This window comes from Rhizobium sp. TH135, from assembly GCF_002855515.1.
In the GTDB taxonomy this organism is placed as follows: domain Bacteria; phylum Pseudomonadota; class Alphaproteobacteria; order Rhizobiales; family Rhizobiaceae; genus Allorhizobium.
In genome coordinates this window covers 1-224,017 of record NZ_PKRP01000006.1, presented here as the reverse complement: position 1 = coordinate 224,017, position 224,017 = coordinate 1, and the positions used below count along the sequence as shown (strand labels likewise).

General features: G+C 61.5%; 216 protein-coding genes, 2 tRNA genes, 1 pseudogene and 1 riboswitch (1 of these 220 cut by a window edge). Of the genes and pseudogenes, 99 read left to right on the top strand and 120 right to left on the bottom strand.

Features of this window, described 5'->3' with window-relative positions; genetic code table 11:
- A protein-coding gene (locus C0V73_RS18570) for a glyoxalase superfamily protein (RefSeq protein ID WP_102021488.1) crosses the window boundary here: on the top strand, positions 1–7 show its final stretch. Its footprint begins 371 nt before the window's first position; 7 of the gene's 378 nt are visible here — the last part of the coding sequence; its start codon lies off the left edge, out of view; the stop codon is at positions 5–7.
- A 70-nt stretch (positions 8–77) separates the two neighbouring features.
- On the opposite strand, the gene C0V73_RS18565 is transcribed toward C0V73_RS18570, so the two are convergent.
- Positions 78–413: a DUF2147 domain-containing protein gene (locus C0V73_RS18565; RefSeq protein ID WP_102021487.1), complete on the bottom strand. Its 336-nt coding sequence runs from the start codon at positions 411–413 to the stop codon at positions 78–80.
- A 509-nt stretch (positions 414–922) separates the two neighbouring features.
- Here C0V73_RS18565 and C0V73_RS18560 point away from each other — a divergent pair.
- Entirely contained in the window at positions 923–1,189 is a 267-nt protein-coding gene (locus tag C0V73_RS18560; RefSeq protein WP_102021486.1) for a sel1 repeat family protein, read from the top strand.
- A gap of 151 nt (positions 1,190–1,340) precedes the next feature.
- On the opposite strand, the gene C0V73_RS18555 is transcribed toward C0V73_RS18560, so the two are convergent.
- The 3 genes from C0V73_RS18555 to C0V73_RS18545 form a co-directional block, all read right to left on the bottom strand.
- Complete coding sequence (locus C0V73_RS18555; protein WP_102021485.1) at positions 1,341–2,453, bottom strand: pyridoxal phosphate-dependent aminotransferase; 1,113 nt, start codon at positions 2,451–2,453, stop codon at positions 1,341–1,343.
- Positions 2,454–2,562: 109 nt separating this feature from the next.
- Positions 2,563–2,979, bottom strand: coding sequence for a PilZ domain-containing protein (locus tag C0V73_RS18550; protein WP_102021484.1), 417 nt, complete (start codon positions 2,977–2,979; stop codon positions 2,563–2,565).
- Between the two features lie 199 nt (positions 2,980–3,178).
- On the bottom strand, positions 3,179–3,532 hold the full coding sequence (locus C0V73_RS18545) for a hypothetical protein (protein WP_102021483.1): 354 nt from the start codon (positions 3,530–3,532) through the stop codon (positions 3,179–3,181).
- Between the two features lie 229 nt (positions 3,533–3,761).
- Between C0V73_RS18545 and C0V73_RS18540 the strand changes: the two genes are divergently transcribed.
- Together C0V73_RS18540 and C0V73_RS18535 are read left to right on the top strand one after the other, a co-directional pair.
- The gene (locus C0V73_RS18540) at positions 3,762–5,078 is read left to right on the top strand and encodes a phytase (protein ID WP_102021482.1); all 1,317 of its coding nucleotides are present in this window, start codon (positions 3,762–3,764) and stop codon (positions 5,076–5,078) included.
- Positions 5,079–5,213: 135 nt separating this feature from the next.
- On the top strand, positions 5,214–6,431 hold the full coding sequence (locus C0V73_RS18535; protein ID WP_102021718.1) for an FAD-dependent oxidoreductase: 1,218 nt from the start codon (positions 5,214–5,216) through the stop codon (positions 6,429–6,431).
- 154 nt (positions 6,432–6,585) lie between these two features.
- On the opposite strand, the gene C0V73_RS18530 is transcribed toward C0V73_RS18535, so the two are convergent.
- Together C0V73_RS18530 and C0V73_RS18525 are read right to left on the bottom strand one after the other, a co-directional pair.
- Positions 6,586–7,518, bottom strand: coding sequence for a site-specific integrase (locus tag C0V73_RS18530; RefSeq protein ID WP_102021481.1), 933 nt, complete (start codon positions 7,516–7,518; stop codon positions 6,586–6,588).
- A 300-nt stretch (positions 7,519–7,818) separates the two neighbouring features.
- Complete coding sequence (locus tag C0V73_RS18525) at positions 7,819–8,835, bottom strand: porin (protein WP_102021480.1); 1,017 nt, start codon at positions 8,833–8,835, stop codon at positions 7,819–7,821.
- Between the two features lie 594 nt (positions 8,836–9,429).
- On the opposite strand from C0V73_RS18525, the gene C0V73_RS18520 reads away from it, so the two are divergent.
- Both C0V73_RS18520 and C0V73_RS18515 read left to right on the top strand, forming a co-directional pair.
- Positions 9,430–9,520: transfer RNA gene (locus tag C0V73_RS18520), tRNA-Ser, on the top strand.
- Positions 9,521–9,758: 238 nt separating this feature from the next.
- Positions 9,759–10,787 (top strand): porin, encoded by a 1,029-nt coding sequence (locus C0V73_RS18515; RefSeq protein WP_102021479.1) that lies wholly within the window; start codon positions 9,759–9,761, stop codon positions 10,785–10,787.
- A gap of 120 nt (positions 10,788–10,907) precedes the next feature.
- On the opposite strand, the gene C0V73_RS18510 is transcribed toward C0V73_RS18515, so the two are convergent.
- Positions 10,908–11,768, bottom strand: coding sequence for an alpha/beta hydrolase (locus C0V73_RS18510; RefSeq protein ID WP_102021478.1), 861 nt, complete (start codon positions 11,766–11,768; stop codon positions 10,908–10,910).
- Positions 11,769–11,854: 86 nt separating this feature from the next.
- A complete protein-coding gene (locus C0V73_RS18505; protein ID WP_102021477.1) occupies positions 11,855–13,924 on the bottom strand; it encodes a lytic transglycosylase domain-containing protein in 2,070 nt (689 codons plus the stop codon).
- A 221-nt stretch (positions 13,925–14,145) separates the two neighbouring features.
- Between C0V73_RS18505 and dapA the strand changes: the two genes are divergently transcribed.
- Complete coding sequence (dapA, locus tag C0V73_RS18500) at positions 14,146–15,030, top strand: 4-hydroxy-tetrahydrodipicolinate synthase (RefSeq protein ID WP_102021476.1); 885 nt, start codon at positions 14,146–14,148, stop codon at positions 15,028–15,030.
- A gap of 273 nt (positions 15,031–15,303) precedes the next feature.
- Positions 15,304–15,999: a proteasome protein gene (locus C0V73_RS18495; RefSeq protein ID WP_102021475.1), complete on the top strand. Its 696-nt coding sequence runs from the start codon at positions 15,304–15,306 to the stop codon at positions 15,997–15,999.
- Positions 16,000–16,052: 53 nt separating this feature from the next.
- On the opposite strand, the gene C0V73_RS23205 is transcribed toward C0V73_RS18495, so the two are convergent.
- Both C0V73_RS23205 and C0V73_RS18485 read right to left on the bottom strand, forming a co-directional pair.
- Positions 16,053–18,158 (bottom strand): hypothetical protein, encoded by a 2,106-nt coding sequence (locus C0V73_RS23205; protein ID WP_210200171.1) that lies wholly within the window; start codon positions 18,156–18,158, stop codon positions 16,053–16,055.
- A 334-nt stretch (positions 18,159–18,492) separates the two neighbouring features.
- A complete protein-coding gene (locus tag C0V73_RS18485) occupies positions 18,493–18,837 on the bottom strand; it encodes a hypothetical protein (RefSeq protein ID WP_143708354.1) in 345 nt (114 codons plus the stop codon).
- 324 nt (positions 18,838–19,161) lie between these two features.
- Here C0V73_RS18485 and smpB point away from each other — a divergent pair, with 324 nt between their 5' ends.
- Positions 19,162–19,638 carry an SsrA-binding protein SmpB gene (gene smpB / locus C0V73_RS18475; protein ID WP_102021472.1) on the top strand — a complete coding sequence of 159 codons (477 nt, stop codon included), beginning with the start codon at positions 19,162–19,164 and terminating at the stop codon, positions 19,636–19,638.
- A 5-nt stretch (positions 19,639–19,643) separates the two neighbouring features.
- Complete coding sequence (locus C0V73_RS18470; RefSeq protein WP_210200170.1) at positions 19,644–20,063, top strand: DUF3830 family protein; 420 nt, start codon at positions 19,644–19,646, stop codon at positions 20,061–20,063.
- A 175-nt stretch (positions 20,064–20,238) separates the two neighbouring features.
- Here C0V73_RS18470 and C0V73_RS18465 read toward each other — a convergent pair whose 3' ends face one another.
- Positions 20,239–20,823, bottom strand: coding sequence for an NYN domain-containing protein (locus C0V73_RS18465; protein ID WP_102021471.1), 585 nt, complete (start codon positions 20,821–20,823; stop codon positions 20,239–20,241).
- 295 nt (positions 20,824–21,118) lie between these two features.
- Between C0V73_RS18465 and rpoZ the strand changes: the two genes are divergently transcribed.
- The 8 genes from rpoZ (at position 21,119) to era (ending at position 27,876) form a co-directional block, all read left to right on the top strand.
- On the top strand, positions 21,119–21,520 hold the full coding sequence (rpoZ, locus tag C0V73_RS18460) for a DNA-directed RNA polymerase subunit omega (RefSeq protein ID WP_102021470.1): 402 nt from the start codon (positions 21,119–21,121) through the stop codon (positions 21,518–21,520).
- A gap of 98 nt (positions 21,521–21,618) precedes the next feature.
- On the top strand, positions 21,619–23,847 hold the full coding sequence (locus tag C0V73_RS18455) for a bifunctional (p)ppGpp synthetase/guanosine-3',5'-bis(diphosphate) 3'-pyrophosphohydrolase (RefSeq protein ID WP_102021469.1): 2,229 nt from the start codon (positions 21,619–21,621) through the stop codon (positions 23,845–23,847).
- Positions 23,848–24,076: 229 nt separating this feature from the next.
- A complete protein-coding gene (locus C0V73_RS18450; RefSeq protein WP_069041758.1) occupies positions 24,077–24,226 on the top strand; it encodes a DUF3563 family protein in 150 nt (49 codons plus the stop codon).
- A 154-nt stretch (positions 24,227–24,380) separates the two neighbouring features.
- Positions 24,381–24,962, top strand: a complete 582-nt coding sequence (locus tag C0V73_RS18445) for a DUF2062 domain-containing protein (RefSeq protein ID WP_102021716.1) — start codon at positions 24,381–24,383, stop codon at positions 24,960–24,962.
- Position 24,963: 1 nt separating this feature from the next.
- Entirely contained in the window at positions 24,964–25,368 is a 405-nt protein-coding gene (acpS, locus tag C0V73_RS18440) for a holo-ACP synthase (protein ID WP_102021468.1), read from the top strand.
- A 97-nt stretch (positions 25,369–25,465) separates the two neighbouring features.
- Complete coding sequence (lepB, locus tag C0V73_RS18435) at positions 25,466–26,203, top strand: signal peptidase I (protein ID WP_172450224.1); 738 nt, start codon at positions 25,466–25,468, stop codon at positions 26,201–26,203.
- Positions 26,200–26,925: a ribonuclease III gene (rnc, locus tag C0V73_RS18430; RefSeq protein ID WP_102021466.1), complete on the top strand. Its 726-nt coding sequence runs from the start codon at positions 26,200–26,202 to the stop codon at positions 26,923–26,925. Before lepB ends, rnc begins: the two co-directional genes overlap by 4 nt.
- A gap of 9 nt (positions 26,926–26,934) precedes the next feature.
- Entirely contained in the window at positions 26,935–27,876 is a 942-nt protein-coding gene (era, locus tag C0V73_RS18425; protein ID WP_102021715.1) for a GTPase Era, read from the top strand.
- Between the two features lie 21 nt (positions 27,877–27,897).
- Here era and C0V73_RS18420 read toward each other — a convergent pair whose 3' ends face one another.
- Complete coding sequence (locus C0V73_RS18420) at positions 27,898–29,061, bottom strand: AbrB family transcriptional regulator (protein WP_245408024.1); 1,164 nt, start codon at positions 29,059–29,061, stop codon at positions 27,898–27,900.
- A 105-nt stretch (positions 29,062–29,166) separates the two neighbouring features.
- Here C0V73_RS18420 and C0V73_RS18415 point away from each other — a divergent pair, with 105 nt between their 5' ends.
- Positions 29,167–29,802 (top strand): TetR/AcrR family transcriptional regulator, encoded by a 636-nt coding sequence (locus C0V73_RS18415; protein WP_245408023.1) that lies wholly within the window; start codon positions 29,167–29,169, stop codon positions 29,800–29,802.
- Between the two features lie 53 nt (positions 29,803–29,855).
- Positions 29,856–30,629 (top strand): DNA repair protein RecO, encoded by a 774-nt coding sequence (gene recO / locus C0V73_RS18410; RefSeq protein WP_102021464.1) that lies wholly within the window; start codon positions 29,856–29,858, stop codon positions 30,627–30,629.
- 2 nt (positions 30,630–30,631) lie between these two features.
- Here recO and C0V73_RS18405 read toward each other — a convergent pair.
- The 6 genes and pseudogenes from C0V73_RS18405 to C0V73_RS18380 form a co-directional block, all read right to left on the bottom strand.
- Positions 30,632–30,811 (bottom strand): annotated as a pseudogene (locus tag C0V73_RS18405) (hypothetical protein); the annotation flags it as partial.
- 400 nt (positions 30,812–31,211) lie between these two features.
- On the bottom strand, positions 31,212–32,432 hold the full coding sequence (locus C0V73_RS18400; RefSeq protein ID WP_102021462.1) for an MFS transporter: 1,221 nt from the start codon (positions 32,430–32,432) through the stop codon (positions 31,212–31,214).
- Between the two features lie 229 nt (positions 32,433–32,661).
- A complete protein-coding gene (locus tag C0V73_RS18395; RefSeq protein WP_102021461.1) occupies positions 32,662–33,021 on the bottom strand; it encodes a GIY-YIG nuclease family protein in 360 nt (119 codons plus the stop codon).
- Between the two features lie 317 nt (positions 33,022–33,338).
- Positions 33,339–34,184, bottom strand: coding sequence for an MOSC domain-containing protein (locus C0V73_RS18390; protein ID WP_102021460.1), 846 nt, complete (start codon positions 34,182–34,184; stop codon positions 33,339–33,341).
- Positions 34,185–34,193: 9 nt separating this feature from the next.
- The gene (locus tag C0V73_RS18385; RefSeq protein WP_102021459.1) at positions 34,194–34,847 is read right to left on the bottom strand and encodes an HD domain-containing protein; all 654 of its coding nucleotides are present in this window, start codon (positions 34,845–34,847) and stop codon (positions 34,194–34,196) included.
- Between the two features lie 66 nt (positions 34,848–34,913).
- Entirely contained in the window at positions 34,914–37,700 is a 2,787-nt protein-coding gene (locus C0V73_RS18380) for a DUF2339 domain-containing protein (RefSeq protein ID WP_102021458.1), read from the bottom strand.
- Between the two features lie 251 nt (positions 37,701–37,951).
- Between C0V73_RS18380 and nadA the strand changes: the two genes are divergently transcribed.
- The 4 genes from nadA (at position 37,952) to C0V73_RS18360 (ending at position 42,052) form a co-directional block, all read left to right on the top strand.
- Positions 37,952–39,022 carry a quinolinate synthase NadA gene (gene nadA / locus C0V73_RS18375; protein WP_245408022.1) on the top strand — a complete coding sequence of 357 codons (1,071 nt, stop codon included), beginning with the start codon at positions 37,952–37,954 and terminating at the stop codon, positions 39,020–39,022.
- Positions 39,023–39,048: 26 nt separating this feature from the next.
- A complete protein-coding gene (locus tag C0V73_RS18370) occupies positions 39,049–40,641 on the top strand; it encodes an L-aspartate oxidase (protein WP_172450223.1) in 1,593 nt (530 codons plus the stop codon).
- A gap of 13 nt (positions 40,642–40,654) precedes the next feature.
- Entirely contained in the window at positions 40,655–41,560 is a 906-nt protein-coding gene (nadC, locus tag C0V73_RS18365; RefSeq protein WP_102021712.1) for a carboxylating nicotinate-nucleotide diphosphorylase, read from the top strand.
- A gap of 240 nt (positions 41,561–41,800) precedes the next feature.
- On the top strand, positions 41,801–42,052 hold the full coding sequence (locus C0V73_RS18360) for a hypothetical protein (protein ID WP_102021457.1): 252 nt from the start codon (positions 41,801–41,803) through the stop codon (positions 42,050–42,052).
- 58 nt (positions 42,053–42,110) lie between these two features.
- Here the strand turns inward: C0V73_RS18360 and C0V73_RS18355 are convergent, their stop codons facing one another.
- The 9 genes from C0V73_RS18355 to C0V73_RS18315 form a co-directional block, all read right to left on the bottom strand.
- Positions 42,111–43,001 (bottom strand): mechanosensitive ion channel domain-containing protein, encoded by an 891-nt coding sequence (locus tag C0V73_RS18355; protein WP_102021456.1) that lies wholly within the window; start codon positions 42,999–43,001, stop codon positions 42,111–42,113.
- 58 nt (positions 43,002–43,059) lie between these two features.
- A complete protein-coding gene (locus tag C0V73_RS18350) occupies positions 43,060–44,028 on the bottom strand; it encodes an NAD regulator (protein WP_102021455.1) in 969 nt (322 codons plus the stop codon).
- Positions 44,025–44,561 (bottom strand): tyrosine phosphatase family protein, encoded by a 537-nt coding sequence (locus C0V73_RS18345; RefSeq protein WP_102021454.1) that lies wholly within the window; start codon positions 44,559–44,561, stop codon positions 44,025–44,027. Before C0V73_RS18345 ends, C0V73_RS18350 begins: the two co-directional genes overlap by 4 nt.
- Positions 44,558–45,187, bottom strand: coding sequence for an HD family hydrolase (locus C0V73_RS18340; protein WP_102021453.1), 630 nt, complete (start codon positions 45,185–45,187; stop codon positions 44,558–44,560). The genes C0V73_RS18345 and C0V73_RS18340 overlap by 4 nt, the downstream gene beginning before the upstream one ends.
- 1 nt (position 45,188) lies before the next feature.
- Entirely contained in the window at positions 45,189–46,022 is an 834-nt protein-coding gene (locus tag C0V73_RS18335; protein WP_102021452.1) for a folate-binding protein YgfZ, read from the bottom strand.
- A gap of 95 nt (positions 46,023–46,117) precedes the next feature.
- On the bottom strand, positions 46,118–46,858 hold the full coding sequence (locus C0V73_RS18330; protein WP_102021451.1) for a hypothetical protein: 741 nt from the start codon (positions 46,856–46,858) through the stop codon (positions 46,118–46,120).
- A gap of 18 nt (positions 46,859–46,876) precedes the next feature.
- Complete coding sequence (locus C0V73_RS18325; RefSeq protein ID WP_102021450.1) at positions 46,877–47,134, bottom strand: hypothetical protein; 258 nt, start codon at positions 47,132–47,134, stop codon at positions 46,877–46,879.
- Positions 47,135–47,227: 93 nt separating this feature from the next.
- A complete protein-coding gene (locus C0V73_RS18320; protein WP_102021449.1) occupies positions 47,228–47,656 on the bottom strand; it encodes a TIGR02301 family protein in 429 nt (142 codons plus the stop codon).
- On the bottom strand, positions 47,653–48,078 hold the full coding sequence (locus C0V73_RS18315; RefSeq protein WP_102021710.1) for an NUDIX hydrolase: 426 nt from the start codon (positions 48,076–48,078) through the stop codon (positions 47,653–47,655). Before C0V73_RS18315 ends, C0V73_RS18320 begins: the two co-directional genes overlap by 4 nt.
- 132 nt (positions 48,079–48,210) lie before the next feature.
- On the opposite strand from C0V73_RS18315, the gene C0V73_RS18310 reads away from it, so the two are divergent.
- The gene (locus C0V73_RS18310) at positions 48,211–48,975 is read left to right on the top strand and encodes an SOS response-associated peptidase (RefSeq protein WP_102021448.1); all 765 of its coding nucleotides are present in this window, start codon (positions 48,211–48,213) and stop codon (positions 48,973–48,975) included.
- A gap of 13 nt (positions 48,976–48,988) precedes the next feature.
- Here the strand turns inward: C0V73_RS18310 and C0V73_RS23130 are convergent, their stop codons facing one another.
- The 3 genes from C0V73_RS23130 to C0V73_RS18300 form a co-directional block, all read right to left on the bottom strand.
- Positions 48,989–49,126, bottom strand: coding sequence for a hypothetical protein (locus tag C0V73_RS23130; protein WP_166601271.1), 138 nt, complete (start codon positions 49,124–49,126; stop codon positions 48,989–48,991).
- Positions 49,127–49,319: 193 nt separating this feature from the next.
- Positions 49,320–50,180 (bottom strand): phosphatidylcholine/phosphatidylserine synthase, encoded by an 861-nt coding sequence (locus C0V73_RS18305; protein WP_102021447.1) that lies wholly within the window; start codon positions 50,178–50,180, stop codon positions 49,320–49,322.
- Positions 50,181–50,191: 11 nt separating this feature from the next.
- Positions 50,192–50,890 carry a phosphatidylserine decarboxylase gene (locus C0V73_RS18300; protein ID WP_102021446.1) on the bottom strand — a complete coding sequence of 233 codons (699 nt, stop codon included), beginning with the start codon at positions 50,888–50,890 and terminating at the stop codon, positions 50,192–50,194.
- A gap of 247 nt (positions 50,891–51,137) precedes the next feature.
- Here C0V73_RS18300 and C0V73_RS18295 point away from each other — a divergent pair, with 247 nt between their 5' ends.
- Positions 51,138–52,424 carry a GGDEF domain-containing protein gene (locus tag C0V73_RS18295; protein ID WP_102021445.1) on the top strand — a complete coding sequence of 429 codons (1,287 nt, stop codon included), beginning with the start codon at positions 51,138–51,140 and terminating at the stop codon, positions 52,422–52,424.
- A 24-nt stretch (positions 52,425–52,448) separates the two neighbouring features.
- Here C0V73_RS18295 and C0V73_RS18290 read toward each other — a convergent pair whose 3' ends face one another.
- Together C0V73_RS18290 and C0V73_RS18285 are read right to left on the bottom strand one after the other, a co-directional pair.
- Positions 52,449–54,338 (bottom strand): ABC transporter ATP-binding protein/permease, encoded by a 1,890-nt coding sequence (locus C0V73_RS18290; protein WP_102021444.1) that lies wholly within the window; start codon positions 54,336–54,338, stop codon positions 52,449–52,451.
- Positions 54,339–54,453: 115 nt separating this feature from the next.
- Positions 54,454–56,514: a LysM peptidoglycan-binding domain-containing protein gene (locus tag C0V73_RS18285; RefSeq protein ID WP_102021443.1), complete on the bottom strand. Its 2,061-nt coding sequence runs from the start codon at positions 56,512–56,514 to the stop codon at positions 54,454–54,456.
- Positions 56,515–56,671: 157 nt separating this feature from the next.
- Between C0V73_RS18285 and C0V73_RS18280 the strand changes: the two genes are divergently transcribed.
- On the top strand, positions 56,672–57,292 hold the full coding sequence (locus C0V73_RS18280; protein WP_102021442.1) for a TIGR00730 family Rossman fold protein: 621 nt from the start codon (positions 56,672–56,674) through the stop codon (positions 57,290–57,292).
- 10 nt (positions 57,293–57,302) lie between these two features.
- Here C0V73_RS18280 and rarD read toward each other — a convergent pair whose 3' ends face one another.
- The 6 genes from rarD to cysS all read right to left on the bottom strand — a co-directional run bounded on the left by rarD (position 57,303) and on the right by cysS (position 63,505).
- Entirely contained in the window at positions 57,303–58,199 is an 897-nt protein-coding gene (gene rarD / locus C0V73_RS18275; RefSeq protein ID WP_102021441.1) for an EamA family transporter RarD, read from the bottom strand.
- A gap of 116 nt (positions 58,200–58,315) precedes the next feature.
- Complete coding sequence (gene cimA, locus C0V73_RS18270; protein WP_102021440.1) at positions 58,316–59,932, bottom strand: citramalate synthase; 1,617 nt, start codon at positions 59,930–59,932, stop codon at positions 58,316–58,318.
- An 82-nt stretch (positions 59,933–60,014) separates the two neighbouring features.
- A complete protein-coding gene (gene pip, locus C0V73_RS18265; RefSeq protein WP_102021439.1) occupies positions 60,015–60,974 on the bottom strand; it encodes a prolyl aminopeptidase in 960 nt (319 codons plus the stop codon).
- 1 nt (position 60,975) lies between these two features.
- Entirely contained in the window at positions 60,976–61,464 is a 489-nt protein-coding gene (locus C0V73_RS18260) for a GFA family protein (RefSeq protein WP_102021438.1), read from the bottom strand.
- Positions 61,461–61,928 (bottom strand): GFA family protein, encoded by a 468-nt coding sequence (locus C0V73_RS18255; RefSeq protein ID WP_102021437.1) that lies wholly within the window; start codon positions 61,926–61,928, stop codon positions 61,461–61,463. Before C0V73_RS18255 ends, C0V73_RS18260 begins: the two co-directional genes overlap by 4 nt.
- A 35-nt stretch (positions 61,929–61,963) precedes the next feature.
- On the bottom strand, positions 61,964–63,505 hold the full coding sequence (gene cysS / locus C0V73_RS18250; protein WP_102021436.1) for a cysteine--tRNA ligase: 1,542 nt from the start codon (positions 63,503–63,505) through the stop codon (positions 61,964–61,966).
- Positions 63,506–63,817: 312 nt separating this feature from the next.
- Here cysS and C0V73_RS18245 point away from each other — a divergent pair, with 312 nt between their 5' ends.
- A complete protein-coding gene (locus C0V73_RS18245) occupies positions 63,818–65,059 on the top strand; it encodes a GGDEF domain-containing protein (RefSeq protein ID WP_172450222.1) in 1,242 nt (413 codons plus the stop codon).
- On the opposite strand, the gene C0V73_RS18240 is transcribed toward C0V73_RS18245, so the two are convergent.
- The 8 genes from C0V73_RS18240 to alr all read right to left on the bottom strand — a co-directional run bounded on the left by C0V73_RS18240 (position 65,060) and on the right by alr (position 72,316).
- The gene (locus C0V73_RS18240; protein ID WP_102021434.1) at positions 65,060–65,938 is read right to left on the bottom strand and encodes a DMT family transporter; all 879 of its coding nucleotides are present in this window, start codon (positions 65,936–65,938) and stop codon (positions 65,060–65,062) included.
- A gap of 53 nt (positions 65,939–65,991) precedes the next feature.
- Entirely contained in the window at positions 65,992–66,732 is a 741-nt protein-coding gene (locus C0V73_RS18235) for an SDR family NAD(P)-dependent oxidoreductase (protein WP_102021433.1), read from the bottom strand.
- 35 nt (positions 66,733–66,767) lie between these two features.
- A complete protein-coding gene (gene purF / locus C0V73_RS18230) occupies positions 66,768–68,258 on the bottom strand; it encodes an amidophosphoribosyltransferase (RefSeq protein ID WP_102021432.1) in 1,491 nt (496 codons plus the stop codon).
- A 125-nt stretch (positions 68,259–68,383) separates the two neighbouring features.
- Entirely contained in the window at positions 68,384–68,995 is a 612-nt protein-coding gene (locus C0V73_RS18225; protein ID WP_102021431.1) for a CvpA family protein, read from the bottom strand.
- A gap of 89 nt (positions 68,996–69,084) precedes the next feature.
- Positions 69,085–70,488, bottom strand: a complete 1,404-nt coding sequence (gene radA, locus C0V73_RS18220; RefSeq protein WP_102021430.1) for a DNA repair protein RadA — start codon at positions 70,486–70,488, stop codon at positions 69,085–69,087.
- Positions 70,489–70,491: 3 nt separating this feature from the next.
- A complete protein-coding gene (locus C0V73_RS18215) occupies positions 70,492–70,812 on the bottom strand; it encodes a type II toxin-antitoxin system RelE/ParE family toxin (RefSeq protein ID WP_245408021.1) in 321 nt (106 codons plus the stop codon).
- Entirely contained in the window at positions 70,809–71,096 is a 288-nt protein-coding gene (locus C0V73_RS18210; RefSeq protein ID WP_102021429.1) for a type II toxin-antitoxin system ParD family antitoxin, read from the bottom strand. Before C0V73_RS18210 ends, C0V73_RS18215 begins: the two co-directional genes overlap by 4 nt.
- Positions 71,097–71,149: 53 nt before the next feature.
- Positions 71,150–72,316 (bottom strand): alanine racemase, encoded by a 1,167-nt coding sequence (gene alr, locus C0V73_RS18205; protein WP_102021428.1) that lies wholly within the window; start codon positions 72,314–72,316, stop codon positions 71,150–71,152.
- Positions 72,317–72,400: 84 nt separating this feature from the next.
- Here alr and C0V73_RS18200 point away from each other — a divergent pair, with 84 nt between their 5' ends.
- From C0V73_RS18200 to C0V73_RS18190, 3 genes are all read left to right on the top strand, one after another.
- Positions 72,401–73,264 carry an AraC family transcriptional regulator gene (locus C0V73_RS18200; protein WP_102021427.1) on the top strand — a complete coding sequence of 288 codons (864 nt, stop codon included), beginning with the start codon at positions 72,401–72,403 and terminating at the stop codon, positions 73,262–73,264.
- A gap of 69 nt (positions 73,265–73,333) precedes the next feature.
- A complete protein-coding gene (locus tag C0V73_RS18195) occupies positions 73,334–74,035 on the top strand; it encodes an AzlC family ABC transporter permease (protein WP_102021426.1) in 702 nt (233 codons plus the stop codon).
- Positions 74,032–74,334 (top strand): AzlD domain-containing protein, encoded by a 303-nt coding sequence (locus C0V73_RS18190; RefSeq protein ID WP_102021425.1) that lies wholly within the window; start codon positions 74,032–74,034, stop codon positions 74,332–74,334. Before C0V73_RS18195 ends, C0V73_RS18190 begins: the two co-directional genes overlap by 4 nt.
- A 42-nt stretch (positions 74,335–74,376) precedes the next feature.
- Here the strand turns inward: C0V73_RS18190 and C0V73_RS18185 are convergent, their stop codons facing one another.
- Positions 74,377–75,873 carry a replicative DNA helicase gene (locus tag C0V73_RS18185; protein WP_102021424.1) on the bottom strand — a complete coding sequence of 499 codons (1,497 nt, stop codon included), beginning with the start codon at positions 75,871–75,873 and terminating at the stop codon, positions 74,377–74,379.
- Positions 75,874–76,279: 406 nt separating this feature from the next.
- Between C0V73_RS18185 and C0V73_RS18180 the strand changes: the two genes are divergently transcribed.
- Genes C0V73_RS18180 through C0V73_RS18170 form a run of 3 tightly spaced genes read left to right on the top strand, consistent with a single transcriptional unit; the run spans position 76,280 to position 79,450 of the window.
- Positions 76,280–76,735: a MarR family transcriptional regulator gene (locus C0V73_RS18180; protein ID WP_102021423.1), complete on the top strand. Its 456-nt coding sequence runs from the start codon at positions 76,280–76,282 to the stop codon at positions 76,733–76,735.
- Positions 76,732–78,384, top strand: a complete 1,653-nt coding sequence (locus C0V73_RS18175; RefSeq protein WP_102021422.1) for an MFS transporter — start codon at positions 76,732–76,734, stop codon at positions 78,382–78,384. Before C0V73_RS18180 ends, C0V73_RS18175 begins: the two co-directional genes overlap by 4 nt.
- Positions 78,385–78,403: 19 nt before the next feature.
- A complete protein-coding gene (locus C0V73_RS18170; protein WP_102021421.1) occupies positions 78,404–79,450 on the top strand; it encodes an HlyD family secretion protein in 1,047 nt (348 codons plus the stop codon).
- 89 nt (positions 79,451–79,539) lie between these two features.
- Here C0V73_RS18170 and rplI read toward each other — a convergent pair whose 3' ends face one another.
- The 7 genes from rplI to C0V73_RS18130 form a co-directional block, all read right to left on the bottom strand.
- Positions 79,540–80,118 carry a 50S ribosomal protein L9 gene (rplI, locus tag C0V73_RS18165; RefSeq protein WP_102021420.1) on the bottom strand — a complete coding sequence of 193 codons (579 nt, stop codon included), beginning with the start codon at positions 80,116–80,118 and terminating at the stop codon, positions 79,540–79,542.
- 13 nt (positions 80,119–80,131) lie between these two features.
- Complete coding sequence (locus C0V73_RS18160) at positions 80,132–81,109, bottom strand: DUF2232 domain-containing protein (protein ID WP_102021419.1); 978 nt, start codon at positions 81,107–81,109, stop codon at positions 80,132–80,134.
- 181 nt (positions 81,110–81,290) lie between these two features.
- Positions 81,291–81,539 (bottom strand): 30S ribosomal protein S18, encoded by a 249-nt coding sequence (gene rpsR / locus C0V73_RS18155; RefSeq protein ID WP_003502063.1) that lies wholly within the window; start codon positions 81,537–81,539, stop codon positions 81,291–81,293.
- 23 nt (positions 81,540–81,562) lie between these two features.
- Positions 81,563–82,027, bottom strand: a complete 465-nt coding sequence (gene rpsF, locus C0V73_RS18150; protein ID WP_102021418.1) for a 30S ribosomal protein S6 — start codon at positions 82,025–82,027, stop codon at positions 81,563–81,565.
- Between the two features lie 312 nt (positions 82,028–82,339).
- On the bottom strand, positions 82,340–83,272 hold the full coding sequence (locus tag C0V73_RS18140; protein WP_102021417.1) for a calcium/sodium antiporter: 933 nt from the start codon (positions 83,270–83,272) through the stop codon (positions 82,340–82,342).
- 133 nt (positions 83,273–83,405) lie between these two features.
- The gene (locus tag C0V73_RS18135; protein WP_102021416.1) at positions 83,406–84,449 is read right to left on the bottom strand and encodes an aldo/keto reductase; all 1,044 of its coding nucleotides are present in this window, start codon (positions 84,447–84,449) and stop codon (positions 83,406–83,408) included.
- Positions 84,450–84,550: 101 nt separating this feature from the next.
- The gene (locus C0V73_RS18130) at positions 84,551–85,687 is read right to left on the bottom strand and encodes a hypothetical protein (protein ID WP_102021415.1); all 1,137 of its coding nucleotides are present in this window, start codon (positions 85,685–85,687) and stop codon (positions 84,551–84,553) included.
- Between the two features lie 209 nt (positions 85,688–85,896).
- On the opposite strand from C0V73_RS18130, the gene fabD reads away from it, so the two are divergent.
- The 7 genes from fabD to gmk all read left to right on the top strand — a co-directional run bounded on the left by fabD (position 85,897) and on the right by gmk (position 92,485).
- Positions 85,897–86,841, top strand: coding sequence for an ACP S-malonyltransferase (gene fabD, locus C0V73_RS18125; RefSeq protein WP_102021414.1), 945 nt, complete (start codon positions 85,897–85,899; stop codon positions 86,839–86,841).
- A gap of 30 nt (positions 86,842–86,871) precedes the next feature.
- Positions 86,872–87,609 carry a 3-oxoacyl-[acyl-carrier-protein] reductase gene (fabG, locus tag C0V73_RS18120; RefSeq protein WP_006727437.1) on the top strand — a complete coding sequence of 246 codons (738 nt, stop codon included), beginning with the start codon at positions 86,872–86,874 and terminating at the stop codon, positions 87,607–87,609.
- Between the two features lie 276 nt (positions 87,610–87,885).
- Positions 87,886–88,122 (top strand): acyl carrier protein, encoded by a 237-nt coding sequence (locus tag C0V73_RS18115; protein ID WP_006727438.1) that lies wholly within the window; start codon positions 87,886–87,888, stop codon positions 88,120–88,122.
- Between the two features lie 131 nt (positions 88,123–88,253).
- Positions 88,254–89,510 carry a beta-ketoacyl-ACP synthase II gene (gene fabF / locus C0V73_RS18110; protein WP_102021413.1) on the top strand — a complete coding sequence of 419 codons (1,257 nt, stop codon included), beginning with the start codon at positions 88,254–88,256 and terminating at the stop codon, positions 89,508–89,510.
- 169 nt (positions 89,511–89,679) lie between these two features.
- Positions 89,680–90,921, top strand: a complete 1,242-nt coding sequence (gene mltG, locus C0V73_RS18105; RefSeq protein WP_172450221.1) for an endolytic transglycosylase MltG — start codon at positions 89,680–89,682, stop codon at positions 90,919–90,921.
- 22 nt (positions 90,922–90,943) lie between these two features.
- Positions 90,944–91,834, top strand: coding sequence for a YicC/YloC family endoribonuclease (locus C0V73_RS18100; protein WP_102021412.1), 891 nt, complete (start codon positions 90,944–90,946; stop codon positions 91,832–91,834).
- A 3-nt stretch (positions 91,835–91,837) separates the two neighbouring features.
- On the top strand, positions 91,838–92,485 hold the full coding sequence (gene gmk, locus C0V73_RS18095; protein WP_102021411.1) for a guanylate kinase: 648 nt from the start codon (positions 91,838–91,840) through the stop codon (positions 92,483–92,485).
- Positions 92,486–92,544: 59 nt separating this feature from the next.
- Here the strand turns inward: gmk and betC are convergent, their stop codons facing one another.
- On the bottom strand, positions 92,545–94,062 hold the full coding sequence (betC, locus tag C0V73_RS18090; protein WP_102021410.1) for a choline-sulfatase: 1,518 nt from the start codon (positions 94,060–94,062) through the stop codon (positions 92,545–92,547).
- Positions 94,063–94,074: 12 nt separating this feature from the next.
- Positions 94,075–95,031, bottom strand: coding sequence for a choline ABC transporter substrate-binding protein (locus C0V73_RS18085; protein ID WP_102021409.1), 957 nt, complete (start codon positions 95,029–95,031; stop codon positions 94,075–94,077).
- A gap of 100 nt (positions 95,032–95,131) precedes the next feature.
- Between C0V73_RS18085 and C0V73_RS18080 the strand changes: the two genes are divergently transcribed.
- Together C0V73_RS18080 and C0V73_RS18075 are read left to right on the top strand one after the other, a co-directional pair.
- A complete protein-coding gene (locus tag C0V73_RS18080; protein WP_102021408.1) occupies positions 95,132–96,043 on the top strand; it encodes a LysR family transcriptional regulator in 912 nt (303 codons plus the stop codon).
- A gap of 138 nt (positions 96,044–96,181) precedes the next feature.
- Positions 96,182–98,371, top strand: coding sequence for a methyl-accepting chemotaxis protein (locus C0V73_RS18075; protein WP_172450220.1), 2,190 nt, complete (start codon positions 96,182–96,184; stop codon positions 98,369–98,371).
- Between the two features lie 19 nt (positions 98,372–98,390).
- On the opposite strand, the gene rsmA is transcribed toward C0V73_RS18075, so the two are convergent.
- From rsmA to C0V73_RS18045, 6 genes are all read right to left on the bottom strand, one after another.
- The gene (rsmA, locus tag C0V73_RS18070) at positions 98,391–99,218 is read right to left on the bottom strand and encodes a 16S rRNA (adenine(1518)-N(6)/adenine(1519)-N(6))-dimethyltransferase RsmA (protein ID WP_102021406.1); all 828 of its coding nucleotides are present in this window, start codon (positions 99,216–99,218) and stop codon (positions 98,391–98,393) included.
- Complete coding sequence (gene pdxA, locus C0V73_RS18065) at positions 99,218–100,240, bottom strand: 4-hydroxythreonine-4-phosphate dehydrogenase PdxA (RefSeq protein WP_102021405.1); 1,023 nt, start codon at positions 100,238–100,240, stop codon at positions 99,218–99,220. The genes rsmA and pdxA overlap by 1 nt, the downstream gene beginning before the upstream one ends.
- A gap of 18 nt (positions 100,241–100,258) precedes the next feature.
- Complete coding sequence (locus C0V73_RS18060; RefSeq protein ID WP_102021404.1) at positions 100,259–101,203, bottom strand: peptidylprolyl isomerase; 945 nt, start codon at positions 101,201–101,203, stop codon at positions 100,259–100,261.
- Between the two features lie 131 nt (positions 101,204–101,334).
- The gene (locus tag C0V73_RS18055; protein ID WP_102021403.1) at positions 101,335–103,668 is read right to left on the bottom strand and encodes an LPS-assembly protein LptD; all 2,334 of its coding nucleotides are present in this window, start codon (positions 103,666–103,668) and stop codon (positions 101,335–101,337) included.
- Entirely contained in the window at positions 103,668–104,750 is a 1,083-nt protein-coding gene (gene lptG / locus C0V73_RS18050) for an LPS export ABC transporter permease LptG (protein ID WP_102021402.1), read from the bottom strand. The genes C0V73_RS18055 and lptG overlap by 1 nt, the downstream gene beginning before the upstream one ends.
- Positions 104,747–105,913: an LptF/LptG family permease gene (locus tag C0V73_RS18045; RefSeq protein ID WP_102021401.1), complete on the bottom strand. Its 1,167-nt coding sequence runs from the start codon at positions 105,911–105,913 to the stop codon at positions 104,747–104,749. Before C0V73_RS18045 ends, lptG begins: the two co-directional genes overlap by 4 nt.
- Positions 105,914–106,180: 267 nt before the next feature.
- Between C0V73_RS18045 and C0V73_RS18040 the strand changes: the two genes are divergently transcribed.
- Both C0V73_RS18040 and C0V73_RS18035 read left to right on the top strand, forming a co-directional pair.
- Positions 106,181–107,677 (top strand): leucyl aminopeptidase, encoded by a 1,497-nt coding sequence (locus tag C0V73_RS18040; RefSeq protein WP_102021400.1) that lies wholly within the window; start codon positions 106,181–106,183, stop codon positions 107,675–107,677.
- 20 nt (positions 107,678–107,697) lie between these two features.
- The gene (locus tag C0V73_RS18035; protein WP_102021399.1) at positions 107,698–108,147 is read left to right on the top strand and encodes a DNA polymerase III subunit chi; all 450 of its coding nucleotides are present in this window, start codon (positions 107,698–107,700) and stop codon (positions 108,145–108,147) included.
- A gap of 35 nt (positions 108,148–108,182) precedes the next feature.
- Here C0V73_RS18035 and C0V73_RS18030 read toward each other — a convergent pair whose 3' ends face one another.
- From C0V73_RS18030 to C0V73_RS18010, 4 genes are all read right to left on the bottom strand, one after another.
- Positions 108,183–110,246: a prolyl oligopeptidase family serine peptidase gene (locus C0V73_RS18030; RefSeq protein WP_102021707.1), complete on the bottom strand. Its 2,064-nt coding sequence runs from the start codon at positions 110,244–110,246 to the stop codon at positions 108,183–108,185.
- Positions 110,247–110,659: 413 nt separating this feature from the next.
- Positions 110,660–112,612, bottom strand: a complete 1,953-nt coding sequence (locus C0V73_RS18020; protein WP_102021398.1) for a methyl-accepting chemotaxis protein — start codon at positions 112,610–112,612, stop codon at positions 110,660–110,662.
- A 441-nt stretch (positions 112,613–113,053) separates the two neighbouring features.
- A complete protein-coding gene (locus C0V73_RS18015) occupies positions 113,054–114,943 on the bottom strand; it encodes an ABC-F family ATP-binding cassette domain-containing protein (RefSeq protein ID WP_102021397.1) in 1,890 nt (629 codons plus the stop codon).
- A gap of 77 nt (positions 114,944–115,020) precedes the next feature.
- A complete protein-coding gene (locus C0V73_RS18010) occupies positions 115,021–116,043 on the bottom strand; it encodes a diguanylate cyclase (RefSeq protein ID WP_245408020.1) in 1,023 nt (340 codons plus the stop codon).
- Between the two features lie 290 nt (positions 116,044–116,333).
- Here C0V73_RS18010 and C0V73_RS18005 point away from each other — a divergent pair, with 290 nt between their 5' ends.
- Both C0V73_RS18005 and C0V73_RS18000 read left to right on the top strand, forming a co-directional pair.
- Positions 116,334–116,633: a hypothetical protein gene (locus C0V73_RS18005; RefSeq protein ID WP_102021395.1), complete on the top strand. Its 300-nt coding sequence runs from the start codon at positions 116,334–116,336 to the stop codon at positions 116,631–116,633.
- The gene (locus C0V73_RS18000) at positions 116,630–118,222 is read left to right on the top strand and encodes a HAMP domain-containing methyl-accepting chemotaxis protein (RefSeq protein ID WP_102021394.1); all 1,593 of its coding nucleotides are present in this window, start codon (positions 116,630–116,632) and stop codon (positions 118,220–118,222) included. Before C0V73_RS18005 ends, C0V73_RS18000 begins: the two co-directional genes overlap by 4 nt.
- Positions 118,223–118,326: 104 nt before the next feature.
- Here C0V73_RS18000 and C0V73_RS17995 read toward each other — a convergent pair whose 3' ends face one another.
- Positions 118,327–118,833 carry a DinB family protein gene (locus tag C0V73_RS17995; RefSeq protein WP_102021706.1) on the bottom strand — a complete coding sequence of 169 codons (507 nt, stop codon included), beginning with the start codon at positions 118,831–118,833 and terminating at the stop codon, positions 118,327–118,329.
- Between the two features lie 135 nt (positions 118,834–118,968).
- Between C0V73_RS17995 and C0V73_RS17990 the strand changes: the two genes are divergently transcribed.
- On the top strand, positions 118,969–119,652 hold the full coding sequence (locus C0V73_RS17990) for a glutathione S-transferase family protein (protein WP_102021393.1): 684 nt from the start codon (positions 118,969–118,971) through the stop codon (positions 119,650–119,652).
- Positions 119,653–119,769: 117 nt separating this feature from the next.
- Complete coding sequence (gene ndk / locus C0V73_RS17985) at positions 119,770–120,192, top strand: nucleoside-diphosphate kinase (protein ID WP_102021392.1); 423 nt, start codon at positions 119,770–119,772, stop codon at positions 120,190–120,192.
- A 104-nt stretch (positions 120,193–120,296) separates the two neighbouring features.
- Here ndk and C0V73_RS17980 read toward each other — a convergent pair whose 3' ends face one another.
- Positions 120,297–120,809, bottom strand: coding sequence for a hypothetical protein (locus C0V73_RS17980; RefSeq protein ID WP_102021391.1), 513 nt, complete (start codon positions 120,807–120,809; stop codon positions 120,297–120,299).
- A complete protein-coding gene (locus tag C0V73_RS17975) occupies positions 120,806–121,357 on the bottom strand; it encodes a CGNR zinc finger domain-containing protein (RefSeq protein WP_102021390.1) in 552 nt (183 codons plus the stop codon). The genes C0V73_RS17980 and C0V73_RS17975 overlap by 4 nt, the downstream gene beginning before the upstream one ends.
- A gap of 59 nt (positions 121,358–121,416) precedes the next feature.
- Between C0V73_RS17975 and C0V73_RS17970 the strand changes: the two genes are divergently transcribed.
- Complete coding sequence (locus C0V73_RS17970) at positions 121,417–122,313, top strand: branched-chain amino acid ABC transporter permease (protein WP_102021389.1); 897 nt, start codon at positions 121,417–121,419, stop codon at positions 122,311–122,313.
- On the opposite strand, the gene C0V73_RS17965 is transcribed toward C0V73_RS17970, so the two are convergent.
- From C0V73_RS17965 to C0V73_RS17945, 5 genes are all read right to left on the bottom strand, one after another.
- The gene (locus C0V73_RS17965; protein WP_102021388.1) at positions 122,303–122,776 is read right to left on the bottom strand and encodes a molybdenum cofactor biosynthesis protein MoaE; all 474 of its coding nucleotides are present in this window, start codon (positions 122,774–122,776) and stop codon (positions 122,303–122,305) included. The genes C0V73_RS17970 and C0V73_RS17965 overlap by 11 nt on opposite strands.
- Positions 122,777–122,801: 25 nt before the next feature.
- On the bottom strand, positions 122,802–123,056 hold the full coding sequence (gene moaD, locus C0V73_RS17960; RefSeq protein WP_102021387.1) for a molybdopterin converting factor subunit 1: 255 nt from the start codon (positions 123,054–123,056) through the stop codon (positions 122,802–122,804).
- Between the two features lies 1 nt (position 123,057).
- On the bottom strand, positions 123,058–123,639 hold the full coding sequence (gene pgsA / locus C0V73_RS17955; RefSeq protein ID WP_102021386.1) for a CDP-diacylglycerol--glycerol-3-phosphate 3-phosphatidyltransferase: 582 nt from the start codon (positions 123,637–123,639) through the stop codon (positions 123,058–123,060).
- A 118-nt stretch (positions 123,640–123,757) separates the two neighbouring features.
- Positions 123,758–125,785 (bottom strand): excinuclease ABC subunit UvrC, encoded by a 2,028-nt coding sequence (gene uvrC / locus C0V73_RS17950; RefSeq protein ID WP_102021385.1) that lies wholly within the window; start codon positions 125,783–125,785, stop codon positions 123,758–123,760.
- Positions 125,782–126,540, bottom strand: coding sequence for an SDR family oxidoreductase (locus C0V73_RS17945; protein ID WP_102021384.1), 759 nt, complete (start codon positions 126,538–126,540; stop codon positions 125,782–125,784). Before C0V73_RS17945 ends, uvrC begins: the two co-directional genes overlap by 4 nt.
- A gap of 366 nt (positions 126,541–126,906) precedes the next feature.
- On the opposite strand from C0V73_RS17945, the gene C0V73_RS17940 reads away from it, so the two are divergent.
- Complete coding sequence (locus C0V73_RS17940) at positions 126,907–127,551, top strand: outer membrane protein (RefSeq protein ID WP_102021383.1); 645 nt, start codon at positions 126,907–126,909, stop codon at positions 127,549–127,551.
- A gap of 80 nt (positions 127,552–127,631) precedes the next feature.
- Here C0V73_RS17940 and C0V73_RS17935 read toward each other — a convergent pair whose 3' ends face one another.
- Genes C0V73_RS17935 through C0V73_RS17925 form a run of 3 tightly spaced genes read right to left on the bottom strand, consistent with a single transcriptional unit; the run spans position 127,632 to position 129,894 of the window.
- Complete coding sequence (locus C0V73_RS17935) at positions 127,632–128,228, bottom strand: glutathione S-transferase (RefSeq protein WP_102021382.1); 597 nt, start codon at positions 128,226–128,228, stop codon at positions 127,632–127,634.
- A gap of 30 nt (positions 128,229–128,258) precedes the next feature.
- Positions 128,259–129,017, bottom strand: coding sequence for a ribonuclease T(2) (locus C0V73_RS17930; protein ID WP_102021381.1), 759 nt, complete (start codon positions 129,015–129,017; stop codon positions 128,259–128,261).
- A 13-nt stretch (positions 129,018–129,030) separates the two neighbouring features.
- Complete coding sequence (locus C0V73_RS17925; protein ID WP_102021380.1) at positions 129,031–129,894, bottom strand: 23S rRNA (adenine(2030)-N(6))-methyltransferase RlmJ; 864 nt, start codon at positions 129,892–129,894, stop codon at positions 129,031–129,033.
- A 75-nt stretch (positions 129,895–129,969) separates the two neighbouring features.
- Here C0V73_RS17925 and C0V73_RS17920 point away from each other — a divergent pair, with 75 nt between their 5' ends.
- Positions 129,970–132,084, top strand: a complete 2,115-nt coding sequence (locus C0V73_RS17920; RefSeq protein WP_245408019.1) for a molybdopterin oxidoreductase family protein — start codon at positions 129,970–129,972, stop codon at positions 132,082–132,084.
- 2 nt (positions 132,085–132,086) lie between these two features.
- Positions 132,087–132,686 carry an NUDIX domain-containing protein gene (locus C0V73_RS17915; RefSeq protein WP_102021378.1) on the top strand — a complete coding sequence of 200 codons (600 nt, stop codon included), beginning with the start codon at positions 132,087–132,089 and terminating at the stop codon, positions 132,684–132,686.
- Here the strand turns inward: C0V73_RS17915 and C0V73_RS17910 are convergent.
- The 3 genes from C0V73_RS17910 to purM form a co-directional block, all read right to left on the bottom strand.
- Positions 132,683–133,624, bottom strand: a complete 942-nt coding sequence (locus C0V73_RS17910; protein ID WP_102021377.1) for an omptin family outer membrane protease — start codon at positions 133,622–133,624, stop codon at positions 132,683–132,685. The two genes, C0V73_RS17915 and C0V73_RS17910, sit on opposite strands and share 4 nt — an antisense overlap.
- A 92-nt stretch (positions 133,625–133,716) precedes the next feature.
- Positions 133,717–134,373, bottom strand: coding sequence for a phosphoribosylglycinamide formyltransferase (gene purN, locus C0V73_RS17905; protein WP_102021376.1), 657 nt, complete (start codon positions 134,371–134,373; stop codon positions 133,717–133,719).
- A complete protein-coding gene (gene purM, locus C0V73_RS17900; RefSeq protein WP_102021375.1) occupies positions 134,370–135,443 on the bottom strand; it encodes a phosphoribosylformylglycinamidine cyclo-ligase in 1,074 nt (357 codons plus the stop codon). The genes purN and purM overlap by 4 nt, the downstream gene beginning before the upstream one ends.
- Positions 135,444–135,694: 251 nt before the next feature.
- Here purM and C0V73_RS17895 point away from each other — a divergent pair, with 251 nt between their 5' ends.
- The 5 genes from C0V73_RS17895 to C0V73_RS17875 all read left to right on the top strand — a co-directional run bounded on the left by C0V73_RS17895 (position 135,695) and on the right by C0V73_RS17875 (position 142,000).
- Positions 135,695–136,840, top strand: a complete 1,146-nt coding sequence (locus tag C0V73_RS17895) for an AI-2E family transporter (RefSeq protein WP_102021374.1) — start codon at positions 135,695–135,697, stop codon at positions 136,838–136,840.
- Positions 136,841–137,554 carry a DnaA regulatory inactivator HdaA gene (gene hdaA, locus C0V73_RS17890; protein ID WP_102021373.1) on the top strand — a complete coding sequence of 238 codons (714 nt, stop codon included), beginning with the start codon at positions 136,841–136,843 and terminating at the stop codon, positions 137,552–137,554.
- 61 nt (positions 137,555–137,615) lie between these two features.
- Positions 137,616–139,808 carry an RNA degradosome polyphosphate kinase gene (locus C0V73_RS17885; protein ID WP_102021372.1) on the top strand — a complete coding sequence of 731 codons (2,193 nt, stop codon included), beginning with the start codon at positions 137,616–137,618 and terminating at the stop codon, positions 139,806–139,808.
- Between the two features lie 12 nt (positions 139,809–139,820).
- Entirely contained in the window at positions 139,821–141,341 is a 1,521-nt protein-coding gene (gene ppx / locus C0V73_RS17880; RefSeq protein ID WP_102021371.1) for an exopolyphosphatase, read from the top strand.
- A gap of 53 nt (positions 141,342–141,394) precedes the next feature.
- Positions 141,395–142,000, top strand: a complete 606-nt coding sequence (locus C0V73_RS17875; protein WP_143708353.1) for a hypothetical protein — start codon at positions 141,395–141,397, stop codon at positions 141,998–142,000.
- Between the two features lie 117 nt (positions 142,001–142,117).
- On the opposite strand, the gene C0V73_RS17870 is transcribed toward C0V73_RS17875, so the two are convergent.
- From C0V73_RS17870 to C0V73_RS17820, 11 genes are all read right to left on the bottom strand, one after another.
- Positions 142,118–143,476 carry an esterase-like activity of phytase family protein gene (locus C0V73_RS17870; RefSeq protein ID WP_102021369.1) on the bottom strand — a complete coding sequence of 453 codons (1,359 nt, stop codon included), beginning with the start codon at positions 143,474–143,476 and terminating at the stop codon, positions 142,118–142,120.
- Between the two features lie 108 nt (positions 143,477–143,584).
- Positions 143,585–145,270 carry an aconitase family protein gene (locus C0V73_RS17865; RefSeq protein ID WP_102021368.1) on the bottom strand — a complete coding sequence of 562 codons (1,686 nt, stop codon included), beginning with the start codon at positions 145,268–145,270 and terminating at the stop codon, positions 143,585–143,587.
- Entirely contained in the window at positions 145,267–146,277 is a 1,011-nt protein-coding gene (locus tag C0V73_RS17860) for a DUF2891 domain-containing protein (RefSeq protein WP_102021367.1), read from the bottom strand. The genes C0V73_RS17865 and C0V73_RS17860 overlap by 4 nt, the downstream gene beginning before the upstream one ends.
- On the bottom strand, positions 146,274–147,251 hold the full coding sequence (locus C0V73_RS17855; RefSeq protein WP_102021366.1) for a small ribosomal subunit Rsm22 family protein: 978 nt from the start codon (positions 147,249–147,251) through the stop codon (positions 146,274–146,276). Before C0V73_RS17855 ends, C0V73_RS17860 begins: the two co-directional genes overlap by 4 nt.
- An 8-nt stretch (positions 147,252–147,259) precedes the next feature.
- Complete coding sequence (locus tag C0V73_RS17850) at positions 147,260–147,757, bottom strand: GNAT family protein (RefSeq protein WP_102021365.1); 498 nt, start codon at positions 147,755–147,757, stop codon at positions 147,260–147,262.
- Positions 147,758–147,760: 3 nt separating this feature from the next.
- On the bottom strand, positions 147,761–148,906 hold the full coding sequence (rnd, locus tag C0V73_RS17845; protein ID WP_102021364.1) for a ribonuclease D: 1,146 nt from the start codon (positions 148,904–148,906) through the stop codon (positions 147,761–147,763).
- Positions 148,907–149,021: 115 nt separating this feature from the next.
- A complete protein-coding gene (locus C0V73_RS17840) occupies positions 149,022–149,909 on the bottom strand; it encodes an MBL fold metallo-hydrolase (protein WP_102021363.1) in 888 nt (295 codons plus the stop codon).
- A gap of 1 nt (position 149,910) precedes the next feature.
- The gene (locus tag C0V73_RS17835; protein WP_102021362.1) at positions 149,911–151,320 is read right to left on the bottom strand and encodes a multicopper oxidase family protein; all 1,410 of its coding nucleotides are present in this window, start codon (positions 151,318–151,320) and stop codon (positions 149,911–149,913) included.
- A gap of 99 nt (positions 151,321–151,419) precedes the next feature.
- Positions 151,420–152,658: an MFS transporter gene (locus C0V73_RS17830; RefSeq protein WP_102021361.1), complete on the bottom strand. Its 1,239-nt coding sequence runs from the start codon at positions 152,656–152,658 to the stop codon at positions 151,420–151,422.
- A gap of 135 nt (positions 152,659–152,793) precedes the next feature.
- Positions 152,794–153,639, bottom strand: coding sequence for a hypothetical protein (locus C0V73_RS17825; protein WP_102021360.1), 846 nt, complete (start codon positions 153,637–153,639; stop codon positions 152,794–152,796).
- A 3-nt stretch (positions 153,640–153,642) separates the two neighbouring features.
- Positions 153,643–154,074: an ABA4-like family protein gene (locus C0V73_RS17820; protein WP_102021359.1), complete on the bottom strand. Its 432-nt coding sequence runs from the start codon at positions 154,072–154,074 to the stop codon at positions 153,643–153,645.
- Between the two features lie 99 nt (positions 154,075–154,173).
- Here C0V73_RS17820 and C0V73_RS17815 point away from each other — a divergent pair, with 99 nt between their 5' ends.
- Positions 154,174–154,782: a TetR/AcrR family transcriptional regulator gene (locus C0V73_RS17815; RefSeq protein WP_102021358.1), complete on the top strand. Its 609-nt coding sequence runs from the start codon at positions 154,174–154,176 to the stop codon at positions 154,780–154,782.
- Between the two features lie 139 nt (positions 154,783–154,921).
- Here the strand turns inward: C0V73_RS17815 and C0V73_RS17810 are convergent, their stop codons facing one another.
- Together C0V73_RS17810 and C0V73_RS17805 are read right to left on the bottom strand one after the other, a co-directional pair.
- On the bottom strand, positions 154,922–155,503 hold the full coding sequence (locus C0V73_RS17810; RefSeq protein ID WP_102021705.1) for a DUF1349 domain-containing protein: 582 nt from the start codon (positions 155,501–155,503) through the stop codon (positions 154,922–154,924).
- Positions 155,504–155,568: 65 nt separating this feature from the next.
- Positions 155,569–155,979: a BLUF domain-containing protein gene (locus C0V73_RS17805; RefSeq protein ID WP_102021357.1), complete on the bottom strand. Its 411-nt coding sequence runs from the start codon at positions 155,977–155,979 to the stop codon at positions 155,569–155,571.
- Between the two features lie 462 nt (positions 155,980–156,441).
- Here C0V73_RS17805 and aspS point away from each other — a divergent pair, with 462 nt between their 5' ends.
- Positions 156,442–158,232 (top strand): aspartate--tRNA ligase, encoded by a 1,791-nt coding sequence (gene aspS / locus C0V73_RS17800; protein ID WP_102021356.1) that lies wholly within the window; start codon positions 156,442–156,444, stop codon positions 158,230–158,232.
- A 124-nt stretch (positions 158,233–158,356) separates the two neighbouring features.
- Here the strand turns inward: aspS and C0V73_RS17795 are convergent, their stop codons facing one another.
- On the bottom strand, positions 158,357–159,553 hold the full coding sequence (locus C0V73_RS17795) for a hypothetical protein (protein WP_102021355.1): 1,197 nt from the start codon (positions 159,551–159,553) through the stop codon (positions 158,357–158,359).
- Positions 159,554–159,759: 206 nt separating this feature from the next.
- Between C0V73_RS17795 and parC the strand changes: the two genes are divergently transcribed.
- Entirely contained in the window at positions 159,760–162,036 is a 2,277-nt protein-coding gene (gene parC, locus C0V73_RS17790; protein WP_102021354.1) for a DNA topoisomerase IV subunit A, read from the top strand.
- 58 nt (positions 162,037–162,094) lie between these two features.
- Here the strand turns inward: parC and C0V73_RS17785 are convergent, their stop codons facing one another.
- Both C0V73_RS17785 and C0V73_RS17780 read right to left on the bottom strand, forming a co-directional pair.
- The gene (locus tag C0V73_RS17785; RefSeq protein ID WP_102021353.1) at positions 162,095–163,237 is read right to left on the bottom strand and encodes a cyclic nucleotide-binding domain-containing protein; all 1,143 of its coding nucleotides are present in this window, start codon (positions 163,235–163,237) and stop codon (positions 162,095–162,097) included.
- A 104-nt stretch (positions 163,238–163,341) separates the two neighbouring features.
- Complete coding sequence (locus C0V73_RS17780; protein WP_245408018.1) at positions 163,342–165,276, bottom strand: GGDEF domain-containing phosphodiesterase; 1,935 nt, start codon at positions 165,274–165,276, stop codon at positions 163,342–163,344.
- A gap of 293 nt (positions 165,277–165,569) precedes the next feature.
- Here C0V73_RS17780 and C0V73_RS17775 point away from each other — a divergent pair, with 293 nt between their 5' ends.
- The gene (locus tag C0V73_RS17775; RefSeq protein WP_102021351.1) at positions 165,570–166,613 is read left to right on the top strand and encodes a class I SAM-dependent methyltransferase; all 1,044 of its coding nucleotides are present in this window, start codon (positions 165,570–165,572) and stop codon (positions 166,611–166,613) included.
- Between the two features lie 64 nt (positions 166,614–166,677).
- Here C0V73_RS17775 and C0V73_RS17770 read toward each other — a convergent pair whose 3' ends face one another.
- The 3 genes from C0V73_RS17770 to hemB form a co-directional block, all read right to left on the bottom strand.
- A complete protein-coding gene (locus tag C0V73_RS17770; protein ID WP_102021350.1) occupies positions 166,678–167,439 on the bottom strand; it encodes an arginyltransferase in 762 nt (253 codons plus the stop codon).
- Positions 167,440–167,559: 120 nt separating this feature from the next.
- The gene (locus C0V73_RS17765; RefSeq protein WP_102021349.1) at positions 167,560–168,018 is read right to left on the bottom strand and encodes an RDD family protein; all 459 of its coding nucleotides are present in this window, start codon (positions 168,016–168,018) and stop codon (positions 167,560–167,562) included.
- Between the two features lie 69 nt (positions 168,019–168,087).
- Positions 168,088–169,104, bottom strand: a complete 1,017-nt coding sequence (gene hemB / locus C0V73_RS17760) for a porphobilinogen synthase (RefSeq protein ID WP_102021348.1) — start codon at positions 169,102–169,104, stop codon at positions 168,088–168,090.
- Between the two features lie 175 nt (positions 169,105–169,279).
- Here hemB and C0V73_RS17755 point away from each other — a divergent pair, with 175 nt between their 5' ends.
- The 6 genes from C0V73_RS17755 to ribD all read left to right on the top strand — a co-directional run bounded on the left by C0V73_RS17755 (position 169,280) and on the right by ribD (position 175,036).
- The gene (locus C0V73_RS17755; protein ID WP_102021347.1) at positions 169,280–169,717 is read left to right on the top strand and encodes a DUF6163 family protein; all 438 of its coding nucleotides are present in this window, start codon (positions 169,280–169,282) and stop codon (positions 169,715–169,717) included.
- A 131-nt stretch (positions 169,718–169,848) separates the two neighbouring features.
- On the top strand, positions 169,849–170,358 hold the full coding sequence (locus C0V73_RS17750; protein ID WP_102021346.1) for a MarR family winged helix-turn-helix transcriptional regulator: 510 nt from the start codon (positions 169,849–169,851) through the stop codon (positions 170,356–170,358).
- 299 nt (positions 170,359–170,657) lie between these two features.
- Positions 170,658–171,986 (top strand): L,D-transpeptidase family protein, encoded by a 1,329-nt coding sequence (locus C0V73_RS17745; protein ID WP_102021345.1) that lies wholly within the window; start codon positions 170,658–170,660, stop codon positions 171,984–171,986.
- Positions 171,987–172,165: 179 nt separating this feature from the next.
- Positions 172,166–173,455, top strand: coding sequence for a serine hydroxymethyltransferase (gene glyA, locus C0V73_RS17740; RefSeq protein WP_102021344.1), 1,290 nt, complete (start codon positions 172,166–172,168; stop codon positions 173,453–173,455).
- Positions 173,456–173,467: 12 nt separating this feature from the next.
- A complete protein-coding gene (nrdR, locus tag C0V73_RS17735; RefSeq protein ID WP_102021343.1) occupies positions 173,468–173,944 on the top strand; it encodes a transcriptional regulator NrdR in 477 nt (158 codons plus the stop codon).
- A gap of 3 nt (positions 173,945–173,947) precedes the next feature.
- Positions 173,948–175,036, top strand: a complete 1,089-nt coding sequence (gene ribD / locus C0V73_RS17730; protein WP_245408017.1) for a bifunctional diaminohydroxyphosphoribosylaminopyrimidine deaminase/5-amino-6-(5-phosphoribosylamino)uracil reductase RibD — start codon at positions 173,948–173,950, stop codon at positions 175,034–175,036.
- 226 nt (positions 175,037–175,262) lie between these two features.
- Here the strand turns inward: ribD and C0V73_RS17725 are convergent, their stop codons facing one another.
- Positions 175,263–175,625 carry a hypothetical protein gene (locus C0V73_RS17725; RefSeq protein WP_102021341.1) on the bottom strand — a complete coding sequence of 121 codons (363 nt, stop codon included), beginning with the start codon at positions 175,623–175,625 and terminating at the stop codon, positions 175,263–175,265.
- 329 nt (positions 175,626–175,954) lie between these two features.
- Here C0V73_RS17725 and ribH point away from each other — a divergent pair, with 329 nt between their 5' ends.
- The 4 genes from ribH (at position 175,955) to C0V73_RS17705 (ending at position 180,426) form a co-directional block, all read left to right on the top strand.
- Entirely contained in the window at positions 175,955–176,413 is a 459-nt protein-coding gene (ribH, locus tag C0V73_RS17720) for a 6,7-dimethyl-8-ribityllumazine synthase (RefSeq protein WP_102021340.1), read from the top strand.
- Positions 176,414–176,896, top strand: a complete 483-nt coding sequence (nusB, locus tag C0V73_RS17715) for a transcription antitermination factor NusB (protein ID WP_102021339.1) — start codon at positions 176,414–176,416, stop codon at positions 176,894–176,896. It abuts the gene before it with no gap.
- Between the two features lie 10 nt (positions 176,897–176,906).
- The gene (locus C0V73_RS17710; RefSeq protein WP_102021338.1) at positions 176,907–178,133 is read left to right on the top strand and encodes an MFS transporter; all 1,227 of its coding nucleotides are present in this window, start codon (positions 176,907–176,909) and stop codon (positions 178,131–178,133) included.
- Positions 178,134–178,287: 154 nt separating this feature from the next.
- On the top strand, positions 178,288–180,426 hold the full coding sequence (locus C0V73_RS17705) for a sodium-translocating pyrophosphatase (protein ID WP_102021337.1): 2,139 nt from the start codon (positions 178,288–178,290) through the stop codon (positions 180,424–180,426).
- Between the two features lie 96 nt (positions 180,427–180,522).
- Here the strand turns inward: C0V73_RS17705 and C0V73_RS17700 are convergent, their stop codons facing one another.
- Positions 180,523–181,026 carry an outer membrane protein assembly factor BamE gene (locus C0V73_RS17700; protein ID WP_102021704.1) on the bottom strand — a complete coding sequence of 168 codons (504 nt, stop codon included), beginning with the start codon at positions 181,024–181,026 and terminating at the stop codon, positions 180,523–180,525.
- Between the two features lie 240 nt (positions 181,027–181,266).
- Here C0V73_RS17700 and C0V73_RS17695 point away from each other — a divergent pair, with 240 nt between their 5' ends.
- The 9 genes from C0V73_RS17695 to C0V73_RS17655 all read left to right on the top strand — a co-directional run bounded on the left by C0V73_RS17695 (position 181,267) and on the right by C0V73_RS17655 (position 187,717).
- Complete coding sequence (locus C0V73_RS17695) at positions 181,267–181,806, top strand: ubiquinol-cytochrome C chaperone family protein (protein ID WP_102021336.1); 540 nt, start codon at positions 181,267–181,269, stop codon at positions 181,804–181,806.
- Between the two features lie 64 nt (positions 181,807–181,870).
- Entirely contained in the window at positions 181,871–182,431 is a 561-nt protein-coding gene (locus C0V73_RS17690) for a DUF177 domain-containing protein (RefSeq protein ID WP_102021335.1), read from the top strand.
- A 101-nt stretch (positions 182,432–182,532) separates the two neighbouring features.
- Positions 182,533–183,579: a phosphate acyltransferase PlsX gene (gene plsX, locus C0V73_RS17685; protein WP_102021334.1), complete on the top strand. Its 1,047-nt coding sequence runs from the start codon at positions 182,533–182,535 to the stop codon at positions 183,577–183,579.
- A gap of 16 nt (positions 183,580–183,595) precedes the next feature.
- Positions 183,596–184,567, top strand: coding sequence for a beta-ketoacyl-ACP synthase III (locus tag C0V73_RS17680; protein WP_102021333.1), 972 nt, complete (start codon positions 183,596–183,598; stop codon positions 184,565–184,567).
- A 108-nt stretch (positions 184,568–184,675) separates the two neighbouring features.
- Positions 184,676–185,014 (top strand): integration host factor subunit alpha, encoded by a 339-nt coding sequence (locus C0V73_RS17675; RefSeq protein ID WP_006727522.1) that lies wholly within the window; start codon positions 184,676–184,678, stop codon positions 185,012–185,014.
- A gap of 127 nt (positions 185,015–185,141) precedes the next feature.
- Positions 185,142–185,675, top strand: coding sequence for a MerR family transcriptional regulator (locus C0V73_RS17670; RefSeq protein ID WP_102021703.1), 534 nt, complete (start codon positions 185,142–185,144; stop codon positions 185,673–185,675).
- A gap of 93 nt (positions 185,676–185,768) precedes the next feature.
- On the top strand, positions 185,769–186,191 hold the full coding sequence (locus tag C0V73_RS17665; RefSeq protein WP_102021332.1) for a hypothetical protein: 423 nt from the start codon (positions 185,769–185,771) through the stop codon (positions 186,189–186,191).
- A 166-nt stretch (positions 186,192–186,357) separates the two neighbouring features.
- Positions 186,358–186,434, top strand: a tRNA-Pro gene (locus tag C0V73_RS17660).
- A gap of 203 nt (positions 186,435–186,637) precedes the next feature.
- Entirely contained in the window at positions 186,638–187,717 is a 1,080-nt protein-coding gene (locus C0V73_RS17655) for a PHB depolymerase family esterase (protein WP_102021331.1), read from the top strand.
- On the opposite strand, the gene C0V73_RS23125 is transcribed toward C0V73_RS17655, so the two are convergent.
- From C0V73_RS23125 to C0V73_RS17625, 6 genes are all read right to left on the bottom strand, one after another.
- Positions 187,677–187,826 carry a hypothetical protein gene (locus tag C0V73_RS23125; RefSeq protein WP_172450219.1) on the bottom strand — a complete coding sequence of 50 codons (150 nt, stop codon included), beginning with the start codon at positions 187,824–187,826 and terminating at the stop codon, positions 187,677–187,679. The two genes, C0V73_RS17655 and C0V73_RS23125, sit on opposite strands and share 41 nt — an antisense overlap.
- A 77-nt stretch (positions 187,827–187,903) precedes the next feature.
- Positions 187,904–188,197: a hypothetical protein gene (locus C0V73_RS17645; RefSeq protein ID WP_102021329.1), complete on the bottom strand. Its 294-nt coding sequence runs from the start codon at positions 188,195–188,197 to the stop codon at positions 187,904–187,906.
- A 55-nt stretch (positions 188,198–188,252) separates the two neighbouring features.
- Entirely contained in the window at positions 188,253–189,491 is a 1,239-nt protein-coding gene (locus C0V73_RS17640) for an O-antigen ligase family protein (protein ID WP_102021328.1), read from the bottom strand.
- Positions 189,488–191,041, bottom strand: a complete 1,554-nt coding sequence (locus C0V73_RS17635) for an undecaprenyl-phosphate glucose phosphotransferase (protein ID WP_102021327.1) — start codon at positions 191,039–191,041, stop codon at positions 189,488–189,490. Before C0V73_RS17635 ends, C0V73_RS17640 begins: the two co-directional genes overlap by 4 nt.
- Positions 191,042–191,150: 109 nt before the next feature.
- Positions 191,151–192,293, bottom strand: a complete 1,143-nt coding sequence (locus tag C0V73_RS17630) for a glycosyltransferase family 4 protein (RefSeq protein WP_102021326.1) — start codon at positions 192,291–192,293, stop codon at positions 191,151–191,153.
- Between the two features lie 3 nt (positions 192,294–192,296).
- The gene (locus tag C0V73_RS17625) at positions 192,297–192,872 is read right to left on the bottom strand and encodes a polysaccharide biosynthesis/export family protein (RefSeq protein WP_102021325.1); all 576 of its coding nucleotides are present in this window, start codon (positions 192,870–192,872) and stop codon (positions 192,297–192,299) included.
- A 186-nt stretch (positions 192,873–193,058) separates the two neighbouring features.
- Here C0V73_RS17625 and C0V73_RS17620 point away from each other — a divergent pair, with 186 nt between their 5' ends.
- The gene (locus tag C0V73_RS17620; protein ID WP_102021324.1) at positions 193,059–195,251 is read left to right on the top strand and encodes an exopolysaccharide transport family protein; all 2,193 of its coding nucleotides are present in this window, start codon (positions 193,059–193,061) and stop codon (positions 195,249–195,251) included.
- A 42-nt stretch (positions 195,252–195,293) separates the two neighbouring features.
- Here C0V73_RS17620 and C0V73_RS17615 read toward each other — a convergent pair whose 3' ends face one another.
- On the bottom strand, positions 195,294–196,556 hold the full coding sequence (locus tag C0V73_RS17615; RefSeq protein WP_102021323.1) for a GNAT family N-acetyltransferase: 1,263 nt from the start codon (positions 196,554–196,556) through the stop codon (positions 195,294–195,296).
- A 114-nt stretch (positions 196,557–196,670) separates the two neighbouring features.
- Positions 196,671–196,898, bottom strand: a complete 228-nt coding sequence (locus tag C0V73_RS17610; RefSeq protein WP_102021322.1) for a DUF2842 domain-containing protein — start codon at positions 196,896–196,898, stop codon at positions 196,671–196,673.
- A gap of 116 nt (positions 196,899–197,014) precedes the next feature.
- On the opposite strand from C0V73_RS17610, the gene C0V73_RS17605 reads away from it, so the two are divergent.
- A complete protein-coding gene (locus C0V73_RS17605; RefSeq protein WP_102021321.1) occupies positions 197,015–198,118 on the top strand; it encodes a COX15/CtaA family protein in 1,104 nt (367 codons plus the stop codon).
- 6 nt (positions 198,119–198,124) lie between these two features.
- Here the strand turns inward: C0V73_RS17605 and C0V73_RS17600 are convergent, their stop codons facing one another.
- The 5 genes from C0V73_RS17600 to rplM form a co-directional block, all read right to left on the bottom strand.
- Positions 198,125–198,949 (bottom strand): class III extradiol ring-cleavage dioxygenase, encoded by an 825-nt coding sequence (locus C0V73_RS17600; RefSeq protein WP_102021320.1) that lies wholly within the window; start codon positions 198,947–198,949, stop codon positions 198,125–198,127.
- A 151-nt stretch (positions 198,950–199,100) separates the two neighbouring features.
- Positions 199,101–200,033 (bottom strand): N-acetyl-gamma-glutamyl-phosphate reductase, encoded by a 933-nt coding sequence (gene argC / locus C0V73_RS17595; protein WP_102021319.1) that lies wholly within the window; start codon positions 200,031–200,033, stop codon positions 199,101–199,103.
- Between the two features lie 68 nt (positions 200,034–200,101).
- Positions 200,102–201,055, bottom strand: a complete 954-nt coding sequence (speB, locus tag C0V73_RS17590; protein ID WP_102021318.1) for an agmatinase — start codon at positions 201,053–201,055, stop codon at positions 200,102–200,104.
- 156 nt (positions 201,056–201,211) lie between these two features.
- A complete protein-coding gene (gene rpsI, locus C0V73_RS17585; RefSeq protein WP_102021317.1) occupies positions 201,212–201,676 on the bottom strand; it encodes a 30S ribosomal protein S9 in 465 nt (154 codons plus the stop codon).
- Between the two features lie 2 nt (positions 201,677–201,678).
- The gene (gene rplM, locus C0V73_RS17580; RefSeq protein WP_102021316.1) at positions 201,679–202,143 is read right to left on the bottom strand and encodes a 50S ribosomal protein L13; all 465 of its coding nucleotides are present in this window, start codon (positions 202,141–202,143) and stop codon (positions 201,679–201,681) included.
- A gap of 430 nt (positions 202,144–202,573) precedes the next feature.
- On the opposite strand from rplM, the gene C0V73_RS17575 reads away from it, so the two are divergent.
- Together C0V73_RS17575 and C0V73_RS17570 are read left to right on the top strand one after the other, a co-directional pair.
- Positions 202,574–203,005 carry a VOC family protein gene (locus C0V73_RS17575; RefSeq protein WP_102021315.1) on the top strand — a complete coding sequence of 144 codons (432 nt, stop codon included), beginning with the start codon at positions 202,574–202,576 and terminating at the stop codon, positions 203,003–203,005.
- 114 nt (positions 203,006–203,119) lie between these two features.
- Entirely contained in the window at positions 203,120–203,584 is a 465-nt protein-coding gene (locus C0V73_RS17570) for a CoA-binding protein (protein ID WP_102021314.1), read from the top strand.
- Between the two features lie 15 nt (positions 203,585–203,599).
- Here C0V73_RS17570 and C0V73_RS17565 read toward each other — a convergent pair whose 3' ends face one another.
- The gene (locus C0V73_RS17565; protein ID WP_102021313.1) at positions 203,600–203,938 is read right to left on the bottom strand and encodes a hypothetical protein; all 339 of its coding nucleotides are present in this window, start codon (positions 203,936–203,938) and stop codon (positions 203,600–203,602) included.
- Positions 203,939–204,053: 115 nt separating this feature from the next.
- Between C0V73_RS17565 and C0V73_RS17560 the strand changes: the two genes are divergently transcribed.
- Complete coding sequence (locus C0V73_RS17560) at positions 204,054–204,485, top strand: CoA-binding protein (RefSeq protein WP_102021312.1); 432 nt, start codon at positions 204,054–204,056, stop codon at positions 204,483–204,485.
- Positions 204,486–204,489: 4 nt separating this feature from the next.
- Here C0V73_RS17560 and C0V73_RS17555 read toward each other — a convergent pair whose 3' ends face one another.
- Positions 204,490–204,921, bottom strand: a complete 432-nt coding sequence (locus tag C0V73_RS17555) for a DUF6455 family protein (RefSeq protein WP_102021311.1) — start codon at positions 204,919–204,921, stop codon at positions 204,490–204,492.
- Positions 204,922–205,088: 167 nt separating this feature from the next.
- On the opposite strand from C0V73_RS17555, the gene C0V73_RS17550 reads away from it, so the two are divergent.
- The 3 genes from C0V73_RS17550 (at position 205,089) to C0V73_RS17540 (ending at position 207,113) form a co-directional block, all read left to right on the top strand.
- A complete protein-coding gene (locus tag C0V73_RS17550; protein ID WP_102021310.1) occupies positions 205,089–206,375 on the top strand; it encodes an O-acetylhomoserine aminocarboxypropyltransferase in 1,287 nt (428 codons plus the stop codon).
- Positions 206,376–206,429: 54 nt separating this feature from the next.
- Positions 206,430–206,774 (top strand): cupin domain-containing protein, encoded by a 345-nt coding sequence (locus C0V73_RS17545; RefSeq protein WP_102021309.1) that lies wholly within the window; start codon positions 206,430–206,432, stop codon positions 206,772–206,774.
- A 102-nt stretch (positions 206,775–206,876) separates the two neighbouring features.
- A complete protein-coding gene (locus tag C0V73_RS17540; RefSeq protein ID WP_348627194.1) occupies positions 206,877–207,113 on the top strand; it encodes a hypothetical protein in 237 nt (78 codons plus the stop codon).
- A gap of 26 nt (positions 207,114–207,139) precedes the next feature.
- Here C0V73_RS17540 and C0V73_RS17535 read toward each other — a convergent pair whose 3' ends face one another.
- The gene (locus C0V73_RS17535; protein ID WP_102021308.1) at positions 207,140–207,796 is read right to left on the bottom strand and encodes a glutathione S-transferase family protein; all 657 of its coding nucleotides are present in this window, start codon (positions 207,794–207,796) and stop codon (positions 207,140–207,142) included.
- 118 nt (positions 207,797–207,914) lie between these two features.
- On the opposite strand from C0V73_RS17535, the gene C0V73_RS17530 reads away from it, so the two are divergent.
- A complete protein-coding gene (locus tag C0V73_RS17530; protein WP_102021307.1) occupies positions 207,915–208,898 on the top strand; it encodes a YafY family protein in 984 nt (327 codons plus the stop codon).
- Here the strand turns inward: C0V73_RS17530 and C0V73_RS17525 are convergent.
- Together C0V73_RS17525 and C0V73_RS17520 are read right to left on the bottom strand one after the other, a co-directional pair.
- Positions 208,888–210,132 (bottom strand): cytochrome P450, encoded by a 1,245-nt coding sequence (locus C0V73_RS17525; protein ID WP_102021306.1) that lies wholly within the window; start codon positions 210,130–210,132, stop codon positions 208,888–208,890. The genes C0V73_RS17530 and C0V73_RS17525 overlap by 11 nt on opposite strands.
- A 51-nt stretch (positions 210,133–210,183) precedes the next feature.
- Complete coding sequence (locus tag C0V73_RS17520; protein WP_102021305.1) at positions 210,184–211,440, bottom strand: GGDEF domain-containing protein; 1,257 nt, start codon at positions 211,438–211,440, stop codon at positions 210,184–210,186.
- A gap of 358 nt (positions 211,441–211,798) precedes the next feature.
- Here C0V73_RS17520 and C0V73_RS17515 point away from each other — a divergent pair, with 358 nt between their 5' ends.
- The 6 genes from C0V73_RS17515 to C0V73_RS17490 all read left to right on the top strand — a co-directional run bounded on the left by C0V73_RS17515 (position 211,799) and on the right by C0V73_RS17490 (position 220,992).
- The gene (locus tag C0V73_RS17515) at positions 211,799–212,434 is read left to right on the top strand and encodes an ATP-dependent Clp protease proteolytic subunit (RefSeq protein WP_076395723.1); all 636 of its coding nucleotides are present in this window, start codon (positions 211,799–211,801) and stop codon (positions 212,432–212,434) included.
- A gap of 288 nt (positions 212,435–212,722) precedes the next feature.
- Positions 212,723–214,000, top strand: a complete 1,278-nt coding sequence (gene clpX, locus C0V73_RS17510; protein WP_102021304.1) for an ATP-dependent Clp protease ATP-binding subunit ClpX — start codon at positions 212,723–212,725, stop codon at positions 213,998–214,000.
- Positions 214,001–214,461: 461 nt separating this feature from the next.
- Positions 214,462–216,879 (top strand): endopeptidase La, encoded by a 2,418-nt coding sequence (gene lon / locus C0V73_RS17505; RefSeq protein WP_102021303.1) that lies wholly within the window; start codon positions 214,462–214,464, stop codon positions 216,877–216,879.
- A 206-nt stretch (positions 216,880–217,085) separates the two neighbouring features.
- The gene (gene hupB / locus C0V73_RS17500) at positions 217,086–217,361 is read left to right on the top strand and encodes a DNA-binding protein HupB (RefSeq protein WP_006727558.1); all 276 of its coding nucleotides are present in this window, start codon (positions 217,086–217,088) and stop codon (positions 217,359–217,361) included.
- A gap of 142 nt (positions 217,362–217,503) precedes the next feature.
- Positions 217,504–217,659: riboswitch (FMN riboswitch) on the top strand.
- A gap of 134 nt (positions 217,660–217,793) precedes the next feature.
- The gene (locus tag C0V73_RS17495) at positions 217,794–218,693 is read left to right on the top strand and encodes a DMT family transporter (RefSeq protein WP_102021302.1); all 900 of its coding nucleotides are present in this window, start codon (positions 217,794–217,796) and stop codon (positions 218,691–218,693) included.
- 100 nt (positions 218,694–218,793) lie between these two features.
- The gene (locus C0V73_RS17490; RefSeq protein WP_102021301.1) at positions 218,794–220,992 is read left to right on the top strand and encodes an esterase-like activity of phytase family protein; all 2,199 of its coding nucleotides are present in this window, start codon (positions 218,794–218,796) and stop codon (positions 220,990–220,992) included.
- 78 nt (positions 220,993–221,070) lie between these two features.
- Here the strand turns inward: C0V73_RS17490 and C0V73_RS17485 are convergent, their stop codons facing one another.
- Positions 221,071–222,057, bottom strand: a complete 987-nt coding sequence (locus C0V73_RS17485; protein WP_102021300.1) for an aldo/keto reductase — start codon at positions 222,055–222,057, stop codon at positions 221,071–221,073.
- Between the two features lie 137 nt (positions 222,058–222,194).
- Here C0V73_RS17485 and C0V73_RS17480 point away from each other — a divergent pair, with 137 nt between their 5' ends.
- From C0V73_RS17480 to C0V73_RS23405, 3 genes are all read left to right on the top strand, one after another.
- Positions 222,195–222,359: a DUF2256 domain-containing protein gene (locus C0V73_RS17480; RefSeq protein ID WP_102021299.1), complete on the top strand. Its 165-nt coding sequence runs from the start codon at positions 222,195–222,197 to the stop codon at positions 222,357–222,359.
- 32 nt (positions 222,360–222,391) lie between these two features.
- A complete protein-coding gene (locus tag C0V73_RS17475) occupies positions 222,392–223,717 on the top strand; it encodes an MFS transporter (protein ID WP_102021298.1) in 1,326 nt (441 codons plus the stop codon).
- 204 nt (positions 223,718–223,921) lie between these two features.
- The coding region (locus tag C0V73_RS23405; RefSeq protein ID WP_143708352.1) for an NAD-binding protein at positions 223,922–224,017 on the top strand (96 nt) is incomplete at its 3' end.

Here is a 224,017-nt window from a genome sequence, read left to right as displayed (position 1 = left end):
GATCTGATCCGCCCCTCAACGCAGTAGGGGCGCCAGTTGCAGCCGGCGCCCCTTTTGTATTTTGAATGCCGATGGCCTCAGAGGCGCGTCCAGGTCTGGCTCTTGCAGAGCACCGCCATGACGCAGCCCTTCATCTTCAGCGAGTTGCCGGAGACGGAGCCGGAGCCGGAATAGGTCTTGTCGGTTTCAGGGTCGGTGATCTCGCCCTTGTAGCTGTCGCCGCTGCCGGCCATCTTGCCGATCTGCTTGCCATTATGCTGGCCGCTCTTCAGCGTCACGCAGAAGGAACCGCCGCAAGGCGCGATCTGTGCCGTGGCACCCGACGCTGTCTTCCAGTTGCCTTCGATGGGTTCGGCGGCCTGTGCCGTGAAGGCCGAAAGCGCGAGTGCTGCCGCAATGATGATGGAACGCATGGTCTGATCTCTCCTCCCGAGATGATGATCCTCTCCCGCAGTCGTAAACGGTCCTCTCCGCATCCGGCCAACGGTTAAGAATTATCTTACGCACACGTAAAGGTAAAATGCAATCCGGCTCGAAAACGGAGCCGTGGAAAGTCGCCGGACACCGCAATTTCAGCACTTTCCCAAAATCGCTTCGGAAAACGTGGTGAAAATTCGGTTGATTTCACAGCGTGAAACTTTCGTAAATTTTGTCTCGAAATCCTTGGGTTGCAGGGGGAGTAATACTTAACGGAATCCGAAGTTTACGAAGCTTTTGTACTTTGTTTTCAGCAAATTAAGGATGCATTTTAAGCGAGTTTTGAAGACCGTTTGGCATAGTGAACCCATCAAACGAGCAGGGAAAAACCCCGCCAAACCCGACCGAAGCGAGAATGACCGGACAAAGATCCGGCGCCGTTCCGGAAGGGCCCGCAAGGGAAAACAGGGACGACTGAGAAACTAGGCAAACAGGGACAAAACCAATGGCACGCTTTGAAATGCACAATTCCGAAAATGCCACGATGGGTGGCGAAACCCGGGCCGACGTCTTCCGCGACATGGGCCTGATGTATGCGACCGGCCGCGGTTGCCCGATTGATCTCGTCTCGGCCCATAAGTGGCTGAACATCGCTGCGATCAAGGGCTGTGACCGCGCCGCCGAGCTGCGCGCCGATCTCGCCCAGACCATGAGCAAGGTCCAACTCGCCGAGGCGCTTCGTGCCGCCCGCGAATGGATGACCATGCACTGACCAATTCCGGCCGCGACCGCGGCAGGAGAATCCACAACAACAACCCAGTGGGGAACGTGGCGGGGACCTTTGGACGGGGCCAGGGCCAACACTTTTCAAGACCGCGACCGGCAGGAACAAGGCCGGCGCGGTCTTTTTCATTGCGGAATGCTCAGCGGAGCGAAGCCAGCACTTTCGGTAGCGCCTCTTCGAACAGGTCGAGATCGGCGGGCAGGCCGGTGGAGACGCGGATGCAACGATTGAGCGGCGCCACCCCCGGCATGCGGATGAAGACGCCGTGCTCCATCAACCCGTCGACGATGGCGCGGGCAAAGACGCCGTCGCGCCCCGCATCAATGGCGACGAAATTGGTGGCCGAAGGCAGGGGCGTCAGACCGTTTGTCTTGGCGATTGTCGAGATGCGGTCGCGTGCAGCTTTGATCCGTCCGACCACGTCGGTGAGATAGGCTTGATCGGCAAGGGCGGCGAGGGCGGCTTCCGTCGAGAGGCGCGGCATGCCGAAATGATTGCGGATCTTGTCGAAGGCCGAGACTGTGCCCGGCGTGCCGATGCCATAGCCGACGCGAGCGCCCGCCAGACCGTAAGCCTTTGAAAATGTGCGGGTGCGGATGACGTTCGGCAGATCGATCAGCGCATCTGCGGCCGGGATCGAACCTTCAGGTGCCGTTTCGCTATAGGCCTCGTCGAGGATGAGAAGAGTGGTCGGGGGCAGGGCGCGCGCGAAGGCGATGATGCTGCCCACATCCCACCAACTGCCCATCGGATTATCCGGATTGGCGAAGTAGACCAGCGGCGCATCCTCCTGACGCACCAGCGCCAGAAGCGCGTCGAGATCCTCGCGACCGTCGCGATAAGGCGCGGTCACAAGACGCCCGCCAAACCCGTTCACATGGAAGTTGAAGGTCGGGTAGGCACCGAGCGAGGTAACGACGGGCATGCCGGGCTCGATGACAAGCCGCACGATAAGACCGAGCAGGTCGTCGATGCCTTCGCCGATGACGAAGTTCTGGGGCGTGAGACCCAAATGGGCCGCAAGCGCGCCCTTCAAGGCATGGTTTTCCGGATCGTTGTATTTCCAGATCTCGCCCGACTTTTCGGCGATGGTCGAAAGAACCGAGGGCGCCGGGCCAAAACCACTTTCATTGGCGCCGATCCGGGCGCGCACCGCAAGGCCGCGTTGCCGCTCGATGGCTTCGGGGCCGACAAATGGCACGGTTGCGGGAAGGGAGGCGGCAAGCGGCGTGAAGCGGGAAAATGCGGTCATTGCGAAGCGGGTTCCGGGAGATCGATGTCGATCCGCTCACAATAAGAAGCACAGCTTCCGACGCAAGGCCGGATCCGCCGGGATTGGACCTCGATCGGCAGAGGTTTGCTCAGCGACCGAGGCGTGCGCCGTTGCCGTTCTGGAACGGCTTGAGCGGTGTATTGACGGCTTCGCCCAGCATGAAGTCGGCGCGAACGATCCGGTGCAGCATGTGTTCCGAGATCGGCGCGATGAACTTGACCCCGACGCGGTTGCCGTTTCGATAGGCCTCAGCACAGCCGATCCGATCGGCAAGGCCGACGATCTGCAGATAATAATGAGAGGAAAGACCGATCGCCGTCGTCAGCTCGATGGCCGCGCCACCTTGTGAGATGTCGACCACCTCACAACTGCGGATCGTGATGCCGGTGAGCCCTGGTCGGACCGACATGACCTTGGCAGGCCGGCGGACATAGAAGCGCTCCCACTTCCGCTCGTACATTTCCGAGCGAACCCCGGCCAGATGCGTCGCATTCTCCATCGCCATGTCCGGCTCTCCCAACTCGTCTGCCTTGCACCTTGGAGATGATTATTTGCATTAGCATCAACAAGTTCGATCAAGTTTTAAGTATGCCTGATATTCAGCTTTAAATGCGCGGACGACGTATTTGCGCGGGTTCTCGGCACGCTGCGCATGCGGCAAGCGTTTGCGCCACCGGGTCAAAGAGGTCGCATCGTGAGATGGTTTAGTGGCTGGTCTCGAACGAGAGCCGAACCACATGGTGGAGGAATTCCGGATCGATCAGCATGTTGAAGCCGACCGTCAGCTTCTCGGCTTCGCGACGGATCAGCGTGCAGCCGATGTCGTCGTGGATCCCCAGAATTTCGAGGAAGAAGTTGGCGGGAACGATCACATGCGGCGAGACGTCGAGTTCTGCACCATAAAGGGAAATGGTCCGGATGAGGCAGCGCTGTGTCTTCGCGACGCTCAGATGGTGGCCGACAAACACGATCTTGCCGGGGCGATCGATCTTGAATTTCTCGAAGATCTGATCCCGAGGGATGTCCGATTTTGCGTCCGGTATCCTCTGCAAGGGCATGCCACCCTCCTACCACTTCTATGTTCAACACCACGTTAGCTTATGGTCGTTACCGGATGGTGGAGAGACTGGTTCAAATCCGCATCACCACGCAATTTTCTCTGTTACGGCAGCGCCTTGCCTCTGTCGGGCCATTGTTCCATTTCCGTTGCGGCTGTCAAAAAAGTGTAGCGTAAAGGAGCTATGGCCCGGCACGGGATAATGTCGCCCGTGCCAGAAGCAAATTTTCATGAAGTCCCTTTTGATCGCTCTTCTTACCGCCAGCACCTGCCTTGCCGGCCCTGTTGCTGCCGAAGCCTACAAGGTCCACGACGTTCAGCCGACACTGCAGACACCGATCCTGACGGAGGCGGACATGGACGCCGATGCCGACGATCCGGCTATTTATGCCAACTCGACCGTTCCGGCACGCAGCCTTGTCATCACCGCCGTGAAGAACGGCGGCATGCGGGTTTACGCCCTGACCGGCGAACTGGTGCAGACACTCGGCCCCTCGCGTGAAGATGGCCGTATCAACAATGTCGACCTCGTCTACGGCTTCACGCTGGCAAACGGCGAGAAGGTGGATCTGGCCGTCGGCAGCGACCGCGGCCTCGACGTCATCCGTGTCTGGCGCATTGATGCGACCGCCGCCGAGCCGCTGGTCGAGGTGACCGACCCCGCCGAACCGCGCGCCTTCCCCAAGCGTCCGACAAAGGACCAGGCCGGCAGCGAGGACAATCCGCTTGATGACCAGGACACTATTTATGGTTTGGCCGCCTGGACCGATCGCGACAGCGGCCTGACCTGGGTCGCCGGTACACAGAGGCACCAGCCGCTGGTGGGGCTGTTTACGCTGCAGGCCCTGCCCGAGGGGAAGGTCGGTGCCAAATTTGAACGTTCGGTTCTCGTGCCGGGCACCCACAAGGGTCAGGACCTGTTCCAGGAAGCGGAAGATGAGCCGTTGAAGGACTGGAGCCCGCAGTTTGAAGGCAGCGTGGTCGACGCGACCACTGGCATTCTCTATGCCGGCCAGGAGGATGTCGGCATCTGGAAGATCGACATCCGCAATGCGCAGGCGGCACCGCAGCTGGTGTACGAGACGCGCGGCTCGACCGAAAGCAGCTTCAACGCTGGCGAAAGCGTCATTGCGCGCGATGTCGAGGGACTGACAATATACTATGGCGAAAATGGTGTCCGCTATCTGCTCGCCTCCAGCCAGGGCCAGGCTCATGGCGATGCCGTGGTCGCCGACGCGCCCTATGACGACAGCTTTGCGGTGTTCTCGATCGGCGACAGCCTGAAGCTGGAAGGCTCCTTCCGGATCGCAGCCCGAGACGGTGTCGACGCGGTGCAGGAAAGCGATGGAGCCGATGTGATCTCGACAGATCTGCCTGGTTTCGAGAACGGCCTCTTCGTCACCCAGGACGGCTATGCCGGCGACATCAACGGCCTAGACGGCCAGACCCCGCAGACGAACTTCAAGTTCGTTGACTGGAAAACGATCGCCGAAAGCTTCGACCCGCCGCTGGCAGTGACCTCGAACGCAGCTGATCCACGCCGTTAAGCTGGCGGGCGGGGGACCCTCTCGCCCAGAAACTTGACCGCAAATCGCCACAAAGCTAGGCCTTGTTTCCAGTGATCGCTGCCGGCTCCCCGGCAGCGATTCTCGTGTGAAGGATTGGTCTGGGAAATGGACAAGATGGCAGGACGGTTGGTCATTGTCGGGGCAGGGCAGGCGGCTTTCGCGCTGGCTGCAAAGCTGCGGATGCTGAAGGATTCACGCCCGATCACTGTGCTCGGAAGCGAGCCGGTTCTGCCCTACCAGCGCCCGCCACTGTCCAAGAAGTATCTGCTCGGCGAAATGAGCTTTGACCGGCTGCTGTTTCGGCCCGAAGCCTGGTATGCCGAAAACGATGTCGAGATCCGTCTGTCGACGCCGGTAGAGGCGATCGACCGAGAGAGCAGGAGCGTCAAGCTCTTCGACGGCAGCGAAATCGCTTATGAGACACTCGCCTTGGCAACCGGCGCTACCCCGCGTCGCTTGCCCTCCGCCATCGGTGGCGATCTTGCGGGCGTGTTCACGGTCCGCGACAAGGCTGACGCCGATCGCCTTGCGACCGAATTGAAACCAGGCCACCGTTTGCTGATCATTGGTGGCGGTTACATCGGGCTCGAAGCCGCCGCCGTGGCGCGCAAACTCGGTCTAGACGTGACGCTGATCGAAATGGCGGATCGTATCCTTGCACGCGTTGCCGCTCCTCAGACTGCGGACGCTATCCGCGCGATCCACGCGGCAGAAGGTGTCCAGATCTTCGAAAAGACGGGCCTCACACGACTGATTGGCGACGAGGGCAGGGTCAAGGCGGCCGAACTCTCCGATGGCCGGGTGATCGATGCAGATATGGTGATCGTCGGGATCGGCGTCACGCCGAATGACCGACTGGCAGGCGATGCCGGGCTCGAAGTGCAGAACGGCATCGTGGTCGATAGCTCTGGCCGGACAAGCGATCCGGCGATCTTTGCCATGGGCGACTGCGCCGTGCAGGACTGGAAGGGACAGCAGGTTCGGCTCGAATCCGTGCAGAACGCTGTTGACCAGGCGGAGGCGGTTGCCGCGGTTCTGGCCGGCGGCTCGGAGCCTTATCGCCCAAAACCGTGGTTCTGGTCGGATCAGTATGATGTGAAACTGCAGATCGCAGGTTTCAATCTCGGCTATGACGAGACAGTGGTCAGACCCGGCGCGCGGGAAGGCAGCCTGTCGATCTGGTATTTTCATGCCGGCGACTTCATTGCCGTCGACGCGATCAACGATGCGAAAGCCTATGTCACGGGCAAGAAGCTCCTGGACATGGGGCGGCCGGTCGATCGCGCAACGATTGCGGATCCTGCGCTAGATCTCAAAACCCTGATTGCCTGAGGCAAAAGCACCAAGTCGGCGATTGCGACACCGGGATCAAACGAAAGCGGCCGGCGTAAAGCCGGCCTTTTTCATCTTCAATCTGTTGCGGCACGGCGCGAACTGGTCAGTTATATCAAGCTCTTGGGCACACTTGTTCGCTATTCAAGGTCTTTCAGCCGTTGGCCGCGCGCTCCAGAATGGGAACGCACATGTCGAGGTCATGCGATGCCAGGTGGGCGTAGCGCATAGTCATGGTCAGTGTCTGGTGTCCGAGCCACATCTGGACACGGCGGATATCGATGCCGCCCTGGACGAGACGCGATGCACAAGTGTGGCGCAAAACGTGCGGCACCACATCCTTGTCATCGGCAAAGCCGACGGCATCCTTGGCATTGTGCCAGGCGACGCGGAAACGCTGCTGGTCGATCTCGGCAAACGGCCCCGAATGACGGCGGTCCGAGGCTTCGATCGCAGCCAAGGCACGATGGGTGAGGGGAACGGAACGCGAGCGGCCCGATTTCGTCACCCAGAAGGTCACCCGATCCTTGTGTATGTCGCCCCAACGCAGGTTGAGACCTTCGCTCAGGCGGGCTCCGGTATCGACCAGGAAGAGGCAGAACCGGTAGTAAAGTTCCGAATGCGCCCGGATTTCCGAAAACAGGAGGTTCTCTTCATCCTTGTCGAGGAAGCGAATACGGCCCGCTTTCTCTTTCTGACGCTTAAATTCCGGCAGACTGTGAACGTCTCCCATTTTGGACGCCTTTCGCAGCAGTTTGCTTAAGGCCGCCATCTTTCTGTTGATGGTGGCATTGCTGTTACCGCGTTTGCGCAATTTGCCGATCAATTGGTCGAGCATCTCCTGGGAAAAAGTCGAGAAGCTCGGAAAATCAAGGAGATCGTGAAGCTCTCCGATAAAATTGGTTACGTTATATTTGTGGCTGCCATTCATCCATAACAGGTCGCCATACTTGCCGAACAGTTCGCGCAAATTCGTCTCGCGCACCTCGTGCAGGATCGTACCCTGTCTGTATTGATAATGTACCGAATAATCGGGCACGCCTACAAAGACGTCAAAACCCTTCACGGCCGGCATTTCCACCTGCATGTATCCCCCAAATTTCCCTTTTGGCGAGCACGCGAACGAGCTCACCGCCCGTCCCCACGGGCGTACATATCGTTATATCTTATAAAAAGTATAGTGCAGAACGGCACAAACTTTCCGGAGCGGCTCGCCTCGAGCCCACGTCATGCTGTCGATGGAACATCCTTTCTTCTGGAAACTGCGTGCCCGCAGCAGGCCTAAATCATTGAATTCGCGTGAGAGACAAAGCATCTCCCAAATGGCCGAAAGGGGTCCGGCTCATGACAAGCCGGACCCCAAACTTTTTCGTTAATCCAGTGTGGATTAGAACGAACGGGTCAGGCGAACGAAGCCGTCCCAATTGCTGTCGCCACCATCCAGGTCGACGTAACGAACGTCGGCAGAAGCGGTCAGGCCAGCAGCCAGGGCGTATTCAACGTAGAGGTCAGCAGCCCATGCGTCGGTCGAGGTGAACACGCCGGCGTCTGCGTCAGCAATGTCGCCGTAGTACATGACCTGCGGGGTGATGGAGAGCTTCTCGGTTGCCTTGAAGGTGTAAGCGGCACCGATCGTCCACTCAGCTTCGAAGTCGTAGCCGGTCGAGTAGCCAGAAGCCCATGCACCAGCGATGCCGAGCGTGCCCGGGCCGAGGTCAGCCGACAGAACACCAGCAATTGCGCCTTCTTCGTCGCCGAAGTCGTAAACGCCATTCATGGTTGCCGTTGCGGCACCCAGCGAACCGGAGATTACTGCTTCCAGACCAACTTCGTTACCGTCGAGGTACTCATCCGACAGGTCATCTACGCCGAGGCCAGCCGTGAAGGCGTCCGAGGTGTAGGTGTAGGAGATGGTGTTGAAGCGGGCGTTGTTGAAGAACGCATCCGATTCACCAGCCAGACCCCAGTCGTCAGCCCAGGTCAGAGCGCGACCGACCTTGAAGCCACCAACAGTGATGTAAGCCTGATCGAGAGCGACGCCTTCGCGACCGAGGTCAGCGTCCTGCGTTGCCTGAATGCGGATGTAGGAACCGATCGTGCCGAGTTCGGAGTCGTTCTTGGCTTCGAAGGTGATGCGAGCGCGAACTTCCGAGTTGTAGTCTTCGTCCAGATCGGCGTCGTTGACGCCGCTTTCGTTTGCGTAAACCGTTGCACGGATTTCGCCACCGATCTTGAGGCAGGTTTCGGTGCCGGGGATGTAGAAGTAACCGGTGCCGAAGGCGTCGCAAACGCGAACGTATTCCATGGGCTCGGGCTCAGCGGCGACGATTGCGTCAGCGGCCTGAGCGCCGGAAACTACAGCGAGAGCTGCAGCGGAGCCGAGAAGAAGGCTCTTGATGTTCATTATTGACCTCCAGTCAAGTTTCGTATGGGTCTGGGTTATTTGGCTGAAGGACAGCATTCCCTGCCCCATCCCCGTCGGTTTCAGAAGACGGACGATCCACCGCCTCGCTTCCGAGGTTGAAAATACAAAACCCCGTCGGTCATGCAATCACCAAAGAGTGGAATGGTGGAAAAGGGGCCACCCTTCCGCCGGGCCTGTTGCTCAAACGCCACAAAGTCACCGGCCCACCCCCTTATTCATTTAGGTTTCATTAAGAAAAGCCAGACAAAACCGCCGCTTACTAGGGGATTCTGGCTTTGTCGCCACCCTGCGTTTTTGCCGCTCCCTTCCCATTTTGGCACAGGATTCCGCAAAAAGTTGCACTGGAAACCATCATCCGTCGCGCTTCGGTAGTATCGCGACATTCTGTGTTTCCCATCCTTAGCGGGTGAAATCGACCGTATGAGGTCCTCCAGGTGACAGAATCATGTCGTTGTCCGGCGCGATTCGCCCTCCTTAGAGATCAGGTGCTTGGCCAGGCGGCCTCAGCTAAAATGTTGAGAGCGGAGAAAAGGCCTTGCAATCACTGATTCAAGCAAATAATCAGGCGTCACCGGAGAGGTGGCCGAGTGGTCGAAGGCGCTCCCCTGCTAAGGGAGTATACGTCAAAAGCGTATCGAGGGTTCGAATCCCTTCCTCTCCGCCATTCCTGATTTCCCCTACATGATTGAATGAGCGCTCGGTAGCGGACTTTTGCGCTGCTTCGCGAGCTCGGATTCCGCCTGGAAACGAGCGGGATCAAGCTCGCAATTTGCGCTGATCAACGCCAGCTTGCCGAAGTTTTGGCCGAGCTCAAAATGGGAGACATGCCCTAAGGCTCTGTATTTAAACATTTAAAACGAAAAAGGCCTGAGCCGACCTCTATAATTGACTGGAGGTCAATAATGAACATCAAGAGCCTTCTTCTCGGCTCCGCTGCAGCTCTCGCTGTAGTTTCCGGCGCTCAGGCCGCTGACGCAATCGTCGCCGCTGAGCCCGAGCCCATGGAATACGTTCGCGTTTGCGACGCCTTCGGCACCGGTTACTTCTACATCCCCGGCACCGAAACCTGCCTCAAGATCGGTGGCGAAGTTCGTGCAACTGCAGCTTTCGGTAACGACGCTGCAATCGCCTACGGTGCACGTGACGAAAACTGGCAGACCGACGTTCGCGCTCGCGTCTCTTTCGACGCGAAGAACGATTCTGAGCTTGGCACCATCGGTTCCCGCATCCGCATTCAGGCGGAGCAGGGCTCTGCTTCCACGCGCGCTGGTGTTGTCCTCGACGAGGCATACATCACCGTTGGTGGTTTCAAGGTCGGTCGCGCTTACGCTTTCTGGGATGACGTCGGCATCGCTGGCGAAAACGACGCCTTTACCGGCAACGCTCGTTTCAACCTGATTAGCTACACCTACTCTTCGGATGCATTCACCGCCGGTCTCGGCGTGCACGATCTGACATCTAACTCTGGCGCAGGCGAAGAAGAGCTCGGTATCGAAGCAATGGCTTCTGCAAGCCTCGGCGTCGCTACTCTTTCCGTATATGGCGTCTACGACTTCGGTTTTGAAGAAGGCGCAATCTCCGGTAAGGTATCTGCCGAAGTTGGCCCAGGCACCTTCGAATTGTACGCAGCTTACTCGTCGGGCGCCAACACGTATGTGGGCGAAGTCGACTTCCCGGTTGCAGCTGTAACCGACTCGATCGAGTGGACAGTTGGTGGTGCATATGCATTCAAGGCAACGGAAAAGCTCACCATCACGCCTTCAGTTAACTACTGGGAGTTCCAGGGCGGCACCGACGCTTGGGGCGCTGGCCTTCTTGCTGAATACGCTCTGGCATCGGGCCTGACGGCAGCGGCTACCGTAGATTACTTCGACGCCGACGGCGAAGATGAAGCTTGGACCGGCTTCGTTCGCCTGACCCGTTCGTTCTAATTCGATCTCCAGATCGGATAAGGGGAGCCCGGCCTTGTGCCGGGCTTTTCTTTTGCCCCCATGTGTCAGTCATCGGCTGACTTAAACAGGGAAGGCGAAGTCTCGAAGACCTTTACCGGTTCAGCGCTCCAGAAACGCCCCGATCTCGGCCGCCAACTCACCCAGATGCAGCCATGGCGCGTGGCCCTGTCCCTTGGCCTCGATACCAACGCATTGCTCATGCCGCCGCACCATTTCGGCGACGGTGTCGCGCGACAAGAGCCGTGAAAACTCTCCCCGCACCACCATCATAGGCTTTTCCACCATGAGGCCGAACTGGGCCCAGAGATCGGGTAGTGGTTGGCTCAGATCCGCAGCGCGAAATTGCTCGGCAATCGCGGAATCGAAATCCGCCACCAGCCTGCCGTCCACGTCGCGATAAAGCGCCCGCGCCATGCCGGCCCAATCCTCGCCGCTAAGCGCAGGAAACTCAGCTCCATGCGTGGCCAGCTGGATTTCCGCCGCATCCGCTAAGCTCGCAGGCGCCCTCCGGCTGCCGAGATAACCCTGGATCTGTCTCAAGCCTTCAGACTCCAGAACCGGGCCGATGTCATTCAGGACCAGCCTTTCGATACGCTCCAGATGCGTCATTGCCAGCACATGCAGGATGAGCCCGCCGCGCGAGGTGCCGATGAAGGCGGAACTGTCGATCCCCAACTGGTCGAGAACGCTGATCACATCGCCGGCTTCGACCGGGATGGTGTAGCGCTCCGGCTGCGGGTCCCGATCGGAGAGCCCGCGGCCACGAGACGAGATGGCGACGACCCTGCGGTGATAAGGCGCTGCCGCCAGAATGCGGGCGAGATCCTCGAAGTCGAGCAGGTTGCGGGTCAGCCCCGGCAGGCAGACGACCGGGATCCCCGGATTGGCTTCACCGTAAATGCGCACATGCAGCGTCAAGCCATCCGGCACGGTGATGAAACGGTCGATGCTGTCGGCCATGCGGCACTCCCTCGCGTGGTAATGTCATGCGAGTCTAGCCGAGCGGAGACACCAGGTCATCCATCAATCAGGGGAGGGCGGGCGAACTACCGCCCGAAGCGCAGATCGTGCACGATATCGGTCTCCTGGCCAAGCCGGCTCTTGTAGACCTGATAATTCTCCATCACCCGCATCACGTAATTGCGGGTCTCGGGGAAGGGGATGCGCTCGATCCAGTCGACGACCTCATCGATCGACTTGCCGCGCGGGTCGCCGTAACGCTCGATCCACTCCGGCACTTTGCGCGGGCCGGCATTATAGGCGATGAAAGTCAGGATATAGGAGCCGCCGAAGGCGTCGATCTGCTCACCGAGATAATGGGCGCCGAGCGTGGCGTTGAAGCCGGCATCACGCGTCAGCTTCTCCGGCGCGTAGGCGATGCCGTGGCGCGCTGCAACACCCTTCGCGGTCGACGGCAGGAGTTGCAGCAGCCCGCGCGCATCGGCCGGCGAAACGGCGGCCGGGTTGAAGGCGCTTTCCTGCCGGGCGATGGCATAGGCGAGCGCCTTGCCGGAACCCGCAATATTGGCGGAAGACGGTATGACGCCGACGGGGAAGGCAAGTGCGGGCACATCGATCCCCCGCGAATAAGCCGTCTTGCCGATCTGCAGCGACAATTGATGCCCGCCTTCGGATTTTTCGGCCCGCGCGCTCAACAGGGCCAGTTCGCCGGGGCTGTCCAACTGGTCGGCCAGCGCCCGGTAAAGGCTCTGCGCCCGCCAGCCATGGCCGGCCGCTTCGTATCGCGCAATCGCCTGGATCGCCTCACGTCCTTCGAAGCGCGCGCGATCCGCGCTGCTCGGGCGCGGATAGGGGATCTCGATGCCCGGCTTGTCGATCCGGGCGGCGGCGAGCTGGCCATAGAAGGTGCTGGAATGTTGTGCTGCGCGGGCGAAATGCTGCCCGGCCTTGCCGTCCTTCGATGCCTCCGAGGCGCGGCCCAGCCAATACCAGGCACGGCTTGCCGAAAGCGGGCGATTCGAGACCTCGAGAATGCGGGCGAAATGCCGGCTCGCAGTGTCAGGATCGTTCAGCGCCCTCAGCGCATACCAGCCGGCATGGAATTCGGCGTCGGCAATATCGGTCGCCTCGGTCGCTGCATGGCGCGACACGATGCGATAGGCCTCGCGGAACTGCCCGAGATCGGCAAGCCCGCGGGCGATGATGCGCTGTTCGTCCCACCAGGCGCGGCCGTTGATCAGAGCCTTGCGGTCGCGCGGCATCTGCTCGAGAAGCTTCGCAGCGGCCTCGAAATCCTGTTTCCGCCGCAGGTTCTCGATGCGGATGAACAGCAAAGCCGGGTCCTTCGACCACGATTTGTCGACGGCGGCGATCAGCGCATCGACATTCTTGGCGCGCGAAATCACGCCGGCCCAAGCCTTGTAGAGCGATTGCGCCTCGCCGAGCGTCGAGAACCGCTTCGCTTGAGATGCCCGCTCGCGATACATCAGATAGTCCATGCGCGCGCGGTGGTCGGCGGTTGTCAGCAGGCCGGAAAACTCGGCCATGATCTTGTCTTCCGCTGCTTCGTCCAGCGCTTCCGTGCGCCAGAGTTTGCGGATCAGGCTCTGAGCCTTCGCCTTGTCACCCGAAGCCAGATGCGCGCGGGCGAGCAGCATCGTGCCTTCGGTGGTCTCGGGCGCGGTGTCGCCGAAGGCGGCCAGAACGGCTGAAGGCGCCGGGTTTTCGCGGAAGAGGGCTTTTTCTGAATTCGCCCGGAAGGCTTTGAGCCCCGGCCAGCCGTTCAGTTGCCGCTGGGCAGCGGCGATTTCGGTCGCCGGCACGTCGCGCAGGCCAGACATCGCAATAGACCAGGTCAGCATGTGCCGGTCGAGGCTGTCGGGCATACGGTTGCGAATGGAAATCGCCTCTGCGCCGTCGCGGTCGGACAGCGCGTCGAGGCCAGCCTTCAGCTGCGGATTGACGGCTGCCAGCCGTTCACCGCGCGGAATGGCGCCTGTTGTCTCGAAGGAAGGCGGTGTGGCCCTCGTCGGCGCAAAGCCGAGCGGCTTAACCGCCGGCACGGGAACGGAGGCCGGTTGCTGAGCATGCGTCGGAAGCGACAGCACGGCAAGACCGAGGCCGAAAACAGAGGCTTTGAGAAAGGTCGTCTTCATCCACACACCACAACCATAACACAACGCCCCGAGTAGGCCGAGAACGCGGTTAACAAAGCCTTGACGCGAGCGATCACATTCTCTCGAACGAAGCCTAGGAAAAGCGTCACAAATCTCCCTTGCATGCGCTTGTCGCACCCGAAGGTGCGCAGTAATGTGCCCTCGATTTAGGTTCAGAATGCGGCCGAAGCGTGGATCTCGGCCCCCGAGGAGTTCATTGCATGTATCAGGGATCCATTCCCGCACTCGTCACGCCGTTCACAGATCAGGGCGCCGTCGACGAGCAAGCCTTTGCCGCCCATGTGGAATGGCAGATTTCCGAAGGATCCTCCGGCCTCGTGCCCGTTGGCACCACGGGCGAATCGCCGACGCTGTCCCATGACGAACACAAGCGTGTGGTCGAACTCTGCGTCGAAGTGGCCGCCAAGCGCGTGCCCGTGATTGCGGGTGCCGGCTCCAACAACACACTGGAAGCGATCGAGCTTGCCCAGCATGCCGAAGCCGTCGGCGCCGATGCGCTGCTCGTCGTGACACCCTATTATAACAAGCCGACCCAGAAGGGCCTGATCGCCCATTACAAGGCGATCGCCGAGGCCGTCTCGCTGCCGATCATCATCTACAACATCCCCGGCCGCTCGGTCATCGACATGTCGCCGGAGACGATGGGGGCACTCGCGAAAGCCCACAAGAACATCGTCGGCGTCAAGGATGCGACCGGCAAGATCGAGCGCGTCTCCGAACAGCGCATCACCTGTGGCCCGGATTTCGTCCAGCTCTCGGGCGAAGATGCAACGGCGCTGGGCTTCAACGCCCATGGCGGCGTCGGCTGTATTTCGGTGACCGCCAATGTCGCCCCGCGCCTCTCCGCCGAATTCCAGGCAGCCACCCTGGCTGGCGATTACGCCAAGGCGCTCACCTACCAGGACCGCCTGATGCCGCTGCACAAGGCGATCTTCCTGGAGCCCGGCCTCTGCGGCGCGAAATATGCGCTGAACCGCACCCGCGGCATGAACCGCACCGTCCGCCTGCCGCTGATGGCAACGCTGGAGGCTTCGACGGAAGCCGCGATCGACGCGGCGCTGAAACATGCGGGCTTGCTGAACTGAGGGAATGACGGGAGGCCGGCGGAAACGCCGGCCTTTTTGTTTTGGGATCGGAGATCATCGCGTCCCCAAGCCGAAGCGCGCTCTCGATCCCACAGAAGCCGGCCGCCTCGCCGAGCTTCCGACCAGCTACGAACGGCAAATCCTCAAGAAAAGATGTTCCATGTTGGAACGTCACGGGCCCCGCAGGCGTATAGCCGGGCGGGCTTTGCGTCATGGCGACGTCTTCGTCGCTGTCGCACCGCCCACCGGACGCCAAACAAAGAGGAGTGCCAGATGACTGTCGTGCTTGCCACCGTGTGCAAAGATGGCGTGGTGCTGGGATCGGATTCCCAGATCACCGACAAGGGGCGGGGCATGACCTATCCGGCCGAAAAGCTGCATCCGCTCGGCAAGGATGCCGCCTGGGGTGGCAGCGGCGCGCGCTCCGTGCTGACGGATGTCGCCCGCTGCTTCACCGAAAACAGCGCCGCTATCTTGGAATCCCTCGATATCGGCCGCGCTCTGCAGGCCCAGGTCCTGCCGATTCTGCGTCACCACTACGAGACCTTCATCCCCGATGTGCCGGGCGAAGAGGGCGGCGGCACGCCTTCGGCCTATGTCATGGCCGCCGGCTGGCGGGATGGCGAGCCCTGGATCATCGAGATCACGCCGTCCGGCATGATCGGCCATTATGCCGACATCGGCTTCCACGCGATCGGCAGCGGCGCGCCCATGGCCCAGCAGGCGGGCGCGCTTCTCTCCCATTTTCACCTGACGGAGCGCTCCACCCGTTTCGGCTGCGCCGCCGTCCTGCGCGTGTTGCAGGCACTCGACCTCACCTCGGCCAGCGTCGGCAAGCCTTTCAGCCTCTGCCGCATCGACGCCGACGGCGCCCATCACCTGAGCGACAAGGAGATCGAGGAAGTCAACACCCTCGTGCGCAAATGGGAAAAAGCCGAGCAGAAGGTGATCGGGGATGTGTTTGATTGAGGGGGAGGGGACGGCGGGATGAATGTTGGATTGTGCCTCCGCCGCGGACTGGATTAGTCTCGACTATTTTTTCCTTCTTCGCGCCGGGCAGCCGCCGCGCCAACGATCACCGCCTCCTGTCTTGACTTGAACATCGAGGCGACCTTTTTCGATCGCGTCGCCTCATCCTCATCCTCTGCCCACTTCCAGATCAGGGGTAATAGTCCATCAACGGGCAAATCTGTCTCAATCGTGTCGATGATAACGTACCAGCGATCGCTCTTAGTCTCATACTTGTGCATCGCCCCCAGCAACTCCGCTGACCGCGCTGTGTCCGCGCCTCTTTTGTCAGCTACAACATAGGTTAGGCCGCCTGTTGATGTCTGAATTGAGAAGGCTTTCAGCGCCTTGCCCGTTTCGCGAACTTCCTCGCGCATGTCTTGTATGGTGGCAGACAAATCGGCCAGCGCAGCGCCGGAAAAGTCATATAAATCGATGACGACACCTGCAAGTTCGGGATCACTGTTCTTCAGAACCGCGAACAATTCTGAGATAACGGGAATATCTAATTGTTCTAGCACACCCAAGGGGCGCTGGGCCTTTATCTTAAGGTCTGCGGCTATCATGAAGTCATCGACGACGGTGGCGAAGTCCCGTTCAAGCATCATCCAGTCGACATTTTCGGGCAACGCCAGCTTCGAGCGAATGTGATAGCCGAGGAAGTTAAACTCGCTGTCTGATACCACTTTGTCAAAATGCTGCGAACGCGTCTGCAGATAGAAGGTCACTTCGATGGGTGATACAAGAATCCGAGTAATACAATCGAGGAAGCCAATATCCCAAATAACGGGCGGCATTTCATCGAAGCGTTTTAGTAGCATCCTCGAAAGCTGCACAGCGGCAGGGAAGTGATCGCTCAAGATGACCATGGGGAATAGCCGCGGCAGCGTTGGAAACTCGAGAGCGCGACCGTCGTCTGTCACACATCGAGCGCCCTGAGCAATCAGTTCAGCGCAACTCAATGCCTGCTCGTACGGATCCTGTAGCGCTCCTTTGAAATCGTTCTCAAGTGCCTCTTTGTCACCCGCACGCGCCTTTAGCGATACGCGTTTAGACTTGGCCTGGCCTACGATAAGGAATTCACCGTAAACTATGAGAGCATCAATTTCCCCAGCGATATTCTTGCCTTGGTACAGCGTGACATTCTGATGAACGTGTTTGGCCCCGAAAACACGCTTCAGGAGGTGTGTGGAGGTGGCTTCAAGAAAACGCCCCCGATGTGTTGACGCGGTCTGCCGGTAAGCCTTGTCGCCCATCATCCAGTAGAACGGGCTCTCGTAGATCGATTGGAACAACTTGTGCTGGCTCGGCACGAAGATGAATTCCCCGATGTCGATCAAGGGTGCTATGCCGACCAAATTCACTCTGAAGGGATCGATGAAATCGAGGTTAGCATTAACCGCTGAAGTCGAGAATTTTGCTAGGAAGGCATCGACTTTGTTCCCGAAGCGTTTTTGCAGGGATGCTTTGCTGATGAGGAGGCTGTTGAAAAGCTCACCTGTTTCCAGCAACCCGAGTGCTTTTCGCTGGCCGGCGTAGTCCATCTGCTGCGTGATCAGATCACAGATAAAGGTCGCAATATCCACGATTGGCCGAATAGAGATGCCAACATTCCGTAGCATCCACTCTTGATCGCTCCGATAACGACGCCGCGCCATCTCTCGAAACTGGTGCAGGTAAAATCCGTCGGCGCCATAATAGATCGCCTCTCGTGCAATGTTTCCTATCACTTCCGGTCGCTCTGAGAACGCTCCGGTTTCGGGGTCCATCCACGGCGCGTCCGCATTGATCCGGTCGTGCATTTCGCGCAACAGTTTATCAACTTTGCTCGCGAATTGATCGTCTGAGGGAAGGTTGCTCCAAACCCTTTCCGAACTCGATTGAACGGCAAGGCCTAGAAGAAGCATAAGCTCGTTGTTGTTGAGCTTTTCTGTTGACCATCGCTGGGCAGGGTCATTCGTAACCTTTGCCTCAGCTAGATCAATGTTCAGCACCCAATCGCGGTAGATGAGCGCGGCAATTGAATGCAACGATCCATCGTCCTGCGCTACCGCTCGCAGGTCGCTCACAATCTCGTCCATCGCACGAGGCGCAGATCTGTAGTCTGCAACTTCTGTCACCCCTTTATACTATCCCAGAATCGCCCAACCTAAAACCAGTGCTTTATTGTTATGTTGAAGCCAAAGCCGATGAGACCTCACCGGTAATCTTGGCCGCGTTCAGGGCGCTCCAAGCGACATCGTTCATCGCCGGTTCGAGCCCCCATCCTCCATTACATATCCATGACAACAGCCACGCCCCGCCCTGGCGCAGCGTCCCACGACAAAATCCCAGGCAACGCGGAAGAAAAGACCATGGCCCCCATGGTCTCCCAGCGCACCGTCCCCCGCAAAAGAAAACGGCAGGTCACCAAGGGTAACCTGCCGCGCTCACTCGCATAGACGAGAAACGGGATCAGAAGTCGAGTTCAAGTCCATCTTCGCAGAAATCGAACTTCGCAGGCTCCGACTCGCTGCCGTCGGCAAAAGCCGCCTTCACCCACTGCGCGCAGCTTGAACTATTTGTGCTCTGATCCCAGACGAGATTGACAGTCGCACCCGGCTGGATGCCGTTTCCGATGTTGAAGTAAGCCCAGTCACTCTTGTTTTCGGACACCAATATTTCGGTGATAGCTGTGTTGGTCGAGTTGGTCGCCGTAAACGAGAATTCGTCAGCGTGGGCAACGGTGGACATCATCCCGTTTCCGGCTACTCCGAGAGCAATTGCAAACAGGCCGAGACGAGCGCGATGGAGATTCATGGTCTGCCCTCAGATTAATGGGAGTTCGATGCCACCACATTTTGCACTGCCATTCCGGAAAGTCGACGTAAATGATTGCCGTCGTGACCTGTCCCAGAAGCGGCGCTGAGCCGTCTGACTATGCTGCGATGCCGGTCGAAGCCGGCGTGCAAAACAATCAGATGCCGGAGGTCGATCCCCACCTCATGCGCTGCCCTGCGCGCCAGATCCTCATCCACCTTTATTTCCACCCCATCCTCCATTACATATCCATGACAACAGCCACGCCCCGCCCGGGCGCAGGCGACACACGACAAAATCCCGGGCGAAACGGAAGATCAGACCATGGCCCCCAGAGGCTCGCAGCGCACCGTCAACAAGATCGTCGCGGAAAACCGCAAGGCGCGCTTCAATTATGAGATCGTCGACACCTACGAGGCCGGTCTGGTATTGACCGGCACGGAGGTCAAGTCTCTGCGCGAGGGCAAGGCCAATATCGCCGAATCCTATGCCTCGGATGAGGGCGAGGAGATCTGGCTGATCAATTCCCATCTGCCGGAATATCTGCAGGCGAACCGCTTCAATCACGAGCCGCGCCGCCGCCGCAAGCTTTTGCTCTCCAAGCGCGAGATCAACCGCCTGCGTGCCTCGATCAATCGCGAAGGCATGACGCTCGTGCCGCTCAAGATCTATTTCAACGAGAAGGGCAGGGCGAAGCTGGAGCTGGCGCTCGCCAAGGGCAAGAAGCTGCATGACAAGCGCGAGACCGAGAAGGAACGCGACTGGAACCGCCAGAAGCAGCGCATTCTGAAGACGGGTTGAGTGGCATGTCCCTGGACTTCCTGAAGGTCACCGTCGGCCCCTTCGTCTTCGAGGCCCGTTTTGAGCGCGAAAAGGCGCCCGAGACCTGCCGCATCTTCGAAAGCTTCCTGCCGTTCCGCAACCAGGCGATCCATTCGCGCTGGTCGGGCGAGGCAGTCTGGGTGCCCTTGGGCGATTTCCAGTTCGGGGCAGGCTTCGAGAACCACACCGCGCATCCCTCGCGCGGCGATATCCTGCTTTATCCCGGTGGTTTCAGTGAGACGGAACTGCTCTTCGCCTATGGCTCCTCGCAATTCGCGAGCAAGATGGGCGTGCTGGCCGGCAACCATTTCCTGACGGTGACGAAGGGGGCTGAGCAGCTGGAGGCCATGGGGAAAATGGTCCTGTGGCAGGGCGCGCAGGATATTGCCTTCGAGGCGATGTGAAGTAGAGAAGTCCCGTCGCGGACCCTCCCCACAAGGGGAGGGCTTGGGCCGTCACCCCACCCCGGAGCTTCGCCTCGACCTCCCCCTCAAGGGGAAGGTGTGGCCGCGTCTAGAGGGGGTGTTTTCGCAAATCCAGCGGCTTTAGAGCATAAGGGGCAGGGCTGCCCCGAAACCCTTAGTGTTCGTCTTCGCTGGCCGTCGCCGGCTCCGGTGCGCGCGGCATGCCGCGTTCTGATGGGTCGCGGCCGATTTCCGGCTTCAGCGTCATCAAGTCGATGAAATGGTCCGACTGGCGGCGCAGGTCGTCGGCGATCATCGGCGGTTGCGTCGCCATGGTCGAAACGACCGAGACCTTGCGGCCCTTGCGCTGCAGCGCTTCGACCAACGTGGTGAAATCGCCGTCGCCGGAGAAGAGCACGAGATGGTCGACCGTCTCGGACTGTTCCATCGCGTCGATCGCGAGCTCGATATCCATGTTGCCCTTGACCTTGCGGCGGCCCATGCTGTCGGTGAATTCCTTCGCCGGCTTGGTCACGACCTTGTAGCCGTTATAGTCCAGCCAGTCGATCAGCGGGCGGATCGAGGAATATTCCTGATCCTCGATGAGGGCGGTGTAGTAGTATGCGCGAAGCAGATAGCCGCGCTTCTGGAATGCCTTCAGGAGCTTGCGATAGTCGATGTCGAAGCCGAGGCTCTTGGACGCGGCGTAAAGATTGGCGCCGTCGATGAAGAGAGCAATTTTCTCGCGAGGATCGAACATTCGGATATCCTTAGGTCAAATATGAACAGTCTCGGCAAACGGCAATCAAAACAATACCTTGCCTCTCAAGATATGACCGTTCCATTAAATTATGAAATGATCATATAAGAATCTATCTAGGGCATCGCATTGTCCAATCCAAGCAGCTTGAGGTTGAAATGTGGTGTAAAAAGGGTGTTTTCCGGCCTTCATTTTTGGGCTTGGCGGGGCGTCGGCACGAAAAACTTGAATTTGCCCTCCATTGCCTGTATCGCAGCCGTCAATCCCTCGCATTCATGACCGCAAAGGACAGGCAATGGCCCGTGTCACCGTTGAAGATTGCATCGACAAAGTCGAGAACCGCTTCGAGCTCGTTCTGCTCGCAAGCCACCGCGCCCGCCAGATCTCGCAGGGCGCACCGATCACCATCGATCGCGACAAGGACAAGAACCCGGTCGTCGCTCTGCGCGAAATCGCCGACGAGACGCTCTCGCCCGACGACCTGAAGGAAGATCTGATCCATTCGCTGCAGAAGCACGTCGAAGTCGACGAGCCGGAGCAGGAGCCGAGCTCGATGCTCTCCAACACCGGCACCGCCGGCAAGGGCGACGAAGAGGACGAACTGCCGGAAACGCTCACCTTCGACCAAATGTCGGAAGAAGAGCTTCTGGCCGGTATCGAAGGCCTCGTGCCGCCGGAAAAGAGCGACGATTACTAATCGTCAACAGATCAGACTTAAGTCTTGATCTGACTGTAGGATGAGTGTGCGCCAGTCGTCTCGACTGGCGCGCTTTTTCGTTTGTGGAGACGAGTGGAATGATGCGGCAATACGAGCTCGTGGAGCGGGTGCAGAAATACAAGCCCGATGCCAACGAAGCTCTGCTGAACAAGGCCTATGTCTATGCCATGCAAAAGCACGGCAAGCAGACACGCGCCAGCGGGGACCCCTATATCTCCCACCCGCTCGAAGTTGCCGCCATCCTCACCGACATGCATCTCGACGAATCGACGATTGCGGTCGCCCTGCTGCACGACACGATCGAGGACACCTCGGCCACCCGCGCCGAGATCGACGAACTCTTCGGAGAGGATATCGGCCGCCTGGTCGAGGGCCTGACCAAGATCAAGAAGCTCGACCTCGTCACCAAGAAGGCCAAGCAGGCCGAAAACCTGCGCAAGCTGCTGCTCGCCATTTCCGACGACGTCCGCGTTCTCCTCGTCAAGCTCGCCGACCGCTTGCACAACATGCGCACGCTCGAGCATATGCGCGACGACAAGCGCGCCCGCATTTCCGAAGAGACGATGGAAATCTATGCGCCGCTCGCCGGCCGCATGGGTATGCAGGACATGCGCGACGAGCTGGAGGACCTGTCCTTCCGCTACATGAACCCGGAAGCCTATGAGACGGTGACCAACCGCCTCTCGGAGCTTTCGACCCGCAACGAAGGCCTGATCACCAAGATCGAGGACGAACTGCGCGATCTCCTTGTGGCGAACGGCCTGTTGACCCCCTCGGTCAAGGGCCGCCAGAAGAAGCCTTACTCCGTCTTCCGCAAGATGCAGTCGAAGTCACTCTCCTTCGAACAGCTCTCGGACGTCTATGGTTTCCGTATCCTGGTCGACGACATCCCCGGCTGCTACCGGGCGCTCGGCATTGTGCATACCCGCTGGCGCGTCGTGCCCGGTCGCTTCAAGGACTATATCTCGACGCCGAAGCAGAACGACTACCGCTCGATCCACACCACGATCGTCGGCCCGTCGCGCCAGCGTATCGAACTGCAGATCCGCACGCGCCGTATGCACGACATCGCCGAATACGGTATTGCCGCCCACAGCCTCTACAAGGATGGCGAAAACGGCGATCCCAACGAGCCGCTGAAGCGCGAGAGCAACGCCTATTCCTGGCTCCGCCACACGATCGAGGCGCTGGCCGAAGGCGACAATCCGGAAGAATTCCTCGAGCACACCAAGCTCGAACTCTTCCAGGACCAGGTCTTCTGCTTCACGCCCAAGGGCAAGCTGATCGCGCTTCCGCGTGGCGCGACCCCGATCGACTTCGCCTATGCCGTCCACACCAATGTCGGCGATACCTGTGTCGGCGCCAAGATCAACGGCTCGATCATGCCGCTGGTCACCCGCCTGTCGAATGGTGATGAAGTCGAGATCATCCGCTCTGGCGTGCAGGTGCCGCCTGCCGCCTGGGAAGAGATCGTCGTCACCGGCAAGGCGCGCGCCGCCATCCGCCGCGCCACCCGCATGGCGATCCGCAAGCAATATGCAGGCCTCGGCCAGCGCATCCTCGAGCGCACCTTCGAGCGCGCCGGCAAGATCTTCTCCAAGGATACGCTGCGTCCGGCGCTGCATCGCCTCGGCCAGCGCGATGTGGAAGACGCAATCGCCTCCGTCGGTCGTGGCGAGACCTCCTCGCTCGACGTCCTGCGCGCCGTCTTCCCCGACTACCAGGACGAGCGCGTCACGGTGAAGCCTTCCTCGGATGAGGGCTGGTTTGCGATGAACAGTGCCAATGGCATGGTCTTCAAGATCCCCGGTCCCGCCCATCCCAAGGGCGATGTGCCGACGGCAGGTGACGGCCCCGACCCGCTGCCGATCCGCGGTCTCTCCGGCAATGCCGAGGTGCATTTTGCGCCAGCCGGTGCTGTCCCCGGAGATCGAATCGTCGGCATCATGGAAGACGGCAAGGGCATCACCATCTACCCGATCCAGGCATCTGCCCTGCAGCGCTTCGAAAACGAGCCGGAGCGCTGGATCGATGTGCGCTGGGATCTCGATGAGGCGAACAAGTCGCGCTTCGTCGCCCGCATCCTGATCAACGCACTGAACGAGCCGGGCACGCTCGCAACCGTCGCGCAATGTGTCGCCCGCCTCGACATCAACATCCGCGTCCTCAACATGATCCGCATCGCCACCGACTTTACGGAGATGGGGATCGATCTCGAGGTCTGGGACCTGCGCCAGCTGAGCCAGTTGCTCGGCGAGCTCAAGGAACTCGACTGTATCTCGACGGTGAAGCGCGTTTACGACTGAGCCGATCCGCCGTCTCGAAGACATGACCGGTGCGGATGATATCCGCCCGGTCGCCTCGCAGCCGTCCTTCCTGCCTCACTTTTCATCACAATCCTGCCTAATTCGTAAACCTCGACCCTTCGCTATGCGCTTTGCGCATGGCTGACGTCAGTTCTTGTCTCTGGTTGATTGTGCGCCGCACCATTATATCTCGGTCAACAGATGAAGACAAAGAACCGAGGACAAAACGATGTTTACTCCGATCCGCAAATTCGCCCGCGCCCTTCGCGTTCCGACCGTTGCAGAACGTGAAATGAGCTACCTGAACGGCGCCCGCGATCTCGTCGACCTGGAATACCGGCAGCGCGAAATCGACCGTGGCATGTTCCGCCGCGGCTGATGCGCCGACCGACCAGATCGGGTCACCGGTCAAACAATCAGTGATCTCTGGTCTGAGATGCGACGCCGGTTCAATGCCGGCGTCTTTGCTTTTTGGCCACGCCGCGAGCCGCTTTTCCTTGCCGAAACCGCCTCGGATCAACTACATATCCCGCATGCTGTTTCGACGACGCCAACCGGTTTCCTCCCTGACGAAGTTGCGTGAGCTTCTCTGGCCGCGTCGTGGCTTCATCCGGTCGTTCCACTACCTGAGCAAGCGCATTCTGCGCCTGTCGGCAACGCCCCATGCGATCGCTGCCGGCGTCGTGGCCGGGATCGTCTCTTCCTGGACGCCGTTCATCGGCCTGCATTTCCTCCTGGCTTTCGCGATTGCCTACCTTGTTGCCGGTAATATGGTCGCTGCAGCGCTCGGTACGGCTTTCGGGAATCCGCTGACGTTTCCATTTATTTGGGCGGCGACCTGGGAGGTCGGGCATCGGCTCATCGGCAATGGGGCGCCGGCCGGGGACAGCGTCGATCTTGAACGCAAGTTTTCCCTCTACGCGATCGAGAGCATGTGGCAGCCCATCCTGAAGCCGATGTTGGTCGGTGCCGTCCCACTGGCCGTCGTCAGTGGTGCGATCAGCTATTGCGTGATCTATTTCACCGTGGCGAAGTTTCAGGCGCGCCGTCGCGAGCGCCTAGCCGCACGGGCCCGCGCCCGCCTCAACGAAGCTCTCCAGGGATCGAGCGTCTGACATGATTATCGGCATTGGAAGCGACCTCGTCGACATCAGAAGAATTGAGAAGTCGATCGACAGATTCGGCGAGAAGTTCACTGCCCGCTGCTTCACCGATGAAGAGCAGGCGCGCTCGAATGGCCGCAAGGACTGCGCCGCTTCCTATGCCAAGCGTTTTGCAGCCAAGGAAGCCATGGCCAAGGCACTCGGCACCGGCATCGCCGAGGGCGTCTTCTGGAAGGAGATGGGCGTCGTCAATCTGCCAAACGGCAAACCCGGCCTTGAACTGACCGGCGGCGCTGCGAAATGCCTCGAGCGACTTTTGCCGCCAGGGCATGTCGCCCAGATCCATCTGACCATCACCGACGAATTTCCCTATGCCCAGGCATTCGTCATCGTTGAAGCCCTGCCAGAAAGCCGCTGAGTTAACTGGTCGCGCTGGTCGGCGGGGCTACGCGGTTGCCGCGCTCGCCCGAACCGACTAGAGAGAGCAGGATTTTCGCAAGAAGGAACCGATCCGCGTGAGCGACGAAAAGAAGCAAAGTGCCCTTTGGGAAAACGTCAAGGTCATCATCCAGGCTCTTCTCCTGGCCATGGTGATCCGGACCGTGTTCTTTCAGCCCTTCACGATTCCATCCGGCTCGATGATGCCGACGCTGCTGGTTGGCGACTACATCTTCGTCAACAAGTTCTCCTACGGCTATTCGAAGTATTCGCTGCCCTTCTCGCCGAACCTCTTCGAAGGCCGCATTTTCGCGAGCGAACCAGAGCGCGGCGACATCGCCGTCTTCCGTTTCCCGCCGAACCCCAGCATCGACTACATCAAGCGCATCGTCGGCCTGCCGGGCGACCGGATTCAGGTGATCGGCGGCGTGCTGCAGGTCAACGGCCAGCCTGTGCCGAAGATCCAGGACGGTGTCTTTACCTCCGACTACCGTATGGATCCGGGTACGGATGTGCCGGTCTTCCGCGAGACGCTGGAAAACGGCGTGAGCTACGACACGCTCGACCAGGCCCAGGGCACCCGCGGTGACGACACCCGCGAATTCATCGTGCCGGAAGGCCATTATTTCGCGATGGGCGACAACCGCGACAACTCGCTCGACAGCCGCTTCGACGTCGGCTTCGTGCCGGCCGAAAACCTGATCGGCAAAGCCTCGCTGATCTTCTTCTCGCTCGGCAACGACACCTCGTTCCGCGAAGTCTGGAAGTGGCCGGCCAACATGCGTTGGGATCGCCTGTTCAAGGTGGTCGAATGACGAACAAGAAGGTGGTCGGCGAAAAGGATTGGACGCAGCTCGAAGTTGCGATCGGCCACAAGTTCGCCGACCGCGACCGCCTGATGCGCGCGCTGACCCATGCCAGCGCCCAGGTCTCGCGGGGCAAGAAAGGCGACTACGAACGGCTTGAGTTCCTAGGCGACCGGGTGCTCGGCCTGTGTGTCGCCGAAATGCTCTTCACCACCTTCCGCGATGCGGCCGAGGGCGAACTCTCCGTGCGCTTCAACCAGCTGGTCAGCGCCGAGGCCTGCGCCTCGGTGGCCGACGAGATGGAGCTGCACCGCTTCATCCGCACCGGCTCGGACGTGAAGAAGATCACCGCGAAGAACATGCTGAATGTTCGCGCCGACGTGGTCGAGAGCCTGATCGCCGCGATCTATCTCGAAGCAGGATTGGAGGCCGCCCGCGGCTTCATCCTGAAATACTGGCAGGGCCGTGCTGCCCGCGCCGACGGCGCTCGCCGTGACGCCAAGACCGAATTGCAGGAATGGACGCATGCCAGGTATGGCGCGCCGCCCAACTACAAGGTTGCCGATCGCTCCGGACCGGATCATGATCCCCGCTTCACGGTGATCGTCGAGATCCCGGGTCTGAAGCCCGAGATCGGCATCGATCGTTCCAAGCGTGCCGCCGAACAGGTGGCCGCGACCAAGATACTCGAACGCGAAGGCGTCTGGGCAAAGCCCTCCGACGCCAACTGATTGGACACCATGACCGAGATAGAGACAGAGGACGGCGGCGAAGCCATCGTCAACACCCCGACCCGATCCGGCTTCGTAGCCTTGATCGGCCCCACCAATGCCGGCAAGTCGACGTTGGTCAACCGCTTCGTCGGTGCCAAGGTGTCGATCGTCAGCCACAAGGTGCAGACGACCCGCGCTGTGATGCGCGGCATCGCGATCCACAAGAACGCCCAGATCGTCTTCATGGACACGCCCGGCATTTTCAAGCCGCGTCGCAAGCTGGACCGCGCCATGGTGACATCAGCCTGGGGCGGCGCCAAGGATGCCGACATCATCCTGCTGCTCATCGACAGCGAACGGGGCCTGCGCGGTGATGCCGAGGCGATCCTGGAAGCGCTGAAGGATGTGCCGCAGCCGAAGATCCTTGTTTTGAACAAGATCGACCGCGTGCGCCATGAAGACCTGTTCAAGCTTGCCGAGACAGCTAACGAAGCCGTCAAATTCGACCGCACCTTCATGATCTCGGCGACCACGGGCTCGGGCTGCGACGACATCATGGACTACCTGGCCGAAACCTTCCCGGAAGGTCCCTGGTATTATCCGGAAGACCAGATCTCGGATCTGCCGATGCGCCAGCTCGCGGCCGAAATCACCCGCGAGAAGCTGTTCCTGCGCCTGCACCAGGAGCTTCCCTATTCTTCGCATGTCGAGACTGAGAAGTGGGAAGAGCGCAAGGACGGTTCCGTCCGCATCGAGCAGGTCATCTATGTCGAGCGCGACAGCCAGAAGAAGATTGTGCTTGGCAAGAACGGCGATGCGATCAAGTCGATCTCCACAGCCTCCCGCAAGGAGATGTCCGAGATCCTCGAGCAGCCGGTGCACCTCTTCCTCTTCGTCAAGGTGCGCGAGAACTGGGGTAACGACCCCGAGCGCTTCCGCGAGATGGGTCTCGAATTCCCGCGCGACTGAATGTGATTGTGCGAAGGGCGCTCAGCCCTTCGCCACCCGCCTTGCGACGAAGTCCGAAATCGTCGGTCCGATCAGAATGATCAGGATCAGCCGCATGGTCTGCAGCGCCATGATGAAGGACATGTCGACGGGCGTCGTCGCGGCGATGATCGCGATCGAATCGAGCCCGCCGGGGCTCGTTGCGAGATAGGCGGTCAGCGGGTCGATGCCATGCAGCGACCAGAGCAGGAAGGCGAGCCCGCCGCCAAATGCCATCAGCACAAGGATCGAGCCGACGATCTGGGGCAGGGCACTTGCCGCATGCCGCAAGATCCGCCGGGTAAACGACAGCCCGATCCGCCAGCCGATCACACCATATCCCAGCGCCAGCAGCCATTCGGGCAGAAGCAAGGCGATGTAGCCCGTCACATGCAAGATCGTCGTGGCAATGAGCGGCAGGAGCATGGTCCCGGCCGGTATGCGAAGCCAGGCGCCGACCGAAGCCGCAGCGATTGCCGCCGCAAGTGTCAGGCCGAGATCGAGCCAGTCGGTTTCCGGAAACCAGACGACGGGCTGGGCGGCGCCCCCTTCGATGTTGAAGACGAAGGCCGCCATCAGCGAGGCCCCGGTCGCGACGAACGCGACCCGCAGATATTGCATGAAGGCGACGAGCCTCGGATCGCCGCCATGGGCCTCCGCCATCAGCACCATCGCTGATGCCGCCCCCGCAGACGTTCCCCAGATCGCGGTCGTGCCTGGCAGGATCTCCGCTTTCGCCATGAAATAGCCGAGCAGGCTGCTCGCCGCGATGATCGACAGCACGACAGAGAGGAAGATCGGCCAGTCATCCGCGACCGTCGACAGCGTCCCGAGATCGATCGAGCGCGCAATGATGCAGCCGATCAGCGAGTGGGCGAAGATGTAGGGGTAGCGATGGACGGAAAGCCGCGCTCCATTGGTGGCAACCAGAATTGCCGCGACCATGGGTCCGAGCAGGAGGGCGCCCGGGATATGCGCAAGGAAAAGGCCGCCTGATATGGCGAAGGACAGCCCGAGAAGAATGGCCCAGCGGAGGATGACCGGAAGCGGTGTCAGCAGGCCGGGTTGCGGCGGCGCGCTCACCGCGGATGCCGGCGAGGCGACGGAAGCCGCAACGCCGTCCGGGTCGGGCTGCTTGAACGTCTCGGGATCCTTGTCCGAAGCCATGAGCGTCTCCGTCCTTCGTCTGAGATCCGTCTCCGGGAAAGTTCTGGACGAAAGCGTGATTTCATCAAATAAATGAGGCGCACCTCACAATCGAGTTTTATGAGAATGACCTCGCAAAAGTCAAGTTCGGCAACACCCCAGCCGGCTCCAGCGCCGACCGCCAAGGAGCCGAAGCGCAAGCGCGGCATCGCCCGGGTCGCCAAGCTTCTCGACGCCGGGGCCGCCGTTTTTGCGGAGCAGGGCTACAAGGCCGCGACCATGACCGAGATCGCCGCCCGTGCTGGCGCCCCGATCGGCTCACTCTACCAGTTCTTCCCCAACAAGGATCTGCTCGCCGACGCCTTGATTGCCCGTTATGCCGAACATGTCGAGGCAGCGCTGTACCGGATCAAGGCGGAAGCGTCTGGTTTGGATGCCATGCAGCTCGGTGATCGGCTGCTCGATGTCCTGGTCGCCCATGCGACCGAACGCAGTCTGGCACTCAGCCTTCTCGATGCGCGATGGGAGCAGCCGGGCGTACGTCCAGGCCTGCTGCGCGAAGGCTTGCGTCGGCGCATCGCCGAAATCATCTCAGTCTGGCGTCCGGCAATCGCCGGGGAACAGGCGCAGGTCATGGCTGTCGTCCTTCTGCAGGCGATGAAGTCGCTCGTGCAACTGCATGAAGAGAAACGCTATCCCGGCAAGGCCGAGGCAATCGCCCACTGGCGCGGCTGGGTGCAGCGCTATCTGACCGAAATCTGATCTGAGTGCCGAAATCCCTCGCTCTCCCGGGGGCTCTGGGGTAAAACCGGATCATGCAATGGACAGATGAGGCGATCCTTCTCGGGGTGCGACGGCATGGCGAAACAAGCGTCATTACCGAGATGATGACGCGCAGCCGTGGACGCCATCTGGGCATGGTCCGCTCCGGCCGCTCGCGAACCATGCAGCCCGTCCTGCAACCCGGTAACCGTCTCGAAGTTACCTGGCGTGCGCGCCTCGACGAACATCTCGGCGAATATAGGGTCGAGCCGCTGCAACTGCGGGCAGGCCGCCTGATGGAGACGGCGACCGCCGTCTACGGCGTCCAGGCGCTGGCATCGCTGCTGCGTCTTCTCCCCGAACGGGATCCCCATCCGCATCTCTTCCAGGCGCTGGACGTGATTCTCGACCATCTGGAAGATCCCGCGACGGCGGGCGAACTTTTCGTCCGCTTCGAACTGGCGCTGCTGAACGATCTCGGATTTGGTCTGGATCTGGAGGAATGTGCGGCGACGGGTACACGCCACGATCTTGCTTATGTCTCGCCGAAATCGGGCAGGGCCGTCAGTCGCGAGGCAGGTGAGCCCTGGGCCGACAAGATGCTGGCCTTGCCGGATTTCCTCACCCCCGGCACGAACCGGGCGGCCGATCCGGAGACTCTGGCGGCAGCCTTCCGGCTCACGGCCTATTTCCTGGATCGGCACGTCTACGTGCCGCGGGGGCTTGAACCCGGCGCGGCACGGGAGGGCTTCTGTCAGGCAGCGTTGAAGACCTTGCGCTCGCTGGAGACCATAGGCGAATTGGCGGCCCCCAGAAACACGGCCTGATCCTCGGGCGCAGATTTCGCCATGTGATCGTGAATCGCGGCCTGCAGCTCGCTGATATTGCGATAGCTGCCGCCGTCGAGGTCGATGACCGGATATTTGACGGCGATGAACTTGACCCTATCGCCATCGGGGATGGTGATGCCAACCGGGATCCCGGCATATTCGATAACTTGCTTCTTCATAACGATATTCCCCGCCCATGCGCACGGCACGGCGTTGTCTAAGATGTCGATGAAATGAAATCAGTGCTTGCGCAGCGTCACATTCGACAGGTGCATTCGGAATGGCGTTTCACCATCACGAAGCGCGGGGTCGTCTGCCAGGATCGGATGGCATCAAGAAACACAACTTGCATTTCGCTGACCTCCTTCTTTGGCTGCGGCCTCCCAGTCGGAGGCCGTTCATGGTTCGTCGTCAGTGTCCGAACCAGCTCGCACAAGGTAGGTGCTGGCTCGGAATCCGTCAACGGTCAGTCCGGGAAAAATAAAATAATTTTCTGTGACAGTCGCTGTCAGCTGAAAACACAGGAATTTTGATCCGGCATAGGGCGAATGCCGAAATATGATCTTACTTTGGGCAAAATTACGCCACTGCGATTTCTGGTCGCTCGACCGATTTTTCGCTGATCGGCCAATGCACCACAGCCGCGAAGATCCCGAGCGCCACACCCAGCCACCAGACCTGGTCATAGGTTCCGAACAGGTCGTAGAGATAACCGCCCATCCACACGCCGAGGAAGGATCCGATCTGGTGCGACAGGAACACCAGGCCGCCCAGCAGGCCGAGGTGGCGCGTGCCGAACATGATGGCCACCAGCCCATTGGTCGGCGGCACGGTAGAAAGCCACAAGAGGCCCATCACGGCGGCAAAGACGACCACGGAGGCCGGCGTCTGCGGCAGAAGCAGGAAGAGCGTCACCGTGATCGAGCGGCCGATATAGATGTAGGCGAGGAAATAGGGCTTGGAATAGCGCTGCCCGATCCAGCCGGCGGCGAGTGAGCCGATGATGTTGAAGAAGCCGATCAGCGCCATGGCAATGACGGCATAGCTCGCCTCGATGCCGATATCGCCGAGATAGGCCGGGAAATGCGCGGTGATGAAGGCGACCTGGAAGCCGCAGACGAAGAAGCCGGTGGTGAGGAGCAGATAGCTCTTGTGCGCGAAGGCTTCCTTCAGCGCTTCCGCCACGGTCTGCTTGTATTGGTTGCCCGACTGGCTGCCGGACTGCGCATTGCCGCGCAGCGGGAAGGCGAGCAGCGGCACGACCAGCATCATCACGGCGATGATGACGAGACTGTCCGACCAGCCAAAGGCAGAGATGAAACCCTGGCTGAGCGGCGCAAACAGGAACATGCCGGCCGAACCCGCAGCCGTCCCGATGCCAAATGCCATCGACCGCTGCTCCGGCGTCACATTGCGGGCAAAGGCGGAGAGGATGACGCTGAACGAGCCGGCCCCGATGGCCGTGCCAACCAGCACGCCGCCGCCGATATGCAGCCAGATCGGCGCTGCCGCATGCGCCATCATCACCAGGCCCGCCGCATAAAGCACGCCGGACATGACGAGCACGCGACCGGTTCCGTATTTGTCGGCAAGCGCGCCGAAAAACGGCTGGCTGATGCCCCAGAACAGGTTCTGGAAAGCCATGGCGAGACCAAACGTAGAGCGATCCCATCCCCGATCGGCGAGCATCGGCAGCTGGAAGAAGCCCATGGCCGAGCGCGGCCCGAAGGTCATCACCGCAATCAGCGATCCTGCAAGAATGATGAGCCAGGGCATGGCAGGACGGCTGGTGGTCGTCATGGTGGATTCTCCTCTGTCGATCACACAATAGTGCAGTCGGATCATGAGCAGAAACGCCTTTTGATGAACTGGCCATCACGGGATTTGATGGATGTTAGGGGTGAGAGATTTTACGGCTGGATCCTTCGAGGCCCCTGCTAGCGCAGGGGCACCTCAGGATGAGGGGCTGCAGAGCCGGCTTGGACGCTTCAGATATTCCGCTTGCGCTGAGGCACCGAGCGCAAATTGATCAGCCCTCATCCTGAGGTGGGAGCGAAGCGACCCTCGAAGGACGAGGCCGGGTGGGGTTCCCAGTTAGACGCTTGACCGGCCCCCGATGCGACAAATCAGGAAGGGCCTCATAGGCATAGGCGATGAGCGCTTCCTTCTTCTGCCGGTTCCAGCCCTTGATCTGTCGCTCGCGGGCGATGGCGTCGAGGATGCGGTCATAGCTTTCGGTAAACACCAGTTCCACCGGTCGGCGTTTGGCTGTGTAGCCATCGTAGGTGCCCGCGTTGTGCTCCCAGATCCGCGCCTCGATAGGCTGTTTCGTCAGTCCGGTGTAGTAGGAGCCGTCGCTGCAGCGAAGGATGTAGACTGTGACCTCCATATGGATCACCTCAATGGTGCGTCTCCATGCTGCCGCCACTTCTATTGCGGCACAACCCCAGAATCTGCTGGGATTTGTGCCGTCAGAGCCCACACTCGCAAGCTCCCTCGGGGACGGCCGGTGGATGAGGCTGGATCCTTCGAGGCCCTTGCTAGCGCAAGAGCACCTCAGGATGAGGGGCTGCGGAGCCGATTTCGACGCTACAGATCTACCGTTTATGCTGCGTCATCGAGCGCAAAACGATCAGCCCTCATCCTGAGGTGGGAGCGGCGCGACCCTCGAAGGACGAGGGCGGGTGGCATCCTCCCCAATCAATCTCACCGCTGCTTGATCGCCCACCCCTCACGGCTGCCGAGCACCGTCACCGCATCGCCAACCCGAACCAGACCCTCTCCCCGAGGCACCGCATTCCAGCCGAACAGCACCCCCGGCACGCGACGGTCTGCGGACATCCGGAGCCGTCCCATGGCCGGCATGGGATTGGCGCCCTCGCGCGATCCCGTCCGCTGGTCTTGGCTTGTCATGATGCAGCGGGGGCAGGGTTTGACGAAATCGAAGCGGATGCCGCCGATCTCGAGGCCCGTCCAGGTATCTTCAGCCCAGGCCTCGTCGCAGTCGACGACGATGTTGGGCCGAAAGCGGTCCATGCCGACTTCACCTTCGCCATGCCGCTCCATGTCTTCGTTCAGCGCTCGCAACGATCCTGATGTCGTCACCAGGATCTGGTAGCCATCGGCAAAGCCCATGGGCGAATTCTCGCCCGCCCATTCCGCGCTCGCCTCGCGGCGGCTGTCGCCATCGATGAAGACGAGTTTGACGGGCTGTCCGAACCACTCCGAGAGCTTGTCGTTGATGCTGTCATGCGCGACAGCGGCACTGACGATCGAGCGCCAGATCGCCACATCCATGCGATTGTCCGGCTGCGGTGGCGCGACCATCATCTCGCGCCCGTCATCCAGCCGAAGCGTCAGATAGGCCGCTGCCGGAAGGGCGGTGAGACGGGCAAGCTCCGGCAGTTCCCGCTGGGTGATAAAGTGGCCGGAGGGATCGACCAGCATCATCCGCCGGTCACCACCCAGACCCATGGCGTCGATACGCGCCTGGGGAAGTGCGATCCCCCGGCCGCTCTTGAACGGATAGATGAAGAGATCAGTGATCTGCATGCCGCACCTTCAGATTTCGTCGCGGAAAAGGGAGAGGAAAAGGCTGAGCCGCTCGTGCCGTTCTTTTGCGAGCTTGGCACCCGTCTCGGTCTGGAAACCGCCGGAAAGTTTCATCAGCTTGGCCGGGAAATGATCGATCGCATAGGACCGGTCATCGAGCGGGCGATGCTCGGCGCCGGGATCGCCCGGGTGATAGAGACCGGAGCCCATGCGACCGGCGATGTAGAAGCAGCGCGCCACACCGACCATGCCGATCGCATCCAGCCGGTCGGCATCCTGCAGCATCTTCGCTTCCAGTGTTTCCGGCTGGATATTGGCGGAAAAGCTGTGCGTCAGGATCGCATGGGCGACCGCTGCGATCTTCGCCTCAGGCCAACCCAGCCTGGCAAGGATACCGCTCGCCTTTTCTGCCGCAAGCCGCGAGGCCTGGGACCGGAGGGGCGAGCTCTTCTCGACGGCGACGCAATCATGCAGCAGCACGGCGGCTGCTAGGATTTGAGGATCGCCGCCTTCGCCGGCCTGGATCTTCAGCGCATTCTTGAAGACGCGATGGATATGGGCGAGGTCGTGCGAGCCATCATCCCCCTCGGTGGCGTGATCGAGGAGATCGGCGGCTAGCGCCTCATGAGGGGCAAAATCGGCGGCGGTGAGAAGGGCGGTCAAGTGTCAGTCCCCGTTTCGGCTGGCCGCATCTAGCCTTGCGAGCGCTCCCTGTTCAACCGCCCTTGATCAGATCCCCGTCGGCGCCTCGTCCTCGTCCACGGCTGGTGATCTGCCGGACTTGCCGCTCAGGATCTTCTGGTAGAAGAGCCCGATGCCGATCAGAACGAAGCCGAGGCCGATGAAGGAGAGCGCACGCAGCACGCCTTCGAGATTGGCCATGTCGATCAGGAAGACCTTGGCGACCGTCACGATGACGATGACCGCCGACGCGATGCGCAGGGTTCTGGCATCGAATCGTGAACCGAGCACGAGCAGCCCGACGCCGATCGCGAGCCAAGCGACCGAATAGCTGTAGGTCTCCGCCTGCTCGAAACCCTTCCAATAGGCGATGAACTCGCCCTGCCAGAAGCGCCGGACCGAAAGCGTCACCCAGGCAAAGCCGAGCACCGCACCGGAAAGCGCGAGCAGCACGACATAGGGCAGGGGCCGCTTGTCACGCGCATAAAAGGCGAGGCCCGCATAGGCGAGGCCGGGCAAGAAATAACCGATCAGCAGCAGGTTGATCAGCGGCCAACTGCCGGTGCTCTCGCCGGTGAAATAGGGATTGAGTGCACCGAGATGCAGGCTCACCGTCTGGGCGATGGCAACCCCGCCCGCGACCATCGAGCCATAGCGGAAGACAGGGCTCGGCGATTTGAGATCAAGCGTCATCAAGATGCCCGAGAGCCCGACGACCAGCAGCGTGTAGATCGACTGTTCGCCAAGCGTCGGCGTCGAGGAAGCAAGCACGCCACCATTCATCGCATGGCGCACCAGGATGGCGATGGCGAGAAGGCCGAGAAGGCTGGCCAGCCCCTGCAGAGCATTGCGAACCCTCTGACCCGGCCAGTTGCGCATCTCATAGGCCGACAGCAGCGCCAACAGCGCCGGAATGCCATAACCCGGCAGTAACTGGTTGAGGATGGGCGTACGCGACAAGGCATCAGGACCGACCAGCGTCGGATCCCAGGCGATGCGGAAGAGCACGCCGACGAGCGCGGTGACCATCATCCAAGGCAATCCGCTCCAGCGCCGCTTGCGCGTCGTCATCAGATAGGCAAAGCCGAGCAGGGCGAGCAGGATCGTGGTCGCCAGGCCATCGGTGAGTGTGTGCAAGGCGAGCGCGAAGGCGGCGAAACTGCCTGTCAGCAGCACATCGATGCCACGCCGGAAGGTGGGCATGGCGCCCTTGCGGTCGAGGAATTCACAAGCCCCGAGCAGCACCGCACCGAGGCCGATGGCAAACAGCCCGTGCAGCCAGTCGCGGGCATAAATGCCGTAGAAAACGAAGCTGATGGTTGCGAGCAGTACCGGGAGTGCGGGCGCAATCGCCGCCCAGACCGTCGAGAACAACGGATCTTCGGCAAAGCGACGGCGGATCTGGGCAAGGCCAATGAAGAGGAAGACTGCGGCGAGACCGAGCAGCACATACATCGTGGTCACATCGAGGCCCGGCAGGCTGGTCTTGACCAGATCCCAGCCAAGCAACATGGCCTGCGCCTGACCCACCATGCCGGTTTCGACCACGGCCGCGAGCAAGGCTCCTGCTGCTGCAATGACCGTTGGCCAGAAAGCGCCGTGACGCGCGCTGCCCGCTGCAGCAAGCGCTGCGATCAGCGCGGCAAAGCCGAAGAGCGGGAAGACATCCGTGATATCCCGTTCGAGCATCATGATCGCCGGGAAGAGAACCGCGAGCGACAATGTGATGTCGAGGCCGATGGTACCTGACGACATCCGCCGCCCGAGTGCTTCGAACGACAGCGGTGTGTCCGGCTCTGCCGGGTCCTTGCCAGTGTTGCCCGGCCATATCAGCATCCAGGGCGCAATCATGGCGATCAACGAGAGCGCCATCGGCGTGATTTCAGATGTGTCGATCAGCGCCACCAGCGCCCAGACCCCGAGCAGGGCCTGAGCGATCGATGGCACGACCAGCCAGCCCTTGAAGCGTGATGCGACGGAGGTCGCGACCTGCGCGACGGTCAGGTAGATGAACAGCGTCCAGAGGTTTGGCGCCGCGGTCGAGATGAGGAGCGGCGTCAGCATTGAGCCGGCAAGCCCAAGCCCCGCCAACGCCTGGCCGTGCAGGAGCGAAAGGCCGAGCACGCCGAAGGCGGTGAGCGCCAGCATAAGGAAAGCGAGCGTCGGGCCGATGAATTCATAGATCCCATGAGCCGCATAGATTGCGCCGAACAGGGAGACCGCGCCGGCGGCCGTCAGGATGCCCGGCACCATGGCATTGGCGTAGAGAGCTTCGGCCTTAGGCAAGGCCTCGCGGCGTATGAGTTCTCCGACGGCGATGAGGGCGAGACCGAAAAGGGCGGCAAGTGTGAGCCGTACGCCGGGGCCGAGCAGTCCGCTTTCGATCGAGTAGCGCACCAGGAATACGCCACCGAGCGCCAGTGCCAGGCCGCCGGCCCAGACCGCCCAACGAGCGCCGAGCAGATTTTCGAGGCTTTCGGCCGGTGCCGCTGCGGATGCCGCAGGCTGCGCGCGTGCAGCCGCAGGCAGAGGTTCGAGCTCCGGTTCGTCCTCGACCAATGCAGGCTGCTGCTGGCCCCGCGGCGCCACCTCTTCCAGCGGCGGCTCTTCGCCATCAAGGCTGTCTTCGATCTCTGCGGTGCTGGTCGCTGTTGCAGGCGCAGAAGCCCGCGTCGAAACCGCGGCAACGCCCGGTTCGATGTCTGCTCCGCCAAGCCGCAGCAACCGCTCGCGGACTTCGCCGAGTTCCTTTTCCAGCCGGTCGATCCGCTTGGTGGATCCTCGGTTGATGATGAAGAGAACGCCGACCAGAATCAGCGGCAACAATTCGAACATGCTTCCTCGCAGCTTGCGAAACGAGGTCACAAACTAGCGGTTTTCTCGGGAAGGAAAAGCGTTGCGCGTCACGCAGTGTTCCAGCGGGTTGGCGGGTGTTTGCGTGGGGGCACCAGAAGGACCACCGCGCGTGCGGCAGCGACCTCTTGCAATCGCGGGCGAAACTTCTTAAATCCGGACTACCGGCGATCGCCGGTTTTCTTTGGCGCTTATTATGCTCGACCTGAGCATAATTAATGGAGGAGATGGCCATGGAAGCGCAGCACCTGCCGCAAACCCGCCCCGCGATCCGCACCGCAGCCGAGCGTTTCGGCGTCTGGGAACGCCCGGATCTGAGCTATACGCCCGTTGTCGCCAAGGAGACCGAGCACCTCTATGAGCGTGTCCGCGATTTCATTCCGGCGATCGAATGGCCGGTCTTTGCGCCTTATATCCATGCCATCAATCGGCTGAAGAAGGAGCGCGGCGCCGTCATCCTCGCGCATAACTATCAGACGCCGGAGATCTTTCACTGCGTCGCCGACATCAAGGGCGATTCGCTGCAGCTTGCCCGCGATGCCGTCAGCGTCGATGCCGAGATCATCGTCCAGTGCGGCGTGCATTTCATGGCTGAGACCTCCAAGCTGCTGAACCCGGAAAAGACTGTGCTGATCCCCGATGGCCGCGCCGGCTGCTCGCTGTCGGAATCGATCACCGGCGCCGATGTCCGTTTGCTGCGCGAGCGCTATCCCGGCGTGCCCGTCGTCACCTACGTCAACACGTCCGCCGACGTGAAGGCCGAGACCGACATGTGCTGCACCTCGGCAAATGCCGTCGACGTGGTCAACAGCTTCGACAGCGACACCGTGCTCTGCATTCCCGACGAATATCTGGCGATGAACGTCGCCAACCAGACACCTAAGAAGATCCTCACCTGGAAGGGCCACTGCGAGGTGCATGATCGCTTCACGGCCGACGAACTCCTGGAATACAAGCGGGCCGATCCGCGCATCGAGATCGTCGCCCATCCGGAATGCCATCCGACCGTGCTGGCGGTCTCCGACTATGCCGGCTCGACCAAGGGCATGATCGATTACGTCAAGACCAAGCGCCCGGCCCGTGTTCTGCTCGTCACCGAATGCTCGATGGCCTCCAATATCCAGGTCGAAGTGCCCGAGGTCGATTTCGTCAAGCCCTGCAATCTCTGTCCGCACATGAAGCGCATCACCCTGCCGAAGATCCTCGACAGCCTGCTCTTCATGACCGAGGAAGTGACGGTTGACCCCGCGATTGCGGGCCGCGCAAGGCTTGCCGTCGAGCGGATGATCAATCTGAAGAATTGAAATACCGGCCGGCCGGGGAGGGCTGAATGCCAACCAATCTTGAATCCATGCGGCCTCAATCCTGGCAGGGCATCGACGATATCGTCATCGTCGGCGGCGGCTTGGCCGGCCTTTTCTGCGCGCTGAAACTGGCGCCACGCCCCGTCACGGTGCTGGCCGCCGCCCCCATCGGGCAGGGCGCGTCCTCGGCCTGGGCGCAAGGCGGCATTGCCGCTGCCATGAGCCCAGGCGACAGCTTCGACAAACATCTGGCGGATACGGTGTCAGCCGGCGCCGGACTGGTCGAGGAGAAGATGGCCCGGCTGATGATCTCCGAGGGACCGGACCGCGTGCATGATCTGCTCGGCTATGGCGTACCCTTCGATCGTGATCTCGAGGGGCATCTGCTTCTATCGCGCGAGGCCGCCCATTCCGAGCGGCGCATCGTGCGCGTGGCGGGTGACCGGGCGGGCGGCGCGATCATGGAGGCGCTGATCTCCGCTGTCCGCCGGACGCCCTCGATCCGGGTCATGGAAGGTTATGTCGTCGAGGAACTGATCGCCGAGGGGCGTTTCGTCTCCGGTGTCATTGCGCGGCCCGATGCCGGACAGTCAAAGACCCGCGTCGCCTTTCCGGCGCGCGCAGTCGTGCTCTGCTCCGGCGGCGTCGGCCATCTCTACCAGGTGACCACCAACCCGACGGAAGCGCGCGGGACCGGTGTCGGCATGGCCGCCAAGGCCGGTGCCATGATTGCGGATCCCGAATTCGTCCAGTTCCATCCGACCGCCATCGACATCGGTCAGGATCCGGCGCCCCTCGCGACCGAGGCCCTGCGGGGCGACGGTGCCGTGCTCGTCAACCGTGCCGGCCATCGCTTCATGACCGACCTGCATGCAGACGCCGAACTTGCCCCCCGCGATATCGTCGCCCGCGGTGTCTTCGCCGAAGTGGCAGCCGGCCGCGGCGCCTTCCTCGATTGCACCAAGGCGATCGGCAAGGATTTCGCCAAGCGTTTTCCGACCGTCTACGCCTCCTGCATCGCGGCGGACATCGATCCCGCGACACAAGTCATCCCGGTCGTGCCGGCCGTGCATTACCACATGGGCGGCGTGCTCGTGGATGCTGATGGCCGTACCTCGCTCGACGGCCTCTGGGCCGCCGGCGAAGTGACGTCCAGCGGCGTGCATGGCGCAAACCGTCTGGCCTCCAACTCGCTTCTCGAAGCCGTGGTCTTCGCCGGTCGCATCGCCGATTCGATCAAGGGCATGCTGCCGGAATCCGCACTCTATGAATGGGCAAAGACGGCGGGCGAAAACGACGATCTGGTGACGATCGAGGACAGCCCCGAACTCTCGACCTTGCGTGGGTTGATGAGCGCCCATGCCGGCGTCATCCGCGACGAGGCGGGCCTCAAGCTTCTCATCCGCGAACTGGTCGGTCTTGAGCGCAAGCGTCCCCGCGTGCGCTTCTCCAACATCGTGGCGACCGCCAAGCTGATCGCCGTCGGCGCATATCTGCGCACGGAAAGCCGCGGCGCACACATGCGCGCGGATCATCCGGCACCGCAGGAAGCGCTGCGCCACCGCACCTATCTGACACTCAAGGATGCAAACCGCATCGCCGCCGAACTGGCCGGCTGAGGAGGAAACGCCGATGACCACGAGCCTGCGCCCGCAGCTTTCGCCCCTGATGATCGAGAATCTCGTCCGCAATGCTCTGCTGGAAGATCTCGGCCGCGCAGGCGATATCACCACCTATGCCACGATCGGTCCGGAGAAGACGGCGACCGCTGCGCTGAACAGCCGCGAACAGGGCGTGGTGGCCGGTCTGCCGCTTGCCGAAGCAGCCTTCCGCCTGATCGATCCGTCCGTTCGTTTTGAGGCACTTGTGGCGGATGGCGACACGCTGGCACCCGGGCAGGCCATCGCCCGCGTCTCCGGCAATGCCCGCTCGGTTCTGTCGGCTGAGCGGGTGGCCTTGAACTTCCTGATGCATCTCTCGGGCGTCGCCAGCTACACCGCCCGTTTCGGCACCGAGATCGCCCACACGAAGGCGCGCGTCACCTGCACCCGCAAGACGCTTCCGGGTCTCAGGGCAGTCGAGAAATACGCCGTGCGGCTCGGCGGCGGCTCCAATCATCGATTCGGCCTCGATGACGCGATCCTCATCAAGGACAACCACATCGCAGTCGCAGGCGGTGTTGCCTCGGCGGTCGACATGGCTCGCGCCTATGCCGGTCATCTCGTGAAGATCGAAGTGGAGGTCGACGGCCTCGACCAGATGCGCGAGGCGCTTACGGCCCGCCCGGATGTCATCCTGCTCGACAATATGGGGCCGGATCTGCTGCGCGACGCCGTCGCGATCAACCGGCAGCATCACGGGCTGACCGTCGAAGCCTATCCGTCGGATGTGCGCCGCACCGTCCTGGAAGCCTCAGGAAACGTCAACATCCAGACGATCCGTGCGATTGCCGAAACGGGCGTCGATTACATCTCGACCTCGAAGATCACGATGGCGGCGCCGACTCTCGATATCGGCCTGGATATCGTGGTCTCGTAAATCCACGACAAACTTTGCGTGTAATTTTGCGCTGCAGCAGGCGCCGCATTCCCGTGTGTTCTAAAAAAGCCATATAGGACAACATCTTGCTGATATATCAGCAAACGCTTCGCTAGTTCTCACCCATGATTCCTGGTTTTTGACCCTTGGAACAGAATCTCCTAGCCCTCGATCATGCATGCAAATTGTATTGCAGGCGGGGATGCAGACGAAACGACGTTTGTAACGTGTGGGGCTAGTATGACGACGACAATCCTGAGGCCTGATAGCGCTGTCGGCGCCGCGACATTCCGAAACAATGCTTCGGAGGAGATGTCTTCTACTACGGTTGAACTGCTTGCCGCCGACCTGCCGAAATCTATGCAGGAGCAGCAGGCGAGTTCAGGCATGACGGAAGACGACACCGTCTGCGTGCTCGAAGTTTTGGCCGAGATGCAGCGCATCATCGACAGACATCTCGAAAAGACGGAAAAACTGCAGGGCGAGAGCTGATCTCCCTGCAGTCTTGGAAACCGTGACCCTGAGCCTTGGCCGTGGCGGCGGCCTTTGCTCAGGCCTCCTTCGACCGGGCGTCGACGAAGCGCTCCGGCAGGGCGACCATTTGCGGCGTGCCGTGATAGGTCACCTGCGGGAACGGGATGGAAATTCCGTTCTCGTCGAAGGACTTCTTCACCTTCTTGATCATCTCGCGTGAGGTCGGCCAGAAGTTCGAGGCTGCCGTCCAGTACCAGAGGGTGATGACGACAGCGCTGTCCCCCAGCTGATCGACATGGGTGGAGATGGCAGGGTCTTTCAGGACACGCGAATCGGCCTCCGCATGGTCGCGCATGATCTTCTCGGCCAGATCGATGTCGTCCTCGTAGCCGATCCCCACCTTCAGCTCGAAACGACGTGTCGGCAGCCGGCTGAAATTGGTGATAGGCACATTCCACAGCGTCGAGTTCGGTGCCAGCCGATAAAGGCCGTCAGGTGTCTTGAGCTCGGTGGCAAAGAGCCCGATCTCGACGATCGTACCCGAAATATTCCCGGTATCGATGTATTCCCCGACCCGGAACGGCCGCAGCACCAGAAGCATGATGCCGGCAGCAATGTTCTGCAGCGTGCCCTGGAGTGCCAGACCGATGGCTAGGCCCGCAGCACCCAGCGCCGCGATGATCGAGGCCGTCTGGACTCCGAACTGGCCGAGCACGGTGACAAACACCAGGATGAGTGCGCCATAGCGCACGACCGTCGAGAAAAAGCGGGAGAGAGTCTCGTCTATGCCGCGGATCTTGCCAAGGCCGGCATGTGTCCAGCGGCTGAGCAGGGCTGCCAGCCACCAGCCGATGAAGAGAAGAAGCAAAGCCCCGACGATCGAGAAGGAATACTGAACGGCGAGCTGGCTTGCCTGTGCCAATGCCGCCTGTGTCGCGAGGATTGCTTCATTCGCTTCGAACTCCATGCCGTCATGCTCCTTGGCCGTTGATGTCAAGGGCTAGATGGGGCAGGGCGCCGCGAGGTCAACCACTGGTGCGGCCGCCGACCTTGAGACCGGGAGCCGGACGTTCTTCCAGAACCTGACGGCGGAAGCGGAAGAGGGCGGCGGGACGCCCACCCGTCGCGGGTTCGGTCGAGCCTGTCGGCTCCACGAGTTCGGCACCCTCGACCAGACGGCGGAAATTCTGTTTGTGCACATGCCGCCCGGCGATCGCCTCGACCGTGCCTTGCAGGTCGGTGAGCGTGAATTCCGGGGGCATCAGCTCGAAGATGACGGGGCGATACTTGATCTTGCTGCGCAGCCGCGCAAGCGCGGTCGCCGCGATCCGCCGGTGGTCGTGTCGCATCGGGCGGCCGAGCGCCACTGTCGTCCGGCACCGCTCGATGCGCCCATCCTGGACGGCCTCTTCGACAAGCCCGGCTTCGTAGAGAAGCTCATAGCGCTCCAGCACGCGCTCCTCGTCGAAGGGGAAATCGTCGAGACCGAAGGCGAGTTTCAGGCGCGAGCGGCGAGAGGCCGATGCGGGCGTCGGCGCCTCTTCTGCCCAGAGGTTGAGCGCCGGCAGGATCGCACCGTCGAGAAGCGCCGGCCGCCCCTGGCGCCAGTCCTCCCAGGGCAGATAGCCATACCAGTCACGCCAGCGGGCACGGGAGAGCTCGAGTCGAGCATCACGATCGCTGTCCAGCCTTGTCAGCGCGAGATATCCGACCGACACGACATGCGGACCCTGGTCGCCCGGCATCTTGTGTCGACCGCGGTCGCCGAAGGTATAGAGCTGTTCGATATAGCCGAGTTCGAGCGCTGTCTGGGTCTCGACGGTATGCCGGAGCGACATTTCCATGGTCCGGTGCCGGTTCGGATCGAAGGGGCCGAAGGGCAGGGCATCGAGCGCGTCGGCATCGTCATCGACGACGAGCAGACGGGGCGTGCGGGCGCTGATCGCGACGATCGCGGCGTTGAGGCCGATCTCGATCTCCGCCGGTGATGTCATGGGGTGGCCGGCTCCCGCAAGGGTAGCGGCAGGGTGAAGGGCGTATTGCCGTCGGCATCCGCACCGCGTCCCAGTGCCTTCACCGCCTTTGCGAACCGACCGCCGCGCTGAAGCATCTCGTCACCGATCTCGACCAGCCGCATGTTCGGCGTGGCAAATGGCGAGGCTTCTCGCAGCCGCCTTGCCAGCGCGTCATCGTCATCGTCGGGTGCCACCGCAAGGCTTGCAATCATCGCCGCCGCCGGTGAGCGTGATACGCCCATCCAGCAATGCACGACGAGCGGGGAGGCCTGGTCCCAAGCCTTCGCGAAATCGATGATCTCGGCGACATGCTTCTCCTGCGGCGCAATCAGATCGCCGGTGCCCGCAAAGCTGATGTCATTCATCGCGAGTTTCAGGTGCCGCTCCGCCTGGATGACGGCCGGACGATGAAAATCCTGGTTTGCAGCAAGCAGGCTGATCATCTCGCGCGCCTTGTGGCGGACGGCCATTTCGGCAATGCGGGCGAGTGGCGAAACGACGATCAGGCTCATGCCGGTGCCCAGGTCGTCGATTGCCTGTCGGCTTCGATCTCTTCGAAGCGTCCGAGGAACTTTGCCTGTGCCTGATAGGCGGGCAACGGCTCGATTAGGATCGTGTCGCGGGTAAAGCCCTTCGGCTGGCCGAAGAATTTCCGCGCCTCGGCCTCCGCAAAGCCGGCAAGGACCGTGGCCTCGAAATAGGCAGCGATCATGTCAGCCTTCTTGATCAGATCTTTCAGTCCCGCCTTCGGATGGGCCGGCAGACCGAACCGCAGATGGATCGCTGCTTCGAGCCGCTTCTCCACCACCTTGTAGCCACCACCGACCACAGCCTTGAACGGCGAGATCATGTCGCCAATCACATATTCCGGTGCGTCATGCAGCAGTGCCACCATCAGATCGTCCGTCGTCGCCTTGGGATTGCAGCGGCGAAAGATGTCCTCGACGATCAGGCTGTGCTGGGCGACCGAGAAGGCATGATCGCCGGAGGTCTGCCCGTTCCAGCGCGCGACACGGGCAAGCCCGTGCGCGATGTCGGTGATCTCGACGTCGAGCGGCGAGGGATCGAGCAAGTCGAGCCGGCGGCCGGATAGCATGCGCTGCCAGGCGCGGGCGGAGAGAGAGGCGGCCGATCCCATGTCACGCTTCCTCGGCCGCAGCTGGGAACGTAAGCCCGCTCCAGCTGGGAAGGGTGACCGTTACGGGCACGTCGCCGGCAAGGATAGGTTCGCCCGCTGCCATGGCTTCGCCCGCCTTGTCGATCCTGACGATCGCAAGCGCCCTTTCGCCGGCAACGGTACCAAGGGCGCCGATCGGCTTGCCGCCGATGGTGATCTCGGTGCCGGTGGCGGGGAGAGACGCTTCCGCGGAAAGGATGACGACGCGCCGACGGGCGGTCGAACGGTGCTGCATGCGCGAGACCACTTCCTGGCCGACATAGCAGCCCTTGCGGAAGGAGACACCGCCCGATTTGTCGAACAGCACGTCATGCGGAAAGGCATCCTGCAGCGCGTAGTCGGCGCCCGATTCGGGCACGCCGTGGAGAATGCGCAGCGCGTCATAGCCTTCGCGGTCGGCAGGATCGCCTGTGCGGCCCTCTTGGCGCCGAAGCTCGGTGCCCGCAAGCGCGAATCGGTGATCGGCGACGCCTTCAGCGGATTCACCCCAGGTGACCGTCGCACCTGTCACGGGTAAGGCCTCGATGGTCACCGGTGAGCGCAGCTTGTACATCGTCATGCGCCGGATGAAGGCGTCGATCTGATCGGCGGGGATATCGATGAGGAACCCGTCCCCATCCCGCGAAATCAGGAAGTCGAAGAGGATCTTGCCCTGCGGCGTCAGCAAGGCGCCCGGGCGCAGCTCGCTTTCCGCAAGCGCGCCGAGATCCGTGGTGATGAGGTTCTGCAGAAAGTGCTCCGCATCCGCACCCGCAATTTTGACAAAGGCGCGATCGGGCAGGAAGGCTGAAGGCATGGGTTTCACCGGGCTGTTGCTTTGCCGAGAGAGTTAGGCGCTACCAGTCTAGACGACAAGCAGTCCGCATCACAGCCCACAGTTTCAACAGTCGTTCAGTCGCCGACGGTCAGGAACTTCCAGCGACCGTCGGGCGTGATGCCGACACGGAAGAAATTGTAATTGCCATATTCCTGCATTTCCGCCACGTCGCCGGCAGTGACGATGCGCAGCAGCTCCACCTTCTCCTTCGGCGTGAGCAGGCCCAGCGACTTGCCGGCGAAATAGGGCCAGACATAGGCCTCCTCCGCCGTGCCCTTGTCGAGCTGAACGAACCCGGTCGAGAAGATGTCGAGCAGGATGGCGAGGATTTCCACGCCCTCGCTGTCGCCGGAAATCGCCTTGAGCGCCTCGATCGGATCCTGTTCGGGATCCTGCAGCGGAACGGCGGTCTGATCGGGGCCGGGGTTCATCAGCGGTTTGAGCTTGGAAATATCACCTGTCGTCGCCGCATCGATGATCAACTGGCGCATGCGCCGGACCGGCTCGGGTGCCTTTTCGAGGTCGTAAATGACCTCCGCCGGCGGTGTCGTCGGCTCGATACTCTCTGCCTCTTGCGGTTCGTCGCGCTTGATCAGCGGATCCGGATCGGGAATGACCGGGATCGAATCCTCGATCACGTCCTGCTCCTCGCTGGGCAAGGGCTCGACAGTGTCAGATGGAGTGTCGGCTGAAGGGGGTGTGATGTCCTTGATGTCGGACAGCGCATGTACGGGCAGGGCCGCCAGTGCGCAGGCGAGCATGAGCGTCAGCGCGCTCGTCAAGCGAAAGAGCCTGACCCGCGGCGAGATCATCATTCTGTCCCTCGATTGCTGTTACTGAAGCTGCCGCTCGGGCGAGAATTCGCCGGCAAGCAGCCGGGTCTTGAGCGCGTCGAGAATGGCCTCGGCGCCGTGTTCGCCGTGGATACGGATCGTTTCGCGCATGGCCAGTGCGAACGCTGCGTCCGCAATGATCTCCGGCTCGATTCCATCAGCCATGCCGTCAGCCCAGGCTTCGTTCTGGTATTCCAGCGCAGCCTGCATCTTTTCGTGCACGATCATGTCGTCGATTTCGTTGCGGCGCGGTTCCATGGCATTCCTCGAAGCACTTACTCAGTCCTTAACGACCCTATCAGCCTTTTGCCAAAACGACACGGGGGCCCACCAAAAGAGGTGAATTAATCGTTAATTTCCGAAGCGCGCGGTAATTTCTGTGGCAAGTGTTGCGCCTTCGTTACGGTAATTCTGCTCTGCACGAACTGCAGCCGGTGTGCAAGAGGTATAGACAGACGCAAACGAGCGGTAGCCACGGTTGTAGGCGGCGGTCAGTCGCGCCCGGCGCTTCGGCTCAGTCCTTGTCTCCGCGTCGAGAAGATCCTGCAGCGATTGGCGCCATTCCGGTTCGCCATCCGCCTGGCAGAGATTGCGCAGATAGTGGACCGCACCAATGATCTCCGAAAGCCGGGCGAGACGGTCGTCGTATGGTGTCGGCTTCTCCGTGTCCGCAGGGGGCGGAACCGCAACCACGGTGCCATCCTGAGCAACGGCCGATCCGGCGAAAGCGGCGAAGAGCACGAGCAGGCAGGCGCGGATTACTGTAATCGAACGGCTCATGCGGCACCTCGGGCGCTGAGGCTAGGGGCCAAACGCAGCACGCAGGCGCGCACGCTCTCGGGCGTCGGAAGATCTAGGATCTCCTCCGGCAGGAACCACTTCGCCTCCAGCGCATCGCTTTGCGCCTCGACGGTTTCAGCATCATCGGCATCCACCTGGAAGACGGACAGCATGTAGTGACTGTCGCTGACCCCGGCTTCCGGCAGAAGTTCCACAGTCTCGAACAGCCGCGGATTGCGTCCGGTCAGTCCCGTCTCTTCCAGGAGTTCCCTGAGTGCCGTCTCTTCCGGCGTTTCGCCAGGCTCGGCCCGACCGCCGGGAAAGGCATAGAGGTCGGCAGCCGGCGGATTGCCGCGGCGCACGAGAAGATAGCGCCCGGCTCGTTCGACGATGGCAGAAGAGGCGAGGCGGGGCATGCTCATGAAAAGACGAACTCCGGTCGAAGACGGCACCGCTTCGGCGAAGCAGTGTGCGGCGATTATCGCGGGCTTTGAGCCCCCCTGCAAGCAGGGCGTCACCTTGACCCATGGCAGGCGGACTGCCATCTACGGGTGATGTGTGGACGTTTTGCCCTGACAGCCAGCCCGGAAGAAGTGCGCGAGATCCTCGGCGTGATGGAGCTTGAGGGCTTTCCGCCGCGCTACAACATTGCGCCGACGCAGCCCATTCTCGTTGCCGTCGCTGCACCACCTCTGGATCCTGGATCCAATCGGCCGGACCGCGTGGCGGTTCTTGTGCGCTGGGGGCTTATCCCGTCCTGGGTCAAGGATCCCAAGGAGTTCACGCTGCTCCTCAACGCGCGCTCGGAGACGGCCATCGAGAAGGCCTCGTTCCGCGCCGCCATGCGCCACCGGCGCGTCCTGGTGCCAGCTTCCGGTTTCTACGAGTGGCACAGGCCCTCGAAGGAAAGTGGTGAGCCGCTGCAGGCCTATTGGATCCGTCCGAAGAAGGGCGGCATCGTCTGCTTTGGCGGCCTGATGGAAACCTATATGTCGAAGGACGGATCGGAGCTCGATACGGGCTGCATCTTGACCGTTGGGGCCAATCGCACGATCGGCGAGATCCATGACCGCATGCCGGTGGTAATCGAGCCGCAGAATTTCGCCCGCTGGCTCGACTGCCGCAATGGTGAGCCGCGCGACATCGTCGATCTCATGCGCCCGGCAGATGAGGATTACTTCGAAGCAATCCCGGTCTCGGACCTCGTCAACAAGGTCGCCAATGTCGGTGCCGAGCTCCAGACGCCTGTGATCCCGGCACCCAAAAAGCAAAAGCCCGCCGCGGACAAATCCGACGACGGGCAGATGAACTTGTTCTAGGGCGATAGCTCGCTCAGGCGACCTTCGGTGCCGGCTTGCGCTTCAGCATCAGGGCCGCGGCCAGCACAGCCTTCAGGCCGAGCGGACGGTAATTCAAGGCCAGATTCTCGTTTGCCGGCTTCTGCTGCTCGGCGTCGTTCTGCGTCGTCATCGTCATGTTCCTCGGGAGTGTTTCCTGACCGGTGTTTTTTGTTCGCGGCTCTCTCTGCGGAGATCATGACAAAAGCGTGACCGAGGCTGTGACACAAATCAAATTTGAAGAAAAAGAGTAGATAAGGAGAGCCCCGCACAAGTTTTCAGGCTTGGCGGGGCTCAAATTGTGCAGTTTTGAACAAAAAATGGGGTCAAACGCCCCGGTCTATCTCCGAAAGTCCCTTTTCCGCTGATTCTTCGCCGATCGTCAGCGTGCCGTAGCGGCGATGCCAGTTTCGGGCACCGAAGGGCAGGGAGCAGAGATAGAGAAGCACGGTCACGACAAGCACTTCCCAGGTAAAGCTCATCAACAGCGCGACATAAAGCACGACGCCGAGAATCATCGGCAGCACCAGATCGCGGCGAATATGGCTCGTCTCGGACTTGCCCGACCAGACCGGCAGGCGGCTGACCAGCAGGTAGGCGATGATGATCGTGTAGGCCGTGCTCGCATAGGCAAAGGCACCGACCGGTGCCACACCAAGGAAGCCGAGATAAACCGGCAGCAGCACCAGTGCAGCACCCGCAGGCGCCGGCACGCCGACGAAGAACTCCGACTGCCAGGGCGCCTTGGTCTCGCGCTCGTCCATGACGTTGAAACGGGCGAGACGGAGACCTGCGGCAATCGCGTAGATCAGAGCGGCGATCCAGCCGAGCGACCGGGCCTGATCGAGCACGAAGACGTAGAGGACAAGGGCCGGGGCGACGCCGAAATTGATGATATCGGCGAGCGAATCCATTTGCGCGCCGAACTTCGAGGTCGCCTTCATCATACGGGCGACCCGTCCGTCGATGCCATCCAGGAAGGCGGCGGCCAGCACCATCGCCACCGCCAGCTCGTAGCGGTTCTCGAAGGCCAGGCGAACGCCGGTCAGACCGGCGCAGATGGCGAGCACAGTGATCAGGTTCGGAACGATGAGCCGAAGCGGGATTTCACGAAGCCGCGGCCCGCGCGCACCGGAATCGGTGCTGCTTGCGGAACGGGTCTCGGCGATCGGGTTCGGTTCTTCCATCGGAGCTGTCCTTAGCTGCGGCGGCTGATCGTCGGCCCCTTGGGCGAGCCAAATTCCGCCAGGACGGTTTCACCCGCAATGGCGGTCTGGCCCAGCGAAACGCGCGGCTCGAAACCGGCCGGCAGGAAGACGTCGAGGCGCGAACCGAAGCGGATCAGGCCGAAACGCTCGCCGGCATCCAGCGGGTCGTTCGGATTGGACCAGCAGATGATCCGGCGAGCGACGAGGCCTGCAATCTGGACGACACCGATCTGGCCATGCTTGCTTTCAATGACCAAGCCGTTGCGCTCGTTGTCGATGCTGGCCTTGTCGAGTTCCGCATTGAGGAACTGGCCTTCCTTGTAGGCGATCGTCGTGATCCGGCCGCGTACTGGCGCGCGGTTCACATGGCAGTTGAAGACGTTCATGAAGACGGTAATGCGCAGCATCGGCTCGCGGCCGAGATTGAGCTCTTCCGGCGGCACAGACATCTGCACGGAGGATACGCGTCCGTCAGCCGGGCTGATGACCAGGTCGTCGTCCTGCGGCGTGACGCGCTCGGGGTCGCGGAAGAAGTAAGCGCACCAAAGGGTCAGAACCATGCCGACCCAGAACAGCGGATCCCAGATCCAGCCGAGCACCAGCGATGCGACGAAGAAGGCCGCGACGAAGGGATAGCCTTCCTTGTGCACGGGCACGATCGTCTTGCGGATGGTTTCGAACAGGTCCATTTGGGTCCTCAGTCTTTGAATTGTGTCGCCCGTGACTACTCTGAAAGCCGCACTTGGGCAATGCCGACGGTCAAATCAAGCCGGCGTAAACCAGTTGTGACAATCCACCGCTGGCCCAAAAAAAGAATGCCTTGTTCGTTTCCTGGCGAGATTTTGTAAATAACTGCACCCTAAAAAAGGGGTGATGAAAAAATGGGGGATCCGGATGACGGCACCGTTAAGGGCAGCTCCGGGCAAGGACTGACTGTTGCAGCTCGCCAGGAAAATTGAAACGCTTCCGGACACCGCGCCGCAGGTCGCGATCGCCTGGTATTCCGAGGGCGACCTGCCGCCACCTGCGACGATTGGTTCTCTCGGACCTGCATGTTTGCGCAATCTGGATCAGCTCCAGGCCTCTTCCGTGTGCTTCCTGGATGCAACGATGACTGTCGCGCTCGACGTGATGCATCGGCTGCGGGCGCAGTTTCAAGATAACCTCTACGTTGTCGCCGTGACCGGTCAGGCAAGTACCGAATTCCAGACCAAACTGTTCGAGGCCGGCGCCGACGACTTGCTTATGGAGGACGGCCCGCATCACCTGCTGCGCTGTCTCCTGCGTGCCAGACGGCATCTGAAGCTGCTTGAAGCCCGGGAGCGGACGCGTGAGGCCCTGCAAGACCATATCGATGCCTGGCAGGCCGGCCTCGACCATTTGCCCACTCCCATCTACCTGAAGGACGTCGGCGGTCGTTATCTCGGCTGCAACACCGCCTTCAGCCAGTTTGTCGGCACACACCGGGACGAGGTGATCGGGCAGACACTGGCCAACTTCCTGCCGAAGGATGTCGCAGAAGCCCACCGCGAATCGGATCTGGAAGTCATGCGGCAGGGCGGCGTGCTGAGGGTGGAAACCGATGTCTGCCTGCCGGAAACCGGCATGCGCCACATCATGCTGCACAAGGCCTGCGTCGCCGCTCCTGACGGAGGCTTGCGCGGTATCGCGGGTGTGCTGATCGACATCACCGAGCGCAAGGAACTGGAGGCGCGCCTGACCGCTGCCGCCGAGCGCGACCCGCTGACCAATGCCTATAACCGCCGCAAGTTCTTCCAGGCGGCCGCCTCCGCCATCGAGCAGGCCTCCAATAACCTGTCCAGCACCTTTGCCGTCGCCGTGATCGACATCGACCACTTCAAGTCGATCAACGATGCGCTCGGCCATGGCGAGGGCGATCTGACGCTCTGCTCGATCGTCGATACCCTGCGGGCGCATGAGAGCGATGGCGTGCTGATTGCTCGCGCCGGCGGTGAAGAATTCTTCGCCTTTTTCTCGGAAGAGTATGCCGCACGCGCAGCCGAAATCCTCGATCGCATGCGGGCAGATATCGCCCGCTACTGCCAGATTTCGACGGAGGTCGGGACTGCAGGAACGATCAGCATCGGTCTTGCCGATTTCAAACCGGCGCAGGAAACCATCGACCACGCCCTGCGCCGCGCGGACCTCGCGCTCTATCGGGCGAAGCGCGACGGGCGCAACCGGCTCTGCAAAGCCGATTAAGCGCCGGCCGGGCTGTCCGTCAGCTTAGATGGCCGGAGGACGACGCACCACGACACCGAGTTCGTCACTCTCGCGCACCTGCCGCAGCTTTTCTTCGGCCTGGGTCGCTTCGCGCTGACGGTTCCACATCGAGGCATAGAGACCGTTTTGCTCCAGCAGGTCCGCATGGCTGCCGCGCTCCGCAATTTCCCCGCCCTTGAGGACGATGATTTCGTCGGCAGCAACGACCGTCGACAGACGGTGAGCGATGACCAGCGTCGTGCGGTTCTTGGAGACGATGTCGAGCGCCGACTGGATTTCGTGCTCGGTGGTGGTGTCGAGCGCCGAAGTCGCCTCGTCGAGGATGAGGATCGGCGGTGCCTTGAGCACGGTGCGCGCGATCGCGACACGCTGCTTTTCGCCGCCTGAAAGCTTCAGGCCGCGTTCACCGACCTTGGTATCGAAGCCATCGGGCAGATCCTTGATGAAGTTCGAGATCTGAGCGATTTCGGCCGCCTGGACGAGGTCGTCTTCGGCAGCACCCGGCCGGCCATAGCGGATGTTGTAGGCGATCGTATCGTTGAACAGCACGGTATCCTGCGGGACCATGCCGATGGCCGCGCGGAGCGATTTCTGCGTGATGTCCCGCACGTCCTGACCATCGATCGTGATCGAGCCCTGTTGCACATCATAGAAGCGATAGAGCAGGCGGGAAATGGTGGACTTGCCGGCACCCGACGGTCCGACCACGGCGACCGTCTTGCCCGCGGGGACCTCGAAGGAGACGCCCTTCAGGATCGGACGCTCCGGGTCGTAGTGGAAATGCACATCCTTGAAGGCAATGGCCCCCTGCGCAATGACCAGCGGCTTGGCAGCGGGGCTGTCCACCACTTCGGCTTGGACCTCAAGGAGATCGAACATCTGCTCGATATCGGTCAGGCCTTGGCGGATTTCGCGATAGACGAAGCCGATGAAGTTGAGCGGGATCGAAAGCTGCATCAGCATGGCGTTGACGAAAACGAAATCGCCGATGGTCTGCTCGCCGCGCTGCACGGCAAGCGCCGACATCACCATGATGATCGCAGTGCCGATGCCAAAGATCAGGCCCTGGCCGAAGTTCAGCCAGCCGAGCGAGGTCCAGACCTGCGTCGCCGACTTTTCGTATTTCGCCATCGAGGCATCGAAGCGCTTGGCCTCCATCTCCTCATTGCCGAAATACTTGACCGTCTCGAAGTTGAGGAGCGAGTCGATCGCCTTGGTGTTGGCGTCCGTATCGCTGTCGTTCATCGCGCGGCGGATGCCGATGCGCCAGTCGGAGGCGCGGATCGTGAACCAGATATAGGCCCAGACCGTGAAGGCGGTCACGCCGAGATAGGAGAAGCCGTAGGTCCACCAGAAGATCGCTGCCGTCAGGATGAATTCGATCAGCGTCGGGATCGAGTTGAGGATCGTGAAGCGCACGATCGTTTCGATGCCCTTGGTGCCGCGCTCGATGATGCGCGACAGGCCACCGGTCTTGCGCTCGAGGTGGAAGCGCAGCGACAGCTGGTGCATGTGCACGAAGGTCTTGTAGGCGAGCTGGCGCACCGCATGCTGGCCGACGCTGGCAAACAGCGCGTCACGCAGCTGGTTGAGGCCGACCTGCAGGATGCGGGTGAGATTATAGAAGATGACGAGCGCGACGGCGCCGAGCAGGAAGGTCGGCAGAAAACCTGCCATATCGATCCGGCCATCCAGCGCGTCGGTCGCCCATTTGAAGAAATAAGGGACGAGGATCAGGACAAACTTCGAGATGATCAGGAAGACTGTGGCCCAGACCACACGCATCTTCAGATCGAAACGATCGGCCGGCCACATGTAGGGCCAGAGGTTGACGAGGGTCTGCATCGGGTTGCCGTCGTCGGCCGATACCGTCTTCTTCTTCGCCTCAGCCATCCCCGGACCCTCTCGCTTGCATGCAGATCAAAAAGCGGCGATCCCTTGGGAGGACCGCCGCTCTTACTCAATTAGGTTTTCGCTCGCGCGAATACAATGACGGATCTGTGAAAGCTTAGTTCACAGCCTCACCGCGGAGACGTTTGCGGTGGATTTCCTCCGCATTCGGCAGCGCATCGCGCGGGACGGTGAAGATCTGGCCGGGCTCGATCATATCCGGATTGTTGATCTGGTTCTCATTGGCGAGATAGATCGTCGTGTAGCGCACGCCCTGGCCATAGACGCGGCGCGAGATCTGCCAGAGCGTGTCGCCCCGACGGATGATTACGCTGCTGTCGCTCTGGGCAAGCGGCGCCTGCTGGATCGTCTTCGGCTCGGACGTCGCCGCCGCTGCTGATTGTGCAGGGGCTGCTGCTTCTGCAGCTGGTGCCGCCGTCGCTGCCGGTGTCGGCTCGTTCAACAGATCGCGGATCAGGGCGACGAGCTTCGGCAAGACCGCGCCGAGCGCGTCGACATCACCGGCAGCAATCGGCTGGAGCAGTGCCAAGGCTTCTCGCGCCTTTGCGGCATGGGCATCCACGGCTGCGATGAAGGCCGGATCGGCGTTCGGACCAGCCCGGAAAGCGGCAATCGACTGGAGGCCGATTTCCGTTGCCGAACGGGCCGCAGCTGCCTGCTCCAGTGCCGGCTTCTGACCGTTTGCGAAGAGATTTTCGAGGATCGTCATCGCCTTGGTCAGCGAGATGCGCAGCCGCTCGAATTCCGCCTGTTCCGGGCTTGCCGCAGCAGCTGCTGCAGCTGGTGCCGTCTGGGCAACGACAGAGACCTGCTCGCCTGCAGGGCGCTCGAAGGGCACCGAGGCGCGCACAACGACCTTGCCGGTCGCATCCAGCAGTTCGACCTCGATGATGTGGTTTCCGACTTCGAGCTTCATCTCGCCCTCGATGACGAAATTGCCGCTCGTGTCGCTGACGGCCTCACCGATCACGGCCTTGTCGGCAAAGCCGCGCACGGTGGCACCGGCCGGTGCCTTACCGGCCACGAAGATGCGTTCGCCCTCGATCTCGACGGCGGTAACCTGAACCTCGGTGGCGCCCGGAAGGGATGCGGGGGGCTCGGTCGTCGGCTGGTTGGCAGGAGCAGCCGCGGTTTCCGCGCTGCCGGGCATGACGGGTGCAGAGGTCGCGAGTTCGCTCGCTGCAGCCGGAAGTTCCGGCAGGGTGACGCCGCCAGCCGTCGCGGCCGGAGCGGTTGCTGCTGCGGGCTGTGCAGGCGCCGCGGTGGACGCATTGTCCGAGCCCGGAAGCGTTATCATGCGGCTCGCTTCGCCCGGCTTCGACACCATGGCGAGCAGTTCGCCCTTGCCACCTTCCGGCACGGAAATCGTCGCGACCTCTTCCGAGGTGACGACATTGCCATCAGGGGCCGTGGCCCGGATCTGCAGCGAGTGGTCGCCGGGTGCCAGCGGCTGGTCGAGCACGGCTGCGAAATCGCCTGTGCCGTCGACGGTCTGCGAGGAGATAACTTGGTTGCCGTTGAGGATTTCGACCTTGGCGCCGGGGAGTGCATTGCCGGCAATCACGGTCGAACCATCCGGCTCGACGCGGAGGATGTCGAAACGAGGGGCAATATCAGCAGGCGCCTCCGCGACCGGTGCCGGGGTGACCGGCTTGCCGAGAAGCGCGTCCTTGATCGACGCGACCATGTTGGCTGCTTGGGCAGGGTCGGCAGGCAGTTGCTGAACGAGCGCCAGCGCCAGCGCGGCATCGGCCTGAACCGCCTTGATGCCATCCATCACGGCCGTATCCAGTCCCTCTGGAATATCGATGGTCGAAAGAGCCTCGAGTGCGCCCTGGGCCAGCGTCTTGGCTGCCGAATAGGCTTCGATGCCGGGCGTGCGGCCATCGGCAAACAGCGCCGAGATGCCGTCGACGGCCTTCACCGCCTCGCTCTTCAGGCGATCCATCTTCTGTGCGGCCGTTGCGGCGACATCGGCGGCTGCGGTTTCGGCAGTGGCCTGAACCTGGTCGGCTGCGGACTTCGCCGCATCGGCGGCCGCGTTCACCGTTGGCAGATCGGCCGTCGGCGTGTTGAGCCGCGGCATGATGACGAACACCATCAGCAGGCTGACGATGGCAAGGACCAGCAGGACCACCCAGAGGGCACGGTTCTTCATTTCTCAAGTCTCCCGGCGGAACAGCCGCCATTCCCTTGGAATTGCTAGCGTCAACCCGATGAATCGACAAGCGGCGATGGATCAATCCACCCGGCCGGACAAGGGTTTTCAGCCAATTTTGTTGACCTTGAGCGGGCGAGCCTGTTTTTTGCCCCGTATGAGCGAACAGAAAACCCCGATTCGATCCGTCTGCGTCTATTGCGGCTCTCAGCCCGGACGCGATCCCGCCTTCATGGAAGCAGGCCGCAATTTCGGCCGCGCACTGGCCGAAAACAACCTCCGCCTGGTCTATGGCGGCGGCACCAAGGGCATCATGGGGGCAGTTGCCTCGGGCGTTTTGTCCGCCGGTGGTCACGTGACGGGCATCATACCCGAATTCCTCGTCGATATGGAAGCGACGCGCCATTCGCTCGGCCAGCTCAACGAATTGATCATCACCAAGGACATGCACGAGCGCAAGCACGCCATGTTCGAGCGCTCGGACGCCTTCGTGACGCTGCCGGGTGGCATTGGCACGCTGGAAGAGATCGTCGAGATCATGACCTGGGGCCAGCTCGGCCGTCACGCCAAGCCGATGGTCTTTGCCAATGTGAATGACTTCTGGAAGCCGATGCTGGAGCTCGTCGACCACATGTCGGCATCCGGCTTCATCCACACGGCTCATCTCGTGCGGCCGCTGGTTATCGACAGGATCGAGGATATCGTGCCGGCGATCGAAACGCGCTGGGCCGAGACCGGAGCGCCCGAAGGCGACCCGGCGACGATTTCCAAGCTTTGAGACGAAGCGATCAGCGCTGCCGAAGCATCGGCAGCGTATAGATCACCAAGGCCGACCAAATGAGCGGGAAGGCGACAGCCTTCGCCATGCTGAAGGGTTCGTTGAAAACGAATACGGCGGTGATGAAGATCATCGATGGCGCGATATACTGCATGATGCCGATGGTCGAGAGGCGCAACAGCTTGGCGCCGTTGGCATAAAGGATGAGCGGCACGGCCGTCACCAGCCCCGCCGAGGCGAGCAGGATCGTATCGGTCATGTTGCCCATCAGAAAATGCCCGCCGCCCTGCAAGTTGAGATAGACGAGATAGCCGAGCGCGATCGGCGACAGCAGCAGCACCTCGAGCAGGAAGCCCTGGTTCGGCCCAATCGGCAATGTCTTGCGGAAGAAGGCGTAGAAGCCCCAGGAGAAGGTGAGCGCCAGCGCCACCACCGGCAGACGGCCCGCTTCCACAGTCAGGATCACCACGGCGAGCACGACGAGCGCCAAGGCCGCGATCTGCGTCTTCTTCAGCTTTTCCTTTAGAAGGACCGCGCCCATCAAGATCGAGAACAGCGGGTTGATGAAATAGCCCAGTGCGGTGTCCAGCGCATGGCCGGTTCCGATCGCCCAGACATAGATGCCCCAGTTGACGCTGATCAGCGTCGCGGTGACGGCGGCCATGCCGAGCATGCGCGGATTGCGCATCGCCTTCTTCAACTCATCGGTGCGTTTGAGGATGATCAGCAGCAGGCCGGCGACTGGGATCGACCAGAGGATGCGATGCGCGATCACCTCCGCCGGCGAGATATGCGCGAGCGCCTTCATGTAGAGCGGCAGGAAGCCCCACAGGAGATAGGCCGAGAGCGCGAAGAGAAAGCCATTCAGGCTGTCCCGGTTCTCGGCAGGAGCGGAGACGTCGGCCATGGTGTTTCCTGACTTTTGTTATGCTTGGAAACGGGATTACGCCCGCAAGGTTGCAGGCGCCAATTCATTTCTGTGAAGCATCGTTCAGGCAGACCGATCGTTTGGGCGCGCCGATCTCACTCCGCCGCGATCTGACCTGCGAGTTCGCGGTTCTTCATCAGCTTGTAGACAATCGAGTCCATCAGGGCCTGGAAGGAGGCGTCGATGATGTTCTCGGAGACGCCCACCGTCCACCAGCGGGCGCCAGTCGCATCGGTGGACTCGATCAGGACGCGGGTGATCGCCTCGGTGCCGCCGTTGAGGATGCGGACCTTGTAGTCCGCCAGCTCCAGGTCGAGAATTTCGGACTGGTATTTGCCGAGATCCTTGCGCAGCGCAATGTCCAGCGCATTGACCGGACCATCGCCTTCCGCAACCGACATGACGGTTTCGCCATCGACAATCACCCGGACCACCGCTTCCGAGACTGTTTTCAGGCGACCATGGCTGTCGAAACGGCGCTCGACCATGACGCGGAAACTCTCGACGGCGAAGAAATCCGGCACGGTGCCGAGCGTCTTCAGCGCCAGAAGCTCGAAGCTCGCATCCGCGCCCTCATAGGCGTAGCCGGAAGCCTCGCGTTCCTTGACGACCGAGATCAGCGTGTCGAGCTTCGGATCGTCCTTGGCAACCGTGATGCCGCGGCGCTTCAGCTCGTTGAGGAAGTTCGCCTTGCCGCCCTGATCCGACACCATGACCTTGCGGAAATTGCCGACGCTTTCAGGCTCGACATGCTCGTAGGTCTTCGGATCTTTCAGAAGTGCCGAGGCATGGATGCCGGCCTTGGTGGCAAAGGCCGAGCCGCCGACATAAGGCGATTGGTGGTTGGGCGAGCGGTTGAGCAGCTCGTCGAAGGCGCGCGACAGGCGCGTCAGGCCGACAAGCTTCTCGCGGTCGATCGAGGTCTCGAAGCGCGAGGAATAGGTCTCCTTCAGACAGAGCGTCGGGATGATCGTGACGAGATCGGCATTGCCGCAGCGTTCGCCGATGCCGTTCAGCGTGCCCTGGATCTGGCGCACGCCGGCCTCGACGGCAGCAAGTGAATTGGCAACCGCCTGCCCGGTGTCGTTATGCGCGTGGATACCGAGCGAGGAGCCGGGGATGCCCGAGGCAATCACGGCCGAGACAATGTCCCGGATTTCCGGCGGCTGTGTACCGCCATTGGTATCGCAGAGCACGACCCAGCGCGCGCCGGCCTGATAGGCTTCCTTGGCGCAGGCGAGGGCGTAGGCAGGATTGGCCTTGTAGCCGTCGAAGAAATGCTCGCAGTCAACCATGGAAAGCTTGCCCGCTTCGACCACAGCCTTGACGCTGTCACGGATGCTCTCGAGGTTTTCCTCGTTTGTGCAGCCGAGCGCGACCTTCACATGATAGTCCCAGCTCTTGGCGACCAGACAGACGGCATCCGCCTTCGACTGGATGAGCTGGCTGAGGCCCGGATCGTTGGAGGCAGAAATGCCGGCGCGCTTGGTCATGCCGAAGGCGACGAAGCCGGCCTTTTGCGTGCGCTTCTTGGAAAAGAACGTCGTGTCCGTCGGGTTTGCCCCCGGATAGCCGCCCTCGACATAGTCGAAGCCGAAATCATCCAGCATCGCCGCGATCGCGATCTTATCCTCAACGGAAAAATCGATCCCCGGCGTCTGCTGGCCGTCGCGGAGCGTCGTGTCGAACAGGGTGATCTTTTCAAGCGTCATGCTGTCGTCCTCAGGCAACTCGGTGATCTCACGTCCTCTCCCCGCCTGCGGGGAGAGGGTAGGGTGAGGGGCAGTCTTTACTTCAGTTCTTCCCCGCAAACCGATCCGTTGCGCGGATCAGCTGGTCGAGAATGCCAGGCTCGAGATAGGCATGGCCCGCACCCTCGATCAGATGGAAATCCGCCTTCGGCCAGGCCTTGTGCAATTGCCAAGCATACTTGGCCGGGCAGGGCATATCGTAGCGGCCATGGATGATCACGCCGGGAATATCCTTGAGCTTGTAGGCGTCGCGCAAGAGCTGCCCTTCCTCCAGCCAGCCGGCATGGACGAAGAAGTGGTTTTCGATGCGCGCAAAGGCCAGTGCGAATTCCGGATCATAGAAGTGGTCGGAATAATCGGGGTTGGGCAGAAGCGTGATGGTCTCGCCTTCCCAGGTGCTCCAGGCAACGGCGCAGCGCAATTGCTCCTCGCGGTCGGTGCCCGTCAGGCGCCGGCGATAGGCGGCCATCATCTCGTGGCGCTCTTCTTCCGGGATCGGGGCAATGAACCGCTCCCACTTGTCCGGGAACATTTCCGAGACGCCAAACTGGTAGTACCAGTCGAGCTCCGCACGGGTCAGCGTGTAGATGCCGCGCAGCACCAGTTCTGACACCCGTTCGGGATGCGTCTCGGAATAGGCGAGCGCCAGCGTCGAGCCCCAGGAGCCACCGAAGACGAGCCAGCTCTCGACGCCCATCAGCTCGCGCAGCCGTTCGATATCGGCCACGAGATGCCAGGTCGTGTTGGCGTCGATCGAGGCATGCGGGACTGACTTCCCACAACCGCGCTGGTCGAACATCATCACGTCATAGAGAGCGGGATCGAAGAGGCGGCGATTGCCGGGGCCGGTGGCGCCACCGGGGCCGCCATGCAGGAAGACGGCGGGCTTGGCACCCTTGGTGCCAAAACGCTCCCAATAGATCTGGTGACCGTCGCCTACATCGAGCATGCCGGTCTCATAGGGTTCGATCTCAGGATAAAAGCCGCGCAATTCTGTCGTCATGTCATGTCCTCTTCGTTGGCCAGGCCACCGTATCGTGATCGGGATGCTGCCGTGATGTGGCGGCGATCCCGGCATTGCCCGCCGGAAGGTCCGACCGGTCGGTCTGCTTCTCGGGCAGGCCGAAAAGTTTGTCGAAATAGGAAACGCGGCTCTCGACGCCATCCTGCGAGATGGGCTCTGCCAGCTCCGGCTTGTCGAGACTGCCGATGGTGACGCTGATGTAGGGCGAGCCTTTGCTGCGGAAGAAGAGCGGCGTGCCGCAGTCCTTGCAAAAGCCGCGCCCGCACGGGTCTGATGATTGGAACCAGCTCGGCTCACCGCGCATCAAGAGGAAATCCTCCTGTCGGGAGCCGGCGAGCGCCATGAAGAAATTGCCACTGGCCTTCTGGCACATGCGGCAGTGACAGATATGCGGATAGCCGAGTTCGCCCGCGATCTTGTAACGGATCGCGCCGCACTGGCAGCCGCCGGAATGCACCTGACGGGTCATTGTTCATCCTCCGGTGGCCATACGGCCGTATCGTGATCGGGGTGCTGGAAGCTCTCGATCGAGGCGAAGAACTCCTCCATCGCAGGGCTGGAATAGGCGGGCTTCTCGAAGAGATGATCGATCCACGGCAGGCGCTTCTGGTGGTTGACCTGAACCTGCGGCTCGAAATTCTCCGGATGGTCGAAGGCGCCGATCGCAAGTTCCACCCCATTGGGGTGATGATAGGAAAGCGGCGTACCGCATTTGCCGCAGAAGCCGCGCTTCACCTTGGACGAGGAGCGGTAAAGCATCGGCTGTCCGCGCGTCCAGGTCAGGTGCGCCTGATCAGCGGTGACGAAGGCGCCGAAGAAGGAGCCGAAGTGTTTCTGGCACATGCGGCAATGACAGATCGACGGCCGCCCAAGCTTCGACGCCTGGAACCGGATCGCGCCGCATTGGCAGCCGCCGCTATGGATCTCGCTCATGCGTGTCTCCTCATTCCACCGCAGCCAAAACCATCCTACCGCTTGACCTCCCAGGTCGTGATCCGTTCGCCGGTTTCCTTGTCCTTGCCGTCCTTGAGCTGGATGCCCTTGGCGGCAAGCTCGTCGCGGATCCGGTCGGCTTCGGCAAAATTCTTCGCCTTCAGCATTTCGAGCCGCATGTCGACCAGCGCCTGAACGGCGGCAGAGAGGTCGTCGCTGACTTCCTCAGCCTCAGTTGAGAACCCGAGCAATCTCATGCTTTCGCGAAATTGAGCCAAACGCTGATCATGGCCCGGCTCACCCTGCTTCTGTCGGTCAGCCAGCTCGTTCACTTGCTGGTGCAAAGAGGAAATCGCGAGCGGGGTATTGAGATCATCCATCAGCGCTGCGCAAACATCCGGATGTGGTGCCCTGTAATCGTAGTCAGGGGTAAAGCCTGTTTCATCTGCCGCGAAGGCCCACTTTTTGAACTTTGCCAGTGCGGCGCGCGCCTCAATGAGTTTGTCGACGGTAAAGTCAATCGGCTGACGGTAATGCGTCATCAGCATCGCAAGCCGCAGAACCTCACCCGGCCACTGGCGACCGCCGAATTTCTCGGTCGCCAACAACTCGTTGATCGTGACAAAATTCCCTTCCGACTTCGACATCTTGCGGCCTTCGACCTGCAGGAAGCCGTTATGCATCCACACCGTCGCCATCAGGTCGTTGTCGAAGGCGCAGCAGGATTGAGCGATCTCGTTTTCGTGGTGCGGGAAGATCAGGTCGAGCCCGCCGCCATGGATGTCGAACTGATGCGGCTTGGCCTTGGCCTTCGGCGAGAGGCGATCCTTGATCTCTTCCCAGAGATAGCGGTCGGCCATCGCGGAGCATTCGATATGCCAGCCGGGACGGCCGTAGATCGGCGTGGTCGTCTTTTCGAAAGTGAAGCTCGCCGGCCAGCCGGGTTCAGTGTCGGCGGACTGCTTCCACAACACGAAATCGGCCGGGTTCATCTTGTGGCTTTCGACGGCGACGCGGGCGCCCGCCTGCTGGTCCTCCAGCTTGCGCTTCGACAGCATGCCGTAGTCCGCCATCGAGGCAGTGGAAAACAGCACCTCGTGGCCTTCGGATCCTTCAGCAACATAGGCATGGCCCATGTCGAGCAGCCGCTGGATGATCGTGATCATCTGGGCAATATTGTCGGTGGCCCGCGGCTCGACCGTGGGCTTCAGGCAGCCGAGCGAGGCCACGTCCTCGTGGAACTGGCTCTCGGTCTTGCCGGTAACGGCCCGGATCGCCTCGTTGAGGCTCATCGACCCATCGGCGATCTGCCCGCCGAAATCGCGCAGTGCGCGTGCGTTGATCTTGTCGTCCACGTCGGTGATGTTGCGGACATAGGTGACCTTGTCCGCGCCATAGGTGTGGCGCAGCAGCCGGTAGAGCACGTCGAAGACGATGACAGGACGCGCATTGCCGATATGGGCGAAGTCGTAGACGGTCGGCCCGCAGACATACAGGCGCACATTGTCCGGGTCGATCGGCTCGAAATCGACCTTGTCGCGTGTGAGCGTGTTGTAAAGCTTGAGGCCGCCGGCCATGAGAAACTCCCAGAACGAATGGTACCCGGCTGGACCGGGTCGTTTGTCATCTGGGGCTATGCAGGAGACGAAAACGGCCAGGCCAGCGAAGCGCTAGCGAATAATGGTCCCGCAAATGATGCAGAGGCTCGTTTTCATGGGCGCTGTTATGGCGCGCGTCGCGATTTTGGTCAAGGGCACATGCCATCGTCCCGAAACAGGTCACACGTCAGGTGGCAACTGTGGATAGTCACTCTTCGGGTTAAGTCTTTTTCAAGATAACTCCCCCAATTCTAGTGAGGCTTTCCCCCGCCCTCGGAGATGATCTTCGGCATGGACCACAGCCTGCATCTGCCTACCATCATGATTGTGCACGCGTTGATCACACTGATCTCGACGGTCGTGACAATATTCATGTGGTTTCGCAATCGCGGCAGCCGGATCATGCCGTTGCTGGTGGCCGCAGGCGTGGCTGCCTGTGCCGCCATGCTGCTGCATTCCGCGCGCGAAACACTGCCTCTCATCTTGTCCTCCGGTCTTGGTCTGGGCCTCGGCGTGCTTGCCGTCGGTTTCTACTGGCAGGCGGTGGTCGCCTTTGAAGGCGGACGCGTGTCCATCCTCAAGGCATCGGTTGGCCTGGTCATCTGGGCTGTTCTCTGGTTCATGCCCATCCTTCATCAGTCGATCACTGTCCGGACCTGCGTGCTCGGCTTCCTGGTGGCGGCCTACTGCTTCCTCACAGCGCGCGAAATGATGCGCAAGGCCAAGTCGGAACCCCTGCCGTCAAGGTCGCTCGCGGCACTCGCCAATGTCATTCGCGGCGCGGTGTGGCTGGCACCGGCTCCGCTTTCCATTTTCGTTGGTCCGGCTTACGCCGCCGATGGGTCCACCGCGCCCTGGTTTGCCTTTGTCGTTCTAGCAAATTCCATGATGATCGTGCTGTCGCTGGTTGCCCTGCTGATGCTGGCGAAAGAACGTGACGAGCATCGCTACCGCCTGGCATCGGAACGGGATCCGCTGACCAATCTCGCCAACCGACGCACCTTTGTCACGCAGGCCAATCAGGTCCTGCAGCAGGAGGAGGGCGGTGCGAGCCTGCTGCTGCTCGACATCGATCACTTCAAGGCGGTCAACGACACCTACGGACATGCCGCGGGCGATCAGGTTCTGCTCGGCTTCTCCCGCGCCATCGAACAGCGCATGCCGAAGGGCTGGCTCTTTGCACGCATCGGGGGCGAAGAGTTCGGCTGTCTCATGCCGCGCATGAGTGCCCAAAAGGCCGTTGCTGTGGCGGAAAATCTGCGTCTCGCCGTCGCCGACATGATCATCGCCGGGCCATCTGCCCTGCATGTCACCGTGAGCATCGGCGTCAGCGAGGCCAATGCACGGGGCATGGACCTCGACACGCTGCTCGCTGGCGCGGACGCCGCTCTCTATCGGGCGAAGGCGGATGGTCGAAACTGCGTCCGTCTCTATGAGCCGACGGTCCTGCTCAACGAAACAGTCGAGACACTGGCGCTCGCTGTCGGCGCGCCTCGTCGTTCGCTCGCCCGCATCCGCCGCCGCAGCAACTGATCAGGCGGCAGCCCGCGGCAGGCGAACGAGCCCGAGCACCAGCGCACATCCGATGATGATCACGGCTCCGCCGCAGAGCTGAAGCATGGTCAGCGGTTCGTCGAGCACTAGGCCACCCACCAGAACCGCCACCACCGTCACGGCAAATTCCACGCTGATCGCAGCGGTTGCCCCGATGCTTTTGACAAGGCCGAAATAGAGCACATAGGTGAGGGCGCTCATTAAGGCGGCAAGAGCCAGCAGATAGACGTAATCGATGGCGGCAGGCGTGCCTGGCACCGGCACGAACCACAGAAGCGGTAGCGTCAGGATGCCGCCAGCGATGAAGGAACCGGTGGTGACTTCCCATGGTCCCGTGTCAGAGAGATATCGGCTCGCATAATTGCTGCCGAAGGCTGCGGAGAAGGTCGAGCCGATCATGGCGAAGCAACCGAGCAGGAAGGCGCCGGTGACAGGCACGGCCGGAAAGCCGACCAGCATCATGATGCCGATTGTGCCGAGCACCAGACCGACAACACGCGCCTGCGTGATCCGCTCCAGACCCCAGACCTGTGCGATGACCATGGAGAAAAGCGGGATAGAGGCAACGAAGATCGCAGCCATGGCGGTGCCGATCAGCGGTGTCGCATAGGACAACCCGATCAGTTGCCCAGCCACGGTCGTGGCCCCGACCATCGTGAAGGGTAGCCAGCCGGCGCTGAAATCCAGCCTGCGCCGCATCAGCCGCGCAATCGCGTAGAGCAAGGCGCCTGCGATGAAGCATCGAAAGGTCACGGCGCCGATCCAGCCGAAGGCATCGACCACATGCAGCAACAACAGGAAGGAGAGGCCCCAGGCCAGAGACAGATAGGCATAGGCGGCAAAGTCTCTGGGGGTCATGCTCAGTCCTGACAATTGGCGACGATCAGGCCGCAGGCACGATCCTGCAGGCCCTACTCTGGCATCCGGTAGTCGACGATCTTGCCTTCACGCAGCTGGTAAAGCTTGCCGGTTTCCGTCTGGTCCGGGCCGACGAGCGGCAGGAGCTTGGCAGCGACTTCGGAGGGATGCGGCAGGGTCGCGGGATCTTCCCCCGGCATGGCCTGGGCGCGCATGGCGGTGCGGGTGGCGCCCGGATCGACTGAGAGAACGCGCAGCGGCAGGCGCTGGGTCTCGGCGGCCCAGGTGCGGGCGAGCGCCTCGACGGCGGCCTTGGAGGCGGAGTAGGGGCCCCAGAACGGGCGGCACTTGTGGGCGGCACCCGACGACAGGATCAGCGCACGGCCCTGGTCGGATTTGACCAGCAACGGCTCCAGCGAGCGGATCAGCCGCCATGTGGCGGTGACGTTGATCGTCATGACCTTGTCGAAGACCTTCGCCTCGACATGGCCGATCGGCGAGATGACGCCAAGCACGCCGGCATTCAGGACCGCGATGTCGAGCTTGCCCCAGCGCTCGAAGATGTGACCGCCGAGCTGGTCGATTGCTGCCATGTCCGAGAGGTCGAAGGGCACCAGCGTTGCCGTGCCGCCGACCGCCTTGATGGCGTCGTCCAGCTCTTCCAGGCCGCCTACCGTGCGGGCACAGGCAATCACGTGAGCGCCGGCCTTGGCCAGTTCGATCGCGGTGAAATAGCCGATGCCGCGCGAGGCGCCGGTAACGAGCGCAATCCGGCCCTTGAGGTCGATGGTCATAGAAAATCCTGTCAGATGCCCAGTGGTCGTGTGGCTCAGCCGTTGGCGGCGAGCATGCTTTCCTTGCGGCCCGGCTTCTCGCTTTCCTTGTCGACGAGGCGCGTCGGATAGTCGCCGGTGAAATAGTGGTCGGTGAACTGCGGATTGGCAGGATCGCGCGGCTTGCCGCCGACCGCCTTGTAAAGGCCGTCGATCGACAGGAAGGCGAGCGAGTCCGCGCCGATATACTTCGCCATGGCCTCGATGCCGAGATACTGGTTGGCGAGCAGCTTTTCAGCGTCCGGCGTGTCGATGCCGTAGAAGTCGGGATGGAAGATCATCGGGGAGGCGACACGGATATGCACTTCCTTGGCGCCGGCATCGCGGATCATCTGGACGATCTTCAGCGAAGTCGTGCCGCGTACGATGGAATCGTCGACCAGCACGACGCGCTTGCCCTCGATCATCGCCCGGTTGGCCGAATGCTTCAGCTTGACGCCGAAAGCGCGGATCTGCTGGGTCGGCTCGATGAAGGTACGACCGACATAATGGTTGCGGATGATGCCGTATTCGAAGGGAATGCCGCTCTGCTGGGCATAGCCGAGGGCCGCCGGCGTGCCGCCATCCGGAACCGGCACGACGACATCGGCTTCGACAGGCGCTTCAAGCGCGAGGTTCATGCCGGCATTTTTGCGGGTCGTGTAGACGTTGCGGCCGGCGACGACCGAATCGGGACGGGCGAAATAGACGTATTCGAACAGGCAAACGCGCTCCGGCTGCGGACGCGCCGGCATGCGGGATTCGATGGTGACAGAGCCATCAGGCTGCGTTTCGCAGATGATCACTTCACCGTTCTTCACATCGCGCACGAACTTGGCGCCGATGATGTCGAGCGCACAGGTCTCCGAACAGAAGATCGGCTTGCCGTCGAGATCGCCCATCACGAGCGGCCGGATGCCGATCGGATCGCGGGCGGCAATCAGCTTGGTGCGCGTGAGCGCGATCATCGCGTAGCCGCCTTCCATCTGGCGGATGGCGTCGATGAAACGGTCGGTGGTCGAGGCGTGGCGCGAACGGGCGATGAGATGCAGCACGACTTCGGTATCCGAGGTCGACTGGCAGATCGCGCCGGTGGCGATGATCTGGCGGCGGAGTGTCAGCCCGTTGGTGAAGTTGCCGTTATGGGCAATGGCGATGCCGCCTTCTTCCAGTTCGGCAAACAGCGGCTGCACGTTGCGAAGCGCGACTTCCCCGGTTGTCGAGTAGCGCGTGTGGCCGATGGCCTGAGGCCCGGGCAGCTTCGCCAGGGTGACGGGGTTCGTATAATGGTCACCGACCAGACCCATATGCTTTTCGGTGTAGAACTGCCGCCCGTCAAAGGAGACGATACCGGCGGCTTCCTGGCCGCGATGCTGGAGTGCATGCAGGCCGAGCGCCGTCAGCGTTGCCGCATCCGGATGGCCGAGGATACCAAACACGCCGCATTCTTCATGGAACTTGTCGTCCTGATTGCCATAGACGACGTAAGAAGGGCTGATCTGCTTCATGGCGAGGGCCTTTGCTCCGGGGACAGACGCGGGTGGTATGCTTTGAACAGGGAAGCCGCCGGTCTGTCCCGATCCGGCGGCGTCTGTCTTGTCGTAAGGTCGCGCGGCTGTTCGCCGCGAAACGATCAGTTGCTCGGGGCCGGAGCCTGTTCGGCCGGGGCTTGGTCGGCGGGCGCCTGCTCGGCAGGTGCCGTTTCGCCAGCAGTTCCGGCTTCGGTATCTTCGCGGCCAAGGATGCGTTCACGGATCTGCGGCTCGATATCCTCAGGCAATACGGCTTCCAGCTTGAGAACCAGCGAATCGAGGAAGGGCTTCGACTTGGATTCGTTGACCCAGTCGGGACGCTGGCGGAAATCGATCAGCCAGTTCCAGAAGGCGACGGCGACGACGAGGAGAAGCAGGCCGCGGGCAGCACCGAACAGGAAGCCGAGCGTCCGGTCGAGCGCGCCGATGCGGCTGTCGATGATGAAATCGGCGATGCGCGAGGTGATGAAGGAGATGATGATCAGGGCGATCAGGAAGATGATGCCCGCCGAGCCGGCAAGCGCGATGCGCTCGTCGCTGGTATAGTTCATCAGATAGGGGACGAGCAGCGGATAGAGGTAATAGGCGGCCGCGACGGAGCCTGCCCAGCTTGCGATGGAGAGCACTTCACGCGAAAAGCCGCGCACCATCGCCAGCACCGCTGAAAACAGGACGACGCCGATGACGATACCGTCGAAAATTGTGATGGGCATAAATTCCAACTCCAGGGCCACCGGCAAAAGCCGGCATTGATGTCACCGCGATACCGCCGGAACGCGTGGATCACACGCGTCGGACCGGATCAACCGTCCTCCTGATCCGTGGGGGCTTTCAGCCGGGAACCGGCGATCCGCGCCACGAGATCGGGAAGGCTGTCCACTTCCCTCCATTTGCCCTTCGAACCTTTGGGAAGGTCCGGCGAGGCAGCCGGCAAGACCGCGGCGGAGAAACCAAGCTTTTCCGCCTCTTTCAGCCTCTGGGCCGTGTGGGCCACCGGCCTCACCGCCCCTGACAGGCTGACTTCGCCGAAATAGACGCAATCGGCCGGAAGGGCAAGACCGGCCAGCGATGAAACCAGAGCCGAAGCAATCGCCATGTCGGCTGCCGGTTCACTGATCCGGTAGCCGCCGGCGACGTTCAGATAGACGTCATGCTGCCCAAGCCGCACACCGCAATGCGCCTCCAATACCGCCAAAATCATGGCGAGGCGTGAGGAATCCCAGCCGACCACGGCACGACGGGGTGTGCCGAGCGAGGTCGCAGCCACCAGCGCCTGGACTTCGACGAGCACGGGGCGCGTGCCTTCCATGCCGGCGAAGACGGCGGCACCGGGGGCTTTCTCGTTGCGCTCGCCGAGAAAGAGCTCGGAAGGGTTGGCGACTTCACGCAGACCCTTGTCGGACATTTCGAAGACACCGATCTCGTCCGTCGGTCCGAAGCGGTTCTTCACCGTGCGCAGGATGCGGTAGTGATGGCCGCGATCGCCCTCGAAATATAGGACGGCATCGACCATGTGCTCGACGACGCGGGGACCGGCAATCTGGCCTTCCTTGGTGACATGGCCGACCAGCACCATGGTCGCCCCGGTCTGCTTGGCATAGCGGATCATCGCCTGCACGCCGGTGCGCACCTGGGTCACGGTTCCCGGCGCACTGTCGGCCGTGTCGCTCCACAGCGTCTGGATCGAATCGATGATGACGAGATCTGGCCGCTTGCCCTCGGAAACCGTGGCAAGGATGTCCTCGACATTGGTTTCGGCGGCGAGCAACACGTCGGTATCGGCAGCACCAAGACGCTGTGCCCTGAGCCGAACCTGCGCGACTGCCTCTTCGCCCGAGACATAGATGACGCGATGGCCGCGCCGCGACAGGGCTGCTGCCGCCTGCATCAGCAGTGTCGACTTGCCGATGCCGGGATCACCGCCGATGAGAACCGCCGAGCCGCGCACGAAACCGCCGCCGGTGGCACGGTCGAGTTCGTCCATGCCGGTCGGTATGCGCGGTGCTTCCTCGATCTCGCCGGACAGCGAGGTGAGCGTGACGGGCCGGCCCTTCTTCGGTGCCTTGCCGGGGCCGGAGCCGATCCCGCCCATGGGATCTTCCTCGACGATGGTATTCCATTCGCCGCATCCGTCACATTTGCCCGCCCAGCGGGAATGCACCGTGCCGCAGTTCTGGCAGATGAATTGGGTCTTGGCTTTGGCCATGAATTACGTATCGCTTTCGGTGAAAGTGTCGGGCGTGATGTCTTGTCGTCCATGCGTGATACGGAGGACTACCAGAGTGTCTGCGACGATACGGAAGTAGATGCATCGACGGCGATAGGGAAATGCGCGCAAGCCGGGTTTCAGCCAGTCACGCGAGACCCCGGGATATCTGGATTCTGCAAGGTCCGTGATCTTCTGCTCGATATCGCGGGTGAAACGCTCGGCCGCAACAGGGCTTCGCTCATAGAAGTAATTGTAGATCTGGATCAGATCCTCGACGGCTTGGCGCGACAGTCGATAGCGTCGACCGAAACTGCTGTTCACCGTCGTGCTTTCGCTTCGGCGACGATGAAGGCAGTGAGGTCGCCCGAATTGGAAAACTCCTTGAAGTCCCCAGCTTGTACGGATCGGTCGGCTTCATCGATCATCGACCGAAGTTCTGCAATCCGCTCTCGACGCTCGTTCTGGGCTAGCAGGCGCAGACCCGCGCGGAGCATGTCCTCCGCAGAAGCATAGGCGCCGTTGCTCACCTGCCGCTCGATGAATGCGGATTCGTCTGGTTCGAGCTCTAGCTGCACAGTCGAGTGAGCGAGATGTTCATCAGTCATTGGATGCTCCATTGTCTGGAACAATAGCAGAACAAATCTGCTTGCACCATACCTCAGTCTTCCCCCTCGAGGTAGATGCGCTCATAGCGCAGGCCCAGCCCCGTCAGCATCTCATAGCCGATCGTGCCGGCGGCGCGGGCGACGTCGTCGAGCGGCATCGAGGGGCCGAGAAGTTCGACGTAATCGCCGCTACGCCCCGCATTGTCAGGCAGATCGGTGACGTCGAAGATGGTGAGATCCATGGTGACCCGCCCGACGACTGGAATGCGCTTGCCGCCAATGACGCCATGAGCGCCGGTAAGACCAGTGTCGCGCAAGGCAATGCCGGAGCCGGAGAGATTGCGCAGATAGCCGTCGGCATACCCAACGCTTGCTACGGCGAGACGGCTGTCGCGGCCGAGCACATGCGTTGCGCCGTAAGAAACGCTTTCGCCCGCCTTGGACTCGCGGATCTGCAGGATCCGGGCCTCGGCCTTGACCACCGGCTGCATGGGGTTCTTTGCGCCGTTTACGGCTTCACCCCCATAGAGCGCTATACCCGGCCGGGTCAGATCAAAGTGGTAGTCGGAGCCGAGGAAGATACCGGCCGAAGCCGAGAGACTGGAATCAACACCTTCGAAAGCCGCGCTAACCTTGCGGAATTTCTCGAGTTGTTGGCGGTTCATCGGCGAAGACGGATCATCGCCGCAGGCGAGGTGGCTCATGACAAGTACCGGATCAAGGCTTGCCGGACGCGAAACATCGTCGGTCAGCGCCAGCGCATCAGCCATTGGCAGGCCGAGACGGTTGAAGCCGGTATCAACATGCAGGGCGCAAGGGTAGGGGCCGCGCTCGGTGAGCAAAGCCATCCAGAAGGCAAGCTGCTCTTCCGATGCGATCACGGGAACCAGATCGTTTTCGAAGAAGATCTCTTCCTGACCGGGCCAGATGCCCGACAGCACGAAAATCCGGGCTTCGGGCGCATAAGGCCGGAGTGTCGCGCCTTCGGCCGGCACGGCGACGAAGAAGTCGCGGGCACCGGCCCGGTAGAGCATCTGGCCAACATCCTCGATGCCAAGACCATAGGCATCCGCCTTGACGACGGCAGCAGCCCGCGCTTTGCCGGAGCGGCGTGCCATCTCTCGCCAGTTCTCGGCGATCGCCGAGAGATCCACGGTCAGGCGCAGCGGTGCCGAAAGAAACTCCTCCGGCGCGTCGAGAATGGTAAAACGGTCTGTCATGAAGGCTTCGGGTCAGTTGATCGATGCGCCGACCCTAGCACTTTTCTTCAAGACGAAAATGTGGCGCCTCGATATTATGCTGCTATGCACAGTGTTTCGCAGCAGGAGGCCGCCGAGGCCAATCCGGTCTCACGCAAGGAGCGAACCCGCTTCTGGCGAGACGGTCGTTTCCGCGACATGGAATGCCTGACAGCCTCGTTCATCACCCATGAATTCTCGCCGCATTCGCACGACACCTTTTCGATCGGCGCGATCGAGGTCGGCTGCCAGGTGGCAAGCATTCGTGGCACGCGCGAACACACGGGCCCCGGCGCGCTCTACCTGATCAATCCGGGTGAGATCCATGACGGCCAGCCCGGTGCGCCGGACGGCTATCGCTACAGGATGATCTATCCCGAGGTCGCGCTTCTGACCGACATCATCGAGGACGTAACGGGCCGCGCCTTCCATGGCATGCCGAGCTTCGGTCGCCAACTCCTGACCGATCCGGAGCTCGCAAATGCCTTCAACCTTGCCCATCGCCGGATCGAGAGCGGCGAGGTCGCAGCGCTCGAAGGCGAGGAGAGCATGTATTGCGTGCTCGCCACGATGTTTGCCCGCCACGGCAGCGAGATCATCCGCGCGCCTGATCACAGCGAACCGCTCGCCATGCGCCGGGTTCGCGACCATATCGCCGCCCATTTCGATGAGGAGATCGGCCTCGAAATGTTGGCGAAAGTGGCGAACCTCAGCCGCGCTCACATGATCCGCGCCTTCCGCAAGCAGTATTTCATCACGCCGCATGCGTTCCAGACGGATATGCGCATCCGCCATGCCCGCCATCTTCTACGCTCCGGTGCGACTCCGTCGGACACGGCAGCCGCCTGTGGCTTTGCTGATCAGGCGCATATGACCCGCCAGTTCAAGGCGCGCACGGGGCTGACCCCAGCCGTCTTCCGCGCCGGCTGATCACTTTCCTTCAAGACCCCGGCCACTGACACATCTATCCCGGCGATGTAAACTCGCATGGGAGACGTTATGACATCCGCGACACGCCTGGAGATGCGCCAGGGCTTTCAGGCCATCCTTCCGCTCACGGTCGCCGTCGTGCCGATCGGTCTCGTCTTCGGCGCCGTTGCCGCCACCAAGGGGCTGTCGCCGCTCGAGGCCATGCTGATGAGTGCGCTGGTCTTTGCCGGTGGTTCCCAATTCGTGGCGATGGACATCTGGACCCATCCGGCGAGCATGGCGGCGCTGGGTATGGCCGCGCTTCTGGTCAACATCCGCCATGTGCTGATGGGAGCCTCGATCTCGCGGCGCATGGCAAACTTCTCAGGCCGGCAGAAGGTGATGGCGATGCTCTTCCTTGCCGATGAGATCTGGGCCGTCGCAGAATTTCGCGCCCGCGAGTATCGGTTGACGCCCGCCTGGTTTTTCGGCGCTGCCTTGCCCTTCTATGCGGCCTGGGTGCTCTCGGGGCTAACAGGTGCGCTTCTGGGACGTCTGGTTGGCGACCCGGCCGTGATCGCCATGGACTTCGTCTTCCCCGCTGTCTTCGTCATCCTGATTGCCGGCTTCTGGCGCGGTCGTCGCACCGGTCTCATTCTGATCGGCAGTGGCGCCTGCGCACTTCTGGTGCACCGCTACGTGCCAGGTGTCTGGTACATTCTCGGCGGTGCTCTCGGTGGTGTCGCCATCGCAGCCCTGGCATCACTGCTGAAGCGGGAGGTCAATGCATGACGATCGACCTGACCACCTTCCTTGCGATCCTCGCCATGGCGGTTGCCACCATCGCGACCCGCCAAGCGGGGCTGCTCGTCGGGCGGCTCCTGAAACTGTCGCCGAATGCCGAGGAGATCCTTTCGGCCATTCCGCCCTCGGTGCTGATGGCCGTGGTTGCGCCCACAGCCTTTGCGACCGGCTGGGCGGAGACGATCGGCTGCGCGGTGGTGGCGCTTGCAGCGACCCGTCTCCCACTTCTTCCGGCAGCAGCCAGCGGCGTGGTGACGGTCGCGATCCTGAGAGCTGTCAGTCTTTAAGGACGGAAAAGAAAAGGGCGCCTCTCGGGGCGCCCTTTGATCTCATGGTTCTTCGTATTGAACGAAGCTCGGCTCGGCGAGGTCCGCAAAGCGCGTGAATTCCGACTGGAAGGCGAGCTTGACGGTACCGGTCGGTCCGTGACGCTGCTTGGCGATGATCACGTCAGCCGTGCCCTTCACCTTCTCCATATGCGCTTCCCATTCCGGATATTTCGGATCGGCCAGATCGCGCGGCTCAAGGTTCTTCACGTAGTATTCCTCGCGGAACACGAAGAGCACCACGTCGGCGTCCTGCTCGATTGAGCCCGATTCACGAAGGTCGGAGAGCTGCGGGCGCTTGTCTTCGCGGCTTTCGACCTGACGGGAGAGCTGCGACAGCGCGACGATCGGCACGGCGAGTTCTTTGCCGAGCGACTTCAGGCCTGTGGTGATCTGGGTGATTTCCTGCACGCGGTTTTCACCCGCCTTGCCGGCACCGGTCATCAGCTGGATATAGTCCACGACGAGGAAGTCGAGGCCGCGCTGGCGCTTCAGGCGGCGGGCACGCGCGGCGAGCTGGGCGATCGAGATACCACCGGTCTGGTCGATGAACAGCGGCACCTTCTGCATGGTCTGGGAAAAGCCGACCAGCTTTTCGAATTCGTGCTCGGTGATGTCACCGCGGCGGATCTTCGAGGACGAGACTTCCGTCTGCTCGGACATGATACGGGTGGCGAGCTGTTCGGCCGACATTTCGAGTGAGTAGAAGCCGACGACGCCGCCGTTCTTCGCTTTGAAAGAGCCGTCGGGCAGCACTTCGGGTTCGTAGGCGGCTGCGATGTTCCAGGCGATGTTGGTGGCAAGCGAGGTCTTACCCATACCCGGACGTCCGGCAAGCACGATCAAGTCGGACCGCTGCAACCCGCCCATCTTGGCATCAAGCGACATGATGCCGGTCGAGATGCCGGAGAGGTTGCCGTCACGCTCGAAGGCGGCACCGGCCATGTCGACGGCCTGGGCAACCGCGTCCGAGAAGGACTGGAAGCCGCCGTCGTAACGACCGTTTTCGGCGAGCGCAAAGAGGCGGCGTTCGGTGTCTTCGATCTGCGCCTGCGGCGGCATGTCGAGCGGCGCGTCATAGGCAATGTTGACGACGTCCTCGCCGATCTGGATCAGCGAGCGGCGGAGCGCAAGGTCATAGATAGCGCGACCATAGTCTTCCGCATTGATGATCGTGACCGCTTCGGAAGCCAGACGCGCGAGGTACTGCGCAACCGTGAGATCGCCGACCTTCTGGTCCGCCGGCAGGAAGGTCTTGATGGTGACGGGGTTGGCCGTCTTGCCCATGCGGATGATTTCGGACGCTACCTCGAAGATCTTCCGGTGCAGCGGCTCATAGAGATGCTCGGGCTTGAGAAAGTCCGATACGCGATAGAAGGCATCGTTGTTGACGAGGATCGCGCCCAACAAGGCCTGTTCGGCTTCGATGTTGTTTGGAGCCTCCCGATAGAGCGGCTCGGTCGATTGGACCGGGCTCAGTTTGCGCGCAGCATCATTCATTCGTTCGCATCCAATCAGTGTCTCGGCGGTGGCTGCACCATAGCGAAGAAGCGGGGCGGCGAAATGGCTCGCAGCGCAACCCACATTGATTCACAGGCACGCCCTGTCAACTTTAGAAAAAGCCCAAGGATCCGATCTTTTCGGTTGACTGTGACATTCACCGAATCGACCTCGAAGGACTTTATTCTAGCAGAGCGAGCAGCAGGATTGAGCCGGAAAAACGCGTTGCAAGCGGGCACGCATCACAGCCGCTTCTGTCCTTGTGCCTGCTCAGCGTTCCCGATCGCAGATTTCGTCCATGCCGTCAACGCATGGCTGCCATCACATGTATGCCGTTGATTTTCGCCGAGGGGCAATTAATTAGGGTCAATATAGATAGCAACCTAATTAGTAGGAGGCGTGACGCATGTCTCGCGAGTCCAGGAACGAACAGCTTTTCGATGAGATGTCGGCATTCAACCGCAAGCTCAGAGCTTTCTTCGACGCCGCCGTGCGAGAGGAGGGGCTGACGCTGGCCCGGGCGCGCGCCCTGTTTGCGCTTTCCCGCCGTGGACCCCTCACTCAGAAGGAGCTGGCCGAGGAACTCGAAATCGAGACCCCGACCCTTGTGCGGGTGCTTGATGGCATGGCGCGTCAGGACCTGATCGTGCGGACCGAAGACGCGACAGACCGTCGTGCCAAGCGCATCGATATGACGGCAGCGGGCAAGCTCGCCTTTGAACGCATGCATGTCCTGGCAACGGATCTGAGAGGACAGATTGCGAGCGACATCTCCGAAGAGGATATCGACACGGCACTCTCCGTTGTCCGGCGGCTGATGCGTAATTTGCAGCATCTCGACCAGGGCAAGGTGCTGCCATGAGCACCGTCGTCGAAACCACCCAGTCGGCTGAAGCAACCACGGCTCCCGTGATCGCTGCTCCGGCTGCTCCGCCGGCAAAGCCGCTATGGCTCGCCGCGATCTATGTCGCCTCCGGGCTCCTGCTGTTCATCACCCAGGGGCTGGGGATGAATATCGTCAACGCCAATCTTTTCCAGTTGCAGGGCGAGTTCTCCGCTACGGCTGCCGAAGCCGCATGGCTGTCGGCCGCCTATATGGCACCCTATGCCACGCTCTCGATTGCGCTCTTCAAGGTGCGGACACAATACGGGCTGCGGCCCTTTGCGGAATGGAGCATCCTGCTCTTCGTGGCGGCGTCGGCGCTGAACCTGTTCGTCAATGACCTGCACTCGGCCTTGGTCGTGCGCTTCATCAGCGGCTGTGCCGCAGCCCCGATCTCTACCCTCGGCTTCATGTATGTGCTGGAGGCCTTTCCGCTGCAGCGCAAGCTGACCCAGGGGCTGAATATCGCGCTTCTCGGCACGCTGCTCTCGGCACCGCTCGCACGCATGATCTCCCCCGGGCTTTTGGAACTCGACGGTTGGCACGCCCTCTACTCCCTCGAGGTCGGACTGGCGCTGGTGTCGATGGCAATCATCTTTGCCCTGCCGCTCACGCCGCCGCCGCGCGCCAAGGTGATCGAGCGCATCGATATTCTATCCTACCTGCTGATGGCAGTCGGGATCGGCTGTCTAGCGGTCTTTCTAACGCTGGGCCGGCTCTACTGGTGGTTCGAGACTTGGTGGCTCGGCGCACTGCTCGCCGCAGCGATCCTCTTCCTGTCGATGACAGCGCTGATCGAATCCCGCCGGACCAACCCCATGCTGGATTTCCGCTGGATCTTCTCGAAGGACAATCTGCATATGGCAGCCGTCCTTCTGGTCTTCCGCGCCGTCTCGTCAGAGCAGTCGTCGACGGCCGTCAGCTTCTTCCAGCAGATTGGCCTGCTCAACGACCAGCAGTTTGTTCTTTGGGCGATTGTCCTGCTGGCCTCGGTTGGCGGTGCGCTGCTCTGCATGGCCCTGATGTCTTCGCGCTACGTGGAGACCGCCCATGTGATTGCACTCTCGCTGATTGCAGGCGGTGCCTATCTCGACAGCCTTGCGACCAACCTGACCCGTCCGGAACAGATGTATCTGAGCCAGGGCATGATTGCCTTCGGTGCAGCCATGTTCCTGCCGCCGGTGATGGCGAAGGGCTTTGCGAGTGCTCTGCAGAAGGGCCCGGCCTACATCGTCAACTTCATCGTGATCTTTCTCTTCACCCAGATCACGGGAGCCTTGTTGACGACCGCAGCACTCGGGACCTTCGTCACCATCCGTGAGAAATTCCACTCGAGCGTCCTCGTCGAGAACATTCTGCTGACCCGCCCGGAGGTCGCCCAGCGCGTCAGCCAGCTGGCCGGTGCTTATCGCAAGGTCATCACCGACACGACCATCCTTAACGCAGAAGGGCTGACCCTGCTTTCACAGCAGGTGACGCGCGAGGCCTATGTGCTCGCCTATACAGACACCTTTCTGCTCATTTCCCTTGTGACGACCGCAGCCCTCGTCGTGCTGCTCGTCCATCTCGCCTGGCGCCGGATCCGTATCTCGCGGATCGCGCCGGTCGAACACGTCCCTCAATCCTGAAGTCGAAAGAACCGCCGTCATGTTGAAGAAGACATTCACACCCGCAACCATCCTGATCATCCTCGGCGCCCTGCTTGGCACATCTCTGGTGCTATACGCGTGGCGCTTGCCGCCCTTCACGAGTTCGGTCGAAATGACCGACAACGCCTATGTGCGCGGATACGTCACGACCTTGAGCCCGCAGGTCAGCGGTTATGTCGTCGACGTGCCGGTTCAGGACTACCAGACCGTCGAGAAGGGCCAACTCCTGGCCCGCATCGATGACCGCATCTATCGCCAGAAGCTCGCTCAGGCGCAGGCAGCGCTTGCCACCCAGATGGCAGCCCTCGACAACTCCCGTCAGCAGGAGACGGCCGCTCAGGCGCGCATCGCTTCCAGTGAGGCCGCGGTCGATTCAGTCAACGCAGACCTCGAACAGGCCCAGAGCCAGTCCGACCGCCAGGATAGCCTGATCCGCAGCGGCGTGGTGGCCACCAGTGCCCAGGAACAGGCGCATGCCTCGCTGGAACGCGCGCGTGCTGCCATGGCCCAGGCCAGGGCCGCCGTCGAAGTGTCGCGCCAGGATCTGCAGACGATCATCGTCAACCGTGGCTCGCTCGAAGCGGCCGTGGCCAATGCACAGGCCGCCGTGGAACTGGCGAAGATCGATCTGTCAAACACCGAGATCCGCGCGCCCCGCGAGGGCAAGCTCGGCGAAGTCGGTGTCCGGGTCGGCCAATATGTGGCCGCCGGTACCCAGTTGATGGCGGTCGTGCCGCACGATGTGTGGATCATCGCCAACTTCAAGGAGACCCAGCTCGCTGGCATGGCAGCGGGGCAGCCGGTTGAAATCCAGGTCGATGCGCTTGATCGGCGCGTGCTGAAGGGAAAGGTCGAACGTTTCTCGCCGGCGACCGGCTCCGAATTCTCCGTCATCAAGGCGGACAATGCGAGCGGCAACTTCGTCAAGATCGCTCAGCGCATGGGGGTGCGGATCACGATCGACGACATGCAGGAAGCAGCAAGTCTTCTGACCCCCGGCATGTCGGTGGTCGTGCGGATCGACAAGAGCGTCGATCCTGCCTGAGGACATCAGTAGCGTGATACGAAAAAGCCCGGCCTTGCAGGTGTAAGGCCGGGCTTTTTCATGAACCACACCCGAAGGTGTGAAAGGTCTTAGCGGTCTTCGTCGCCGTCCATGTCGGCTTCCGGATCGAAGAAGTCTTCCGGACGCAGGGCATCTTCGTCAACGCCGTAGATGGCGTCGGCGGAGGTGAGGCTTTCGCCCTTGGCCTGGCGCTCGGCTTCTTCAGACGAACGGGCAACGTTGAGTTCGACCGAGAGTTCGACTTCAGCATGCAGGTGCAGGGTGACCTGGTGCAGGCCGATAGCCTTGATCGGGGTGTTCAACTCGACCTGGTTGCGGCCGATGTTGAAGCCTTCGGCAGCCAGGATTTCAACGACGTCGCGAGCAGCAACAGAACCGTAGAGCTGACCGGTTTCGCCAGCCGAACGGACGACGATGAAGGACTTGCCGGAGAGAGCGTCGGCAACCTTCTGGGCTTCGGACTTGCGCTCGAGGTTACGAGCTTCGAGCGTGGCGCGCTCGGATTCGAAGCGCTTCTTGTTGGCTTCGTTGGCGCGCAGCGCCTTGCCCTGCGGCAGCAGGAAGTTACGAGCGAAGCCGTCGCGAACCTTGACGGTTTCGCCCATCTGGCCGAGCTTTGCGATGCGTTCGAGGAGAATGACCTGCATGATCCTGTTCCTTTCAGTTGTCAGTATCGGAGTTTGAAGGGTTGGCCTTTTGGGCCGGCGTTAGGGCAACGGTCCGTCGGGTGTCCGAAAGGCCGATGATGAAGGGGATCATGAGCGGAAGCAGCATGATCGAAGAGAGATAGGCAAGCACGAGTGCCGGCAGGCGCCAGTCCTTGCCACGTGTCTTGTGATGCAGCGAAGCAAAGCCCGCCATCAGGAAGCCGGCGCCGAAAGTGCCGCAGACGGTCGCCCCGATCATGGCGGGCACGCCGCCGATGAAGCAGGCGATGATGCCGGCGAGGAAGATGAAGACCGTGTTGCGGTTCATCCGGAGCGCCGACGGAAAGTCTTCGCGCGGACGCTTGTTGCGGCCAGAAGCCGTCACGATCCGCATGGCGATGTAATACATCATGGTGAGCAGCAGCACCCAGGTTCCGCCCTGGATGATCGGCAGAAGCACGACCATGCTGCGCTTCAGCTGCTCGAGCGCCACGGCATCCGGTGCCATGGCAGGATCCTGCGCATTCATCGCCTGCGCCATCGCATCCACCAGCTGGCCGGTGAATTCAGGGCCAAAGCCGATGATGACGCCGAGTACGACGACGGCGATCGTGACGAAGCTGCAGAGCTGCAGAAGAATGTCGGAGAGCGGATACCAGGCGATTAAATGGTCCGGGCCGCCGATCTCGGATGCCGGACGCGCAAGGCTCGACAGGTGCGCCAGCCAGCCTGCGGGTGCCAGGGTAAAGATCGCCATGCCGAAGGCGAACATCGGCGAGACGCTGATCGTACCGAGCAGCGCGGCGGTCACGATCGCGGTGATTGCCGCGACATTGCCCCAGCCGAGGCCAACGATGAGAACGGGAAGAGCGGAGGCCGCATAGAGAATGGAGGCAAGCGTCGGCTGTGCCGCAGCACCCAGCACGAGCAGGGCGGCGGTAATGCCGGCAACAAAGCCGGTCGTCAGCAATTTCGCATCCAGTTTCTGCAACGTCGCTGTCCTGCTGGTTCTAGCAGTTAGGGGAGGGGCTTGAGCGATCTCGAGCAAGCATCCCCAACATGGGATTTCGCCGGATGTCGCGAAAGCGCGCCATCTGGCGGTCGGTTCCGATCCGCGCCCAACGCGGAAGGGATGAAGCCCGCCGGCAAAAGCCGGCAGGCTTCGGATCAGATTACGCTACGACGTAAGGCAGCAGGCCGAGGAAGCGGGCGCGCTTGATGGCCTGGGCCAGTTCGCGCTGCTTCTTCTGGGAAACTGCGGTGATACGCGAAGGAACGATCTTGCCACGCTCAGAAATATAGCGCTGCAGGAGACGGACGTCCTTGTAGTCGATCTTCGGAGCATTCGCGCCCGAGAAGGGGCAGGTCTTGCGACGACGATGGAAAGGACGACGTGCCTGAGAAGAGGATGCATCAGCCATTGTGTGTTCTCCTATTGCTCAGATTACGCGCGGTCTTCGCGCGGACGACGCTCGAAGCCACCTTCGCGCGGGCCACGGTCCGGACGCGGACCACGATCGCCACGGTCACCGAAATCGCGGCGCGGGCCACGGTCGTCGCCGTCACGACGCGGACGGTCGTCACGGTCGCGCTTCTGCATCATGGCAGACGGGCCTTCTTCGTGGGCTTCGACGGCGATGGTCATGTAACGAAGGATGTCTTCGTTGATGCGCATCTGGCGTTCCATTTCGTGGATCGCTGCACCCGGAGCTTCGATGTCCATCAGGGCGTAGTGAGCCTTGCGGTTCTTGTTGATGCGGTAGGTCAGGGACTTGAGGCCCCAGTTTTCTACGCGCCCGACCTTGCCACCGTTAGCTTCGATGACACCCTTGTACTGTTCGACGAGGGCATCAACCTGCTGAGCGGACATATCCTGCCGGGCAAGGAATACGTGTTCGTAAAGAGCCATGTAAGCTTTGCCTTTTCTTGCGGTTGTCGTCACCCGGATCCGGCGCTAAGCCTCACAGACTGCTCCTGTGCGGCATGCGCCGCGGCAAGAAAAGTAGTGTGTTCGAGACGGTCGAGAGCGGAGACACGGGAGGCCGGAAACCCTTATGGTTCCTGCTGCAAGCCTTATCGGCCTGCCAGCCCTCCGTTCAGCCACCAGCCAGAGGACCGGGTGTTGTGAACGGCGCGCTTATACGCGCATTGGCCACAAAAGCAAGGGCCGCGCGGCATTTTCTGCCGGCGGCCCTGTCGATAGTCGGCGGTTTGCTAGGCTTTATACCTGAACCAGCGCAACCGTGTAACCCACATAGGCGACGAGCATCGCGCCGGCCGTCAGCCTGCGGACCCCAAGATGGGCGAGAAGCAGGAAGGCAAAGCCGAGGGTAACGCCCAGCATGACCGGAATATCGAAGCTTGCGAAGCGCGGTGCGACGACGATCGGCTGGATGACGGAGGTGACGCCGAGGATGAACAGGATGTTGAAGATGTTCGATCCGACGATGTTGCCGATCATGATGTCCGAATGTTTGCGCAGCGCCGACATGATGCCGGTGGCAAGTTCCGGGAGGGACGTGCCGACGGCAACCACGGTCAGGCCGATAACGGCTTCCGAGACGCCGAAGTCACGCGCGAGGTTGGTCGCACCGCGTACCAGCAATTCCGCGCCGACGAAGAGGGTGCCGAGGCCTCCAAGGATCAGCAAGGTCGTAAACGCGTTGCTCAAAGTCTCGTGCTTGACCTCTTCGTCCGTGGCTTCTTCGACGCTGCCTCTGCTGTTCACATAGGCATAGACCACATAGGCCAGAAGCACGGCGACCATGATCAGGCCGGCCAGACGGCCGATGGCTGGGAACTGTGCCAGACCCAGAAGCAGAACGGCTGCGGCGATCATCACGTAGGTGTCGCGTTTGACACCCTTGTCCCACTGGGTGATCGGGAAGATCATGGCGCAGGCGCCGATGATCAGGAGGATGTTGGCCGTATTCGAGCCAACCACGTTGCCGAGGGCGATGTCGGAGGAGCCACTGATGGCGGCGCGCACGGAAACGAGCAGTTCCGGCATCGAGGTTCCGAAGCCGACGATGACCAGCGACACGATCAGTGTCGGAATGGCCAGCTTCTGTGCGAGCGCGATCGAGCCGCGCAATAGCCACTCGGCTCCGAAATAAAGGCCGACCAGGCCTCCAGCAACGAACAGATAATCCAAGTCAGTCCCCCATCATCCATGGCCCGCAGGCCCTATTTCGATCGCCGCCGCAAGTGGTGATGCGCGGCGGCGATGTGTAGGTCACATGTGTTCACGATTTTGTTGGTTTGAATGACCAACGAAATTCAAGTCCTCAGATAGGCATGGGGTATTCGCGATGGATCTTCGCGATCGCCGTCATGACGTCGTCCGAAAGCTTGAGATCGGCAGCGCCGATATTCACCTTCAACTGGTCCATCGTGGTCGCGCCGATAATGACCGAGGCCATGAAGGGGCGCGTCAGGCAGAAGGCGAGTGCCATGGCCGACGGATCAAGCCCATGCTTCTTCGCGAGGTCGACATAGGCGCGGGTCGCTGCCTGCTGTTGCGGCACGAGGCGGCCGCCGATGTCCCCGTTGATCGAGCCACGCGAGCCTGCCGGCTTCTGCCCCTCGAGATACTTGCCCGACAGGATGCCGCCGGCGAGCGGCGAATAGGCGAGGAGGCCGACATCTTCATGGTGCGAGAGCTCGGCGAGGTCGAGGTCATAGTGCCGGTAGAGCAGGTTGTATTCGTTCTGGATCGTCGCCACGCGCGGCAGACCCTTCGCCTCGGCAAGCGACAGGTATTTCTGCGTGCCCCAGGTCGTTTCGTTCGAAAGGCCGAATGCCTTGAGCTTGCCGGCCTTCACGCAGTCGCCGAGCGCTTCGAGGATTTCCGCGATGTCCGAGGCTGCCTGCGCCTTGTCCTGCTTGTAGGGGTTATAGTTCCATGCGCCGCGGAAGTGGAAATGGCCGCGGTTCGGCCAATGGATCTGGTAGAGGTCGACATAATCGGTCTTCAGCCGCGTCAGGCTGGCGTCGAGTGCCTCCTTGACCACGGCACCCGTGATCGGCTTGCCCTCGCGGATATAGGGGCGGCCGGGACCGGCAACCTTGGTCGCGAGCACGACCTGATCGCGCTTGCCGGTCTTTTCGAACCAGTCGCCCATCAGCCGCTCCGTATCGGCATAGGTCTCGGCCGAAAGCGGCGTCGTGGGATAGAGTTCTGCCGTGTCGAAGAAGTTGACGCCATGCTCCAGCGCGTAGTCTATCTGCGCGAAGGCTTCCTCGGCGCTGTTCTGCGAGCCCCAGGTCATGGTGCCCAGGCAGATTTCGGAAACAAGGATATCGGTTCGGCCGAGCCGGTTCATCTTCATAGTCTTGGGCTTTCTGCAATGGATTGGTTTTTGGCGGGAGGTGGGAAATTGCTTATTGCAATAACTACGTCCGGTCAGGTCACAACATCAAGACGGCTCGGTCATTCCGGCCTGTTGTAGGACATGACAAGGTTCTGGCCGCCGGATCCCGAATATCCCCAATAGGAACCGTTGATCTGTCGCAGACGATCGGCCCGGAAAGCGAGAGGCCGCTCATTGCGATAGGTCTCACCCAGCAAGGGACGCAGGATATCCGCCCAGAAGTCGATGCTGAGAAACGCGTGGTAGACGCCGGCATAGGCGGTCTGATCGTTTTCCGTCCGCCGGACTTTCGGCGGGTGGGGCAGGTAAGCCTGTCGCTCGGGCAGAAGCCTGCGGACCGGAATGCCGAAGAAGGCCGCTTCGATGAGCGTGCCGGAGCTCAGGCTGATCAGCTCCTTCATGCTGCCGGTGGCGAGCAGCCGGTACATGTCCGATCCGCTATCGGCAATGCCGATGCCGTGGCGCGTAAGCAGGGCGCGGAGCGAAGCGACGGGCTCCGGCGAGAACGGATGGGGTCGATATCCCGTCTTGCTGTCTGCCGGGAGGTTCTCCAGAACCGGCTCATAGGCGTCCCAGGTGGCGATGCGTCCGGCATGGATGAGCGAGCTGTCGAAGGGCGTCTGGCCGATCAGCAGGCGGTCAAAATCCGTTGAAAGCGTGTCGAAACCCTGACGCCTGATGGCAGAGGCCTGATGCATGCCAACATGGATCTCAACCTCTTCAGCCGTCAGGTGATACGGCTCCATGGCGTCGACCACAGCTTCGATATTGCTGTGAAAACCAAAGAAGATGTCGTCGAGGAAGCGCAAGGGGTGCCAGCGCGCATCGACATAGGGGACGCCGAGGCGATCGAGGACCCGCTGAACAAAGGGCGGCAGCTCGAAGCCGATGATAAGTGCGCCTTCGACATGCGGGGCAAATGCAGCGACGGCCGCGGCGTTCGGAGCGGAATCGTAGAGTTCCGCCCAGCCGGTGGCGTCCGCCGTGAGGCCCATGGCCTCGTAGACCTTGCTGCCGTCGAAATCGCTTGTGTCATCCCATTCCAGAAGACCGATCGGCAGCCGTGTTGCGGCCCTGAGCTGCGGACCGAGAAGGGCCAGGAAGAATTCCGTATTGGTCTTGAAACCGGTACGAGATTGGGCCTTGCCGGTAACGCGCAGCAAGTCGGAAGTAACCAGGAGGCGTTCCAGTTTCATATTGTCTTTCGATCTCTTTGTGCTATGGCGGTCGCGTTCGCGCGGATCTACGGATCCGAGTGTATATCGGACAGCGGCCCCCGGGCGTCAGCTCGGAGATAGTGGCGCCTTTGCGGCTGTCCAGCCGGGCCTGTCAACAATTTGATGATGTGTCCCGCAGGATGTTCGCATGATCGGGGCAGGTTTGCTGAATTAGGAGATCCCTCTCTATGAAAGTCGCATTCACTTTTCCGGGCCAGGGCAGCCAGGCAGTCGGAATGGGCAAGGACCTTGCGGACAGTTTCCCGGAAGCCCGTGCCGTCTTCGCGGAAGTCGACGAGGCTCTCGGTCAGAAGCTCTCCGACATCATGTGGAACGGTCCGGAAGAGACGCTGACGCTGACCGCCAACGCCCAGCCGGCGCTGATGGCCGTGTCGATGGCCGTCATCCGCGTGCTGGAAGCCAAGGGCCTGGATCTCAAGTCCAAGGTTGCCTATGTCGCCGGCCATTCGCTAGGCGAATATTCCGCGCTCTGCGCTGCCGGCACCTTCTCCATCGGCGACACCGCGCGTCTCCTGCGCATTCGTGGCAATGCCATGCAGGCAGCGGTCCCGGTGGGTGAGGGCGCGATGGCCGCCATCATCGGCCTTGAGCACGGCGATGTGCAGGCAATCTGCGCGGAAGCCTCGGCGCTTGGTCCCTGCCAGATCGCCAATGACAATGGCGGCGGGCAGCTCGTCATCTCCGGCGGCAAGGCCGCTGTCGAGAAGGCAGCAGCACTCGCCACCGAAAAGGGCGCCAAGCGCGCCATCATGCTGCCGGTCTCCGCACCCTTCCATTCTGCTCTGATGGCCCCGGCGGCAGATGCCATGCGCGAAGCGCTGGCCAAGGTCGAAAAGAAGGATCCGGTCGTGCCGCTGATCGCCAATGTGCGTGCAGCCCCCGTCACGTCGGCTGCCGAGATCGCCGATCTGCTCGTCGAGCAGGTGACCGGTCAGGTGCGCTGGCGCGAAACGGTCGAGTGGTTCGGCGCCAATGGCGTGACCACGCTTTATGAAATCGGCGCCGGCAAGGTCCTGACGGGTCTCGCTCGCCGCATCGACAAGAACATCAATGGCGTCGCTGTGAACGGTCCGGCCGACATCGACGCAGCGCTCGCTGCCCTGAATGGCTGAACGCTCTAACGAACAAGAAGGAAACCGATCATGTTCGATCTGACCGGCCGCAAGGCCCTCGTCACCGGCGCAACCGGTGGCATCGGTGAGGAAATCGCAAGGCAGCTGCATGCCCAGGGCGCCATCGTCGGCCTCCATGGCACGCGCGTCGAAAAGCTCGAAGCGCTGGCCGCCGATCTCGGCGACCGCGTGAAGATCTTCCCGGCCAACCTGTCCGACCGCGACGAAGTGAAGGCACTTGGAGAGAAGGCCGAAGCTGAACTCGAAGGCGTCGACATTCTGGTCAACAACGCCGGCATCACCAAGGACGGCCTGTTCGTTCGCATGTCGGATGCCGACTGGGACGCGGTTCTCGAAGTCAACCTGACAGCCGTCTTCCGCCTGACGCGCGAACTGACCCATCCGATGATGCGCCGCCGCTTCGGCCGCATCATCAACATCACCTCCGTCGTCGGCGTTACCGGCAACCCGGGCCAGGCCAACTACTGCGCCTCCAAGGCAGGCATGATCGGCTTCACCAAGTCGCTCGGCCAGGAAATCGCGACCCGCAATGTGACCGTCAACTGCGTAGCACCGGGCTTCATCGAAAGCGCGATGACCGGCAAGCTGAACGACAAGCAGAAGGAAGCCATCATGGGTGCAATCCCCATGAAGCGCATGGGCACCGGCGCCGAAGTCGCCTCTGCAGTCGTCTACCTTGCCTCCAATGAAGCCTCCTACATGACGGGGCAGACGCTGCACGTAAACGGCGGCATGGCGATGATCTGATTAGATTGCCGGAAAGAGCCCCTCTGCAATAGGATGTTGACCGAGGCAAAGGGGCGAATTTCTGGCTTTGCGGCGCGCTTAAACCGTGTTAAGCGGGCCATGACTGTGAGCAGTTGCTCCGTCTCATGAGCCGAAGTTTATGCTTTTGTTTGCATAAACCGCTCTGGGTCAGGGCCGAACGGGTTTGCTGGTGGGGACGTAAGTGTCACTGGCGGAATGCAGGGCAGGGACGCCATTAAGGCTCCCTCTGAATTTTAGAAGGTCGAGGATACCGACATGAGCGATATCGCAGAACGCGTGAAGAAAATTGTAGTTGATCATCTCGGCGTAGACGCTGAAAAGGTCGTCGAAGGCGCCAGCTTCATCGACGATCTGGGCGCTGACTCGCTCGACACCGTCGAACTCGTCATGGCCTTCGAAGAAGAGTTCGGTGTTGAAATCCCGGACGACGCTGCTGACTCGATCCTGACGGTCGGCGACGCTGTCAAGTTCATCGAGAAGGCCCAGGCCTGATCGATCACATTGCTGCGGAAGGCGGGCGAGAGCCCGTCCTGTCCGCTTGGGCCCGCGATGAGCGGGCCTTGTTGTATCTGGACCTTTGTTTACAATGACTTCGGTCAAATAAATTGGGTGGGCTTCGCACGATGAGACGTGTCGTCATCACCGGTACCGGCATGGTATCGCCTCTGGGATGTGGAACGGAACTGACCTGGCAGCGGCTTCTTGCCGGCCAGAGTGGCGCACGTCTGGTCACGGAATTCGAGGTCGATGACCTTCCCGCCAAGATCGCCTGCCGCATCCCGACCGAAGGTGAGGGCGCCTGGAATCCTGACGACTGGATGGAGCTCAAGGAGCAGCGCAAGGTCGACCATTTCATCATTTATGCGGTGGCCGCTGCCGACATGGCGCTCAAGGATGCCGGCTGGGAGCCGACCACCTATGAAGACCAGTGCCAGACAGGCGTGCTGATCGGCTCCGGCATCGGCGGCCTCGAAGGCATCGTCGAGGCGGGTCATATCCTGCGCGACAAGGGCCCGCGTCGCCTCTCGCCGTTTTTCATTCCCGGCCGTCTGATCAACCTTGCCTCCGGCCAGGTCTCGATCCGTCACAAGCTGCGCGGCCCGAACCATTCTGTGGTGACGGCCTGCTCGACCGGCGCGCATGCAATAGGTGACGCTGCCCGTCTCGTGGCGCTCGGCGATGCCGACGTCATGGTCGCCGGTGGCACCGAGTCCCCGATCAGCCGCATCTCGCTGGCCGGCTTTGCCGCCTGCAAGGCGCTGTCGACAGCCCGCAACGACGACCCGACCGCCGCCTCGCGCCCCTATGACCAGGACCGTGATGGTTTCGTCATGGGTGAAGGTGCAGGCATCGTGGTCCTAGAAGAGCTGGAGCATGCCAAGGCGCGCGGCGCCAAGATCTATGCCGAAGTTGTCGGCTACGGTCTCTCGGGCGATGCCTTCCACATCACTGCCCCGTCGGAAGATGGCGATGGCGCCTTCCGCTGCATGACCATGGCGCTGAAGCGTGCCGGTCTCACAGCAGGCGATATCGACTACATCAACGCCCATGGCACATCGACCATGGCCGACACGATCGAGCTCGGCGCTGTCGAGCGTCTCGTTGGCGAACACGCGTCGAAGATCTCGATGTCGTCCACCAAGTCTGCGATCGGCCACCTTCTGGGTGCTGCCGGTGCCGTCGAGGCGATCTTCTCGGCACTCGCCATTCGCGACAACGTCGCGCCGCCGACGCTCAATCTCGACAATCCCCAGGTCGAAACCAAGATCGACCTGGTGCCGCACAAGGCGCGGAAGCGGGACATCAATGTCGCGCTCTCCAACTCCTTCGGTTTTGGCGGCACCAATGCTTCGCTGGTGCTGAAGCGCTACGAGAGTTGATCGGGCAACGGGCGGTCGATCCAATCAACCGCCCGTGATTGCTCTGGATGACGGCGGCATGCTCTTGCCCGCCGCCACTGTCTGCGGATAGAAATCATCCCAACGCCCGGCGCGCCCGCGCCGGACGACGACCCGGATTTTGCCGCATTGCTGGACGAAACAGCCGCGAATGCGAAACAAAGAAGGATTGCCGGTGACCGACAACAGCCAGAACGGCGGTAGCCAGAACAACGGTGTCTCCTTCGGCCGCGATGCCGATACCCAGCCGGGCAAGGGACCCTTTATTCCGAAGTCGCCCAACGAGGCGCTGCGTCCCGAGCGCGTGCCGCAGCCGCCGCGCCGTTCTCGCAAGGCGCGCAGCCAGGTGGTGATCTTCTTCAACTTCCTGATGACCATGGCGGTCTTCGTCTGCGTGGTGGCCGTAGCTGGCTTCTTCTACGTTATGGACAGCTATCAGAAGCCGGGACCGCTTGCCGCAAACTCCAATTTCGTGGTGCGCAGTGGGGCAGGCCTCGCCGAGATCGCCAACAATCTCGAACGCAACGGCATCGTCTCGGACGCCCGCATCTACCGCTACGTCACGACCACCTATCTGCAGGATGGCCAGACGCTGAAGGCTGGTGAGTATGAGATCAAGGCCGGCTCCTCGATGAAGGAGATCACGGCGCTGCTCGAATCCGGCAAGTCGATCCTCTATTCGGTGTCCTTCCCGGAAGGCCTGACCGTCAAGCAGATGTTCCAGCGCCTTGCCGCCGATACCGTGCTCGAAGGGGATCTTCCGGCTGAGCTTCCGCCGGAAGGCAGCCTGCGCCCGGATACCTACAAGTTCACCCGCGGCACGAACCGCGCGGAGATCGTCACGCAGATGCGCGCCGCCCAGGAACGTCTGATCGACCAGATCTGGGAAAAGCGCGATCCGGATTTGCCGATCGACACCAAGGAAGAGTTCGTCACGCTCGCCTCCATCGTCGAGAAGGAAACGGGTAAGGACGACGAACGCGCCCATGTGGCCTCGGTCTTCATCAACCGTCTCAACAAGGGCATGCGCCTGCAGTCCGACCCGACGATCATCTACGGCCTCTTCGGCGGCGATGGCAAACCGGCTGACCGCCCGATCTTCCAGTCTGATATCCGCAAGGAAACGCCCTACAACACCTATGTGATCAAGGGCCTGCCGCCGGGACCGATTGCAAATCCTGGTCGCGCCGCTCTCGAAGCTGTCGCTCATCCGTGGAAGACGGAAGACCTTTACTTCGTAGCTGACGGCTCCGGCGGGCACGCCTTTGCCGCGACGCTGCAGGAGCACAATGCGAATGTGCGCCGCTGGCGCAAGATCGAGGCCGAACGCGCCCAGACGCCGCCGGCAACGCTGGATGTCGACCCGGAAGTCGATCCGACGGCGAACAATTGAGACCGGCGTTAAGGGGCGGGGCATGACACTGCAATCCATGACGGGCTTTGCCCGTGTCGAGGGCTCGTCAGGGCGTTACCGCTGGGCCTGGGAACTCCGTTCCGTCAACGGCAAGGGCCTGGATCTGCGCGCGCGCCTGCCCCAGGGCCACGAGGCGCTCGAAACCGATATTCGCCGACTGGCCGGGGAACGGCTGACCCGCGGCAACCTGCAGATCGGCCTCAACGTCACGGTGAGCGAAAACCGTGTCGAGGCCGTGCTGAACCGGGATGCGCTTGCGGCGGTTCTCGCACTGCGTGACCAGCTCGGCCCCGATGTCCTTGATCCCGCACCTCTGCGGCTCGACACGCTCCTCTCCATTCGTGGCCTCGTCGATATGCGTGAGGCAACCGATGATGCCGAGGCGATTGCTGTCCGCGATGCCGATATTCTGGCCGGCCTGGAACGTGCAATCACGGCGCTGGCCGACATGCGCACGACCGAAGGGGCAGCACTCCGCCGCATCCTCGAAGAGCAGGTCACCAAGATCGAGGATCTCGCGCTTCAGATTGAGGCAGATCCCTCCCGGACACCGGATGAGATCGCCCGCAGGCTCGAAACGCAGCTCGCCGCACTTATGGACACGACATCAGGTCTCGACCGCGATCGCCTCCATCAGGAAATCGCTTTGATCGCCACCAAGGCGGATCTGCGCGAAGAAATCGACCGCCTGAAGGCGCATGTCACGGCCGCCAGGGAGCTGCTGGCTGCCGGCGGTCCGGTGGGTCGCAAACTCGATTTCCTGGCGCAGGAATTTAACCGAGAATCAAATACTATCTGTTCCAAATCCAATGCCGTCGCGGTCACCGCCGCCGGCATCGAGTTGAAGGTCGTCATCGACCAATTCCGCGAACAGGTTCAGAATCTGGAGTAGTCCATGGCCGCTGCCGCCCCTCAATCCGTCAAGATCGCAAGGCGCGGCCTGATGCTCGTGATTTCCTCGCCCTCGGGTGCAGGAAAGTCGACCATTGCCAGAACCCTTATGGACCGAGACCAGCAGATCAGCCTGTCGGTCAGTGTCACGACCCGGCAGCGTCGCCAGAGCGAGATCGAGGGCGTGCACTATCACTTCGTCTCCCAGCGTGAGTTCGAGCGCCTGCGCGACAGTGACTCGCTGCTCGAATGGGCTGAGGTCCATGGCAACTACTACGGCACGCCCCGTGAAGCCGTGGAGACCGCGATGGGCGAGGGCCGCGACATGCTCTTCGACATCGACTGGCAAGGCGCCCAGCAGTTGCAGGACAAGATGTCCGCCGACGTCGTCTCGATCTTCATCCTGCCGCCGACCATGGCCGAGCTTCAGTCGCGCCTTCATCGCCGTGCGGAGGATACGGAAGAGGTCATCCAGACACGTCTCAACAATTCCCGCGCCGAGATCGCCCACTGGCGTGAATATGACTACGTGATCGTCAATGACGACCTGAACTCGGCCTTCGATGCCGTCCAGTCGATCGTCAAGGCCGAGCGCCTACGCCGCGACCGCCGCCATGGCCTGTTCGACTTCGTCGAGGGTCTGATCGCCTGAGAAGTGCGATCTCTGAATTGAAAAGGGCGGCCTGATTTCTCGGTCGCCCTTTTTTGTGTTTATTCGCCTCTCGGGAAGCGTTGGCTCTCTTCGAGAATGTTGAGGTCCATGTGGTTGCGCATGTAGCGCTCGGACGCCTTCTGCAGCGGCTGGTAATCCCAGGGGAAATAGGCGCCGTTGCGCAGCGCCGCATAGACGATATGGCGCCGCGCCTGGCTTTCGCGAACCGCCGCATCGAATCGCGGCAGATCCCACCGCCTTGCAGCTTCCTTGCTGAGCGCTTCGAAAATCCCGGCCGCAGCCGGCTCCTCTGCAAGATTGGTCAACTCATAGGGATCGGCCTCGAGGTCCGCCAGGATCGGCGGATCCGCCTCGCAGAGCGTCAGCTTGTAGCGCTCGTTGCGAAGCCCGATCATCGGACTGACCGTACCCTCGGCCGCGTATTCCATGGGCACCATGCCCCGCCCACCGGTTCCGGTTGCGAGTGGCATCAGATCCTCGCCATCGGTCCAGTCGAGAATGGTGGATATGTCGATGCCGGCAAGTCCGGCCAGTGTTGGGGTAACGTCGAGCGTCGAAACGGGTGTCGTCACCAGCCGTCCGTCGACGCCCGGGACCGCCATCATCATAGGAACCCGGGCGGAGCCTTCGAAGAAGTTCATCTTGAACCACAGGCCCCGCTCGCCCAGCATATCGCCATGATCGGAGACGAAGAGGATGACGGTGTTGTCCGCCATTCGTGTGCGCTCGAGCACGTCGAGGATCTCGCCGATCTTGTCGTCGACATAGGAGATATTGGCGAAATAGCCCTGGCGGGCCCGCGCCACGTTCTCGTCTGTGATGTCGAAGGCGAGATGGTCGCAGGCATCCATCAGGCGCTGCGAATGCGGATCCTGTTCGTCATATGGGATCGCAGGAACACTCGGCTGAAGGGCCTCGCAGCCCTCGTAGAGATCCCAGTATTTCCGCCTCGCGACGTAAGGGTCATGCGGGTGGGTGAAACTGACCGTCAGGCACCACGGCCGCTCGTCATGGCCGCGCGACAGGTCGTAGAGACGACGCGTGGCGTTGTAAACCACCTCGTCATCATACTCCATCTGGTTGGTGATCTCGGCAACGCCGGCGCCCGTGACGGAGCCGAGATTGTGATACCACCAGTCGATGCGCTCGCCCGGCTTGCGATAGTCGGGGGTCCAGCCGAAATCGGCGGGGTAGATGTCCGTCGTCAGCCGCTCTTCGAAGCCATGGAGTTGGTCCGGTCCGACGAAATGCATCTTGCCGGAAAGGCTGGTCTGGTAGCCGGCCGCCCGCAGGTGATGGGCGAAGGTCGGGATATCGGAGGCAAACTCCGCCGCATTGTCATAGACACGCGTCCGGCTCGGCAATTGCCCCGACATGAAGGAGGCGCGCGCTGGCGCACAGAGCGGGCTTGCCGTGTAAGTGTTGGCGAAGCGCACGGAGCGCTTCGCCAGATTTGCCAGATGGGGCGCATGCAGGAAATCAGCGGGACCGTCCGGAAAGAAGGTCCCGTTGAACTGATCCACCATCAGGATCAGGATGTTGGGGCGTGAGGTCACGAGTGTCAGACCTCAGAGACCGAGAGCCGACTTGACCGCCGCATCGCCCGGCTGGCCATCCAGCGTGGTCACGCCCTTCAGCCAGCTGTCGAGCACGCCCGGATTGGCCTTCAGCCATGCCGAGGCGGCCTCCTTGGAGTCCTTGCCGCCGAGGATTTCGCCCATCAGGACGTTCTCCATCGAGACATCAAAGGTCATCTGCTTGAAAAGCGTTGCAGCATTCGGGCAGGCTTCGCTCCAGCCGGTCCGCCCCAGAGTATAGACTTCGGCACCACCGAAATTCGGACCGAAATAGGCGTCGCCACCGGAGAGATAGGTCAGCGGGAAGCGCTCGTTCATCGGATGCGGCGCCCATGCGAGGAAGACGACGCCCTTGCCTTCCTTGGTGGCGCGCTCGACCTGAGCCAGCATGGCCTGTTCACCCGATTCGACCAGTTCCCACCCCTTGAGGCCGAATTCGCCGGCGTCGATCATCTTCTGGATATTGGCGTTTGCCGGTGCACCGGGCTCGATGCCGTAGATCTTGCTTTCGAATTCATCCGGGTTCTTGCCGAGGTCGGCGAAATCCTTGATGCCCTTCTCGGCCGTCGCGGTCGGCACGGCGAGCGTGAACTTCGCGCCTTCCAGATTCCTCGCCAAGACTTCGATTGCCTTGGCACCGTTCAGGTCGTCTATGAAGGCCTGCTGTGCCGGCATCCAGTTGCCGAGGAAGACGTCGATCTCGCCGTTTTTCATCGACTGGTAGCCGATCGGCACCGAGAGCGTCTTTACATCAGCCTGGTAGCCGAGCGCTTCCAGCACAACGGAGGCAACGCCGTTCGTCGCGGTGATGTCGGTCCAGCCCGGATCCGAGAGGCGTACGGTCTTGCAGCTTTCTGCATCTGCGGCAGCTGCGGTCGTGGCGAGGAGCATCAGGGCCAAGCCGGCAAGGCCGCCAAGACCCGTGCGATGGTTCAATGTCGTGCGCATAGTGGTTCCCTCTTTTTGTGGTATTGTCTGCCGTTATTGAAGAGGCGCGGCACTTGCCTGTGAAGCAGGAGATTTTTGATGTTTGGCATAAGTCAGATTGATGTCTGAGCCTCTGGTCGATCTCGCCTGGATGCGCCTGCTTGTGGAAGTCGGACGGAAGGGCTCGCTATCCGCCGCCGCCGAGGCGCTCGGGCTGTCCCAACCGGCTGTCAGTTATCAGATCCGACTGCTGGAGCAGCGGTTCGGTCTGCCGCTCCTGCAGCGACTGCATCGGGGGGTGCGCTTTACGGAGGAGGGGCAGCGCCTGCTGGCCATCGCCGAACGCACGGTGTCGGAAGTCGACAGTCTACAGAGAAGCCTGCGGGCCGCGCGTCGTCGCCCGACCGTGCGGCTGGCCACGGACTACGCTTTCTCGAGCCTCTGGCTCATCCCGCGCATGCATGCCTTCCGTCAGCAGTATCCGGATATCGACCTGCAGATCGTCGCCACCCAGCGCCTGGGGCACCATTGGCGCGAGGATGCCGATCTTGCGGTTGCCTTCGGCACGGCGAGCGAGTTCGGCCCTGGTGCGACCTTGCTGATGCCCGAGCGGGTGGTTCCCGTTTGCACTCCAAGCCAGTCCAGGCGTCAGCCTGATATTTCTCCTGTCGAACAGGGGCCTCTGATCCATCTGGAGGCCGAAAGCATCTACCCCTGGCTCGACTGGCCCGCTTATCTCACACGGGTGGGGCTGGCCGAGAACGATGAGGAGCGACCGGGTGACCTGCGCTTCAATACCTACGCCCTTGTCGTTCAGGCAGCCATGGCAGGCCAAGGCGTTGCGCTCGGATGGCTCGGTCTCGTCGATCATCTGCTGGACGCCAACCTGCTCGTGGTGGCAGGCGAGATGGTCACTGTGCCCGGACGTGGATATTGGCTGGTATCTGGCAGCAAAAGCGATGCGGTGACGCATCTTGCGAGTTGGCTTGTTCAAGAGGCCGCAATCACCGGCGGCAATCGGCTCGCTGACTGACTACGGGGAAGAAATTTCGCGATCGCTCAACTTGCATAATTCAAGCATGACTAATGTTTAACCATTGTATTGCATCATCCTCCTGACGCTATAGTTGCGGAGCCGTGTGGGGCCGCACATCGAATGCTGGGGATCGAGATGCGATTGACGGATGCTTCTGTTACTTGGCGCCTTGCGGTGGCGCTTGCCATTCCTCTGGTGGCGCTGGCCGGGCTGGCCTATGTCGAAGTCAACACCACCTTTGCCGCCTATCAGCACGCACGCCATCTGGGCGTCGTCAGCGCTGACCTCGGCGTGATCGGCGATCTCGTGCATGCGCTGCAGGGTGAACGTGCAGAGGCGGTCGGCCTCCTCGCTTCCAAGGGCAAGGAACATGGTCCCGAGCTCGAAGCGATGCGGACGAAGGCCGCACCGGCATTGAGCCAGATGGATCATGTCCTCGAAGACATGAAGGCCGAAGGGGATCCAACCCTGATGCGCCACGAGGAAGAGCTGGCGGTTGTTTTGGCCAAGCTGCCGCAGATCAGGTCAGCGACCGATGCGCTGAGCATCCCGCCAACCGAGGTGTTCGTCTACTACACAGACCTCGTGCATCGGCTGATGAATGTCTCACGCGAATTCTCGCTTGTTGCTGGCGCCAGGGGAGTTGTCGGCAAGATGATGGCCTACAACCTTCTGATGAATGCCAAGGAAGTGGCCGGGCAAGAGCAGAATCTCGGCCACACCTTCATTTCGCAGGGCAAGTTCGACGACGCCCATTACCTCGACTTCATCGGAATGTTCGGCTCGCAGACCTCGCTGATCGGCCAGTATCTCGAACTGCTGCCCGACGAGGAGCGCGAGCGCTACAGACAGTCCTTGCACACACCCGACGCGGATGCCGTGGAGGCAATTCGCGCCAAGATGATGCTGGGCGGTCTTTCGGCTGACCTCAGCACCCTGGACAGCGGAGAATGGCTGGAGCGCTCGGCTCACCGGATCGAGCGATTAAAGGAACTGGAAAACGAGACGCTGGGCACGATCGTGGTGCAGGCGAAGGGCATGGCGGACGAGGAATATCACCATCTGCTCCGTGTGGCCGGGATCACCGGTTCGGTTCTGACCTTCGCCTGCTTCTTCGCCATGTCGCTGTCGCTCACGGTCGTTCGTCCACTGCGCCGCCTGACGCGGACGATGAACGATCTCGCCAAAGGGGAGGTCGAGGTCGACACGATCCAGTCGGATAGCAAGGACGAAATCGGTCAAATGGGCCGTGCCGTCGCCGAATACATCGCGCTGGCCAAGGCCCGCATGATGAAGGAGCGGGAGGAGCAGGAAGCGGCAGAGCGGATCAAGCGGGCTGCCGAGTTGGAGGCTGCGCGTGAACGCGCCGAGCGGGCCGCCGAGATTGCCTTCGCTGTCGACCAACTGGCGAGCGGGCTTGATGCCCTATCTTCAGGCGAGATCGGCTTCCGCCTTTCCGACCCCTTTGCCGAATCCCTCGATCCTCTTCGCACCAGCTTCAATGGCTCCATGGAGCGCCTCTGCGGCGTCATGTCGACGATCCGCCAGAGCACAGGCCAGTTGCACGGGGGCTCGCAGGAACTGCAGCTCGCGGCAGACGATCTTGCTCGCCGTACGGAGCGACAGGCCGCAGCGCTTGAGGAAGCGTCCGCCTCGATCAGCCAGATCACAACGGCCATGTCGAGCTCGACCCAACAGGCCCAGGAGGCCGGCAAACTGGTGCGCGAGGCAACCATCACCGCTCAGAAGTCCGGCTCCGTCGTCTCCGACACGGTCAAGGCCATGCATCACATCGAGCAGTCGTCCGGCCAGATCGGCCAGATCATCAGCGTTATCGACGAGATCGCCTTCCAGACCAACCTGCTGGCCCTGAACGCCGGCGTCGAAGCTGCCCGCGCAGGGGAAGCCGGCAGAGGCTTCGCCGTCGTGGCTCAGGAAGTGCGCGAACTTGCTCAACGCTCCGCCAACGCCGCCCGGGAGATCAAGTCGCTGATCAATCGTTCGGCCCAGGAGGTCGAAGCGGGCGTCCGCCTGGTCAACGAAACGGGCGAAACGCTGAAGGGCATCGAAGAGCATGTCATGAAGATCAATGAGCGCGTGTCTGCGATCGTTTCGGCAGCGCAGGAGCAATCCGGAGCGTTGAACGAGATCAGCCAGGCCGTGAGCCAGATGGACCAGGTAACGCAGCAGAACGCAGCCATGGTCGAAGAGGCGAGTGCGGCCACCTCAAGCGTGGCGGCTGAAGCCGACCGTCTGAACGCCCAGATCGCGCTCTTCAAACTGCCTGGAAACGAAAACCGTCAGCGCGGCCGCCAGGCCGCCTGACACAACGCTTGCCACCGCATCAGACCAGGTTGGCGAGCCTGCAGAATTCCTCGACGCTGAGCGTTTCGGCTCGGCGTTGAGGATCGATCTCTGCACGCGCGAGCAGCGCTTCCCCGCCGATCGGCTTGAGGCTTTGCCTCAGCATCTTGCGGCGCTGTCCGAAGGCCGCGAGCGTCACCTTCTCAAGCTTGTCGGCATCGCAGGGCAGGGGTTTCTCGATTGGCTCGAGATGCACCACGGTCGAGGTCACCTTGGGTGGCGGTGTGAAGGCCTGCGGGGGAATATCGAACGCCATGTGGGCCTCAGTCCGCCAGCCGCAAAGCACACCGAGCCGGCCGTAGTGATTGTCGTCCTCACGCGCCACGATCCGCTGGCCGACTTCCTTCTGGAACATCAGGGTGAGCGACTGCCAGAAGGGAGGCCATTGCGCGGGCAGGAGCCAGTTGACGAGCAACTGCGTCCCCACATTGTAGGGCAGGTTTGCGATGATCTTGACCGGTTCCCCTTTGGCGAGATCCTGGAAATCGATCTTCAGCGCGTCCCCCTCGATCACTTCCAGGCGCCCCGGGTAGTGGTCGCTGATTTCCTGGAGCGCCGGCAGGCAGCGCGGGTCGCGCTCGATGGCGACCACCTTCTTGGCACCAAGTGCCAGGATAGCCCTGGTCAATCCGCCCGGCCCGGGGCCGACTTCGATAACCGTAGCCCCTTCGAGAGAGCCAGCTGTGCGGGCCACCTTCTGTGTCAGGTTCAGGTCCAGGATGAAGTTCTGGCCGAGTGCCTTCTTGGCATCGAGCCCATGGCGCGCGATGACATCGCGCAGCGGTGGCAGTCCGTCGAGTGCAGCCATTAGCGGGATGCGTCCTTGGCGATGCTCATGCGATCCGCCAGTTCAAGCGCGGCAATGAGGCTTGTTTCCTTGGCAAATCCTGAACCGGCAAGACCGAAAGCGGTGCCATGATCAGGGGACGTGCGAATAAAGGGCAGGCCGAGCGTAACGTTGACGCTGTCGTCGAAGCCGAGCGCCTTGGCCGGGATCAGCGCCTGGTCATGATACATGCAGATTGCCACGTCATAACGGCTGCGGGCATCGTCATGGAACATCGTGTCGGCGGGCAGGGGCCCGAAGGCATCGATCCCTTCGTCGCGCAGGCGTCGGATGGCGGGATGAATGATGTCGTCATCCTCATGTCCGATCGCACCGCCTTCACCCGCATGCGGATTGAGCCCGGCAACCGCCAGCCGCGGCGCGGTCAAGCCGAAGCGGTCGGAGAGATCCCGGGCCACAATCCGGCAGGTATCGACAATGAGTTCTTCGCTCAGGGCGTCCGGCACATCCTTGATCGGAATGTGGATCGTGACAGGCACGGCCTTCAGCTTGGGCCCCGCGAGCATCATCACCGGCAGAACGCTTTCGCCGGTGGCCTTTGCCGCGAGGTCGGCCAGAAATTCGGTATGGCCGGGAAAGCCGAAGCCAGCTTCGTAGAGAACGGATTTTGCGATCGGATTGGTGACGACGGCCCGAACCTCGCCGGCAAGGCAGAGGGAGACGGCGGTCTCTATGGCGCTAATCGTTCCGCGGGCATTGGCGACATGCGGCTTGCCCGCGAGAACATCGACCCCGGTCTTGATGGAAAGCACCGGCAAAGCCCGGTCGAAAACCTCGCAGGCATGCGCGGCATCCGTTTCCTCGATCCTGACATCCAGCTCAAGCAGGCGAGCGCGCACCTCGAGTACCGCAGGATCGCCAATGTAGAGGAAAGGCGGCAAGCCGCTCTCGCCCCGCTTGAGCCAGGCTTGCAAGGCGATATCAGGCCCTATGCCGGCCGGGTCGCCTTGCGTAAGCGCGAGCGATAGCACGCCATCGGTCATGGATCGGCCTTTCGCCGCTTATTGCAGGACTATCTGGGCCTTGGAGCGCAGTTCTTCGAGATATTTGTCGGAATTCGGGTTTTGGTCCTGCTGTTCCTTGCCGAGATCCTCGGCGCGGAACACAACTTCGGCGGCGACGTCGTCCGATACCTGGCGCTGATTGCAGATTGCGAGATACTCCACACCACGTTCCGTCACGCGCGTGCCCGTCGTGCCGCCATTGGCCTTCTCGATGAGCGGCTTCCATTCCGGCGGCAGTTCCGGTTCCAGAACACGGCCGAGATTGCGGATCGAAACGTCGAGATAGTTCTTGGCGAATTCCATGGCCTGATCGCAGCCCGGGAACGATGCGCGCGACTTTTCGGCCTCGGCCTTGCGCTTGCCAACGATGCCCTTCTTCGAGGCCGGAACCACGAAAACAACCTGCTTCAGGAAGTATTCGGTCGTTACGGGCTTCTGCTTGTTCTCAAGCAGGCGTGTCACGAGATCCTGGTTCGAAAGGCGACCGCGCGAGCCGGCGCCATATCGAGCGTTGACGAGGCGCGGCCAGCTCATGGAGACAGCGATGAAGGATTTGAAATGGGCAGCGCCCACACCGGCCTGATCAAGCACGGAGTTCAGCTGCGAGACCGACATCTTGTTCGATGTCGCAAAGCGTTCGAAGGAGGCGTCGACATCGGACGTGCTGACGGACATGCCGACGCGGGCAATTTCCTCGCGCTTCAGCGCTTCGTTGACCAGTTCTTCTTTGGCAATCTTCTGCAAGTTGCCGCTGCGGCGCTGCAGTCGGAGGAATGCCGCGCGGCGTGAAACATCGCCGCTCGTGATCGCGGTCTTGTTGACGACGGCAACCACTGATGTCGCAGCCTGTACAGGCGCGACCATCGGAGTGGGGCTCACGCTGAGAGACAGCGCGATAACGCCGGCAAGCAGCAGACTGGTGCCCTTTTTCGCATTGGCCATCTGTCATCCTTTCTCCGGAGGATAAGCTTCCGCCCGGATCTACGTCTTTGCCATGGATTTTAGAACTACCGCACGGATTGCACAATCCGTGCGGCGAAACAATGACCTCCACCGAAGTGGCGCTGCATCACTCAAAACGAGTTGTCGCTGAGATTGATCTCGCCAAGCGTACGGAACACCAACTTGCCGCCGATCGTCCAGTCGTTCGCGGTATCAGCATTCGGATCGTATTTGTCCGAATAGGCGATAGAGAAGACCGTGCATTCATCGGCGTACGAGATCCCGACGCTGCGACGGTTGAAGACATCAGCGTCGATATCGTAGTTGACCGAACCGAATACCGACCAGTTCTGATTGACCTTGACGGTCGACGAGCTGGTGACTGTCTGATTGTCGTTGTCAAACGAGTATCCCGGACGGGCGTCCACCTGCGTGAATGTCAGGCTCGTCTCGAAACGGTCCTGTGCATAGGTCGCGTTGAGGTCGGTCCGGCGCACTTCAAGTGTCTTTTCATCGAGCCGCACACCAGCGCTCAGGGACAGACCGATTGGCAGTTCGAAGCCAGCCGATGCCACGAAGTCCGATACGTCCGTTTCCAGACCGGAATCGGTACCGACAGCAAGCAGGTCGTCGGTTGCATATGAGTTCAGGCCAGCCAGATGATAAGACTGACCGACGACTGCGCGCACACCGACGCCATTGTCGAAGCTTCCTGTATAGCGCATGCCGACATTTGCACGCGTTCCGCCTTCGACCCGGTCGAAACCAGAGAACTTGTTGCGGGAGAAGAGGTTGCTGGCGTCGAAGACCAGGCTCTGGGAATCCTCGTTCGGCAACTGCCCGGCATAGTCCTCGTCGTTGCGCGCATAGATCTGCGCGATCGGTTCGATGATATGAGAGCTGTTGTCGGTGGTGATCAGCCAGGGATAGCGGACCTCGACGCCGGCGGTCAGCAAGCCGCGTGCGGGTGCGTCGTTGGATGTGTAGCCGCCCGTGTAATCCGCAGGGCTATCCATCGCGAGACCGAAGACGTCACCGCGCGCCGCGAGCAGCGGGGTGATCTGAATGCCACCCGGGCCGTCAAAAGTACGTTCCCAAGCGAGCTCGCCCGAAAGGCGGTTCATGTTGCCCTTGAGGCCACGATAGACGTCGTTGGTACCATCACCGTTTGTATCGGCGGCTTCACCAGAGAAGCGGGACAGTGAGGTGAAGTTGAGGGTGCCTGACAGCTGGCCGCCCGCCACGAGTTCAGGCGCATAATAGCTGTAGTCGATGACAGGCAGCACGGTCGCCTGTTTCTTCTCGGCGGTGTCGTTCAGATCGGCGTCCTGAACGTCGAAGTAGTAGCTGCGCATGTCGAAGAAATTGCGCTCGCCGACGCCGGTCAGGTAAACAGTGTTGGTATTTGTCGAGCTGTTCAAGCCTTCGACACCGTAGGTACGGGCAAAGTTGTTGTCGGTCTGGAACATGACGTCCCAACCGAAGGACCAGCGTGGGTTGATCTTGAAATCGCCCTTCGACGAGACGAGGCCGCGGAAATCGCGACTAGCGTCGCTCGTGCCTGCGGTGAATTCGTCGGTGTTCATCTGACTGATACCGGCGAGACGGATGTTAGCCTGGCCCTTTTCGAAGCGCTGACGCAACTCCGCTTCCAGAAGAACGCCCTGTGCGCTGAAGCCGGTCGTCGTGATCGTCGCGTCGCGATCCGGCGCGATGGCGATGTAGTAAGGAACCGAAATCCCGAAGCCGACATTCTCACCGGAACGGAATTCCGGGAACAGGAAGCCGGACTTCCGCTTCACCGTGTTGTCAGGGACTTCGATGAAGGGGAGGGTGGCGATCGAACGTCCAAAAAGTTCGAAGCGAGCCTTTTCGAGGCGAACGGTCTTCTTCTGGCCATCCTGCACCACGCGTTCTGCCTTGACCTGCCAGATCGGCGGGCGAGACGGATTTTCGGCGCAAGGAAGGCAGGCGGTATAGACACCCTTGTGCAGGATCATCTGAGTGCCGCCCACGCGCTCGGCGCTCTCGGCAACGAGGCGGGTGTTGTCAGTCGTTTCGACCCGCAGCGCCCTCAAGAATCCGTCGGAGAAGTTGTCCGTGACGTCGAGCGAGTCCGCATAGATGCGGTTGCCGGTCGGCTCCACCAGTTCAATATTGCCGGCCGCGGTCACGCGACCCGTCTTCTGGTCATAGACGACTTGTCGGGCAACCATCTGGTAGCCCGCATAATTGATTTGCACCGCGCCGTTCGCGACAACGCGCTCGGCATCACGGTCATAAACAAGTTCATTGGCTGCAAGAAGCAGCTTCGCGTCATCAGGGAGTTGACCTGCCGTGGACGCTGAGTCCGACAGGCTCTGCGCATGCACGAGAGGCGCGGTGAGCGGCAACGCGCACACAGCGACACTGGTCAGCAGGGCTACCGAGAGCCTCCTGATATTCCCGCGGTCTTTTACCGCCACTAACCATCCTCCTTGTGAAGCAGAATCGTTGCCCCCAATGCCATCGCTACGACAACTGGGACCCAGGCCGCAACATATGGCGGCATGACGCCGCTGCTTCCGAATGCCCTGACGAGCACTGTGACAACATAAAGCACGAAGCCTGACAATATTCCACCGAGAATCACCGTCCGCGATTGGTTGATACGGCTGAATTTCAGCGAAACGGTTGCCGCAATCAATGTCATTGCAACCATCAGGAACGGCAGCGAAAGCAGGGAGTGAAGTTGTGTTTCCAGCGCGTGCGGCGCTATGCCGAAGGATCGGGCAACTTCAATTTTCTGAAATAGATCATAAAAAGCAACGCTTTCCGGCTTGGCGAGGCGCTGCTGGACAAATTCCTCATTGAGGTTGGTGGCGACGCGTGTCTCAGCAAGGCGTGTCTGGATCTCACCGGGACGCGTCTCCAGCACGTCGGTAAGCATCCAGTAACCATCTTTCAATTTGGCTGTGCGTGCGTCCTGCCGAAGGATGATGCGACCGTCCTGATCGAAGTGCAGCAGCACGGCATCCACAAGCAGGCTTCCGTCCTCAAGAACGGCACGCGCGCCTAGAGCGAGGTCGTTGTCGCCGCTCGATTGCCGCAACCATGGGATGGGAGTCGGCTTGGTGCTGTTCTCGGTTCCGCGCCACTGCGTCTCGATCTCCGTGCCCTGGCGCTGGCCCCACGCGGCAAGCGGATTGATCACCAGGGTCGTCGCCAATCCGATGAGCGTTGCGCCGATGAGGAACGGCGCCATGAACTGCCAGACGGAAATGCCGGCGGCACGTGCAACAACCAGTTCGGACTTTCTGTTGAGCGAGATCAGTGTGGCCATGCCGACGAAAAGGCCAATGAACGGTATTGTCTGCTGGAGGATAAGCGGTAGGCGCAGCGCCGTCAGATAGAGCACGCCTGGTACCGAATAGCCCGGCAGGCTATCGAATCGGCCCGAGGTTTCGGTGAAATCGATCAGATAGGTGATCGAGACAACGCCGAGGAGAAACCACAGCGAGGTCAGCATGTAGCGCCGGAAGAAATAGAGGCCAAGCGTCCAGATCACGCCGCACCTCCGGCACCCGTGCCAAGACGCTTCTGGGTCATGGCCATGGCGCTCTCGATCAGGGCAGAAATTGGCTTGGGCAGTCTCGGACTACGGTTCGTGGCCAGCATGAAGGCGGCAGCACCTCCAGTTGCCAGAGGCAGGAGATACAGGAGCGAGATGAACGCGGTCGATGCCTCGGCGATCGAGGTCAGATAGTTGGACGCCCAGAACACCGTCAGCGCCATGATCAGCGCCGATGCCATCGGGTGCAGTCGTGCCTCGCGATGGGAGCGGGCATCGCCGCACATCATCAGGCTCAGAAGCGCGAAGACGAGTGGGAAGAACGACGCGCTCACGCGGCGGTGCAGTTCCGCGCTGAAATCATTGGGCTTGCTGATGTAGCGCTCATCGAGCGGGTCCGGATCCATGAGATAGAAGACATCACGATCCTTGGCGCCGAAGCGGGCCTGGCCACGCTCTTCGGAGAGATCGGAAAGGTCGAAGGCGTAGCGGTCGAAGCGGATGACGGTAACGTCACCATTGGGCGCCTTACGCTGCACTTCGCCGTCCTGCATGACGAGCGACTTGCCGCTCTCGTCCACGGCCCCTTCGCGGGCGTAATAGATCAGTTCCGAGGCAGGATCGCGGGAATCGGCAACAAGCAGGCCCTTCATCGTCCGGCCCGACTGGCGTTCGGAAATCTGCACGTAGAGCCCCGGCTCGATCTGGCGGAACGTCTTCTCCTCGATGACAGACGACAGGAGGTCGGCATAGGCAGTGGCGATCATCGTGCGCACGTTGACGCGCATGGCGGGTTCGACGAAGCCCATCATGATGAAGGAGAAGAAGCTGAGGCCGACCGCCAGCAGGATCAGCGGTCGCTGGATGATGGAGCGGGGCGCACCAGCCGCATCGATGACGGCCAGTTCCGAATCGTTGTTCATCGTTGTCAGCGTATGCGTGATGCCGATGACCAGTGCGAAGGGCAGCACGGTTGCAACGATTGTGGGCAGGATCATCGTGGCGAGCACCATGAACGACCCCACGGATTGTCCGCTGTCGGTCACTAGGTTGATACGCTGCAATACCTGCGTGGTCCAGATGATCGCCAGCACCGGGAGCAGCGCTGTCAGAAACATCAGGACGACCCGCCGCAGAATGTATTGTTCGAGTATCTTCATAGGGTTCCCTTGCAGGCGCGACACGCAGACGTCGCGCCGAGGATCGGCTTTCTCTACGACGCTTGCGGCGATTTGGCGACCGGCGGATGGTATTTTCCCCGGCTTCCTGAGGCCGTTTTTTGTCCCACCGCGATAAATCTGACACGCTCAGCGTTGGCAGCCGCAATCGGGGGATTGGGGCAGGAATGTCTGGTCAAACTCTTGCCATCGTTCGGGAAAAGACCATGATCCCTCAAGATCTCCCACAATGCCAATTCAAGGTGCCTCATGTCGTTGAAACTCGCCATCTCTTTCGCCAAGACCCATCCTGCAACCGGAGGCATCGCCATCCTGCTGGCGGCGTCCGGTGCGGAGCAGCCGGCGGGCGCGATGGAGGCAGACCAGGCGGGCGTCTATGCCCGTGCCGCGAAAGTCGCCAAGTTCAAGGGCAAGGCGCTTTCAACCCTCGACATCGTTGCACCGCATGGGTCTGAACTGGATCGTCTCGTCGTGCTCGGCATGGGCAAGCCGGAAGGCCTCGTTGCCCATGACTGGCTGAAGGCTGGCGGTTCGGCGACCGCCGCGCTCAAGGGGGCGGAGAGCGTTGTCGTCTATCTTGATGCCCCGGGCATCGACGTTTCACCCAAGGCCGCCGCCGATTTCGCCCTCGGTATGCTGCTGCGCAGCTACAAGTTTGATACCTACAAGACGAAGAAGAAAGCGGAAGACGAGGAGGAGAAGGCCGAGAAGTCCGTCAAGGTCACGATCGTAACAGTGGAGGCTTCCGGTGCGAAGAAGGCCTTCGCCGAGGCCGAAGCCATTGCCGAGGGCGTGGTCCTGGCACGCGACCTCGTCAACGAGCCGGCCAATGTCCTTGGGCCCCTGGAATTCGCTGCCAAGGCCAAGGAACTGGAAAAGCTCGGTGTCGAGATCGAGATCCTCACCGAAAAGGAAATGAAGAAGCTCGGCATGGGCGCGCTGCTCGGCGTGGCGCAGGGTTCGGTGCGCCCACCGCGTCTCGTGGTGATGCAGTGGAAGGGCGGCAAGTCGAAGGACAAGCCGATCGCCTTCGTCGGCAAGGGCGTTGTCTTCGATACCGGCGGCATCTCGATCAAGCCGGCTGGTGGCATGGAGGATATGAAGGGCGACATGGGCGGTGCTGCCGCCGTCACCGGCCTGATGCATGTGCTTGCGGCCCGCAAGGCCAAGGTGAACGCCATCGGCATCCTAGGCCTCGTCGAGAATATGCCTGATGGGAACGCCCAGCGTCCGGGGGACATCGTCACCTCGATGTCCGGCCAGACCATCGAGGTCATCAACACCGATGCAGAAGGTCGCCTCGTGCTCTGCGACGCGCTCTGGTACTGCAACGATCGCTTCGAACCGGCTTTCATGATCAACCTCGCCACCCTCACAGGCGCGATCACGGTTGCCCTCGGCAATCAGCATGCCGGTCTCTTCTCCAATGATGATACGCTTTCTGAAAAGCTGCTGACGGCAGGTCAGGTGACCAATGAGCGTCTGTGGCGCATGCCGCTCGGCAAGGAATACGACAAGATGATCGACTCCAAGTTTGCCGACATGAAGAACACCGGTGGCCGCCTGGCTGGTTCGATCACTGCCGCCCAGTTCCTCAAGCGCTTCGTCAAGGACACGCCCTGGGCACATCTCGATATCGCCGGCACGGCCATGGGCTCGCCGAATGACGAAATCAACCAGTCCTGGGGCTCCGGCTACGGTGTCCGCCTGCTCGACGAGTTGGTGCGGGCCAATTACGAATCGTGATCCTGGAGACGGAGCGCCGGATGGCCGAAGTCCTGTTCTACCACCTGACCGAATCGAAGCTGGAAGACGCTCTGCCCCCGTTGCTGGAGAAGAGCGTCGAGCGTGGCTGGAAGGTCGCGGTTCAGACCCGCGATGCCGAACGGCGCGACACGCTCGATGCCCATCTCTGGACATACCGCGACGAGAGCTTTCTTCCGCATGGAACGGATGAGGGGGCATCGCCGGACCGGCAACCGGTGCTGCTGACGATCGAACAGGAAAACCGCAATGCGGCGAGCGTCCGCTTTCTGGTGGATGGAGCCGAGCCGCCGGCGGACCTGACCTATGATCGCATCGTCTTCGTCTTCGACGGCTATGACACGGAACAGCTTGAGGGGGCCCGGTCCCAGTGGAAAAGGCTGAAGGCGCAGGGCCACAACCTGACCTACTGGCAGCAGAGCCCCGAGGGGCGCTGGGAGAAGAAGGCCTGATTGGGGCGCCGGTTCAGCGGCGCCTTTTCTCGATCTCAGGCTTTCATGATCGTCTGGCGCAGGAAGCTGTAGCCCATGGCGGTCCGCCGCGCCATTTCCGCCGAATTGCCGGCCCCGCCATGACCGCCGGAGCCATATTCGTGGAAGAGGGGCAGGTGTCCGGCCTCTTCCAGCCGCAGCGCAAAGCGCCGCGCATGCGAAGGATGAACCCGATCGTCATTGCTGGAGCTTTCGATATAGACGGGCGGATAGTCTTGGTCCGATGCCGGCTTCACCTGATGCAAGGGTGAGTAGCTGAGGAGGAACGCGCGGTCTTTCTCGTCGTCCGGGTTGCCGTATTCGTCGATCCAAGCCCGCCCGGCGGGGAAGAGATGGAACCTGATCATGTCGAGCACCGGAACCCGACACCAGACGGCGCCGAAATCATCTGGATAACGCGTAAGCATGACCCCGGTGAGCAGGCCGCCATTGCTGGCGCCAGTGCAGGCAATGCGCGACGGATTCGTATAGCCGCGCTTCACCAGATCTCGGGCGATCGCGACAAAGTCTTCGTATGCCTTGTGGCGGCCTTCACGCTTCACCGGTGTGTGCCAATCCGGCCCCAGTTCTGAGCCGCCACGGATGTAGGCCTGCACATAGGCGCCACCCTGTTCCAGAAAGCGGCCCGTGGTCCCGGAATAGTGCGGCGCAAGAGGCGCGGCAAAGCCGCCATAGCCGTAGATCAGAACCGGAAGCACGCCGTTCTTCCACACCTTCGGCAGCACCAGATGGTAAGGCACCTTGGTGCCATCCTCCGATGTCGCTTCCAGAAGTTCGCTGGTCATGCCCTCAGCGTCAAAAAAAGCGGGCGATGTTTCCTGCGGCACCAGGGCAAGCGGTTTCTTGGTGGGGTTGCGGTCCTCATCGGAGAGGGCGAGCGTGTAGCGGGTCGGCGGCACTAGGAAGCCGGAGCCGATCACATGAAGCGTGTCGTCTCCTAGATGCAGGTCGGCATGAAGCGAAGTGAAATAGAGCGCCTCGATGCCGTCAGGCAAATCGATCCGCTGGGGCACGGCGTCCTCTTGTGTCAGATCGAGTGCATAGAGTTCAGGCGAGAGGCGATCATCGACGGTGTAGATCGCCCAGTGGCGGAGCAGGGTGAAGTGATGCACCGCGCGGCCTGGCTGCGGCTCCACCAGAATGCGCCGCTTAGGCGCCAGCGGTTCAGCATCGAACGGTGTAAGCGCTTGCAGCACCAGACTGCCGGACGCCACCTGCTCGTCGCTCTTGGCGAGCCAGAGGATGTGGCTGTGGTTGATGTCAAAGCCGATGTCCCGTGGCAGCGGCAACCGGCGGGCGACGCCATCGGCGTCCTCGACGTGAAGGCTGAGCTTGCCGATTTCATGGTTCGCCATGAACACCCGGATCTGTCGCGTGTCGGGCCCCGTGTGCCCGCCGAGTTCGGGATCGATGATGAAACCATAGCCGGTGACGTCGGTGGTTGCGGCTTCAAAGAGGATGTCCGCCTCTGCCGGGGCTTCGCCGCGACGCAAACGCCGTCCGACTCTTGGCCAGCCGGATTGCGTGGCGGAGAAGGCGTCGATCGATCCGAAATAAGCGATCTCGTCGGCGCTAAGCCATGACGCCTGCGCCCGGACTGCCGGCGTGTCGAAGCCGCCGTCCACCACGCGTTTGGTTTCGAGATCGAACTCGAGAAAACGCGTCAGGTCAGAGCCACCGTCAGACAGCCGCAGCAGAACGCGCGTCGGTTCGAAGGGGCAAGTGACACAGCCGCCGAAGATCCAGCGTTTACCCTCTTGCGCACAGAAAGCATCGACATCGAAGACCGTATCCCAAGCGGCATCGGCGCGCGGCGCATCTGTCGCCGGCAGTCGGCGCAACACGCCGAGCGGATTGTCTCGGGACCGGTTGAAATCGAACAGCCACTCGCCGCGCCGCGTGGGCACGATCAGCTTGTCCTGGCGCTCCATCATCAACCGAAGCGCCTCGGCGTCTGCCTCCATTTCAGGTGTCGCCAGTGCCGCGTCAGATCGTGCGTTCCGTGCGGAAATGAAGGCCAGCGTCTGCGGATCGTCATCCTTTTCGAGAAAGAGATCCATGGCGCTGCTCCTTTGCATTTTCATCATCGCATTCGCTGAGGCGAGGTCGGTGCGACCGAAGTCCTCGCCCACATGGTGGAGGGGCTCTACTCAAGCCTTGGCGCATGCATAGGAAAAGCAGTCGCCAAAATTGAGGCAGGCCGGATGGCGCCCCACCCCGTAACGCGAAGTGGCGTCGATGGCGGAAAGCCGCCTGATGACCTGCCCTAAGGCCCGCGTCGTCATTGACGATACGGAGCAGCGGGGGGGGGGGGGAGGTCGAAATGGAGGCGGCTTGAAGCTGATGGACACGCGCTGGAGCCGCTGGCAGCAGACACCAGCGGAGTGCTAGGAGAAGAAGGTTTGAAACCTGTCTGAAGATAACAGGTGGAAGGGCTGCTATGGGCAGCCCTTCGCGTGAATGGTGACGTCGATCAGCGTCCGGCTGCAGCGCGTTTCGAGGGGACCCCGCCATCATTCGCCACCGGCAGGGATGTCCGTCCTCTGTTGGCGGCCGGATCGATCTTGAAGTGCCCGATCAGGCGCGAAAGGTTCACTGCATCGTCTGCCAACCGGTTGGTGCTCGCCGTCGTCTCTTCTACCATTGCAGCGTTCCGCTGCGTGAACTGATCCATCTGGCCAACGGCGGTGTTGACCTCCTGCAGCTTTTGCGACTGCTCCTTGGCCGCGGAAGCGATCTGGTGGACGGACTGGTTAATATGCACCACATGATCACGGATGCGGGAAAGCGCATCCCCGGTTGCCGTGACCAGCCGCACGCCAATGCCGACTTCCTCTCCGGATTTGGTGATCAGCGACTTGATGTCTTTTGCGGCTCCTGCTGACCGCTGTGCAAGCTCGCGTACTTCCTGCGCCACGACCGCAAACCCCTTGCCGGTCTCGCCAGCGCGGGCAGCTTCGACACCCGCATTGAGCGCCAGAAGGTTCGTCTGGAAGGCGATTTCGTCGATCACGTTAATGATCTGGCCGATCTCGCCGGATGCCTGCTCGATCCGGCCCATGGCAGCCACGGCGTCACCGACGACGGAACTTGATTCTTCCGTGCTGCGGCGCGCCTCGTCGACCATGCGGGTGGCCTGGAGAGCCGTGTCTGTCGATTGGCGGACGGCAGCCGTGATCTCTTCGAGCGCCGACGAGGTCTCTTCAAGTGCCGCGGCCTGCTGCTCTGTCCGTTTGGCGAGATCGTCGGATGCGAAGCGAAGCTCGCCCGATCCCGAGCGGATCTGGTCGATCGAGGTACGAACCTCTGCGACGACGGTTCTGAGCACCTGCATGGTGCCATTCACATTGCCCTGGAGTTCCGCAAAGGCGCCGTTGAACTCGCCGCGCATGGCATCGGTCAGATCGCCTTCGGAAAGGCCCGCGATGACCCGGCGCGTCTCGGCAAGCCCCGCATCGATCGACCGGACGAGTTCATTCATCGAGGTCGCGAAGGCATTGAGATCGGGAAATTCGAAGTCTCGGTCGATCCGCTGGGTAAAGTCGCCGGCGATGGCCGCAGCACAGACCTGGCCGATGCTCTCCTGCAACTCGTCGCAACGCTGCTTCATGCGGTGTTCCTGGGCGTTCATTTCCCGCACCCGCAAACCGTTCTGCTTGAAGACGTCCACCGCACGGGCCATGTCGCCGATTTCGTTTTGGCGGGCGAGATAGGCGATCTCGACATCGAAATCGTCACGTGCGAGGCGCCCCATGACGCGGGTCATGCGTTCGATCGGCTTCGTCACGTCGCGGGCGACGAAGAGCATGGCGGCAATGCCCGCCAAAGCGCCGACCACGAGAACACCGGCATTGCTCAGAAGCGACAGACGGAAGTTGCTGGCGCTTTCTTCGAACATCGCGGCAGCCGCATCGACATTGGCATCGCGGAACGTGTCCGCATAGCCGTCCATCTCGTCATAGGCGACAACCATTTCCCCCGTCAGCAATGCGGCGGCGGCGGTCTTGTCACCACTGCGCGAAAGCTCAATCATGCGTTCACCGGCCGTAAGATAGCGCTCGGCGCTGGCCTTGAACCCCTCGAAAGCAGGCCTTTCCTCAGGAAGCGTGATCATGGCTTCATAGCGCGCCATGCGGTCCTTCAGCTTGTCGACTTCTTTGGCAACGGCCGCGTCGGCGGACGCAAGCGTCTCCGGGGTCGAGCTCAGAATATGCCGTGTCTGCAGAGCCCGCAGATTGGCGATGGAAATGTTCAGGCGATTGGTGATGTCGACAACCGGCACCGAACCTTGGGCCAGGCGTTGGACATTGGAAAAGACACCGTTCATCGACCAGAGGGCAAAGCCTCCCTGGACGACGAGAAGGGCAAGCAGAAGCATGAAGGCCCCGAGCAGCGAGGCTTTGATGGACAAGGGTTTCGTCGACATTCCGCAGCTTTCCGTTCGCTCCGGGACCGTGCCGTCATGGCAGGTCTCGCGGGGAGGGGAAGCCCCGGCTGCATCACCGAGGCGCTCATCAGGCATGCATCTCGTTCCGCGCAAAGCTTCGCCATGCCCTGCAACAGCATGCTGTCGGGGTTGAGAAAAGCGACTTGCGCTTAGGCATCGCGCCGGAAGGGCAACGATGTGGACGAAATGCACTGTGGATTGAAGTAGGCTGACCTAACTCGCGGAAATGATGTGGTCAGGGATTTAAAAGTTTACTAAAATTCGCGCCCGAGTTGCGTAATATCACGATTTTCTGATTTAAATGGCCATTGAGAACCATAGGATCGCTATGGATGACAACAAAAATCGGCCGCCTGGCAGGGGCTGCGTCGTGTGAAGGAGTAAACTGCTTCAGGTTGCAGAGAGGAGAGGGCCGGCGGGTCAGCCGGCCATGCCCTCTTCATACTCGGCGGAAAGCTCCAGCCACTGCTCTTCCGCAGCGGAAAGTTTCGCGGCCGCTTCGCCACGCTGCTTAGCCTTTTCAGCGGCCTTGGCCGGCGCCTTTTCGTAGAGACCCGGATCGGCCAACTCCTTGTCGAGCGCCTGAATCAAAGTCTCCAGCTTCTTCGTCAAAGCCTCGACTTCGTTGATCTTTTTCTTGAGGGGCGCAAGACTTGCGCGCTTGTCGGCTGCAGCCTTGCGCTGCTCGGCCTTGTTGACCGTATCGGCGCCGTTGTCGCCCTTGTCTTTCTCGACTGGCTTCTTGCCCGAGGCGATGATGAGCGAGCGATACTCTTCCATATCCCCGTCAAAGCTGGTGACGGTGCCGTTGTTGACGAGCCACAAGCGGTCGACGGTTGCCTCGATCAGGTGGCGATCGTGGCTGATCAGGATGACGGCGCCCTCGTAGTCGTTCAGCGCCTCGATCAGAGCCTTGCGGCTGTCGATATCCAGGTGGTTCGTCGGTTCGTCGAGGATGAGCAAGTTCGGCGCGTGGAAGGCGGCAAGCCCCATCAGCAGGCGTGCCTTTTCGCCACCCGAGAGATCCTTGGCGGCCGTTTCCATCTTTTCGGTCGCAAGCCCCATCTGCGCGACGCGGGCACGCACCTTGGCTTCCGGCTCCAGCGGCATCAGCCGGCGCACATGGGCGACCGGGCTCTCGTTCGGGATGAGGTCGTCGAGCTGATGCTGGGCGAAGAAGCCGATCTTCAGGCTGGACGCGGTCTTGAGCTGGCCACCCTGCGCTTCCAGTCGGCCGGAGATGAACTTGGCGAAGGTCGACTTGCCGTTACCGTTCGAACCGAGCAGCGCGATGCGGTCGTCATTGTCGATGCGCAAGTTGAGGTTCTTCAGGATCGCCTTGCCTGGCTCGTAGCCGACCACACCGCCAGAGATGGCCACGATCGGGGAGGCCGGCTGCTTTTCGGGTTTCGGGAAGGTGATCGGATGGACGTGGTCCTCGATGACGGCGGCGACTGTGCCCATGCGCTCCAGCGCCTTGATGCGACTCTGGGCCTGCTTGGCCTTGGTTGCCTTGGCGCGGAAGCGGTCAATGAAGCTTTGCAGGTGCTTGCGGGCGGCGTCGTTCTTCGCCTTAGCCTTCATCTGCAATTCGTCGTTCTCGGCCTTCTGCCGCTCGAAGCTGTCATAGCCGCCGCGATAGAGCGTGAGCTTCTGCTGGTCGAGATGGATGATCGAGTTGACGGCGGTGTTCAGAAGATCCCGGTCGTGGCTGATGATGATGACCGTATGCGGATAACGCCGCACATAGTCTTCGAGCCACAGGGTGCCTTCGAGGTCGAGATAGTTGGTCGGCTCGTCAAGTAACAGCAGATCCGGCTCGGCAAACAGCACGGAGGCGAGCGCCACACGCATGCGCCACCCACCGGAAAAGGAGGAGGCGGGGCGCAGCTGCGCCTCGTGGTCGAAGCCGAGGCCCGACAGGATTGTCGCGGCACGAGCTTCCGCCGAATGCGCGCCGATATCGGCCAGCCGTGTCTGAATTTCCGCAATCCGATGCGGATCGCTTGCAGTCTCTGCCTCTGCGAGCAGCGCTGCCCGTTCCTTGTCTGCGGCAAGCACGATGGAGATCAGCGAGTCTTCCGTTCCCGGCGCTTCCTGCGCGACCTGGCCGATGCGCGCGTTCTTCGGGATCGAGATATTGCCGCTTTCGGACGCCAGATCGCCCGTGATGATGCGAAACAGCGTGGATTTACCCGCACCGTTCTTGCCGACAAGGCCAGCCTTGGTGCCGGCCGGCAGCGCGACGCTGGCGTGGTCGATGAGCAGGCGGCCTGCGATGCGAGCGGAGATATCGTTGATCGTGATCATGGTTCTGGCTTTTGGCCGATGTCACGGCCAAAGGCAAGCGGGCGAGGGTGCCCGGTCGGGCCTGTCAGGCGATCTCGTCAGGCGACCTGGCGCTGTCCGGGCTTGTAGCCGATGATCGGCTGGCGCGGGTTCTGCCGCGCCAAAATCGTGGCGGTCTTGGCAATGGCGAGCCAGCTCGTCGGATCCGCGGCTTCATGCGCCATGGCGTGACCGATCGCGAGCGGCAGCCCGCCTACGCCCGGCGAGGTCTCGGACGCGAAGACGAGATTATTTTCGGCCGTCGTGAACAGCCGTTCGGCGATGATGTGCGCCTCGTCGGCATTGATGCCATCGAAGACGAAGGCAAAGGTATCGGCCTCGATGCGGGCGATGAAGTCGTGCTTCTTGATCGCCTTGCGGAAGATGCCGGCCAGTCCCTTGATCAGCTTGCTCACGGCCTCGTCGCCATATTGGTGCTGCAGACCGGGAAGGTCGAGGATTTCGATCAGCACGAGCGCGCTCGGCTTGGCCGCCGAGGCTGCCGAATGGACCTCCTCCAGTGTCTGGAAGAGGCTGATGCGGTTCGCAAGCCTCGTCAGATGATCGCGTTTCATTGCAGCCTGCGCCGCACGGATGGCACGGTCTGCGGCATTCAGGCTGTCCAGCCCCTCGGCCACATCGGAGGAGAGCGCGGTTTCCGCCTTGATCATATCTCTGGCAATCGAGGAGAGCAGATCCAGCTCGCCCAGCAACTGGTCGATACCGACACTGACATCCTCGCGGATCGAGCGGATCACGCCTTCCACCGAGTTCGTGAAGGCCCGCTTCTGTGTCAGTCCAAGGGACAGCTGGTCGCTGAGCCGCGTCAGCGTCTTCAGCGTTTCATCCTGCAGGCGCTCGGCGGAGACACCGCAATGACCGGCAAGCCGGTGCTTGAGGCCAAGCTGATCGAGCGCCGATTGCGTCGGGCGGGCACCAAGGGCTGCAAGCTCGCGCGCAAGATCCGAATTGCCGCCGGTAAAGGCTTCATGGACAAGTTCGAAGTTGCGGGGGAGCCCTGCGATCTGATGCTTCAGCATGAAGACTGTGATCTTCTGGAGATCGTCTGGAAGTCCGCTCATCAAAACCGTCCTGATCATGCGATGAGTTGCGCTTTACCTGCGGGAAGCCGGAACTATTCCCACGGAATTCAGGTCTCGTAACACGGCATCACATACGAAACGGTTAAGGCAGAGACGCGCTTCAAGGGCTTTCCCTTGGCTTTTGTCAAATTGAAATTCCCCTTAGGAATGAGGGGGTTCTGCCCTTCAGTTAATTATTATTTAGAGATGTATGTGTTTTAAATGATGTTCTCAGAGCAGGCCGGCGAAGCGCTTACCAAGCACTCGACCGGCGAACATCCGTAGGCACCATGAAGTCCCTCATTCCCGCTGTCTACTTCTCGCTAGCGGTCGCCGTTGTCGCTGTCATCGCGGCAAGGCCGTCCGGCCCCTTTGTCCTCGTCGTAACTTCACCGGCTGCAAATGCGGCCGGTTCGATGGCCGTCATCGACCGGGCAGACGGCGCTTTCGTCTGGGCTGGAAGCGTCCCCTGGATGTCGGTCGCTTATTCGCAGGCTCCGGATTTTCCGGAGCGGCTACTCGATGCGGGCGCTTTGCTCGTCATCAACCATGATCTGGCACTTGGTTGCCTGCAAGGAATGAACACATGAATGAACTGAAGAAGCTCAGAGACAGGGTCTCCTACGGCATCGTCGGACTGCTCTGGATCAACTTTGCCTTGATCTTGATCCGCAACCTCGTGCGCGAGGAGGGGCCCGACTGGATGATGATCCTGGCGACCCTCGTTCTGCTGGTACCGGCCACCTTGCTGTGGGCACAGGATCGCACTGGCGCGACCACCCGCATGGTCACCTCCATGGCCAATGCGGCAACTGTCGCCATCCTGGTCTTCGCATTCCAGGGATCGCCGCTACAGATCGACCTGCATATGTACTTCTTCGCAAGCTTGGCGATCTGCGCCGCCTGGATCGACTGGCGTGCCATCATCGGTTACGCCGCGCTCGTCGCGGTCCACCATCTGCTGCTCTATGTCGCGATGCCCCTGGCGGTCTTCCCGGGCGATTCCGACTTCTCGCGCGTCGTCCTGCATGCGGTCGTGCTGATCGTGCAGAGCATCGTCCTGATCGCCCTGACCTCGGCGGTCGTCAAGGCTTTCGATGTCTCCGACAAGTCCGTCGCCGAAGCCGTTGCCGCCGAGCGCGAGGCCGTTGAGATGGCCGATCACGCCAGACGCACCGATGCTGCGGCAGAAGCTGAACGCCGCAAGCGTGAAGCAGAAAAGGCGCGGGAAGCCGATGCCGTCGATTTCGCCGTGGCCGAGCTTGCAAAGTCCTTGCAGAAGCTCGCGGATGGCGATCTGTCCTGCCGCATCGACACTGCTTTCTCCGGCCCCCTCGATGAATTGCGGACTTCCTTCAACGCGTCTGTCCAGAAGCTCGAAGTCGTCGTGTCTCAGGTGGGGCAGGTTGCCTCGGTCCTGCGGAACGGCACAGGCCAGATCGGTCAGGCCAACAACGACCTCTCTGCCCGAAGCGAACGCCAGGCAGTCTCGGTCGAGGAAACCGCGAGCGCCCTGTCCAGCGTCATGTCGACGGTCAAGGACACGGCCTCCGTCGCAGATTCGGTCGGCAAACTGGTCAATCAGGCGAGAACCGGTGCGGAGCGCTCCGGCACGATCGTTACCGATGCCGTCTCCGCTATGAGCCGCATCGAGCAGTCGTCGCAGTCGATTTCCAACATCATCGGTGTCATCGACGAAATCGCCTTCCAGACCAACCTGCTCGCGCTCAATGCTGGCGTCGAAGCAGCCCGTGCCGGTGAAGCCGGCAAGGGCTTCGCGGTCGTCGCCCAGGAGGTTCGCGAACTCGCCCAGCGCTCCGCCAATGCGGCGAAGGAGATCAAGGCCCTGATCAACACATCAGGCGAAGAAGTTCGCCACGGTGTGTCGCTGGTCGACCAGGCGGGCGAGGCCCTGAGCACGATTTCGACCGAGGTTCAGGCAATCAGCCGGGAGATCTGCAAGATCATCGATGGTGCCAAGAGCCAGGCACAGGGGCTTGCCGAAATCGACTCAGCCATTGGTCAGATCGATCGGGACACCCAGCAGAACGCGGCGATGGTCGAAGAATCAAGCGCTGCCATCGAGCAGCTCGTGCAGGAGGCAACGACACTCGATCAGCTGATGGCCCAGTTCCAGGTCGGCTCGAAGACAGGCTACGCGACCCGACGGGCCGCCTGACAGCGGCAGGCTCCAGGGCAAGCTTCAAATAGACGAGGCCGCGATCATCGCGGCCTCTTTTTTTTGTTCAGCAGCCCTCGGCTTATCGAGGGGGATGCCACTCCTCAAAGCCAGACCTTGCCCTCGCTGCGGACGAAATAGACGAGGTCGAGGCTGAGGCTTGGCTTTCCCATTCCGGTCAATCCGGCATGCACCTGCCCACGGTGATGGGTCTGGTGGTTGAAGACATGGGTGAGGGCAGGCCAGAGCTTCTGGGTCACGATCTCGGGTGAACTGACCGGCGAATAGGTGAACGGCTGCTCGATCGCGTCAGGCGTCAGGCTGCGGGTATAGCGGATGAAGCGGTCGTCCTCTTCCACGCGTGCTGCACGCAGATCGTCGAACCGCTCATAGGGGCGCTCATTGAGCGCCGTTGGCTTCGGGCCTTCTCCGGTGAAACGATTGAGCCAGACGCGGTCGGCGGTGAGGATGTGGCTAAGGGTCGCGAAGACCGAGCCGAAGAAGGCGCCAGTGTCCCGCTCCAGCTCTTCGGCAGAGAGCTCGGACGCGGCGGCATAAATGAGCCGGTTGGCCCAGGCATTGTACTCGGCAAGCATCTGGTAGTTCTGCATCTCGTTCTCCTGATCGCGATCGTCGCTCAACCTAGACCGATTTGAGAGCAATGGGGCTGATGGGTTCCATGAAAATTGCTGATTTGCATCGAGCTCCGTGATGCGGTTGTCTGGCGAGACATCAGGAGACGCCAAGTGACCATCACCCTCTATTCTCTCTGCGGCACCGACGCAGCCCGCCCTTTTTCACCGCATTGCTGGAAGGTCGTGATGGCACTGCATCACAAGGGGCTCGTATTTGAAGAACGCCCGCTGGCTTTCACAGCGATCCCGACGGTGGAGAATGGAGCTTCCAAGACCGTTCCGGTTCTGCGGGATGGACAGGAGCTGGTCTCCGACAGCTTCCGCATCGCGCAATATCTCGAAGAAGCCTATCCGGATGCGCCGAGCCTCTTCGGCGGTCCGGGCGGCGAGGCCGCAGCGCGGCTGGTGGAAGGTTATGCCCAGCATGTCGTCCATGGCGCGATCACCCGCATCGCGCTGATCGACATCCACGATATGCTGGACCCCATTGACCAGGCTTATTTCCGCAAGAGCCGGGAAGAGCGTCTTGGCAAGAGCCTTGAGGAGATCGCAGCCGGACGGGATGCGGCGATCGCAGCACTGCCGGCAGCCCTCCAGCCACTTCGCCACATGCTGTCTTTCCAGCCCTTTGTCGGTGGCGAAAAGCCGCTGTTTGGCGACTACATCCTGTTCGGTGCGCTGCAGTGGCTGAGGATCACCACGGGATCCCTTCACCTGCCGGAGGATGACCCGGTCAGCCGGTGGTTCGTTCGCTGCCTCGATCTCCACAAGGGTGTTGCCCGGGCCGTGGCGTAAGGGTGTGCGGGAGCCCGATTATGACGTCGGCGTGAAATTCGTGGACCCCTCTTGTCTTCGTGATTCGGGGCGGGTAGATACCGCCCACTTTCCCTGACAGACAAAAGGATGAGACAGATGGCGATTGAACGCACCTTCTCGATGATCAAGCCCGATGCCACAAAGCGCAACCTGACCGGTGCGATCACCAAGGTCTTCGAAGACAACGGCCTGCGCGTCGTCGCTTCCAAGCGCGTATGGATGAGCCAGCGCGAAGCCGAAGGCTTCTACGCCGTTCACAAGGAACGCCCCTTCTTCGGCGAACTGGTTGAAGGCATGACCTCTGGCCCGACCGTCGTCCAGGTTCTCGAAGGCGAAAACGCCATCCTGAAGAACCGCGAAATCATGGGCGCCACCAACCCGGCCAATGCCGACGAAGGCACGATCCGCAAGATGTTCGCCCTCTCGATCGGCGAAAACTCGGTTCACGGTTCGGACGCTCCGGAAACCGCTGCCGAAGAAATCAAGTACTGGTTCGCAGACACCGAGATCGTCGGCTGAATCAAGTCCTGAGGCTAAAGCCTCAAGACATTGGAAGAATTGATGAACCGGGGCCGAAAGGCTCCGGTTTTTCGTTGCCTAAGGTACCGTGCCGGGGTGCCGCTTCAGGCCGCCGGACATGTCTCTTCCTGCGCATAGTCCACCGTCCCGTCGGCGCCATAGACCTCGGGATTGGGCGTGTAGACCGGCCCCACCACCAGTGCCTTTCCGGGCATGATCGTCTGGTCGAGGCTCGATGTCAGCGTCGTCTCGATGGTCTGCAGCACCTTGTCCGATCCATCGAGGATACGGATCGAGACCGCATACGGCCGGTCCTTGACGACGCAGTGCACGGGCGGGCTCTCCAGCGACACCTTCTCCCAGAAGGGGAAGATCTTGGCACGCGTAACGAGTGGAGCGCCGCCGGCAGGGTTCTCGAATGTGGTCTCTACAAAGCTCGGATCGGGCAGCGGCCCGTTGCGGGCAAGCGTCACGACATAACTTGCCTGCGCCACACGGTAATTGAAGATGAAGACCTTGCCGGAGAGCTTGAGGGGCTCATCCAGATCTTCACGCTGGCAACCCGCCAAACTCGCGAGCCCCACGAGCAGGGAAACGCAGATCGAGACCGCCTTCATGGCGAGACCTCCTTCTTTTTCCGGTGGTAGTGACGATTGGCCTTCACCCGGTTGCCGCAGACCGCCATGTCGCACCAGGTTCGACTGCGGTTCTTGCTGCGGTCCATGAAGAGCCAGCCGCAATTGCCGCAGATCTTCATGCGCTCCGGCTGTGGCTCACAGACAAGGCCAAGCGCCGAATGGGCGGTCGCGGCCTCCAGACTATCATCGCTGATGGCGGTGCGCAGGGCGGCGGCGCAGGCCTCCAGGAGGTCTGCAAGCTGTGTGCGACTGTCATCCCCGACAATACGGCGGCGGAAATAGCCGTCGATTGCCTCGCGCAAATGCAGGAACAGCGCTTCGTTTTCCGGAGCGACTGGCCGCAGCTCCCCGAACTTCTCCCGTTCCGCAGAGAGCTGCGACGCCGCTTCCGGAAAAGCGGCCAGTTGCTCCGGCACGGCGAAGCGGTCGCGTCGTCCGTCTGGTTCATGCCGAAGGATGACGCTGTTGGCGACATCGAGCGCCAGCGCACCACCGGCAAAGCGGTGAGGGGTCCAAGAGAAGATCATGGATTCAATATAACTGGTAAAATCGATTTTGACAGTTATAAATGTGCAAAGAGGGACAGATGGCGTACCTGCTGCAACAACTCCTGAACGCATTGCCGATGGCGAGCCTCTATGCCTGTCTGGCATTCGGCTACGCGCTCGCCTTTGGAGTGACGAAGCGGCCGGATATCACCTTCGGCGCGCTGGTCGCCTTTGCGGGGCAGATCTGCCTGTTGTTCACCGATTATGGCTGGAACCGCCTCTATCTCGTCCTGCCGGCAGCGCTCGGCCTTGGCCTTGTCTCCGGCCTCACCTACACCTTGCTCGCAGGGTTCTGGAACGCGCGTTATGTCATGCTCCCGCTACACAACAGGTCGCCCAACGCGGTGATCGTCGCCGCCCTTGGCGTCGTGCTGCTTCTGTCGGAGGGCGCCCGCCTGGCGCTCGACACCCGCAGTCTCTGGCTGCCGCCGATGGGCCAGCAAATGGTGACGTTGCTCATGGTCGATGGAGTACCAATAGGCCTCACCAGACTGCAGCTGCTGCATATCGCCCTGATGGCAGGGCTGGTTGTGGGCGGCCATTGGCTGCTGACGGCGAGCCGGGCAGGGCGCTTGTGGCAGGCGGTCTGCCAGGACCCTCTGGCGGCGCGCCTCATCGGCGTCGATGCAGACCGGATCTTCGTGCTTTCACTTTTGGCGGCGGCAGTCTGTGCCGCCTTGGGCGGTCTCTCCGCAACAGCGCTCTACGGCACCATGGATTTTGGTGCCGGTCTGATTTTCGGGCTGAAGGTGGTGCTAATCGCCGCCGTCGGCGGCTATTCACGCCCCCTGCATTCGGCGCTGGGTGCCGCGGCTGTCGCCTTTGCCGAGCAACTCTGGGGCGCCTACGGCCCAATGGTCTGGCGGGATGCGGTGCTCATCTCGGCGCTCGTCTGGCTGCTGGTACTCAGCCGCCGCGAACGCATCATTCCTTGATCCAGCGATCCCGCGCGCTGTCGTCGGCGTCCTTCGCCGCGACCCATTCACCGCTCGACCCATCCTGGCCATGCTCCTTCTTCCAGAAGGGAGCGGAGGTCTTGAGGAAGTCCATGACGAAGTTGGCACCGTCGAAAGCCGACTGCCGATGGGGTGCTGCGGCAATGACGAGCACGATCTGCTCGCCGGCCTCGATGCGGCCGAAGCGATGGATGGCGGTAATGCCAAGCAGCGAGAAGCGCTCGACCGCGAGTTCGCAGATCCGAGTCATCTCGGCTTCCGCCATGCCCGGATAATGTTCGAGTTCGAGGGCCGCGAGGCTGCCGGCCTCGTCGCGGCAGAGGCCGACGAAGGACACCAGCGCCCCGATATCCTTCCGCCCACGCGTCAGAGCCTGCGCTTCAGCGGCCGCGTCGAAATCATTCCGCTGGACGCGAATGGTGGGTGTAGGCTTGGCCGTCATGGTCTGAACTCCGGCGGCGGGCCTCTCAGCCCCCGGTCATCGGCGGAAAGATGCCGATCTCGCGGGCACCCGCGATCGATTCGTGGTGCTCCACATGCTCCTGATTGACCGCAACACGGATCGCCTTCGGAAAGCGAAGAGCCTCTTCGTATCCCTCCCCGAGGGTGGCAAGCCAGGTCACGAGATCGCCGGCCGTCTTCACATCGGCGGGAATGTCGATTTCTTCCTCACCCTTGCCGATCCGCTCGCGGACCCAGGCGAAGTACACGATCTTCGCCATCTCAATCCACCATGTGCTTCGCGCCGGCGCGGAAATAGTCGTAGCCGGTGTAGATGGTCAGGATCGCGGCGATCCAGAGCAGCGTGATCCCGGCCTCGGTCGTGTAGGGAAGTACCTTGTCACCGGCGGGACCAGCCAGCAGGAAGGCGAGCGCGAACATCTGCGCCGTGGTCTTCCACTTGGCAATCTGGGTCACAGGCACGGAAACCTTCAACGCCGCCAGATATTCGCGCAGACCCGAAACGAGGATTTCGCGGCAGAGAATGGTGATGGCCGCCCAGATCGACCAGCCGGCAATCGTACCATCGGCCGCCATCAGCAGCAGCACAGAGGCGATCAGCAGCTTGTCGGCAATCGGGTCCAGCATCTTTCCGATATTCGAGGTTTGGTTCCAGATGCGCGCCAGATAGCCGTCGAGATAGTCTGTAATCGAGGCGACGATGAAGATCGCAAGACCGGTCCAGCGAGCGAAATCGGAACTCTGCAGTTTGCCCTCGAGGAAGAAGCACACGACGATGAGCGGCACGGCGATGATGCGGGCGTAGGTCAGGAGATTGGGAATGTTGTATGCGCGCGAAGCCATGATGCCCTGTCTTTGTGTCTGGATGCGTCGGTAGATGATGTCTTTCGGCAGAAACCGTCAACTCAAGAATTCTGAATGGATTTTATCACGCTTGCGGCGATCGGTTCGTCTTTTCGCGTCACTCGCCACTGTTTTCGTGGAAATGGTTGTAGATCAGCCGCGCCACGGCCTCCGAAATGCCCTCGACGGCCATCAGGTCGCTGGTGGCGGCGCGGGAAACGGCCTTTGCCGTTCCGAAGTGCTGGAGAAGCGCCCGCTTGCGCGTCGGTCCGATGCCGGCAATCTCGTCGAGCGGGTTCTTGACCATTTCCTTTTTGCGCCGCGCCCGGTGGGAGCCGATCGCAAACCGGTGGGCCTCGTCGCGCATGCGCTGGATGAAGTAGAGCACCGGATCGCGCGGCGGCAGGGTGAAGTCCGGCTTTCCCTGCACGAAGAAGCGCTCTCGGCCGGCATCGCGGTCGACACCCTTGGCAACGCCAATCGCAATCACGCTGTCGGTGATGTCGAGTTCGTCGAGGATCTTGCGCACCGCCGTCATCTGGCCCTGACCACCGTCGATGAGGATCACATCCGGCCAGGCGGGGAAGCCGGCATCCGCGTTGTCCTCCGGGGCCACACTGCGATCCGGCTTTCCCTCTTCCTTCAGCAGGCGCGAAAACCGCCGCGTCATCACTTCGCGCATCATGCCGAAGTCGTCGCCCGGCGTGATGTCGGTCGATTTGATGTTGAACTTGCGATACTGGCCCTTCACGAAACCTTCCGGCCCCGCGACCACCATGCCGCCGACGGCGTTGGTGCCCATGATGTGCGAGTTGTCGTAGATCTCGATGCGGCGTGGCACGTAGGGCAGCTGGAAGGTCTCGGCGAGGCCTGCGAGAAGGCGCGACTGCGAAGCAGTTTCGGCGAGCTTCCGCCCATGCGCCTCGCGGGCATTGGAATTCACGTGATCGACGAGATCCTTCTTTTCCCCGCGCTGCGGCACGCTGATCGAAACCTTGTGTCCGGCCTTCTCGGAAAGCGCCGTGGCAAGCAGGTCCTGCTCCTCAACCTCTTCCGACAGGAGAATGAGCCGCGGCACGGGTTTGTCGTCATAAAACTGGGCGAGGAAGGAGTTGAGCACCTCCGCTGCGCTGAGCTGCGGGTCGGCCTTGGGGAAATAGGCCTGGTTTCCCCAGTTCTGGCTGGCGCGGAAGAAGAACACCTGGATGCAGGAAAGCCCGCCCTCATGATGGATCGCGAAGACGTCGGCTTCCTCGACGCCAGCAGGGTTGATGCCTTGATGGCTCTGGACGTGGCTGAGCCCGGCGAGACGATCGCGAAACACGGCGGCGCGCTCGAAATCGAGGTCTTCGGCGGCCTCGTTCATGGCGCGGGCCATGGCTTCCTTGACGTTCTGGCTCTTGCCCGAGAGGAAGTCCTTGGCCTCGCGCACGAGGCCGGAATACCCCTCGTCGCTGATCTCATGGGTGCACGGACCCGAACAGCGCTTGATTTGATAGAGCAGACAGGGGCGCGTACGGCTTTCGAAGACGCTGTCGGTGCAGGTGCGCAACAGAAAGGCGCGCTGCAGCGAGTTGATCGTCCGGCCAACGGCACTCGCCGAGGCAAAGGGGCCGAAATAGTCTCCCTTGCGGGCGCGCGCGCCGCGATGCTTGTAGATCGCGGGAGACCGGCTGTCCCCGGTGATCAGGATATAGGGAAAACTCTTGTCGTCGCGCAACAGCACGTTGAAGCGCGGACGCAGGCGCTTGATGAGGTTGGCTTCGAGCAGCAGCGCCTCGACCTCGGTGCGGGTCGTGACGAATTCCATGTGCACGGTGTCGCGCACCATGCGCGAAAGGCGGTTCGAATGTACGCGGCCCTGCGCATAGTTGCTGACGCGCTTCTTCAGGCTGCGCGCCTTGCCGACATACATGACCTCGCCGTCCTTGTTCAGCATCCGGTAGACACCCGGCGCGTTCGGCAGACGCTTGACGAATTCGGCAATCAGATCGGCGCCGGTCAGGCCCGTTTCATCGAGCCCGTCAACATGCCAGTCGATCTCGACGCCGGGACGGGAGGCTTCCACCTCAACCACGCTCTCGTCGTCATCCTCTTCCGTGCCGTCATAGAGAATGCCGCCATCGGGCAGCTTTCCTCCATTCATTCATTGATCTCCGTGCCGTTCCAAATCAGATGCTGCCCCCCATCCAAGGCGATCATTTGGCCGGTGATCGACGGCGTGTCAAAAAGAAAGCGGATGGTGCGCCCGAATTCGTCCAGCGATGGGCCGCGCTTGAGCGGGAGGCTGTCGATCTGCGCCTGAAAGTCCTCCGGCCGCTGCCGCTCAGAGATCAGGGTGGGGCCGGGGCCGATTGCATTGACCCGAACACGCGGTGCAAAGGCCTGCGCGAGCGTTCTCGTCGCCGTCCACATCGTCGATTTCGACAGCGTATAGGAAAAGAAGCTCGGCTTCAGCGAAAGCACCCGCTGGTCGATGATGTTGACAATCAGGCCTGAGCGATCCTCCGGCAGTGCCTTGACGAGAGCGCCGCTCAGGATCGCGGGTGCGCGGACATGCACATCGAAATGCCGGGCGAAGATTTCGGCATCGAAATCGACAGCCGTGTCATCTTCGAAGACGGACGCATTGTTGACCAGTAACCCGACGGTGCCGAATTCGGCTTCCGTCCGCGCGATCAAGGATGCAGTCTCGGAAATGTTACCAAGATCGGCCTTAAGTGCGATTGCCTTCTTTCCCTCCGACCTCAAGCCCGCCGCCACGGCTTCAGCCGCCTCGAGAGATCCGTTCGCATGCAATGCGACGGCAAATCCATGCGCGGCCAAGTCTTCGGCGATGGCGCGGCCAAGTCGTTTTGCGGATCCGGTGACCAATGCCACCTTCGGGATGCTGTTTTGCATCGGTCTTACCTTGTTCTGCCTGTGCTGTTGCGCTGCATATATGGCTCCCTCGCGATATTTAAACAGGCAAAAAGTGAATCCTTGCCGGACTTCTTCTTGGTGATCCTTATGTATAATTTTAGTATATCTTGTTGGTGAACTGGCCGTTTCGCGTAAACTATTTGTTATGGTTAACGAATCGTTTGTGTCTTTTAAGCAACGTCCCGATTTTGTCACTGCTGTGCCACAATGAATTCACATTTCGGCTCTCTCATTTCCTCAATTGCCCGCCAAATGTACATTCGGAACGGACAGGTAATACCCACTAACGTTCAGGCCGCCGTTGGTTCTTAGTGAAGCGCGGCCGGGAACCGAAAGGAGACTAACATGCGTACCCTCAAGATCATGCTTCTGGCATCCGCCACCACCGTCGTCGCTTTTGCCGCCCAGGCTGCTGACGCGATCTATCAGGCACCGGAAGCCCCGGCTGCAGCCGAATCCTTCTCTGCACCGGCCGGCAACTGGTCGGGTGCATATGTCGGCGGTGGTATCACCTATGACATGGGCAAGTTCACCGGCTCGACCGATGGCCGCGATGCCGACAACCTCGGCGGCACCGTCTACGGCGGTTACAACATGCAGAGCGGCTCCATCGTATACGGTGGTGAAGCCGACCTCAGCTACAACGGCGAAGACGGCTCTGCCGGCGCCGGCCTCAAGGGCACCCAGGGCGTCAACGGCTCGATCCGTGGCCGCGTCGGTTACGACCTGAATCCCTTCCTCGTCTACGGTACGGCCGGTGTGGCTGTCGCCAACCACGAGCTGGAAGGCAATGGCACGAACGACGAGAAGCTGGCTGCCGGTTACACCGTCGGCGCCGGTGTCGAAACCTTCGTCACCGACAACATCACCGCTCGCGTCGAATACCGCTACAGCGACTACCAGAAGCGCGACTTCGATCTCGGCACTGGTGCGATCTCCAAGGGCTTCGACGACCACTCCGTCAAGGTCGGCATGGGCGTGAAGTTCTGATCCACGCGATCAACTGCATAAGGAAAAGCCGGGCATCGTCCCGGCTTTTCTGTGTTTGGAGATAAGAAAGAAAAAGCGGCTCAGGCCTTGGGCCTGAGGGCAGGGTAGGGCTCGAAGGCTTTCGCAAACTTTGCCGGCCATTCGGTGAGCGCCGCCCGACCGTTTTCCCAATCGCCGGGGAAGCGCAGCATCAAATAGCCGAGCGTTGCGGCCAGCGCGAAATGGCCGCCATGCAGCTTCTTGCCGACCTTTGGCAGATTCTTGTCGAGATAATCGAGGCTGCGATTGATCTTCGCCCATTGCCGGTCGATTGCGTCCTGGCTGACGAGTTCCGGCGGCCGGAAGCGCTTTTCATAAACGATGGCCAGCAGGCAGTCGCTGATGCCGTCGGCGAGCGCCTCCAGAACCTCAGCCTCGGTCCGCTTCTCGTCCTTCTTCGGATAAAGGCGTTTGTCGCCGATCCGGTGCAGGTAGTGCATGATGGCGCGGCTGTCGAAAATGGTGGTGCCGTCGTCAGTCACCAGCGTCGGGATCTTGCCAAGCGGATTGGCATCCAGCAGTTCCGGCGGGTTTTCCGCCGTGTTCACCCGGATCTCCTCCAGTTCGATGCCGAGATGGCGGGCCGCCATGCGGACTTTCGAGGAATAGGGCGAGGCGGGCGCGAAGAGCAGCTTCATGATGGTTTCCTGTGGCTCTTGTTTGCGGGGTCAGCGCACGGGCGGAATGGTGATTTCGGACCGGCGGCAGGATCGGCTGTCGACCTCCGGGCAATTCCTGAAGCCCAGCGACTTGTCGAGACAGATCCTGACTTCATCGACTCTCTCCCTATCACAGGTCACCGCCACTGCCGAGCGGGCAAGGCCCGGATTGCTGCGGATGAAGGCTGCTTCAACCGCCTGCGGCGATGTGCGGCTTTCGCTTTCGACATCGGAGAGCTCGGCCGGAATGCGAATGGTATCATGGGCTTGGCGGAGCAGATTGAAGTAGTCGCTCATGCCGAGGCCGGAGCAGGAGCCGTGCTTGCGCCACTGATGCCCGATCAGGCCCATGCTCGGCATGATGTCCATGACCGTGCGTCCGATCCGCTCAGGCACACGGGTGCCCTCCGATGTCGGACAATTTTCCGGCCAGCCCTTGTCGTTCTGTGGCCAGAGCCCGTGCACGACCCAGCTGAAGTCTTTGTCCCCGCCGCACTGCTCACGATTGCGGCCTGCCGCCTCGCTGTCACAGAAAGTCGGGGACCAGGAGAGGGCGAGCACATAGAAGTCGAAGCCGCTGCCTTGCGGGATGTCCGAGGCAGGCACGGTCGGAGATTGTGCCGGGTCCGCTTTCGGCTGTGTCGAGGGCGTCTGCGAAGTCGCAGTCGAGGCTGGGCGATCTCCGGGAGTTTCGACAGGCAGGAAGCTGTAGACGGCAGCTGCCGCAAGCATGAGGCCGAAGGCGATGAAGCCGGTATAGCGTCCCATGCCGATCCCCCGATCAGTCTTCGCCGCGTAGCCAGAAGCAGCGATGCGATGCGTAGCGGTCCTGCGCCATCAACCGCTTCAGCTCGGGAAGGGCCAGATGCATCTCGTCCTTCAGCGTGAAGGGCGGATTGACGATGATGAGGCCGGTGCCGGACAAGCCCGTCTGCTCGCGGTCGCTCTTCACATGCAGTTCGGCACAGAGCATCTTGGGAATTCCAAGCGCTTGCAGCGCCTCGTGGAATTCCTTGATCGGCGCGCCCTTCTTGATCGGATACCAGAGGCAGTAGACGCCATTGGCAAACCGTCGATGCGCCTTGGCGAGACCGTCCACCAGCCGCTCGTATTCACCCTCCTTCTCGAAGGGCGGATCGACCAGCACGATGCCGCGCTTCTCCTTCGGCGGCAGATGCGCATTCAGCGTCAGCCAGCCGTCGAGCTCGGTCACGCGCACCTGGAAATCGCCCTCGAACAGACGAGAGAGGGACCGCGAATCCTCGGGATGCAGCTCCATCGCCGAGAGGCGATCCTGCGGGCGGAAGAGATCGCGTGCGAGTTTCGGCGAGCCGGGATAGCGTGTCAGCGGACCGCCTTCCTGGCGATCCGGGTTGAGCCCCTTCACCGCATCGAGATAAGGCGCCATGATCTCGGCCACCTTCTCCGGCAGCTCCGCATCGATCACCTTGCCGATCCCCTCGAGCCATTCGCCTGTTTTCTGCGCTTCGTCCGACGAGAGGTCGTAGAGGCCGATGCCGGCATGGGTGTCGAGCACGCGGAACGCCTTGTCCTTCTGCTGCAGGTAGACGATCAGCCGCGACAGCACGAGATGCTTCAGCACATCGGCAAAATTGCCCGCGTGATAGATATGGCGATAATTCATATGCGGTTCCGATGGCGTCGATGATTTGTTCGAATGGGGCTTTTGAGCGTTCCGACCATGGCCTATAACCGGCCCATGAACATTCAGAGCCCCATCCGAAACCGGTCGGTCGGTCATACGGCCTGTCCGCATGACTGTCCATCCACCTGCGCCCTCGACGTCGAACTGACCGAGGACGGCCGCATCGGTCGTATGCGCGGGGCAACTGAGAACAGCTACACTGCGGCCGTCATCTGCGCCAAGGTCGCGCGTTACGCCGAGCGGCTTTATCATCCCGACCGGCTGATGAAACCGGTTCGCCGGGCCGGCGCGAAGGGGGCAGGGCAGTGGCAGGACGTCACCTGGGAAGCCGCCCTCGACGAGATCGCCGACGCCTTCGTCAAGGCCGAGCAGCGCCATGGCTCGGAAGCCGTCTGGCCTTATTTCTACGCCGGCACCATGGGCCTCGTGCAACGCGACTCGATCGAGCGCCTGCGCCACGCCAAGAAGTATTCCGGCTTCTTCGGGACGATCTGCACCAATATGGCCTGGACCGGCTATGTCATGGGCACCGGCACGCTGCGCGGCCCCGATCCGCGCGAAATGGCCGTCTCCGATTGCGTGGTGATCTGGGGCACCAATGCGGTCGCCACCCAGGTCAATGTGATGACCCACGCGATCAAGGCCCGGAAAGATCGTGGCGCCAAGATCGTCGTCGTCGACATTTACGACAATCCGACAATGAAGCAGGCCGACATGGCCTTGATCCTCAAGCCCGGCACCGATGCGGCGCTCGCCTGCGCTGCCATGCATGTCGCCTTCCGTGATGGCTACGCCGACCGCGCCTATATGGCGAAGTTCGCCGATGATCCGGCGGGCCTCGAAGCGCACCTTAAGGACAAGACGCCGGAATGGGCCTCCGCGATTACGGGCCTCTCAGTCGACGAGATCGAGGCCTTCGCCCGCCATGTCGGCCAGACGAAAAAGACCTATTTCCGCCTCGGCTACGGCTTCACCCGCAGCCGTAACGGTGCCGTCTCCATGCATGCGGCCCTGTCGCTTGCGACGGTGCTCGGCGCCTGGCAATACGAGGGCGGCGGCGCCTTCCACTCCAACAGCGACATCTTCCAGCTGAACAAGGCGGAGCTGATGGGCACGGCGATGGTCGACCCTGAGATCCGCATGCTCGACCAGTCGCAGATCGGTCGTGTCCTGACAGGTGACGCCGAGGCGCTGCGCCATCGCGGTCCAGTCGACGCGCTGATCATCCAGAACACGAACCCGGTGAATGTCGCGCCCGAACAGCGGCTGGTGAAGCAGGGCTTCCTGCGCAACGACCTCTTCGTTGCCGTGCACGAGCAGTTCATGACCGAGACGGCGGAGCTGGCCGACATCGTCCTGCCCGCCACCATGTTCGTCGAGCATGACGACATCTATCGCGGCGGCGGACAGAGCCATATCCTGCTCGGGCCGAAGCTGGTCGACGCACCGCCTTTGGTGCGGACCAATCTCTTCGTCATCGAGGAACTGGCCAAACGCCTCGGCATCGCCGACCGCCCCGGCTTCGGCAAGACCGAGCGCGAGCATATCGAGCGCATGCTTTACATCAGCGGCAAGCCGGATTTCGACACGCTGATCGAGGACAAGTGGCTCGACTGCCAGCCGGCCTTCGACGATGCCCATTACCTGAATGGCTTTGCCCATCCCGACGGCAAGTTCCGCTTCAAGCCGGATTGGGAAAACACGCCCGCCCCGAACAAGCCGCCGGCAAAGCTGGGCTCGCTGGGACCGGTCAAGGCGCTCCCGGTTTACCCCGACCAGGTGGACCTGATCGAGACCGCAGATGCCGAACATCCCTTCCGCCTTGCGACCTCGCCGGCACGCAACTTCCTGAACTCCACCTTTGCCGAGACCAAGACCTCGCGCGACAAGGAAGGCCGCCCGGAGGTCATGGTGAATCCCACCGATGCCCTGACCCTCGGCCTTGCCGATGGCGATGTCGTCCGCCTCGGCAATGTCAGGGGCGAACTCCGCATCCATGCCAAGATCACTGATGCCGTGAAGCCGGGCGTGCTGGTGGCCGAGGGCCTCTGGCCGAACAAGTCTCACATTGACGGCGAGGGGATCAACGTCCTGACCGGTGCCGATCCGGCGGCCCCCCATGGCGGTGCAGCCTTCCATGACAACAAGGTCTGGATGAGAAAATCTTGAGCATGAGCATTTTCGACAAGGCCCGGATCGCGATCCTGGAAGACAAGACGCTGTGGAAGGGCTGGAGCCATCTGCGCGGCATCACCTTCGATTTCTTCCGCGAGGGCAGGGCACCGCATCGCCTTTCCTGGGAAGTCTTCGACCGCCGCAACGCCTCGGCCATCCTCCTGCACAATGTCGAGCGCGACACCGTCACGCTGGTGCGACAGCTGCGCATCGCAGCCCATCTGAGCGGCGAATATCCCTATCTGCTCGAAGCGCCAGCCGGCTTCATCGACGACGGGGAAACCGCGCTGCAGGCAGCGCTGCGCGAAGCGCTGGAAGAAACAGGTTACAAGATCGCCCGGGCCACCCCTGCCTACGCCGCCTACATGTCTCCCGGTTCGGTCACCGAGAAGCTCCACGGCTTCTACGCCGCCGTGACCGATGCTGACCGGATCGCCGACGGTGGTGGGCTCGACGACGAGCAGGAAGACCTCGAGGTCGTTGAACTGCCCTTCGCGGAAGCCATGGAAATGGTCGAGGCCGGCGAGATCATCGACGCGAAGACGATCATGCTGCTGCAATGGGCGGCCCTTCGGCGGAGTGCCGGGGGCGCTTAGAATGCGCCCTTTATGCCGGCCGAAATCGTGAGGGACTCATGGTCTGCGGCAGCAGAGTCGTCGAAATAGGTCACAACTCCGGTTGCGGTGTTCCGACGTTCCATGTCGCCTCGTGTCTTAAAGATCTTTTGAAAATCGCCCGCGACGTAGACGGTGGCTGAGGGTAGAAACTGATAGTCGGCTGTAACTGTAGCACCCATCATTGGCGCGAGGTTCATCCGTTCGATGAAGTGCAGATCTCGCATCCAATGATCGTCAACGTCTTTGTATCCGACACTCGCGCCACCACGCAGAACGCCTGAAACCGTGAAAGCGCCGACTTTCTGCTCAGCATTGGCGCTAAGAAACAGCGTCGGTATCCGTTGCTCGTAGGTAATCCCCTTTTCGCCGTCGGCAAAGTTGCCGACGGTGTCGTGCAGCGTCACGTCCGTATAAATGTAGCTTCCGCCGCGGGCTGTCCATTTGACGTTGGTGTAACCGACACCGCCGCCGACGCCGAGCCGGGTCGCGCCGGTATCAACTAAGGCGCGCTCAGCCTCGAGCAGCACGTTGACGTAGCGATCTAGGTCCGTATCTGGATGCAGCGACTGGTCCGTCCAGCCGGAATAGGATGTGTCAAGCCAGTCGCGGTCTTCCATGAAGCCGTCACCGCCGAGGCCGACATCGACCCGGCCTTTCAGTTTCCAAGCGTAACCGATGTCAACCTCTGCCCCGATCGAGCCAGTTTTGACGCCCTTGCTCTCCCAGTCGAGTTGGCTGACTTTGTAGTCGCCACTATAGACATATTCACCGGCCTTGATGTTGGCCATCCCGATGCCAGCGAAGTAGCGAACAGAACCGGCAGAAGAGCCTGAGAAAGCGTCTTGGCTAAAGGCAGGAGCCGTGGAGAGTAGAATGTTGCTGATAGAGAGAAGCGAAATGATTTGGAGTTTGAACATGGCTTGACCGTATCGCTGTGATAATCGCCACGGTTGCATGTTTATGGTTAAGAGAATGCTATCAGTTGGAGCCTCTTGCGGCTCCAACCGCCTCAGGCGCTGATCAACCTGCCTTCCGCATCCGTTCCCGATGTCAGCCGTTCGACGCTGCCATCGGCACGCATGGAGACGCTGCCGGAGGCGACCAGCTTCAGAGCCGCCGCATAGGTCTGGTGTTCTACAGTCAGCACGCGCGCGGCCAGCGTCTCTGGCGTATCATCGATCAGAACGGGCACGACCGCCTGCGCAATAACAGGGCCTTCGTCCATGCCTTCGGTGACGAAATGCACCGTACAGCCCGCGACCTTCATGCCGGCCTCGATTGCCCGCTGATGCGTGTGCAGGCCTGGAAAGAGTGGCAGCAGGGAAGGGTGGATGTTGAGGATCCGGCCGGTATGCGGACGGATGAAATCGCCGGAGAGCAGGCGCATGTAACCGGCGAGGCAAATCAGGTCTGGGCCGATCTCGGCGAGTGCGGCGAGGATTGCCGCCTCATGCTCGGCTTTGGAGCCATAGGCCTTGCGCTCGAACACGTGTGTCGGAATGCCGAGCGCTTCAGCCTTGGCAAGGCCGCCGGCCTCAGGCTTATCGGAAAAGACCGCGACGATTTCGGCCGGATAGTCGGCCGCCTCGCACGCCTTGGCCAGCGCCAGCATGTTCGATCCGCCGCCGGAAATGAAGGCGACGACGCGTTGGCGCCGGGCGCTCATAGGGCGAGCGTACCCTTGTAGGTCACGCCATGCGCACCCTCTTCGCGGGCAATCATGCGACCCAGACGGGCAACGGTTTCACCCTCGGCTTCCAGTGCCTTGGTCACGTCGTCCACCTTGTTGGCGGAGACGACGACGATCATGCCGATGCCGCAGTTGAAGGTGCGCAGCATTTCGTTCTGGGCAACGCCACCTGTCTTGGCGAGCCAGGAGAAGACGGCCGGAACCTGGAAGGAGGAGAGATCGATCTCGGCGGCGAGATGCTTCGGCAGCACGCGCGGAATGTTCTCCGGGAAGCCGCCGCCGGTGATATGGGCGAGCGCCTTCAGCGCCTTGGTTTCCTTGATCGCCTTGAGAAGCGGCTTCACATAGATGCGGGTCGGTGTGAGAAGCGCGGCGCCCAGCGACTGTCCCTCGACGAAGGGGGCGGGCGCATCCCAGGCAAGGCCCGAGAGTTCGACGATCTTGCGCACCAGCGAAAAGCCGTTGGAATGGACGCCCGACGAGGAGAGACCGAGGATTACGTCGCCTTCGGCGATGTCGCCGGCCGGCAGCAGTTCGCCGCGCTCGGCAGCACCGACTGCAAAGCCCGCGAGGTCATAATCGCCCTTGGAATACATGCCCGGCATTTCGGCGGTTTCGCCGCCGATCAGCGCGCAGCCTGCCTCGCGGCAGCCGGCAGCGATGCCTTGAACGATCGCAGCACCCTGGTCGGGGTCGAGCTTGCCGGTGGCGAAATAGTCGAGGAAGAGCAGGGGTTCGGCACCCTGCACCACGAGGTCGTTGACGCACATGGCGACGAGGTCGATGCCGACGGTGTCATGGATATTGGCGTCGATGGCGATCTTCAGCTTGGTGCCGACGCCGTCGTTTGCCGCAACCAGGATCGGATCCTTGAAGCCTGCAGCCTTGAGGTCGAACAAGCCGCCGAAGCCGCCGATTTCACCATCCGCACCGGGACGACGCGTCGACTTCACGGCCGGCTTGATCTTCTCGACCATCAGGTTGCCTGCATCGATGTCGACGCCTGCATCGCTATAGGTCAACCCGTTCTTGCCAGCCTGGCTCATGCCTGCCTCCGATCCTGCGAGAATTTGGGCTGGCCATGGCATGAAGAGCCCTCAGATGCAAGCAGCGAGCCGGGGAAGTGCACGATTTCCCGGCCAATCTCGGCCTCGATCATCACTTGTCGTGGTCTTGAGGGTGCGAGTTCTTGACCAAGGCTTTGCCGGTAACCTATCTCCTAGTGCAGCGCAGCAGCAGGTGAAGAGCGGCCGAGCAGGCCCGAACTTGGCGGTAAAGTTCAAAAACGGAGACGGTTATGGCTCGCAATATCAGTGCAATCGGCCTTCGCCGCCAGGTCTTCTTCTGGCTGGTGGCGCTTGCGATCTTCGTCGCCTTCCTGATGCTGTTCTCGTCGATCCTGCTGCCGTTCATCGCCGGCATGGCGCTCGCCTATTTTCTCGACCCGGTTGCCGACCGACTGGAGCGCATTGGCTTGAGCCGCCTGATGGCGACAGTTGTGATCCTCGTCTCCTTTGTGGTCGTCTTCGTGCTGTCGCTGATGATCATCATCCCGGTGCTCGCAAGCCAGCTCAATGATTTCATCCAGCGCGTGCCCGAATATGTCACACAGCTGCAGACATTCATCGCCACCTCGAACGCCTCCTGGCTGCCGGACTGGGTCGATGGCCAGATGGGCACGATCCGCGAGAACTTCTCCCGCTATCTGAGCGAGGGTGTCGGCTTCCTCGGCACCCTGGTCGAGCAGATCTGGAATTCGGGCAAGGCGCTGCTCGACATCGCCTCGCTGCTCGTCGTCACGCCGGTCGTCGCCTTCTATCTGCTGCTCGACTGGGACCACATGATCGAGAAGGTCGATAGCTGGGTGCCGCGCAATCAGCTTGGCACGGTGCGCCAGCTCGCGACAGAACTCGACAATACTATTGCAGGCTTCGTCCGCGGCCAGGGCTCGCTCTGCCTCGTCCTCGGCATTTTCTATGCGATTGCGTTGTCGGCCGCCGGCCTGAACTTCGGTCTGTTGATCGGCTTCTTCACCGGCATGATCAGCTTCATTCCCTATGTCGGCTCGACGGTCGGTCTGCTTCTGTCGCTCGGCGTGGCGCTCGTGCAGTTCTGGCCGGATTTCATCTGGGTCGGCGTGATCGCCGGTATCTTCTTCCTCGGCCAGTTCATCGAGGGCAATATCCTGCAGCCCAAGCTGGTGGGCAAAAGCGTCGGCCTGCACCCGGTCTGGCTGATGTTCGCCCTCTTCGCCTTTGGCGCGCTGTTCGGCTTCGTCGGCGTTCTGGTGGCGGTGCCGGCAGCCGCCGCCGTCGGCGTCCTTGTTCGCTTCGCCATCTCGCGTTATCTTGACAGCGATCTCTATTACGGAACCTCGGTGGTGCTCGTGCCGCCGCCGTCAGCCTCCGTCGGTGAGATCACATCCCAAGCCCCAGAGAAGTGAATGACTGACGCCAAGATGGCTCCCGAAAAGCGCGGAGCCGCCGAACAACTGCCGCTCGCCTTCGAGCACGGCTCGGCGACAGGCCGCGACGACCTGCTGGTTTCCGAACGCATGGCCGCTGCCGTGTCGATCGTTGACGCCTGGCCGAACTGGCCGTCACCGGTGGTGATACTGACGGGCCCAGAAGGCTCGGGGAAATCGCATCTCGCGCAGATCTTCCGGGATATCAGCGGCGCATCCGACATCGTCCTTGAAGCGGGCAAGGGTGCCTCCGAAGCCGCCGCTGCAGGTCCCGTCCTGTTCGAGGATGCCGATCGCGCCGGCTTCGACGAGGTCGAGCTTTTCCATGTCATCAATGCGGTGCGCCAGCATGGCACGACGCTGCTGATTACCTCGCGCAGCTTTCCGCCCTCCTGGAATGTCAAACTGGCCGACCTCAATTCGCGCCTGAAGGCGGCGACCGTGGTCGAGATCGGTGCGCCCGACGAGGAACTGCTCGGCCAGCTGATCACCAAGCTCTTCGCCGATCGCCAGCTTTACATCGATGACAAGATTGTCGGTTATATCGTGAGCCGTATGGAGCGTTCCTTCCTGGCGGCCCAGGTGGTGGTCGATCGTATGGACAAGCTGGCGCTGGCGCGCCGCTCCAAGATCAGCCGCAGCCTGGCCGCAGAGGTGCTTGAAACGCTGGAGGCAGCAGACGGGCGCGAGTAGTCGTCACAGAACTGTCGCTAAACTGTTATAATCGGCAGCAACGACAACGAGGGGGCGAATCATGGACAGCGCAGTACACGGCACGGACGGCGAAACCGGTGCGGAGGTGGCACCCGCCGAAGACCTGCTGACCAGCCCTCTGCGCTTCATCAATCGCGAATTTTCCTGGCTCCAGTTCAACCGCCGCGTCCTTGAGGAAACGCTGAACACCGCCCATCCGCTTCTCGAGCGTGTGCGCTTCCTCTCGATCTCGGCTGCCAATCTCGACGAATTCTTCATGGTCCGCGTCGCGGGTCTGGAAGGGCAGGTTCGCCAAGGCATCGCCATCAAGAGCCCGGATGGCAAGACGCCGGCAGAACAGCTCGACGACATCCTGAAGGAAATCGACAACCTGCAGATGGAGCAGCAGGCCTCGCTTGCGGTTCTCCAGCAATATCTCTCGCAGGAAAACATCCTGATCGTACGGCCGGCAGCCCTCTCCGAAGAGGACAAGACCTGGCTGGCAATGACCTTCGAGGAATCGATCTTCCCGGTGCTGACGCCGCTCTCGATCGATCCGGCCCACCCGTTCCCCTTCATTCCGAACCTCGGCTTCTCCATGGGCCTGCAGCTCTGCTCGAGCCGCACCGGCGAGCCGATGACCGCGCTCTTGCGCCTGCCGCCGACGCTCGACCGTTTCGTGCGCCTGCCGGATGAGGGCGTGACCATCCGCTACATCACGCTCGAGGACATGGTCGGTCTCTTCATCAACCGGCTCTACCCGGGCTATGAGGTCAAGGGCTTTGGCACCTTCCGCATCATCCGCGACAGCGATATCGAGGTGGAGGAAGAGGCCGAGGATCTCGTTCGCTTCTTCGAGACGGCACTCAAGCGTCGCCGCCGCGGCTCCGTGATCCGCATCGAGGTCGACAGCGAGATGCCGCTCGCGCTGCGTCAGTTCGTGGTTCATGAACTGGGCGTCGCCGACAACCGTGTCGCCGTGCTTCCCGGCCTGCTCGCGCTCAACACGATTTCCGAGATCACCAAGGCGCCGCGCGACGACCTGCGGTTCGAGCCCTACAACGCCCGTTTCCCCGAGCGTGTTCGCGAACATGCCGGCGACTGCCTGGCCGCGATCCGCGAAAAGGACATGATCGTCCACCACCCCTATGAGAGCTTCGATGTGGTGGTGCAGTTCCTGCTGCAGGCGGCCCGCGATCCAGACGTGCTGGCCATCAAGCAGACCCTCTACCGCACCTCGAACGACAGCCCGATCGTGCGCGCCCTGATCGATGCGGCCGAAGCCGGCAAATCGGTGACGGCGCTCGTCGAACTCAAGGCCCGCTTCGACGAAGAGGCAAACATCCGCTGGGCGCGCGATCTGGAGCGCGCCGGCGTTCAGGTCGTCTTCGGCTTCATCGAGCTCAAGACCCATGCCAAGATGTCGATGGTCGTGCGCCGCGAGGACGGCAAGCTCCGGACATACTGCCATCTGGGCACCGGCAACTACCATCCCGTCACGGCGAAGATCTACACGGACCTGTCCTTCTTCACCTGCAATCCGAAAATCGCCCATGACATGGCGAATGTCTTCAACTTCATCACCGGTTATGGCGAACCGGAAGAGGGCATGAAGCTCGCGGTCTCGCCCTACACGCTGCGCCCGCGCATCCTCAAGCACATCCACGAAGAGATCGCGCATGCCAAGGCCGGTCGCCCGGCGCAGATCTGGATGAAGATGAACTCGCTCGTCGACCCCGAGATCATCGATGCGCTCTATGCCGCGAGCCAGGCAGGCGTCGAGATCGATCTCGTCATCCGTGGCATCTGCTGCCTTCGCCCGCGCGTGGCAGGCCTCTCCGAGAATATCCGCGTCAAGTCGATCGTCGGCCGCTTCCTCGAGCACAGCCGCATCTTCTGCTTCGGCAATGGCCATCGTCTGCCGTCGGAAAAGGCGCTCGTCTATATCGGCTCGGCCGACATGATGCCGCGCAATCTCGACCGCCGCGTCGAGACTCTGGTGCCACTCATTAACCCCACGGTGCATGAGCAGGTGCTGTCCCAGATCATGCTGGGCAACCTGATTGACAACCAGCAGAGCTACGAGATATTGGCCGACGGCACGTCTCGCCGCATTGAAGTGCGGCAGGGTGAGGAACCTTTCAACGCGCAGCAGTATTTCATGACCAATCCGAGCCTGTCGGGCCGCGGAGAAGCACTGAAATCGAGCGCACCGAAACTGATTGCCGGCCTGATTTCCGGCAGGAAAAGATAACACTGGTACCTCATGGTAAGATCTGAAGCGCAGGGGCGTCTTCCCGGTATCGCCCCTGTCTCCGTTGTCGACATTGGCTCAAACTCGATCCGTCTGGTGATCTATGAGGGCCTTGCCCGCGCGCCGACGGTTCTCTTCAATGAGAAGGTCCTGTGTGGCCTCGGCAAGGGCGTGGCGACGACCGGCCGCATGGATGAGGATGGTGTCGAGCGCGCGCTCGCAGCACTCCGCCGATTCCGCGCGCTGTCCAATCAGGCCCAGGCGACCCGCATGTATGTGCTGGCAACCGCTGCCGCCCGCGAGGCGTCGAATGGCCCCGACTTCATCGACCGCGCCGAGGAGATCCTCGGCCAGGAGATCCTCGTCCTGACAGGCGAGGAAGAGGCGAAATACTCAGCGCTTGGCGTCGTCAGCGGCTTCCACGATGCAGACGGCATCGCCGGTGACCTGGGCGGCGGATCGCTCGAGCTCATCGATATCAAGGGCAAGGGTTTCGGCAAGGGCATTACCCTGCCGCTTGGCGGCCTACGCCTGTCGGAAACCGTCGAGGGCTCCCTGCCCAAGGCGCGGACCTTTGCCAAGAAACTGATCGGCGACGCAAGCCTTCTGAAGAAGGGGCAGGGGCGCACCTTTTATGCGGTCGGCGGTACCTGGCGCAACATCGCCAAGCTGCACATGGAAATCCGTAAATATCCGCTGCACATGATGCAGGGTTATGAGCTTCCCTATGACGAGATCGCCTTTTTCCTCGAGGAGATCATCTCGGGCGCCAACAGCCGCGATCCCGCCTGGTCAACGATTTCCAAGAGCCGCCGCAACCTGATCCCCTTCGGTGCGATCGCCATGCGCGAGGTGATCGAGACCATGCAGCCGAAGAGCGTCTGCTTCTCGGCACAAGGCGTGCGCGAAGGCTATCTCTATTCGCTGTTGCTGGAAGAGGAACAGGCGCTCGATCCGCTGATCGAGGCTGCCGACGAACTGGCGATCCTACGTGCCCGCTCGCCCGAACACGCCCGCGAACTCGCGGACTGGACGGGCCAGATGATGCCCTTCTTCGACATCGAGGAAACGGAAGAGGAAAGCCGCTACCGGCAGGCCGCCTGCCTGCTCGCCGATATCAGCTGGCGCGCTCACCCCGACTATCGCGGGCTGCAGGCGCTCAACGTCATCGCCCACTCCTCCTTTGTCGGCATCACTCATCCGGGCCGCGCCTTCATTGCGCTCACCAACTACTATCGCTTCGAAGGCCTGCATGACGACGGCCAGACCGGGCCGCTCGCCGCGATCGCCACTGAGCGGCTGCTCGACCGCGCCAAGCTCGTCGGCGGCATGCTGCGCGTCGTCTATCTCTTCTCGGCCTCTATGCCGGGCGTGGTCCACAATCTGAGCTTCCGTCGCTCCGACAATCCCGAACTCGATCTCGAATTCGTCGTGCCGAAGTCCTATCTGGACTTTGCCGGCGAGCGGCTTGACGGGCGCCTGATGCAGCTGTCGAAGCTGACTGGCAAGCGGCTGGCCTTCGTCTTCGAATAGGGGCGCAAGCGCACTCCTATCCACCCAACTCTTGCTTGAGCGCTGTCAACGCGATGGCGATTGCCGCCGTGTGGGGGACGGGCTACAAATCTCCAAGATTTGCAGCCTTGATTGGAGAGGGTGTCATGGCGGCCAGCAGCAATCCCAAGCAAGGACCGCTCCCCGCAGCGATCCGCAAATCGATGCTCGCCGTGGCGCTGGCCACCTCGCCGTTGATCTTCCCTGTGCCTCACGTGAGCGCCGAAGAGGCGCGTATATGGATGGGTGAGGCGCAAGAGGGTGGGGCCGTGTTGCTCTACGGAATGCCACAGACCGATGATGTGCCGGTGAGCTTCCGCTGTGAACTGCCGGCACGCGATTTTATCATGACGCTTTCGCTGGATCCGGATTTCGAACCGAAGAGCGGCACGGTGAAGCTGACGGTGACCGCGCCGCCTGCCGCCGATCAATTGGTCGTCGATGCGGACATCCAGTTTCTGGAAGAGATGGAACTGACATTCCTCGAAGCGCGCCTCGCCTTCGATGCCGCCATCGCCCGGATGCTGAAGCAGGGAACAGAGCTGAAGTTCACCATAGGCGAGAAGACCTTTGCCTATCCGCTGACCGGGGCGGCTGAAGCCATGCGACCAGTTGAGGCGGCCTGCGCCAAGCCGACCTGACGCTCACGCGCACCCAGCCTCGTTAAAAGAAAGCGCAGGATCGTTGGATCCTGCGCTTTCTCTTTGATGGTCCCGGCCAAACACCTTCGGTGCCCGACCGGGAGATATTGAAGTCGCTTACTTCGCCGCGAGGAAATCGCCGACTTCGAGCAGAACGAACTCGTTGTCGTCGGCCTTGTCGAGCGCACGGCCGGCCGAGAAGGGCAGGTTATTGTCATTGCCGACGATGATGTGGGTCGGATCGACCACATCGACATTCTCGATGGTGACGAAAGGCATGTCATAGTAGCCTTCGCCGCCGCCCTGGCGCTTCTTGTTGTCGGGGTCTTCGATCTTCATCAGGTCGATATAGCCGATCTTGCGCACGGCCTTGCCGGCATTCTCTTCCGTCATCTCGATCTTGTAGATGCGCTTGTGCTTGGCCGGAACGGCGAAGCAGTCGGCAGTCGGAGCCTTCGGATCGGCGCAGGCCTTGTCGGCCACACCCGCACCATTGTCGCGCTCGATGACGAGGGCCGTCGTTTCGTCGATCATGTTGAAATCGCCGATCGCCTCGCCGCCTTCCGACAGCGGATAGAGCCAGGTCTTGCCGGTCCAGGCCTTGGAGGCGGCATCGAGCTCGATGATGCGCAGTGCCGTCAGGCCATCGGCCTTCTCGACGGAACCGTCTTCCATGTAGAGCGGGCCTTCGAGCATGCCATAGAGCTTCGTGCCGTCCTTCGACATGGCGAGGCCCTCATAGCCGCCGGAGCGCTTCAGGTTGAAGACGGGCATCTTGGCCGCCGGATTGGCCGGGACGACCAGCGTTGGATTGTCGGGCGACTTGACCTCGATCTCGCCGGCCTTGGTCGCGACGACGTCGGTCAGAACGCCCTCGGTCGAGAACTTCAGCATGTAGGGGCCGAGCTCTTCGCCAACCCAGAAACCGTCAGCCACCGGCTGGATGGATTCGACGTCGAAGTCAGCACCGGTGAGGTAACGCTTGTCCGAGCCTTCCATGACGATCGGGAAGGGGGCCTTCTTGTCGGGATCGGTGAGGAAGACGGTCTTTTCGACCTTAACCGCGCCGGCATCCCAGTCGAAGGTCAGGTGATGCAGCATGAGCATCGCGTCTGTCGAGTTGCTCTTCGAGCCGAAGCCATTGTCGGACAGGCTCCAGAAGGTGCCGTCTTCCATGGCCTTGATGCCGGAGAAGCCCTGCAGCGGCTGACCGTCGAAGGGAAGCGAAAGGCCCGTCAGGCGCACACCGTCCTTGCCGGGTACGCTGCCGAGCGCGTCCGCACGCTTGCGGTCTGCGGTCGAGAACTTGCCGGAGGTCTTAAGGTAATCGGGCGCATCGGAAGGTGCTGCGATGATCGTGTTCGCCGGCAGGATGGCATGGTTGACCAGCTTGGCTGGGAAGGTCCTCTCCTCGGCCGAGGCCTGGGAGACGAAGAGGATGAAGAGCGCGGCAGAAGTCAAAAGGGATTTGGTCATGGCGTCACCTTGTTGGAAGGGAGGAAACGCCGCTGTCCTTAAGGAGCCTTCATGTCGCACCGATTGCCGTTGGGTGAAGTTTCAGTGACGCCACCCGTTACCCACAGGCTAACCGAGCCAAGCGGGCAGCTTACCGCGATCCTCACCCGTTACGGCGGCTTCCACACAGGCCGCGAGGCTGCCAAAGCGCATGGTGCGCCCGGTGAGGCCCGGGCCGTAATGGGCATATTTGCCGGAATTGGTCATGATGACCTCGGCATCAACGGGGATGATCGGCTCGGTCACCATGCACCAGCAGGTGTCGTTGACGAGGGTAGCCCCGAATGCGGTAAGCAAAGCCACATCGCCCGCCGCTTCGGCCTTGGCCATCTCGGCCCGCCCGCAGGTGACGACGAGTGGGACATTCGCGTTCCGCGTCTTCCCGCGACAGAGCGCGGCAAGCGTTGCCAGTTCGGTGGCCGAAAAATGTGGATTGCCGAGCGACACCAATTGCACAAGACCGGCATCTGCGCCGTTCAGCTCGCGCCATGCCCGCTGAAGGTCGTCGTGGTTGAGCGCAATCGTCGGCAGATCCAGTGCGGCGAAGGCATCCGGGCTCTGCGCTTCCGGCGTGACACCTACGATATGAAACATCGGTGCCGCAGACGTAGTGGCAAACGCTGCCCCGAAGGCCTTGAGAGCGTCCGTATCCGGTAGATGTTGCGACACCCCCTCAACGAGCGGAATGGCATCCGGCGATACGGTCCCGATCAGATAACCGAGAAGTGGCCAGAGGCTGTCATCGACGTCCTCAAGCGGTGGCACGGTAACCCGGACTTGCGGCGCGCGCTCCTCCGGCAGATGACAGCCAGCCTTCGGGGCTCGCCCCGTCAGCGCGATCGCGATGTCGAGATAGTCAGGATATTTCATCGTGCGCGCGCCGAGCACGCTGTTGGCATAGACCACGGCATTCGATTCCGCCCAAACGATCTGCTCGTCGCGCGCGGGCCGGTCGTCGAGCAGATAGGGTGCGCAGGTGAAGGTCGGTTGCGCGCCCATCGCCACATAGGCATCGGCCACGGCCGCTGCCGGACGCCCGAGCGCTTCAGAAACGCCCTGCGCCTGCCAACGCCGATGATCGACCGAAACCGCATTCAGCGTCGTCGGCACCACGACACGACCGCCAAGATCGCGCAGCTTCTCTGCAAAGGCGAGGCCGCCAGGACCGGTATAGATGCAGCCGTCGATATGGGCGCGCCTGATGTCGATGAGTTCCGTCGCGCCCTCGAGCGCCGCCATCCTGAGCACCATTCGCATGGCAACGGCAGCCGCTTCGCCCCGCTCGCCGGCTAGAATGGCCTGGTCCTGATCCGTCAGTGCAATGTCCGAACCAATCCCGGCAACGGCATCGCTGATCCGGATGCGTTTCGCGGTCCGCAGCCCTGCAAACACCTCCTTGCCGACCGCAATCACCGGAATGGACCGCCCGAAGACTTCCTCTGCGACGATCACACCGAGTGTGATAATCGCTTCGGGATGTTCGAGCACGATTGCGGCGGGACCCTTTCCGTTGAGGATCAGTTCGAGGATCACGCCGCTGCCGGTGCAGGAGCCACGGCTCGTCGGCAGGGCGAGCACGCGGCCCTCCAGCCGCTCGCCGCTCAACGGGTGATGCCGGTCGATGATCTCGCCGGTCACGGCGTCCGCACCGCCCCAGAAGCTGAGCGCCGTATCGGTGAACAGCACCTCGCCCTCAGCTGAGCCGGAGACCAGCACACGGCCCGTGATATCGACGGTGTCATTAAGGCTGCTCATCGATCCTTCTCCGTCAAGGCCAAAACGGCAAAACTCGCCAGCCAGTGCTCGCCCATATAGTCGCCAGCCACATGCGCGATCCCGGCTTCGAGATGCCCATGCGCGGCCTCGATCATCACAGCGCGGCGCGGGTCCGTGTCGGGCAGGATGCCCGCCAGAGAGGCCCAGCACCAAGCGCGGCTGAGGCTCAAGCCATCGAGATGGGCGATCTTGCCGTCCGAGCGGTCGGAAACGGAGCCGGGCGCAAACAACGTGCGCGGCTGTCGGGCTGCGATGTCAGGTAGGAAGCCATCGAACCAGCGGGTAAAGTCGGTTGCCGGCAGAAGCCGTCGCACGCATTCCGCCTCGATCAGCGCTGGTGACAGGAAGTCGTCGCCCGAGGGCTCGCCCCAGGCGGGGCAGGCGGTGTCAGAGCCGTACCAGCGTTGCGCCGTGGCGCGCAGCAGAGCGAGTAGGGCCTCGTCTTCAACTGTGTCGGCATAGTCGGCTGCCAGCCTCAGCGCAAAGGCGGTGTTGTAATGCGTGCCCACCCTCACCGGATAGGTGGCAAGCGGCAGGAAGTCGCGGAAGCGCTGGACAATCCGCTCCGTCAGCGGCGACAGTGCTTCGCCCCAGGCAGGATCCTCGTGGCCGTGCAACTCGGCGGCAAGCTTCAGCAACCAGCCCCAGCCATACGGACGCTCGTAACCGCGCGCCATCGGTCGATCGAAATAGGCGCATTCGCCGGCGATCCTGTCCGGCACCAGCATCGTCGCGAAGAGATCGCGGATCGCCTGCGCTTCCGGCATTTCCGGATGTAGCCGCAGCAGCCGCGCCAGCATCCAGTAGCCATGCACGCAGGAATGCCAGTCATAGCTGCCGTAAAAGACCGGATGAAGCTCGGAAGGTGTCCGAGCATCCTCAGGCCCTTCGAGCCCATGCAGGATGTGATTGGGATATTCGCGGGTGACATGCCCGAGCGCGATCGTCGCAAAGCGGGAGGCAAGCTCGGTCAGCCGCGTGGTCATCCCTGATCTCCCAATTCCAGCCGGTCGCCCCAGTCGGCCCGACGGATGTCCTTGAAGGCCTCGCCATCGCGTTTGCTGAGCGTCAGCTCGGTGGCCGTGCCATCGGTCCGACACAGCTTTACCCGCCCGACACCGCCATTGACGCGCGGCGGCGAAAGCACCCGGTCGCCGCTGATCGTGACAGGCTCGCGCGAGGCGGCGATGAAGACGTATTTCTCGTCTTCCCACGGCACCTCGGCGCCCTTGGCCATCCGGTGCACCCGCGAGCGCGCCACGCGGCGGGAGAAGTGGCACCAGTCCGGTGCCACGATCGGACAGTCGTCAGAATGCATGCAGGGGGCGACAAGATAGGCGCCGAGGGATCGCAGTCTATCACGAACGGTAAGAATGCGCTGCCAGCCGGCCGGTGTGCCCGGCTCGATGATGACGAGCATGCCTTTGGTCAGAGCCCAGAGTTTTTCCGTGACGGATCCAATGGTTGCCGGCGGAAGCTCGTCCAGGACATAGGCGAGCGTCACAAGGTCAGCCGAAGCGAGCGCAGGGATCTTCGCTGTCACGTCACCCGACTGCCAATGGCTCTTCACGCTGCCGGAGACGGCGAGCTTTTCGCCGACGCGGCGGATTGCGCTGCTCGCTTCGACCATCTCGGCGGAAGTCAGACTGCCCCAGGTATCGGCTGCTGCCCAGAGTGCAGTGCCGGGGCCGCAGCCGAGATCGATCAGGGTCTCCGGCTGGAAATCCGGCGCCGCATCCTCGACCATGGCAAGCGCTGCCCGGACCGCGGCAAAGGTGGCGGGCATACGGGTCGCGAGATAGGCTTTGGCGGCCAGCGCATCATCGATGTGAAAGCGTCCGTCGCGCACTTCGCGGCGATAGCGATCGGACAGGATCGCGCTCGCCTTGGCAAGCCGTTCCAAGGGTTCGCCCTGGAGCATCTGGTCGACGGCGGAGCGGAGCGGGGCGGGAAGTTCCATGGGTGTCCTCAGCCGCGCCGCGCCGCCCATTCGGGGCGGAGAATGGACATCAGGAGGAAATCTGAGCGGGTTCCATCGGGCAGGAGCGCTGCCTCGCGCAACACGCCTTCCTGGAGGAAGCCGATCTTGCGGTAGACCGTTTGCGCACGTAGGTTGCCGCTCACCACGTCGAGCCAGAGGCGATGGGAATCAGTTTCGAGAAAGACAAAGTCGACGGCGCCTGCCAGTAGTGGTGTGCCAACGCCCCTTTCCGGGCTGGCCACAGCGATGCGCTTGACGCAGGCGTTGCCGTCGCGCCGGTTGAGATCCATCAGAATGACGAAGCCGAGCGCTGAACCTTCGGTATCCTCGCCGATCAGGTAGGCAAATGAGGAGCTCGCAAGCTGCGCCATGTGCTCGTCAACGCCATAGCGTCCGATGAACTGGTCATAGCCCGGCTTGCGCTCGGTCTCCATGATGAACGGGATATCGGCCTCCGTTGCACGGCGCAGGGATAGCGCCGTCACGGATCAGAACTCCACCGCTTCGACGCGCTTGTCGACGAAGCGCAAGCCGACGCCGCCGGAGATCAGCTTGAGTGCGAGGTCGCCGAACAGCTCCTTGCGCCAGCCCTGAAGTGCTGCCACCTGGGCCTTTTCGCCTTCGGCCGCGATCTTTTCGAGATCGTCGCTGTTGGCGATTACCTTGGAGGCGACACCATGCTTTTCAGAGGTGAGGCGCAGCAGAACCTTGAGCAGCTCAACGGCCGACTGCGTGCCCTCAGGCGCATGGGCGTGGCGTTCCAGATGCGGCATCTCCGACTTCGGAAGTGCGAGCGCCGTATTGACCTGTTCGAGGATGGCAGCGCCTGAGCTGGACCGTTCCCAGCCCTTCGGGATGGTGCGCAGGCGCCCAAGCGCCTCCACGTCCTTCGGCTGCTGCTGGGCGATTTCGTAGATCGCATCGTCCTTCAGCACACGTGAACGTGGCACGTTGCGGGCACGCGCCTCGCGTTCGCGCCAGGCGGCGACATACTGCATGACGGCAAGTTCGGTCGGCTTGCGCAGGCGCATCTTCAGCCGCTGCCAGGCCTGTTCCGGGGGCAGGTCATAGGTCTCGCGGGATTCGAGGATCGCCATTTCCTCGGTCAGCCATTCCGCCCGGCCTTCGGCGTCCAGCTGGCCCTTCAGCTTCAGATAGACGTCGCGCAGATGAGTGACATCGGCGAGCGCATAATCGAGCTGCTTCTCGGACAAGGGACGGCGGCTCCAGTCGGTGAAGCGCGAGGTCTTGTCGATATGGACGTTCTTCACCTTCTGCACGAGCTGGTCATAGGAGACCGAATCGCCGAAGCCGCAGACCATGGCCGCAACCTGCGTATCGAAGATCGGATGCGGGATTAGATCGCCGAGATGGAAGATGATTTCGATGTCCTGGCGGGCCGCGTGGAAGACCTTCACGACGGCGGAATTGGCCATCAGCTCGAAGAACGGCTTGAGGTCCAGGCCCTTGGCCATCGGGTCGACGATGTATTCATGCTCCGGGCTCGCCATCTGGATGAGGCAGAGTTCCGGCCAGAAGGTCGTTTCGCGGAGAAATTCCGTGTCGATCGTGATGAAATCGGATTGAGCGAGGAGGCGGCAGGCCTCTTCGAGCGCGGCAGTGGTATCGATCATTTCGGCTCGGTCATGGAAACTAAAGGATCAACCTTAGTTTCCCTTCTGGCCTTCCTTGTCAATATGAACGACCGGGAAACGGAGCCTGTAAGCCCTCTTCAAAGGGTGAAGTCCCTTAATCGTCGGCGGAAACACCCCTCAGCGCTGCGATGTTCTGGCTGTGGACTGCCTCATAGGGTGCGAAATAGGTGAGCGTTCCCGCGGCCAGTTCCGGTGCGATGAAGCTTTGAAGGCTCTCGGTCTCAAGCTCCGGATCGTCGAGACGGGCAAGCAGTCGCGTCAGATAATCGCGTGTGGCCGTAATCAGCGATGGTGGATAGCCGCCCGCGGCAATGACCGTCTCGTCGCCGTGATTGGGCAGGATCCTGACGAAGTCGAGCTTTGCCAGTCGATCGAGTTCGGTGATGTGCTGCGCGGTATTCGCAGGCTCGGAGATATAGGTGACGGTGTCTTCGAGCGTATCGCCCGCCAGCAGCACGCCGAGATGCGGGATCAGGAGAATACTGCCGTCGGCGCTGTGAATGTCGAACTGCATCAGGTTTACCGTGATGTCGCCGACCTCAAGCACCGTCTCGCCGTCAAAGGTCTCGGTCGGCATGACGACCGGATTGATCGGCGGGTCCTTGGCGACGAGCACCTTGCGCTTCTCGATCAGCGTGTCGCGCGTCAGCTTGTTCGAGAGAATGGGGCAGTCGATGAAGCCCGCATTCCCTGCAACATGGTCGGTGTGCCAGTGGCTGAGCACGACCCGGATGCTGGTGACGCCGAGGCTGGAGAGATGGCTGCGAATGGCACGCGCATGGTCGAAGGAGATATGCGTGTCATAGACCAGCGCCTCCCGCCCCGAGACGATTGCATAGCTCGCAACACCCAGGCTATAAGCGCCATCGTCGAGCCAGTTCGGATTGTCGGAATGCAGACGTTTGCCGAGGATGCGTCCGTCGTAATAGGCATACAGCCCCGGACAGGGCTCGTGGATCCGCATCGTCTCGGCAAGGCTCATGTCATGTCACTCGGAAATAGCCGGTCATGCCGGTCTTCTGGTGTTCGATGATGTGGCAATGGAAGACCCAGTCGCCCGGGTTGTCGGCCACCAGCGCAAGCTGGACCTTTTCATCCGGCTGCACAAGGTAGGTGTCCGAGACAAGCGGCTGGACCTCTCGCTTGTTTGAAGAGATGGCCTTGAAGTTCATGCCATGCAGATGGATCGGATGCGCATGCGGCGTGACGTTCTCGACATTGAGCAGATAGGTTTGGCCCAACTTCAGCTCGGCGATCGGCGCGGTCGGATCAGGTGTGTCGCCCGGGTAGGGCACCTTGTTGATCGCCCAGAAAGAATAGCCGAGCGTGCCGCAGATCGAATCGCGCGCCGCAGTTTCAGCGGTGGCGCTGAGAAGCAGCGGTATCTGGGTCGCGTTGGCAAGATCGGCATCGACGCCCGCGTTTTCCGCAAGCGGACCGAGATCGCCAAGATTGCGTTTGAGCGATGAGCCAATGGCCCTGAACCGCGCCACCACCTTCGCCGTCGAGGGCCTCACATCCTCCAGCACCATCTCCGCACCTTCGCGGTCGGCGACACGAATGGCGAGATCCAGTCGCTGCCCGGGCGAGACGACGGCCATGTCGAGCGCCATGCGCTCTGGCACCGGATGCCCGTCGATCGCGATGATCTGCGCCTCGGCGCCAGCGAGCTTGAGATTGTAGATGCGGGTGACATCGGCCGCGAGGATACGGACACGGACGAGGCCACCGGCTGGGACGTCATAGCGCGGTTCGGGCTGCCAGTTGGCGGTGCGCAGCGTCCCGAACGTGCCGGTCTTCGCAGCATCGCGCGGCTTGAACTGCTCGATGAACTGGCTGTCGCCGCCGAGCCGGAAATCCCGGAGATTCAGCACCACCTCGCCATCGAAGGCGGGATCGCGATCGTCTTCCACCACCAGCACGCCGGCAAGCCCGCGCCCCATCTGGGCCAGCGTGTTGCAATGCGGGTGATACCAGAAGGTCCCGGCATCCGGCGGCGAGAAGGCATAGTCGAAACGATCGCCGGTATAGACGTAGGGCTGGGTGACGAAAGGTACGCCGTCCTGATCGTTCGGCAACCGGATGCCGTGCCAGTGGATGGTGGTCGGCTCATCCAGCCGGTTGATCAGCCGCGCCTTGAAGGCCTCGCCGCGTCTGGCATGTAGGATCGGCGGGGAGGGATCGGTGGATGGCGCCCCGGCAAGCGCATAGCGCATCACCCCACGCGTCGTCTGCCTGCCATCGAGCAGCACATCGTCGGTCAGCGCCTCGATTTCGATCGGGTCTGTGGACGCAAACGCCTGGCTGAGACGCGGCATCACCGCGAGGCCGGTGCCATAGGCGCCCAGCACGGCGGCGGATTTGAGAAGGGTGCGGCGGGAAACAAAGGTCACGGTCGGAACTCTCGCTGATCGTCCCGTTTCTAAAGTTGAGACGAGCGATCAGCAATAGCGCCGGTAGGCCATGCTGTCGCAGGTCTGACGATGATCATCTCAGCCGCCATCCTTTTCGTTTGGCGGGGTCGCGAGCTTGCTGAAGAAGGCCGAGGTGCGCAGGAGGCTGCGGAACCGCATGCGCCGCTTCTCGGTCGGCACCGCATCGCGGGCCCGGATGCGGGCGAGCGTATAGGCGACGAAGAAGGTTAGCACCACGATCGTATAGGCAAACAGCGCATGCGGCCCGAAGGCATCCATCAGGAAGGAGGCAATCAGCGGGCCGACGACCGCGCCGATCGACCAGAAAAACAGCGTGCCGGCCGAGACAAGCGCATGTTGACCCGGTGCCGCATGGTCATTGGCATGGGCCGAGCACAGCGAATAGAGCGGCAGCGCAAAGGCGCCGAAGGCGAAGATGCCGATGAAATTTGCCAGTTCGCCATCGCCTGCGAGGAAGGCGAGGTAGAGCGAAGCAAGCAGTGCCCCGATCGTCGAGACGAGGATGATGACGCGGCGGTCCAGTTTGTCGGAGTAATGGCCGAGAGGATATTGCAGCACGATGCCGGCGAAGATGCCGATGCTCATGAAGGTGGCGATCGAGGTCACCGACATGCCGATCCCGTCGGCATAGATCGGCCCGAGCGAGCGGAAACTCGAATTGGTGAGCCCGATGACGATGCAGCCGACGGTCGCGAGCGGCGAGACCGACCACAAAACCTTGATGTCGAATTTGACGTCCTTCGGCGGCGCGGGGCTCGACTTGTCGGCAAACGAGATCGGCACCAGCGAAAGCGACAGCGCCATGGCGATGATGGCGAAGAGATCGATGCCGGAGACGCCGAAGAGCGGGATCATGTACTGCGCCGCCGTCACCGAGCCGAGATCGACGAAGCGATAGACCGAGAGCGTGCGCGCCCGGGTGGCGTTGGTGACACGGGCGTTCAGCCAGCTTTCGACGACGGCGAAGAGGCCGGCAAAGCAGACACCCTGCACGAGACGCATCAGGAACCAGGAGATCGGATCGATGACCAGCACCATCATGATCGAGGCGGCGGATGCGATGGCGGCGAGTGCCGAAAAGGCTCTGATATGGCCGATCGCCCGCATGATCTTGGTGATGTAAACGCAGCCGAACACGAAGCCGATGAAATAGCCCGCACCGACCATGCCGATCACCGAGGTGCTGAAGTCCTCCTCGATGCCGCGCAGCGCGATGAAAGTACCCTGCAATCCGTTGCCGCCGATCAGGATGCCGGCGGTGATGAGAAGCGGGATGAGGGGGCGAATGTCGTGCATCTGAGGGCCTGCAGGCCGCGGCGAGGGCGAGTGATTTTTGAGTCGGTGCCGTGGCAGGCCCGAATTCCTAAACCTGTTCGGCAGACGGCGACAGGCCAAAATCCAAGCCTGCCGCCACACGCCCAGATTTAACCGTCAGAGGAAGGGTCGTCCCTGGACTGCCTGCACGAAAGTGCCGACGACCACGGCGATGGAAATGACGGCGCCGAGCGCGATGCCGGGTTTGGCGAAGCGGGGCGTGAAGCGGTCGAGGCCGAGACCCAGGATCGGCAAGGCCTGCATGATATGGGTCGCGAAGAAATGCGGCACGCGCAGATCGCCACCGGTGCGCGACCAGCCGAACAGCGGCAACCCGCCGATGTCCGTCTTGATGCCGCCGACCCAGTGACCGGGACCGTCGATCTGGCCACCGCCGAGCGCAAAGGCGGTGATCAGGGTCGCCACGCTGCCGAGCACGAGACCCCAGCCGCCGCCGAACCGCAGGCCGGCGGGCGCGCCGGCGCGCAGTCGGCGCAGGATATAGACCCCGATCACCAGGCTCGACAGCACGAGTAGGGCCGCCCCCACACCCATCACGCTATAGGCCGTGGCCTCGAAAGGCGTCGAGTCGTTGAAATGCGAGGCCCGGCCGCGGGCGGCCTGCAGGGTGATGTAGAAGACTTCGCCGTTTGCCGTGATCGCCGCCATCAGGCTCGCCAGAAATACGCCGAGCCCGGCCCGCGTCCGCGCCTCGATCAGCGGCAGCAGAAGGATGAGCGTCAAAAGCATCATGGTGAGCGAAGCCTGGAACTTCAGCGGCTTGCTCCAGACGCTGATGCCGTTGATCAGCCGGTCGTCGAGGCCAAGCGCAATCAGGCTCGGGAAGGCCAGCGCCACCGACAGCCCGATACCGACGATCAGCACACGGCGGGTTCTTTGTTCGGCAGCAGCGAGATCCGGAGATGGCGCGAGCGCAACGCTGTCGTTGAAGAGCATGGTCATCGGTCAGGCCTTTCGGGGCTCAAGCGCGGTTTCCGTCGCGCGGGTGAGATAAAAGAGCAGGAGGCCGAGCGGCCCGAACATGAAGGTGGCGACCAGCATCGGCGCCTGCAGCAGGCGATTGTAGCCGCGCTTGTCGGCCTCGACGGCAATCCAGGTGCCGATGAAGAGATCGAAGGCGAGGTAATGCACCCAGCCGGCGACCAGCACCGGATCGCTCATGAAGAGCGCCCGCACCTCCGCGATCGAGCCAAAGCCGCCGCCCTCGACGCGGAAGAAGTAGACGAGGATCAAGACGGCATAGGTGAGCGACAGCGCGCCGATCAGGCCGAAGCGAATGAAAGCGATGAGGGCGCGCCAGCGCGGCGCGAGGATAAGCAGCAACCAGCCGGCCATGGCGGTGCTGCTGGTAATCGAAAACACGGTGTCGGGGGACATGGAAGCCTCATCTTGACGGTGACAAGATAAGCATGCGAGATAACTTGGCAATGTCAAGATTGATTTTGACGACGTGGGTTCGAGCGGTTATGAAGGGGCATGGCAAGACAGAAATCCTATCACCATGGCGACCTGCGCCAGGCGCTGATCGGCACAGGGCTCGACATGCTCGAGGAGCAGGGCCTGGAAGGCCTGACGCTTCGCAAACTCGCCGCCCGCGTTGGCGTGTCCCATTCGGCACCCGAACATCATTTCCCGACCCTGCGTCACCTGATGACCGCCTTTGCCGTCGAAGGCTTCAGGCTGTTTGCCGCCTCGATGCGGGAGGCCATGGCGGCAGCGCCTGATAATTCCGCGGAGCAGCTACGGGCGGCCTCACGCGGCTATCTGAACTTTGCCAGGTCCCGCCCGCATCTCTTCCGCCTGATGTTCACCGCCAACCGCCTCGACTGGGACGACCCGGCCATCGGTCCACCCGCGAACGCCGCCCATGCCGTGCTCGAGGAGATCTCGTGGCCGGTGGCAAAGCGCATGAAGCTGGATACCCCGGAGGGCAGGGCGGCTGTCGAGCAGCTGGTGTGGTCGCAGATCCACGGCCACGCGCATCTGATGATCGACGGCAAGCTGCCACCGGAAGGCGACGGCGGCACCGGCTGCGAGCCCTTCGCGGCGCCGCTGGATCTGGCGAGCGTGTTGCTGCCGGAGTGAGGGGCGGGTGGTTTGGGCCTCCGTTCAGGCCGAACACGCCGTCCTTTGCCGTTCCTGAAGCATCATCATTCGCAGCAAAGTTTCCTCGCTTTTGCGCCAGAAGCGAACGCTGCGGCTTCTCAATAAAGCGCTCTGCGGGCTACGTCAGGTCATGGAGGTCTTTGCCCAAGGCCCGCCCTAATTGCCACTCACTAAATCTTACCTCCAAGCCTGCACGTTCGGGAGTGCAGCACATTGGGCCAACGAGATAATGCTTCGCTTCTGGGAATGGGCAGAGGCGGACCAGTGGCCACGTTTTTGCATCGGCTGATGCCTGTATTCGCAATACGCCATTCTGGACGGTCACCCTGATCCAGAAATCGGATGGGTCGCCGTCGTATCGCCCTGTTGCCCAGTCGGACGCTCCATCCGTCAGCGCGCTGCCGAGCAAGCCATATCCGTCCGAAAACTCGATCCCGGTCTTGACCCACCGTCTCTCGTCAAGCCTGACCATGAGGCCAGCCTGGTCGTATAGATGTTCAAAATGCGCCTGGACACGAACCTGGGCTGTGAAATCGCTTTCGGCCTGGAATGCGTAGAAGTGGCCACTGTCGCGCACAAAGCCGTAGTGTGTCTCTCGCCAAAAATCCGTGTTGGCGTCAGTCGTTACGGAGAGTTCGGTATCCGAAGCATCTGCTTTTGTAGGCGCATTGAGCCACCGTCCGTTCTTAAAACTCTGCAACTTCGTCACCTAATAAAACTTGTTCCATAGAGGCCTACGGCCGACTCTGCTCGCGGTCAGGGACATCATTTACCGTCAGCAGCCCCAGTGCGTCGAAGACGTAAGAAGAACTCCGTTATCTCTTCCGGTGTCGTTCGCTTGAGGGCGCCACTTGCAATCTCGCTTTGCGTCCAGATCCATGTTGCCGCCGGATCGTGCAACATCGCCCATTCTCCGAACGTTCGCTCCGGGACATGTTCTGCGACATGTACCTTCACCTCGAGGTGGCGGTCGTCGCGCTCAATGCGTTCCAGGGTCTTCCGGACCTCCAGCTCGGGGCCTTCAAGCCATTGCAGGTAGATGTCTGCGCGGCAGATAAGGGCACCTGTGATGCCGTCCCGGAGATTTGCGCGCCGGGCCTCCATCAGGATCCCGTCTAAAATTGCGCTGTCATAGCCGAAGGGTTCTGACGAGTAGATGGCCCGAAACACATCCATGCGCTCTTCTCTCCTCTGTTTGGGACGCCTGATCGACGTAACCTTGCAACATGGCATTCGAGCAGTTTCGCAAGGCGGCGTCTACCAGATACGATCTCGCATCGGGTGTTTCGATCATAGCCAGATCATGCATCTCCTGAAGTGGATCTGCCGGGCCGTTCTTGCTTCTCCGCACTCCAAAATCTGACAGTCCCCTCGCGGCCCCGTAACGGCTATGAGCCGAACGAGCTGTTCGGGGCCGTCTCGCCCTTTGCGAAGAAATTGCATTCAATTCGCCGCCGCGCCCTCTAATGAGCAAGGCTCAGCACCCCACCGGAGAAGCGGCTTCGGCCACGCCCCCCACCACGCAGCCTTGACAAATCAGGCGCACCATGCGCTTTTCCGCCCGATTTTCTATCGGCTGGCCGTGTGCCGGATTCTTGTGCCCGCCAGCCGTCTATCAGTCCAGGAAAGCACGACATCATGCATCGTTACCGCAGCCACACCTGTGCCGCTCTTCGCAAATCCGACGTCGGTCAGACCGTCCGCCTCTCGGGCTGGGTCCATCGTGTCCGTGACCATGGCGGCGTGCTCTTCATCGACCTGCGCGACCATTACGGCATCACCCAGGTCGTCGCCGATCCGGATAGCCCGGCCTTCAAGCTGGCCGAAACCGTGCGTGGCGAATGGGTCATCCGCATCGATGGCCTCGTCAAGGCCCGTTCGGAAGAGACCACCAACAAGGCCATGGCAACCGGCGAGATCGAACTCTACGCCCAGGAAATCGAAGTTCTCTCGGCTGCCAAGGAACTGCCGCTGCCGGTCTTCGGCGAGCCCGACTATCCGGAAGACGTGCGCCTGAAGTACCGCTTCCTCGATCTGCGCCGCGACACGCTGCACAAGAACATCGTCAAGCGCACCCAGATCATCTCGTCGATGCGCACGGGCATGGCCGCTGCCGGCTTTGCCGAATATTCGACCCCGATCCTGACCGCCTCGTCGCCGGAAGGTGCACGCGACTTCCTCGTGCCGAGCCGTATCCACGAAGGCAAGTTCTTCGCGCTGCCGCAGGCACCGCAGCAGTACAAACAGCTGCTCATGGTCGCCGGCTTCGACCGCTATTTCCAGATCGCGCCCTGCTTCCGCGACGAAGACCCGCGCGCCGACCGTCTGCCGGGCGAATTCTACCAGCTCGACGTCGAAATGAGCTTCGTGACCCAGGAAGACATCTGGCAGACGATGGAGCCGATGATGACCTCGGTCTTCGAGCAGTTCGCCGAAGGCAAGCCGGTCACCAAGGAATGGCCGCGCATCCCTTACGACGTCGCGATCCGCAAGTATGGCTCCGACAAGCCGGACCTGCGCAACCCGATCGTCATGGAAGGCGTTACCGACCACTTCCGTGATTCCGGCTTCAAGGTCTTCGCCGGCATGATCGCGTCCAACCCGAAGGTCGAGATCTGGGCGATCCCCGCCAAAACAGGTGGTTCGCGCGCATTCTGCGACCGCATGAACGCCTGGGCGCAATCGACCGGCCAGCCGGGCCTCGGCTACATCTTCTGGAAGGAAGAGGACGGCAAGATCGCCGGTTCCGGCCCGCTCGCCAAGAACATCGGCGAAGAGCGCACCGAAGCGATCCGTCAGCAGCTCGGCCTCGAGCCGGGCGATGCGGCCTTCTTCGTCGCCGGCGATCCGGCCAAGTTCTACAAGTTTGCCGGTGAAGCCCGCACCCGCGCCGGCGAAGAACTGAACCTCGTCGATCGCGACCGTTTCGAAATGTGCTGGATCGTCGACTTCCCGTTCTACGAATACAACGAGGAAGAAAAGAAGATCGACTTCGCCCACAACCCCTTCTCGATGCCGCAGGGTGGTCTGGAAGCGCTGGAAAGCCAGGATCCGCTGTCGCTTAAGGCCTATCAGTATGACGCGGTCTGCAATGGCTTCGAAATCGCCTCGGGCTCGATCCGTAACCAGTCGCCGGAGCTGATGGTCAAGGCCTTTGAAAAGGTCGGTCTGTCCCAGGCGGATGTCGAGGAACGCTTCGGCGGCATGTACCGTGCCTTCCAGTACGGCGCCCCCCCGCATGGCGGCTGCGCCTTCGGCATCGACCGCGTGGTCATGCTGCTTGTCGGTGCGAAGAACCTGCGCGAAATCTCGCTGTTCCCGATGAACCAGCAGGCCCAGGACCTGCTGATGAACGCTCCGTCGCCGGCGACCCCGACGCAGCTGCGCGAACTGGCGCTGCGCGTTGTGCCGCAGCCTAAGAAGGACTGATCGGGTTCGATGAATTGAATGGAAGAGGCCGGGAGCGATCCCGGCCTTTTTTGTTGATCTCAAGGCCAAGAAAAAGCCCGGCCGCTTTCGCGGGCCGGGCTCCGTGTCTCAGCTAAGGCTGAGATCAGTCGTTGGCGGTAATCTTCAGGCCGATCAGACCCGGGATCGTCTCCGGCGCGCCCATGGCAGCACCCATGATCATCGGGAAGGCGACCGGGCTCGCAGGGGCCGCTGCAATGGTCAGCGCCTTCGGGTTGTCGATATAGCTGTTGACCGCGGCCGAGACCTCGTTCTGCAGCGCGCCGAGCTTGGCCTGGGCAAGCAGGATCGGAACCATGCCCTTGACCATCTGCGCCATCTGGGCGCCGTCGGCACCCTGGCTTTTGCCGGCATAGTCGAGGCCGCGCTTGGTGATGCCGGCATCCTCGAAGCGGACCTGCGCATCGACCAGCGACAGCTGCTGGACGAGGCCGAGCATGGCGAGACCAGCAGCCTGCTGGGCCTGCTCGTTCTGAGGCTGTGCCTGCATCATGCGGGCCTGTTCCTGCATCTGCTTGACGAGGTCGAGCGTGTAGCCGGACATCGAGAAGGCAAGCGAAAGCTTGCCGACATTGGCGAAATCGATCGAGTAGTCCTCGATGTCGATCGTGCCGCTCTCGACTTCCCAGCTGCCGGACATGTTCATGTTGCCGTCGAGGCTGGTGAGACCGAGCGCTTCGATGGATTCCTTGGCCTTCGGATCTTCGACGGTGCTGAGATCAGCCTTTACGCCGGTCACCGTGCCCTCGAAGGTGATCGTGGTCTCGTCTTCGGACAGGCCCATCGTGCCGACGGCTTCCGCCATCGAGAAGACCGGCTTGCCGTCGACGGTGACTTCCACCGGACCGCTATGGGCCTCTTCGTAGAACATCAGCGAATCGATACCCTCAGCATTGGCATCGCCTGGGACATAAACGCCGGAGAGGTAGAGATCCTGAACCTTGAAGGTCGACTTCTCTTCCGAGACGTTCACCTCGGGGAATTCGACACGTTCGATGTAATAGGCGCCGCCTTCTTCCTCGGTGACGCCTTCGAGCGTCAGCTCCTGAAGCATCAGCGGCTTGTCCGTCGGCTCAGCTTCGACGCCCAGCTTGAGGCCCTTCAGGATCACGTTGGATCCATCGACCTCGACGCTGTCGGCGGTGATGTTGGTGCCGCCAGTTGCGAAGGCAGCATTGATCTTCTTGAGCAAATCCTGTCCGTCCAGCGCGAGCGCGGGGCCGGTGAACGCGCAGAGCGCCGCGCCCGCGAGCAGAATTCGGGTGGAACGGTACAAGGTCATGACGAGGTCCTCTGTTGCTGTTGGCCGCATTGAGCGTGCCCAAAAGGTCGGCGATATTTATAAGGGGGATTGAAAAAACGTCCACCGATTTTCGCCATAGACCGGTGCGGGGGGATTGTGGCGTGATGACGGTCACAGCCCCTTAATCCACAGGCAGAATCCCCGGTTTCCTTGCCGTTCCGGGTCTTCTCCGATAGGTGAGACGCATGGGGACAAATCTGCTTCCGCCCGAAGAGGGTGGCGACAACATTCTTCCGGTCGACCTGAAGGCGGCGCTCGAAGAGCGTTATCTCGCCTATGCCTTGTCGACGATCATGCATCGCGCGCTGCCGGACGTCCGTGACGGACTGAAGCCGGTGCATCGCCGCATCATCCACGCGATGAGCGAAATGGGCATCCGGCCGAACTCGGCCTTCAAGAAATGCGCCCGTATCGTTGGTGACGTCATCGGTAAGTTCCACCCGCATGGCGACCAGTCGGTCTATGATGCGCTGGTGCGCCTCGCGCAGGACTTCTCCCAGCGTTACCCGGTTGTGGACGGGCAGGGGAACTTCGGCAATATCGACGGCGATAGCGCTGCCGCCTATCGTTACACCGAAGCCCGCATGACCGATGTCGCGGCCCTGCTGCTGGAAGGCATCGATCAGGACGCCGTCGACTTCCGCCCGACCTATAACGAAGAAGACGACGAGCCGACGGTTCTGCCGGGCGCCTTCCCCAACCTTCTGGCGAATGGCGCCTCGGGCATTGCGGTCGGCATGGCGACCTCCATTCCGCCGCACAACGCCCATGAGCTCTGCGACGCCGCGCTCTACCTGATCAAGAACCCCGGCGCGTCCGTCGAGGAACTGTTTGCCGATCCCGCCCATCCGGAACGCGGCGGCATTGAGGGCCCTGATTTCCCGACCGGCGGCGTGATCGTCGAGAGCCGTGCCTCGATGCTCGAGACCTATCGCACCGGTCGCGGTGGCTTCCGGGTACGCGCCAAATGGGAGATCGAGGATCTCGGCCGTGGCGGCTACCAGATCATCGTCACCCAGATCCCGTTCCAGGTGCAGAAGTCGCGCCTGATCGAAAAGATCGCTGAACTCCTGATCGCTCGTCGCCTGCCGCTGCTCGAAGACGTGCGCGACGAGAGCGCCGAAGACATCCGTCTCGTCCTCGTACCGAAGAGCCGCACGGTCGACGCAACGCTGCTGATGGAATCGCTGTTCAAGCTCACCGAGCTCGAAAGCCGCATTCCGCTCAACATGAACGTGCTGTCGCAGGGCAAAGTCCCCAAGGTCATGGCCCTCAACGAGGTGCTGACCGAGTGGCTCGACCACCGCAAGGACGTGCTCGTCCGCCGGTCCAAATTCCGCCTGGCTGCGATCGACCGCCGCCTCGAGATCCTCGGCGGCCTGCTGATTGCCTATCTCAATCTCGACGAAGTGATCCGCATCATCCGCGAGGAGGACGAGCCGAAGCCGGTCCTGATCGCCAAATGGGATCTGACCGACAACCAGGCCGAAGCCATCCTCAACATGCGCCTGCGCAACCTGCGCAAGCTTGAGGAATTCGAGATCCGCAAGGAGCATGACGCGCTCTCCGCCGAGAAGGCCGAGATCGAATCCTTGCTCGCCTCCACCGACAAGCAGTGGCAGACGGTCTCCTGGGAAATCGGCGAGGTGAAGAAGAAATATGCGAAGGCCACCGAACTTGGCCGCCGCCGCACCGTCTTCTCCGACGCGCCCGATGCCGATGTTGAAGCGATCCAGCAGGCGATGATCGAAAAGGAGCCGATCACCGTCGTCATCTCCGAAAAGGGCTGGATCCGCGCACTGAAGGGCCACATCTCCGACACGTCATCGCTGACCTTCAAGGAAGGCGACGCGCTGAAGGTTGCCTTCCCGGCCCAGACCACGGACAAGATCCTGCTCGTGACGACGGGCGGCAAGGTCTACACGCTGGGCGGTGACAAGCTACCCGGTGGTAGAGGCCATGGCGAACCGCTGCGCATCATGGTCGACATGGAAAACGACCAGGACGTGCTGACCGCCTTCGTCCACGATTCCAGCCGCAAGCTCATCTTCGTCTCGACCGCCGGCAACGGCTTTATCGTGCCGGAGGGTGAAGTCGTCGCCAACACCCGCAAGGGCAAGCAGGTGATGAATGTCGGCATGCCCGATGAAGCCAAGCTCGTGGTGCCCGTGAGTGGCGACCATATGGCGGTCGTCGGTGAAAACCGCAAACTGCTCGTCTTCCCGCTTGCCCAGATCCCGGAAATGACCCGCGGCAAGGGCGTGCGCTTGCAGCGCTACAAGGATGGCGGCATTTCCGACGTGAAGTTCTTCACGATGGCCGACGGCCTCACCTGGGCAGATAGCGCCGGGCGCACCTTCACCAAGACGAAGGAAGAGCTGGTCGAATGGCAGGGCGACCGCGCCTCGGCCGGACGCCTTGTGCCGAAGGGCTTCCCGCGCAGCGGCAAGTTCTCGGGCTGAGCCGCACCCAGATCAGAAGTTTGTAGAGCCGGCTGCATCTGCGGCCGGCTTTTTGATGTCAGCCCCGCTGCCAGATCGCCCAGAGCCCCATCAGCGTTGCCGCATTGCCGAGGATGAAATGCGATATGATTGGCCCGGCGAGGTTGCGGTATTTCAGGAACAGCCAGCCCCAGACGATGCCGGTTAGCAGAGCGACCACCGCAAGCGATGACGAGTAGTGCAGGTGGAGCGTCGAGAACACCAGGGATGAGATGACGATCGCCGCCATGGGCCGTGTCTTGCCCGGCATCAGGCTCGCAATCGAAGTGAGGAAGACCCCACGACAGATCCACTCCTGCAAGGCTGCGATCAGGATGTAGGTATAGACACTGAGCGAGATGAGCTGCGGGTCGAGAAGGGGCGTGCCCTCAAGCTCCGGGTAAAGACGCGTTCGGAAATAGGCCATGGCCGCGAGCGCCGGAACACTGATCAGCAACCCCACGGCGATAGACCGCCACAGATTGCCCATCCGGATGCCCATGTCGTGCCGTGTCAGGCCGCAGCGCGCGGTCAGCCCCCAGAGGATGAAGCCGCCCCAGAGCTCCATGGCGCGGGAGGTCCAGAAGATCATCTGCTCCTGGTGCGTTTCTCGAAGGCCGCCGAGGATGAGGCCATTCACCAGTGCATAGACGTTGACCATCAGCACGATGGTAACGAACATGAAGGCAAGCGCGTGATAGCGCCGATCCGCCTCTTCCAGCGCCACGAACTGTTGCCTTAGCTTGCCATAGCTCTGGGAAAGCTGGGCATAGATCTTGCGGAAGAAGAGAGTGGCTAGTTCCGGCCGGTCGCTCAGGAATTCGCGGTAGTTCGAGCGGTCGATCTTCCAGCCCGTAACTGGTGTGAGCGCCCGGGCAGACGCGCTGCGTGGGTCGCCACTGATCATGCCGAGTTCGCCGATCAGCGCACCTTCGCCGGAGACGGCGAGCACGGTGCCGCTTTGCTCGTCATAGACTTCCACCTCGCCCGTGCCGATCAGGATGGCGAAATCGCTCTCGTCGCCCTTGCGGAAAATGACTTCGTTTGCGGCGTAGTGCACGGCTTCGACATGGCGGCGGAAATCCTCGAGATAGCCGTCGCTCACCCGGATGGTGGTATGCTTGAGAAGCGTTTCAGAAAAGTCCTGGCTGCCTGCCAGATCTCGCGCGTCGACCGTGCTCATGCGTGTATCCGATCCCTTGAATGCGGGCGGATACTACGGATTTCGTTTGAAGATCGCAGATGCGGTAATCGGCCAAATCTGGGGCCGATCATCAGAATTTGAGATCAGCGTGCCGCGATCGTGGCAAGCCGTGGGAAAGCCTTGATCTTGACGTCGTCGATCGGCACGGGGCGGCCGAGATAATAACCCTGACCGAGTTCGATGCCGAGTTCGTGCATCAGTTCGACGTGGTCCGCGGTTTCCAGGCCTTCGATCAGGATCTTCAAACCGCGGTTGCGGATCAGCCGTATGATGTCTTCCAGCATGGCGCGGCCGGCCGGACGGCGGGCGTCCTGCAGGAAGGAGCGGTCGATCTTGACCGTATCGAAGGGGAAGAGGCGAAGCCAGGAGAGGCCGGCAAAGCCCGTGCCGAAATCGTCGAGCCAGATCCGGATCCCGAGCGCCTGCAGGTCGGTGATGCAGCGGATGACATCCGACTGCCCCTCCATGTCGATGCCTTCGGTGATCTCGAAGGCGAGCTGCGAACCGGACACGCCGGTCTCTTCGAGGATCGTCGAGACGGCGAGCGCAAAGCCACGCGACTTGAGCTGGATGGCCGAGACGTTGACGCTGGCCATGGGTGCGATGCCGGTGGCAAGCACCTCCGTGCAGGCGCGGCGGATGGCCCAGAGACCGAGATCGAGGATCGCGCCGGTACGTTCGGCAACCGGGATGAACTGGGCCGGCGACAAGGGCGTGCCATCGATCATCTTCATGCGCATCAGCGATTCTACCGCTTCGACGCGGCCGGTGCGCAGGTTCTGGATCGGCTGATAGACGAGGTGGACGAGATCGTTCTTGATCGCCATGCGCAGCGTCGCGGCGATATTCTCGTTGTCGTCGCTGGTCAGCGGATCATTCGGGTTGAAGAGCCGAATGCAGTTGCGGCCATTCGCCTTGGCCGAATAGAGCGCCCGGTCCGCTTCGTTGATGATGCGCTCCAGCTTGGGGCCGGTCTGAGGGCGTGTGTACGAAGCACCGACGCTGACCGTCACGAAGGTCTGGCCGTCGCGGCGCTGGTCGTGGACCAGACGCAGGCCTTCGACGGCACTCCGGATGATTTCGCACAGCGCCATGACCTGATCGCGCCCGGTGACGCGAGACAGCACGATGAACTCTTCGCCACCGTAGCGACCGACAGAGGCATTGAGCGGTTTTAGCGTGTCGCTGAGCACGCTCGCCACCAGGATCAGGCAGCGATCGCCGGCCTGGTGACCATAGAAATCATTATACTTCTTGAAGAAGTCGACATCGACCAGGATAGCGGCAAAAGAAGTGCCATTGGTTTGCCAGTCGTTCCAGAAATCCCTCAGACGCTTGTCGACGGCGCGACGGTTTTCGACGCCGGTCAGGTAGTCGGTATTGGAAAGCCGCTCGAGCGCTTCTCCCCGCTTTTCTGCTTCACTGTGCTGATGTGCGGCTTCGATCGCGTTGAGGAAGACGTTGTAACGCTCTTCGTTCAGTTTCCAGTTCACGTAGGACGTGAACAGGAAGCAAGACCCGTAGAACAAGATGATTACTACGCTCTGCTCCAGCGAGAGCGCGGGCGCATGCAGCATACTGTAAAGGAAAATGACCAGAATCGTCGCCGATGTCAGCACCGACAGGCGGAAGACCAGGTTGAAAAACAGGTTGGCGCTCATCATGAAGATGGTGCCGAACAGCATGTAATAGCGGAAAGCGTCTTCAGAGGTGGTGTATGCGGCCGGAACGAGCCAGGCGACGTAGCCGACCACGACAGTTGCTGCGCAACTAACATCGACCCAATGCAGATCGACCCTGCGTGCAACGCAGATTTCAATGACAGCAATCGCCATGATTGCGACCACCAGTCGCGCAGTTACCGTCTGCATGGCGACATCGGGGATCAAGAATACGTCGGCTGCTCCGAATAGCAGGTAAACGAGCGCTGCGAGCCAGAGACCTTGCCGTGTCTGGCGTAGTTGGGTGACGCTCCGATGTGTTTGATAGAGCGCATTTAGGGCAGGAGCAGACAACATCTTCGCATCAACCGCCGGAGGGCTGTAAGGCTGACTGGCGATTTCACGCGCGCTTGGTGTGTACGCGCCACGTGTGGGCGAATTTGTCCCGCGATTACCGCGCCCTGGGCTGTTCATGACCCGATCCATCACGACTCCATCGTCAGCGCGCACGTCGAGCGCCGCGATACACTAGCTCGCTCACGTATTAACTATGTTTTAAAGTCTCCCGAATTTTGGAGTGCACTTATCGGGCTCTCGGATTATGGTTTACAAAGAATTAATATCAGATTTGACTTAAAAAGGAGCGAAGTGTGAGTGAAGTAAAGGTTGCATTCGACGGGCAGAGCCTCATCACGCCAGACTCTATTGCTGCAACGGTGTTTTCGACTTCAGTCGATGTCACTGATAAAGAGGTCGGTTTGGCACGTGCCGAAATGGCACTTCACCTTCGCATCGCCGAACAGCAGTTCGATCAAAAGACACCAGTTGGGCAGATCATGCTTCGGCTGCTGACGGGCCTTCACGAAGTTCGGAATCGTGTCGCACCGAAGGTGTGGGAGCAACTCATTCCGCTCGCACAAAACCATGCCATCGCACGCCACTTCCATGAAGATCCTTTTACCCGCTGGTCGTTTGAAAAGCCGCGTGGTTACTCGGGAGACGCCGGCCTGCTCGACTTCATCTACAATCATTCGTCGGTTCAGCCGATGCTGGAAGCGGCGAGCCCGATGGGCAAGGAGGTCCATGCCTTCACCAGTCAATCACCGGCCTGCGTTGCCGTCCGCGAACGCCGTGATCTACTGGCGCAGTTCGTTGACGACGTGGCGTCGTCCAGAGGCGGCGAAGCCGAGATTCTGACGATTGCTGCCGGCCATCTTCGCGAAGGCAGCATGTCTCAGGCGCTGAAGGACAAGACGATCAAGCGCTGGATTGCGCTCGATCAGGACCCGATGAGCGTCGGTGCCGTTGCGAGCGAATTCGCCGGTACTGCCGTTGAAGCCGTCAATGGCTCGGTACGGACGGTGCTGACCCGCGGTCAGAGCCTTGGTACCTTCGACTTCGTCTATGCAGCCGGCCTTTACGACTACCTGGCCGACGAAGTGGCGATCAAGCTGTCGCAGCGTTGCCTGCAGATGCTGAAGCCGAACGGCACCTTCCTCTTCGCCAACTTCTCGCGGGAGGTTCCGGACGACGGGTACATGGAAACCTTCATGAACTGGGCGCTTCTGCTGCGCTCGGAAGAAGACATGTGGCGCATCATGCGCGCCGCAACGGAAGGCCTTGATGTCGAGTGCTCGCTGCGCTTCGGCCAGAACAAGAACATTGTCTACGGCATCATCCGCAAGCTGTCCTAAGACGTGCAATACAAATTAAAAGCGGCGGGGCGAAAGTCCCGCCGTTTTTAATTTGGAGTATGCGTTATTCTTGTGCTTCCGGGGTAAAGCGCGTCCAGCCCTGGTTCATCAGATGCTCCTGCGGCTGAAATCGGGTCTTGTAACCCATCTTCTTTGAGCCCTTCACCCAGTAGCCGAGATAGACATGCGGCAGGCCGAGCGCCTTGGCGCGGCGGATGTGGTCGAGCACCATCATCGTGCCCAAAGACCGTTTTTCGAGTTCAGGGTTATAGAACGAATAGACCATCGATAGCCCGTCGCTCATAAGGTCCGACAGCGCGACTGCGATGAGTTCGCCACGCGGCTGGGCCGAGATCCCGTCGCCGGGGGTGCGCAGGCGATATTCGATGACCCGCGTCTGGACATGGCTGTCTTCGACCATGATCGCATAATCCAGCGCCGACATGTCCGACATGCCGCCGTTCTGGTGGCGGTGGTCGAGATAGCGGCGGAAGAGCGAGAACTGTTCGGTGGATGGCTGCGCCGGGTAGATGGTCGAGATGACGTCGCTGTTGACGCCCTCGATACGGCGGAAGCCCCGGCTGAGCTCGAATTCGTTGACCAGAACCCGCACGGACACGCAGGCCCGGCAAGATTCGCAAGCAGGTCTATAGGCGATGTTCTGGGATCGACGGAAACCACCCTGGGTCAGAAGATCGTTCATTTCGGTGGCACGCGGACCCACAAGATGGGTGAAGACCTTCCGCTCCAATTCTCCCGCCAGATACGGGCAAGGCGCTGGCGCCGTCAGGTAGAATTGCGGGGAGGGGGATGTCTGCGTGTTCATCTGCCGCCGAAGAGAATCCTTTAGCCAGTCCGGTTGAAGCTAGGATGGCGCAAGAATGAAAAAGGTCAACACTCCGGCTGAAAGGCCGGAGTGCATCGGAGGCGAAAAGCGCCGGGAAACTTAGTAGGTGCGCGCTGCGGCCGTTCCGAGCAACAGGTCATGGACCAGACGCGAGCGCTCGATGAACAGGCCGGCCAGCAGCACCAGCGGTGTCAGCACCGAGTTCAGGATCCAGAACAGGGCCAGATGCGCGATCGCGGTCACGAAGTCGATCTTGCGACCGTCGAGGCGGACCATGGCGATGCCCATCATCCGCATGCCCGGCGTCGCTTGCGAGGGACCTGCCAATGACATGCCGAAATAGAGGCCGGCGACCACGAAGAACAGGATCGGATAGAGCAGCCAGCCGAGGCCAAGCGTCAGCACGCCGAGGAAAAACACGACAACTGCCGCCGGGATCCACAGAAGGCCGATGAACAGATAGTCGACAAAGAAGGCAAAGACGCGCCGCGAGAGCACGCCGCTATAGGCACGCCAATCCTCCGGGGCGGCATAGGACGAGTTGCTATCGAGGCTCATGTCGGGCTCCTTGTTCGGTTGTGTTTCTGATATGGGGAGCCCGATGCCGAATACAATAATCCGTGAGGATCAGCCCTGCTTTGCGAGCTGACGGGCCACCTCAGGCGCAAAGTAGGTGAGGATGCCGTCGCAGCCGGCCCGCTTGAAACAGAGCAGCGTTTCGAGCATCGCCCGCTCGCCGTCGATCCAGCCATTCGCCGCCGCAGCCTTGATCTGGCTGTACTCTCCGGACACCTGATAGGCAAAGACCGGCAGGCCAAACGTGTCCTTGAGGCGCCAGCAGATGTCGAGATAGGGCAGGCCCGGCTTCACCATCAGCATGTCGGCACCTTCCTCGACGTCGAGGGCGGCGTCTCGCACGGCTTCCGTGCTGTTGGCCGGGTCGATGTAATAGGTCTTCTTGTCACCCTTCAGCAGCCCGCTGGTCGAGATCGCCTCGCGATAAGGACCGTAGTAGCAGGAGGCGAACTTGGTGGCATAGGACATAATGCCGACGTCCTGGTGCCCGGCGGCATCGAGGCCCCGGCGGATCGCGCCGATGCGGCCATCCATCATGTCGGAGGGCGCGATGATGTCGGAGCCGGCATCGGCCTGGGCAATTGCTGCGCGCACCAATTGGTCCACCGTCTCGTCATTAACGATCTCGCCATCGCGCAAAATGCCGTCATGGCCATGGCTGGTGAAGGGGTCGAGCGCCACATCGGTGATCACCCCGATGTTCGGAACCGCCTTCTTGATCGCCGCCGTCACCTGATTGAGGAGGTTGTTGCTCTTGAGGACTTCCGAGCCGGTCTGGTCGCGCAGTTCCATTTCGATATTCGGAAACGTCGCCAATGCCGGGATCCCGAGATCGGCGGCTTCCTTAGCCGCTTCAACGGCCTTGTCGACACTCATCCTGAAAACGCCGGGCATGGCAGCGATCGGGTCCATGATGTTCGATCCTGGCACAATGAAGATCGGCCAGATCAGGTCATTGACGGTCAGGCGGTTCTCCTGGACCATCCGGCGCTGCCAGTCGGCCTTGCGCAGGCGGCGCATGCGCCGGTGTCCGGTAACTGCGTCTACCAGATGTGTCTTGTCCGTCATTAGCCTGATCCTCGTCTGTGTTCCGGCTGCTGATTAGCACGATGGCGAAAGCTTGCAAAACGGAAGGCGGCGAAGACTCCCCGATCAAACCGTCGCAGCGGGCGAGCAAGATCAGCAGGGGAGGGCGCAAGCCCCAAGCTGGCGGAGACCTTGGCACAAGCCTATCCTCTGAGCCATGGAAGCTGATTCGACCAACACGCCCCTTCGCAGTCTGACGGAAGCCATTTTCGTCTTGTTTCTGCGCGTTGTGGCGCTCGCCTGCCTCTGGTTCGGCCTGCAATACTGGGCGCTGATCGTCGGATACAGCCATGACGGGCTTGGTCGCTTCGACCTTCTCTCCACACCCTGGCGTGTGGCGGCCACGGGCCTTGCCGTCGTCTTTCCGGTTGCAGCCCTGGGCCTCTGGCTCGCAGGCTCCTGGGGGCCGGTCATGTGGCTTCTTGCAGCCGGCGGGCAGATGCTGATGTTCACGGTGTGGCCGGATGTCTTCGGCTACAACACGCTCGCCGTCACCATGCATTCGGCTGTCTTCGTCGTCTATGTGGTATTCCGCCTGGCGTTGTGGCTCGAAGGGAGACACAAGCAGCAGGGTATAACGGTTGATTTACCCTGATCGCAGGAGAGGCTCTGGTAAGCCTCTGTTAAGCCTGCGTTTTAAATAGAATTTTATGCGCATTGGATACGGTCCTCACTAAGGCGGGAGAAAAACCAACACCGCCAAACAAAACAGTGAGGCAGACCGATATGAACACCAAGCTCAAGCCGCAGCCGGCCACTCTCGACCCGCAGGAAGAAGCGATCCGTTCGCTCTACCTCGAATCCCTCCACCTCGTCGAGCGTCTTCACCGCCGCCTTCTCGACGTCATCAAGGACGAGTTCGACCGCAAGGGTCGCTCCGACATCAACGCCGTCCAGGCACTCCTGCTCTTCAACATCGGCAATTCGGAACTGACCGCCGGTGAACTGCGCTCGCGCGGTTACTATCTGGGCTCGAACGTCTCCTACAACGTCAAGAAGCTTGTCGACCTCGGCTTCATCAACCACCAGCGCTCGCGCGTCGACCGTCGCTCGGTCCGCATCAGCCTGACGGATGCCGGCCAGGAGATCGCCGAAACCGTTGCCAAGCTCTATGAGCGCCACATCGGCTCGATCCAGAAGGTCGGCGGCATCGGCACTGACGAGTTCACCCAGATGAACAAGCTCCTGCAGCGTCTCGACCGCTTCTGGAACGACCAGATCCTGTATCGCCTCTGAGGCTTCATTAGACGACCTCCAAAGCGATCCACCGCTCGAAACCGGATGCTTCTCCCGAAGCGTCCGGTTTTCGCGTTCTGGCCCTCACGACACGTACCGGGGCCTACACACTCCCGTGACACAACCCCCTGGTGACACGAATTGGCCATATTGATATGGGACCGCCGGGAAGAGAAAAGGGGGCGTTTCGACAGCCTCCGATCGACCCCGCAGCGCACATTTCAGCCCTCGTGGCGGCGCTTTGTTAACCATGGCGCGATATGCGTTTGGTTCAGGTTCAGGATGAAACGGTAGGGAATATGTCCAAGAAGTCTGGAATTGTTGCTCTTTCGCGCCGCTCGCTGCTTCGCGGTGCGGCTGCCGCCGGTGCCGCGGCGATCGCCGGCCAGGCCGTGGCGCAGGACGCGATCAACGATCTCATCAACGCGCCGCGTCGTGGCAACTGGGACGACCAGTTCGATGCCCAGGCTTCTCGCACGGCTGCAGCCGTCGTGTCCAACACGCCGATCCTCAGCGCCAGCAATCTGATGTACATGCAGCAGGCGATCAGCCAGCACCAGACGATCGTCTCCAACGGTGGCTGGCCGACGATCAATGCACCGGCGGCCCTGCGCATCGGCGCCATGGATCCGGCCGTTCAGAGCCTCCGTCAGCGCCTGATGATTTCGGGCGACCTGCCGCGCGAAGCTGGCCTTTCGAATTCTTACGATTCCTACGTCGACGCTGCCGTCAAGCGCTTCCAGGCGCGCCATGGCCTGCCGGAAGACGGCGTGCTCGGCGAATTTACCGTCAAGGCGCTCAATGTCGGCGCCGATGTTCGCCTGAACCAGCTGAACACCAACCTCATCCGTCTGCAGTCCATGTCGGGCGACCTCGGCCGTCGTTATGTGATGGTCAACGTTCCCGGTGCCTCCGTCGAAGCCGTCGAAAATGATCGTGTGGCGCTGCGCAATACCGCCGTCGTCGGCCGCATCGATCGCCCGACCCACATGATCAATTCCAAGATCTACGAGGTCATCCTCAACCCGTACTGGACCGCACCGCGTTCGATCGTCGAAAAGGACATCGTACCGCTGATGCGCAAGGATCCGACCTACCTGACCCGCAACAGCATCCGCCTGTTCGACGGCAACGGCAACGAAGTGGCTCCGGAAACGGTTGACTGGAACGCCGCCAAGGCACCGAACCTGATGTTCCGTCAGGATCCGGGCAAGATCAACGCCATGGCATCCACCAAGATCAACTTCCACAACCCGAACAATGAATACATGCACGACACGCCCCAGCAGGGCCTGTTCAACAAGCTGATGCGCTTCGAATCTTCGGGCTGCATCCGCGTGCAGAACGTTCGCGACCTGGTTACCTGGCTGCTCCGCGACACCCCCGGCTGGTCGCGTCAGGAAATCGAGCGCGTCATCACGACCCGTCAGAACAATCCGATCAAGCTGGCCGAAGAAGTGCCGGTTTACATCGTCTACATCTCGGCCTGGTCGACGAACGACAACATCGTTCAGTTCCGTGACGACATCTATCAGAAGGACGGCGACGCCCAGCTGGCACTGCAGGCCAATATCGGCGTCGAGCAGTTCGCAGGCTCGGTCGAAGAAGATTTCGTCCCGCTGCAGTAAGCAGCCGCTTGCAGCCGAACCCCATCAAGCCGCGCCCCGTGCGCGGCTTTTTGCTTGGAGGCTGCGGCCATTCGCCCAAGCGCGCCAATTGATCCGCAAATGTCGTTCTCCGTATTGCTCTCGTGACTGCGGAAGTTTAAGACCCCACAGCATCAAACGCTTTTGAGGAGCCAGCGATCATGTCGAACAACGATGCCTTCTTTTCTCGTTCTCTCGCCGATGCAGATCCGGACATTTTCGGTGCGATCGAGAAGGAACTCGGTCGTCAACGTCACGAGATCGAGCTGATCGCTTCTGAAAATATCGTCTCACGCGCCGTGCTCGAAGCCCAGGGCTCGATCATGACGAACAAGTATGCGGAAGGCTATCCGGGCAAGCGCTATTACGGCGGCTGCCAGTTCGTCGACATCGCTGAAGAACTCGCGATCGAACGCGCCAAGAAGCTCTTCGGCGTCAACTTCGCCAACGTTCAGCCGAACTCCGGTAGCCAAATGAACCAGGCCGTCTTCCTGGCGCTGCTGCAGCCGGGCGACACCTTCATGGGCCTCGACCTGAACTCGGGCGGTCACCTGACCCACGGTTCGCCGGTCAACATGTCCGGCAAGTGGTTCAACGTCGTCTCCTACGGTGTGCGTGAAGACGACCACCAGCTGGACATGGAAGACGTTGCCAAGAAGGCCGAACAGCACAAGCCGAAGCTGATCATCGCCGGTGGCACCGCCTATTCCCGCACCTGGGATTGGAAGCGTTTCCGCGAGATCGCCGATTCGGTCGGCGCCTATCTCATGGTCGACATGGCCCATATTGCCGGTCTCGTTGCCGGTGGACAGCATCCGTCGCCGTTCCCGCATTGCCATGTGGCGACCTCGACGACCCATAAGTCGCTCCGTGGTCCGCGTGGCGGCATGATCCTCACGAACGACGAGGATCTGGCGAAGAAGTTCAACTCGGCCGTCTTCCCGGGTCTCCAGGGCGGCCCGCTGATGCATGTCATCGCCGCCAAGGCCGTTGCCTTCGGTGAAGCGCTGAAGCCGGAATTCAAGGACTATGCCGCTCAGGTCGTGAAGAACGCCAAAGTTCTGGCCGAGACGCTGATCAAGCACAATCTCGATATCGTCTCCGGCGGTACCGACAACCACCTGATGCTGGTCGACCTGCGCAAGAAGAACGCCACCGGCAAGCGTGCGGAAGCCGGCCTCGGCCGCGCCTACATCACCTGCAACAAGAACGGCATCCCCTTCGATCCGGAAAAGCCCTTCGTCACCTCCGGTATCCGCCTCGGCACGCCTGCCGGCACGACCCGCGGTTTCAAGGAAGCCGAATTCACCGAAATCGGCAACCTGATCGTCGAGGTTCTCGATGGTCTGAAGGTCGCTAACTCGGATGAAGGCAACGCTGCCGTCGAGGCTGCGGTGCGGGACAAGGTAGTGGCGCTGACGGACCGCTTCCCGATGTACCCTTACATGTAAGGCATTAGGCTGATGCGCTGCCCCTTCTGCGGATCGGATGAAACCCAGGTCAAGGACTCGCGACCGGCGGAGGATAACACCTCCATCCGCCGGCGGCGCATCTGTCCGGATTGCGGGGGGCGCTTCACCACCTTCGAACGCGTGCAGCTGCGTGAGCTGATGGTCTTGAAGAAGACCGGCCGCAAGGCGCCGTTCGATCGCGACAAGCTGGTGCGGTCCTTTCAGATCGCACTGCGCAAGCGCCCTGTCGATCCTGACCGTATAGAGCGTGCCGTGTCCGGTATCGTCCGCCGCCTCGAAAGCTCCGGCGAGACCGAAATCTCATCCGAAGAAATTGGCCTGCAGGTACTCGAAGCCCTGAAGACGCTCGATGACGTCGCCTTCGTGCGCTACGCTTCGGTCTACAGGGATTTCTCCCATGCCGAGGACTTCGAAAACGTGATCGCCGAGATCAACGCCAAGATCTCCCGCGACAGCACCGCGGACTGAGGCGTGTCGATCACCGCCCGTGACGAGAACTTCATGCGCGAGGCGATCGCGCTTTCCCTGACCCATGTCGGAAGAACCGGCCCCAATCCTTCTGTCGGCTGCCTGATCGTGAAAGATGGCGAAGTCGTCGGCCGCGGCGTGACGGCGCTTGGCGGTCGGCCGCATGCCGAACCGCAGGCGATTGCCGAGGCAGGTGAGAAGGCGAGAGGGGCGACGGCCTATGTCACCCTCGAGCCCTGTTCGCATCACGGCAAGACCCCACCTTGCGCCAATGCCATCGTTGCCTCGGGCATTGCCCGCGTTGTGGTCGCCGTCGCCGATCCTGACCCGCGGGTATCCGGCCGAGGCCTTAAGATCCTCGCCGACGCCGATATCGAAGTCACGATCGGGATTTTGCAGAAAGAGGCCCGCCGCGCCATGGGCGGCTACTTGACGCGCCAGACGAAGGGTCGTCCGCAAGTGACTCTCAAGCTTGCCGTTTCCGCCGATGGCATGCTCGGCCGCAAGGGTGCAGGACAGGTGGCGATCACCGGACGAGAAGCGCGGGAATCCGTTCATCGGTTGAGAGCAGAAAGCGACGCGATCCTGGTTGGGATCGGGACGGCACTTGCAGACGATCCGGAGTTAACGGTGCGCTTGCCGGGACTGGAGAGCACATCACCGCTCAGGGTCGTTCTCGATCGCAAGGCTGAATTGTCGCCAACCTCGAAGCTAGCGAAGAGCGCACAGACAGTGCCGGTGCTCGTCGCGGTCGCGCCGGGCTCAAAGGGCCATCGCGCAGAGCTTGCGGACATCGGGGTGGAAATCGTCGAAATCACCGGGGTCGAGGACCTGCTGGCCTTGCTCGCGCAGAGGGGCGTATCCTCCCTGATGGTGGAGGGCGGTGCGCGTGTCGCGTCTGACCTCTTGGGCCGGGGATTGGTCGATCGCATCCACCTCTATGACTCGTCGGTCACGATTGGCTCGGACGGCATCGCATCGCCGATTACCGCCGACCGCCTGCCCGCCGGCTTCGTCCGCGTGGACGAGCGGCAGGTGGGCGCTGACAGGCTGCAGATCTTCGATCGGCTGCCTGCCTCTGCCTGGATTTAGCGGAAGAACAGCAGGAAGATGATGATCAGGGGGATCGGTACGCCGATCAACCAGAGAAGTATGCCGCGGCCCATGGGGTGCCTCCAGGTCTGAATTGCGGGCAGCCTCCTGCAGGTGCCCTTCTGTATTTACAACACCGCGCAGCCTTCAAATGTTCCGCACCGACGAAAAAGCCCCGTGTCCGGAGACACGGGGCAAGGTGGGGGACAGGGAGGAGAGTTGGAGATCAGCGAACGTAGAACGTGACGCCGCCATCCGCGGCCTGTTCTGCGCCGACGATGTTGGTCAGCTCGACGGCCTGCGCCTGCAGCTTCTGAGCGAGCGGGCGATTGGCGATGACAGAGGCCTGGACGAGCCTTGCTTCCTGGGAGGTGGGGGCGAGGCTTCCGAAGCGTTCATTGGCGGCGTCATGGGTCTTCAGCGAGTCAATGCGCACGACATTGAAGTCCATGGGCGCCATCGTCTGGATCGTGCTTTCGATCTTGCTGTCGGGCATGGCGCCGGCGGCTGGCATGGCGGCGTAGCTTTCAGCACCAAAGGCGATGGCGGACAGTGCGGATGCGCTGAAGATGGTTGCAAAGCGATTCATGGTCCTGGTCCTTTCGAGGATGTTTGCGATGGCGGGGGATTCCGTCGCTCGCTTGCAACACTGAAGGTGGGATCGATTTGTGGCGGGATCCAGGCCTTAAAGGTCTGATTTCCATTAAACATTTGTCACGTAACTCGCCCGATTTCGGTCAATATTAGCGAGCTTGGAACAAGGGTCTGGTGACAGTGGGCTTGAAGCCAGGCCAAGCCGCCCGACCGGCGCATCCCCGCCCCGACGCAAAAACACTTGCCTTCCTCGATATGGCGTGGTTTGACCGCGTTTCTGTTCGGCCAGCGGCCGCAATCACATTTCAAGATCGGATCGGACCCATGGGAAACAAGACGGCTTCGCCGCATTTGCTGATCGTCGAGGCACGCTTCTACGACGACATGTCTGACGCCCTTCTGGACGGTGCCAAGCACGCACTCGAAGAGGTCGGCGCGACCTTCGACCTCATCACCGTTCCTGGCGCGCTCGAAATCCCGCCGGCGATCGCCATGGCGCTCGATGCCATGGACGACGAAGGCACACATTATGACGGCTTCATCGCGCTTGGCATGGTCATCCGCGGCGAGACCTATCACTTCGACATCGTCGCCAACGAATCCTCGCGTGCCCTGATGGATCTTGCCGTCTCGGAATCGCTGGCAATCGGCAACGGCATCATGACCGTCGAAAATGACGAGCAGGCCTGGGCGCGCGTCAAGCGCAGCGAGAAGGACAAGGGCGGCTTTGCGGCCCGTGCAGCACTCTCGATGATCGAACTGAAGAAGAAACTGGGTGGCTGAGTGATGTCGGACGAAGGCAAGCATCCAGTAAAACCGGCCAACCAGCGCGGCGCAGCGCGCCTCGCGGCCGTACAGGCTCTCTACCAGATGGATATCGCAGGCTCCGGCGTCCTCGAAGTGGTGGCGGAATACGAGGCGCATCGCCTCGGCCAGGAAGTCGATGGCGAAACCTATCTGAAGGCGGACGCCTCCTGGTTCCGCTCGATCGTCGCCGGTGTCGTGCGCGACCAAGCCAAGATCGACCCGATGATCCGCGGCGCGCTTCAGGACGACTGGTCCCTGTCGCGCATGGACAGCACGGTCCGCGCTATTCTGCGTGCCGGCACGTTCGAATTGATCGAGCGCAAGGATGTGCCAATCGCCGTTATTGTAACGGAGTATGTCGAGATCGCTCAGGCCTTCTTCCAGGACGACGAGCCGAAGCTGGTCAACGCCGTTCTCGACCGCATTGCAAAGCAGGTTCGCGCCCCGGCGCAGAAATAGGAATAGGCAGATGGACGCGACGACGGGAGCAGGGCTGGACGGACAACTTTCGACAGCCAAGCGTAACGTCGGTCTGCTCGCAGTGGCCCAGGCGATCCTGGGCTCTGCACCACCTCTCGCCTTCGCGGTCGGCGGCCTCGCCGGCTTCCAGATGCTCGGCGCCGACAAGTCGCTGGCGACGGCACCCTTGACCGGCTTCAACGTTGGCGTGGCCGTGGGCGCAATCGTGGTGGCTGCGGCCTCCCGTGTTCTCGGCCGCCGCGAGAGCTTCATGGTCGGTGCGCTGATGGGCGCGCTCGGCAGCGCGCTCGCCGCTTTCTCCCTCATCCAGTCCAACTTCTGGCTCTTTGCCTTCTCGCTGCTGCTCATGGGCGTGTCCGGCGGCTTCACCCAGAAGATCCGCTTCGCCGCCGCCGATGCGTCGCCCAGTTTCTACAAGGGCAAGGCAATCTCCTGGATCCTCGCGGCCGGCATCATCTCCGCCATCGCAGGCCCGCAGATCGCGATCTGGTTGAAAGATGCGCTGGCGCCCGTGACCTTCGCCGGTGCCTTCCTCGGCATGGTGCCGCTGCTGCTCTGTGCGATTGCCGTCCTCTTCTTTCTGAAGCTGCCGACGATCGCCGAGAAGAAGGCGGAAGCGAGTGGACCGACGCGGCCGCTCAGCGAAATTGTCATGACCCAGCGCTTCACGACCGGCATGATCTGCGGCATCAGCTCCTATGCCCTGATGACCTTCATGATGACCGGCGCCCCGCTCGCCATGGTCATCGGTTGCGGCTTCTCCTCGGAACTCGCAACGCTCGGCATCCAGTGGCATGTGATTGCCATGTTCGCCCCCAGCTTCTTCACCGGCGTTCTGATCACCCGCTTCGGCGCTGAAAAGGTGGTTGCCGCCGGCCTGCTGATCCTGATGTCCTGCGCCGTGGTTGCCCATTGGGGCATTGCGCTCTGGAATTTCTGGGGCGCGCTCGTTCTGCTCGGCATAGGCTGGAACTTCGGCTTCATCGGCGCGACAGCCATTGTGGCTTCGAGCTATCGCCCCGCAGAAGCCGACAAGGTGCAGGGTTTCCACGACATCATCCTGTTCTCGACGGTCGCTCTTTCGTCCTTCTCCTCGGGCAAGGTTTTCACGGCTTTTGGCTGGTCGGTGATGAATCTGGTCATCTGGCCGGTGACAATCCTCTGCCTGATCCTGGTGCTTCTCCAGCTCCGTGCAGCCGCCCGCAAACCCGCCTGAGTTCCCGCCATCCTGCAAAATATGCGTACTTGACGCCGTGAAAAGCGCGACGCAATCTCGCCACGCGTTGACGAGGTCTCGGAGGAGGGGGCCTGAGTCTGCGAGTCACGGCCCGCGATGAGTGAGGCGCGGGCAATACGGGAGGGTATTGCGAATGACGGTTCTTCTAGGCGTAATTTTATGCGGGCTTCTGTCCGTGGTCTACGCGGTCTGGGCGACGCGCTCGGTGCTGGCGGCGGACCAGGGCAATGCCCGAATGCAGGAAATTGCAGGCTATATTCGCGAGGGTGCTCAGGCTTACCTCACTCGGCAATACCTGAACATCGCGATTGTCGGCGCCGTCGTTTTTGCCGGCACATGGTTTCTTCTGTCCGGCACGGCCGCAATCGGCTTCCTGATCGGCGCCGTGCTTTCGGGTGCCGCCGGCTTCATCGGTATGCATGTCTCGGTCCGTGCCAATGTGCGCACGGCGCAAGCCGCGTCCCATAGCCTCGCCGCCGGCCTCGACATCGCCTTCAAGTCCGGCGCCATCACCGGCATGCTGGTTGCAGGCCTCGCCCTGCTCGGCGTCTCCATCTACTTCTACATCCTGACCGCGATCCTGGGGCACGAAAGCGGCTCACGTGAAGTCATCGATGCGCTGGTTGCGCTCGGCTTCGGTGCTTCGCTGATCTCGATCTTCGCTCGTCTCGGCGGCGGTATCTTCACCAAGGGCGCTGACGTTGGTGGGGACCTCGTCGGCAAGGTGGAAGCCGGTATTCCGGAAGATGATCCGCGCAACCCGGCCACCATTGCTGATAACGTCGGCGATAACGTCGGCGATTGCGCCGGCATGGCAGCCGACCTGTTCGAAACCTATGCTGTCTCCGTGGTCGCTACCATGGTTCTGGCCGCGATCTTCTTTGCGGGTTCGGCCGTCCTCGACATCACGATGATCTACCCGCTCGCGATCTGCGGTGCCTGCATCATCACCTCGATCATCGGCACTTTCTTCGTCAAGCTGGGCACCAGCGGGTCGATCATGGGCGCGCTCTACAAGGGCCTGATCGTCACCGGCCTTCTGTCCGTGGCTGGCCTGGCACTCGCCACATCGCTCACCATCGGCTGGGGCACGATCGGCACGGTTGCCGGCATGGAGATCACCGGCGTCAACCTGTTCATCTGCGGCATTCTAGGCCTCGTGGTGACCGCGCTCATCGTCGTGATCACCGAATACTACACCGGCACCAACAAGCGCCCGGTCAATTCGATCGCCCAGGCATCGGTCACCGGCCACGGCACCAACGTTATCCAGGGTCTTGCCGTCTCGCTGGAATCGACGGCCCTTCCGGCCATCGTCATCGTCGGCGGCATCATCTCGACCTACCAGCTCGCTGGCCTTTTCGGCACTGCAATCGCGGTCACCACCATGCTCGGCCTCGCCGGCATGATCGTGGCACTCGATGCTTTCGGTCCGGTCACGGACAATGCCGGCGGCATCGCCGAAATGTCCCACCTGCCGCCGGAAGTGCGCAAGTCGACCGACGCGCTCGACGCCGTCGGCAACACCACCAAGGCCGTCACCAAGGGCTACGCGATCGGGTCGGCCGGTCTTGGTGCACTCGTGCTCTTCGCCGCCTATTCCAACGACCTGGCCTACTTCGCCGCAAACAGCGCCCAGTATCCTTACTTTGCCGACATGGGGCCGATCTCCTTCGATCTCTCCAACCCCTATGTCGTTGCTGGTCTGATCTTCGGCGGCCTGATCCCATACCTCTTCGGCGGTATCGCCATGACGGCCGTTGGTCGTGCGGCGGGTTCTATCGTCGAGGAAGTCCGCCGGCAGTTCCGCGAAAAGCCGGGCATCATGCAGGGCACGGAAAAGCCGGACTATGGCCGGGCGGTCGACATCCTGACCCGCGCTGCGATCAAGGAAATGATCATTCCCTCGCTGCTGCCGGTTCTGGCACCTCTGGTGGTCTATTTCGGCGTACTCCTGATCTCTGGCTCCAAGGCGTCCGCCTTTGCAGCCCTCGGCGCCTCGCTGCTCGGCGTCATTGTCAACGGCCTCTTCGTTGCCATTTCGATGACCTCCGGCGGTGGTGCCTGGGACAATGCCAAGAAGAGCTTCGAAGACGGCTTCATCGACAAGGATGGCGTGAAGCATCTGAAGGGTTCGGACGCGCACAAGGCCTCCGTCACCGGCGACACCGTTGGTGACCCTTATAAGGATACGGCGGGTCCGGCTGTGAACCCTGCCATCAAGATCACCAATATCGTGGCGCTCCTGCTTCTGGCTGTTCTGGCCGGTTGAGGCATCACGCAAAGAAAAAGACCGCGGAAGGCAACTTCCGCGGTCTTTTCATGTCTGGATCCCGGTGGACGGCAGGGTCCCCGAGGTGAGGCGGCCTTACTGGCCGCCGAGAATGTTGCGGACGCTGTTGGCCGCACCGCCGCCGCCAGCAAGCAGCTGCTGCAGGAAGGTGAGGTCGCGACCACCGGTCGGGGTGGTGCGGGAAATCGTGTCGAACACCTTGCCGTCCTGCAGGGTGTAGTTGGCGCGCTGCGTGACAACGCCGTCCTTGTCGAAATAGATCGCGAGGATCTGCTGGTCGACCAGACGCTGTTTCATGAAGGCGACGGTCCGGGTGCGCTTCTGGGAGATGTAGTAGAACACCTCACCGTCGAAGGTCGCCGTGGTCGACGGCGTGCCGAGCGAGAGCAGCACCTGCTCGCGGCTGGAGCCGACCGGAACGAGGTCGAGCGCTGCCTGATCGACGACATAGCCGTTATGGAAGACCTCGGAGGTCTGGCAGGCGGAAAGGCCGACGATGACGGCAACCGCAAGAGCGGTCGTGCTCAGGAGCTTCCTGTCCGACTTGAAAATCCGAATGTCCACGCAAACGTCTCCCATGAGTGTCGATGGCACCTGCCGATGCCGCATGCTTCTGCGCATAGCATTGTGGCCTTTCCGGGGAAAGCTGCCGCAATGTCTGCGCTGCCGATTTGCCGGTCAATCTGCCGCAGGATGCGGCATTCGTGCCGGATAACGGCATTGCAATTCACGCCTGCTTCGGTAAACCAGCTTTCGCAATCATGCAACACGACCACGTCCGGGCTCACCACTTCGGTCGGCTCTTTTTGGTGATATTGGATGGTATTCGGCTTCTTTCGGCAGAAAAGAAACAATCAGGTGATCGTCGAGCGTCAGTATGGCGCGCTGACGGCGGCTGCGCGCACGCCCGCCTTCTATCTCGACATGCATGTGCCCGACACAGTGATCGGCCGCTTCGAGATGCTGACGATCATGCTGATTCTGTATTTCCGCCGCACCGCGAAATCTCCGCGCAGCGGCCAGGAGATCGCCCAGAACATTATCGATGCCTTTTTCGAGGATGTGGATCACTCCATTCGCGAGCTGGGCGTCGGCGATCCCGGTGTGCCGAAGCGCATGAAAAAGCTGGCTGGCATGTATTACGGTCGCCTGGAATCCTATGCCGGCGCCTTGGACCGAAATGACCGAGAGGCGCTCGAAGCCGCGCTGAAGCGCAACATCCATCCTGAAGAAGGGGAGGCGGCACCCTCCATGCAGGCGCTGGCCGACTGGATGTTTGCGGCTGAACAGGCGCTTGGCGCCGTGGATGAAAATGACATCGAGACGGGCATGGCCCGCATTGCCGTCCCGGCTGCCTGATCGGCGTCGGTCGCCTCAGGGCGCAGACGCATCAGGCCCGATGGCAAAACGAGGAACAGACGACATGACGAGCAAAGAAACCAGAGACAGCCGCGAGTTCAGCTATCTCGTGAAGGTCGGCCATATCTCGGCCAATCCTGTGCGGGTGCGTGTGGAGGCCGACGAGCGTGAACGGGCGGGCCTGGCCGACCTGTGGCGGGTGGAAGCCGTCAACAAGCTCTCTGCGGATCTGCAGGTCGCCCGCTGGAAAAAGGACGGCGTCCGGATCACGGGGCGTGTGTCCGGTGAATTGGTCCAGGCATGCGTCGTGACGCTGGAACCTGTCGTCTCGCATATCGACCAGGAGATCGACCAGATCTTCGTGCCGGAGGGCTCCAAGCTTGCGCGCATCGTGCTCGACGGCGCCGGTGAGATGGTGCTCGATCCTGACGGTCCGGACCTTCCCGAACAGTTCACCGGTGACACGATCGATGCGGGCGCCCTGATCGCTGAATTTGCCGCCCTCGACATCGATCCATACCCGAAGAAGGAAGGCGTCACCTTCTCCGGGCATATCGAAAGCAAGGCCGAAGAGGACAAGAAACCGTCCCCCTTTGCTGTCCTGAAGGACTGGAAAAAGGATTGATCATCCCCCATCTGCACCTGCGGGTGGGTTGTATGCCGAATGAAAAGCGGTATTTTGGCCGAAAATATCGCTGGCCAGCGATGAAGAAGGGTCAGGTCTAAGTGATCAGAATTTCTGTCGACGTCATGGGTGGAGACTTCGGTCCCGAAGTCGTCATCCCCGGAGCTGCCAAGGCACTCGAGCGTCATCCCGATGTAACCTTCCTTCTCTACGGCCAGCAGGAACGCTGCCTGCCGATCCTTGCGCAGTTTCCGAAGCTCAAGGAAAAGTCGACCTTCCACCACTGCGACATCTCCGTCACCATGGACGAGAAGCCGAGCCAGGCCCTGCGTCGTGGCCGCTACGTGTCCAGCATGTGGCGTTCGATCGAGGCGGTGAAGACGGGGCAGGCGGATGTTGCCGTCTCTGCCGGCAATACCGGCGCGCTGATGGCCATGGCCAAGTTCTGCCTGCGCACGATGGCGACCATCGAGCGCCCGGCGATCGCGGCGATCTGGCCGACGCTCTCAGGTGAAAGCATCGTGCTCGACGTTGGCGCCGGCATCGGTGCCGATGCCCAGCAATTGCTCGATTTCGCCGTTATGGGTGGCGCCATGGCACGCGCCCTGTTTGAAATCGAAAAGCCCATGGTCGGCCTGCTCAATGTCGGCGTCGAAGAGATCAAGGGTCAGGAAGAGGTGAAAGAAGCCGGTCGCCTGATCCGCGAAGCGGGTCTCGACACGATCGACTACTATGGCTTTGTCGAGGGCGATGACCTCGGCAAGGGCACCGTTGATGTCGTGGTGACTGAAGGCTTTACCGGCAATATTGCCCTGAAGACCGCGGAAGGCACCGCCAAGCAGATCGCGGAATACCTGCGGGCGGCCATGTCGCGCACCTGGATGGCCAAGCTCGGCTACATCCTCGCCAAGGGCGCCTTTGATCGCCTGCGCGAGAAGATGGACCCGCGCAAGGTCAACGGCGGCGTGTTCCTCGGCCTGAATGGCATCGTCATCAAGAGCCATGGCGGCACGGATGCCGAGGGCTTTGCGGCCGCTCTCGATGTGGGCTATGACATGGCTCGAAACGGTCTCACCCAGAAGATCGAAAACGACTTGAAAAAATATCACGCGCGGCACCCGTCTCCGGCCGGCCCCGAAGCGGCGTGAAAGGTAGGAAACTTCAATGATCCGTTCTGTAGTTCGCGGTTTCGGAGCGGCGCTCCCGAAACGGGTTGTGACCAATCGCGATCTCGAAAGCATGGTCGAAACCTCGGACGAATGGATCGTCCAGCGTACCGGCATCAAGCAGCGTTACATCGCCGGTGAAGGCGAGACGACCGCCTCGCTCGGCGCTGCCGCGGCCCAGGAGGCGCTCGACCGCGCAGGCCTGACCGCAGCCGACATCGATCTCATCATCTGCGCGACCTCCACGCCTGACAACACCTTCCCGGCGACCGCCGTGAACATCCAGAACCGTCTCGGCATGCATCACGGCTTCGGCTTCGACGTGCAGGCCGTGTGCTCTGGTTTCGTCTATGCGATGGCGACCGCCGATCTCTATATCCGTGGCGGCATGGCCAAGCGCGTGCTCGTCATCGGTGCGGAAACCTTTTCCCGCATCCTCGACTGGACCGACCGCACGACCTGCGTGCTCTTCGGCGACGGTGCCGGCGCGCTCATCCTCGAGGCGGCGGAAGGCGAGGGGACCGTCGCAGACCGTGGCGTGCTGACCTCCAACCTGCGCTCCGACGGCGCCCATCGCGAAAAGCTCTATGTCGACGGCGGTCCGTCCACGACCGGAACCGTCGGCCATCTGCGCATGGAGGGCCGCGAGGTCTTCAAGCACGCCGTCGGCATGATCACCGACGTCATCGAGGCTGCCTTCACGGCGACCGGCACGACGGCTGACGATATCGACTGGCTGGTGCCGCACCAGGCCAACAAGCGCATCATCGATGGATCCGCGAAGAAGCTCGGCATTCCCGACGCCAAGGTCGTGATCACCGTCGACCAGCACGGCAATACCTCGGCGGCGTCGATTCCGCTGGCGCTCGCCACCGCAGCCGGCGACGGCCGCATCAAGCAGGGTGACCTCGTGATGCTGGAAGCGATGGGTGGTGGCTTCACCTGGGGCGCCGTGCTCGTTCGCTGGTAGCATTTGAAACCCTAAAAATTGCGCACCGACAAGGACTTGACCGTCGCGGCCAAGGGCAATAGTCTCTGCCCAATTCAACAAGATCATTGATTTAGGCGGGCGAGAACAATGGCCGGGAAGACAGTGACGCGTGCGGATCTGGCAGAATCAGTCTTTCGCAAGGTCGGTCTTTCCAGAACGGAATCTGCCGAGCTGGTCGAGACCGTGATTGACGAGATCTGCAACGCCATCGTGCGTGGCGAATCCGTCAAGCTTTCGTCTTTCGCGACCTTCCAGGTCCGCAGCAAGAACGAACGCATCGGCCGAAACCCGAAAACGGGCGAGGAAGTGCCGATCTCGCCGCGTCGCGTCATGACCTTCAAGGCGTCGAACGTGCTCAAGCAGCGCATCCTGCGCGCCCATATCGCCCGCAAGGCCAAGCAGAAGCCCGCGAACCCCGCGGCCTGATATCGGCCAAAACCGGTGGAGCATTCGCTCGCCGGCCACCCAGCGCTTGAAAAGCCATCCTCAAACCGTTGAAATATGACCCGAGTCGCGCGCCCGCGTGACGATCGAGGAGCGCGCTGTGATGCAGTTGGACAAGAGCCCGGATGCTTTCCGCACCATCAGCGAGGTGGCAGATGATCTCGATCTGCCGCAGCACGTCCTGCGCTTCTGGGAAACCCGCTTTCCGCAGATCAAGCCGCTGAAGCGCGGCGGTGGTCGGCGCTACTATCGTCCTGATGATGTCGAACTGCTGAAGGGCATTCGCCACCTGCTCTATGATCAGGGCTACACGATCAAGGGCGTCCAGAAGCTTCTCAAGACGAACGGCAACAAGTTCGTCATGGCGGTCGCCACAGGCGATGTCGCGACCATGGAGGCCCTCGTGGCCGCCAACGCGTCCAAGGCGGATGAGCCCAAGGTCAATCTCGACGAGGACCAAGTGGTCGGTCGCCCCAAGGTCCGTGCCAGCGGCCGATTCTTCGGTTTCGGCAGCAGCGCCAACGACGACGCTCCGGAGATCTCGGTCGGCAAGGGTTCGGTCGGCAAGGAAGATCGCGCATTGCTGCAGGAAGCCCTCTTCGATCTCCTGGAATGCAAGCGCCTGCTCGATCAGGTACGCTGACGGCGCGGGCGTAAAGCCTGCCCGGCGTTCCCCCGTGGAACATCGAAGCGCTCCGGGGCGTTCTGGCACCAAACGCAACCACTGCGAGGTTCCATGAAGCGTCTCCTGATAACGATCCCCGTCCTCTCTCTTCTCGCCGTGATCCCGGCCCATGCCCAGCAGGCGCAAGTGGCGGCCACGGCCACCGGTTCGACCGAGGCAAGGCCCACAACGGTAGAGGATGCCTGCGCCTTCGTCGCCAAGAGCGTGCTGATGGTCAAGGATCTCAAGATCGGGGTCGTGCAGGCCTTTCCGGAGCTCGATCCGCCGGGCGCCCGCCTGACTTATTCGACGCGAATGGATTCAGAGCCGGATGACATTTCGGACGAGATCGAATGCCAGTTCGAGCGCGACGCCGATCCTCTTCAGGTCACCAGATTCTGCATGGAATCGACCTGCTACGCTGCCAACAGCGAAGAGCCCGAACAGCGTCGTCGCTTCGAAGAAGTCCGCGCCCTGATGCAAAGGCTCAACTGACAATCCGCGCATTTTTTCCCGTCGCCGGGAGTTTCCCCTTGCGCGGGAATAGTTCACTGGCTAAAGGGAACTTGCTGTCGGACGGGTCTGTCATGACCGACATTTTCTTGAGATCAATTGGTCTTGGGGGATTTCGGAACAACAGGTTCAGTCGATTTGCCGGTGACGGAATGTAGCGCAGCCCGGTAGCGCACTTGACTGGGGGTCAAGGGGTCGTGGGTTCGAATCCCGCCATTCCGACCATTTTGCTCGACGGATCAAGCAGTTGGTCACGTCGAACAGGTCTAAGGACCGGGTATCTTCGAGATGCCCGGTCTTTTTTTATGCTCGCATTGTGAGCCACTTAGCGCCCGACATGTGAAATCGCCGGTTTTCTTGACGGAACGTCCTTCGTTTGCTGCATTGCAGCATTATATTGGAGGGAGTGCGACGAAAGCTCTGATCCCATGCGTTTCAAGTTCTCCATGTTTCCGCTCTCCGCCATGCTGCGCGGTCATAAGCGCCTTCGCCGCAACCTTGAAAAGGCTTTGCCGAAGATAAGGCTGCCGGAGGCGCCCAAGGCGCCGAAGCCGCGGACTTCGCGCTCGACGCTGGTTGAGGTTCGTGCCTTCGGCAGCAATCCCGGACGCTTGCGGATGCTGGAATATGCGCCCGCGGTTCGGCGGGAGCCGGCAACGCTTGTCGTTGTCCTGCATGGCTGCCTGCAAACGGCCGAGCAATATCATCGGGGTAGCGGCTGGAGCCGGATCGCCAGGGACAAGGGTTTCGTGTTGCTCTATCCCGAGCAAACCAAGTCGAACAATCACAACCTGTGTTTCAACTGGTTCCGGCCAAGCATGGTCGCGCGGGATCGCGGCGAGCTGATGTCGATCCGCCAGATGATTGAGCACAGCGTCGAGCGGCACGGCATCGCCCGCGACCGCATTTTCATTCAGGGCCTTTCGGCCGGCGGCGCCATGGCCAATGCCATGCTGGTCACCTATCCGGATCTCTTCGCAGCTGGACAGGTGGTTGGGGCGCTGCCCTATGGCGCTGCGCGCGATGCGCTGTCGGCGCTGTCGGTCATGAAGTCCGGCAGCCGGCGTAGCAGACAGGAATGGGGTGACCTGGCACGGGCGGCGAGCGGCGAGGGAGAAAGTGTTTTGCCCGCCGTTTCGATCTGGCAGGGCAGGGCGGATCGCGTCGTCTCACCGCTCAATGCGGAGGCGGCGCTGTCTCAATGGCTGGATCTGCATGGACTGGATGAGGACGCTGGAGAGCGTGAGACAGGCCCCCAGGGGACGAGCCTGCTTTGGCGGGATGCCGATGGGAGAACGCTGGTCGAATACCGCCTTTTCGACGGGCTGGACCATGGTCTCCCGGTGATTGCCCGCCATGCGAGCCAGAAGCGCCAGCCCTATATGCTTGAGGGCGCCATCGGCGCCCCCCAGCAATTCTATGAAACCTTTATCCGGCGGCGTGTCGTGGCTGCCAGGGGACAATCGATCAGTTCTCCTCGATCGAAACGCCGTTCTGGCCGATCTTGAGTTCGACACCATCGGGCTGCTGCTCTTCCTGGTAGACATAGATGCCGAGGCCGATGACGGCAACGACGAGAGCGCCAATGATGAGGTAGAGGCCATTGTTTCGGCTCATGAAAATCTCCTGTTCGATTGTTTCGGACAGGAAAAGCCGCAAAGCTCCTTATTGTTCCATCGCCATATCGGAAAAACTCAATCGTCGTTGGCGGCGGTCAGTTCTTCCGGCCGCATGCCGTCGTCGCTGACCCGTGCAGACAGGCGCAAACCTTCGCCGCCCGGCCCGGCTTCGCCTGGTCCCAGAAAGCTGACGCCAAGACGCTCCAGGGCGGCTTTCAGGGCTGCATGCTGCTGCGGGGTCGCGTCATGGCCGTTCTCAGCCTCGATCTGCAGGATGAGGAGTGGCGGCACGCCGCTTTCCTGACCGATCCTGTCGATGGTGAGGTCGAGCATGGCGCGAGCGGCGCGTATCTGGGCGGGAGTGATCATCTATTAAGTATGGGGCGCTGGGAGATTAATTCAATCCACAGTGGTCCCGTATCGATCAGGCATGTCGTCGTAGGGCCCGCTGATGCCGCCATTCTGCGGCTCCACAGCCCCAGACGATCCCGAGCACGAGGTAAAAATGCCGCCAGTGATCGGTGTCGATCACGGCCCCGATCAGCATGTGACCAAGCAGCACGATCCAGGCGATCATCAGATAGGGTTGCCACGGCCTGTCCCGCAGCATGTAACGAAAACCCATCGCCACGGTCCAGCCGATGAGCGTGATGTAGGACAGGAAGCCGATCCAGCCATAGGCCATCAGCGACTTCAGATAGATGTTGTGCTCGTCCTCGGGGAAGATCTTGCCGAACATCATCGGGCCAATCCCGAGTGGCTTTTCCATCGCCATCTCGAACCCTAGTCGGTGGCGCGCGAAACGACCGAGATGGCCGCCGTCATATTCCTGCACGAGCTGGGTTCGGGTCTCGAAGAGACCACGGACCTTCTCGAATTGCAGAGCCACCAGCAACGCCATGACCATGGCGATGACGGCCGTCAGCGACAGGACCAGGATCTTCAGGCGAAACGCATTGGTGCGCTCCTTGAGCAGCATCACGAAGACCAGAGCCATCGCGCAAAATAGGAAAAGCCCCCAGGCGGCACGCGAGAAGGAGAGGAAGACGGCAAAGGACAGGATCAGGATTCCGAGGATCCGAAGCGGCGATTCGAGCAAGCGGCCTTTCAGCATCCCGTGCAGCAGGTACAGCATGGGTGCGACAAGAAAGGGGCCGAAGACATTCGGATCCTGAAAGGCGCCCATGGCGCGGTCGTAGCGCGTGAAAACCTCGGAGCCCGGAAAGGCATGGAAATAGCCGAGGATGCCGAGCATGCCGGTGATGATCGCAGCCGCGACCCAGGCCTGGAAGATGAGTTTCAGCCGCTGCGGCCGGTCTTCGATCACAGCGGCATAGAAGACTGCCGTCAGCGCGAGAAAGATCGACACCGCAACATAGAGAACCTGCTCGGTCAGAATGGTCGGCAGCATCGTGATCGCCAGCAGACCGCCGACATTGAAGATCAGCAGGAGGGCGAGCAGGGGGGCAATGGCGCGCGAGATCTTGAGACCGAACAGGAACCACAAGGCGACCTGGCCGACCATCAGCAGTTCATAAGGGGCAGGCTCGGAAATGACGAAGCCCGACAGGAAGACGCCGAGCGCCATGATCCAGGAGACCATTAGCTGGACGGCAGCGGCCTGCGGGTTGAATGGCCGGATCTGGGCGTCGACGGCACTCAATAAGCGTTTTCCGTGTTCAGGAGCTTGATCGGCGTCAGGAACAGGATCTTGAGGTCGAACCAGAGCGACCAGTTCTCGATGTAGTAGAGATCATAGGCCGTGCGGAACTTGATCTTGTCGTCGGTGTCGATCTCGCCGCGCCAGCCATTGATCTGCGCCCAGCCGGTGACGCCTGGCTTCACCCGGTGGCGAGCGAAATAGCCTTCGACGATTTCGCCGAAGGTCTTGTCGCGCGTCTGGCCGAGGATGGCATGCGGGCGCGGGCCAACCAGCGAAAGATCGCCGCGCAGCACGTTGAAGAGTTGCGGCAACTCGTCGATCGATGTCTTGCGGATGAAGCGACCGACCCGCGTCACGCGCGGGTCGCCCTTGGTCACCGCGTTCTTGGCCGTCGGATCGCTCATCTCGGTATACATCGACCGGAATTTCAGGACGTTGATCACCTCGTTGTTGAAGCCGTGACGCTTCTGCACGAAGAAGATCGGGCCCTTCGAGGTCGTCTTGACGGCGATCGCCGTCGCGATGAAGACCGGCCAGAGCAGGCTCAGCGAAAGCAGGCTGAAGAAGATATCGAAGGCGCGCTTGGCGACCGAATCCCAGTCCCGGATCGGCTTGTCGAGGATGTCGAGCAGCGGCACCGCCCCGACATGTGAATAGGCGCGCGGGCGGAAACGCAAATTGTTCGAGTGGGCTGCAAGGCGGATATCGACCGGCAGCACCCAGAGCATCTTGAGGAGTTGCATGATGCGCGCTTCGGCGCTCAGCGGCAATGAGATGATCAGCATGTCGATATGCGCAAGCCGGGCGAATTCCACGAGCTCAGCAACAGTCCCGAGCTTCGGATAGCCGGCCACCACGTCGGGCGAGCGCGCAGCACTCCGGTCGTCGAAGATGCCGCAGATACGGATGTCGTTCTCAGGCTGCTGTTCCAGCGCACGGATCAGGTCCTTGGCCGGCTTGCCGCCACCAACGATCACGGCGCGCCGCTCCATCACGCCATTGCGTCCCCAGCGGCGGATCGCAAGGCCGATCAGATTGCGTTCGACGAGCAGATAGCCAGCGCCGACCCCGAACCATGCGGCAAGCACGCCGCGATAATAGGGGTCATGGTCGACGAAGAGCAGATTGACCAGCGCAACGACGCCGAGCGATGCCATCCAGCTTCCGAGCACCCGCGCCATCGAGCCCATGGGCGAGCGCAGGATCGAGACGTGATAGCAGTCGCTGGCCTGCATCAAGAGGAGCGCGAGAAGGGCGCCTGCAAAGCCGCTGATGCTGGTGTCGAGGAAATGCGCGCCGGGATCCTCGGCGAGGAAGTAATTGGTCGCGAGCGCGATCCCGAGCAGGCTGAAGAATTCCAGAAACCGCAGCTGGCCGATCACGATCGACGGCGAATAGTTCGCCATGGCGTACTGGCCGGCGATCTGTCGGGCAAGTGCGCTGATCTCGGCCTTGCGCTCTCCGCCCACGTTGTCGGGAGCGCCGACCGTCGTCTGACCGCGACGCAGGGCGTCAAGATCGAATGCCTCGGGTTTGTCGACCTTGTTCATATCTGGATCTCGCACGTGTGTGCGCAGAGACTAGGGCCAAGGTCCTAAGAAACGCTTTAGGACCCCTCAGAAACAGGGTGGAGATGTCTTAGTCCGGCACATCGGCCCTTCAAATCCGCGCGAGTTGTGCCCTGTAGAGCGCTTCCATTTCCTGGGCCATGACGACGGCCGAAAAGCGGGACCGAAAGGCGTCGGCGGTCGGCATGGTCCGCTTTGACCAACTGGGGTCGGTGAGCGCCTTGGCCATGGTGGCGCCGAAGAGATCGGCGCGCCCTGGCTCAATCAGGGCTTCGCTGTCGCTGCCGAGGATCTCGGGGATCCCACCGACACGCGATGCGATGATCGTCTTCTCGGCAGCCAGAGCCTCGAGCACGATATAGGGCATGGCTTCCGCCCGCGATGGGACCACGACGATGTCGGAGAGGGTGAAGGCCTGGGCGATCGGCATGGCCGGACGGAAGGTGAGCCTGCGCCCGAGACCCTTCTGCTCGACCATCTGGCGATAACGGTCGAGATCCGGACCATCGCCGACGATCACCCCGCTCAGCGGGCGTCCGACCAGGCGTTCGGCTTCGGCAAAGGCGTTGATGAAGACATCCGGACCCTTCAGGTCACGCAGCATGCCGATATAGGCGAAGTCGACACCTTCGGCCTCGACCGGAATGCGGCCGAAGTCGCGTTCGCTGATGCCGTTGTAAATCCGTGTGGCCGCACAGTGCGCTTTGCCGATCTTGGTCTCGTAGGTGGCGCGCTCATAATCGCAGACGAAAGAGATCGACTCGGTCATGCGCTCAAGAATGCGCTCGGCCATGAACACCCCCTGGCCTGACAGTGACCCGCTCGAAAAATGCAGGCTGCCGCCATGGGGCGAATAGAGGCGGGCGACGCGATACCTTCGAACCCGCAGCAGTGAGCCGATCAATCGTGCGATCACGCCGCCCTTGGCGCCATGACCGTGCAGGATGTCCGGCTGCAATTCCTTGATAAGTTTGTACGCTTCAATGAGCGCCGCCATGTCCCCGAGGCCGACCGAACGGCCGATCGGGAAGCGTGTGACGCCGAGCGATAGAAAGGGCATGATCTGGTCGAACAGGCGGTCCTCATGCGCGCCGCCCGTCGAGCTGTCGCAGAGGATGCCGACCTGATGACCGGCTGCACTGTGCAGTTCGGCCAGATCGCGCACATGACGAAAGATCCCGCCGACGGGCGATCGAAAACAATGCACGATCCGCAGGGATTGGGCTTCGGCCATCGATCAGAACAGCCGCTCGCGAACGTAGACGGTATCGCCGGCAAGGATCGGATCGGTGATCGGCACGCGACCGGTGATGATCTGGCCATTGATCTTACGCGTCACGTCGACATCGCGCTGGTTCGCCCGGCTGTTGAAGCCGCCGGAAACGGCGATCGCGTTGAGGATCGTCATGCCAGGCACATAGGCATACTGGCCGGGCTGGCCGACCTGACCCATGACGAAGATCGAGCGATACCGATCCACTTCGATCGAGACGTCAGGATCCCGGAGGAAGCCCTGCTTCAGCTTCAAGGCAATTGCGCCTTCAAGCTGGGTGAGCGTGGCGCCACGGGCTGCGACCTGCCCAACCAGCGGGAATGCGATATAGCCAGCCTGATCGACGGTATAGGTATTGGTGAGGCTCGCCTGTTCGAAGACAGTGATCCTCAGCCGGTCGCCGCTGTCTAGGCGGTAGGGTTGGATGGTCGCTTCGTGAAACACCTTCGGCGCGGGTTTGTAGCTCGCGCAGCTCGTCAGGGCGACCGACAGGAACGCGCTCGCGACCAGTACCATCGCCTGTTTGCCGACCATCGCCATGCGCTGTTGCGCTCCCACTGAATTTACATCTTCGTTGGCCTGTTATCGAATGGTTAGGGTTAATGCCGGGTAAACACCCGACGGCCAAAGACCCTAAACCAGGGCGCAAAACTGGAGGGATGATGATTAACCCTTGAGTTACCATGATCCTTTACTTTCGCGGGCGAGATGTACCGGGAGTCTGTGATGCCGAGTGTGGACCGCGATCAACATGATGTCGATATCGACCTCGCCCAGCTTTTTCGCGCCGTCTGGCAGCGGAAGGGGAGGATCCTTGCGGCGACCGCGCTGGTTGGTGTGCTGGCCTTTGTCGGCGCCAATGCCATTTCTCCCAGCTACAAGAGTGATGCCAAGCTGCTGATCGAGCCGCGCGAGCCGAATTTCTCGGCCTCGGGGACCGCGTCTTCCGCCGTCGAGCCGATGCCTGATGAGCTCAACATCGCAAGCCAGGTCCAGCTTCTCCAGTCCGTCGATCTGATCAAGCAGGTTGCCCGGGATCTGAAGCTGCATGAGAGGACCGAGTTCGATCCCGATTCCAGCCCCTCTGCGATGACAGATTTTCTCGTGCTCTTCGGCCTGACCAGCAATCCGCTCGAACTGCCTCCCGAGGAGCGGGTGATCAAAGCCTTCAAGGAAAAGCTCAACGTCTACCAGGTCGACAAGTCGCGCGTGATCGGGATCGAGTTCACCTCGAAGGATCCGAAGCTCGCAGCCGCCGTGCCGAATGCGATGATGGACGTGTATCGCTCCTTGCAGAGCGGCGCCAAGCTCGACAGCAACTCCGATGCCGTGCGCTGGCTGGAGACCGAGATCGCCAATCTGCGCGAAAAGGTTCGTGAGGCCGAGCAGAAGGTCGCCGAATATCGCTCGGCAGCGGGCCTGATGTCGCTTGGTTCCGACCAGAGTTCCTTCACCGGCAAGCAGCTCTCCGACATCTCCACGGAGCTTGCACGGGTGCGCGGTGAACGGGCAAGCGCCGAAGCGACGGCTGAGAACCTGCGCGCGAGCATTAAGGCTGGCAAGCCCACCGAAACCCTCGACGCCATCGCACGCTCCGAATCGATCCAGCGCCTGAAAGCGACGGAATCGCAGATCCGCGGTCAGATTTCTGATCTGTCGACGCGTTTGCTCGAAGGCCATCCGCAGATGAAGGCGCTGCGCGCGCAGCTCGCCGGCATTCGCGACCAGGTGCAGTCCGAATCGCTGCGGGTCGCCGAAAGCCTCGACAACCAGGCGGCCGTTGCCCGCGAGCGCGAAACCCAGCTGCTCGCCCAGATGAACACCCTTAAGGCGGATACCGCCCGAGCAGGCGAGGATGAGGTGGGCCTGAAGTCGCTAGAGCGAGAGGCAACTGCACAGCGCCAGCTGCTCGAAACCTATCTCGCGCGCTATCGCGAAGCATCCTCGCGTCTGGAAAAGGGCTCGAGCCCCGCCGATGCCCGGGTGATTTCCACCGCCATCGAACCGCAGGAACCGAGCTTCCCCAAGGTCCTGCCAATCACCATCGTTGCGACGCTCTCGACACTGATCCTTGCAGCGGTCGCCGTCATGCTGGCCGAGCTTTTCAGCGGGCGCGCCCTGCGTCCGACCGGCGCAGTGGCCCCGATGCTTGCGGGTCGCGACGAGGACGAGATCGCAGAACAGGTCACACCCGTCGAGGCGCCCCGCGCACGAACCAATGACGAGACTTCCGCAAGCCTTCTGAATGTCTCCGCCGATGAGGATCTCGTCGACGAGATGGAGCAGGCCGTCGCCATGGATGTGCCGCCAGCTCAGCCGACGGAAGAGCCGGACGAATTCTCCGTCGCCTCAGTGGCCGATTTTCTTCTTGAGCAGCAATCACGGATCGCCTTTGCCATCTCGCCGTCGGGTGACGATGGGTCCGAGGGAACTGTTGCCCTTGCGCGCGAGCTTGCCGATCGCGGTCATCGGACCGTGCTTGTCGATATGACCGGTTCGGCCTGCCCGACGCGCCTGATGGCATCGTGGCGTGATCTTTCCGGCATCACCGATCTCCTGACCGGCGAGGCCGCTTTCGCCGACTGTATCCATCCGGACCGTGCATCGGCAGCCGATATCGTGCCGCAGGGCAATGCCGATATCCGTCAGGCGATGCGCGGGGCAGACCGCCTTTCGATGATCGTCGATGCGCTCTCGGACGTCTATGATCTGGTGCTGGTGGAGTGTGGCCCTGCCAACGCCCAGGGTGTCGCCCGGCTGAGCCGCAACGATCGCCACGATATCATTCTCTCTGCCCCGCAGCCCGAAGCGCAGGAACTGGCCGAGATCATGATTGCCTTCGAGGATGTCGGCTACAGGGACCTGATCCTGCTCTCGGTGAAGAACCCGCCGGAACGCAGGACGCGCAACGCCGCCTGATTGGGAAGTAGGCAGGCCGGCACAGGGCCTGCAGACACTCGGTCAGTCGCTCGTTTTCGGCGCCGGGGCGATGGTGCCTTGAGCTCGTAGTCTCTGGATCAGCGCGTAGAGATGCGGATTGCCCTTGATCAGGGTCTTTGTCCTGGTCAGGCTGCGGTGGGTCATGGCGGCGATATGTCCGGCGGGCCGAAGCGGCAGCAGAAGGTCGTGGTGGACCGTTTCGACCGTGCACCAGCGCCGCTTGTAGTCCTGATCGCCGATACCGAAGTCAAAAAGTGCGCCGCCGGTCAGGGCGCTGCGCTCGACCACCAGCCAGAACAGCAATTCCCCCGGGCTCGCATCAGGCATCAGGCTGTCATCAATCGAGCCGAACTGGCAGATCACATGGTCGCCCTTGCGGGAAAGCCCGGTGATCGCCGCGATCTGTCCTTCGTGTTCCCCCTTTAGCCGGATCGCATGCAGTTCGAGCGGAACGTCGCTCGAGCCATGGTCGCTTTCGAGCAGCATGTGAAAGAAGGCCTGCGTTTCGGCGGGCTGGAAGACATTCGGCAGGCCGCCGACGGCAAATCGGGCGGCCTTCTGCTGGAAGAAACATTCGAGCAGGGACTGCTGGTCGCTGAGCTTCTTCGGCCGGATATGGTCGAAGCCGCCGGCCGCTTCCAGCTTGCGGGTCTGGGACCGATACTTCTTGCGCCGGCTCTTTGCGTTGAGCGCCGCAATCGTTTCGTCCATGGTCGCGGCCAGCGGCAACTGGAACGAGGCGTTCTGGTTGCGGATGCCAGGAAGGCCGGCAAGCGGATGTCGCTCGCCGCGCCAGACGAGCGGCACATTGGTCAGGCTGAGAAGGTCGGCATCGTTGCGCAGGACCTCGACAAGCAGTGCCTCAAGGTCGGGCGCGGCAATGTCTACGGCAGCACGGCGGAAAGCAGCACTGAAAAGGCCGCTGTTGAAATTGGTGAAAGCCGAACCGATGAACTGGGCGCTGCGCACCAGATAGTGGCGCTGGATCTCAAGCGGCAGCAGGAAAGCGACGTCGCCGTTCAGACGGCCTTCGACGATGGCGAGCGGGTTTCCATGCGTTTCAGTCCAGGCGCGACACCAGTCATATCCCTGATGCAGGGAGTTCCACGGGTCTGCCTCGAGCATCCGCCATTGGCGCTCAAGCGGCGCCATGCGATGGTGTAGGGTGAGGGTGAGCCGACCCGCCGCAATATCCAGCGTCGCCCGGTCCCGGCCGACAGCGACACGGTCCTCAGGCAGATCTTCGGCAAAAGCCATTGCATCATGGCGCATATGGGCCCGCATGTACCCTATCCCATCCGGTTTGAGAGACGAGCGGGAGCTTAGGTAGACACTGCGAACAAACGGTTATCGCCGTGAGAATCCGGCCAATGGCCGCATGCGAGGGTAAAGGCGGAGTTAATCCTTGTCCGGCTTGTTGAACGGACCCGCCATCCATCTGATCACCAGCATGGCGGGGATCACCCAGAGCAGGCCTGTCAGCAGGAAGTAGAGGAGATGCCCCCACCACGGAGCGGTGGCGAGCGTTGCTGAGGCGATCGTGGTCGCGAGAAGGGCATAGATCGACACGATCAGGATGATCAGGATCGTACCGATGAAGGATCTGAACTTCGGGCGCTTCGTCATGCCATTGTCCTATCGAACGTCGCGCGGTTCCGCGACGCGACCGCTTGCCGCAAACCGGCGGGCTTGTTTTGCACGGCTGACTGATGCAAATCAACGGGCGAAAAGAGGATTGACGAATGACAGCTGTGTTGACCGGAACCGAGTTGCAGGTGCGCAAGGATATTGCCCGCGTGGATGCTGACCGCAAGGCGGTGCGCATATGGCTCGGCGTGGTGATCTTTGCGCTCTTCTGTCTGGTGCTGGTGGGCGGCGCGACGCGGCTGACCGACTCGGGCCTTTCGATCACCGAGTGGAAGCCGATCCATGGTGTCATCCCGCCGTTGACGGTCGCCGAATGGGAAGAAGAGCTCGAACTCTATCGCCAGATTCCGGAATATCAGCAGATCAACAAGGGCATGAGCCTCGACGAGTTCAAATTCATCTTCTGGTGGGAATGGGCGCATCGCCTGCTCGCCCGAATGATCGGCCTGATCTTTGCCCTGCCGCTCGCTTACTTCTGGCTGCGCGGCAAGATCGAGCCCGGCCTGCGCGCGCCGCTGGTCGGTCTTTTGGGCCTCGGTGGCCTGCAGGGCTTCATCGGCTGGTGGATGGTCTCCTCAGGCCTCAGCGAGCGCGTCGATGTCAGCCAGTATCGTCTGGCCGTGCATCTGATGATGGCCTGCTTCATCTTTGCGAGCTGTGTCTGGATCTTCCGCAGCCTTTATCCGCACACGGATGATGCGGCCCCGACGGAAAAGAGCCGCCTCTTTGCCGGTGTGCTGTTGATCATGACCTTCGTGCAAATCTATCTCGGTGCGCTCGTCGCAGGACTGGACGCCGGCTACAGCTACAACACCTGGCCGCTGATGGACGGTGCTTGGGTACCGCAGGGTCTCTTCGTCCAGGCGCCCGCCTGGATCAACATCTTCGAGAACCCGAAGACCGTCCAGTATATCCACCGCATCGGCGCCTATATCCTCTGGGCGGCAGCACTCATGCACATGGTCCAATGTCTGCGGGCCGCCCCTCAGACGACCCATGCCCGCCGCAGCGTGGTGCTCTTCGCGCTGATCAGCATCCAGGCGGTCATCGGCATCGTCACGCTCGTCACGCAGGTTCCCCTACATGCCGGCGTCACCCATCAGGGCATGGCGCTCGTGTTGCTGGCTTTCGCGGTAGCTCATCTGCGCGGCTTCTATGGCGAGCGCGCCAAGCCGGTGCTGGTCGAGGTCCACGACTAAGCGTTATCAGCCAAAGCGATAGGCGGAGTAGGGCTTTCCGAGGAACTCACCTCGGAAGACCTGCCGCCCCGGATCCGAACCCGCTGCACCGGACGCCACGAAGAGCGGCACGAGGTGATCGTGATCGGGCACATGGCAGGCCAGCGCATCCGGGTTCTGGTCCCAGGTCGAAAGGACTTCGGCCCGTGCTTCCCCATCGGGGGCAGCCACAGCTTCCGTCAGCCAGTCGTCGAACCGGATCGCCTGTTCCGCATGGGAAGGCTCGGCCTGCCGGAACATCCGCATGTTGTGGTAGCTCATGCCCGAGGCGATGATCAGCACGTCCTCGTCGCGCAAAGGTGCAAGCGCCTTGCCGATTGCGATATGGCTTTCGACGTCCAGCGTGCTCTGCAGCGAAATCATCGTGATCGGTACATCCGCATCCGGGTAGACCAGCATGAAGGGGATGAACACGCCGTGGTCGAAGCCACGGTTGTCATCCTCGGCGCTGTCGATCCCGGCCGTGGCGAGCAATGCCCTTGCACGGGCGGCAAGGTCCGGCGAGCCCGGGGCAGGGTAGGAGAGCTCGTAGGTGTGCGGCGGGAAATTGTAGTAGTCAAAGAGCATGCCGGGCTTTGCAGCTGTGCTCACCGTCGGAACCGGTTCCTTTTCCCAGTGGCCGGACACGACGAGCACGGCCTTCGGCCGGTGTCCGATCTCAGCATCGAGACCCTGCAGGAAGGCGCGCAGGTCGTCCCAAGGCGCCTTGCCTTCGTTGTCGCGCGGGAACTCCATGAACGGCCACGGGCCGCCGCCATGGGGGATGAAATAAACCGGAAGACGCTGGCTCATTGAGGTTCCTCACTTTCGCAAGGACACTATCACCCTCGATCGTTACCTAGAATAAGGTGGTTGATCGACATTTCGTTCGCTATTTGTGAACGCTGGAAGGCTTGCGAGGTCGACGCGACCGATCCCCGCAAGCCAATTCTGTTCCTCACCCTCAGGCCGAAAGCATCAGGTCCATGTTCTGCACGGCCGCCCCTGACGCACCCTTGCCGAGATTGTCGAGCAGCGCCACCAGATTGACATGCGCGCCACCGGGCGTGCCGAAGACGAAGAGCTTCATCGTGTCCTGACCGACAAGTTCTTCGGCATCGACGCGCGGCAGCTTGGCGCTATCCGCAAGCGGTACGACGCTGACGATCTTCTGGCCCGCATAATGAGCAACGAGTGCTCCATGGATGCTGTCCACCGTTGTGCCGGCGGCGAGGTCTTCGAGGAAGAGCGGAACCTGAACGATCATGCCCTGTGCGAAGCGACCGACGGAGGGAGCAAACAGTGGCGCGCGGTCGAGCAGGCCATGGGTCTGCATTTCCGGCACATGCTTGTGCTTCAGCGTCAGCCCGTAAAGGAAGTTGTTGGCAGCCAGATGCTCCGGATGGGTCTTGTCCTCCATCTGCGCGATCATCTGTTTGCCACCGCCGGTATATCCCGAGACGGCATTGACCGAGACCGGATAGCCGTCCGGCAGGATGCCGGCGGCGCGCAGCGGCCGGATGAGGCCGATCGCACCCGTCGGATAGCAGCCCGGGTTGGAGACATAGCGCGCAGCCTGGATTTTCGCCTTCTGGGCCTTGTCCATTTCGGCAAAGCCATAGGCCCAGTCCGGATGCACGCGAAACGCCGTGGAGGCGTCGAGCAGGCGGACATTGTTGTTTGCGGCCGTCATCTCATAGGCCTGCTTCGACGCATCGTCGGGCAGGCAGAGAATGGCGATGTCGGCGCTGTTGAGCATGTCCTCGCGCATTTTCTCGTTCCGCCGCTCGGCTTCCGGGATAGACAAGAGCTCCAGATCATGGCGGTCGGCCAGGCGCGTGCGGATCTGCAGACCCGTTGTGCCGTGTTCGCCGTCGATGAAGATCTTCGCTGCCATTTGTCTAGTCCCGTTAGAGGTTTGGATGAGATTGCGGAATCTGATTGTGAGTGTGTTGAATCAATGTGTCAGGCGCGTGTCGCAAGCTTTTCCGCGCGCAGGCCCAGCATATACATTGCAACCGTCGCACCGGCAATTGCGGTGATGTCGGCATGGTCATAGGCCGGCGCCACCTCGACGACATCAGAGCCGCGGATATCGAGGGCCCCGAGCTTGCGCAGGACCGAGAGGATCTTGGCCGAAGAGGGGCCGCCTGCGACCGGCGTGCCGGTTCCAGGCGCATAGGCCGGATCCAGGCAATCGATGTCGAAAGTCAGATAGGTTGGAGCCGTCCCGACATGCGCGAGGATCGCATCGGCGATCGCCTGGGCACCCATGTCCTCGACCTCGTAGCCAGGGATGATCCGGATGCCGAAATCCTCAGGCGCTTCCGTGCGGATGCCGATCTGGATCGACTTCTTCGGATCGATCACGCCCTCGCGCACGGCGCGGCAGACGAAGGAGCCGTGGTCGATCCGCTGGCCATCATCGTCCCAGGTGTCCTGATGCGCATCGAAATGCACGAGCGCCAGCGGTCCGTGCTTCGCGGCATGGGCTTTCAGCAGAGGCCAGGTGACGAAATGGTCGCCGCCAAGGCCAAGTAGATAGGCGCCGGACGCAATGATCTTTGCGGCTTCCTGCTCGATCAGGCCAGGTGTGTGCTGGTGATTGCCGTAGTCGAGCAGCACGTCGCCATAATCGACGACGGCCATCTGCTCGAAGAGATCACGCGCAAAGGGATATTGCGGATCATTGTCGAAGATCGCCGAGGCGCGGCGGATCGCCTGAGGTCCAAAACGGGCGCCCGGCCGGTTGGAAACGGCGGCATCAAAGGGAATGCCAAGCACGACCGCATCGACGTCGGTGAGGTCCTTCGAATACTTCCGCCGCATGAAGGACAGCACGCCCGCATAGGTCGGATCGGTCGCCGCACCGCGCAAGCTCTTTGCGGTAAACGCGTTGTCGATCGATTTGCTGGCCATGATGTTCTTCTCCCTCTGAAAAATTTGATCAAATTAGACGGTCGGCTTCCTTGGTCAAGCCTTGATCCTTGGCGATACGGCTGGCGGGGCGGAGGAAAACAAAAAAAAGGCGGAGCCGAAGCCCCGCCTTGATTTCCGTTTCCGGTTGTCCAGCGATTAACGCTTGGAGAACTGGAACGAACGACGGGCCTTCGCCTTGCCGTACTTCTTACGCTCGACAACGCGGCTGTCGCGGGTCAGGAAGCCACCCTTCTTCAGGACCGGACGCAGGCCCGGTTCGAAGTAGGTGAGGGCCTTCGAGAGACCGTGACGAACTGCACCGGCCTGGCCGGAGAGGCCGCCGCCGTGAACGGTCGCGATGATGTCGAACTGGCCGTCACGGGCCACTGCGACGATCGGCTGCTGCAGGATCATCTGCAGGACCGGACGGGCGAAGTAGGTGCGGAATTCGCGGCCGTTAACGGTGATCTTGCCGGTGCCCGGCTTGACCCATACGCGGGCGACTGCGTTCTTGCGCTTGCCAGTGGCGTAGGAGCGACCCAGCGAGTCGACCTTGCGGACGTGAGCCGGAGCTGCGTCCTGTGCCGGGGCAAGGTCCTTCAGGGAAGAAAGATCGGCCATACTTAGGCGCTCCTTGTGTTCTTGCTGTTCAGCGAAGCGACGTCGAGAGCGACGGGCTGCTGGGCTTCATGCGGGTGGTTGACGCCGGCGTAGACGCGCAGATTCTTCATCTGGCGACGACCGAGCGGGCCACGCGGGATCATGCGCTCGACAGCCTTCTCGAGAACGCGCTCCGGGAAGCGGCCTTCGATGATCTGGCGAGCCGTACGCTCCTTGATGCCGCCCGGATAACCGGTGTGCCAGTAGTACTTCTTGTCGGAGTACTTCTTGCCGGTCAGAACGACCTTCTCGGCATTGATGACGATGACGTTGTCGCCGTCGTCAACGTGGGGGGTGTAGGTGGCCTTGTGCTTGCCACGCAGGTGCATGGCGATAATGGTGGCGAGGCGGCCGACAACGAGCCCTTCGGCGTCGATGAGGATCCACTTCTTCTCCACCTCTGCAGGCTTCTGAACGAAGGTAGACATTGAGGTCTCTTTCCGTGTGATCCTGCGGTCCCCTGAGAGGAAACTGCAGGCGTTTCTTGTTGCTTGTAAGCGCCGTTTTCGACGCAAAAAGAAAGCGGTCCCGAAGGGCCGCGTTCCGGGGAGGGGTATAGAACCAGTGGCCTGGAACGTCAAGATCGCGGGATCCGGCAGGCGCCCGTAGAAGGTGAGCAATTACAATCACTTAGGTTTGTGGTATTATTTTACCGCATATCGACTCCCGCACCGCGAGGGTTCTGATGCGCTGAAGTCGGTAAGATCCGTAAAGAAAGAGATTATTCTACCAGCCGCACAGAATGGAACGGGCGTATCAATAGCGCCTGTCTCAACCTATGATTTTGCTAATATGTGCGCGAACATAATGAAAACATAAACCGAACGTATCGGCAGACACCCTCATACGGAGATCGCAATGTCGCTGGAACGTCGAATCTCGCTTATCACCCTTGGCGTTTCTGACGTCGCCCGCAGCACTGAATTCTATGGCCGACTGGGCTGGACGCGGTCTTCCGCATCCAACGACGACGTGACCTTTATCCAGTTGAAGGGAATCGTGCTCGGGCTGTTTTCGCGCGCCAGCTTGGCCGCCGACGCCCATGTCGAGGATACGCCCCCGGGGTTTTCGGGCGTGACGCTGGCCTACAATGTCACGAGCGAGATCGGCGTCGAAGCCGTGGTGAAGTTTGCCGTATCCTGTGGTGCTAGACTGGTGAAGGCACCCGAAAAAGTCTTCTGGGGTGGATACTCCGGCTATGTCGCCGACCCGGATGGCCACCTCTGGGAAATCGCCTACAATCCCTTCTTCCCTCACGATGAACACGGGCATGTGGTCCTTCCGGAGTGATCCACGGTATTTGAGGTAATTCGGTGCGCGGTCGTTAAGCGGCCTAGGCTAATCTGTAGTTGGGACAAGATGGACGGGTAAATCAAAGGCCTTCGCAGGCCGGGAGGAACGTCCATGAACCATGACACCTACCTGAACAGCTATCTCGCCGACATTCTCGCCACGGCCAAGAACGTGGCCGTCGTCGGCGCATCGACCGACGACAAGCGCCCCAGCCACTGGATATCAGGATTTCTGCTCGGCAAGGGCTATCACGTCTTCCCCGTCAATCCGCTTCATCGCGGTGAAATGATCCTCGGCAAGCGCGTCTATGGCTCGCTCGCAGAGATTCCGGAACCAATTGATCTCGTCGATGTCTTTCGCCGTCCGGAGCATCTCGACAGCATCGTCGACGACGTGTTGGCGATGTCGCAACGCCCTCAGGCAATCTGGTGCCAGCTGGGTATCCGCAACGATGAGGCAGCGGCACGGGCTGAGGCCGCCGGCATCAAGGTGGTGATGAACCGCGCCCTGGTTTGCGAATATCCGCTGGTCTACGAGCGCATGCATGCAAGCTCAGCCCAAGGTCATGCGGCCTGAGCCAACTGGAAGGCCTCAGAACCGGACGATCGGCTTGCCGAAGCGTCGCGGTTCGGGGTCATAGGGCTGGCAATTCAGGACCGGGCACCGATCGGTATCCCGCGTCGGCACATAGGCGCGCTCTGCATATTCGTGTGGCGAGCACATCGCGCTTCGGGTCACGTAGCGATCGTAGAGCGTCATGCCCTGGACCCGCGTCGACGGGTAGCGCAGGATGACGGCGCCCTCGTTAATGACGCGCTGGCGCGCCTGGTCACAGGTGAGCGCCGTGGAATTGTAACGCGAGATCGCCAAAGCTGGCTCTGCCAGCACGGTGGTGGCGATCGTCAGGATGGCAAGCTGGGTCATGCGCATGGCCGTTCTCCTTCTGGCGCTCGATCAACGTGTGGGCGGGCAGGGCGGTTCCGCCTTGTTGCTGCCGATCGCCACACCATCTAATCCTCATGCTACGACAGTTGAGGAGATGCAGATGGCTGATCACGATCATTATAGTGCCGAATACCTCAAGGGCATTCTCGGCGAGGTGAAAACCATCGCATTGCTCGGTGCCTCGCCCAAGCCGGACCGTCCGAGCTTCGGCGTCATGCGTTTCCTGTTGTCAAAGGGTTACACGGTCTATCCGGTCAATCCGGGACAAGCCGGCAAGGAAATCCTCGGCCAGACCGTCTACGCCACGATGGCCGAGATTCCAGAGGTGATCGACATGGTCGACGTCTTCCGCGCGCCGGAATATCTCGGCGAGGTGGTGACGGAGGCACTTGCGCTGCCGAACCGGCCCAAGGTGATCTGGGGCCAGCTTTCCGTGCGCGACGATGAAGCCGTCAAGCTGGCCGAAGAGGCCGGCATCCGCGTGATCATGGACCGTTGCCCGGCGATCGAAATCCCCAGGCTTGGGCTTTAAACGCTTAGGCCCCGACCAGCAGGTCCGGATTAGCGCGCAGCGCGTTCAGCGTATCGGCATTGCCGCAATAGTCGACAAAGCTCTGTTCGGCCTTGCCTTGATGCAGGTGCTGACGGCAGGTGTCCTTGGACGAACACTGCGCACAGGTGACCTGCATGTCGCGGAACACCCGGCGCATGCGGAATTCGACCTCTGCCGGATCGATGTTCAGTGCCCGCATCATGGCTGGCATTTCGTCGGCGGCATGCGGGCCGGCCTTCACGAGCGCCAGCAACTGATGCGCGCTGATTCCGCAATCATCGGCAAGCGCCTCGACTTCTGCATCGGACAAAGCGGCGAGCATGTCGCTTTCATTGGCGGTTTCGAAACCCTGGGCGAACCAGGAGAGGATTTGCTGCACGGTGTGGCGGACCGGATCGGCGATCGTGAGTGTCATGGGGCTCTCCTTCGATTGGAAAGAGAATGCCAGCAAGTCGCGGCATCGCATTGACCTCGATCAAGTATGAATTTCCCGAACACCCCCGCACTTTGGAATAATCCGGGCTGACATCGGGCGGCGACTGATTATGATCCGGCCCGAAGTCAAAAAGGGAGGACCAAACAATGTCGGAGAACAATCCGGGTTTCGCCACGCTTGCCATCCATGCCGGCGCCCAGCCGGACCCCACCACGGGCGCCCGCATCACGCCGATCTACCAGACCACGGCCTACGTCTTCAACGACTCGGACCACGCCGCAAATCTCTTTGCCCTCAAGGAGTTCGGCAACATCTACACCCGCATCATGAACCCAACCCAGGGCGTTCTGGAAGAGCGGATTGCAGCGCTCGAAGGCGGCACGGCAGCACTCGCGGTAGCCTCGGGTCATGCAGCCCAGCTTCTGATCTTCCACTCGCTGATGCAGCCCGGCGACAACTTCGTTGCGGCGAAGAAGCTCTATGGTGGCTCGATCAACCAGTTCGGCCATGCCTTCAAGAATTTTGGCTGGCAGGTCCGCTGGGCAGACCCTGCTGACCCCGAGAGCTTCGCCGCTCAGATCGATGACAAGACCAAGGCCGTCTACATCGAGAGCCTTGCCAACCCCGGCGGCACCTTTGTCGACATCGAAGCCATCGCCGAAGTCGCCCATCGCCACGGTCTGCCGCTGATCGTCGACAACACCATGGCGAGCCCTTACCTCATCCGCCCGCTGGAGCATGGCGCCGACATCATCGTCCATTCCGTCACCAAGTTCCTTGGCGGTCACGGCAATTCCATGGGCGGCGTCATCGTCGATGGCGGCACCTTCGACTGGTCGGCCAAGCCTGGCAAATATCCGATGCTGTCCGAGCCACGCCCGGAATACAACGGCGTTGTCCTGCACCAGACCTTCGGAAACTTCGCCTTCGCCATCGCCTGCCGCGTCCTCGGCCTGCGTGACCTTGGGCCCGCCATCGCTCCGATGAACGCCTTCCTTCTGCTGACCGGCATCGAAACCCTGCCGCTGCGCATGCAGCGCCACTGCGACAATGCCATGAAGGTCGCGACCTGGCTGAAGAGCCACCCGAAGGTCGCCTGGGTCAACTATGCTGGCCTTCCCGACGATCCGAACAATGCGCTCCAGAAGCGTTACTCGCCGAAGGGCGCCGGGTCCGTCTTCACCTTCGGCATTAAGGGCGGGCTCGAAGCTGGCAAGGCGCTGGTCGGTGGCTTGAAGCTCTTCTCGCACCTGGCCAACATCGGCGATACCCGCTCGCTGATCATCCATCCGGCGTCGACGACCCATGCGCAGCTCTCCGAAACCCAGCAGATCGCAGCCGGTGCTGGGCCTGACGTGGTGCGCCTGTCCATCGGCATCGAGGATGCCGAAGACATCATCGCCGATCTCGAGCAGGCGCTGGCCTCGGCCTGATCTACCTTTCAGCGGCGGTGCAAAACACCGCCGCTCGTTTACCTGGAGACCATAATGAGCCTGTCCCTGCCATTCGATCCCTCAACAGTCACGCCGGAAGAGGGCGCGCCTGCGCCGGACCGCCTGATTTCAGGCGACCCGCGCTTCACCACCTGGAACATCGAGGAAGCCGACAGCGGCATCTATGCCGGCATCTGGCAGTCGACGCCGGGCAAGTGGCGGATCGTCTACGATGAATGGGAATACTTCCACATTCTCGAAGGCCACTCTGTTGTCACCGAGGAAGGCAGCGAGCCTGTTCACTTAAAGGCAGGCGACCGCCTGATCCTCAGACCCGGCTTCAAGGGAACCTGGGAAGTGCTTGAAACGACTCGCAAGGATTATGTCATCCGGCTTTAGAGGGCATGGCATTTCTGGCGTCTGATGTGCGGCAGGTCACTGACGGTCGGTCGACGGTCGCGCCAGGAGGCTGCCATTATCTTGCAGCGCCAGGTTACCTGAATGAACATGTTTCGTATCGCCCTCATCGTCATCGTCGGACTGTCCCTAACCGTCGGTGGCCGCTGGTATGCCTATGTCAGCAACACCAGCAGCCCCTATGAAGAAGTGGGAATCGAGATCAACAGCCGACTTCCGCACCTTCTCCGCAAATGGGGATGCGATCGGCTGCAGCAGTCTTTTCCGGACAGTGTCCCGCCCTACGGTTGCGGCGCCCCGGATAGCCGGAGCTGGATCTGAACGACTGCAGGCGGACTAGTAGGTGATCAGCCCGCTTTCAGACGTGCCGCTGCCGCCTCGTGCTCGGCGGCCATGGCGGCATCTTCGGCGGACACCTTCTGAACACTAGCTCTACCGTCGATGCGGGCCATATAGGCCTGAAACGCCGGGCGGGCCTCGACAAGGCCGAACATCGTAGTCCAGCGCAACGCAATCCCCCAGAGCAGATCAGCGGCCGTAAAGCGCTCGCCGAGCAGGTAAGGGCCTGTCTTGAGCGCTTCCTCCAGCATGTCGATCAGCGACTCGTATCTGGCATAGGGCGTCTCGTTCATCGATCCCGGCTCGCGTTTCAGGAAGCGATCGACCACCGCGGGTTCGAAGCAGCTGCCGTAGATGAACAGCCAGCGCAGATAAGCGCCGCGATCCGGATCCGTGAGGGCAGGGGCAAGGTCCGCTTCGGGGAAGAGATCTGCGAGATAAAGGTAGATGGCGCCCTGTTCGGTGACGAGCGTGTCGCCGACACGCACCGCCGGCACCTTGCCGAGCGGATTGATCTCAAGATAGGCCGGCTGCCGCTGCTCTCCCGCCTTCATATTCAAAACATGCATAGCGTACGGCACCTTCAGTTCCTCGAGCAGCACGCGTGCGCCCGTGGCGCGGGTCTGGGGCGAGTAGAAGAGGGTGATCGGCTGGTTCTTGGTCATCGTGTGTCTCCCTTTGGAATGCACCACGCCAGCGAGGCGTTGAAAGGAGAATGCGCCGGCATACCTGTCAGATTATGTCAGGTTGGTTTAGCATACTTGCCCAAACAAGGATTTCTTGATGCGGGCGAGCCGGCTCATCAACATACTGACGACCTTACAAGCGAAGGGGCTGGTGACCGCCGAGGCTTTGGCCGAGGAAAACGACGTCTCGGTGCGCACCATCTACCGCGATATCGATGCGCTCTCGCTGTCCGGCATCGCTGTTTACAGCGAACGCGGCTCCGACGGTGGCTACCGCCTGCTGGACGGGTACCGCGTCCGTCTGAACGGCCTCACCCCTGCAGAGGCGGAGGCCATGTTCCTCTCCGGTATCCCCGGTGCCGCTGCCGATCTTGGCCTCGGCTCGCTGATGGCCGGCGCCCAGAAAAAGCTCACCGCCGCCTTGCCGGAGGATCTGCGTGAAAGCGCGCGGCGCATGCAGTCGAAGTTTCATCTCGATGCGCCCGCCTGGCTCGCCGAGGGTGAGCAGCCCGTCTACCTACAAGCGATTGCGGATGCGGTCTGGAATTCCAAGCGCATCCGCATGCGCTATCGCTCCTGGAAGGCGGAGAAGAACCGCGTCGCCGAACCGCTCGGCATCGTGATGAAAGGCGGCGCCTGGTATCTCGTGGCCCGGGTCGACGACACACCGCGTACCTATCGCATCTCACGAGTGTTGGACCTGATCGTCACCGAAGAGCGCTTCGACTGGCCGAGGGACTTCGATCTCGCTGAATACTGGAACGAAAACACGCGTCGGCTTGAACTGGAACTCTACCCAAACTGGGCAGTGATCCGCCTCTCACCTTGGGGCCTGAAAGAAATCGAGCACATGGCGCCGCCTTACGTCCGCGCCAACCTCGAATTTATCGGCGAACCCGATGAGCGCGGCTGGCGCATGGTTCGGCTCCCCGTGGCACATGAGCGCATGGCCGTTTCGGAAATGCTGAAGCTTGGAACGGAAGCCGAGGTCCTCGACCCGCCAGACCTGCGTCTCGCCATGCGTCAGGCCGTCGAAGCTCTGACGGCCCGCTACGCCGATGCAGCCGACCTCACCAGGTGAGGTCGAGCTGCTCCAGGCCGTGGAAATGATAGACGTCCTTGACCGTGGGCGTCTCGGCGATCTTCAACCCCGGCAAGCGCTTGAAAAGCAGCGGCAGCACGATGTTGAGTTCGAGACGCGCGAGTGGCGCGCCGATGCAGAAATGAATGCCGGCGCCAAAAGAGAGATTGGCCCCTTCATCGCGACCCGGCTTGAATGTCAGCGGGTCCGGAAATTTCTGCGGATCGAGATTGGCGGCAGCGAGGATCAGGCTCACCTTGTCGCCACGCTTGAAGGACACGCCGTCGATTTCGCAAGGCTCCAGGCACCAGCGCTGGAAGATATGCACCGGCGCGCAGATCCGAAGCGTCTCCTCGACAGTCCGCTCCGTCGTCTTCTCGTCGGTGAACAGCGTTGCGGGATCAATCCCGCTTTCGAGGATCACCCGCACCGAATTGCCGATCTGGTGCACGGTCGCCTCGTGGCCGGCATTGAGCAGCACGATCGTCGTCGAGATCAGCTCGTCCTCGGTGAGGAACTGCCCCTTGTGCTCCGTGTGGATCATGTGGCTGAGCAGATCGTCGCGCGGCTCGGCGCGTCTCTCAGCGATCACCTCGCGCACATAGTCCGCGAACTCCTTGGCAGAGCGATCAGCTGCCTCCTCGTCGGCGCGGGTCCGCTTGAACATGTACATGCCGACATAATCGTGGCTCCATTTCAGGAGCTGCGGGCCCATGTCCTCGGGGATGCCGATCATCCGTGCGATCATCGTCACCGGAATGATGTCGGCAAAGCTGGCCAGAAGCTCTGTCCTGCCATCTTTCTCGAAATCGTCGATCAGCCGGTTGGCAAGCGCCTCGATCTCCGGGGTCATCTTCTCCACGTGGCGGGAGACAAAGGCGCGGTTGACGAGGGTCCGCAGCCGCGTGTGCTCCGGCGGCTCGATTTCGAGCAGCGAATGCTCCTCGGCCTTGTCGAAATGCCGGGTGTGCTCGGCGGGTTCTGGCATGCCCAGCTCCTCGCGCGTCGCAATATGCAGGATCTGCCGGCCGAAGCGGCGATCGCGCAGCAGCGCATTCACATGGTCATAGCCGGTGAAGAACCACTGCTTCTGCTCCTCCCAGTAGAAGGTCGGACATTGCGCATGGAGCGCCGCGTAAGTGCGGTTCGGATCGCCATAGAAGGCGGGATCACGAGCGTCGAGCGAAACCCGGCGGGTGGCCGGATCGATGGAGAGGAACGAGGTCTGTGTCATGCTGTCCTGTTTAGTCTTTGCAGTCCGTCACGCAAGGGGAAGGGGCGGCGCTCAGTCGTCCAGCTTGTGGGCAACGGCGGAGATGCGATTGAGAATGGCCACCTGCCGGTCGGCCTGGCGGTCGACGTCGTCGAGGGGGCGCTCTTCGCGGGATGGCGGAACGGTCACGATCCGGTTGCCGGCGCGAACCGAGGTGCGGTTTCGCCCCTGTGCCTTCGCCGTGTAAAGCGCGAGATCCGCCTCCGACAGGAGATGATCCAGATTGGCCGTGCGAAGCGGGCTGATCGAGATGCCGACGCTGGTGGTCACCGAGATCGGCTCTTCACCGGTCGGAATGCTGCGGTCGGCAAGCGCAAGCCGCACGGTTTCGGCAAACAGCGCCGCATCCCGTGGCTCTGAGATCGCCAGCACGGCTGCAAATTCCTCGCCGCCGGTGCGCGCAAAGACCGCCCGTTGTGGAAGCAGCGACAGGCAGACATCGGCAAATTCCTGCAGCACCCTGTCCCCGGTCGTGTGCCCATGCCGGTCGTTGATCTGCTTGAAGTGATCGAGGTCGAAAACCAGGACCCCGAGCGTATCGAGGGGGGAGCTCTCCACCAGTCCCTGATAGGCTTCGGAAAATCCGCGCCTGTTCAGCACGCCCGTGAGCGGGTCGGTGCGCACGAGTGCCTGCAGCTGCTCCTGCGACCGGTCCATCATGATCTTCGCAAGGATGACGACTGACGTGATGAAGCCGATCAGAGCGATCGTTCCCATCCACACGCCGACGAAGTTATCGGCGAAACTGGTCGGACGGCGGAAGACGACAAAGACGGCGAAGCCCCCGCAGGCAACCGCCTGGGTCACCCAGTTCATCGTCAGGAAGGCGCGGTAGCGACCGGAACTGAAGCTGGCCCGCGCGGCGATGAAGGCGAGTATCGCAAAGCCGAGGGTCGCCGCGACATTGTAAAGCGAAACCCGAAGCGCGAAGTCGGCGCGGATGAAGGGCACGAGATTGCCGAGAAACCACACCAGCGTCGGTGCCCAGGCAAGCAGCGGGATCCGGCGTTGGTCGAGCGTCGAAAGCCCCTTCGCCCAGAAGCCGAAGGCCAGAAGCGAGATGGTATTGGCGACCTGGATCGAGATGAAATCCGGGATTTGGCCGCGAAGACCAACGAGTCCAAGGCCGCTGGCGTGGATGAGGAAGCCGATACCGAACCACAGGAAATACTTGTGATCCCGCGCGTGCAGCCAGATGGCCATAAGCAGAATTGCGAACGTGCTGGTCTGGACGACCCACAGCAAGAACGCGGTCTTCACGTCGATCACGATGCAGTTCCTGAAATGATTTCGGTAGACTATCGCACCAGAATGGCCCATGCCGGTTAAACAGTCACTATGAAAACCTGCAGGATTTGGTGGGTTATTCGAACTGCGCCGTTCGCGGAGTTACCGAAATTTCACCATGTTAGACTTTTCTTGTGCATCGATGCGACGCGATCCCTCTCGTAGTGCAGGTGCGTGGCCGGAAACTGAGGATCTGCAGTGCTGAGCGCAATCCGACCATTAAGGATATCCGGTCCTCATGTCTTGAATGTCGGGGTGCGGACACTCTATGTAGGGATTGACAAAGATTACGTGATTCCCGCCACCGGATGTGCCGGGGAGAGGCTTAAAAAGGACCGACATGAGAAATCCCGTTGATACCGCTCTCGCTCTGGTGCCGATGGTCGTCGAGCAGACCAACCGTGGCGAGCGCTCCTACGACATCTTTTCTCGACTGCTGAAGGAGCGGATCATCTTCCTGACGGGGCCGGTCGAAGACACGATGGCGTCGCTCGTCTGCGCCCAGCTTCTCTTCCTCGAAGCCGAGAACCCGAAGAAGGAAATCGCCATCTACATCAATTCGCCGGGCGGTGTCGTCACCTCCGGCATGGCGATCTACGACACGATGCAGTTCATCCGTCCGGCTGTATCGACGCTCTGCATCGGTCAGGCCGCGTCCATGGGCTCGCTGCTGCTCGCCGCTGGCGAAAAGGGCATGCGCTTCGCAACGCCGAACTCCCGCATCATGGTTCACCAGCCCTCGGGCGGCTTCCAGGGCCAGGCATCCGACATCGAGCGCCATGCTCGTGACATTATTAAGATGAAGCGTCGCCTGAACGAGGTCTATGTCAAGCACACCGGCAAGACCTATGACGAAGTCGAGAACACGCTTGATCGTGACCACTTCATGGAATCGAGCGAAGCCAAGGACTGGGGTATCATCGACCGCATCCTGACCTCGCGTGCCGAAATGGAAGGCGTTGCGCCGTCGGCCTGATCCACGCAAGCCAGACGCCGGCATCGGGTCGATGCCGGCAGACGTGATGGCAGGCGGGGTTTAAAGTCGGCGCAAAAGCGCTAATAGTAAGATTAAGGCTATGTTGAATCTTTGTGACATAGTCTGCCGAGACTGGGAGTTTTCGTTGCCGCCGCTCCGACAAGGTCGGATCGGCTAGTAGCTCCGGATCGGAAGAGGTTCCCCCCAACGGCGGCGGAGGGAACCGGACAGTGTGAGTGACCGCCCTGCCGTGACTGCGGTGGCGCGGCGTGCTGGAAGGATAAAGACATGAGCAAAGTCAGCGGAAGCAACGGCGGTGACTCCAAGAATACCCTTTATTGTTCCTTCTGCGGCAAGAGCCAGCACGAGGTCCGCAAGCTGATTGCCGGACCGACTGTGTTCATCTGCGATGAATGCGTCGAACTCTGCATGGACATCATCCGCGAAGAGAACAAGTCTTCGATGGTCAAGTCCCGCGACGGCGTTCCCACGCCGCAGGACATCATCAAGATCCTCGACGAATACGTGATCGGTCAGAAGCAGGCGAAGAAGATCCTGTCTGTGGCCGTGCACAACCACTACAAGCGCCTCTCGCACGCCTCCAAGGGCGGTGACGTCGAACTGGCGAAGTCGAACATCATGCTCGTCGGCCCGACCGGCTGCGGCAAGACCTATCTTGCCCAGACGCTGGCCCGCATCATCGACGTGCCCTTCACCATGGCGGATGCCACCACCCTGACCGAAGCCGGTTATGTCGGTGAAGACGTCGAGAACATCATCCTGAAGCTGCTTCAGTCTGCGGATTACAATGTCGAGCGCGCCCAGCGCGGCATCGTCTACATCGACGAAGTCGACAAGATTTCCCGCAAGTCGGACAACCCTTCGATTACCCGCGACGTGTCGGGCGAGGGCGTTCAGCAGGCGCTTCTGAAGATCATGGAAGGTACGGTTGCCTCCGTACCTCCGCAGGGTGGCCGCAAGCATCCGCAGCAGGAATTCCTGCAGGTGGATACGACCAACATCCTGTTCATCTGCGGCGGCGCCTTTGCCGGCCTCGACAAGATCATCTCTGCCCGTGGCGAAAAGACCTCCATCGGTTTTGGCGCAACGGTGAAGGCGGAAGACGATCGTCGCGTTGGCGAAGTCCTGCGCGAACTGGAGCCGGAAGATCTGGTCAAGTTCGGCCTCATCCCGGAATTCATCGGTCGTCTGCCGGTTCTGGCAACGCTCGAGGATCTCGATGAGGACGCCCTGATCCAGATCCTGTCCGAGCCGAAGAACGCGCTCGTCAAGCAGTACCAGCGCCTGTTCGAGATGGAAGACGTGGAACTGACGTTCCACGAGGACGCACTTCGCGAGATCGCCCGCAAGGCGATCACCCGCAAGACCGGCGCCCGTGGTCTTCGCTCGATCATGGAAAAGATCCTGCTCGACACGATGTTCGAACTGCCGGAACTGGAAGGCGTTCGCGAAGTCGTCATCTCCGACGATGTCGTGAACGGCAATTCCCGCCCGCTCTACATCTATGCCGATCGCCAGGAAGAGAAGGCCAACGCCTCCGCCTGATCGGTTCGGATCAATTGCAGCGAAAAGCCCGCCCTTGTGGCGGGCTTTTCCGTTTCAGGCGATCTTTTTTTGGTGCTGCCTGTGGTTATCTCCGGAGCCCTTGTCCATTTACGGTATTCCGCTGTTGTCAGGCCCGTCGATTGGGCTAGAACAGGGGTGAGTGAACGCTTGAGTTCTGCGTCGCCGTTACCCGCGTATCCGCGTCCCCGATCATCCATGCGACGACCGGCTGCCTTTCAGGCGACGAAGTGACGCGCATGGTTCGCATCAGGTCCGCAATGTAGTGTGAAAGCGGGCAGGGTCTGTCATGCTGATGTCACAGATTCGGGTTGGGCACGGGCAGCAGGCTTGAATTGGCGGGAACGCCACTCCACTTGTTGGAGGATCTAAAAATATGCCTGACGCCTCTTCTGGGTCGGCATGGAGTCCCGGTTTCCCCGGGACGTTTGAAAGGAAGTGAAATGACGAATACGTCAGCTGCAAACGAGGTGAACACCTATCCGGTGCTGCCTCTGCGCGACATCGTGGTGTTTCCTCACATGATCGTTCCGCTGTTCGTCGGCCGTGAGAAGTCCATTCGCGCTCTGGAAGAGGTGATGGGCTCCGACAAGCAGATCATGCTGGCCACGCAGATCAACGCCAGTGATGACGATCCGGCCCCGGACGCCATCTACGAAGTCGGCACCGTCGCCAATGTCCTCCAGCTCCTGAAGCTGCCCGACGGCACCGTGAAGGTGCTGATCGAAGGACGCGCGCGCGCCAAGGTCGAGGCCTATACGGCCCGCGAAGATTATTACGAGGCGAAGGCCCGCATCCTGGCAGAGCCGGATGAAGATGCCGTCGAGATCGAGGCCCTGTCTCGCTCGGTGGTCTCGGAGTTCGAGAACTACGTCAAGCTGAACAAGAAGATCTCTCCCGAGGTCGTCGGCGCCGCAAGCCAGATCGAGGACTACTCGAAACTTGCCGATACGGTCGCTTCGCACCTCTCCATCAAGATCACCGAAAAGCAGGAAATGCTGGAAACGGTGAGCGTGAAGACGCGTCTTGAAAAGGCGCTCGGCTTCATGGAAGGCGAGATCTCGGTTCTCCAGGTCGAGAAGCGTATCCGCTCGCGCGTCAAGCGCCAGATGGAGAAGACCCAGCGCGAGTACTACCTCAACGAACAGATGAAGGCGATCCAGAAGGAACTCGGCGACGGCGAAGACGGCCGTGACGAGATGGCCGAACTGGAAGAGCGCATCGCCAAGACCAAGCTTTCCAAGGAAGCCAAGGAAAAGGCCGACGCCGAGCTGAAGAAGCTGCGTCACATGAGCCCGATGTCGGCGGAAGCCACCGTCGTGCGCAACTATCTCGACTGGCTGCTGGGCCTTCCCTGGGGCAAGAAGTCGAAGGTCAAGATCGACCTCAACGCGGCAGAAAAGACCCTCGACGAAGACCATTTCGGTCTCGACAAGGTCAAGGAACGCATCGTCGAATATCTCGCCGTTCAGGCGCGTGCGACGAAGCTTAAAGGTCCGATCCTCTGCCTCGTTGGTCCTCCGGGCGTCGGCAAGACCTCGCTCGCCAAGTCGATCGCCAAGGCGACCGGTCGCGAATATGTGCGCATGGCGCTCGGTGGCGTCCGTGACGAAGCCGAGATCCGCGGTCACCGCCGGACCTATATCGGCTCCATGCCCGGCAAGATCGTGCAGTCGATGAAGAAGGCCAAGAAGTCCAACCCGCTCTTCCTGCTCGACGAGATCGACAAGATGGGCATGGACTTCCGTGGCGATCCGTCTTCGGCTCTGCTCGAGGTGCTGGATCCTGAACAGAACTCGACCTTCATGGATCACTATCTCGAAGTGGAATATGACCTGTCGAACGTCATGTTCGTGACGACCGCCAACACGCTGAACATCCCGGGTCCGCTGATGGACCGTATGGAGATCATCCGTATTGCCGGTTACACCGAGGATGAAAAGCTCGAGATTGCCAAGCGGCACCTGCTGCCGAAGGCGATCAAGGAACACGCCCTGCGTCCGGAGGAATTCTCCGTGGCCGACTCGGCGATCCTGGCGATCATCCAGCAATACACCCGCGAAGCCGGTGTTCGTTCCTTCGAACGTGAGCTGATGAAGCTCGCCCGTAAGGCAGTCACCGAAATCATCAAGGGCAAGGTAACCTCGGTTGCCGTGACCGGTGAGAACATCAACGAATATCTGGGCGTCCCGCGCTTCCGCCACGGCGAAGCAGAGGGCGAAGACCAGGTGGGCGTTGTCACGGGTCTGGCCTGGACGGAAGTGGGCGGCGAGCTGCTGACCATCGAAGGCGTCATGATGCCCGGCAAGGGCCGCATGACGGTGACGGGCAACCTGAAGGAAGTGATGAAGGAATCGATATCCGCTGCGGCATCCTATGTCCGTGCGCGCGCCGTTGATTTCGGCATCGAGCCTCCGCGCTTCGACAAGTCGGACATCCACGTTCACGTTCCGGAAGGTGCAACCCCGAAGGACGGTCCGTCGGCCGGTATCGCCATGGCAACCGCCATCGTCTCCATCATGACCGGCATTCCGGTCTCGAAGGATGTCGCGATGACCGGTGAAGTGACGCTTCGCGGCCGCGTCCTGCCGATCGGTGGCCTCAAGGAAAAGCTGCTCGCAGCACTTCGTGGTGGCATCAAGAAGGTTCTGATCCCGGAAGAGAACGCCAAGGATCTGGCAGACATCCCGGACAACGTGAAGAACAACATGGAGATCATCCCTGTGTCCCGTATGGGCGAGGTGATCCGTCATGCTCTGGTTCGCGTGCCTGAACCGATTGAATGGGACGGAACCGTCGAAACGCCGGCAATCGGCGTAGTCGATGGAACCGACGAAACCGGTGCAACAGTCGCTCACTGAGGCAATTCTGCCATAAGTGAGCCACAAAGCTCCAAAACCGACAAAAAGGCTGGCATTTTTGCCAGCCTTTTTTGTGAAAAGCCGCTTAAAAGGCTTGTTTTCCGGGGCTTTCGGGTGCTTTTGAGTTGCGAAGGGCAGAAGCTTTCGTATTCTCCGCCCGACTTAATCATTTGAGTCGTTTCATACCAATCAGAAAGGGTGGAAACATGAACAAGAACGAACTCGTATCCGCGGTCGCCGAGAAGGCTGGCCTCACCAAGGCTGACGCAGCCTCTGCCGTTGATGCCGTTTTTGAAACGGTCCAGGCTGAACTGAAGAACGGCGGCGACATTCGTCTCGCTGGCTTCGGCGCCTTCACCGTCGCCCGTCGCGAAGCCTCCAAGGGCCGCAACCCGTCCACCGGCGCTGAAGTCGACATTCCGGCTCGCAACGTTCCGAAGTTCACGGCCGGCAAGGGCCTGAAGGACGCTGTCAACAGCTGATCCGTCGTGACCGTCGCCACCCTTCGGTGCCGATGGTCAGCTGACATCTCTGGTGAGCCCGGCCTCTGTGCCGGGCTTTCTTTTTGCGCTCTTGCGCTGCAGCAATTTCTTGCTTACCTCTTTTGGTGCCGGTTGTTCCGGCATTCGTTCTCAGGGCGGGGTGAAATTCCCCACCGGCGGTAAAGGGGGTAACCCCCAAGCCCGCGAGCGCCTGTTGCTCCTGAAGGGGAGGGCAGGGTCAGCAGATCCGGTGTAACTCCGGAGCCGACGGTTAAAGTCCGGATGAAAGAGAATGAGGTCAGGCTGCACCTTCGTCGGATCCTCGGATCCGGTGTGGGCGCTGCTGCGTGCTGCCGTTCCCCGTCCGGGGCCGGTCTTATCGTCCTCATCTGTCCTGATTTGTGTTGGTCCTTTGGATTAAGGAAAAATGACATGAATCAGAGCTCGGTTTCTATTCTGCGCTCCCGGGCCGTTGTCGGTGCCGGATTTATGGTTTTGGCAGGCGTTGCTTTTGCCATTCTCAATGTCGTCACCCAGTGGCTCTCGATGACACTCGGCTTTCCGCCGGCCTCGACCGCCTTCTGGCAGTATGGCTTTGCTCTCGTCCTCTCTCTTCCGCTGCTGTTCCGGCTCGGCCTCCGCGCCATGAAGACGGCGTATCCGGTTCGCCACATCCTGCGCGTCCTGCTCGCCGCTTTCGGCGTTCAGGCCTGGGTGACGGGCCTCGCCACCGTGCCGATCTGGCAGGCCATCGCGCTTGTCATGACCTCGCCCTTCTTCATCATCATCGGCGCACGCCTCTTCCTTGGTGAGACCGTCGGTCGCGACCGTTGGCTTGCGACGCTGACGGGCTTTGTCGGAGCGATGATCATCCTCCAGCCCTGGTCGGACACGTTCACCCTGGCAGCCCTCCTGCCGGTGCTCTCCGCGCTGCTTTGGGGCGGCTCGTCTCTGATCATGAAGAACCTCACCCACTACGAGGCGCCGGAAACCGTGACTGTCTGGCTTCTGGTCCTGCTGACCCCGATCAATGCTGGCCTGGCGGTCGCGGGTGGCTTCGTCATGCCGGAGGGGCTGACGCTCTGGCTGCTTCTGGGCGCAGGCCTCCTCACAGCCCTCGGCCAGTATCTGCTGACGCTCGCCTACAACGCTGCCGATGCGGCCTATGTGCAGCCTTTCGACGACCTGAAACTGCCGCTCAATGTCTTCGCCGGTTGGATCGTGTTCGGCTATGCACCGAGCGGCTATCTGTGGCTCGGTGCGCTTCTGATCCTCGGTGCGTCGCTCTTCCTGATGCTGCGAGAGGCGGGCAAGGAAACAGTGCCGGCCTGATCTGAAGGGAAATGTCGGATCGACATCGTGCTGTCATCCGACTGTCATCGGACTGGCTCAGAAACCTCCTGTTCCATTTCTGGATACTGGAGGTTTCCCGATGACCCATGGTCTCTCCCGCGTCGCCCTGACGGCGGCGCTTTTTGCATCCGTGGCCCTGCCGGCCGCTGCCGAACAGGTCTTCAACCGTATCGCCACTTTCCCCGTCGCCGCCAACCTGCCGGCCGACAAGGAAAAGCTCTCCACCACCTCTGCCGAAATCATCACGGCCTCGGAAGACGGCAACACGCTGATCTATTCCGACAGCCCGCTCGGCGGCATCGGCTTTATCGACATCACCGACGCTAAGGCACCGAAGGCTGCCGGCGCTTTGATGATGGACGGCGAGCCGACATCCGTTTCCGTGGCTGGAGCTAAGGTTCTTGTCGGCGTAAACACGTCCGAGAGCTTCACCAGCCCGTCGGGCAAGCTCGCCGTTGTCGACATCGCCTCCAAGGCTGTCGACGCGACCTGCGACATTGGCGGCCAGCCGGATTCTGTTGCCGTTGCCAAGGACGGCTCCTTCGTCGCGATCGCGATTGAGAACGAGCGTGACGAAGACGTCAACGACGGTGCCCTGCCGCAGATGCCGGCCGGTGACCTCGTCATTATCTCTCTGAAGGACGGCGTTGCCGATTGCGGCACCATGAAGCGCGTCGCCCTGACCGGTCTTGCCGAAGTCGCCCCAGAAGATCCGGAGCCGGAATTCGTCGCAATCAACAGCCTCGGCGAAATCGCCGTCACGCTGCAGGAAAACAACCACATTGCCATCGTTGACGGCAAAACGGGTGAGGTGAAGGCCCACTTCTCCGCCGGCACCGTTGACCTGGAAGGTATCGACACCAAGTCTGAAGGCGCTCTGAAGTTCTCAGGCTCCAAGGAAGGCGTGCCGCGCGAGCCTGACGCTGTGAAGTGGCTCGACGACAATCGTATCGTTGTTGCCAATGAAGGTGACTGGAACGGCGGTTCGCGTGGCTTCACCATCTTCGACAAGACCGGCAAGGTCGCTTACGAATCGGGTGCCTCGCTGGAAATGGCGATCGCCCAGATCGGCCACTTCCCCGACAAGCGCGCCCGCTCCAAGGGCGTCGAGCCGGAGGGCCTGGAAGCCGCAACCTTCGGCGATCAGAACTACTTCTTCGTGCTCGCCGAGCGCTCCTCGGTCGCCGCGGTCTACAAGGACACGGGCGCCGAGCCGAAACTCACCCAGCTTCTGCCGTCGGGCGTTTCGCCGGAAGGCGCCGTCGCCATCCCCTCGCGCAACCTGCTGGTCACCGCCAACGAAGTTGACCTTGGCGAAGACAGCGGCCCGCGTTCGCATGTCATGCTCTACGAACTGGGCGAGGGCACAGCTGCCTATCCGATGATCGAATCGGCCATGGTTGATGGCGCACCGATCGGTTGGGGCGCTCTGTCGGGTCTCGTCGGCGATGCCGAGAAGGCAGGCACGCTCTATGCCGTCAACGACAGCTTCTACGCCATGCAGCCCTCGATCTTCACGATCGACGCAACGCAGAAGCCGGCCATCATCACCACCGCGCTGCCGATCACACGCGGTGGCGCAGCTGCCCAGAAGCTCGACATCGAGGGCATTGCCCTCGACGGCAAGGGTGGCTTCTGGCTGGCATCGGAAGGTGATCCGGCCAAGCTCGTTGGCCACGGTCTCTACAATGTCGACGCCAAGGGTGAGATCAAGGCCGAGATCGGCTTCCCCGCTGAACTGCTCGCCGGCCAGACCCGCTTTGGCCTGGAAGGCATCACCGCCATCGGCTCGGGCGACGACATGACGCTCTGGATGGCCGTTCAGCGCGAATGGGGCGATGACGAGAAGGGCTCGGTCAAGCTTCTCTCCTACAACCCCAAGTCCAAGGAATGGGGCGCTGTTCGCTATCCGCTCGAGGCTGCTGGCGAAGGTTGGGTCGGCCTGTCGGAAATCACTGCCCATGGCGACCACGTCTACATCGTCGAGCGCGACAACCAGGTCGGTGATAACGCCAAGCTGAAGAAGCTCTACCGCGTCGCCATCGCCGACCTGAAGCCTGCCAAGATTGGCGAAGAGCTGCCGACGGTCACCAAGGAAGAAGTCCACGACTTCATTCCGGACCTGAAGGCCGCCACGAACGGCTACGTTGTCGACAAGCTCGAAGGCTTCGCCTTCGACGCCTCGGGCAAGGCTTTCGCCGTCACCGACAACGACGGTGTGGATGACTCGTCTGGCGAGACCTTGTTCTGGGAAGTGAACCTGCAGGGCACGAACTGATCCAAAGATCAGAGCACGTAAAACAAAAGAGGCCGGGTGATCACTCACCCGGCCTCTTTCTTTGAACGCTTTAGCGTCTTACCAGCGGTGATGAACATGCGGCGCGATCAGCCGCTCATAGACCTCGCGCGACGCTGCCATGACATCGGCAGTGAGGGCGGCCAGATCGGAGGCCGCAGCATTTGCCTTGGCCTGCTCACCGTTGCGGGCGCCGGGGATGACGACCGTGACGGCCTCGTGCATCAGGATCCAGCGGAGTGCGAACTGTGCCATGGAAGCACCAGCGGGGACCAGCTTGCGGACTTCCTCAACCGCTGCGAGACCCGTCTCGAAGGGAACGCCCGCAAAGGTCTCGCCCACATCGAAGGCTTCGCCATTGCGGTTGAAGTTGCGGTGATCTTCTGCAGCAAACTGGGTGTTGGCGGTGATCTTGCCCGAAAGCAGGCCGCTTGCCAGCGGGACGCGCGCGATGACCGCGACGTTGCGGCGCTTGGCTTCCTGGAAGAAGAGGGCAGCCGGGCGCTGGCGGAACATGTTGAAGATGATCTGCACCGAGACGACGCCTGGATATTCGATTGCCTTCAGCGCTTCCTCGACCTTTTCCACCGACACGCCGTAATGCTTGATCTTGCCGGCCTTGCGGATCTCTTCGAGCCCCTCGAACATCTCCTGACGATAGTAGACGTCGGTCGGTGGGCAGTGCAGCTGCACGAGGTCGAGGCTGTCGATTTCGAGGTTCTGCAGCGACCGATCGATGAAGGCCTCGATATTGGCCTTGGTGTAGCCATCAGCCACATGCGGGTTGAGCCTGCGACCGGCCTTGGACGCCACCATGGGTCGCTTGCCGCCGCGTGCCTTCAGGACTTCAGCAATGATCTTTTCTGAGCGACCGTCACCATAGACGTCTGCCGTGTCGATAAATGTCATGCCGGCGTCGAGTGCCGCATTGAGCGCTGCCCGACCATCGGCCTCCGATACTTCGCCCCAGGACCCACCGATCTGCCAGGCGCCGAAGCCGATATCGCTGACGGTAAACTCCGTCCGGCCGAATTTATGTTCTCGCATCGTGATGTCTCTCCCGTGATTGCGGTTTCGAGCTAGCAAGTGGGGCAGGGTGTGGCAAGCTTCAACCGCTTAGATGTCTTGAAGTGATCCGCGCCGGCCTCAGATGCGAATTGCATCGCAGGAAGCGAAAGAGACCAATGCCGAAGATGATCCGCAAGGGCGATCTGCCCCAGAAAACCTGTCTCGTCTGCCGCAAACCCTTCGCCTGGCGCAAGAAGTGGGAGCGGGACTGGGAAAACGTCGTCTACTGTTCCGAACGATGCCGCCGGACTGGCAAAACCGGAAGCGCCGACAAGCCGTAGACCACTCCAGACACACCAGTGATCGGATACCCATGACAGACCAAGCCCCGGCCTCCGCGCGCCTCGCATTTTACGCGCTTCCGGCGATCCCCATGGCTGCGATCGCGCTTCCCTTCTACATCGTGTTGCCGACCTTCTATGCCGACCACTTCGCCATGTCGCTGGCGACGATTGGGGCCGTGCTGCTCGGTATCCGCCTGATCGATGCGATCACTGATCCACTGTTCGGCTGGCTTTCCGATCGGGTCCGCTCCCGCTTCGGTCGTCGCCGCTTCTTCTTTTTGATCTCGACGCCGCTGACGGCGCTCGCGGCCTTCATGCTGTTCTGGCCACCCGAAGATGCCGGCATTGGTTATCTCGCCTTCTGGGGCGTGGCGCTCTCCATCGGCGCCACCTGGTCTCTGCTGCCCTACACGGCCTGGGGTGCGGAACTTGCGACCGGCTACCAGGCCCGCGTCAAGCTCTCCGCCTGGCGGGAAGGTGCCACGCTGGTCGGCTCACTGATTGCCATCACACTGCCCTTCGTCGGCGGCCTGGACACGGCTGTCGGCTTCCATGGCCTTGCCTGGATCGCCGTTTTCATCGCCGTCGCCCTGCCTTTGGCCGGCCTGCTTGCCGTGGCGAATGTGCCCGAGCCGGTGGATTTCTCCCGGCGCAAGCTGTCCTTGCGGGAGGGCTTCCGCCATCTGCGCGCCAACGGCCCCTTCCTGCGGCTCGCATCCGCCTTCCTGCTGAACAGCTTTGCCAATGCCATCCCCGCATCGCTCTTCATCTATTTCGTCGGGCAGCGCCTCGGTGCTCCCGCCATGCAGGGTCCGCTGCTCTTCACCTATTTCCTCTGCGCCATCGCCGGCGTCCCCCTGGCCGTGGCAACTGCAAAATGCCTCGGCAAACACCGCGCCTGGTGCTTCGCCATGTTCCTTGCCTGCGCCGTCTTCTCGGTCGCTGGTTTCCTCGGGGAGGGCGATGTTCTCGCCTTCACCATCGTCTGCGTCGTCACCGGTCTGCTGCTTGGCTTCGACCTGACGCTGCCCCCGGCCATCCAGGCCGATGTCATCGACAATGATACGGTCTCGTCAGGCGAACAGCGCTCCGGCCTCTATTTCGCCGCCTGGAGTTTCATCACCAAGCTTGCGGTCGCCCTTTCCGCAGGTATCGTCTTCCCGCTCCTCGACCTCGCCGGCTTCATTGGCGACCAGACCGCGACCCAGACGCCGGAGGCGCTGACCACGCTGACCGCACTCTATGCCTTCCTGCCCATTCTGCCGAAGCTCGTAGCCATCGCCCTCATGTGGAATTTTTCCCTCGATGAGGCGGCTCATCATAGGCTGCGTTCGAGCGTTGAAGGCCAGACCTGAGCGCTCCAGCTTCTTTGACAGATCTGTAGCCGACCGTTAGATCGGCACCTGGAGCACTCGGCGGCGGCAAACTGACGACTTTGTTCAGTTTCGTCGCAGAACGCTGTGGGCGTTCACGGTTTGTCATCTCTGTGTCGTGTTTTATGCTCCACAACCGGCAAAGCCGTGGGCTCGGGTGCAATATTTGGTCGATATAGGTGTTGAATGCGCATTGTGATGATCGGTTCGGGTTATGTCGGCCTGGTGTCGGGAGCCTGTCTGGCGGACTTCGGTCACGAGGTGATCTGTGTCGATAAGTCG

Excerpts from the sequence above, each read along its gene's own strand:
- C0V73_RS18565 (WP_102021487.1), bottom strand. The coding sequence starts at position 413 with ATGCGTTCCATCATCATTGCGGCAGCACTCGCGCTTTCGGCCTTCACG.
- C0V73_RS18560 (WP_102021486.1), top strand. The coding sequence starts at position 923 with ATGGCACGCTTTGAAATGCACAATTCCGAAAATGCCACGATGGGTGGC.
- C0V73_RS18555 (WP_102021485.1), bottom strand. The coding sequence starts at position 2,453 with ATGACCGCATTTTCCCGCTTCACGCCGCTTGCCGCCTCCCTTCCCGCA.
- C0V73_RS18550 (WP_102021484.1), bottom strand. The coding sequence starts at position 2,979 with ATGGCGATGGAGAATGCGACGCATCTGGCCGGGGTTCGCTCGGAAATG.
- C0V73_RS18545 (WP_102021483.1), bottom strand. The coding sequence starts at position 3,532 with ATGCCCTTGCAGAGGATACCGGACGCAAAATCGGACATCCCTCGGGAT.
- C0V73_RS18540 (WP_102021482.1), top strand. The coding sequence starts at position 3,762 with ATGAAGTCCCTTTTGATCGCTCTTCTTACCGCCAGCACCTGCCTTGCC.
- C0V73_RS18535 (WP_102021718.1), top strand. The coding sequence starts at position 5,214 with ATGGCAGGACGGTTGGTCATTGTCGGGGCAGGGCAGGCGGCTTTCGCG.
- C0V73_RS18530 (WP_102021481.1), bottom strand. The coding sequence starts at position 7,518 with ATGCAGGTGGAAATGCCGGCCGTGAAGGGTTTTGACGTCTTTGTAGGC.
- C0V73_RS18525 (WP_102021480.1), bottom strand. The coding sequence starts at position 8,835 with ATGAACATCAAGAGCCTTCTTCTCGGCTCCGCTGCAGCTCTCGCTGTA.
- C0V73_RS18515 (WP_102021479.1), top strand. The coding sequence starts at position 9,759 with ATGAACATCAAGAGCCTTCTTCTCGGCTCCGCTGCAGCTCTCGCTGTA.
- C0V73_RS18510 (WP_102021478.1), bottom strand. The coding sequence starts at position 11,768 with ATGGCCGACAGCATCGACCGTTTCATCACCGTGCCGGATGGCTTGACG.
- C0V73_RS18505 (WP_102021477.1), bottom strand. The coding sequence starts at position 13,924 with ATGAAGACGACCTTTCTCAAAGCCTCTGTTTTCGGCCTCGGTCTTGCC.
- dapA (WP_102021476.1), top strand. The coding sequence starts at position 14,146 with ATGTATCAGGGATCCATTCCCGCACTCGTCACGCCGTTCACAGATCAG.
- C0V73_RS18495 (WP_102021475.1), top strand. The coding sequence starts at position 15,304 with ATGACTGTCGTGCTTGCCACCGTGTGCAAAGATGGCGTGGTGCTGGGA.
- C0V73_RS18485 (WP_143708354.1), bottom strand. The coding sequence starts at position 18,837 with ATGAATCTCCATCGCGCTCGTCTCGGCCTGTTTGCAATTGCTCTCGGA.
- smpB (WP_102021472.1), top strand. The coding sequence starts at position 19,162 with ATGGCCCCCAGAGGCTCGCAGCGCACCGTCAACAAGATCGTCGCGGAA.
- C0V73_RS18470 (WP_210200170.1), top strand. The coding sequence starts at position 19,644 with ATGTCCCTGGACTTCCTGAAGGTCACCGTCGGCCCCTTCGTCTTCGAG.
- C0V73_RS18465 (WP_102021471.1), bottom strand. The coding sequence starts at position 20,823 with ATGTTCGATCCTCGCGAGAAAATTGCTCTCTTCATCGACGGCGCCAAT.
- rpoZ (WP_102021470.1), top strand. The coding sequence starts at position 21,119 with ATGGCCCGTGTCACCGTTGAAGATTGCATCGACAAAGTCGAGAACCGC.
- C0V73_RS18455 (WP_102021469.1), top strand. The coding sequence starts at position 21,619 with ATGATGCGGCAATACGAGCTCGTGGAGCGGGTGCAGAAATACAAGCCC.
- C0V73_RS18450 (WP_069041758.1), top strand. The coding sequence starts at position 24,077 with ATGTTTACTCCGATCCGCAAATTCGCCCGCGCCCTTCGCGTTCCGACC.
- C0V73_RS18445 (WP_102021716.1), top strand. The coding sequence starts at position 24,381 with ATGCTGTTTCGACGACGCCAACCGGTTTCCTCCCTGACGAAGTTGCGT.
- acpS (WP_102021468.1), top strand. The coding sequence starts at position 24,964 with ATGATTATCGGCATTGGAAGCGACCTCGTCGACATCAGAAGAATTGAG.
- rnc (WP_102021466.1), top strand. The coding sequence starts at position 26,200 with ATGACGAACAAGAAGGTGGTCGGCGAAAAGGATTGGACGCAGCTCGAA.
- era (WP_102021715.1), top strand. The coding sequence starts at position 26,935 with ATGACCGAGATAGAGACAGAGGACGGCGGCGAAGCCATCGTCAACACC.
- C0V73_RS18420 (WP_245408024.1), bottom strand. The coding sequence starts at position 29,061 with ATGGCTTCGGACAAGGATCCCGAGACGTTCAAGCAGCCCGACCCGGAC.
- C0V73_RS18415 (WP_245408023.1), top strand. The coding sequence starts at position 29,167 with ATGACCTCGCAAAAGTCAAGTTCGGCAACACCCCAGCCGGCTCCAGCG.
- recO (WP_102021464.1), top strand. The coding sequence starts at position 29,856 with ATGCAATGGACAGATGAGGCGATCCTTCTCGGGGTGCGACGGCATGGC.
- C0V73_RS18400 (WP_102021462.1), bottom strand. The coding sequence starts at position 32,432 with ATGACGACCACCAGCCGTCCTGCCATGCCCTGGCTCATCATTCTTGCA.
- C0V73_RS18395 (WP_102021461.1), bottom strand. The coding sequence starts at position 33,021 with ATGGAGGTCACAGTCTACATCCTTCGCTGCAGCGACGGCTCCTACTAC.
- C0V73_RS18390 (WP_102021460.1), bottom strand. The coding sequence starts at position 34,184 with ATGCAGATCACTGATCTCTTCATCTATCCGTTCAAGAGCGGCCGGGGG.
- C0V73_RS18380 (WP_102021458.1), bottom strand. The coding sequence starts at position 37,700 with ATGTTCGAATTGTTGCCGCTGATTCTGGTCGGCGTTCTCTTCATCATC.
- nadA (WP_245408022.1), top strand. The coding sequence starts at position 37,952 with ATGGAAGCGCAGCACCTGCCGCAAACCCGCCCCGCGATCCGCACCGCA.
- C0V73_RS18370 (WP_172450223.1), top strand. The coding sequence starts at position 39,049 with ATGCCAACCAATCTTGAATCCATGCGGCCTCAATCCTGGCAGGGCATC.
- nadC (WP_102021712.1), top strand. The coding sequence starts at position 40,655 with ATGACCACGAGCCTGCGCCCGCAGCTTTCGCCCCTGATGATCGAGAAT.
- C0V73_RS18360 (WP_102021457.1), top strand. The coding sequence starts at position 41,801 with ATGACGACGACAATCCTGAGGCCTGATAGCGCTGTCGGCGCCGCGACA.
- C0V73_RS18355 (WP_102021456.1), bottom strand. The coding sequence starts at position 43,001 with ATGGAGTTCGAAGCGAATGAAGCAATCCTCGCGACACAGGCGGCATTG.
- C0V73_RS18350 (WP_102021455.1), bottom strand. The coding sequence starts at position 44,028 with ATGACATCACCGGCGGAGATCGAGATCGGCCTCAACGCCGCGATCGTC.
- C0V73_RS18345 (WP_102021454.1), bottom strand. The coding sequence starts at position 44,561 with ATGAGCCTGATCGTCGTTTCGCCACTCGCCCGCATTGCCGAAATGGCC.
- C0V73_RS18340 (WP_102021453.1), bottom strand. The coding sequence starts at position 45,187 with ATGGGATCGGCCGCCTCTCTCTCCGCCCGCGCCTGGCAGCGCATGCTA.
- C0V73_RS18335 (WP_102021452.1), bottom strand. The coding sequence starts at position 46,022 with ATGCCTTCAGCCTTCCTGCCCGATCGCGCCTTTGTCAAAATTGCGGGT.
- C0V73_RS18330 (WP_102021451.1), bottom strand. The coding sequence starts at position 46,858 with ATGATGATCTCGCCGCGGGTCAGGCTCTTTCGCTTGACGAGCGCGCTG.
- C0V73_RS18325 (WP_102021450.1), bottom strand. The coding sequence starts at position 47,134 with ATGGAACCGCGCCGCAACGAAATCGACGACATGATCGTGCACGAAAAG.
- C0V73_RS18320 (WP_102021449.1), bottom strand. The coding sequence starts at position 47,656 with ATGAGCCGTTCGATTACAGTAATCCGCGCCTGCCTGCTCGTGCTCTTC.
- C0V73_RS18315 (WP_102021710.1), bottom strand. The coding sequence starts at position 48,078 with ATGAGCATGCCCCGCCTCGCCTCTTCTGCCATCGTCGAACGAGCCGGG.
- C0V73_RS18310 (WP_102021448.1), top strand. The coding sequence starts at position 48,211 with ATGTGTGGACGTTTTGCCCTGACAGCCAGCCCGGAAGAAGTGCGCGAG.
- C0V73_RS23130 (WP_166601271.1), bottom strand. The coding sequence starts at position 49,126 with ATGACGACGCAGAACGACGCCGAGCAGCAGAAGCCGGCAAACGAGAAT.
- C0V73_RS18305 (WP_102021447.1), bottom strand. The coding sequence starts at position 50,180 with ATGGAAGAACCGAACCCGATCGCCGAGACCCGTTCCGCAAGCAGCACC.
- C0V73_RS18300 (WP_102021446.1), bottom strand. The coding sequence starts at position 50,890 with ATGGACCTGTTCGAAACCATCCGCAAGACGATCGTGCCCGTGCACAAG.
- C0V73_RS18290 (WP_102021444.1), bottom strand. The coding sequence starts at position 54,338 with ATGGCTGAGGCGAAGAAGAAGACGGTATCGGCCGACGACGGCAACCCG.
- C0V73_RS18285 (WP_102021443.1), bottom strand. The coding sequence starts at position 56,514 with ATGAAGAACCGTGCCCTCTGGGTGGTCCTGCTGGTCCTTGCCATCGTC.
- C0V73_RS18280 (WP_102021442.1), top strand. The coding sequence starts at position 56,672 with ATGAGCGAACAGAAAACCCCGATTCGATCCGTCTGCGTCTATTGCGGC.
- rarD (WP_102021441.1), bottom strand. The coding sequence starts at position 58,199 with ATGGCCGACGTCTCCGCTCCTGCCGAGAACCGGGACAGCCTGAATGGC.
- cimA (WP_102021440.1), bottom strand. The coding sequence starts at position 59,932 with ATGACGCTTGAAAAGATCACCCTGTTCGACACGACGCTCCGCGACGGC.
- pip (WP_102021439.1), bottom strand. The coding sequence starts at position 60,974 with ATGACGACAGAATTGCGCGGCTTTTATCCTGAGATCGAACCCTATGAG.
- C0V73_RS18260 (WP_102021438.1), bottom strand. The coding sequence starts at position 61,464 with ATGACCCGTCAGGTGCATTCCGGCGGCTGCCAGTGCGGCGCGATCCGT.
- C0V73_RS18255 (WP_102021437.1), bottom strand. The coding sequence starts at position 61,928 with ATGAGCGAGATCCATAGCGGCGGCTGCCAATGCGGCGCGATCCGGTTC.
- cysS (WP_102021436.1), bottom strand. The coding sequence starts at position 63,505 with ATGGCCGGCGGCCTCAAGCTTTACAACACGCTCACACGCGACAAGGTC.
- C0V73_RS18245 (WP_172450222.1), top strand. The coding sequence starts at position 63,818 with ATGGACCACAGCCTGCATCTGCCTACCATCATGATTGTGCACGCGTTG.
- C0V73_RS18240 (WP_102021434.1), bottom strand. The coding sequence starts at position 65,938 with ATGACCCCCAGAGACTTTGCCGCCTATGCCTATCTGTCTCTGGCCTGG.
- C0V73_RS18235 (WP_102021433.1), bottom strand. The coding sequence starts at position 66,732 with ATGACCATCGACCTCAAGGGCCGGATTGCGCTCGTTACCGGCGCCTCG.
- purF (WP_102021432.1), bottom strand. The coding sequence starts at position 68,258 with ATGAAGCAGATCAGCCCTTCTTACGTCGTCTATGGCAATCAGGACGAC.
- C0V73_RS18225 (WP_102021431.1), bottom strand. The coding sequence starts at position 68,995 with ATGCCCATCACAATTTTCGACGGTATCGTCATCGGCGTCGTCCTGTTT.
- radA (WP_102021430.1), bottom strand. The coding sequence starts at position 70,488 with ATGGCCAAAGCCAAGACCCAATTCATCTGCCAGAACTGCGGCACGGTG.
- C0V73_RS18210 (WP_102021429.1), bottom strand. The coding sequence starts at position 71,096 with ATGACTGATGAACATCTCGCTCACTCGACTGTGCAGCTAGAGCTCGAA.
- alr (WP_102021428.1), bottom strand. The coding sequence starts at position 72,316 with ATGACAGACCGTTTTACCATTCTCGACGCGCCGGAGGAGTTTCTTTCG.
- C0V73_RS18200 (WP_102021427.1), top strand. The coding sequence starts at position 72,401 with ATGCACAGTGTTTCGCAGCAGGAGGCCGCCGAGGCCAATCCGGTCTCA.
- C0V73_RS18195 (WP_102021426.1), top strand. The coding sequence starts at position 73,334 with ATGACATCCGCGACACGCCTGGAGATGCGCCAGGGCTTTCAGGCCATC.
- C0V73_RS18190 (WP_102021425.1), top strand. The coding sequence starts at position 74,032 with ATGACGATCGACCTGACCACCTTCCTTGCGATCCTCGCCATGGCGGTT.
- C0V73_RS18185 (WP_102021424.1), bottom strand. The coding sequence starts at position 75,873 with ATGAATGATGCTGCGCGCAAACTGAGCCCGGTCCAATCGACCGAGCCG.
- C0V73_RS18180 (WP_102021423.1), top strand. The coding sequence starts at position 76,280 with ATGTCTCGCGAGTCCAGGAACGAACAGCTTTTCGATGAGATGTCGGCA.
- C0V73_RS18175 (WP_102021422.1), top strand. The coding sequence starts at position 76,732 with ATGAGCACCGTCGTCGAAACCACCCAGTCGGCTGAAGCAACCACGGCT.
- C0V73_RS18170 (WP_102021421.1), top strand. The coding sequence starts at position 78,404 with ATGTTGAAGAAGACATTCACACCCGCAACCATCCTGATCATCCTCGGC.
- rplI (WP_102021420.1), bottom strand. The coding sequence starts at position 80,118 with ATGCAGGTCATTCTCCTCGAACGCATCGCAAAGCTCGGCCAGATGGGC.
- rpsR (WP_003502063.1), bottom strand. The coding sequence starts at position 81,539 with ATGGCTGATGCATCCTCTTCTCAGGCACGTCGTCCTTTCCATCGTCGT.
- rpsF (WP_102021418.1), bottom strand. The coding sequence starts at position 82,027 with ATGGCTCTTTACGAACACGTATTCCTTGCCCGGCAGGATATGTCCGCT.
- C0V73_RS18135 (WP_102021416.1), bottom strand. The coding sequence starts at position 84,449 with ATGAAGATGAACCGGCTCGGCCGAACCGATATCCTTGTTTCCGAAATC.
- C0V73_RS18130 (WP_102021415.1), bottom strand. The coding sequence starts at position 85,687 with ATGAAACTGGAACGCCTCCTGGTTACTTCCGACTTGCTGCGCGTTACC.
- fabD (WP_102021414.1), top strand. The coding sequence starts at position 85,897 with ATGAAAGTCGCATTCACTTTTCCGGGCCAGGGCAGCCAGGCAGTCGGA.
- fabG (WP_006727437.1), top strand. The coding sequence starts at position 86,872 with ATGTTCGATCTGACCGGCCGCAAGGCCCTCGTCACCGGCGCAACCGGT.
- C0V73_RS18115 (WP_006727438.1), top strand. The coding sequence starts at position 87,886 with ATGAGCGATATCGCAGAACGCGTGAAGAAAATTGTAGTTGATCATCTC.
- fabF (WP_102021413.1), top strand. The coding sequence starts at position 88,254 with ATGAGACGTGTCGTCATCACCGGTACCGGCATGGTATCGCCTCTGGGA.
- mltG (WP_172450221.1), top strand. The coding sequence starts at position 89,680 with ATGCGAAACAAAGAAGGATTGCCGGTGACCGACAACAGCCAGAACGGC.
- C0V73_RS18100 (WP_102021412.1), top strand. The coding sequence starts at position 90,944 with ATGACACTGCAATCCATGACGGGCTTTGCCCGTGTCGAGGGCTCGTCA.
- gmk (WP_102021411.1), top strand. The coding sequence starts at position 91,838 with ATGGCCGCTGCCGCCCCTCAATCCGTCAAGATCGCAAGGCGCGGCCTG.
- C0V73_RS18085 (WP_102021409.1), bottom strand. The coding sequence starts at position 95,031 with ATGCGCACGACATTGAACCATCGCACGGGTCTTGGCGGCCTTGCCGGC.
- C0V73_RS18080 (WP_102021408.1), top strand. The coding sequence starts at position 95,132 with ATGTCTGAGCCTCTGGTCGATCTCGCCTGGATGCGCCTGCTTGTGGAA.
- C0V73_RS18075 (WP_172450220.1), top strand. The coding sequence starts at position 96,182 with ATGCGATTGACGGATGCTTCTGTTACTTGGCGCCTTGCGGTGGCGCTT.
- rsmA (WP_102021406.1), bottom strand. The coding sequence starts at position 99,218 with ATGGCTGCACTCGACGGACTGCCACCGCTGCGCGATGTCATCGCGCGC.
- pdxA (WP_102021405.1), bottom strand. The coding sequence starts at position 100,240 with ATGACCGATGGCGTGCTATCGCTCGCGCTTACGCAAGGCGACCCGGCC.
- C0V73_RS18060 (WP_102021404.1), bottom strand. The coding sequence starts at position 101,203 with ATGGCCAATGCGAAAAAGGGCACCAGTCTGCTGCTTGCCGGCGTTATC.
- C0V73_RS18045 (WP_102021401.1), bottom strand. The coding sequence starts at position 105,913 with ATGAAGATACTCGAACAATACATTCTGCGGCGGGTCGTCCTGATGTTT.
- C0V73_RS18040 (WP_102021400.1), top strand. The coding sequence starts at position 106,181 with ATGTCGTTGAAACTCGCCATCTCTTTCGCCAAGACCCATCCTGCAACC.
- C0V73_RS18035 (WP_102021399.1), top strand. The coding sequence starts at position 107,698 with ATGGCCGAAGTCCTGTTCTACCACCTGACCGAATCGAAGCTGGAAGAC.
- C0V73_RS18030 (WP_102021707.1), bottom strand. The coding sequence starts at position 110,246 with ATGGATCTCTTTCTCGAAAAGGATGACGATCCGCAGACGCTGGCCTTC.
- C0V73_RS18020 (WP_102021398.1), bottom strand. The coding sequence starts at position 112,612 with ATGTCGACGAAACCCTTGTCCATCAAAGCCTCGCTGCTCGGGGCCTTC.
- C0V73_RS18015 (WP_102021397.1), bottom strand. The coding sequence starts at position 114,943 with ATGATCACGATCAACGATATCTCCGCTCGCATCGCAGGCCGCCTGCTC.
- C0V73_RS18010 (WP_245408020.1), bottom strand. The coding sequence starts at position 116,043 with ATGAGCGGACTTCCAGACGATCTCCAGAAGATCACAGTCTTCATGCTG.
- C0V73_RS18005 (WP_102021395.1), top strand. The coding sequence starts at position 116,334 with ATGAAGTCCCTCATTCCCGCTGTCTACTTCTCGCTAGCGGTCGCCGTT.
- C0V73_RS18000 (WP_102021394.1), top strand. The coding sequence starts at position 116,630 with ATGAATGAACTGAAGAAGCTCAGAGACAGGGTCTCCTACGGCATCGTC.
- C0V73_RS17995 (WP_102021706.1), bottom strand. The coding sequence starts at position 118,833 with ATGCAGAACTACCAGATGCTTGCCGAGTACAATGCCTGGGCCAACCGG.
- ndk (WP_102021392.1), top strand. The coding sequence starts at position 119,770 with ATGGCGATTGAACGCACCTTCTCGATGATCAAGCCCGATGCCACAAAG.
- C0V73_RS17980 (WP_102021391.1), bottom strand. The coding sequence starts at position 120,809 with ATGAAGGCGGTCTCGATCTGCGTTTCCCTGCTCGTGGGGCTCGCGAGT.
- C0V73_RS17975 (WP_102021390.1), bottom strand. The coding sequence starts at position 121,357 with ATGATCTTCTCTTGGACCCCTCACCGCTTTGCCGGTGGTGCGCTGGCG.
- C0V73_RS17970 (WP_102021389.1), top strand. The coding sequence starts at position 121,417 with ATGGCGTACCTGCTGCAACAACTCCTGAACGCATTGCCGATGGCGAGC.
- C0V73_RS17965 (WP_102021388.1), bottom strand. The coding sequence starts at position 122,776 with ATGACGGCCAAGCCTACACCCACCATTCGCGTCCAGCGGAATGATTTC.
- moaD (WP_102021387.1), bottom strand. The coding sequence starts at position 123,056 with ATGGCGAAGATCGTGTACTTCGCCTGGGTCCGCGAGCGGATCGGCAAG.
- pgsA (WP_102021386.1), bottom strand. The coding sequence starts at position 123,639 with ATGGCTTCGCGCGCATACAACATTCCCAATCTCCTGACCTACGCCCGC.
- uvrC (WP_102021385.1), bottom strand. The coding sequence starts at position 125,785 with ATGAATGGAGGAAAGCTGCCCGATGGCGGCATTCTCTATGACGGCACG.
- C0V73_RS17945 (WP_102021384.1), bottom strand. The coding sequence starts at position 126,540 with ATGCAAAACAGCATCCCGAAGGTGGCATTGGTCACCGGATCCGCAAAA.
- C0V73_RS17940 (WP_102021383.1), top strand. The coding sequence starts at position 126,907 with ATGCGTACCCTCAAGATCATGCTTCTGGCATCCGCCACCACCGTCGTC.
- C0V73_RS17935 (WP_102021382.1), bottom strand. The coding sequence starts at position 128,228 with ATGAAGCTGCTCTTCGCGCCCGCCTCGCCCTATTCCTCGAAAGTCCGC.
- C0V73_RS17930 (WP_102021381.1), bottom strand. The coding sequence starts at position 129,017 with ATGGGACGCTATACCGGCTTCATCGCCTTCGGCCTCATGCTTGCGGCA.
- C0V73_RS17925 (WP_102021380.1), bottom strand. The coding sequence starts at position 129,894 with ATGAATTATCGCCATATCTATCACGCGGGCAATTTTGCCGATGTGCTG.
- C0V73_RS17920 (WP_245408019.1), top strand. The coding sequence starts at position 129,970 with ATGAACATTCAGAGCCCCATCCGAAACCGGTCGGTCGGTCATACGGCC.
- C0V73_RS17915 (WP_102021378.1), top strand. The coding sequence starts at position 132,087 with ATGAGCATTTTCGACAAGGCCCGGATCGCGATCCTGGAAGACAAGACG.
- C0V73_RS17910 (WP_102021377.1), bottom strand. The coding sequence starts at position 133,624 with ATGTTCAAACTCCAAATCATTTCGCTTCTCTCTATCAGCAACATTCTA.
- purN (WP_102021376.1), bottom strand. The coding sequence starts at position 134,373 with ATGAGCGCCCGGCGCCAACGCGTCGTCGCCTTCATTTCCGGCGGCGGA.
- purM (WP_102021375.1), bottom strand. The coding sequence starts at position 135,443 with ATGAGCCAGGCTGGCAAGAACGGGTTGACCTATAGCGATGCAGGCGTC.
- C0V73_RS17895 (WP_102021374.1), top strand. The coding sequence starts at position 135,695 with ATGGCTCGCAATATCAGTGCAATCGGCCTTCGCCGCCAGGTCTTCTTC.
- hdaA (WP_102021373.1), top strand. The coding sequence starts at position 136,841 with ATGACTGACGCCAAGATGGCTCCCGAAAAGCGCGGAGCCGCCGAACAA.
- C0V73_RS17885 (WP_102021372.1), top strand. The coding sequence starts at position 137,616 with ATGGACAGCGCAGTACACGGCACGGACGGCGAAACCGGTGCGGAGGTG.
- ppx (WP_102021371.1), top strand. The coding sequence starts at position 139,821 with ATGGTAAGATCTGAAGCGCAGGGGCGTCTTCCCGGTATCGCCCCTGTC.
- C0V73_RS17875 (WP_143708353.1), top strand. The coding sequence starts at position 141,395 with ATGGCGATTGCCGCCGTGTGGGGGACGGGCTACAAATCTCCAAGATTT.
- C0V73_RS17870 (WP_102021369.1), bottom strand. The coding sequence starts at position 143,476 with ATGACCAAATCCCTTTTGACTTCTGCCGCGCTCTTCATCCTCTTCGTC.
- C0V73_RS17865 (WP_102021368.1), bottom strand. The coding sequence starts at position 145,270 with ATGAGCAGCCTTAATGACACCGTCGATATCACGGGCCGTGTGCTGGTC.
- C0V73_RS17860 (WP_102021367.1), bottom strand. The coding sequence starts at position 146,277 with ATGACCACGCGGCTGACCGAGCTTGCCTCCCGCTTTGCGACGATCGCG.
- C0V73_RS17855 (WP_102021366.1), bottom strand. The coding sequence starts at position 147,251 with ATGGAACTTCCCGCCCCGCTCCGCTCCGCCGTCGACCAGATGCTCCAG.
- rnd (WP_102021364.1), bottom strand. The coding sequence starts at position 148,906 with ATGATCGATACCACTGCCGCGCTCGAAGAGGCCTGCCGCCTCCTCGCT.
- C0V73_RS17840 (WP_102021363.1), bottom strand. The coding sequence starts at position 149,909 with ATGAGCCTTGCCGAGACGATGCGGATCCACGAGCCCTGTCCGGGGCTG.
- C0V73_RS17830 (WP_102021361.1), bottom strand. The coding sequence starts at position 152,658 with ATGCACGACATTCGCCCCCTCATCCCGCTTCTCATCACCGCCGGCATC.
- C0V73_RS17825 (WP_102021360.1), bottom strand. The coding sequence starts at position 153,639 with ATGACCATGCTCTTCAACGACAGCGTTGCGCTCGCGCCATCTCCGGAT.
- C0V73_RS17820 (WP_102021359.1), bottom strand. The coding sequence starts at position 154,074 with ATGTCCCCCGACACCGTGTTTTCGATTACCAGCAGCACCGCCATGGCC.
- C0V73_RS17815 (WP_102021358.1), top strand. The coding sequence starts at position 154,174 with ATGGCAAGACAGAAATCCTATCACCATGGCGACCTGCGCCAGGCGCTG.
- C0V73_RS17805 (WP_102021357.1), bottom strand. The coding sequence starts at position 155,979 with ATGGATGTGTTTCGGGCCATCTACTCGTCAGAACCCTTCGGCTATGAC.
- aspS (WP_102021356.1), top strand. The coding sequence starts at position 156,442 with ATGCATCGTTACCGCAGCCACACCTGTGCCGCTCTTCGCAAATCCGAC.
- C0V73_RS17795 (WP_102021355.1), bottom strand. The coding sequence starts at position 159,553 with ATGACCTTGTACCGTTCCACCCGAATTCTGCTCGCGGGCGCGGCGCTC.
- parC (WP_102021354.1), top strand. The coding sequence starts at position 159,760 with ATGGGGACAAATCTGCTTCCGCCCGAAGAGGGTGGCGACAACATTCTT.
- C0V73_RS17785 (WP_102021353.1), bottom strand. The coding sequence starts at position 163,237 with ATGAGCACGGTCGACGCGCGAGATCTGGCAGGCAGCCAGGACTTTTCT.
- C0V73_RS17780 (WP_245408018.1), bottom strand. The coding sequence starts at position 165,276 with ATGTTGTCTGCTCCTGCCCTAAATGCGCTCTATCAAACACATCGGAGC.
- C0V73_RS17770 (WP_102021350.1), bottom strand. The coding sequence starts at position 167,439 with ATGAACACGCAGACATCCCCCTCCCCGCAATTCTACCTGACGGCGCCA.
- C0V73_RS17765 (WP_102021349.1), bottom strand. The coding sequence starts at position 168,018 with ATGAGCCTCGATAGCAACTCGTCCTATGCCGCCCCGGAGGATTGGCGT.
- hemB (WP_102021348.1), bottom strand. The coding sequence starts at position 169,104 with ATGACGGACAAGACACATCTGGTAGACGCAGTTACCGGACACCGGCGC.
- C0V73_RS17755 (WP_102021347.1), top strand. The coding sequence starts at position 169,280 with ATGGAAGCTGATTCGACCAACACGCCCCTTCGCAGTCTGACGGAAGCC.
- C0V73_RS17750 (WP_102021346.1), top strand. The coding sequence starts at position 169,849 with ATGAACACCAAGCTCAAGCCGCAGCCGGCCACTCTCGACCCGCAGGAA.
- C0V73_RS17745 (WP_102021345.1), top strand. The coding sequence starts at position 170,658 with ATGTCCAAGAAGTCTGGAATTGTTGCTCTTTCGCGCCGCTCGCTGCTT.
- glyA (WP_102021344.1), top strand. The coding sequence starts at position 172,166 with ATGTCGAACAACGATGCCTTCTTTTCTCGTTCTCTCGCCGATGCAGAT.
- nrdR (WP_102021343.1), top strand. The coding sequence starts at position 173,468 with ATGCGCTGCCCCTTCTGCGGATCGGATGAAACCCAGGTCAAGGACTCG.
- C0V73_RS17725 (WP_102021341.1), bottom strand. The coding sequence starts at position 175,625 with ATGAATCGCTTTGCAACCATCTTCAGCGCATCCGCACTGTCCGCCATC.
- ribH (WP_102021340.1), top strand. The coding sequence starts at position 175,955 with ATGGGAAACAAGACGGCTTCGCCGCATTTGCTGATCGTCGAGGCACGC.
- C0V73_RS17710 (WP_102021338.1), top strand. The coding sequence starts at position 176,907 with ATGGACGCGACGACGGGAGCAGGGCTGGACGGACAACTTTCGACAGCC.
- C0V73_RS17705 (WP_102021337.1), top strand. The coding sequence starts at position 178,288 with ATGACGGTTCTTCTAGGCGTAATTTTATGCGGGCTTCTGTCCGTGGTC.
- C0V73_RS17700 (WP_102021704.1), bottom strand. The coding sequence starts at position 181,026 with ATGGGAGACGTTTGCGTGGACATTCGGATTTTCAAGTCGGACAGGAAG.
- C0V73_RS17695 (WP_102021336.1), top strand. The coding sequence starts at position 181,267 with ATGGTATTCGGCTTCTTTCGGCAGAAAAGAAACAATCAGGTGATCGTC.
- C0V73_RS17690 (WP_102021335.1), top strand. The coding sequence starts at position 181,871 with ATGACGAGCAAAGAAACCAGAGACAGCCGCGAGTTCAGCTATCTCGTG.
- C0V73_RS17680 (WP_102021333.1), top strand. The coding sequence starts at position 183,596 with ATGATCCGTTCTGTAGTTCGCGGTTTCGGAGCGGCGCTCCCGAAACGG.
- C0V73_RS17675 (WP_006727522.1), top strand. The coding sequence starts at position 184,676 with ATGGCCGGGAAGACAGTGACGCGTGCGGATCTGGCAGAATCAGTCTTT.
- C0V73_RS17665 (WP_102021332.1), top strand. The coding sequence starts at position 185,769 with ATGAAGCGTCTCCTGATAACGATCCCCGTCCTCTCTCTTCTCGCCGTG.
- C0V73_RS17655 (WP_102021331.1), top strand. The coding sequence starts at position 186,638 with ATGCGTTTCAAGTTCTCCATGTTTCCGCTCTCCGCCATGCTGCGCGGT.
- C0V73_RS23125 (WP_172450219.1), bottom strand. The coding sequence starts at position 187,826 with ATGAGCCGAAACAATGGCCTCTACCTCATCATTGGCGCTCTCGTCGTT.
- C0V73_RS17645 (WP_102021329.1), bottom strand. The coding sequence starts at position 188,197 with ATGATCACTCCCGCCCAGATACGCGCCGCTCGCGCCATGCTCGACCTC.
- C0V73_RS17635 (WP_102021327.1), bottom strand. The coding sequence starts at position 191,041 with ATGAACAAGGTCGACAAACCCGAGGCATTCGATCTTGACGCCCTGCGT.
- C0V73_RS17630 (WP_102021326.1), bottom strand. The coding sequence starts at position 192,293 with ATGGCCGAAGCCCAATCCCTGCGGATCGTGCATTGTTTTCGATCGCCC.
- C0V73_RS17625 (WP_102021325.1), bottom strand. The coding sequence starts at position 192,872 with ATGGCGATGGTCGGCAAACAGGCGATGGTACTGGTCGCGAGCGCGTTC.
- C0V73_RS17620 (WP_102021324.1), top strand. The coding sequence starts at position 193,059 with ATGCCGAGTGTGGACCGCGATCAACATGATGTCGATATCGACCTCGCC.
- C0V73_RS17615 (WP_102021323.1), bottom strand. The coding sequence starts at position 196,556 with ATGCGGGCCCATATGCGCCATGATGCAATGGCTTTTGCCGAAGATCTG.
- C0V73_RS17610 (WP_102021322.1), bottom strand. The coding sequence starts at position 196,898 with ATGACGAAGCGCCCGAAGTTCAGATCCTTCATCGGTACGATCCTGATC.
- C0V73_RS17605 (WP_102021321.1), top strand. The coding sequence starts at position 197,015 with ATGACAGCTGTGTTGACCGGAACCGAGTTGCAGGTGCGCAAGGATATT.
- C0V73_RS17600 (WP_102021320.1), bottom strand. The coding sequence starts at position 198,949 with ATGAGCCAGCGTCTTCCGGTTTATTTCATCCCCCATGGCGGCGGCCCG.
- argC (WP_102021319.1), bottom strand. The coding sequence starts at position 200,033 with ATGGCAGCGAAGATCTTCATCGACGGCGAACACGGCACAACGGGTCTG.
- speB (WP_102021318.1), bottom strand. The coding sequence starts at position 201,055 with ATGGCCAGCAAATCGATCGACAACGCGTTTACCGCAAAGAGCTTGCGC.
- rpsI (WP_102021317.1), bottom strand. The coding sequence starts at position 201,676 with ATGGCCGATCTTTCTTCCCTGAAGGACCTTGCCCCGGCACAGGACGCA.
- rplM (WP_102021316.1), bottom strand. The coding sequence starts at position 202,143 with ATGTCTACCTTCGTTCAGAAGCCTGCAGAGGTGGAGAAGAAGTGGATC.
- C0V73_RS17575 (WP_102021315.1), top strand. The coding sequence starts at position 202,574 with ATGTCGCTGGAACGTCGAATCTCGCTTATCACCCTTGGCGTTTCTGAC.
- C0V73_RS17570 (WP_102021314.1), top strand. The coding sequence starts at position 203,120 with ATGAACCATGACACCTACCTGAACAGCTATCTCGCCGACATTCTCGCC.
- C0V73_RS17565 (WP_102021313.1), bottom strand. The coding sequence starts at position 203,938 with ATGCGCATGACCCAGCTTGCCATCCTGACGATCGCCACCACCGTGCTG.
- C0V73_RS17560 (WP_102021312.1), top strand. The coding sequence starts at position 204,054 with ATGGCTGATCACGATCATTATAGTGCCGAATACCTCAAGGGCATTCTC.
- C0V73_RS17555 (WP_102021311.1), bottom strand. The coding sequence starts at position 204,921 with ATGACACTCACGATCGCCGATCCGGTCCGCCACACCGTGCAGCAAATC.
- C0V73_RS17550 (WP_102021310.1), top strand. The coding sequence starts at position 205,089 with ATGTCGGAGAACAATCCGGGTTTCGCCACGCTTGCCATCCATGCCGGC.
- C0V73_RS17545 (WP_102021309.1), top strand. The coding sequence starts at position 206,430 with ATGAGCCTGTCCCTGCCATTCGATCCCTCAACAGTCACGCCGGAAGAG.
- C0V73_RS17540 (WP_348627194.1), top strand. The coding sequence starts at position 206,877 with ATGAACATGTTTCGTATCGCCCTCATCGTCATCGTCGGACTGTCCCTA.
- C0V73_RS17535 (WP_102021308.1), bottom strand. The coding sequence starts at position 207,796 with ATGACCAAGAACCAGCCGATCACCCTCTTCTACTCGCCCCAGACCCGC.
- C0V73_RS17530 (WP_102021307.1), top strand. The coding sequence starts at position 207,915 with ATGCGGGCGAGCCGGCTCATCAACATACTGACGACCTTACAAGCGAAG.
- C0V73_RS17525 (WP_102021306.1), bottom strand. The coding sequence starts at position 210,132 with ATGACACAGACCTCGTTCCTCTCCATCGATCCGGCCACCCGCCGGGTT.
- C0V73_RS17515 (WP_076395723.1), top strand. The coding sequence starts at position 211,799 with ATGAGAAATCCCGTTGATACCGCTCTCGCTCTGGTGCCGATGGTCGTC.
- clpX (WP_102021304.1), top strand. The coding sequence starts at position 212,723 with ATGAGCAAAGTCAGCGGAAGCAACGGCGGTGACTCCAAGAATACCCTT.
- lon (WP_102021303.1), top strand. The coding sequence starts at position 214,462 with ATGACGAATACGTCAGCTGCAAACGAGGTGAACACCTATCCGGTGCTG.
- hupB (WP_006727558.1), top strand. The coding sequence starts at position 217,086 with ATGAACAAGAACGAACTCGTATCCGCGGTCGCCGAGAAGGCTGGCCTC.
- C0V73_RS17495 (WP_102021302.1), top strand. The coding sequence starts at position 217,794 with ATGAATCAGAGCTCGGTTTCTATTCTGCGCTCCCGGGCCGTTGTCGGT.
- C0V73_RS17490 (WP_102021301.1), top strand. The coding sequence starts at position 218,794 with ATGACCCATGGTCTCTCCCGCGTCGCCCTGACGGCGGCGCTTTTTGCA.
- C0V73_RS17485 (WP_102021300.1), bottom strand. The coding sequence starts at position 222,057 with ATGCGAGAACATAAATTCGGCCGGACGGAGTTTACCGTCAGCGATATC.
- C0V73_RS17480 (WP_102021299.1), top strand. The coding sequence starts at position 222,195 with ATGCCGAAGATGATCCGCAAGGGCGATCTGCCCCAGAAAACCTGTCTC.
- C0V73_RS17475 (WP_102021298.1), top strand. The coding sequence starts at position 222,392 with ATGACAGACCAAGCCCCGGCCTCCGCGCGCCTCGCATTTTACGCGCTT.